At 45.9% G+C, this 230,686-nt stretch carries 180 protein-coding genes, 1 tRNA gene and 13 pseudogenes (2 of these 194 running past the window's edge); 168 read left to right on the top strand and 26 right to left on the bottom strand.

The window, feature by feature from the left end; genetic code table 11:
- The 5 genes in view from ACBP55_RS27490 to ACBP55_RS27470 are tightly spaced (at most 35 nt apart) and all read left to right on the top strand, a layout consistent with a single transcriptional unit that may run on beyond the window.
- Positions 1-735: the 3' portion of a metallophosphoesterase family protein gene (locus ACBP55_RS27490; RefSeq protein ID WP_464646127.1), read on the top strand. It extends 177 nt beyond the left edge of the window; the window shows 735 of its 912 coding nt (coding positions 178-912); the start codon falls outside the window, past its left edge; the stop codon is at positions 733-735.
- On the top strand, positions 728-1,099 hold the full coding sequence (locus tag ACBP55_RS27485; protein ID WP_464646125.1) for a hypothetical protein: 372 nt from the start codon (positions 728-730) through the stop codon (positions 1,097-1,099). The genes ACBP55_RS27490 and ACBP55_RS27485 overlap by 8 nt, the downstream gene beginning before the upstream one ends.
- Positions 1,096-4,320 carry an AAA family ATPase gene (locus ACBP55_RS27480; RefSeq protein ID WP_464646123.1) on the top strand — a complete coding sequence of 1,075 codons (3,225 nt, stop codon included), beginning with the start codon at positions 1,096-1,098 and terminating at the stop codon, positions 4,318-4,320. Before ACBP55_RS27485 ends, ACBP55_RS27480 begins: the two co-directional genes overlap by 4 nt.
- Before the next feature lie 26 nt (positions 4,321-4,346).
- The gene (locus ACBP55_RS27475; protein ID WP_464646121.1) at positions 4,347-4,625 is read left to right on the top strand and encodes a hypothetical protein; all 279 of its coding nucleotides are present in this window, start codon (positions 4,347-4,349) and stop codon (positions 4,623-4,625) included.
- Between the two features lie 35 nt (positions 4,626-4,660).
- The gene (locus ACBP55_RS27470) at positions 4,661-5,098 is read left to right on the top strand and encodes a hypothetical protein (RefSeq protein WP_173188210.1); all 438 of its coding nucleotides are present in this window, start codon (positions 4,661-4,663) and stop codon (positions 5,096-5,098) included.
- On the opposite strand, the gene ACBP55_RS27465 is transcribed toward ACBP55_RS27470, so the two are convergent.
- Positions 5,030-6,070 (bottom strand): YkvI family membrane protein, encoded by a 1,041-nt coding sequence (locus ACBP55_RS27465; protein ID WP_173188212.1) that lies wholly within the window; start codon positions 6,068-6,070, stop codon positions 5,030-5,032. The genes ACBP55_RS27470 and ACBP55_RS27465 overlap by 69 nt on opposite strands.
- A gap of 55 nt (positions 6,071-6,125) precedes the next feature.
- On the opposite strand from ACBP55_RS27465, the gene ACBP55_RS27460 reads away from it, so the two are divergent.
- Entirely contained in the window at positions 6,126-6,818 is a 693-nt protein-coding gene (locus tag ACBP55_RS27460; RefSeq protein WP_464646118.1) for a DedA family protein, read from the top strand.
- 80 nt (positions 6,819-6,898) lie between these two features.
- Here the strand turns inward: ACBP55_RS27460 and ACBP55_RS27455 are convergent, their stop codons facing one another.
- A complete protein-coding gene (locus ACBP55_RS27455) occupies positions 6,899-7,615 on the bottom strand; it encodes a DUF4309 domain-containing protein (protein ID WP_464646116.1) in 717 nt (238 codons plus the stop codon).
- Positions 7,616-7,884: 269 nt separating this feature from the next.
- Between ACBP55_RS27455 and ACBP55_RS27450 the strand changes: the two genes are divergently transcribed.
- The gene (locus ACBP55_RS27450) at positions 7,885-8,454 is read left to right on the top strand and encodes a xanthine phosphoribosyltransferase (protein ID WP_464646114.1); all 570 of its coding nucleotides are present in this window, start codon (positions 7,885-7,887) and stop codon (positions 8,452-8,454) included.
- Positions 8,455-8,534: 80 nt separating this feature from the next.
- The gene (locus ACBP55_RS27445; protein ID WP_464646112.1) at positions 8,535-8,861 is read left to right on the top strand and encodes a hypothetical protein; all 327 of its coding nucleotides are present in this window, start codon (positions 8,535-8,537) and stop codon (positions 8,859-8,861) included.
- A gap of 148 nt (positions 8,862-9,009) precedes the next feature.
- Here the strand turns inward: ACBP55_RS27445 and ACBP55_RS27440 are convergent, their stop codons facing one another.
- On the bottom strand, positions 9,010-9,327 hold the full coding sequence (locus ACBP55_RS27440; RefSeq protein WP_464646110.1) for a hypothetical protein: 318 nt from the start codon (positions 9,325-9,327) through the stop codon (positions 9,010-9,012).
- A gap of 155 nt (positions 9,328-9,482) precedes the next feature.
- Between ACBP55_RS27440 and ACBP55_RS27435 the strand changes: the two genes are divergently transcribed.
- From ACBP55_RS27435 to ACBP55_RS27425, 3 genes are read left to right on the top strand one after another with little or no spacing between them, the layout of a single operon-like run.
- Complete coding sequence (locus ACBP55_RS27435) at positions 9,483-9,743, top strand: hypothetical protein (protein ID WP_173188216.1); 261 nt, start codon at positions 9,483-9,485, stop codon at positions 9,741-9,743.
- Positions 9,733-10,185 (top strand): adenosylcobinamide amidohydrolase, encoded by a 453-nt coding sequence (locus tag ACBP55_RS27430; protein ID WP_464646108.1) that lies wholly within the window; start codon positions 9,733-9,735, stop codon positions 10,183-10,185. Before ACBP55_RS27435 ends, ACBP55_RS27430 begins: the two co-directional genes overlap by 11 nt.
- Complete coding sequence (locus tag ACBP55_RS27425; protein ID WP_464646106.1) at positions 10,130-10,504, top strand: adenosylcobinamide amidohydrolase; 375 nt, start codon at positions 10,130-10,132, stop codon at positions 10,502-10,504. Before ACBP55_RS27430 ends, ACBP55_RS27425 begins: the two co-directional genes overlap by 56 nt.
- Before the next feature lie 42 nt (positions 10,505-10,546).
- Here the strand turns inward: ACBP55_RS27425 and ACBP55_RS27420 are convergent, their stop codons facing one another.
- A complete protein-coding gene (locus tag ACBP55_RS27420; RefSeq protein ID WP_464646104.1) occupies positions 10,547-10,726 on the bottom strand; it encodes a hypothetical protein in 180 nt (59 codons plus the stop codon).
- A 148-nt stretch (positions 10,727-10,874) separates the two neighbouring features.
- Between ACBP55_RS27420 and ACBP55_RS27415 the strand changes: the two genes are divergently transcribed.
- Positions 10,875-10,958 (top strand) — tRNA-Leu (locus ACBP55_RS27415).
- 137 nt (positions 10,959-11,095) lie between these two features.
- Positions 11,096-11,749 (top strand): Bax inhibitor-1/YccA family protein, encoded by a 654-nt coding sequence (locus ACBP55_RS27410; RefSeq protein WP_029198600.1) that lies wholly within the window; start codon positions 11,096-11,098, stop codon positions 11,747-11,749.
- 97 nt (positions 11,750-11,846) lie between these two features.
- On the opposite strand, the gene ACBP55_RS27405 is transcribed toward ACBP55_RS27410, so the two are convergent.
- Complete coding sequence (locus tag ACBP55_RS27405) at positions 11,847-12,071, bottom strand: hypothetical protein (RefSeq protein ID WP_464646102.1); 225 nt, start codon at positions 12,069-12,071, stop codon at positions 11,847-11,849.
- A gap of 168 nt (positions 12,072-12,239) precedes the next feature.
- Between ACBP55_RS27405 and ACBP55_RS27400 the strand changes: the two genes are divergently transcribed.
- From ACBP55_RS27400 to ACBP55_RS27390, 3 genes are all read left to right on the top strand, one after another.
- The gene (locus ACBP55_RS27400; protein WP_029198602.1) at positions 12,240-12,521 is read left to right on the top strand and encodes a hypothetical protein; all 282 of its coding nucleotides are present in this window, start codon (positions 12,240-12,242) and stop codon (positions 12,519-12,521) included.
- A gap of 77 nt (positions 12,522-12,598) precedes the next feature.
- Positions 12,599-12,790: a YqzE family protein gene (locus ACBP55_RS27395; RefSeq protein WP_057306874.1), complete on the top strand. Its 192-nt coding sequence runs from the start codon at positions 12,599-12,601 to the stop codon at positions 12,788-12,790.
- Positions 12,791-12,922: 132 nt separating this feature from the next.
- Positions 12,923-13,573, top strand: coding sequence for an SGNH/GDSL hydrolase family protein (locus ACBP55_RS27390; RefSeq protein ID WP_464646099.1), 651 nt, complete (start codon positions 12,923-12,925; stop codon positions 13,571-13,573).
- Between the two features lie 45 nt (positions 13,574-13,618).
- Here the strand turns inward: ACBP55_RS27390 and ACBP55_RS27385 are convergent, their stop codons facing one another.
- The 4 genes from ACBP55_RS27385 to ACBP55_RS27370 form a co-directional block, all read right to left on the bottom strand.
- Entirely contained in the window at positions 13,619-14,569 is a 951-nt protein-coding gene (locus tag ACBP55_RS27385) for a hypothetical protein (protein ID WP_464646097.1), read from the bottom strand.
- A 124-nt stretch (positions 14,570-14,693) separates the two neighbouring features.
- Complete coding sequence (locus ACBP55_RS27380) at positions 14,694-15,443, bottom strand: YqhG family protein (protein WP_464646095.1); 750 nt, start codon at positions 15,441-15,443, stop codon at positions 14,694-14,696.
- Positions 15,376-15,711, bottom strand: a complete 336-nt coding sequence (locus tag ACBP55_RS27375) for a YqhG family protein (RefSeq protein ID WP_464646094.1) — start codon at positions 15,709-15,711, stop codon at positions 15,376-15,378. Before ACBP55_RS27375 ends, ACBP55_RS27380 begins: the two co-directional genes overlap by 68 nt.
- Positions 15,708-17,498 (bottom strand): DEAD/DEAH box helicase, encoded by a 1,791-nt coding sequence (locus ACBP55_RS27370; protein ID WP_464646092.1) that lies wholly within the window; start codon positions 17,496-17,498, stop codon positions 15,708-15,710. The genes ACBP55_RS27375 and ACBP55_RS27370 overlap by 4 nt, the downstream gene beginning before the upstream one ends.
- A gap of 708 nt (positions 17,499-18,206) precedes the next feature.
- On the opposite strand from ACBP55_RS27370, the gene ACBP55_RS27365 reads away from it, so the two are divergent.
- Complete coding sequence (locus tag ACBP55_RS27365; protein WP_464646090.1) at positions 18,207-19,046, top strand: lipoate--protein ligase family protein; 840 nt, start codon at positions 18,207-18,209, stop codon at positions 19,044-19,046.
- A gap of 100 nt (positions 19,047-19,146) precedes the next feature.
- Here the strand turns inward: ACBP55_RS27365 and dat are convergent, their stop codons facing one another.
- Positions 19,147-19,977, bottom strand: coding sequence for a D-amino-acid transaminase (gene dat, locus ACBP55_RS27360; RefSeq protein ID WP_464646088.1), 831 nt, complete (start codon positions 19,975-19,977; stop codon positions 19,147-19,149).
- A 419-nt stretch (positions 19,978-20,396) separates the two neighbouring features.
- Here dat and ACBP55_RS27355 point away from each other — a divergent pair.
- Positions 20,397-23,028 (top strand): annotated as a pseudogene (locus tag ACBP55_RS27355) (adenosylcobalamin-dependent ribonucleoside-diphosphate reductase).
- A gap of 522 nt (positions 23,029-23,550) precedes the next feature.
- Here ACBP55_RS27355 and ACBP55_RS27350 read toward each other — a convergent pair.
- Genes ACBP55_RS27350 through ACBP55_RS27340 form a run of 3 tightly spaced genes read right to left on the bottom strand, consistent with a single transcriptional unit; the run spans position 23,551 to position 25,678 of the window.
- Positions 23,551-23,853, bottom strand: coding sequence for a MazG-like family protein (locus ACBP55_RS27350; protein ID WP_464646086.1), 303 nt, complete (start codon positions 23,851-23,853; stop codon positions 23,551-23,553).
- A gap of 19 nt (positions 23,854-23,872) precedes the next feature.
- Entirely contained in the window at positions 23,873-24,502 is a 630-nt protein-coding gene (locus ACBP55_RS27345; RefSeq protein ID WP_464646084.1) for a LysE family translocator, read from the bottom strand.
- 21 nt (positions 24,503-24,523) lie between these two features.
- Entirely contained in the window at positions 24,524-25,678 is a 1,155-nt protein-coding gene (locus tag ACBP55_RS27340) for a PucR family transcriptional regulator (protein ID WP_464646083.1), read from the bottom strand.
- Between the two features lie 394 nt (positions 25,679-26,072).
- Between ACBP55_RS27340 and ACBP55_RS27335 the strand changes: the two are divergent.
- The 18 genes and pseudogenes from ACBP55_RS27335 to ACBP55_RS27250 all read left to right on the top strand — a co-directional run bounded on the left by ACBP55_RS27335 (position 26,073) and on the right by ACBP55_RS27250 (position 43,255).
- Positions 26,073-27,144 (top strand): annotated as a pseudogene (locus ACBP55_RS27335) (DUF917 domain-containing protein).
- A gap of 13 nt (positions 27,145-27,157) precedes the next feature.
- Positions 27,158-28,714 carry a hydantoinase/oxoprolinase N-terminal domain-containing protein gene (locus ACBP55_RS27330; protein WP_464646082.1) on the top strand — a complete coding sequence of 519 codons (1,557 nt, stop codon included), beginning with the start codon at positions 27,158-27,160 and terminating at the stop codon, positions 28,712-28,714.
- 33 nt (positions 28,715-28,747) lie between these two features.
- Positions 28,748-30,328, top strand: a complete 1,581-nt coding sequence (locus tag ACBP55_RS27325) for an ABC transporter substrate-binding protein (RefSeq protein ID WP_464646081.1) — start codon at positions 28,748-28,750, stop codon at positions 30,326-30,328.
- A gap of 14 nt (positions 30,329-30,342) precedes the next feature.
- Positions 30,343-31,368 (top strand): ABC transporter permease, encoded by a 1,026-nt coding sequence (locus ACBP55_RS27320; protein ID WP_464646079.1) that lies wholly within the window; start codon positions 30,343-30,345, stop codon positions 31,366-31,368.
- 12 nt (positions 31,369-31,380) lie between these two features.
- Entirely contained in the window at positions 31,381-32,214 is an 834-nt protein-coding gene (nikC, locus tag ACBP55_RS27315) for a nickel transporter permease (RefSeq protein WP_464646077.1), read from the top strand.
- A 34-nt stretch (positions 32,215-32,248) separates the two neighbouring features.
- Entirely contained in the window at positions 32,249-33,208 is a 960-nt protein-coding gene (locus ACBP55_RS27310; RefSeq protein ID WP_464653422.1) for an ABC transporter ATP-binding protein, read from the top strand.
- Positions 33,209-33,218: 10 nt separating this feature from the next.
- Positions 33,219-34,184, top strand: a complete 966-nt coding sequence (locus ACBP55_RS27305) for an ABC transporter ATP-binding protein (RefSeq protein WP_464646075.1) — start codon at positions 33,219-33,221, stop codon at positions 34,182-34,184.
- A 196-nt stretch (positions 34,185-34,380) separates the two neighbouring features.
- A complete protein-coding gene (hutH, locus tag ACBP55_RS27300; RefSeq protein WP_464646073.1) occupies positions 34,381-35,937 on the top strand; it encodes a histidine ammonia-lyase in 1,557 nt (518 codons plus the stop codon).
- Positions 35,938-36,164: 227 nt separating this feature from the next.
- On the top strand, positions 36,165-36,368 hold the full coding sequence (locus ACBP55_RS27295; protein WP_464646071.1) for a hypothetical protein: 204 nt from the start codon (positions 36,165-36,167) through the stop codon (positions 36,366-36,368).
- A gap of 110 nt (positions 36,369-36,478) precedes the next feature.
- On the top strand, positions 36,479-37,954 hold the full coding sequence (locus ACBP55_RS27290; protein WP_464646069.1) for an aminoacyl-histidine dipeptidase: 1,476 nt from the start codon (positions 36,479-36,481) through the stop codon (positions 37,952-37,954).
- Positions 37,955-38,189: 235 nt separating this feature from the next.
- Positions 38,190-38,366: a hypothetical protein gene (locus tag ACBP55_RS27285; protein ID WP_464646067.1), complete on the top strand. Its 177-nt coding sequence runs from the start codon at positions 38,190-38,192 to the stop codon at positions 38,364-38,366.
- A 183-nt stretch (positions 38,367-38,549) separates the two neighbouring features.
- The gene (locus ACBP55_RS27280) at positions 38,550-39,041 is read left to right on the top strand and encodes an ATP-binding protein (protein ID WP_464646065.1); all 492 of its coding nucleotides are present in this window, start codon (positions 38,550-38,552) and stop codon (positions 39,039-39,041) included.
- 225 nt (positions 39,042-39,266) lie between these two features.
- Positions 39,267-39,626 carry a Ger(x)C family spore germination C-terminal domain-containing protein gene (locus tag ACBP55_RS27275; protein WP_464646063.1) on the top strand — a complete coding sequence of 120 codons (360 nt, stop codon included), beginning with the start codon at positions 39,267-39,269 and terminating at the stop codon, positions 39,624-39,626.
- A 6-nt stretch (positions 39,627-39,632) separates the two neighbouring features.
- Positions 39,633-39,869 (top strand): hypothetical protein, encoded by a 237-nt coding sequence (locus ACBP55_RS27270; RefSeq protein ID WP_464646061.1) that lies wholly within the window; start codon positions 39,633-39,635, stop codon positions 39,867-39,869.
- 540 nt (positions 39,870-40,409) lie between these two features.
- Positions 40,410-40,514, top strand: coding sequence for a hypothetical protein (locus tag ACBP55_RS27265; protein ID WP_464653421.1), 105 nt, complete (start codon positions 40,410-40,412; stop codon positions 40,512-40,514).
- A 566-nt stretch (positions 40,515-41,080) separates the two neighbouring features.
- Positions 41,081-41,551, top strand: a complete 471-nt coding sequence (locus ACBP55_RS27260; RefSeq protein WP_464653420.1) for an alpha-galactosidase — start codon at positions 41,081-41,083, stop codon at positions 41,549-41,551.
- A gap of 257 nt (positions 41,552-41,808) precedes the next feature.
- Positions 41,809-42,189: a cupin domain-containing protein gene (locus tag ACBP55_RS27255; protein WP_464646059.1), complete on the top strand. Its 381-nt coding sequence runs from the start codon at positions 41,809-41,811 to the stop codon at positions 42,187-42,189.
- A gap of 13 nt (positions 42,190-42,202) precedes the next feature.
- Positions 42,203-43,255, top strand: coding sequence for a Gfo/Idh/MocA family protein (locus tag ACBP55_RS27250; protein ID WP_464646057.1), 1,053 nt, complete (start codon positions 42,203-42,205; stop codon positions 43,253-43,255).
- Positions 43,256-43,319: 64 nt separating this feature from the next.
- On the opposite strand, the gene ACBP55_RS27245 is transcribed toward ACBP55_RS27250, so the two are convergent.
- A complete protein-coding gene (locus ACBP55_RS27245; RefSeq protein WP_464646055.1) occupies positions 43,320-44,060 on the bottom strand; it encodes an AraC family transcriptional regulator in 741 nt (246 codons plus the stop codon).
- Positions 44,061-44,301: 241 nt separating this feature from the next.
- Between ACBP55_RS27245 and ACBP55_RS27240 the strand changes: the two genes are divergently transcribed.
- The 7 genes from ACBP55_RS27240 (at position 44,302) to ACBP55_RS27210 (ending at position 52,665) form a co-directional block, all read left to right on the top strand.
- On the top strand, positions 44,302-44,571 hold the full coding sequence (locus ACBP55_RS27240; protein WP_464646053.1) for a hypothetical protein: 270 nt from the start codon (positions 44,302-44,304) through the stop codon (positions 44,569-44,571).
- A 16-nt stretch (positions 44,572-44,587) separates the two neighbouring features.
- Entirely contained in the window at positions 44,588-46,684 is a 2,097-nt protein-coding gene (locus ACBP55_RS27235; protein WP_464646051.1) for a helix-turn-helix domain-containing protein, read from the top strand.
- A gap of 205 nt (positions 46,685-46,889) precedes the next feature.
- Positions 46,890-48,521 (top strand): extracellular solute-binding protein, encoded by a 1,632-nt coding sequence (locus ACBP55_RS27230; protein WP_464646049.1) that lies wholly within the window; start codon positions 46,890-46,892, stop codon positions 48,519-48,521.
- A 142-nt stretch (positions 48,522-48,663) separates the two neighbouring features.
- A complete protein-coding gene (locus ACBP55_RS27225; RefSeq protein ID WP_464653419.1) occupies positions 48,664-49,566 on the top strand; it encodes an ABC transporter permease in 903 nt (300 codons plus the stop codon).
- 11 nt (positions 49,567-49,577) lie between these two features.
- On the top strand, positions 49,578-50,459 hold the full coding sequence (locus tag ACBP55_RS27220; RefSeq protein WP_464646047.1) for a carbohydrate ABC transporter permease: 882 nt from the start codon (positions 49,578-49,580) through the stop codon (positions 50,457-50,459).
- Positions 50,460-50,475: 16 nt separating this feature from the next.
- Positions 50,476-51,492 (top strand): zinc-binding alcohol dehydrogenase family protein, encoded by a 1,017-nt coding sequence (locus ACBP55_RS27215; RefSeq protein ID WP_464646045.1) that lies wholly within the window; start codon positions 50,476-50,478, stop codon positions 51,490-51,492.
- A 21-nt stretch (positions 51,493-51,513) separates the two neighbouring features.
- Positions 51,514-52,665, top strand: a complete 1,152-nt coding sequence (locus ACBP55_RS27210; RefSeq protein ID WP_464646043.1) for a glycoside hydrolase family 88 protein — start codon at positions 51,514-51,516, stop codon at positions 52,663-52,665.
- Positions 52,666-52,851: 186 nt separating this feature from the next.
- Here the strand turns inward: ACBP55_RS27210 and ACBP55_RS27205 are convergent, their stop codons facing one another.
- Positions 52,852-53,760 carry an AraC family transcriptional regulator gene (locus ACBP55_RS27205; protein WP_464646041.1) on the bottom strand — a complete coding sequence of 303 codons (909 nt, stop codon included), beginning with the start codon at positions 53,758-53,760 and terminating at the stop codon, positions 52,852-52,854.
- A gap of 158 nt (positions 53,761-53,918) precedes the next feature.
- Between ACBP55_RS27205 and ACBP55_RS27200 the strand changes: the two genes are divergently transcribed.
- The 32 genes and pseudogenes from ACBP55_RS27200 (at position 53,919) to ACBP55_RS27045 (ending at position 95,260) form a co-directional block, all read left to right on the top strand.
- Entirely contained in the window at positions 53,919-54,251 is a 333-nt protein-coding gene (locus ACBP55_RS27200) for a hypothetical protein (RefSeq protein WP_464646039.1), read from the top strand.
- Positions 54,248-55,744, top strand: coding sequence for a tagaturonate reductase (locus tag ACBP55_RS27195; RefSeq protein ID WP_464646037.1), 1,497 nt, complete (start codon positions 54,248-54,250; stop codon positions 55,742-55,744). The genes ACBP55_RS27200 and ACBP55_RS27195 overlap by 4 nt, the downstream gene beginning before the upstream one ends.
- Positions 55,741-57,236: pseudogene (locus ACBP55_RS27190) on the top strand (UxaA family hydrolase). The gene ACBP55_RS27195 and the pseudogene ACBP55_RS27190 overlap by 4 nt, the downstream one beginning before the upstream one ends.
- A complete protein-coding gene (locus ACBP55_RS27185) occupies positions 57,233-58,177 on the top strand; it encodes an aldo/keto reductase (RefSeq protein ID WP_464646035.1) in 945 nt (314 codons plus the stop codon). Before ACBP55_RS27190 ends, ACBP55_RS27185 begins: the two are co-directional and overlap by 4 nt.
- A 17-nt stretch (positions 58,178-58,194) precedes the next feature.
- Complete coding sequence (locus tag ACBP55_RS27180) at positions 58,195-59,214, top strand: zinc-binding alcohol dehydrogenase family protein (protein WP_464646033.1); 1,020 nt, start codon at positions 58,195-58,197, stop codon at positions 59,212-59,214.
- Positions 59,215-59,254: 40 nt separating this feature from the next.
- Positions 59,255-59,686, top strand: coding sequence for an L-fucose mutarotase (fucU, locus tag ACBP55_RS27175; protein ID WP_464646031.1), 432 nt, complete (start codon positions 59,255-59,257; stop codon positions 59,684-59,686).
- Positions 59,687-60,023: 337 nt separating this feature from the next.
- Positions 60,024-61,000: pseudogene (locus ACBP55_RS27170) on the top strand (glycoside hydrolase family 43 protein).
- A 348-nt stretch (positions 61,001-61,348) separates the two neighbouring features.
- Positions 61,349-62,272, top strand: a complete 924-nt coding sequence (locus ACBP55_RS27165) for an ABC transporter permease subunit (RefSeq protein WP_464646029.1) — start codon at positions 61,349-61,351, stop codon at positions 62,270-62,272.
- Entirely contained in the window at positions 62,269-63,237 is a 969-nt protein-coding gene (locus ACBP55_RS27160) for a carbohydrate ABC transporter permease (protein WP_464646027.1), read from the top strand. Before ACBP55_RS27165 ends, ACBP55_RS27160 begins: the two co-directional genes overlap by 4 nt.
- A 42-nt stretch (positions 63,238-63,279) precedes the next feature.
- Positions 63,280-65,079, top strand: a complete 1,800-nt coding sequence (locus ACBP55_RS27155; protein ID WP_464646025.1) for a type 2 periplasmic-binding domain-containing protein — start codon at positions 63,280-63,282, stop codon at positions 65,077-65,079.
- Between the two features lie 211 nt (positions 65,080-65,290).
- Complete coding sequence (locus tag ACBP55_RS27150; protein ID WP_464646023.1) at positions 65,291-66,088, top strand: helix-turn-helix transcriptional regulator; 798 nt, start codon at positions 65,291-65,293, stop codon at positions 66,086-66,088.
- A 244-nt stretch (positions 66,089-66,332) separates the two neighbouring features.
- Complete coding sequence (locus tag ACBP55_RS27145) at positions 66,333-68,186, top strand: glycoside hydrolase family 95 protein (RefSeq protein ID WP_464646021.1); 1,854 nt, start codon at positions 66,333-66,335, stop codon at positions 68,184-68,186.
- A complete protein-coding gene (locus ACBP55_RS27140; RefSeq protein ID WP_464646019.1) occupies positions 68,183-68,665 on the top strand; it encodes a glycoside hydrolase family 95-like protein in 483 nt (160 codons plus the stop codon). The genes ACBP55_RS27145 and ACBP55_RS27140 overlap by 4 nt, the downstream gene beginning before the upstream one ends.
- Before the next feature lie 185 nt (positions 68,666-68,850).
- Complete coding sequence (locus tag ACBP55_RS27135; protein ID WP_464646018.1) at positions 68,851-70,266, top strand: family 43 glycosylhydrolase; 1,416 nt, start codon at positions 68,851-68,853, stop codon at positions 70,264-70,266.
- Positions 70,158-70,475, top strand: a complete 318-nt coding sequence (locus ACBP55_RS27130) for a helix-turn-helix domain-containing protein (protein WP_261301737.1) — start codon at positions 70,158-70,160, stop codon at positions 70,473-70,475. Before ACBP55_RS27135 ends, ACBP55_RS27130 begins: the two co-directional genes overlap by 109 nt.
- A gap of 74 nt (positions 70,476-70,549) precedes the next feature.
- Positions 70,550-72,094: a glycoside hydrolase family 43 protein gene (locus tag ACBP55_RS27125; protein WP_464646016.1), complete on the top strand. Its 1,545-nt coding sequence runs from the start codon at positions 70,550-70,552 to the stop codon at positions 72,092-72,094.
- Positions 72,095-72,287: 193 nt separating this feature from the next.
- Positions 72,288-73,052 (top strand): IclR family transcriptional regulator, encoded by a 765-nt coding sequence (locus ACBP55_RS27120; RefSeq protein ID WP_464646014.1) that lies wholly within the window; start codon positions 72,288-72,290, stop codon positions 73,050-73,052.
- An 86-nt stretch (positions 73,053-73,138) separates the two neighbouring features.
- Positions 73,139-74,020, top strand: coding sequence for a fumarylacetoacetate hydrolase family protein (locus tag ACBP55_RS27115; protein WP_464646012.1), 882 nt, complete (start codon positions 73,139-73,141; stop codon positions 74,018-74,020).
- 53 nt (positions 74,021-74,073) lie between these two features.
- A complete protein-coding gene (gene gucD / locus ACBP55_RS27110; RefSeq protein WP_464646010.1) occupies positions 74,074-75,543 on the top strand; it encodes an alpha-ketoglutaric semialdehyde dehydrogenase GucD in 1,470 nt (489 codons plus the stop codon).
- A 46-nt stretch (positions 75,544-75,589) separates the two neighbouring features.
- Positions 75,590-77,572: a YjhG/YagF family D-xylonate dehydratase gene (locus ACBP55_RS27105; RefSeq protein ID WP_464646009.1), complete on the top strand. Its 1,983-nt coding sequence runs from the start codon at positions 75,590-75,592 to the stop codon at positions 77,570-77,572.
- Positions 77,573-77,809: 237 nt separating this feature from the next.
- Positions 77,810-78,232 carry a hypothetical protein gene (locus ACBP55_RS27100; protein WP_464646007.1) on the top strand — a complete coding sequence of 141 codons (423 nt, stop codon included), beginning with the start codon at positions 77,810-77,812 and terminating at the stop codon, positions 78,230-78,232.
- A 72-nt stretch (positions 78,233-78,304) separates the two neighbouring features.
- Positions 78,305-78,532 (top strand): beta-L-arabinofuranosidase domain-containing protein, encoded by a 228-nt coding sequence (locus ACBP55_RS27095; RefSeq protein ID WP_464646005.1) that lies wholly within the window; start codon positions 78,305-78,307, stop codon positions 78,530-78,532.
- A 643-nt stretch (positions 78,533-79,175) separates the two neighbouring features.
- On the top strand, positions 79,176-80,858 hold the full coding sequence (locus ACBP55_RS27090; protein WP_464646003.1) for a type 2 periplasmic-binding domain-containing protein: 1,683 nt from the start codon (positions 79,176-79,178) through the stop codon (positions 80,856-80,858).
- 72 nt (positions 80,859-80,930) lie between these two features.
- On the top strand, positions 80,931-81,905 hold the full coding sequence (locus ACBP55_RS27085) for an ABC transporter permease (protein ID WP_464646001.1): 975 nt from the start codon (positions 80,931-80,933) through the stop codon (positions 81,903-81,905).
- Positions 81,906-81,918: 13 nt separating this feature from the next.
- On the top strand, positions 81,919-82,830 hold the full coding sequence (locus ACBP55_RS27080) for a carbohydrate ABC transporter permease (protein ID WP_464645999.1): 912 nt from the start codon (positions 81,919-81,921) through the stop codon (positions 82,828-82,830).
- A 126-nt stretch (positions 82,831-82,956) separates the two neighbouring features.
- A complete protein-coding gene (locus ACBP55_RS27075) occupies positions 82,957-84,474 on the top strand; it encodes a response regulator transcription factor (RefSeq protein ID WP_464645997.1) in 1,518 nt (505 codons plus the stop codon).
- Between the two features lie 25 nt (positions 84,475-84,499).
- On the top strand, positions 84,500-86,323 hold the full coding sequence (locus ACBP55_RS27070) for a cache domain-containing sensor histidine kinase (protein ID WP_464645995.1): 1,824 nt from the start codon (positions 84,500-84,502) through the stop codon (positions 86,321-86,323).
- Positions 86,316-87,821, top strand: a complete 1,506-nt coding sequence (locus ACBP55_RS27065; protein WP_464645993.1) for a response regulator transcription factor — start codon at positions 86,316-86,318, stop codon at positions 87,819-87,821. The genes ACBP55_RS27070 and ACBP55_RS27065 overlap by 8 nt, the downstream gene beginning before the upstream one ends.
- Positions 87,822-88,154: 333 nt before the next feature.
- A complete protein-coding gene (locus tag ACBP55_RS27060) occupies positions 88,155-89,147 on the top strand; it encodes an endo-1,4-beta-xylanase (protein ID WP_464645992.1) in 993 nt (330 codons plus the stop codon).
- Between the two features lie 312 nt (positions 89,148-89,459).
- Positions 89,460-93,617: an endo-1,4-beta-xylanase gene (locus tag ACBP55_RS27055; protein WP_464645991.1), complete on the top strand. Its 4,158-nt coding sequence runs from the start codon at positions 89,460-89,462 to the stop codon at positions 93,615-93,617.
- 114 nt (positions 93,618-93,731) lie between these two features.
- Positions 93,732-94,808, top strand: coding sequence for an alpha/beta hydrolase (locus ACBP55_RS27050; RefSeq protein WP_464645989.1), 1,077 nt, complete (start codon positions 93,732-93,734; stop codon positions 94,806-94,808).
- Positions 94,809-94,993: 185 nt separating this feature from the next.
- On the top strand, positions 94,994-95,260 hold the full coding sequence (locus tag ACBP55_RS27045; protein WP_464645987.1) for a hypothetical protein: 267 nt from the start codon (positions 94,994-94,996) through the stop codon (positions 95,258-95,260).
- Here ACBP55_RS27045 and ACBP55_RS27040 read toward each other — a convergent pair.
- Positions 95,221-96,144, bottom strand: a complete 924-nt coding sequence (locus tag ACBP55_RS27040; RefSeq protein ID WP_464645985.1) for a helix-turn-helix transcriptional regulator — start codon at positions 96,142-96,144, stop codon at positions 95,221-95,223. The genes ACBP55_RS27045 and ACBP55_RS27040 overlap by 40 nt on opposite strands.
- A gap of 150 nt (positions 96,145-96,294) precedes the next feature.
- Here ACBP55_RS27040 and ACBP55_RS27035 point away from each other — a divergent pair.
- From ACBP55_RS27035 to ACBP55_RS27010, 6 genes and pseudogenes are all read left to right on the top strand, one after another.
- A pseudogene (locus ACBP55_RS27035) lies at positions 96,295-97,930 on the top strand (glycoside hydrolase family 31 protein); the annotation flags it as partial.
- A gap of 27 nt (positions 97,931-97,957) precedes the next feature.
- A complete protein-coding gene (locus tag ACBP55_RS27030; protein WP_464653418.1) occupies positions 97,958-98,305 on the top strand; it encodes a hypothetical protein in 348 nt (115 codons plus the stop codon).
- A 33-nt stretch (positions 98,306-98,338) separates the two neighbouring features.
- Positions 98,339-99,898 carry a glycoside hydrolase family 43 protein gene (locus tag ACBP55_RS27025; RefSeq protein ID WP_464645983.1) on the top strand — a complete coding sequence of 520 codons (1,560 nt, stop codon included), beginning with the start codon at positions 98,339-98,341 and terminating at the stop codon, positions 99,896-99,898.
- A 46-nt stretch (positions 99,899-99,944) separates the two neighbouring features.
- Positions 99,945-100,868, top strand: a complete 924-nt coding sequence (locus tag ACBP55_RS27020) for a family 43 glycosylhydrolase (RefSeq protein WP_464645981.1) — start codon at positions 99,945-99,947, stop codon at positions 100,866-100,868.
- Positions 100,869-100,946: 78 nt separating this feature from the next.
- Positions 100,947-103,316, top strand: coding sequence for a glycoside hydrolase family 95 protein (locus ACBP55_RS27015; protein ID WP_464645979.1), 2,370 nt, complete (start codon positions 100,947-100,949; stop codon positions 103,314-103,316).
- Positions 103,317-103,753: 437 nt separating this feature from the next.
- Positions 103,754-103,899: pseudogene (locus ACBP55_RS27010) on the top strand (alpha-N-arabinofuranosidase); the annotation flags it as partial.
- 36 nt (positions 103,900-103,935) lie between these two features.
- Here the strand turns inward: ACBP55_RS27010 and ACBP55_RS27005 are convergent.
- The gene (locus ACBP55_RS27005; RefSeq protein ID WP_464645977.1) at positions 103,936-104,412 is read right to left on the bottom strand and encodes a helix-turn-helix domain-containing protein; all 477 of its coding nucleotides are present in this window, start codon (positions 104,410-104,412) and stop codon (positions 103,936-103,938) included.
- An 81-nt stretch (positions 104,413-104,493) separates the two neighbouring features.
- Positions 104,494-104,784: an AraC family ligand binding domain-containing protein gene (locus ACBP55_RS27000; RefSeq protein ID WP_464645975.1), complete on the bottom strand. Its 291-nt coding sequence runs from the start codon at positions 104,782-104,784 to the stop codon at positions 104,494-104,496.
- 236 nt (positions 104,785-105,020) lie between these two features.
- Here ACBP55_RS27000 and ACBP55_RS26995 point away from each other — a divergent pair, with 236 nt between their 5' ends.
- The 19 genes and pseudogenes from ACBP55_RS26995 (at position 105,021) to gtfA (ending at position 125,287) form a co-directional block, all read left to right on the top strand.
- A complete protein-coding gene (locus ACBP55_RS26995) occupies positions 105,021-107,306 on the top strand; it encodes a beta-L-arabinofuranosidase domain-containing protein (RefSeq protein WP_464645973.1) in 2,286 nt (761 codons plus the stop codon).
- Between the two features lie 13 nt (positions 107,307-107,319).
- Positions 107,320-107,523, top strand: a pseudogene (locus ACBP55_RS26990) (cellulase family glycosylhydrolase); the annotation flags it as partial.
- 4 nt (positions 107,524-107,527) lie between these two features.
- Positions 107,528-107,620: pseudogene (locus ACBP55_RS26985) on the top strand (sigma factor-like helix-turn-helix DNA-binding protein); the annotation flags it as partial.
- An 826-nt stretch (positions 107,621-108,446) separates the two neighbouring features.
- Positions 108,447-108,686, top strand: a complete 240-nt coding sequence (locus ACBP55_RS26980) for a hypothetical protein (RefSeq protein ID WP_464645971.1) — start codon at positions 108,447-108,449, stop codon at positions 108,684-108,686.
- A gap of 34 nt (positions 108,687-108,720) precedes the next feature.
- A pseudogene (locus ACBP55_RS26975) lies at positions 108,721-108,891 on the top strand (sigma factor-like helix-turn-helix DNA-binding protein); the annotation flags it as partial.
- Between the two features lie 319 nt (positions 108,892-109,210).
- Positions 109,211-110,383: an ABC transporter substrate-binding protein gene (locus ACBP55_RS26970; RefSeq protein WP_464645969.1), complete on the top strand. Its 1,173-nt coding sequence runs from the start codon at positions 109,211-109,213 to the stop codon at positions 110,381-110,383.
- Positions 110,384-110,396: 13 nt separating this feature from the next.
- Positions 110,397-111,278 carry a carbohydrate ABC transporter permease gene (locus ACBP55_RS26965; RefSeq protein WP_464645967.1) on the top strand — a complete coding sequence of 294 codons (882 nt, stop codon included), beginning with the start codon at positions 110,397-110,399 and terminating at the stop codon, positions 111,276-111,278.
- A complete protein-coding gene (locus ACBP55_RS26960) occupies positions 111,278-112,102 on the top strand; it encodes a carbohydrate ABC transporter permease (RefSeq protein WP_171647829.1) in 825 nt (274 codons plus the stop codon). Before ACBP55_RS26965 ends, ACBP55_RS26960 begins: the two co-directional genes overlap by 1 nt.
- An 85-nt stretch (positions 112,103-112,187) precedes the next feature.
- Positions 112,188-113,178: pseudogene (locus ACBP55_RS26955) on the top strand (LacI family DNA-binding transcriptional regulator).
- A gap of 20 nt (positions 113,179-113,198) precedes the next feature.
- Positions 113,199-114,131, top strand: a complete 933-nt coding sequence (locus tag ACBP55_RS26950; RefSeq protein ID WP_464645965.1) for an alpha/beta hydrolase — start codon at positions 113,199-113,201, stop codon at positions 114,129-114,131.
- A 104-nt stretch (positions 114,132-114,235) separates the two neighbouring features.
- Positions 114,236-115,954: a sensor histidine kinase gene (locus ACBP55_RS26945; protein ID WP_464645963.1), complete on the top strand. Its 1,719-nt coding sequence runs from the start codon at positions 114,236-114,238 to the stop codon at positions 115,952-115,954.
- 11 nt (positions 115,955-115,965) lie between these two features.
- Entirely contained in the window at positions 115,966-117,555 is a 1,590-nt protein-coding gene (locus ACBP55_RS26940; protein WP_464645961.1) for a response regulator transcription factor, read from the top strand.
- 148 nt (positions 117,556-117,703) lie between these two features.
- Positions 117,704-119,254, top strand: a complete 1,551-nt coding sequence (locus ACBP55_RS26935; protein WP_464645959.1) for an ABC transporter substrate-binding protein — start codon at positions 117,704-117,706, stop codon at positions 119,252-119,254.
- Positions 119,255-119,316: 62 nt separating this feature from the next.
- Positions 119,317-120,246, top strand: coding sequence for an ABC transporter permease (locus tag ACBP55_RS26930; RefSeq protein WP_171647799.1), 930 nt, complete (start codon positions 119,317-119,319; stop codon positions 120,244-120,246).
- 12 nt (positions 120,247-120,258) lie between these two features.
- Positions 120,259-121,158, top strand: coding sequence for a carbohydrate ABC transporter permease (locus ACBP55_RS26925; RefSeq protein WP_464645957.1), 900 nt, complete (start codon positions 120,259-120,261; stop codon positions 121,156-121,158).
- A 30-nt stretch (positions 121,159-121,188) separates the two neighbouring features.
- Positions 121,189-121,995: a Nif3-like dinuclear metal center hexameric protein gene (locus tag ACBP55_RS26920; RefSeq protein ID WP_464645955.1), complete on the top strand. Its 807-nt coding sequence runs from the start codon at positions 121,189-121,191 to the stop codon at positions 121,993-121,995.
- A 44-nt stretch (positions 121,996-122,039) separates the two neighbouring features.
- Positions 122,040-122,831 (top strand): alpha/beta hydrolase, encoded by a 792-nt coding sequence (locus ACBP55_RS26915; RefSeq protein ID WP_464645953.1) that lies wholly within the window; start codon positions 122,040-122,042, stop codon positions 122,829-122,831.
- An 18-nt stretch (positions 122,832-122,849) separates the two neighbouring features.
- Complete coding sequence (locus ACBP55_RS26910) at positions 122,850-123,806, top strand: carbohydrate kinase family protein (RefSeq protein ID WP_464645951.1); 957 nt, start codon at positions 122,850-122,852, stop codon at positions 123,804-123,806.
- Positions 123,807-123,817: 11 nt separating this feature from the next.
- Positions 123,818-125,287, top strand: a complete 1,470-nt coding sequence (gene gtfA / locus ACBP55_RS26905; RefSeq protein WP_464645949.1) for a sucrose phosphorylase — start codon at positions 123,818-123,820, stop codon at positions 125,285-125,287.
- 192 nt (positions 125,288-125,479) lie between these two features.
- On the opposite strand, the gene ACBP55_RS26900 is transcribed toward gtfA, so the two are convergent.
- Positions 125,480-125,809: a helix-turn-helix domain-containing protein gene (locus ACBP55_RS26900; RefSeq protein WP_464645947.1), complete on the bottom strand. Its 330-nt coding sequence runs from the start codon at positions 125,807-125,809 to the stop codon at positions 125,480-125,482.
- A gap of 941 nt (positions 125,810-126,750) precedes the next feature.
- On the opposite strand from ACBP55_RS26900, the gene ACBP55_RS26895 reads away from it, so the two are divergent.
- The 43 genes and pseudogenes from ACBP55_RS26895 to ACBP55_RS26685 all read left to right on the top strand — a co-directional run bounded on the left by ACBP55_RS26895 (position 126,751) and on the right by ACBP55_RS26685 (position 186,709).
- Complete coding sequence (locus ACBP55_RS26895) at positions 126,751-128,496, top strand: sensor histidine kinase (protein WP_464645945.1); 1,746 nt, start codon at positions 126,751-126,753, stop codon at positions 128,494-128,496.
- Between the two features lie 10 nt (positions 128,497-128,506).
- Positions 128,507-128,854 carry a response regulator gene (locus ACBP55_RS26890; RefSeq protein ID WP_464645943.1) on the top strand — a complete coding sequence of 116 codons (348 nt, stop codon included), beginning with the start codon at positions 128,507-128,509 and terminating at the stop codon, positions 128,852-128,854.
- The gene (locus tag ACBP55_RS26885; RefSeq protein WP_464645941.1) at positions 128,851-130,080 is read left to right on the top strand and encodes a helix-turn-helix domain-containing protein; all 1,230 of its coding nucleotides are present in this window, start codon (positions 128,851-128,853) and stop codon (positions 130,078-130,080) included. The genes ACBP55_RS26890 and ACBP55_RS26885 overlap by 4 nt, the downstream gene beginning before the upstream one ends.
- A gap of 157 nt (positions 130,081-130,237) precedes the next feature.
- Positions 130,238-131,776 carry an ABC transporter substrate-binding protein gene (locus ACBP55_RS26880; RefSeq protein WP_464645939.1) on the top strand — a complete coding sequence of 513 codons (1,539 nt, stop codon included), beginning with the start codon at positions 130,238-130,240 and terminating at the stop codon, positions 131,774-131,776.
- 254 nt (positions 131,777-132,030) lie between these two features.
- On the top strand, positions 132,031-133,473 hold the full coding sequence (locus ACBP55_RS26875) for a M20 family metallopeptidase (RefSeq protein WP_464645937.1): 1,443 nt from the start codon (positions 132,031-132,033) through the stop codon (positions 133,471-133,473).
- Between the two features lie 437 nt (positions 133,474-133,910).
- The gene (locus ACBP55_RS26870; protein ID WP_464645935.1) at positions 133,911-134,948 is read left to right on the top strand and encodes an alpha/beta hydrolase; all 1,038 of its coding nucleotides are present in this window, start codon (positions 133,911-133,913) and stop codon (positions 134,946-134,948) included.
- Positions 134,949-135,723: 775 nt separating this feature from the next.
- Positions 135,724-136,665: an ABC transporter permease gene (locus ACBP55_RS26865; protein ID WP_464645933.1), complete on the top strand. Its 942-nt coding sequence runs from the start codon at positions 135,724-135,726 to the stop codon at positions 136,663-136,665.
- A 14-nt stretch (positions 136,666-136,679) separates the two neighbouring features.
- Positions 136,680-137,555: a carbohydrate ABC transporter permease gene (locus ACBP55_RS26860; RefSeq protein ID WP_464645931.1), complete on the top strand. Its 876-nt coding sequence runs from the start codon at positions 136,680-136,682 to the stop codon at positions 137,553-137,555.
- A 26-nt stretch (positions 137,556-137,581) separates the two neighbouring features.
- Positions 137,582-138,229 carry an SGNH/GDSL hydrolase family protein gene (locus ACBP55_RS26855; protein WP_464645928.1) on the top strand — a complete coding sequence of 216 codons (648 nt, stop codon included), beginning with the start codon at positions 137,582-137,584 and terminating at the stop codon, positions 138,227-138,229.
- A 2-nt stretch (positions 138,230-138,231) separates the two neighbouring features.
- Complete coding sequence (locus tag ACBP55_RS26850; protein ID WP_464645926.1) at positions 138,232-139,263, top strand: alpha/beta hydrolase; 1,032 nt, start codon at positions 138,232-138,234, stop codon at positions 139,261-139,263.
- Positions 139,244-140,020 carry an MgtC/SapB family protein gene (locus tag ACBP55_RS26845; RefSeq protein ID WP_464645925.1) on the top strand — a complete coding sequence of 259 codons (777 nt, stop codon included), beginning with the start codon at positions 139,244-139,246 and terminating at the stop codon, positions 140,018-140,020. The genes ACBP55_RS26850 and ACBP55_RS26845 overlap by 20 nt, the downstream gene beginning before the upstream one ends.
- Before the next feature lie 36 nt (positions 140,021-140,056).
- A complete protein-coding gene (locus ACBP55_RS26840; protein WP_464645923.1) occupies positions 140,057-141,268 on the top strand; it encodes a sugar-binding domain-containing protein in 1,212 nt (403 codons plus the stop codon).
- Positions 141,265-142,536: a DUF4982 domain-containing protein gene (locus tag ACBP55_RS26835; RefSeq protein WP_464645922.1), complete on the top strand. Its 1,272-nt coding sequence runs from the start codon at positions 141,265-141,267 to the stop codon at positions 142,534-142,536. Before ACBP55_RS26840 ends, ACBP55_RS26835 begins: the two co-directional genes overlap by 4 nt.
- Positions 142,537-142,654: 118 nt before the next feature.
- A complete protein-coding gene (locus ACBP55_RS26830) occupies positions 142,655-143,491 on the top strand; it encodes a tyrosine-protein phosphatase (protein WP_464645921.1) in 837 nt (278 codons plus the stop codon).
- A 194-nt stretch (positions 143,492-143,685) separates the two neighbouring features.
- A complete protein-coding gene (locus ACBP55_RS26825; protein ID WP_464645920.1) occupies positions 143,686-145,968 on the top strand; it encodes a beta-glucosidase in 2,283 nt (760 codons plus the stop codon).
- A gap of 17 nt (positions 145,969-145,985) precedes the next feature.
- Positions 145,986-146,186 (top strand): hypothetical protein, encoded by a 201-nt coding sequence (locus ACBP55_RS26820; protein WP_464645919.1) that lies wholly within the window; start codon positions 145,986-145,988, stop codon positions 146,184-146,186.
- A 418-nt stretch (positions 146,187-146,604) separates the two neighbouring features.
- The gene (locus tag ACBP55_RS26815) at positions 146,605-147,516 is read left to right on the top strand and encodes a dihydrodipicolinate synthase family protein (RefSeq protein ID WP_464645918.1); all 912 of its coding nucleotides are present in this window, start codon (positions 146,605-146,607) and stop codon (positions 147,514-147,516) included.
- Between the two features lie 130 nt (positions 147,517-147,646).
- Positions 147,647-147,850: a hypothetical protein gene (locus ACBP55_RS26810; protein WP_464645917.1), complete on the top strand. Its 204-nt coding sequence runs from the start codon at positions 147,647-147,649 to the stop codon at positions 147,848-147,850.
- On the top strand, positions 147,795-149,063 hold the full coding sequence (locus tag ACBP55_RS26805; protein WP_464645916.1) for an ABC transporter substrate-binding protein: 1,269 nt from the start codon (positions 147,795-147,797) through the stop codon (positions 149,061-149,063). Before ACBP55_RS26810 ends, ACBP55_RS26805 begins: the two co-directional genes overlap by 56 nt.
- A 75-nt stretch (positions 149,064-149,138) precedes the next feature.
- On the top strand, positions 149,139-150,014 hold the full coding sequence (locus ACBP55_RS26800) for a carbohydrate ABC transporter permease (RefSeq protein WP_464645915.1): 876 nt from the start codon (positions 149,139-149,141) through the stop codon (positions 150,012-150,014).
- Positions 150,015-150,027: 13 nt separating this feature from the next.
- Positions 150,028-150,870: a carbohydrate ABC transporter permease gene (locus tag ACBP55_RS26795; protein ID WP_464645914.1), complete on the top strand. Its 843-nt coding sequence runs from the start codon at positions 150,028-150,030 to the stop codon at positions 150,868-150,870.
- A gap of 26 nt (positions 150,871-150,896) precedes the next feature.
- A complete protein-coding gene (locus ACBP55_RS26790; RefSeq protein WP_464645913.1) occupies positions 150,897-151,586 on the top strand; it encodes an N-acetylmannosamine-6-phosphate 2-epimerase in 690 nt (229 codons plus the stop codon).
- Positions 151,587-151,589: 3 nt separating this feature from the next.
- Complete coding sequence (locus ACBP55_RS26785) at positions 151,590-152,474, top strand: ROK family protein (RefSeq protein WP_464645912.1); 885 nt, start codon at positions 151,590-151,592, stop codon at positions 152,472-152,474.
- Between the two features lie 65 nt (positions 152,475-152,539).
- Positions 152,540-153,394: a MurR/RpiR family transcriptional regulator gene (locus tag ACBP55_RS26780; RefSeq protein ID WP_464645911.1), complete on the top strand. Its 855-nt coding sequence runs from the start codon at positions 152,540-152,542 to the stop codon at positions 153,392-153,394.
- A gap of 33 nt (positions 153,395-153,427) precedes the next feature.
- Positions 153,428-153,910 carry a NanQ anomerase/TabA/YiaL family protein gene (locus tag ACBP55_RS26775; RefSeq protein ID WP_464645910.1) on the top strand — a complete coding sequence of 161 codons (483 nt, stop codon included), beginning with the start codon at positions 153,428-153,430 and terminating at the stop codon, positions 153,908-153,910.
- Between the two features lie 5 nt (positions 153,911-153,915).
- On the top strand, positions 153,916-155,001 hold the full coding sequence (locus ACBP55_RS26770) for a Gfo/Idh/MocA family protein (RefSeq protein WP_464645909.1): 1,086 nt from the start codon (positions 153,916-153,918) through the stop codon (positions 154,999-155,001).
- A 22-nt stretch (positions 155,002-155,023) separates the two neighbouring features.
- The gene (locus ACBP55_RS26765) at positions 155,024-156,118 is read left to right on the top strand and encodes a Gfo/Idh/MocA family protein (RefSeq protein ID WP_464645908.1); all 1,095 of its coding nucleotides are present in this window, start codon (positions 155,024-155,026) and stop codon (positions 156,116-156,118) included.
- Positions 156,119-156,251: 133 nt separating this feature from the next.
- Positions 156,252-157,820: a response regulator gene (locus tag ACBP55_RS26760; RefSeq protein ID WP_464645907.1), complete on the top strand. Its 1,569-nt coding sequence runs from the start codon at positions 156,252-156,254 to the stop codon at positions 157,818-157,820.
- Between the two features lie 28 nt (positions 157,821-157,848).
- On the top strand, positions 157,849-160,608 hold the full coding sequence (locus tag ACBP55_RS26755; RefSeq protein WP_464653417.1) for a cache domain-containing sensor histidine kinase: 2,760 nt from the start codon (positions 157,849-157,851) through the stop codon (positions 160,606-160,608).
- Positions 160,609-160,736: 128 nt separating this feature from the next.
- Positions 160,737-161,693 carry an ABC transporter permease gene (locus ACBP55_RS26750; RefSeq protein ID WP_464645906.1) on the top strand — a complete coding sequence of 319 codons (957 nt, stop codon included), beginning with the start codon at positions 160,737-160,739 and terminating at the stop codon, positions 161,691-161,693.
- Between the two features lie 18 nt (positions 161,694-161,711).
- A complete protein-coding gene (locus ACBP55_RS26745; RefSeq protein WP_464645905.1) occupies positions 161,712-162,584 on the top strand; it encodes a carbohydrate ABC transporter permease in 873 nt (290 codons plus the stop codon).
- Between the two features lie 45 nt (positions 162,585-162,629).
- Positions 162,630-164,351 carry a type 2 periplasmic-binding domain-containing protein gene (locus tag ACBP55_RS26740; RefSeq protein ID WP_464645904.1) on the top strand — a complete coding sequence of 574 codons (1,722 nt, stop codon included), beginning with the start codon at positions 162,630-162,632 and terminating at the stop codon, positions 164,349-164,351.
- 22 nt (positions 164,352-164,373) lie between these two features.
- A complete protein-coding gene (locus tag ACBP55_RS26735; RefSeq protein ID WP_464645903.1) occupies positions 164,374-165,717 on the top strand; it encodes a sialidase family protein in 1,344 nt (447 codons plus the stop codon).
- Positions 165,718-165,765: 48 nt separating this feature from the next.
- Positions 165,766-168,563: pseudogene (locus ACBP55_RS26730) on the top strand (glycoside hydrolase domain-containing protein).
- A gap of 967 nt (positions 168,564-169,530) precedes the next feature.
- The gene (locus tag ACBP55_RS26725; RefSeq protein WP_464645902.1) at positions 169,531-172,389 is read left to right on the top strand and encodes an endo-beta-N-acetylglucosaminidase; all 2,859 of its coding nucleotides are present in this window, start codon (positions 169,531-169,533) and stop codon (positions 172,387-172,389) included.
- Positions 172,390-172,650: 261 nt separating this feature from the next.
- Entirely contained in the window at positions 172,651-174,411 is a 1,761-nt protein-coding gene (locus tag ACBP55_RS26720) for a sensor histidine kinase (protein WP_464645901.1), read from the top strand.
- Positions 174,401-176,089: a response regulator transcription factor gene (locus ACBP55_RS26715; protein ID WP_464645900.1), complete on the top strand. Its 1,689-nt coding sequence runs from the start codon at positions 174,401-174,403 to the stop codon at positions 176,087-176,089. Before ACBP55_RS26720 ends, ACBP55_RS26715 begins: the two co-directional genes overlap by 11 nt.
- Before the next feature lie 83 nt (positions 176,090-176,172).
- On the top strand, positions 176,173-177,843 hold the full coding sequence (locus tag ACBP55_RS26710; protein WP_464645899.1) for an extracellular solute-binding protein: 1,671 nt from the start codon (positions 176,173-176,175) through the stop codon (positions 177,841-177,843).
- Between the two features lie 90 nt (positions 177,844-177,933).
- The gene (locus tag ACBP55_RS26705) at positions 177,934-178,830 is read left to right on the top strand and encodes an ABC transporter permease (RefSeq protein ID WP_464645898.1); all 897 of its coding nucleotides are present in this window, start codon (positions 177,934-177,936) and stop codon (positions 178,828-178,830) included.
- A 14-nt stretch (positions 178,831-178,844) separates the two neighbouring features.
- A complete protein-coding gene (locus tag ACBP55_RS26700; protein ID WP_464645897.1) occupies positions 178,845-179,729 on the top strand; it encodes a carbohydrate ABC transporter permease in 885 nt (294 codons plus the stop codon).
- Positions 179,730-179,749: 20 nt separating this feature from the next.
- Positions 179,750-181,825: a DUF5054 domain-containing protein gene (locus ACBP55_RS26695; protein WP_464645896.1), complete on the top strand. Its 2,076-nt coding sequence runs from the start codon at positions 179,750-179,752 to the stop codon at positions 181,823-181,825.
- A gap of 58 nt (positions 181,826-181,883) precedes the next feature.
- On the top strand, positions 181,884-184,187 hold the full coding sequence (locus ACBP55_RS26690; RefSeq protein ID WP_464645895.1) for a glycoside hydrolase family 3 N-terminal domain-containing protein: 2,304 nt from the start codon (positions 181,884-181,886) through the stop codon (positions 184,185-184,187).
- A gap of 74 nt (positions 184,188-184,261) precedes the next feature.
- Positions 184,262-186,709, top strand: coding sequence for a glycoside hydrolase family 38 N-terminal domain-containing protein (locus ACBP55_RS26685; protein ID WP_464645894.1), 2,448 nt, complete (start codon positions 184,262-184,264; stop codon positions 186,707-186,709).
- 124 nt (positions 186,710-186,833) lie between these two features.
- Here the strand turns inward: ACBP55_RS26685 and ACBP55_RS26680 are convergent, their stop codons facing one another.
- Together ACBP55_RS26680 and ACBP55_RS26675 are read right to left on the bottom strand one after the other, a co-directional pair.
- Positions 186,834-186,983: a helix-turn-helix domain-containing protein gene (locus ACBP55_RS26680; RefSeq protein ID WP_464645893.1), complete on the bottom strand. Its 150-nt coding sequence runs from the start codon at positions 186,981-186,983 to the stop codon at positions 186,834-186,836.
- Between the two features lie 96 nt (positions 186,984-187,079).
- Positions 187,080-188,174, bottom strand: a complete 1,095-nt coding sequence (locus tag ACBP55_RS26675) for a hypothetical protein (protein ID WP_464645892.1) — start codon at positions 188,172-188,174, stop codon at positions 187,080-187,082.
- Positions 188,175-188,597: 423 nt separating this feature from the next.
- Between ACBP55_RS26675 and ACBP55_RS26670 the strand changes: the two genes are divergently transcribed.
- The 3 genes from ACBP55_RS26670 (at position 188,598) to ACBP55_RS26660 (ending at position 191,831) form a co-directional block, all read left to right on the top strand.
- The gene (locus tag ACBP55_RS26670; protein WP_464645891.1) at positions 188,598-189,950 is read left to right on the top strand and encodes an ABC transporter substrate-binding protein; all 1,353 of its coding nucleotides are present in this window, start codon (positions 188,598-188,600) and stop codon (positions 189,948-189,950) included.
- A gap of 99 nt (positions 189,951-190,049) precedes the next feature.
- Positions 190,050-190,928, top strand: coding sequence for a carbohydrate ABC transporter permease (locus ACBP55_RS26665; RefSeq protein ID WP_047687703.1), 879 nt, complete (start codon positions 190,050-190,052; stop codon positions 190,926-190,928).
- A gap of 12 nt (positions 190,929-190,940) precedes the next feature.
- The gene (locus tag ACBP55_RS26660; RefSeq protein WP_173188338.1) at positions 190,941-191,831 is read left to right on the top strand and encodes a carbohydrate ABC transporter permease; all 891 of its coding nucleotides are present in this window, start codon (positions 190,941-190,943) and stop codon (positions 191,829-191,831) included.
- Here the strand turns inward: ACBP55_RS26660 and ACBP55_RS26655 are convergent.
- On the bottom strand, positions 191,821-192,732 hold the full coding sequence (locus tag ACBP55_RS26655; RefSeq protein ID WP_464645890.1) for a helix-turn-helix domain-containing protein: 912 nt from the start codon (positions 192,730-192,732) through the stop codon (positions 191,821-191,823). The genes ACBP55_RS26660 and ACBP55_RS26655 overlap by 11 nt on opposite strands.
- Positions 192,733-192,850: 118 nt before the next feature.
- Here ACBP55_RS26655 and ACBP55_RS26650 point away from each other — a divergent pair, with 118 nt between their 5' ends.
- The 4 genes from ACBP55_RS26650 to ACBP55_RS26635 all read left to right on the top strand — a co-directional run bounded on the left by ACBP55_RS26650 (position 192,851) and on the right by ACBP55_RS26635 (position 195,508).
- A complete protein-coding gene (locus ACBP55_RS26650) occupies positions 192,851-192,997 on the top strand; it encodes a hypothetical protein (protein ID WP_464645889.1) in 147 nt (48 codons plus the stop codon).
- A 19-nt stretch (positions 192,998-193,016) separates the two neighbouring features.
- Positions 193,017-194,117, top strand: coding sequence for a hypothetical protein (locus ACBP55_RS26645; protein ID WP_464645888.1), 1,101 nt, complete (start codon positions 193,017-193,019; stop codon positions 194,115-194,117).
- A 126-nt stretch (positions 194,118-194,243) separates the two neighbouring features.
- Positions 194,244-194,450, top strand: a complete 207-nt coding sequence (locus ACBP55_RS26640) for a hypothetical protein (RefSeq protein ID WP_464645887.1) — start codon at positions 194,244-194,246, stop codon at positions 194,448-194,450.
- Positions 194,451-194,764: 314 nt separating this feature from the next.
- Complete coding sequence (locus ACBP55_RS26635) at positions 194,765-195,508, top strand: alpha/beta hydrolase (RefSeq protein WP_464645886.1); 744 nt, start codon at positions 194,765-194,767, stop codon at positions 195,506-195,508.
- Positions 195,509-195,586: 78 nt separating this feature from the next.
- Here ACBP55_RS26635 and ACBP55_RS26630 read toward each other — a convergent pair whose 3' ends face one another.
- Positions 195,587-195,829: a hypothetical protein gene (locus ACBP55_RS26630; RefSeq protein ID WP_464645885.1), complete on the bottom strand. Its 243-nt coding sequence runs from the start codon at positions 195,827-195,829 to the stop codon at positions 195,587-195,589.
- Positions 195,816-196,580 carry a ParA family protein gene (locus ACBP55_RS26625; protein ID WP_464645884.1) on the bottom strand — a complete coding sequence of 255 codons (765 nt, stop codon included), beginning with the start codon at positions 196,578-196,580 and terminating at the stop codon, positions 195,816-195,818. Before ACBP55_RS26625 ends, ACBP55_RS26630 begins: the two co-directional genes overlap by 14 nt.
- Before the next feature lie 328 nt (positions 196,581-196,908).
- On the opposite strand from ACBP55_RS26625, the gene ACBP55_RS26620 reads away from it, so the two are divergent.
- The 18 genes and pseudogenes from ACBP55_RS26620 (at position 196,909) to ACBP55_RS26535 (ending at position 227,872) form a co-directional block, all read left to right on the top strand.
- Entirely contained in the window at positions 196,909-198,072 is a 1,164-nt protein-coding gene (locus tag ACBP55_RS26620; protein ID WP_171640810.1) for a DUF4317 domain-containing protein, read from the top strand.
- 259 nt (positions 198,073-198,331) lie between these two features.
- The gene (locus ACBP55_RS26615) at positions 198,332-199,558 is read left to right on the top strand and encodes a multidrug effflux MFS transporter (RefSeq protein ID WP_464645883.1); all 1,227 of its coding nucleotides are present in this window, start codon (positions 198,332-198,334) and stop codon (positions 199,556-199,558) included.
- Positions 199,559-199,948: 390 nt separating this feature from the next.
- Complete coding sequence (ppsA, locus tag ACBP55_RS26610) at positions 199,949-202,543, top strand: phosphoenolpyruvate synthase (RefSeq protein ID WP_464645882.1); 2,595 nt, start codon at positions 199,949-199,951, stop codon at positions 202,541-202,543.
- 211 nt (positions 202,544-202,754) lie between these two features.
- A complete protein-coding gene (locus ACBP55_RS26605) occupies positions 202,755-205,031 on the top strand; it encodes a helix-turn-helix domain-containing protein (RefSeq protein WP_464645881.1) in 2,277 nt (758 codons plus the stop codon).
- Positions 205,032-205,255: 224 nt separating this feature from the next.
- Positions 205,256-206,231 (top strand): annotated as a pseudogene (locus tag ACBP55_RS26600) (ABC transporter permease).
- Between the two features lie 30 nt (positions 206,232-206,261).
- Positions 206,262-207,134, top strand: a complete 873-nt coding sequence (locus ACBP55_RS26595) for a carbohydrate ABC transporter permease (protein ID WP_464645880.1) — start codon at positions 206,262-206,264, stop codon at positions 207,132-207,134.
- Between the two features lie 56 nt (positions 207,135-207,190).
- Complete coding sequence (locus ACBP55_RS26590) at positions 207,191-208,690, top strand: extracellular solute-binding protein (RefSeq protein ID WP_464645879.1); 1,500 nt, start codon at positions 207,191-207,193, stop codon at positions 208,688-208,690.
- Positions 208,691-208,741: 51 nt separating this feature from the next.
- The gene (locus ACBP55_RS26585; protein ID WP_464645878.1) at positions 208,742-209,740 is read left to right on the top strand and encodes a Gfo/Idh/MocA family protein; all 999 of its coding nucleotides are present in this window, start codon (positions 208,742-208,744) and stop codon (positions 209,738-209,740) included.
- A gap of 7 nt (positions 209,741-209,747) precedes the next feature.
- A complete protein-coding gene (locus ACBP55_RS26580) occupies positions 209,748-212,279 on the top strand; it encodes a glycosyl hydrolase family 95 catalytic domain-containing protein (protein WP_464645877.1) in 2,532 nt (843 codons plus the stop codon).
- 104 nt (positions 212,280-212,383) lie between these two features.
- A complete protein-coding gene (locus ACBP55_RS26575; protein ID WP_464645876.1) occupies positions 212,384-212,746 on the top strand; it encodes a cupin domain-containing protein in 363 nt (120 codons plus the stop codon).
- A gap of 540 nt (positions 212,747-213,286) precedes the next feature.
- Positions 213,287-214,240: a carbohydrate ABC transporter permease gene (locus ACBP55_RS26570; RefSeq protein ID WP_464645875.1), complete on the top strand. Its 954-nt coding sequence runs from the start codon at positions 213,287-213,289 to the stop codon at positions 214,238-214,240.
- A 4-nt stretch (positions 214,241-214,244) separates the two neighbouring features.
- A complete protein-coding gene (locus tag ACBP55_RS26565; RefSeq protein ID WP_464645874.1) occupies positions 214,245-215,075 on the top strand; it encodes a carbohydrate ABC transporter permease in 831 nt (276 codons plus the stop codon).
- 66 nt (positions 215,076-215,141) lie between these two features.
- A complete protein-coding gene (locus ACBP55_RS26560; RefSeq protein WP_464645873.1) occupies positions 215,142-216,512 on the top strand; it encodes an ABC transporter substrate-binding protein in 1,371 nt (456 codons plus the stop codon).
- A 148-nt stretch (positions 216,513-216,660) separates the two neighbouring features.
- A complete protein-coding gene (locus ACBP55_RS26555; RefSeq protein ID WP_464645872.1) occupies positions 216,661-218,436 on the top strand; it encodes a cache domain-containing sensor histidine kinase in 1,776 nt (591 codons plus the stop codon).
- Positions 218,437-218,504: 68 nt separating this feature from the next.
- Positions 218,505-220,085 carry a response regulator gene (locus ACBP55_RS26550; protein WP_464645871.1) on the top strand — a complete coding sequence of 527 codons (1,581 nt, stop codon included), beginning with the start codon at positions 218,505-218,507 and terminating at the stop codon, positions 220,083-220,085.
- Positions 220,086-220,444: 359 nt separating this feature from the next.
- On the top strand, positions 220,445-223,036 hold the full coding sequence (locus ACBP55_RS26545) for a glycoside hydrolase family 3 N-terminal domain-containing protein (RefSeq protein WP_464645870.1): 2,592 nt from the start codon (positions 220,445-220,447) through the stop codon (positions 223,034-223,036).
- Positions 223,037-223,243: 207 nt separating this feature from the next.
- On the top strand, positions 223,244-226,021 hold the full coding sequence (locus tag ACBP55_RS26540) for a glycoside hydrolase family 3 C-terminal domain-containing protein (RefSeq protein ID WP_464645869.1): 2,778 nt from the start codon (positions 223,244-223,246) through the stop codon (positions 226,019-226,021).
- Positions 226,022-226,093: 72 nt separating this feature from the next.
- Positions 226,094-227,872: an S-layer homology domain-containing protein gene (locus tag ACBP55_RS26535; protein ID WP_464645868.1), complete on the top strand. Its 1,779-nt coding sequence runs from the start codon at positions 226,094-226,096 to the stop codon at positions 227,870-227,872.
- Between the two features lie 198 nt (positions 227,873-228,070).
- On the opposite strand, the gene uidA is transcribed toward ACBP55_RS26535, so the two are convergent.
- Complete coding sequence (gene uidA, locus ACBP55_RS26530) at positions 228,071-229,885, bottom strand: beta-glucuronidase (protein WP_464645867.1); 1,815 nt, start codon at positions 229,883-229,885, stop codon at positions 228,071-228,073.
- Positions 229,886-229,907: 22 nt separating this feature from the next.
- A pseudogene (locus tag ACBP55_RS26525) lies at positions 229,908-230,686 on the bottom strand (MFS transporter) (it continues 153 nt past the right edge of the window).

Genomic DNA, 230,686 nt, shown 5'->3' with positions numbered 1-230,686 from the left:
GATGTTTATGATTTATCCGATCGTTCCTTGCGCGCTCAAATTCGCTTCCAGAAAGCATTGGAGCAATTAGCTATGCAGGGAATTCCTACTTACATTATTCATGGTAATCATGACCCGGAGGATGGACGTGCCGCGAAACTGGATTGGCCGGCAGCAGTCCATTTTTTTGCGTGCGATCAAGTGGAGACGATTAGCGTGGAAAAGCCGCATCGCGGCGTCATTGCCCAGATCCATGGCATTTCCTATCGCAGTTCGGCGGTAACGGAAAATTTAGCTGTCAAATTTAGAGCAGGTCAAGAAAACGTCTGTCAGATCGGCCTTTTGCATACGAATGTCGACGGTGATCCTGGTCATGACAATTATGCCCCTTGCAGCAAGCAGGATTTGCTTGAAGCGGGTATGAGCTACTGGGCGTTAGGCCATGTACATACTAGGAATGTGCTTCATCAGCAGCCGGCGATTGTGTACCCAGGGAACCTGCAGGGCCGAAGTATTCGGGAAACAGGACCACGCGGGTGCTACATTGTCGATATGTCTGAATATGGACGAGCTGAGCTCACCTTTCATGCGTTGGACCAGGTTCGTTGGTTCCTAGAGCGGCTGTCTGTGGCAGGCATTCAGACAGAGCAGGAATTGAAAGACCGGCGGGGAGCAGCTCGAGCGGATTCGGGCAGAGGCGGACGGCAGAGCTGCCGTCGTCCGTCTTGTTCTAGAAGGGCGCAGCGCGGTGCATAATCTGCTGCGCAAAGGGCGGGCGCTTCAGGAGCTGACCGCTGAACTGCGTGAGGACGAAGATGAGCGAAGCCGCTTCGTCTGGGTGGAATTGATCGAGGACCGCACGGCAAGTGAGCTCGACCTCGAGGCTTTACAGCAGGAGAAGAGCTTCCTAGGCGACCTCCTGCGGTATTCGGCTGCGCTGCAAGGCGACGACGAAGCGCTTGCCTTGTTTGCAAGCGAGGCATTGGCCGCGCTGCAGAGTTTGCCGCAAGCAGCTGGTAACCCGGCTGCGGCAGAGCCCGAACGGCTGCGCGAGTGGCTGCGCGCCGCACAAGAATTAGCCGCGGACCTGCTGTCCGCGGATGGGGGGGGACATGGATGAGAATCGTATCCATGCAGGTTCAAGGCTTCGGCAACCTGCGCGAGCGGCAGCTTGATACGGACAGCCCGTTGGTGCTGTTCTACGGGGCTAACGAAGCGGGCAAGAGCACGCTCATGGGCTTTGTCCGCGCGGTGCTGTTCGGCTTCCCGACTCGTCAGAGCCGGTTGGAACGATATGAGCCGCTGGGCGGCGGCGCCCATGGAGGCGCGCTAACCCTGCTCGATGAGCAGGGTCAGCTCATTCGCGTCGAGCGCTATGACGCGCCCGCCGCCGGCGGCAGACGAGCCTCTGCGGGGCTCGTCAAGGTCACCCTCGGTGACGGCACCACCGGGGGCGAAGAGCTGCTGAACACGCTGCTGGGCGGCCTATCGGCCGACCTCTTCCGCAGCTTGTTCGCTTTCGGTTTAACCGAGCTGCAGGAGCTGCGCACCCTGCAGACGGACGAGCTCAGCGGCTATCTGTATAGCGCTGGGCTTGGTGTGAGCGGCTCGGCCATCATGGAGGCCGAGCGCAAGCTGACGGCGCAGGCCGACGGCCTGTACAGACCCCGCGGGCGCAATCAGGAGATGAACCGTCTCCTGAAGGAGCTTGAGGGTCTGGAGCAGTCGCTGCGCCGCAGCCGGGACCCGGCAGCCGACTACGATCGGCTGCTGGCGGAGCGCCGCCTAGCTGCGGAGCGCATTGCTGCCCTGGAGGGGCAGCAGGAGTCGCTGCGCGCGGAGCTGCACAGGCTTGGCCTGGCCGGCAAAGCGCGCAGCGGATGGATCCGCTTGCGCCAGATCGGCCAGGAGCTTGCGGCGCTGCCTGCGCTGGCGGGCTTCCCCGAGCATGCCTCGGCGAGGCTGGATGCGCTCGAGGCAGAGCTGGAGCGCATCCATGCGGAGCGCGCTCGGCTCTTGCTGCGGCAGATGAGCTTGACGAGTCAGCTGGGCGCGATAGAGCTTGTGTCTGATCTGCTCGAACATCAGCTGGAGCTAAATCATTGCCTGGAGCAAGCAGCCGCGTATGAAGAGAATAAACGCAGCGTGGATCAATTGCGCGTGGAGCATGAGCACCAACGCGCGCAGGTAGACAGGCTGCTTAAACAAATAGATGTTCACTGGGAGGAGACGGATTTAGCCTCTTTCTCGGTAACGATTTCGCTGCGTGAGCAGGTGCGAGCTTACAAAGAACGGTTTTATAAGAGCAAAGAGAGTGAGCTGCGCGTCAGAACAGAGCTGGAGAGTCTGCAGCAGCAGGTCAAAAACGTCCAAGATAGCGTAAGGAGCTTGGAAGCCGATTTACATAAAAGCGGGGTAAGAACGGATGGTTCAGCTTCTCCCGGTTGGGGAGGAGATGACCCTTCTTCCACTTTGCACCAAATAGCGAGAGATTATGCCAGGTGGCAGCTGCTTGTGAGAGAGCTAGCGCATCAAAAAGAACGTGCTGCTGTTGAAAATCAGTTCCAGCTTAGTCTGGAAGAAGCAGCGAAAGCAGGCAAAACAGCTTCACGGAGACTTCGTCAGCGCTTCATAGTGATAACCGGATTATTAGCCGTCTTGACGCCATTATTCTTGTTATGGCAGAGCAGTTGGGTAGCGGCTCTCTGTGCTTTTCTTTTGTTTGCTGGTACTGCACTCTATATGCTGGTTTCTGATCGCGGGTCGAATGAGAATCGCTCCTCCCGAGCGATGACTTCATCCCCGATCAGGGATGAAAGCGTTAGTGAGGAACTTCGCTTGCTGGAGCGCCGCCTGCATGAACAAATCCAACCATTTGCCCAGCAGCAATCGGGCTATGGCGAAGCTGCGGCAGCATCTGCTGCTCATTCGTTAGGCCGTTCCGCAGACATGCCTCTTGAGGTGCTCCAGCCTCAACTGGATGCTTGGATGCGTGAAGCTGAGCAAAATAAGCAGCAACGCAGCGAGCAGCTTCGTAAACTAGAGAAGCTGCAGGATACGAAGGAGATGCTGCAATCTCTTCGGCAACAAGAAGTTCAGCGCAGCGGATATTTGGAACAGCTTATTGTGGAGTCAGATCAGCTCTACTCGGATTGGACTCATTGGCTGCAATCGCTGGGACTAAGTATGCCGTTATCTGCAGATGCCCTGCTAGAAACGATCCAAACGATTGAGCAGGGGCAAGAGAGTCTTCGTCAGCTTCAGAAGCTGGCGTCCAAGCTTGAGACATTAGTAACAAGCATCGATCACTTCGAAAAAACAGTCGGTTCACTCCTACGGATTGCGGCTGAACGACAAGACCCCGTATTCGCTCTCAAACGCTGGAAAGAACATGAGCAAGAACAACTGAAGTTGCTTGCGGAGAAGAAGCATGACGAGAAGCTTTATTCGGAAACCGAGCAAGAGCTGCAGCTTCTACAGACCAACGAGCAGCGTACACAAGCTCGGTTGGAAGAACTTTTACAGGAAGCCTCTGCAAGTGGCGGTGAAGAACTGCGTATTCATCAGAGAGAGCAGGAAGAACGCAAGAAATTAATGGAAGAACAAACATTGCTGGAGTCCTCGCTCGAAACGTTACTTAGCCGCTCCTTACTTGCCAGCTACACGGAGCTGTTGGAAACCTGTGGTGAAGAGGATATCGCACTTCAAATGGCATCCCTTCAAGATCAACTAACCGATACTGCCCGTGAAACGAATGAACTTCGAGAGGTTGTTGGCAAGCTAGCGGGGCAAATTGAGAAGCTGGAGCAGGGGGCGGAACATGCCGATCATCTTCTTCAAGCTGAAGCTTATCGAGCGACCATTCGTCAGCAAGTAGATCAATACGCTGTAGCTTCCTTCGCTTCACTGCTGATGAAGAAAGCCCGTGATGTTTATGAGCATGAACGGCAGCCGGGCGTGCTCTTGCGAGCTTCGGATTACTTTGCAAAGATGACGAACGGTGCCTTCACTCATGTCAAAGCGCCATTCGGCGAGCAGCGTTTAGTAGCAATAAGAGCGAATGGAGAGTCGCTTGATACAAGTCAGCTTAGTCGAGGAACGGCAGAGCAGCTCTACTTATCCATGCGCTTTGCCCTCGCCCAAGAGTATGCTGGGAAGGCTATTTTACCGCTGGTGATGGACGATATTCTCGTCAATTTTGATGAGGACCGAATGGAGAGCAGTTTGCGTGTACTTGCAGACGTAAGCAGCAGGCATCAAGTGCTGCTCTTTACCTGTCACGGTCACGTGCGAGATGCGGCAGCAAGAGTTATACCAGGAAATCGTTTAATTCGTTTGTAGAAGCGTTAGCAATGGAGGAATCGGAAGTGGAATCAGGAGACGATAAGAAGAAAGAGCATCGGGAAATTACCTATCACGTCGGATGGAAGAAGGGGAAGATCGAGTGGAATGAAGGGGCATCGGAGGCTTTAGCCGTCAAATCATCCATGGAAGAAGAGTGTCATGTTGGAGAAAAGCGTCTGCAGCTGTTATGGCTTCCAGCCATGGGTCTTCCAAGTTGGCTGCTTCTCCCCTTACTTTATTCCCTTCCCGTGTTCTGTTTCATATTAACGCTTATTCTCATATTTGGGTTGCGTCATGGCTAGCAGTAATAATGATTGTTTTAAAGGGGGGCAGCTTTATGAACATGCTATTAGCCATTATAGGTGGCTTGCTGGGTCTTTTTGTAACAGGGGTTGCCATCTATACAGCTTGGATGGTTCATCAGCTTTGGAAGCAGCAGGCGGCAGCACCAAAACCAGCAGGTCAGGTAGAAATTGCCGTCAAATACTTTTCAAAATGGACGGCCATTGATTATGCGGTCATCTTATTATTTATCATCGGTCTTTTACTATTATTAGCCGAGCTATTTGCTGTTTGGAGAGACCAAACGGTCATAGCTAATTTCCATTTCTCCTACCTGCTCACAGGAATCATTATTTCTGCTATGGGCATGCTTCTGCTGTTTGCACGATTGGTTGTCGTACTTGGGTTTATTCAGTCAGGCGCCCTACATCGCACGCTTACGGTTGCGCCAGATCATCAGAACGAGCCAGACAACACTGATAAAGCCAAATAAGGGATACAAGGCGGAAAGCAATATTTTGAACCCAATTTGACTGACCAGATAGCTAAGCATTAGGATACTAACCAGAATAACCTTTGGGTTTAGTTTCATGCGCTGCTGAAGCTGCTGGGACAAGCCGTAGGCGTCAGCAATAAAGGTCGTGAAAATTTCACCGTATATGACGAGCAAATAAGCAATTTGCGGTACGGATCCAAGTCGGTTAATAATATTTCCCATTGGGATCTCGAATTGTGCGATACCTGGCATTTGCGCAGAGAGTGCGTAATGGGCAGATAGCAGAAGCAGTCCAATGCCTGCACCGCCAAGCAGTCCGCCCCAGTAAAGAACGGATCGGTCGCGAATGGATGCTCCCATTGGAACGAGCACGGCTTGGGCCATCGCTAAGTTAAAAGCGGTATAGAGGAAAGGTGCGAACCATATTTTTCCTAAGGAATCATCACTTGTAATGCGCAGCCAGTTTCCTGATGCTGGCGAGTGCCACGTATAAACGACGATGACCACGCTGAAGAGCAGCATGATGGGAACTACAATGGAATTCACCGTCATAATAGCGCCAATTCCACGGGACAATACGAAATAGGCGAGTATTAATGTCACGAAGAGTCCTGTTTGGTATGAGAGGTGTAGTTGTTCCTCAAAAACCGTTCCGCCTCCGGCGAGCATGACGGTTGTAATCCCAAAAAGAACGAGCATCATAAACAAGCTAATCGCGTTGCCGATCTTTTGACCAAAAATAGCCCGATTCAAATCCTCATAAGACGTTGCCTTCAGATCATGAGCCATCAGCATGAGTTTAATGCCAATCCAGATGAAAAGGATGCTGGATAAAGCAATCGTCAATGAGGCTAGCCAGCCGTAACGTGTGAAAAACTGCAGGATCTCCTGTCCAGAAGCGAACCCTGCTCCAACAACCGTTCCAATGTAGGTAAAGGCAACACGGACGATCTGTGAACCTGTTCGCATAGATTGCCCCGCTTTCTTTCGTTTGATATAGTACAAGGTATGTTAGAGATCCCATGTGCATGACTGGAACTTGGGGCAAGCTATCGTTTCTGCTAAAATGGGAATGAATGAGACGAAGTACAAAAGCGGGAGTGAGTCTTTTGTGAAGGAATTTCTATATGATTTCATAAGTCATTATGGATATATTGCTTTATACCTTTTGCTGTCTGCTGGAATTGTTGGAGTACCCGTACCAGATGAAACCCTCATGGCTTTCGTGGGTTCGTTAACGGCGCTTGGAGGTCCCTTTGATTTTGGAACAACGTTACTTGTCATTTACGCTGGCACGATGACTGGGATGGTTGTCAGTTATTTAATAGGTCATCGTGTGGGTAAGCCCTTTCTTTATCGGTATGGCAAATGGTTCAAGCTTACACCGAATCGGATTGAACGGGCGGAGGGTTGGTTTAAAAAGTATGGACTTTGGACGGTATTCTTTGGGTATTTCGTACCCGGGGTTCGTCATTTCACCTGCTATTTGTCGGGTGTAAGCGGGGTCAAGTTCTATAAATATATGTTCTTTGCGGGTACAGGAGCGCTGCTGTGGTGTACAACCTTTTTAACATTAGGGCATTTTATTGGCAGTAATTTGGAAGGTTTATTTCAATTAATACATAAATATATGGGAATAAGCTTATTGAGTATGGCGGTTATAGCCATTGTTGGAACGGCCCTTTACTTCCGATTTCGAAAGCGGGGAGCGGTTTGATCCCCATACACATGAAATAAGACCATGAGTGTCATCCTAAAATAGGAGCATTCATGGTCTTAGTTCGTATTCTTTGCGAATTAATGGTTTGCGAAAAGCTTAATCGATTGGATGGTGCTCTCTTTGGGATCAATATCGAGCTTAAGCAGTGTTCCCTGTGACTTATAGGAGAGAACATAGGTTGTGTTGGTGTCTGGTTTGCCCAGAATTGTTATCGCATCTTGGACTTTCTGTCCAAGGCGCAAGCCACGAAGCCCTGGATCGATCTCAGTAGAATGCACGTCAACGAACTCAAGAACATTCTTCTTATTGAAGCCTACGGAGAAATCCGTGAAATCATAGACTTGAATGGCGTCTTCATCGGCATCCATCACGAATTGTTTCTTCGCCTTCCCAAAACGTTCGAGCACAACGTCCTTACTCGTTCCGAGCTTCAAGCCCATCAATGTTGGTTTCTCCTGTTGATAGGCATCCTCTGCTTTAATCTTCGGCTTAGCCGTTTGTTTCGCAGTCGCAGATTGTTCCGGGATGTCGGTCAAATCCGTTTTGGACGTACCTGCGACTTGCGCCTCGTGCTTCGCCGTGTCTTCCGGCGTTGGTGAAGGTGCTGCCGTCGCTGCTGCCACTGCGATCGCAGGAGGTGTGCTTTCTGCGTTGGAACTATTTTGTGCATGGTTAGTTGGATCTATAGTAGGCTGTCCGGAAGGAGCAGATGACTCTTGGCATCCAGCTAACAGTAATGAAGCTAATGCAACTGGCACAAAGCCAAGCATAATAGGTCTAAGCAGGTTGTTCATCGTCATCTATCCTTTCTGCCGAATAATTGAAGTGAAAAAATACAACATTACTAATCATACTGTTTTCTGGTTCTATTTCAATGCATCAAGGTACCTAAATGTGAGCATTTGTAGACAAATCTCAAAATGCTGAACCCTATATACATATAGACACCTACTACAGAGTAAAAGTTTCACGTCGAAAGGGGATATTCATAAATTGGGACTTGAAACCTACTTCATCAATATGGTAACTTACTCATAATAGACAGGCTTAGGGGGCTAGAATCATGGAATTGTTAAAACAGCGGATCCTAGAGGTCGGTGTAGTCGTATCTGATCAAGTGCTAAAGCTGGATGCCATACTTAATCATCAAGTTGATCCTGTGCTCATCATGGAGATGGGGAAAGAATTTGCAAGATTATTTAGAGAAACGAAGCCAGACAAGGTGCTTACTGTAGAATCGTCCGGTATTCCGATTGCCTATACGACAGCTTTACATCTTGAGGTTCCCATGGTATTTGCACGCCGGAAGAAGACGTTGACTATGGATCAAGATACCTATAGCGAGCGTGTGCCTTCCTTTACCAAAGGGATTGTAACTGACATTATGGTATCCTCTCATTTGCTTCACAAAGGCGAGCGAGTTCTGCTGATCGATGATTTTATCGCTAATGGAGACGCTGCACGCGGATTAATTCGAATTATTGAAAAAGCGGAAGCGGAGCTGGTTGGTGTCGGTATTGCGGTAGAAAAATCATTCCAAGCTGGCGGAAGCTCGATTCGAGAACGTGGAATTCGTGTGGAATCCCTAGCTCGTATTTCCTCGCTGGCGAATGGGCAAATCACTTTTAACTGATTTTACAATTTGTTCATGTCTTCCCTCAGACTGATTTATCCTTTATAATGAATACATGGTATGAGAGGAGGCTGACATCTATGGGTATCGAAAATGGTTCCATTGAATATTTTATGACAAAGCTTGAGGAAGCCAAAACACATTTTGAACGTGCGCTTGATTGTAAGCATACAGAGTTTGATGACCTGTATCCGTATATGATCGAACACCCTCAATTTTTCTGGTACAAACGATATGTAGCATGGTCCGAGTTGTTAACGATCGTAAAGCTCTGCACAGAACTGACAATCGAATGGGAACAACATTTCTCCGCCGCACAAGTGGAATATATTCAGAAGCGCGTAATGTCTAGCAAAGTCCTTGATTTCTGGTTCGAAACGAATGATTCGAAGGAACACGTTAGTTAATTTATGCCCATATAAGGAAGAGGCCAGTGGATCCGATGCGGATTCGTTGGCCTTTTTCTATGATCTAAGTTGTAGTTGGTTTCTTGGCTTTACCTTAGTTTTGTTGAATTGAGGAACTACGATTCGCTATTTTTGGGAAAATGCCGACTCAAACGCCATTCTCCAGAATGTTCATGCTTTCAATATGCCTTTTCGTTTGTTCGGAACCGAGCTTGTGAAGGGTTCGATACACTTCAGTTAAATAATAATCGTATTCTTGATTGATCTCATTAGAGTAATAGACTTTCCAAGGAAGCCAAGAAGTTGCATAGCTGCCTTGTGAGGAGTTATCGGTTTCCTCGAAAAGCTCTTGAAGCTTATCAATTTCTTCTTCGGTTGCTGAAATTTCGAACTCGAAATTAAGTGCTCCTTTGTCTTCCAGAACTTCCCCCGTGCCAACGTTGATGTAGTACGTTTTTTTATCCACTATAGAACCTCCCATGGAGTAAGTTTGCTTTTTCATGTAAGCTTTGTTCCGTCATTAGTTAAGTTAACCTCCGTAAAGCGGTTTTATGTAAAGTTTGATCTAAATGCGAATTGGTGTATGCTAAAGAAGTACATTGAAATGTTGGAGGTAAGAGGATGATATCGGAAGAACAGCTTGATCAATATAGAGTTGAGAGCACATTATTGCGTGTTATACGGGACGTCAATCCAACGAATGATGTGCGTGGAATTGTAGTTGCTTGGGATGATGAGAGTGTATTAATTCGCAAGAAAAACCGCAAAGTCGTTAAGCTTGCACGCAATTATATCTATCAACCATACGAGAACGAAAGACCTCCCGAATTCATGCTTCCGCAGGATCCTATCGAACCAGATGGCGTTTCCGATGACGAATAAGGATGCATGGATAGGATCAATGGAGGTTCCTATCTCTGGTATTCGCATGGACTTGATAAGTTCTCATCAAGGTACGTACTTGCGGATTTGCAGCGAAAATCCGTTGCGAACGCTGAATTCCTCGCCGTGGGGCGGTGGATTCGGCATGCATAAGGTGATGATGAATCGGCAAGTGGACAAGCTGTATAATGAGGCTGATCCGCTTCGTGAGATGGACGAATTCATCCAGCGTGAGGGTTTGAATCCTCAAGAAACAGCGGGTATGCTGACCGCGGCGAAGGTAAAGGACGTTGGCTACAGCAGCCTAACTTGGGAAATGGGCGAAGACGGTGATACCAGCGAATTCGGTCAGAAACTTGCGATGAAGCCAGGGAAGGAGCCCCTTCATGTTTGTTCATGGGTTACGGTGGGGCTGGGGAATAAAGCAAGAGCAGGAGTCTGAACTTCCTGCCGCTTCCCTATATCCTGGAACAATTAACACGATTGTCGTTATCAACGGTTGCTTAACCGATGCGGCCATGGTTAATGCTGTTATTACCGCAACGGAGGCTAAAGCTGCGGCTCTTCAAGCATTAGGCATCCTTGTTGAGGGCCAGTCAGCGACTGGAACGACAACCGATGCCGTACTTATTGCTGCAACGTGCCGCGGTAAGACCTACAATTACGCGGGTACAGCGACCGCGCTAGGTTATTTGATCGGTAGAACGGTATACGAAGCCATCATGCAATCCGGTCACTTGTATGAACAAACGCCCTACTAATCCTGTATGGATAAGCAGGGCATGTTTCATTTGGGTGATTATTTAAGATCTACGGAAAACTCCGTAGGCAGCAGCAGTTGCAATCGTGCCTAGACCAGATTCATCTTCATCTTCGCTTTTGTAGTTAGGATCATGCACGATAGCTTCAGCTTCACCTTCTGTGAGATCCTTTTGATTGCCTGTATATTTCGGCTCCAAGGCGTTGATTTCTTCCTCATTCATAGTCATTCCTCCTTTGCGAATAGGGTTAGGAGTGAAGGGATGAATTATTCACGAATTGTAAAAAGTACCGTTGACTAGCTCTCATTTCCCATGTTATATTAGATTTTGTCGCAGCTCATATGACTTTATTTATAGAGCAGCCCCATACGCGATCATGGCGGAATTGGCAGACGCGCACGGTTCAGGTCCGTGTGGGCTTACCCCCGTGGAGGTTCGAGTCCTCTTGATCGCATACCAAGCAACAACCCCTTCAGATATGTCTGAAGGGGTTGTTTTGTTTTTGAACGCATAGGTGTGTAGCGACTTTCATGAAAAGTAGGTATAATACATAGTATAGATTGTACATCCATACAAAGGGGCTGATGTTTCATGGATAGAACGATTACGGCTACGCATTCTGGCAGTTTTGCTCATGTGCTTCAAACGTTTGCAATTTCCCTGTTGGTTTCTTTCCTAGGGACATTGATCGGTGCTATTGTCGTTCCGCCATCGATGATTATGCTTTTCGTCATTGCTGAGGTGGTCATGCTGGTGGCAGCAATCATCATTCGTATTCGCGGCAAACATATCGGATATGGCTTTCTTTATGCATTTACTGCGATTTCAGGGGTTACTCTATACCCAGTCATCATGGCGTATGGCGGCATGCTGGGCGCAAATGTAGTATCTGGCGCATTCTTCGCAACAGCAGCCATTTTCGGCGGACTTGCCTTCTATGCGCACCGTTCGCAGCGTGATTTCAGCTTTCTAGGCGGATTCTTGTTCGCAGGAACGATTGGGCTTGTGCTCATGAGTGTGGTCGGTATGTTCGTTAACTTTGGTTCTGTGATGAACCTAGTATGGTCGATGATCGGCATCTTGATATTCAGTGGTTGGGTTCTCTACGATGTGGCACAATACCGAAACGGTGTTTCCGCGGAAGAGGTTCCACTTGCAGCATTAAATATCTATCTCGATTTTATTAATCTCTTCCTGTATATCTTAAAGTTCATTGCGTCCATTGTTGGATTAAACAGGGATTAAGTTGACCGTTTGAGATACCAAAAAAGCACTTTCGTCTCTCACCGCTGGGTGGGAATCGAAGGTGCTTTTTTGCTTGAAGCTATCTTAGGAGATCGAGCTATGGCTTGACCATTACTTGAACGGAATGAAAATAGGAGATGTCTCCACGAAAGCTTCGATTAATTTCAAGCAGGGTATGCAGGATTTGGATGAGTTCAGCATGGTTCAATCGAACGGCCGCTGTATCCTCCTGTTCGATTCTTCTCAATCTGACCTCGAATAGATGATTAGATTCGTCCATTTGAATCTCTAGCTGCTCCGTTAGCAGCATCTTTTGCCACATCCAAGCTAACACCTCTCTCTCTCTCTACTTGATCTAGTGTATGCTTGGATACTGTGAATAGACGTGTTAGACGGTGCTACGATCAATGGATTTTAAAGAAACAAGCACGATTTCCTTTCTCTGTTCATACAATTTAATGATCCTATACGGGGAGAGAGGAGATGACCTATGGCGGCTTGCAGCACTTGGACGTATAGAGGGATTTCGTCTTCGGTATTCAAAGCCTTACAACAAGTCGGCAAAAAGCAGGGTATTACGATTCCTAATACAGCACAAGGCAAATTCATGATTACGGTGGTTGGCATGAATGTCGGATTTCAATATGCATGGGATATGAACGCTCAAACCTTGTTATTGCAGTGTGATAATAAACCGATGCTGCTCGGTTGCAGTACGATTAAATCATTTGCTGATAAAATCATTGCAGAGAGTGGCGGTAAACTCGGTTAATCCCTTCATCCACCTGTCTTTGTGAGTTTAAGCCCCTGTCTCTATGGTTAAAATAGGGATAGAAGGCAGGTGGACAAATGGCAAAAAGCGATGATCTGGTTAAGTACATAACGCAGCAAGTCGTCACGTATATAGAAACACCCAAGGAAGTACGTCAGCAAGTTAAAGCCATGAGCAAGGAACAGCGGGAAAGCTGGCAAACACGCTGGTTCGGCATGCTGCCGCTGGCCACACGGATGCTGATTGATCAGGCAAAACCCAAAAAGTAAAATGACAAAGCCTCTTCACCTATATTCGGGAGATTTCGTTCATCCGGAGGATTGGTGCGAGAGGTTTTTTAGTTTGCATATCGAATATAGTCAAAATGAACAAACTACCATAAATTGGGGGGAGAAGTCACAATGAAATTTGAGAAAAACAATAAACTAGTCATGATTGGTGATTCGGTTACAGATTGCGAACGATCAAGACCGATTGGCGAAGGATTATTCGGAGCATTAGGCAAAGGCTATGTATCTATCGTGGACGGGTTGATCAATGCAACGTATCCAGAGCTTCAAATTAGGACCGTTAATGTGGGTACTAGCGGCAATACGGTGCTTGATCTCCAAGACAGATGGCAAACCGATGTCATCGATTTGAAGCCCGATTGGTTATCGATCATGATCGGTATTAATGACGTATGGAGGCATTTTGACGTACCGCATCAAAAGGAAAGGCATGTGGACATTGCGACTTATGAAAAGACGTTAAGAGAGCTAGTCAAACAGACACGTCCGCTTGTCAAAGGGCTTGTACTGATGACACCCTTTTACATAGAGCCGAATCCGCAAGATGCGATGCGTTCCAAAATGGATCAATACGGGGCAGTCGTGAAACAAATAGCCGAAGAAACGGGCTCCCTTTTCGTGGATACGCAAGCTGCATTCGAACCAGTTCTCCAGGCTTACTACCCAGCCTATATCGCTTGGGATCGTGTACATCCGAACAACGTAGGACATACCATTTTAGCTAAAGCTTTTCTAAAAGCTATTGATTTTAATTGGAAATAATACGGAAAGCCTTAGACATCTGAAAATAGCGGTCTAAGGCTTTTTTTACTTAAAAATATGTCCTAGCTTTAAAGCATTCTCCAGCAGCACATAACGTGGTCCAACATGATCTAAAATCAGATAGGAATCCCCAGCTGCCCATTGTTGATAACCAAGAATGGCGAGCGGCAGCGTGACTTGACCATCATAGAGCTTAGTGACATAAGTTAACTTTGCTTGCGGGCTTAAAGCTTTTTGAAGCTCACTCAGTGTGGTCACTGGAAGCGGTTTGCCTTGGACCCAGGGGAGTCGATCATAAGGATCAAAGGCGGGAAATAACGCCGTTTGAGCTTTGCTTGACAAATCGGTTGCGACTGGCCGATCCTCCTTTATCCTCGGGGTAGGGTCCTCTTTGAGCGGAAGCAGCTCCCCGGATTTGGCATCCAAATAGTACGTTTGATCTTGCAAACTTATTTTCCACACAGCGGTTAGCTGGTCCATGTAAAGTCGGTCTAAAATAATCGTTTCATTTTGAACAAAATCAGAGTAAGAAGTAGTAGTTGGAATGAGTTCCTGCTGTACCAAAGAACGATACAGCGTGGTCAAGCTGAATAGCGGATTGTTACCAGTTCCGTACTCGGTTAATCGGAAGGAGCCGTTGTCCGTGGCATGTACGATCATGTAGCCAACATCCTGTCCATGATCGGTGAGGATAACCACCCAACCATGTGTGCCTGGTCCGAGCGGATAACTGTTCCAAACTGCCGTCTGCCAGCGTTCAAACCCCGATTCTCGCGCGAGCGTTGTTCGCCAAGTGTTGATCGTAGCGGTCAAAGTAGATTCGCTCCGCAAATCTGGTAATGGCTTCGTCTCTGTATGACTAGCTATTGTTTCCCTTGCCGTCTGCGTATAGCTTGTCCGTTCTATGGAGTCGCCGGCAGAGGTTTGGAGCGGTATGAATAATAAACTGCCCAAACTAATGAAGCATGCCGCTGTCCATTTTGTCCATAGCTTCATCCTCGTTCACCTACCTATCGTTAACCTCTAGTGGTATGAACCTATTAACCTATTGTAATTCTTATGCCTTAAAAAGATTGTTAGAACCTGTAGTGTTATTTTTGCGATGTTTTAGCGACTGACGTCAGTTCCTGGGTGCTCGGCCGGCGTTCAAATGAAACAAACCGCAATTGATGACAGATACGACAATGCGAGGCTTGTGCTGCCAGTCAATTTCTTGCAGGCGGTTGCGGCATTGGGTTTCGATTTCGTCTCTTTTGTCAGGTTCTGCGCTCAGCAGGAGACCGTTGTAATAAGCTTCCACACGATCGATTTCGCTGCGGTGCTGCTCGTTAGCTTCGTCGGCCCAAGAATGATCATAGCTACTAACTTTACGCTCGAGCATCATTTCAAGGGCATTAATAGCTTTCGGCAGTGAAATCGTGTCAGGTAAAATGTGACTATTCGCAGGAAACTTCGGAGAGAGACTCTTGGTAAGCATATGTTTATGAAAATGTTCGCGAATTTCACCGCTATTCAGTTGTATGGCGAGAGAGTGAATCTCGCTTCGTTTGCGGTCGCAAACAAGCTCTACCTTGTAATTCACGCAGAACCAGGTGTCATAGACAAGCGCAGCGTGATAGGTAGCACTCATCGGGAAGGGTTCCTCAAACAAATGAACGAACCGTCCGCGTTCACGGACAATCGTAAACATTTGTTCCAAACGCCTGCTGCCGAAGGTCACTTCGTCCTGCGGAAGCCGCTGGGAGATGACAGTCGTAGGTACGAAGCCGAAATAGCGGCCGAGAATGCTGTCTGAATTTCCGTCAGGCGGTCTGGGGAGCTTGGTTCTGGCCCTGACCTTGGCCTTGGCCTTGGCTAGGCGTCCCCACATAAGGTGGGCTTTTGACAGCAGTTGCAGCGGTTTTCGCTTTCGTCTCCAGCTTCATCTGTTCAGGATCGAAGATGAATTTATAGGTCATCGTTTCGGCTGCAGCCCCTGTACGTTCTACGAAGCTCCAATAATAAGGGCGACCTGTCATCTCTCTATCTGCTTCAGGAGAAAGCTTTGCAGTAACGTAAGTTGGTGATTTCTCTAGAATCGTACAGTTATAAGCTTCAAGAAAACGCATGACGAACGTGTGAATGTTGCGTTTATTCATGGCCTTACCTCGATGGTTTGCGTCCCGCCAACAGCATCAAGAATGCCTTGGAAGGCTGCCCCGTATACCGGATTTTGTTCAATTTCCGATTTGACCTCGATAAACGAGTGACCTAGCTCATCGATCTTTCTTCGTATATCCTCGCTGGAGCCTGCCTCCATGACCATGCGGAACAACGATGTTTCGAGTGAGCCTTTTTTCTCGATTTTCTCGAGGATGGTGTCAAGTTGACCGATAACCAGCTCAAACATATTGATTTTCTCGTGAAGCAATGAAAGAATATGCTCTTCAATCGTGTTTCGAGTGGAAAGGTTATAGATGTTGACATCATGCGTTTGCCCGAGCCGATGTACACGGCCAATTCGCTGTTCAACCCGCATGGGGTTCCAAGGCAGATCGAAATTAATCATGTTGTGGCAAAACTGTAGATTAATCCCCTCACCGCCAGCTTCTGTTGCGACTAAGACTTGGACGCGATTGCGGAATAAATCCATCATCCAATCTTTTTTACCGCGATTCATACCGCCTCGATAAGGGACAGCTGTTATTTTATGTTCTTTCAAATAGTTGAGAAGATACTCCTGGGAAGCGCGGTATTCGGTGAAAATGATGACTTTATCATTAATTTCTTGGACGAGCTTCATTGTGGTCTCAGCTTTGGTGTTCGATTTGATACTGCGAATTAGCTCAACAAGCTCCCATATTTTGGCGCGTTGCGGCGAGTCCTCAGCTGTTTTCTTGAACAAATTAACGAGTGTAATGAACACAGCGTCCCGGGAACTGCAGACTTCGCGCTGCAGCGTGATAAGCGAGAGCATACTGGTGAGATCACCGGCGCTCTCTTGGTACCTGGTTCGAACGAAATTCGTTACCCCATCGTAGAGTGCCTGTTCATCATTTGAGAGCGTGAGTGGAATGTTCCTAACAATCCGTTTTGTATAATGAACACCGCCGTCGCCGCGACGATTGCGAATCATCACCTTGGAGAGCTCCTGCTGAAGTTGGCCCTCGTTTTTAGGTATCCTTTTACCAACTACATAATTGGTTTTGAAGCTGCTATGAATCCCCAGTTGACCTGGCTTGAGCAGGGTGATGAGATTGAAAAGCTCTTTCAAGTCATTCTGCACCGGCGTGGCGGTGAGCAGCAGGCAATACTTTTTACGCAGCTCGTTCACGAAGGTGTAGTTGGTCGTTTTCTTATTTTTGAGCTTATGAGCCTCGTCAACGATCAGCATGTCATATTCAAGACCCATGACAATTTCGCGATGTGGATCACGTTTGGCGGTGTCCATGGAGGCCACAATGACATCGCTTTGCTTCCACATATAGGCTTTTTTATGAGCAACAGCTGGAATGCCGAATTTGCTATTCAACTCCCGAACCCATTGCAGCACAAGTGAAGCGGGTACGAGGATAAGCGTTTTGCGGACCAAGCCGCGGATCATGTATTCTTTTAAAATCAAACCAGCCTCAATCGTTTTCCCAAGCCCAACTTCATCGGCCAAAATAGCCCGGCCACGCATCTCATTAAGCACACGTTTCGCCGTATCAATCTGATGCGCCATAGGTTCAAGCTGCCCTAGATGAACGAGGCTCTGCATCTCGTCAAACGTCGAAATAAGCCCCGATTCTTCCGATTCGTAGGCTAGCTGGTACAGCGTCCAGTCGTCCCATGGACCACCTCCGCGCACACGATTATCCAGCTCAGTAAACCAGTCCCTCTCAAAGTGCATGTCAAGCTGATTATGAATGGGGCGAATGTTCTCTTGCTGTTCATGTTGACGCATCGATGTGCCCTCCTTAAAGTTTTGCGTTGCAAAACTGACTTCGTAAGCATGAGCTGAGTTCGTAAAAAATGATTTTGCAGGCATGAGCTGAGCTTTCGTGAGAAAATTGAGAATGAAACAATACTGGGTTTCAAAGGCGGGTAATGGCTCCAAGCTCACCAGTTTTCCGTCGATTACGTGTTAGTATGTCCAGAAGAGGCGCTTTCATAACTTTTCCATGGAAGTTGTCGTGAACGGTGTCGAAGATAAAGTCCACCAAGTGGCGCGGAACCTGAATTCATGTAAAAAGTGCATCAAATTCAGCCTGCAGCAGCGTATTTGAAAGAATTGTTGCAAAAAGTGCAGCTAATCTGGCAGTTACGGCTCGTTTCGCGTTGTATCTCGGATATTTGCTGCACTAAATGCATGTAAATGACTTATAAATGAATATGGATGATAATTAGCTGCACATTTTGCAGCTTCATGTTAGTAGAAGTCTCTGACACTATCGGCTATGGCTCATGAAGTAACCACATAACCGACTAAATGTAGCTCCCGTGTGGAGATTTGATTACTTGGAGTAGCTAGCTCTTGCATTTGGGATTATGTTCTGGATTTCATTAGCAGGCAGCGGCTCACCACCGACTCTAACATCGTAAGTATGTACGATTTTATGATATGATATAGGTTGACTTCGGATAGCAAAGTGGGAAAGGGTGACAGAAAGAGATGACGGCATGGCGATTCATACATACAGGAGATCGTTCTCCTGCTGAAAATATGGCATTAGATGAAGCAATACTAACGGCACACAGCGAAGGCATCGTTCCTCCAACGGTGCGATTCTACGGATGGAATCCGGCAACGCTGTCGATTGGCTATTTCCAAAAGGCAACGGAAGTCGATCAGGAAGCGGTAGCAAATGAGGGAATTGGCTTCGTAAGGCGCCCAACCGGGGGGAGAGCTGTTCTACACGATAAGGAGCTGACGTATAGCATTATCGTTGCCGAGGACTATCCGGGCATTCCTCGCAATGTGACGGAAGCCTATCGCGTGCTGAGCGAGGGGCTTTTGCAAGGATTTCGGGCGCTGGGACTGGGCGCAGAAATGGTGCAGCTTGCGAGTGATGAGGAGAAGGAAAAGTACGCATCCGCTGGATCAGCGGCCTGCTTCGATTCCCCCTCCTGGTATGAGCTGGTTGTTGAGGGACGCAAAGTCGCCGGCAGTGCGCAGGTTCGGCAAAAGAATGTCGTTTTGCAGCACGGCTCCATCCTGCTCGACATGGATACCGATCAGCTATTTCGAATGCTGCGTTTCTCGAACGAGAAGGTAGCGGATCGGATGAAGACGAGCTTTTTGAAGAAAGCTGTAGCGATTAATGAGCTGCTTCGGGCGCAAGGAAAAGAGGCGGTAACGCTCAGTCAGGTGGAGGAAGCCTTTCGTCGTGAGATCGCGCTGGGGCTAGGCGTGGAGCTTGTTGATGAATCTTTGACACCTTATGAAATTGAGCTTTCTGAGCGACTTGTGCGTGAGAAATATGGCACGGATGAGTGGAATTTGCGTCGTTAAGCGAAAGTGAGCGCCAAAAGCCAAAAAGCACGGACCTTTTTAAGAAAGGATCGTGCTTTTTATGTTTTGGTATTTTGGGACAACCTATATTTATTAATCATTACTCCGCTAAAGTACGCTCAAACTCATTCTGCAGCTTGCGAGTAATCGGACCTGGCGTACCGGTTCCAATTGCTAAGTCATCAATCTGTAAGATTGGTGTAATTTCCACGGTAGTTCCTGTGATAAAAGCTTCATCCGCCAGCAGAAGCTGCTGCGTCGTAAAGGGTTCTTCTTTGACCGTGATATTTTGTGAGTGAGCTAATCTCAAAACGATAGCACGAGTAATTCCATGAAGGATCAAATGGTTAGCTGGGTGCGTGTAAAGTACGCCATCCTTGATCATCATCAAATTAGAGGCGCTGCATTCGGTGACAGTACCGCTGCGATGCAGCACGACTTCTTGCACTCCATGATCAAGAGCTGCTTGTTTGGCCATGACATTGGGGAGAAGATTGAGCGTTTTGAGATCACATCTCAGCCAGCGGATATCTTCTAATGTGATTGCGTTAATGCCATTATGTATCGTATCGATGGGTCTGCGTACCTCGGTGCAGTAGGCCAGCAGAACGGGCTCAGCTTGAGCGGGGAATGGGTGTGCCCGGGGAGCTTCGCCTCTGGTAATTTGCATATAAAGAGTACCTTCATTGAGACCATTCTTTTCAATAAGCTCCGTGAGAATATGACCCATTTTTTCAATAGTAAAAGGTAGTTCTATCCGCACTTCACTTGCGGTTCTTTGGAGTCTCTGCATGTGAGCAGCTTGCTCGTAAATTTTCCCATTATATACTCGGAATACTTCATATACCCCATCTCCAAAATAGTACCCACGATCATCTGGTGAAAGAAGAATGTCCTTCTTGTTGACGAATTCATTTTTAAAGAAATACATATCCATCATCTCCTTAATCGTTTTCTTATGAAAGTAATAATGAAAGCTTATCCAAAACTTTTTCGAAAAAATCGAACAAATGTTCTAAAAAGAAATGAAATGTGTTATCCTAATTAAAGGTTATCAGAGGAACTAACGATCGTCAAACGAACTGCACGACCTAACACATCTAGCTGAGTTGGATGATCGAATATGGAATTGTTAGCCGCGAAAAAGAGAGAATTAGTAAGTAAAGATTAGCTAATATGATTAAGGGTTGTCTTAATAACGAAATTTGGTTATTTAGCTATTAGAAGATCAATATATAGTGAGGTATAATGAATTTCGCACACCACATATTGTAATTTTACATAAACTTCATAAAGTAACTTTAATTTTAGTTGTAGCTGAGTATGTAGCTTATTGGGAGGGAATTATGGATGGGGATTGTACAGTCTAATAAGAAGTTGGATGGATTAAGCGAGAAAATATTTTTGGATCGTTATGCACTTAAAAATGCGGATACGAGTTTCGCCAAAGTCGGTGATACCGTTCTCGTTTTGACGAAGGATGACCCCAAATTCCCGGCTAAAGAAGTTGGCGAAATTGTGAGTCGTGATGGCGATACCGTTAAAGTAAAAACACGAAGCGGTGAGACTGTTGAATCCGCAGTTGAAAAGCTCACTTTAAATATTGAGAAGACACCGGAAGAAATGTGGGACCGCTTAGCAGGTGCAATGGCATCCGTAGAGGCTACTCCTGAGAAACGTAAAGAATGGACAGATAAATTCAGATATATTCTTGATGATTGGAAGCTTGTACCAGGCGGACGTATTGCTGCGGGTGCCGATGCAAGTGATGAACTGACCCTATTTAACTGCTATGTGATCCCGTCTCCACACGATAGCCGAGGCGGAATTATGAGCACACTCTCGGAAATGACGGAAATTATGTCTCGCGGCGGTGGAGTCGGTATCAATCTGTCTTCGCTTCGTCCACGCCGATCTGTTGTGAAAGGTGTTAATGGATCATCCAGCGGAGCTGTTTCTTGGGGAGGTCTGTTTAGCTATACAACAGGCTTAATTGAACAAGGTGGCAGCCGCCGTGGAGCTCTTATGCTCATGATTAACGACTGGCACCCTGATCTTGAAGATTTCATCACTGTGAAGTCAACGATGGGTCAAATTACGAATGCCAATTTATCTGTTTGTGTAAGCAATGGATTTATGAAAGCCGTTAAGGAAGATCTCGAGTGGGAGCTTGTTTTCCCGGATACAACAGATCCTGAATACAATGATAAATGGGATGGCAACTTAGATGCTTGGAAAAAACTAGGCAAAGCCGTCAAGCCTTATCGTACCGTACGGGCACGTGATGTTTGGCATTCAATCATTGAGTCTGCATGGAAATCAGCTGAGCCGGGTGTTGTCTTCCTGGAATACTACAACCAAATGTCCAACAGCTGGTATTTCAATCCGATTATTTGTACGAATCCATGCGGGGAGCAGGGGCTTCCGGCTTGGGGGGTTTGTAACTTATCTGCTATTAATCTATCTAAGTTCTATGACGCAGAGAATCATGATGTTGATTGGGCAGATTTAGCCAAAGTGGTTCGTTATTCGACTCGCTTTCTCGATAATGTTATCGATAAGACACCATATCATTTCGAAGAAAACCGTACGAATCAGCAAGGCGAGCGCCGCGTAGGTTTAGGTACTATGGGTCTTGCTGAACTGATGATTAAATTGGAAATTCGATATGGAAGTCCGGAATCTCTTGTGTTTTTGGACAAAATCTATGGCTTTATGGCTAGAGAAGCTTATCTGGCATCGGCTGAAATTGCCGGTGAAAAAGGGTCCTTCAAAGAGTTTATTGAAGATAAGTTCCTTGAGAGCGGCTTTATGAAAAATATGACGAAGGTATTCCCTGAAGTTGGCGAAGCGATTAAGCAAAATGGCATGCGCAATGTAACAGTAATTACTCAAGCACCTACTGGAAGTACGGGGACGATGGTCGGTACTTCGACGGGCATTGAGCCATACTTTGCTTTTGAATATTTCCGTCAAAGCCGTCTTGGCTTTGATAAACAATATGTGCCGATCGCACAGGAGTGGAAAGATGCGAATCCGGGTCAAGAGCTGCCGGACTACTTCGTAACCTCCATGACATTGACTGCGGAAGATCACATCCGTGCGCAAGCGGCGATTCAAACATGGGTAGACAGTCTCGATCTCCAAAACAGCGAATTGTCCTTCAGACTTCACCGTGGAAGAAACGAAACGCTTGTATGAATTGGCTTTCGATCTAGGTTGTAAGGGTGTAACCATCTACCGTGATGGCAGCCGTGATGTGCAAGTATTGAGTACAAGCGCGGAGAAAAAGGAAGAGAAGAAAGCAGAAGCAGCTCCAGTGGCTGTTGCCGCGGAAGCTGTGAAAGAAGAAGAGAGCTTTACTAATCTATCGGGCAAACTATCCGTAAATGTCGATGCGAAAACGGAGCAAGTATTCGATAAACAATACAAGCGCCGTCCGCAAATTCTACGGGGTGCAACCTATAAAGTGAATACACCGTTCGGGATGGCGTATATCACGATTAATGATATGAACGGAACGCCGAGTGAAATCTTCCTCAACGTAGGGAAAGCTGGGTCCGACGTGTTCGCGATGTCCGAAGCACTCGGCCGCGTGTGCTCCTTGTTCCTGCGTTATGGCGATCACGGCGATAAAGTGAAGCTGCTCGTGAAGCACTTGAAAGGCATTGGCGGTTCTGGCGCCATTGGCTTCGGCAACAACCGCGTCGAGTCCATCGCGGATGCGGTTGCCAAAGCGCTCGAGCAGCACGACGAAGTGATGAACGAGCAAGACGACGCGCGGAACTATGTGACCGCGACGAGTGAAGTGCTGGATGCTCCAGCGCCAGCACCTGTAGTGGAAGTGGGGCACACGGGTCATAGCGGCAGCGCGGCTAGCGCTGCGCCGAAGGACCTGTGCCCGTCGTGTGGATCCGCTTCGCTGGTGAACAGCGAAGGGTGTAAGAATTGCATCAACTGCGGGTACAGCAGGTGTTCATAAGATTGAGCCAGGGCGGGAGCCCTGGTTTTTTTTTTGTGTGTGTGTGTGTGGCGTCATAATTATTGAGAAAAATTTCAGAATTAATGATTCTAGATTTTCATAAATGATGAGAAATGTATAATTATGCAAAAATATGCATAGTGGAAGCTGTTTACTGATGTAGTCAATGATGTATCCTCCTTTGCTTACGTTGTATAAGCATGTATGTTGTTGCTATCGGTGGCTAATGCAAAATAGGGATCTATCTCACGATAGATCCCTATTTTGCATTAGCATAAAGTTTTCAACGGAACTCTTTGTGAATACTTCAAATTGAGTATATATAATTTTTCGAGAAACTGGAAATATCGAGCTTAAAGTGAGTGCGCGTGATAAGGTATATTTGTCCTGATGTACTCCTTGTACTAGATCTTGCATGATACAGTATCTAGTCTGGAAATTTTTTTTCGAATTCTATCATAGCAATAAATCGCAAAAAGCCTGATCCCGACTTAACATCAAGTCAGGTCAGGCTTTTTGTCTTCATTTCCATGTTCTAGTTTTGTTTATTTCTGTCTTCTCCAAGAAGGATCCTTCGAGGTTAATATTCAATTTATTAGCAAGATCACATATATTCCAAACGATATCATACATTTCTAGTCCAAGATGTTTTTTAATTTCGTCAATGTTTTCATGATCTGGATGGTAAGAAATATGCAGCAGTTCCCTAACCATCTCGCCAACCTCAGTAACAAGAAAAAGTGCTCTTTGCTCGATTGTTGATTTATCAAATCCCTTGGCGATACTGAACTCATTTATTTGCTTTTGCAGCTCTGATATTTGCATCTAATATCGTTCCTTTTTATTATTTATTATGTTGAAAAGCTACCTTAAGGCCAAGCGCAATATAGATCGAACCGATAATCTTGCCACTCCATCGACTGATCCAAGCGATACGCTTAACTACACGTCCGAGTACACGTACACCTAATGCGATCATTGTGGTGTAGATGATGCTGAGAAGTACAAAGATCAATCCAAGAATTAAGAACTGAACAAAGGTCGCGCCTCGATCTGCGTGTACGAACTGCGGTAAAAATGCCAAAAAGAAAAGGGCTGTTTTTGGGTTGAGCATTTCTACAAATATAGCTAGTTTGTATGACTTTAATAGTGAAACTTGAGAAATATTCGGTAACTGAGGATCTGTTGGTTTTTCCATAATCGCACGAATACCCAAATACAATAAGTAAGCTGCTCCCGCAAACTTGACGATATTGAATGCAAGAGCGGAAGTCATAAGAATGGCCGAAAGCCCCGCCGATGCAAACAGCGTATGAATGAAATCTCCTGTTGCTATTCCAAGTCCAGCCATTATACCTGCTTTACGTCCGCCCTGAATGGAACGCGTAGCTGTAAGAAGCACGGCAGGACCAGGTATCAAAAACAAACCGAAAACGACTACCACGAACGTAACTAAGCTAGATATCTCAAACATGTGTATCCCTCCTTCTGTCTTCTATTCCTTATTTTCAGCGTTCCTTAACTTATAAATCTTTATCGCAATCGAGATGTCTTCCAGGAAATCATCGCTTGAGCACTTGGTTGCAATTAATTCTTCTACCTTAGCTACTCGGTATCTAATGGTGTTTTCATGGAGAAAAAAGTCTTTTGCCGTTTTTCGATAGTCTCTGCCATTTTTGATAAAGCACATGATGGTTTCTAAAAGGTTAGATTGATTGATTTTATTATCATATTCTATTATCGGTCCAAGGATATCGTTATAAAATTGCTCCAGTTCTTTATGTCCGTTAAATAACATCAATAATCGGATCAACCCTAAGTTGTCATAGTAGATAATATTTGAGAGTTTTATAGACTTAGAATTGACGGCGATCATAGCTTGGCTTACTGCATCCCCGCATTCGAGAAGGTTATTTTTGCTGCTGACCCCAATCACACATTCGGTATAATAACCGGTGATCATTTCAATAACATAATCAATTTTCTCTTGAATCGATTGATTCGTTGATTCCTTATAGCTGAGTAGAATTAGGAGTCCACTTTTGTATTCTAGTGCGGTCATGTACATATTACGATTGATTTTGCTTAAAATGGCTGAATTTAATTTTGTGGATTTATCCAAAAGTGTGCAAAATATAACCGTGATATGACTTTGAAAATGTGGATTTATTTCAGTAAGAATCTTAGACTTTTGCAAATCGTCAACTTGTCCGCTGACAAGGGCAGCAATTTTATTTTCGATTAATGTATTTTGCTGATCGATAATAATCAATTCCATGGTACCGGAGATCATATCGGCATAGGGAACATTTTTGTTGACCATAATTACGGGGAAATGATTGTTATCGCAATAATTCCGTATCTCTTCAGGTAATTCGCTGATATATTCGTTAATTAAGCATAAACCGCTTACATTAATTTTCAGTGACATTTCAATAAATTCGTACATATCATCTATGCTATTTCTGGCAAAGTAAAAACTGGATATACAGAACATGCCATCTTTATAAACGAAATCATCCGTCTCGTAATAAGGATTGTCTGAAATAGAGACACATTTGATCACATTGTCCAAGGCGTTAGCCCCAGCAACAATCTGAGCTTCATGAAAGGGAGATAGATTTAGAATATCTTTTACAGTAACAGCCATCAATTATCTCCTTTGTACTTATAAATTTTCATTACAGTCAATACCTTACCCTTTATGAAAGCTATTGTACATGACATGTTTCGTTGCGTCCAGAGAATGATTTTTCAAAAATGATAGCATCGTTCTAGTTTAATTAGATGATATTGTTGTGGAAATAACAAATAATTGGACGAAAATATCGTGAATTCTATAAAGCTATATGAAAAAAAAGACGCTAGAATTTATATTGCAATCATGAATTTACGAGACCAGGAGGGAAAACAAGTCTGAACAGAAACCTTGTATGGTGTTGAATTTTTGGCAAAGGTAAACAGGGAAATTTGGAAGCGTATCCATAATGAGGGGATTTGAACTCTAGCAACCTGTGAAACAGACGAAACAGGAGGGATTGGCTGTGCGAATTATTGACACGCACAATTTAGATAATATTGCTATGGGGGCGGCCGTGCTCGGTACGGGCGGCGGCGGGGATCCCTATGTAGGAAAACTGATGGCTATAGCTGCGATAAAAAAATATGGCCCCGTAACACTGCTTTCGCCTGACGAAATCGGCGATGAGGATTGGGTGGTAGCGGCTTCGATGATGGGGGACTCCCTCGGTCCTGATTGAAAAAATCCCGAGCGGTGCGGAGGTAATAGGAGCGCTTGAAGCGATCCGCGCTTACAGTCAAAAGGAAATCAAAGCGATTGTTCCGAATGAAGTTGGGGGAGTTAATTCTATCGTACCGTTGGTGCTTGGTGCCATGAGTGGGCTGCCGGTGGTGGACATCGATGGTATGGGCCGAGCGTTCCCAGAGGTGCAGATGGTATCGTTCCATCTGGCAGGACTGCATTCCGCTCCGATGTCAGTGGCGGATGAAAAAGGAAATACGTTGATTGTAAACGGTGCAGAAAGCATTTGGAACGAACGGATCGGGCGGGCTGCTCTAATCGCAATGGGCGGTTCGGTGATGATCTGTGACTATCTGATGCAGGGGCGCGATCTGAAAGCGACGGGTATTCACCATACACTTACCTTGGCGGAAAAGATCGGGGAGACTGTACATGGCCTGCGTCGCCGGAATGAGAATCCAATTTCTGCTTTGGTAGATGTGCTCGGAGGCAAGCTATTGTTTGAAGGAAAGATCAGAAACTTGCTGCGCAGGAACACAGGTGGTTTTACCCGAGGAGAAGTTTATTTCGACGGTATTAATAATGATCTGGGTAAACAGGCGTTGATCGGCTTCCAGAACGAATTCTTGTTGGCGACCGTGGATGGTCAGGTGGCAGCAATGACGCCGGATCTGATCACTGTTCTAGATTTGGAAACCGGATTTCCAATCACCACGGAGGCGCTCCGTTACGGAAATCGAGTAGCCATCATCGCCATGCCATGCGATCCGAAATGGCGAACGGAAATAGGCATTCAAACCGCGGGGCCGCGATATTTCGGCTACGACATCGACTACACCCCGCTGACGGTGTGAGGAGGGCTACACAATGACATATCGGATTGGTATTGATGTCGGCGGAACGCATACAGACGCCGTCATCTTGAATCATCAGCAGGAACTGGTAGCAAAAGTAAAAACAGCTACCACAGAAGATATCGGAACAGGCATAGGCAAAGCGATTTCCTCATGTCTGGAACGTAGTGGCATCGATCCTTCACAGGTAACTCATGCGATGCTAGGCACTACGCATTGCACAAACGCCATTGTTGAGCGCAACGGCCTTTCCAAGATCGGTGTGATTCGCATCGGAGCGCCGGCTACACTGGCAATTCCTCCCTTTACCGGTTGGCCGAATGAGCTGTTGGAAGCCGTATATGTCGGCAGTTTGATCGTAAGTGGCGGTCACGAGTTCGACGGACAGCGGATTGCTGCCCTCGACGAAATGGCGATCCGGCAGACAGGTCGCGAATGGAAGGGCAAGGTAGCTGCTATTGCGATAACATCGGTTAACTCTCCTGTAGATACAGTGGATGAGAAGCGTGCAATGGACATTCTGCGTGAGGAGTTGGGCGACGATGTTCATTTCTCCCTCTCCTATGAGATCGGCAGCATTGGGCTTTTGGAGCGGGAAAATGCAACCGTTCTCAACGCTTCACTGGTCGAAGCAGCCCAAAAAATGGTGGATGGCTTCGAAAGGTCCTTGGCGGAAAACGGAATTTCAGCTGCGCAAGTTTTCCTGAGCCAGAATGACGGCACGCTGATGCGTTCATCCTACGCGCTTCGTTTCCCGGTGCTGACCATCGCGTCCGGTCCGACCAATAGCATTCGCGGTGCAGCTTTTCTCTCTAATGAGCAAAATGCGCTGGTTATTGACGTCGGCGGCACAACGACTGATATTGGCGTGCTGGTGCAGGGCTTTCCACGTGAATCATCAATGGTTGCCGAAATCGGCGGCGTACGTACCAATTTCCGCATGCCAGACCTGCTCTCATTTGGATTGGGCGGGGGCACACACATCCGCAACCTGGGTAAAGAGGTTCAGGTAGGACCGGACAGCGTCGGCTATATGCTGCCGCAAAAAGGCTTGATTTTTGGCGGAGACGTTCTGACTGCAACTGACATTGCCGTGGCCTACGGCCAGACGGAGCTTGGTGATCCGGCCAAAGTGGCCCATTTGCAGAGCGAGAACGTGGGAACTGCTTATCGTCATATGATTGAACTGGTGGAAGAAGCGATCGATAAGATGAAGACGTCAGCCGATCCTGTCCCGGCCATCTTGGTGGGAGGCGGCAGTATCATTTTACCGGACGAGTTGGTTGGCGTATCGGAAGTGATTCGCCCCGCGAACTTTGATGTGGCCAATGCCATCGGCGTTACGATTGCCCAAGTAAGCGGACAGATTGAAAAAATTTATTCGATGGCTGATTGGAAGCGCGAGGATACGCTAAATGACGCCAAGTTGCTGGCGACGTGCGAAGCGGTAGCAGCTGGAGCCAGGTTGGAGTCGGTGGAAATCGTGGATATGGAGGAAGTGCCGCTTGCCTATCTGCCTGGTAATGCGGTTCGTGTTCGGGTAAAGGCTGTCGGAAGCCTCTCCATATAGAAAAAACCATGAAGAGAAAAGGGGAATACTCAGATGAAAAAGCTACTGAGAACCGTCTTAATAATTGGTTTAGTATCGTCGCTGGCAGCTTGCAGCAGCCAGAAACCCCCAGAAGCAGCGCAATCTGACAGCGTCGGACCCAAAGGCGGCATCGCGACATATGGGTACCATCTCGACACCATGAGCTTCTGGGACCCCAGCGATAGCTACGGTGATGAAATTATCGCCATGAACAACATGTATGAGACACTCCTTCGCTATAATTCAAAAACCATGTCATTCGACAAGGTACTGGCGGAGAACTATTCCGTTTCCAAAGATGGCTTGACCTGGACATTCAATTTGCGCAAAGGGGTTGAATTCCACACAGGAGCCGCTATGACTGCAGAAAGCGTGAAGAAATCGATTGAGCGGACCATCGAGCGTGGCAAGGGTGCGTCTTTCATCTGGGATTCCGTTGACACAATCAATGTTGTGGATCAAAATACCGTGGAATTTAAACTGAAATATTCCGCTCCATTAGACTCGGTGGTTTCCTCCGGGTACGCAGCCTTTATTTTTGATGCGGACGCTTTGGATAAAAATGGCGATCAATGGGTCAACGAAGGGCATGAAGTCGGTACCGGTCCCTATATGGTTCAAAAATGGACCAAGGGGAGCGAGCTGATTTTGACCGACTATCCAGAGTATTGGAAGGGCTGGAAAGCGAACAACTTCCAGAAGGTCGTCTTTAAAACCACACCTGAAGCCAACACCCGTCGACAAATGATTGAAGCGGGGCAAATGGACTTCACCGATCAGATGCCCATCGAAATGGTTGAAGCGATGAAGTCGAACTCGAATATTGCCGTCGACCAAACGAGCAGCTTCCAGCAGTTGATCATGCAGCTTAACACGCAAAAAGCGCCGCTCAACAACCCGAAGGTACGCCAAGCGCTTGCTTATTCGATTCCGTACGATGCCATTATCAAAGACATTCTGATGGGATCAGGCGAACAATCTCGCGGCAACATTCCAAAGGGTTTGTGGGGCTACGATGAGTCTTTGAAACAGTACAAATATGATCCGGAAAAAGCGAAGGAGCTGCTGAAGGAAGCTGGCGTCACAGGCGGTAAATTGACCTTGACCTATCAGACTGGCGATGAGTTTGAACGTCGTATTGCAGAACTGTTGAAAGTGGAACTGAGCAAATACGGGTTTACTCTCGAGTTGAAGAACATGCTGTGGGAAGCGCAGTGGGACCTCGCGAAAGCGCAAGATCCAGCGAAGCGCCAAGACATGCTGCTGATGACTTGGTGGCCTGATTACGCCGACCCGTACAGCTTCATGCAAAACTTGTATGCATCAGAAAAATCGATTGTTTATAACCTGGGTTACTACAACAATCCTGAATACGACAAGCTGGTAGAGGAAGCGAAGAAAGTAGCGGGGCTAGACCGAAGCAAAGCGATTGGGCTTTACAAAAAGGCACAGGAAATCTTGATTGATCAGGTGCCTGGCTTGCCCATTTACGACATGAAGTATGTGCGCGTACGTTCTGCCAAATTCAAAGGCTATGTCGATAACCCTGCTTATCCGAACATTGTTTTCTTCTACGATACCTATCGAGAATAAAGGTGTGATCGCTAATGCTTAGATTCATTACTCGACGCCTCCTGCTGGGACTTTTGGTCCTGGTAGGGGTGTCCCTGATAACGTTTTTTATCGCTCGCGTCATTCCAGCAGATCCAGCTGCCCGCTGGGTGGGGGCGCATGCTACAGCAGAACAGATCGCGGCGGCAAAAATCGAGTTGGGCTTAGATCAACCTATTTATGTGCAGTACGTGACTTACATGAAAGGTCTGGTTACTGGGGATTGGGGCAAATCTATTCGCACACATCAGCCGATCCTGGGTGAGCTGTTAACGTTTCTTCCCTCCAGTTTGGAGCTGATTTTCGCCGGAATGCTGATTGCGATTATTGTAGGCATTCCACTAGGGATTATATCTGCGGTCAAAAAGGAATCGTGGATTGACCATGTAAGCCGCGGATTTAGTATCGGTGGCGTATCCATTCCGACATTTTGGTTTGCCTTGATTTTGCAATTTGTTTTCTTCAAAACTCTAGGCTGGCTTCCGCTTGGAGAGCGTGTGAGCACCGATGTGGCTCTACTCTATCCGATTGATGAGCGGACAGGCTCCTATCTGCTGGATTCTTTGCTCCAAGGGAATTGGGAATTTTTCATTGATGCAATGCTGCACTTGATTTTGCCATCGTTAGCGATGGCTGCTTACCCGATCGGGCTCGTTACCCGAATGATTCGTTCTTCCATGGTTGAGGTACTAGGAGAGGAATATATGCGCGTTTTGCAGGCTTACGGGGTATCGCGCCCTAAACGCTTTTTTCTATATGCTTTAAAAAATGCGTTGTCCCCAACCGTCACGTCATTGGGCTTAACCTTCGCTTATGCGCTGACAAGCACCTTTCTGATCGAAGCGGTGTTCAGTTGGCCAGGGCTTGGCATGTACGCATCTCAGGCCATTCTCTCTTCTGATTATCCGGCGGTTATGGGCATCACACTATTGGTGACCATTTCGTATATTGTGGTTAATCTGATTGTTGACATCGTGCTGGTTCTGCTCGATCCACGGATCAAGCTGGGCGAGACTGCATAAGGAGGGATCTAAATGGTAACGTTTCTCAAAACGAACAAGTTGGCGCTGATAGGCGTCGTGATCATTGCGATCCTGCTGGCTGTCGCGCTCGTGGGTCCGCTGCTCGTCCCTTTTCCACAGGATATCAATAAGGAAGTGCATCTGGACCAAAAGCTGCTTGCACCATCGGGTGAACACTTCTTTGGAACGGACGAGATGGGACGAGATATTTTTTCACGTGTCACGTACGGCACACGAATATCATTTGAAATTGGTCTTTTGGCCATATCGCTGTCTATCCTGATCGGTGTACCTTTAGGATTGCTTGCTGGTTATTTCGGCCGTTGGGTCGATGAAATCATCATGCGAATCTGCGATATTTTCCTAAGCTTCCCGTCACTCTTGTTAGCGATCGCGATTGTGGCGGTGCTGGGGCCATCCATATCTAACATGATGATTGCCATCGCGCTGTCATGGTGGCCGTGGTATACGCGGTTGATTCGCAGCCAAGCCATTTCTGTGAAAGAACGCGGCTTTGTGGAAGCGGCCAAATCGATGGGGGTTTCCCCAGTGCGCATCATCTTGCGCCACGTGCTGCCAAACAGCTTGTCGCCGATCATTGTACAAGCATCGATGGACTTTGGCGCCATCATTTTGACGGCGGCTTCCCTCAGCTTTTTGGGGTTGGGTGCGCAGGCGCCGCTGCCGGAGTGGGGGCTAATGATCAGCACAGGACGCAACTTTTTTCTGACAAGCTGGTGGTATGTTACATTCCCAGGTTTGTTCATCCTTGTGATCGTAATGGCATTTAACTTTTTGGGTGACGGTTTGCGGGATTATCTCGATCCGAAAACCAGAGATCAGTGAAGAAAGGGGTGGCGACATAAATACTTTGCTTAACATGGAAGAAGTCCAGGTGCGCATCAAGACGCACACCCAGGAGATCACGGTTCTGGATTTGGAGCATCTAACGCTTCACGAAGGCGAGATGCTTGCCCTTGTTGGTGAGACCGGCTCAGGCAAATCGATGACGGCCTCATCGATCATGCAGCTTTTCCCGACGCAGAAGGCATACATTGGGAGCGGGCGCATCACCTTTCAGGGAAAAGATCTGCTGAAATGCTCGCAGAAGGAGCTGGATCAGATTCGCGGCGGGGAAATCACGATGATTTTTCAAGACCCGATGAGCTCGCTTAATCCGGTTTTCCGCATCGGTGTGCCCATTATTGAGGTCATTCGAACACATACTGGTGTATCGGTCAAGGAGGCACGCGAACGTGCGATTCAAGCCCTGAAATTCGTCGGTCTGCCTGACCCTGGCCGGTTAATGAATCGGTACCCGCACGAATTGAGCGGCGGGCAGCGGCAGCGTGTGATGATTGCGATGGCGATGGTGTGTGAGCCAAAGCTGTTGATCGCTGATGAACCTACCACTGCGCTCGACGTGACCATTCAATCGCAAATTCTTTATCTGATTGATAAAATGAAACAAGAAAAAGGGACAGCCGTGCTGTTTATCACGCATAATCTAGGAGTCGTTGCCAAGGTGGCAGACCGGATCGCCGTCATGTACGCAGGCCGTATCGTGGAAACAGGGCGAACGCAAGATGTGTTCCGTTCGCCAAGCCATCCGTATACGCGGATGCTCCTGGATGCCATTCCGCGCATCAGTGAAGAACGTGATCGTCTGCCGGTTATCGAAGGACGGAGGTTAAGCTCAGCGGAGCTGCAAGGAGGCTGTTGTTTTGCAAACCGCTGTCCGAGAGTCAGCGCTCTTTGCCGCCAGACGGTGCCTCCTCTTTCAATTCTAGGAGAAGCGCATGAAGCGGCTTGTTACGAACCGCTGGAAGAAATGAGGTGAATGAATCGGTATGACGACACCAATATTGGAAGTGGAGCAACTTAGCAAGTTTTTTACTGTTCGCTCCGGTTGGTTTGGCGATAAGCAAATGGTGCATGCCGTTGATGATGTTAGCTTTTCGCTTCAACCAGGTGAGTGCTTCGGGCTGGTTGGTGAATCTGGCTGTGGTAAAAGTACATTATCCCGTACATTGTTGCAGTTGTATCGTCCTTCTGCCGGGACAGTGCGTTTCGATGGGCGAGATTTGTTCACGCTCAGCAAGCGGGAAGCACGCGAAAACAGCAAGCATATTCAAATGGTGTTCCAAGACCCGTTCTGGTCGATCAATCCGAAAATGAAAATCGGGGCGATCGTGGAGGAACCGCTCTTGACACATACGAGCATGTCCAAGGCGGAGCGGGAGGCCAAAGTCCGTGAGCTGCTCGAACAGGTGGGATTGCCAGGTGATTTCGCCAAGCGGTTTCCGCACCAACTGAGTGGCGGACAACGTCAGCGTGTCGGCATTGCGCGTGCAATTGCATTGGACCCAAAGATGGTGATCTTAGATGAGCCAACCTCGGCGCTGGACATGTCTGTGCAGGCACAAATTCTCAATCTGCTGAAGGATCTGCAGGAACGCAAAAATCTGACTTATATGCTCGTATCACATGATTTAAGTGTTATTAAACATATGTGCAACCGGATGGCCGTGATGTATCTGGGTCAAATTGTAGAGATGGGGCCGACGGCAGAGATTTTCAAAAAACCGCTCCATCCCTATACGCAGCTTCTGTTACGTTCGTTGCCAAGCATTGACGAAAATGAGTTCGCTCTCGCATTCTTCGAGGGCGAGATGCCCAAGGCGGTGAATCCTCCAGCAGGCTGTCGCTTTGCCACGCGTTGTCCGCATCGCATAGACACCTGTCAAATTACGCCGCAGGAGCTTCGCGAAGTGACGCCGGGACATTGGATCTACTGCCAGCTTGTCAGTAGCTAACAAGCTGAGAGGGAATAATGCCTGCTCGATACTAATTAGAAATGTTGTTGACTACGCTCCATCATTAGTGCATCCTTTTTTGTTTTTTTGGAAAAGAAACCAGTTTGTGGCAAGGATTATAATGATGGAAACTTCGGCCTTTAGCGTATAGTCATTAGAAGCCGCTACCTATACTACTAGTAAAGCGGGTGCGGATATGTTAATAACAACAGAACAGATGAAAGATCAAAACGTGGTGTTAGTGGGCGGAGGGGCATTAACCATCGAGCAGGTCGATCAGGTAGCACGCTTCAACGCCAAGGTTGAGTTGCATGAAGAGAGCATTCGCAAAATGGCGAAAAGCAGAGCCTATGTGGAAAAATTGTTGAGTGAGAAAAAAGTGGTCTACGGTTTGACAACCGGCTTCGGAAAATTTAGCGATACCTATATTTCCGGCGAAGATGCCAAAACCCTTCAGTTGAATCTCATTCGAAGTCACGCCTGTGGGATCGGCACGCCGTTCTCGATCGAAATTGTAAGAGCGATTATGCTACTGCGCATCAATGCACTCGCGCTCGGCTACTCCGGTATTCGTCCGGAGGTCGTCCAATTGATGGTTGGTATGCTGAATCAAGGGGTGACGCCAATCATACCTGAAAAAGGTTCGCTCGGCGCAAGTGGCGATCTGGCTCCGCTTTCTCATTTGGCGCTCGTGCTTGTCGGTGAAGGAGAAGCTTACTATCTTGGCAATCGGTTGCCAGGTGGCCAGGCCATGAATCTTGCCGGGCTTGTTCCAGTAACCCTGGAGGCGAAAGAGGGATTAGCCCTTATTAACGGGACACAGGTGATGACGGCTATAGGCACTTTGGCCTGCCGGGATGCCATGAATCTGGCGAACTGGGCCGATTGTACAGTTGCATTGACTTGTGAAGCGCTGTTCGGTGTCAGGGATGCATTTGATCCTTTAACCCATATCATTCGTCCGCATAAAGGGCAAAGTCAATCTGCAGCAAATATAAAACGGTTAACCTCCGGAAGCAAGTTAATGACCAATCAGGGGGAAAGAAGGGTACAGGATGCGTATTCCTTGCGCTGTGCGCCGCAGGTTCACGGGGCAAGCCGCGATGCGCTGACTTATATTGCCGAAAAGCTTGAAATTGAAATCAATTCGGCTACGGATAATCCACTAATTTTTGTGGATGAGGAGCGAGTGATTTCGGGCGGAAATTTTCATGGGCAGCCAATTGCCCTGCCGATGGACCATTTGTCCATTAGTGCATCAGAGTTGGCCAATATTTCTGAACGTCGGATAGAAAGACTAGTCAATCCTCACTTAAATGAGAACCTTCCGCCTTTCTTAACGAAAAATGGAGGTCTTCAATCCGGTTTTATGATCGCTCAATACGCAGCCGCGGCAGTCGTTTCCGAGAACAAGTCGTTGGCCCATCCGGCAAGCGTGGATTCCATTCCGTCTTCTGGCAATCAGGAGGATCATGTGAGCATGGGAACTATTGGAGCAAGGAAAGCGAAACAAATCGTGGAGAACGCTTACGCCGTTCTCGCCATTGAGCTGTTATGCGGGGCTCAAGCGGCTGATTTCCGCGATCCGCAGTTGCTTGGGCACGGGACCAAATGGCTCTATAACCAATGTCGTAAGCTTGTCCCGGCCGTAGATGCGGATCGTGTGCTCTCTCATGATTTTCAAAAGATAGCGGATTGGATGAGACAGACCGATGTAGCTTTGAACATGGCGGATGTAGTAAAGATCCAATAACTTGGTGTCTTCAAACTTGCAAAGGATCGTTTTCTGCTTCTCCAATGGCAGGAAACGGTCCGTTTTAAATATGGAAGGTATTGTGATATTGACAGACGCTGTACTCTTGTCATCGGGTGTATGTAAAGCCCTTCATGCAGGAGAGCTTTAGTGGAGGATGGGTCACAAGGAGCATAGGGAAGGTAACAGACTTTAATCTCATGACAGCAGCGGGATGCCGGGGAGAATTGGAAGCTATTCATATAAAAAGTGGAGCGTTTCATGAAGTAGCGGATCATGCTGATCATATTGAATTTATGCGAGTAGCGGAAGCTTATTATTGTATTCGGGGACGTATAGGCTTGAAAGTAAATGATGGAGAGCCTCTATGTATAGAAAAAAGATTTAATCCTTTTACCCCAAAGAACCTCTTGCCAGAATGTAAATATTAAGATTTACAATCATCATGACAATAGTATGGCAGATGTTATTCGAGTAATTACGATGAATGGAGTGGACGAAGCTGGGTTATTGAAGACATTCCCTTAGGGAGGAACGAATCTTGCGAATAGAAACGACTGAAATCTATCAGGGAAACAGTAAAGTTATTCGATTCTTTGAGCAAATATCAGCAATACCGAGAGAGTCAGGCAAAGAGAAGGCTATTAGTGACTTCATCGTTAATTTTGCACATAAGCGTGAATGCACGGTCAAACAGGATTCATCGTATAACCTTATCATTCGAAAAGCAGCATCTAAAGGTTACGAGAAGGCTCCAACGGTTATGATTCAAGGACATCTTGATATGGTATGTGAGAAAAACAGATCGACAGACCATGATTTTTCAAAGGACCCGATTCGACTTCGACAAGATGGAGATAACATTTATGCTGTGGCCACCACATTAGGTGCGGATAATGGACTAGCCATAGCATATGCCATGGCCTTGCTTGATTCTGAGAATCTCGAGCATCCGGAATTGGAGATTGTCTTCACGACGGAAGAAGAAACATCCATGATGGGAGCACTAAACTTGGATGCAAATGGATTAAAGGGTCGTATGATGATCAATCTTGATTCGGATCGAGAAGGTATTCTATATGCTAGTTGTGCAGGAGGGGCATCAAGTTCACTAACCTTGCCTATCCACTGGGAGGATATACTGACCGAACGGACTCTCTATAAGATTAAGTTGTCAGGCTTTAAGGGTGGGCATTCTGGCGATGATATCATCTACGAACGAGGTAATGCCAATAAAATTCTGGGCAGAATTTTGGATGACTTAAGAAGTAGTATCAAGTATGACATCGTCACTTTAAACGGGGGAACGAAGCCCAATGCCATTCCTAGAGAATCTGAGACGATCTTACTCATCGAAGAGCGTGACATTGCTGACATTCGTACGCTCATCGCGAATTGGAATCAGCTTCTTAGAGAGGAATACATGGAAATTGACCCCAGTATTAGGGTAGAAGGCATAGCGGGTGAATATTGCACCATTCCACACAAATGCTTTTCAACATCTACGAAGAATAAGGTGATTGACGCTTTGTTACTCCTGCCGAATGGCATTCTTAGTATGCATCCATCCCTAGAGAAGCTTGTTAGAAGTTCAATTAATCTGGGGATTGTGACTACGATGGAATCCGAAGTGCAAATTGAATGTCTTGTGAGGAGTTCAGTACGAACACTGCGGGATCATACGTTAAATCAAGTAAAGGTTCTAGCTGAGTACCTAGGCTGCGGCTTCCATTTAGATTCGTATTTTCCAGAGTGGCCTTATCGTCATGAATCCAAGATTAGGGACATATTCCAGCAAGTATACGTTGCAAAGTATGGCAAACAAATGGAGATTAAAGCAGTTCATGCAGGATTAGAATGCGGCTATTTTATGGAGAAAATGCCTTATTTAGATACCGTTTCATACGGTCCAGATATATTCAACATGCATACGCCGAACGAGCATTTCTCCATCTCATCGGTAGAGCGTACGTGGGACTTTCTCATCGACGTGCTTCGCGCAATTAAGGATAGTTGAAAGAAGCTAAACCAAGTCAAATAATACCTGATCATCTTCTAAAGGTAGTAGAAGTAGATGTGGTGAGGAGAGCTCACGAATGAATCTCTAGTATATGCATGGGTTTGCGCCAGTCGTGTCGTCGAACTGTACAGCTAATGAATGAAAGAATGGATGGATCATGTGTGGAAAACACTTCTATTAGCTTAGAAGACGTGCCTAGTTATGATCAGCAAAACGAAGGGATTTGATGAGGATGGAAACCAATCTGCAGCAGACTGTGTGGGAAGCGGTGAAGGATCCTGAATCAAGTATTCGCCCAAGATATAAAGCTGTGATAGAATTTTGGTATGAAATTCCTGCTTGTGTCGTTGGTCCTCCAGATTCTGCGATGGCCATATTAATCACTCCTTTCAAAACTAGTATCTATTAATCAAATTGTAATTTTTTTCAACTTTGTAGTTAATTATATAGAAGATATCGTTTTCATGCATAGGTGACTTTATCATAATTCCAGTTCCTAATTATTAGATAATGTCATAGGTTTCTTACTGTTTAGTTTTTCAATTGTTTGGTAATAATAATAAAATAACTTGTATGTACGGGAGTGAGAAGAATGATTAATAAACTTAAATCGGAATTTGAGAATTTTTATAATGCATCCTCAAATTTTATGTTTGTTGATGGTTATTCTGGAATTGGTAAGTCACTCTTTGCAAAACAGATTTGTGAAGATATTAATAGAATAAATGGTGATATTTCGGCAGTACTAACTAACGTGTCTAGTAGAGGTAGTGGGAAAGAGTTTATTACTTCATTAATACGAAGGATGGATGAGAATCTGCTACGTAATTCTACATTATTTGAATTGAAATCTCATCTTTTAACATTATTATCTCAACATAAGCTTCTAGTGATCGATGGATCACAAAATCTATTAATATCAAATAGATCGCTGGTAAATCATTTTATACTATTGTCTTGGATTGTAGAACAGACCAATATTAAAGTTCTATACTTAGGTGCTATACCGTTACAATTATATTTGGAATCTCTCTATATAGTAGATATTAATAGAAGAAGCGTTCATTATAGTTTGATTGCTTAATCAACAGTAGATTCAGAAAAAAGGAACACGAGCCCAGTATGGGCTATCGTGTTCCTTTTTTGTTTTAGGATAGGGATACAATGAGGCGACCGTAACCCAAACCGGACTCATATCGATTATGCATTATGATGAATAATTATTCAAAACGATATTTGCGGATAGTCTCAAAAATTATGACAATTACGGCATCTTTGAGATGTGGCTAACGAATGATTCTCACTAATTATGAAAAAGTACCTTGATATATCAAGGTTTTTAATATCTGAATTCTCAATAAATATGACGCCACACAACAACATGAGTAACGAGTTCATCCGGAAAGCGAAGGAGGCGTGGAAAGCGCAGCTTACGGAAACTGTTGAGTCCACGCTGGCGAACGCTCAAAAAAAGCTGCAAATCGATGCGTTCGGTTTCGCTGATCTATTCCGGAAGCACTATCCGCGGAAATGGGCAAAGAAAAAGCAGGAGTGGGCTGAAATATTCAGGGGACTGCCGGTAGACGTCAGCATTCGGACCGAAATTACGCGAGTCGGCAAATCGAATTTGCCTCAAGGAATGCCCGCCGATAAAATCCGCAAGAAATGAGGAGGGATGTTTCTGAAAAGCCTTGCAGTAGCCGGTATCGTATGCGTAGCTCTGATTGTCTATTTCGGCTTGTCATCGGGTGCGCCGGGTATCGGCGTGAAGGAGAAGGCGGTGGCCGGAGGTATTACTTTGGCCGCCTGCATATTATCCATTATTCTTTTGTTCAAACCGAACCTGCCGGGACCAACCGCCTGGATTATGCCGGTGTTCAAACCCCTTTCTAATCTGCTGGGGTTAGATTAACCGAAGCAGCACCTGCCCCGGCGGTGCATGAACGGCTAACGATTCAAGTGGAAAGGAACTATGGCGATAACGATATCTTTTTGCGTGTAAAGATAAGCCCGAATGAGCAGGCTCGTTTGGTGATGCTGCATAACATAGGCTTTTTACTATTAACTGAAACATAATGGCTATAGATTGATTTTTAATGTTATTCAGAGAGTTTGATAATTTGAATAACTAGATAGCGATCTTATAGCAGCATACCTCATAATTATCTTCTGTACTATGTTCTTAGATATTGGGCGCCAACCTTTAATAAGAGAAAAGATATTCTCATTGCTGGCCGACTTATAACTTGATACTCGAACCTCGAAATAATCTCGAAGGTCTACAATCGCTCCCTCTGAGAACTGAAGTGATTGTTCCTTATAACCTTACCGCTTAATAAGAACACGTCGTTTTTCCCAATATATAGCATCGGTCGTCCTGTCCGGCTTGCTCGACAATTTGTGCACGGAGAAAGGAATCGCACCGCTTGCCAAAGCTCCGTCCGGAGTCGAAGTGACGCAGCGAGCGATAGATGGCAAAGCGTACACGTTTCTGCTTAACCATAACGATAAGTGGCAAACGTCGAAACGAACCTGGAGGAAGCGATGGATTTGTTGACTGGACGCAACGTATCCGCAACGGTGAGCTTGCCGGCCAAAGGCGTTATGTTCCTCGTATCGTAACATTGCCCGTACGATTTTTGATTCACCAATATGGACCTGAAGTGAGTTCTATAAGGCGAAGAGGTGATGATGTTTTGAAAAGGAGCTGTGTAAACGGCTCCTTTTTCTTATGGGCTTATGGACAGTTTACAATCTGATGGCCTTGTCTCCCTCTCATTAAGAGCATTTACTGATGGCTTTTACTTCATGCAATCGATTTTCCGGCGAGTTTCGATTCTGAAATTCCTATATAGAAGTGATTATGGATACAGAAGATTTAGAACTGGGGCCTGGCCAGTCATGGGAATTGGAGCAATTCATGTTTGCTTCCGGAGCGAACCGTGATCTGCTCATTCAAGAATTGGCTGAATGTGCCTCGTAACCACCCGCGCATGCTTTATCCTGGGATTCCTACGGGATGGTGTTCCTATTATTGCCTTCGTCCAATAACTGCTGAGGGACTTTACGAGAATGCGCGCAGCATGGTCCAGCGAATACCTGAACTGAAGTGAATTCAAATTGATGGGGGGCTATGCAGCAGCCGGCGGCGACTTCTTAATTCCGAGTGTCACGCTTGGAGAAGACGTCAAAACGATTAGTGAAGGTATCCGGGCAACCGGGATTGAAGCTGCAGGCTATCTATCTCCCTTTATTGTAGAGCCGGGATCGAAGCTAATGCTTGAGCATCCGGACTGGCTGGTTCAAGATCAGGAAGGCAAACCGTTCAATGGCATCGGCCAGAAAAAGAAGCGACCGGACAAGCAGTGGTATATGCTGGACGGAACGCATCCAGAAGCTCAAAACTATTTGAGGTCAGCTGTCAGGGTTATGCATGATGAATGGGGATGGCGGTATTTCAAGCTGGATTTTCTGCAATACGGTGCTTTGCCAGGATTGCAAGGGACTGGAAACATGTCGGCGGGAATGCGAAGGAGCTCTTTCCTCGGAACTGGCAAAACGACACTTTGTGGTATAACGACCCTGATGTCATAGTCCTCGAAAGAGTTACGTTTCATAACCAGACGATTAGCGGTGATGTTACGATTGGCGGCTTTTTGCTGTTTGAGGCAATATGTGTTGGGTACTTTTGATGATTTCGGTGCTCTCTGGTTTCATGAGCGCTTAAGAGTTTGTTTGTATCGATTTTTCACAAATGACGGTCGCCTTTTTACATTTACAATCCAGTTTGTCAAGCATATGATTAATCTATCTAAGATGTTTAAAATAAATGTTTGAGAAGGAGTTACTTTATGAAAAAAACGGATTTTATCGACAACAAGTCACAAAGCTATGAGACTCGTCAAAATTGCCATGGCGGCAAAGGTCCTTTTCAGCTAAAGGATATTATTAAAGCAGTGTCATCAAGCGATAAGCAGTACATCAAATTCATTCATGATGATATAATCCCGCCAGGTTCTACCTTTGGTTATCACCAGCATAACAGTGATGTTCCCTTGGAAGAGTGGTATTACTGCATTTCTGGTCACGGAATCATAGAGCTTGACGGCAAACAATATGAGATGTCGGCCGGCGACATAAGCGTCTGCCGTGCAAGCGGTAGCCACGGTCTTATTAATAACGGTCCGGAAGATTTAAGAATTATCGTTATATATGCTTCTGCAATACAATAACGGAGGGATAAGCTTGAGGAACAGAAAACTCAAAGTTGGTGTTGTCGGCTTAACTGTAGGGGCAAGTCATGTTAAAGACTATGCTAATAGCGACAACGTAAAAGAAATTGTGTTGTGCGATGTTGATGAATCAAGACTGCAAGATATAGGTGATAAATATAACATTTCAAAAAAATATACGGATTTCGATAAAATGTTGAAAGAAGAAAATCTGGATGCAATCAGCCTCGCAGTTCCTAATTTTTTACATATGAGGCTTGCCATTCAGGCCATGGAAGCGGGAGTACATGTACTTTGTGAAAAGCCTATGGCAAGAAATGCGGAAGAGGGGAAGAAAATGCTTGAAGCTGCTCAAAAACACAACAAGAAGTTAATGATCAACTTCAATCAGCGTTTTCAGCATGAATGCCAAACGTTAAAATCCGTTATCGACGAAGGCAAGATCGGCGATATCTATTATGTACGGACACAGTGGCAACGAAGACGAGGGGTGCCGTGGTGGTATCCGCTTTCATCAGGAAAAGAACTATGCGGCGGTGGAGCTATGATTGATCTTGGTGTTCATGTGCTCGACCGCGCCATGTGGTTTTGCGGGTATCCAGATCCGGAATGGGTATTAGGAAACACGTTTTGCAAGGTCTCGAAGGACGAGGCTGCACGCAGAGGCATTCAGAATTTCGAGCTTGAAGACATGGGTGTAGCAATGTATCGTATGACGAACGGGGTTATGCTTGAATTGGAAGCATCATGGGCCAGCAACCGTGAGAACGAGGTGGTTGCAACACGGATATACGGCTCCAAGGGCGGTGCGGTCCTGCATACAGTAGTTGGAGATGGTAAGGCCACATGCAATAAAGTGTTCTTGGAAATCGACGGAGAGGTCCACGACATTCCTTTAGATGATTTCAGGATTTCTAAGATGCCGAACGTTCGGCAAGCGTTTCTGGATGCCATTGTCAATGATGAGGAGGTACCGTGCACGCCTCAACAAGGACTTAAGATAACCCAAATGTTAGACTCGGTTTACTTGAGTGCTGAAAATGGCACACCGATAAAATTTGGATGATTGACGGTTTTGCAATAAATTCGGAGTAAAGAAATTGATGAAGCAGTCCCGAAGATATGAGAATTCAAATACGGAATTTTCTTGGGGACAAGCCTGTTTTTGACTGAAAAAAACGAGAAAAATTATATATATCAGAAAAGCCGCAACTGTTCGCAATGTCCGTGATACTGAGAGTAGACATGCGCAGCAGCGTCTTGGCAGTTTCCAGTCTGCAGCGCTGCAGATAGGCGTAAGGCGTAATCCCACGCTCCTGTTTAAAAATGCGTATAAAATGATCTGTCGTAAGAGAAAAGTTCTGGGCAAGTTCACTCAAATCGTATTGCTGCTGTGGATGTTGTTGAAACATACGGCATAGTTCATCAATTTGTGCTGTATATGCTCCGGCGGATGTTGGAGTTTTACTTTGATATTCCGCAATAAGGGCTTGCAGCCATATTTCCATTTGCGGCAAGTTATTTCTTTCTTCGGCTAAACGAAAACGATTAAAAAGCTCTAATACAAAATGATATTGATCAAAATGGCGATGCTCAGGCAAGTCACACAGGATATTCGGATTACGCAATGTAAAATCTATATAACGAACATCGAGACTGGAATGTTCATTTTGATAGGCGTTGATCTCCTTCTTATAATTGATAAAAAAAACATCACCGATGCTTAGTTTGTAGCAGTTCTTGCCTAGCATTATTTGACCTTCTCCACCCCAAATACTCCACAAGGTAAACCCTGGATGACAACCGACGGGAACATGCCATTTCCATTCTGGAACGCAGTGCTTCCCGAAATGCATAGATGAGATGTCCATATGCTTCACTCCGGAAAAATTTATCGATTTTTCATAAAATACTATTGAATCTTTGCATTTTTAATCCAGTTTGTCAAGCATGTAAAAGCTTTATTCTGATAACGCACCACAACCTAAATTATTATCTATGCTAGCGGTTAGTTTAGAAGTATAATTTGTATGCTTATACGAACTATATGATTTAAAAGCTCTCGCTAACGATGAGAATTTGTGTGCCAACTAGGTGTGGGAGGGAATTTGTTTGTTGTTTCGGAGACTAGGGTTTAATCGGCATAGCATTGTTTTGAGCTGGTTTTTATCGTATGCAGCAGTGCTGCTGCTCCCGATTGTAATGAGTATTTTCGTTTATAATCAATCCAAGCAAACGTTAGAGAATGAAATTCATCAAGCGAATAATGCGCTTCTAAAGCAGGTGGAGGAATCGATGGACCATCAGTCTGAAGAACATGCAGCGATTGAATTTCGAATTGTCTTGGAACCTGAAAATTCAGGAACTGCTGTACTCCGGTAAGAGGCAGCATTTTCCGATGGAGAATCCTTATGACGTCTATCAAATTACACAAGATTTAAAATTATATCAGTCCTCGTACCCCTTTGTGGATGAATTCTATATTTATCTCGCCTCCGATCATGAGGTTCTTATGCCTAGCGTGAAAAGAGAGGATAAAGTGGCCTTTCAACTAATGCATGAGGAAGAAGGCGTACTCACTTACGATCAGTGGCTTTCTATGCTCAATGAGTACAAAAGCCAACGTTTCATTGCGTTAAACCGCAAAGTAGAAGGGGGACGGACGGAGAAAACGGTAGCTTTGGTAAGCAGTTATCCCAATGTGGCCAAGAAGTCCATCGCGACTAATGTCATTATGATTGACCAGTCTAGGATTCTCGACTCCGTCAAAAATATTCAGCTTTTTAGTCAAGGAAATGTACTCATCCTGAACAAAGAAAATCAGGTGCTTGTTTCCAATGCATCGATTCCAATGCCTGCTGACTTTCCATTCGATAAAATTACTGGATCTTCAGGTCTGTTTTACTTTATGAACGGCGGGGAAAAGTATGAAGTCTTCTATCAGCAATCGGATCAATCGGAATTGAAATACATTACGGTCGTACCGAGCCGCATCTACTGGGTAAAAGCAGAGCAAGTACGCGTATTGACATACACAAGCATTGCGATCAGTTTCTTTGCCGGGTTGCTGCTGACTCTATTCCTGTTAATCAAAAATTATAGTCCCATCCGCAGGCTAACGCGTTCTTTCGCCGGTAAAAGAGGAATGCCTGTCGGCAAAATGAATAATGAGCTGCAGTTCATCCAACAGGCGATTGATCGGACTTTTGACGAGATGGATAAAATGGCGAACCGTAAGCAGCATGAATATGATATCCTTCGTTCTCACTTTCTATCAAGGCTGTTAAAAGGCAGATTCAATCCTTATATTACGGTAGACGATTCACTAGCTGCCTTTAATTTGCAGTTCGACACGGATCAATTCGCCGTGCTGCTTTTCAGCTTGGAGGAACAGGAAAGCTCGTCGTTCTTCGAATTCATACAAGGCAAGGATATGGCGGAAAAACGAAAGCTGTTGTATTTCATTATTGCTAATGTCGTTAAAGAGATATCGAACCAACAAGATTACGGCTATGTAACAGAAGTGGAAGATATGATGGCCTGTTTGATCAATCTAAGGGAACGAACAACGGAGGAGCAGGGGCAGGAGCTAATGCGTGTCGCCTCCGAAGCTCAAAGCTTTTTACAGAAGAATTACAAAATTCCGTTGACTGTCTCCATTAGCCGTGTACACCATTCGATAGGTGGCATTTCGCAAGCTTATACGGAAGCGCTGGATACTCTGGAATATAAACTCGTAGTAGGGAGCAAGGGCATTATTTCTTACGAGGATATGGCTTTGAATTCGCCTAAAGAACCGGGAGCTGGCTATGAATATCCGCTTCAAGTGGAGCAGCAGCTGATCAATAATGTAAAAGTGGGCGATTTCGATAAGGCTAAGCAAACGTTGGATGAAATTATAAACAATAATGTATATAACCAAGTGATTGCTCTTCCTTTAGCCAAATGTCTCATGTTTGATCTGGTCAGCACGATGATGAAAGCTGTCAAGGAAATTGGTGGCATCCAGAATAGTCTGATGGAGGCAAATCCGAATTGGATGGAGGAGCTTACTCAGTGCAGTACGATTCAAATGATGCATCAACAAATTATCATCATTCTAAAGCAAGTTTGTGATCATGCGTATCAGGTGAGACAAAAGAACATACAGCACACACGGCAGGGAACTCTTCGTTCATTAATCGAGAACATATGCGAGTTTATTCAATCCCATTATGGGGATAACGATTTAAATATTACGATGATCGGTGATCATTTTGATATGAAGGCAGCTTATTTATCCAAATTGTTTAAAGAACAGACCGGGGAAGGTTTGCTGGATTATATCAATAAGATAAGGATCGACAGGGCGAAACTAGCTCTAAAGCAACTGGATAGCCAAATTGTTGATGTTGCTGAAGCCGTTGGGTACAGCCACGTGAATACTTTTATACGAACTTTCAAAAAATATGAGGGGATTACCCCAGGTAAATTCAAGGAAATGTGTGAATCATAAGCTGCCTATCAGGCGGCTTTTTCTTTTATTTATTCGCATTTGGAAGTTTTGTTTATCATTTTGTCGAAATGGTTGATCGGTTTTCGCGATTCTGGTTATTCAAATGCAGAAATGGAAGATATTAAACCGCAGCGGACTATCCTACAATAATTAACGTAGCGTTCTTAGCGCTACACAAATTGCTTACAACTAGGGGGAAACAATTTTGAAGAAAACAAAACGTATAGCTTCCGTTTTATTAGTAAGCGCTGTGTTAAGCAGCATGTTAACGGCTTGCTCTAGCGGAAGTTCCAAGGATTCGTCTTCCGGACAATCCGCCCAGAAGGATGGCGCAACGACGAGTTCAACATATCCGATTCAAACCGACAAAAAGCTAAGTTATTGGGCGGAAATACCGAGCACGTTGGTAGGCGTCAAGCCGAACTTTGCTGAAGTTCCTTTTGTTCAAGAATGGCAAAAGCAAACCGGCGTTAAGCTGAATTTCAGCTCACCGGTCGTGAACCAAGCCAAAGAAGGGCTCAATGTTATGCTAGCTTCAGGAGATTTGCCAGATTTGATCGAGTATAACTGGATGCAGTTTCCCGGCGGACCTGAGAAAGCGATTAATGATGGTTATATTCTCAAATTGAACGATCTGATTGATAAGTATGCACCTAATTTGAAGAAGTATTTAAAGGAACATCCTGAAGTAGATAAAATGGTGAAAACCGATTCGGGCAGCTATTATGGGTTCCCGTTCCTCCGCGGGGATGATTTCCTTCGCGTGTACCAAGGGCCGGTCATCCGCCAGGATTGGTTGGATGAACTTGGGCTTCAAACTCCGACAACGATCGATGAATGGCATGATGTCTTGAAAGCATTTAAGGAGAAAAAGGGTGCAACTGCTCCGCTTTCCTTCCAAAGCGTCCCTCGGGCGTTCGAGCAAATCTATAACGGTGCTTTTATCGGTGCCTTCGGCATTCACCGTCTCTTCTATTTAGATAACAACCAAGTGAAGTTCGGTCCTGCTCAGCCAGAGTACAAGCAGTTCATGGCCACGTTCCGCCAGTGGTACCAGGAAGGTTTGTTAGATAAGAACATTGCATCGACGGACGGTAAAAATATTGATGCTAATTTAGCTTCGGGTGCGACGGGAGCCACGGTCGGCAACGCAGGCGGTGGGATTGGCAAGTGGATGCCTCTTCTGACAGCAAAGAACCCGAAAGCAAACCTTGTCGGCGTTCAGTACCCGGTTTTGAAAAAAGGCGATACGCCTAAATTTGGCCAAAAAGATTACCCTTATTCTTTCCAAGGAATGGTTGCCATCTCAGCAGGCTCCAAAAATGCCGAGCTTGCCGTAAGAATGCTTGACTACGGATACTCTGAGCAGGGGCATATGCTATTCAACTTCGGTACTCCGGGCGTAAGCTACAACATGGACAATGGGTATCCGAAATATAGCGATATCTTGTTTAAAAATCCGGATAAGCTAGCGCCGTCGCAAGCGTTCTCGTTGTATACCAAAGCGAACTACTTCGGGCCATTCGTTCAAGATAAGCGATACATCGAGCAGTATCTTACGATTCCTCAGCAGAAAGACGCGGTTGCTGTATGGCAGAAAACGGATGCAGACAAGTATACGCTTCCGCCGATTACGGCAACCCCGGAAGAAAGCACCGAACTGGCCAAAATTATGACGGATATTAACACCTTAGTCGATGAGATGACGCTCAAAATTATTCTCGGAAGCGATTCTGTGGACAACTTCGACAAGTATGTGGAAAAAATGAAGGGCTTGAAGCTGGACCGGGCACTTCAAATCCAACAAGCGGCATTGGATCGCTATAACAAACGCTAATAGACAGATTATGTTGGAGAGTCCGGAGACGTATAATCCGCCGGCCTCCAACAAGTATTATCAGCGGAATGGGGATGAATAAATGGACAAAGTGCTGCAAGCGAGAACGAAAGCGTACCAACAGGCAAAGCCAACCTTTACGATGAGAGCGGCCAAAGATTTTGCTCAAAACAAATACCTTTATTTCATGATGATTCCGGTCATCGCGTTTTATCTCATTTTTCACTATGGGCCCATGTACGGCGCAATCATTGCTTTTAAAGAATATTCCCCAATGAAAGGGATCGTGGGGAGTCCTTGGGTAGGATTTGATCATTTTGCGTCTTTCTTTGATTCCTATTATTTTTGGAGAATCCTGAAAAATACCGTAGTCATCAGCTGTTATTCTTTACTTTTTGAATTTCCAGCTCCGATTATTTTAGCTATTCTGATTAACGAAGTTCGTCATAAATCATTTCGCAGCATAGCTCAATCCGTGACATACATGCCTTATTTTATTTCCCTCGTTGTCATTTGTGGTATGGTGAAGGATTTTACGAACAGCGGAGGAATTTTGAATTCCTGGTTTACGATGATGTTTGGTGGCGATGGACAAGCGCTGCTCCAAAAGCCGGAATGGTTTCGACCGCTCTATGTATTATCTGAGATATGGCAAAAAATGGGCTGGGAATCAATTATATACATTGCCGCACTCATGGGAATCGATCAGGAGCAGTACGAAGCGGCTCGAATGGACGGCGCCGGACGGTGGAGGCAGATCTGGAACATTACGATTCCTGGCATCATGCCGACGATTATGATCATGTTCATTCTTCGTATGGGGAACTTGCTCAACGTAGGCTTTGAGAAAATCATTTTGTTATATAATCCTGCAACCTACGATACGGCCGACGTTATTTCCTCCTTCGTATACCGAAAAGGATTACTGGAATTCGGTTGGAGCTATAGCTCTGCTGTCGGTCTGTTCAACTCGATCATTAATCTTATTCTGCTGCTGACGGCGAACAAACTTAGTAAAAAATTCAGCCAAAGCAGCCTTTGGTAGGTGACATATTTATGATGCAGCAACGTAGCTTGAGTGAAAAATCCTTTGATATACTCGTATATATCGGCCTGATTCTATTAATGGCCGTTACTCTGTATCCGCTCCTTTATGTGGCATTTGCTTCTGTAAGTGACAGCAATGACTTTTTAACACATAAGGGCTTCCTCTGGAGACCACTTGGATTTAATCTGGAGTCGTACAAAAGCGTGTTTACCAACCCAGGCATTTTGACCGGCTACAAAAATACCCTTTTTATCCTGGTAGTCGGAGTCAGCATTAACGTGCTGATGACGGCATTGGGAGCCTACGTGCTCTCTCGCAAAAATGTCATGTGGAATAAGACGTTTCTTATTTTTATTGTGTTCACGATGTTTTTTCACGGTGGTTTAATACCGCTGTATCTGATTGTCAAAGGTGTAGGTTTGGTTAACTCCCTTTGGGCTACGATCATTCCGTTTGCGATGAATACGTTTAACCTCATTATCATGCGAACTGCGTTTATGGCTATCCCAGAAACATTGGAAGAGTCGGCGAAAATTGATGGAGCCAATCATTTCACTATCTTGTTCCGTCTGATTCTACCTTTGTCCATGCCTGTAATCGCCGTGATGATTCTTTATTACTCGGTTGAAAAGTGGAATGGATGGTTTTACGCTTCGATCTTCTTGAAAGATAGAGATTTATTTCCGCTTCAAGTCGTTCTTCGGGAAATTCTCATCTCCAATTCAACGGATTCGATGTCTGCCGGGGCATCGGCAGGTGATAAAATGCAAATCGGAGAAACGATTAAATACGCGACGATCATGGTAGCAACCTTGCCTGTTCTGTGTATTTATCCTTTCCTGCAGAAATATTTTGTTAAAGGCGTCATGGTTGGAGCATTAAAAGGTTGATAAGGAGTGATTTGGAATGAAAACGATTCTTTGTGAGGAACCGAACCGGTTAGTGATGATGGAAACGGAAAGACCGGTTCTGCGGGAAGGTGAGGCGCTAGTTAAAATCAAGCGAATCGGGATTTGCGGTACGGATCTCCATGCTTATAAAGGAAATCAACCCTATTTTACTTACCCAAGAATTCTGGGTCATGAACTGTCAGGGGAGATCGTTGATATTCAAGACAACGAAACGGATTTAACATGCGGGGATCTGGTCACGATTATGCCTTATCGGTATTGCGGAACCTGTGTAGCTTGCCGGCAAGGAAAAACAAATTGCTGTACCAGCTTGAACGTTCTGGGTGTCCACGAGGACGGAGGGATGCGCGAATATATGGCCGTTCCCACGAACTTGCTGCTTAAAGCCGACGGCCTAACGCCAGAACAGGCAGCCATTGTCGAATGCCTTTGTATCGGAGCTCATGCCGTGCGCAGAGCAAGCATAGTGCCAGGCGAATTCGTGCTCGTCATCGGCGCAGGACCTATCGGGCTCGGTGTTATGAAATTCGCTAAATTAGCGGGAGCGAAAGTGATTGCTCTCGATATCAATGAGGACAGGCTTGACTATTGCAAGCAATGGGTCCCGGCAGATTATGTCGTAGGCGCGAAGAACGACCCAGTGGCGAAGATGAAGGAAATTACGCAGGGCGATTATCCGACGGTAGTTTTGGATGCTACCGGCAATGTATCATCGATGGAGCAAGCAGCGCAATATGTCGCCCACACTGGCCGCTTAATCTATGTGGGGCTTGTCAAATCCAGAATTTCATTCGACGATCCAGACTTTCATAAGCGCGAATTAAGTATTCTCAGCAGCCGTAATGCAACACGTGAAGATTTCGAATATGTTATGGAAAGTATTCGGAGCGGCAGTATAGATACGGATTCCTTTATTACACACCGTGTGGACTTGGATCACATGATCGACACGTACGAGTCTTGGCTGAAGCCGGAGTCTGGGGTTATCAAAGCGATGGTTCAATTAGATTAATAACGTGCAGGGGGAGCATATATGCAGCAAGTTTCAGAAGGAAATTTGAGTTTCGACATTGACAAGCTTTGGAGTGATTTGCAAACGAAAGTAGATCACATGATCGTGCAAATTGGAGATAAAAGCCCGCATGTAGCCAGAGGCGACGGGATTTACGACAATAATCCGACCGATGCATGGACATCGGGCTTCTGGCCTGGTATGTTGTGGATTATGTATGATATGACCGGTAAAGAGCATTACAAGCAAGCAGCATGGCATTGGGACCGAACCATCGAAGAGCATTTCGTGAAGCCGTCGAATTTGTACCATGACGTAGGGTTTCAGTTTTTGCCGACCGCCGTCATTAAATATAAGCTGACTGGCGATGCCGATGCCAGACGGATCGGTCTCGAGGCGGCTAATTTTTTAGCAGGACGGTTTAATCTCGCAGGCAACTTCATACGGGCTTGGAATACGATTCCCGGCGCATGGCATGAAGGAAATACCGGATGGGCGATTATTGACTGCATGATGAACCTTCCGCTGCTTTTCTGGGCATCCGAAGAGCTTAAGGATCCACGATTTAAACATATCGCCATGGCTCATGCCGAAACGGCGTTGAAACATTTTATCCGCGAAGACGGTTCTTCCTGTCATATTTGCTGCTTTGATCCAGAAACGGGCGAATTTATCCGTGAAATTGGCGGTCAAGGCTACGCGGCAGGATCGGCTTGGAGTCGGGGAACAGGCTGGGCGTTGTACGGATTTTCCGCCATGTATCGCATTACGGGCCAAATTCGCTTTTTGGAAGCGGCGAAGAGGGTGGCCCACTTCTTTATGGCCAATCTGGAAGAAGATAATATCCCCTTATGGGATTTTCGAGTAGATGACCGGGAGGAGGCCCCCCGTGACACATCCGCTGCAGCACTTGCGGCTTCCGGGCTAATCGATATCTCTAAACATGTGCCTGCCGCTCAATCCAAGCTTTATATAAATAAGGCTAAAGAGATCCTGCAATCCCTGGCACACAATTATTCCACTTGGGATCAGCCTGACCACCAAGCCATATTGATTCAAGGAACGGGGCACAAACCGCTAGGATCCAATATTAACGTATCGTTGATTTATGGAGATTATTATTACGTAGAAGCGATCGCTAAATTGATAGGCTGGAATAAGAACATGTTTTAATTACTAAAGTGCGGGCACTCATGAAGCTTTATCATGAGTTTTATAAGGCGAAGCGATGATGATGATTCATACTTCGTTTATTTTGAGATCAAGTAATTACAATGAATGATAAACGTATAACGTATTTGTGTCGATTGCTGAGCTGTGTAAACAGCTCCTTTTTTATTGCCCAGAGGCACACATCTTCTAGAGCTCATTTTCATAAGAAGGTTTTAATGCTAAAGGAAACATTTTTTGTTTCATTTGAAGACGGTAAGCCCTTGGGGTTACTCCCGTCAGCTTTTTAAAAGTTTGATAAAAATGGCGCATTCCTTGGAAGCCACAGGCTAGCGCTACAGTTTCGACATTGTCATCCGTCGATAGAAGCAAATCTTTGGCTCGAACAAGTCGTTTAGCATTCACATAGTCTGTCACATTCATTCCTGTCAGTTGCTTAAAGACGCGGGCGAAGTGGCCGGCGCTGACACACGCTTTTTCGGACAATTCTGAGAGTCCGCCGCAACGAACAGGGTCACAGTCAATGTCTCGTAAAGCATCTCGGAGCCACTGAGGGCCGATCCCATTCAGCGGAGATGACGTTTCTTTCGTAAATGGATGCCGGCTTAACACAAGCAACAATTGATGCAAATGAAGTCGCAGTGCATGACGGTAGCCGAAATCTTTTGCAATTATTTCTCGTTTCATCGCATTAATTGCAGTTTCTATCGCCAAACGGACCGATTTGGAAAGATTGATTTTATACTGTTTCTTTTTTCGGGCTATCTCAAAGCACCTAAGTGATTCGTATCCGTCACCAAGCGAGTCTGCTTGCAATAACGTTGGTGCGAAAAATATTGCCGTAGAGACAATAGGTTCTGTGGTGGACGGAAATGCGCGGTGGACAGTGTTGCCGGGGATGAGGAATAAATCTCCCTGTTCTTTTTCGTAGAGGGCGTCATCGATAAAAAACATTCCTTTCCCCTTGTGAACGTACACCACTTCGTACAAATCGTGCAAATGGTCTGGCAGCTCACTTTCCGAATATCGAAGACCTTTATAAACCATTTCGAACGGAAAGATCGGATCCAGAAAAAAAGGCTTGCGAATCGGTTGCACGCAGATGACCTCCAAATAAGATGTGTTTGCTAGAAATATATCAAAATCGGATATAAAAATGCAATTCACTGACATTTTAATTTCTTTTTAATATCGTAAAATAAAGTCATGTCGAGTGGAGAGGACTTCCACATGCGTATTGATGCTCACCAACCTTATTGGTCGATGTCTCGCACAGATTATGGATAGATTCACCTGAACTGCTGGTGTTGTACAGAGACTATCTGCCTGAAGATCTCGAAATTCATTTGAAGAAACATAGCATAGACGGCACCATCACCGTTCAGGCTGCCCCTATTCAAGATATGTCCGAAGCAAGCAGGCTGCTCGACCCCATGTTATTGGAAGCGTTTCAAATTTATGCGAATCAGTTAAACGAGCTTAATGAATTGCTCGACACCGTTCTATATTGCGAAATTTCCGGCATGGTGACGGAAACCGATCATCAACAATTATTTGGAGAAAATGCAAAGGAGTTGTACGAGCTATGATGAAGGAACGATTAAACTCGAACCTATTGACGGGGGAACAGAAACGCCAGTTTGAAGCAGTCTCCGCTAGTCCTGTCACCGTTCTGCAAATTGGAGAAGGTAATTTCTTGAGAGGGTTCGCAGACTGGATGCTTCATGTAAGCAGAGAGCAAGGGTTGTTTCATGGAAGCGTCGCTGTTACCCAGCCCAGACCTACAGGCAAACCTAAAATAGAAGAATTGGCTGAGCAGGATGGGATCTATACGCTTGTCATCCGGGGGCTGGAAGATGATCTTCCGGTAGAACGCCGAAGTGTAATATCCATATTTTCTCAGATTATCGATCCTTACGAGGAATGGAATCGGTTTATCACCTTGGCGGAAAGCGATGATTTAAGATTCGTCATTTCCAATACGACGGAAGCAGGAATCACCTATAAGGAGGAACAACTGACAGACAAGCCTATTGCTTCGTTCCCGGGAAAAATGACTTATTTGCTTTATCGCCGATATCTTGCGTTTGTCGGTGCGGCAGATAAAGGTTTAATCTTCCTCCCTTGCGAGCTGTTAGAACGGAATGGGGATACGCTTCGCGACATTGTTACTCGATACAGCTTAGATTGGGGGTTCCCGGACGATTTTCGGGCATGGCTGGCGTCGAGCAACCGTTTCTTGAACACGCTGGTTGATCGGATTGTCACCGGTTACCCGGGGGAAGAAGAGGCGCAAGCATGGTTTTCAGAATGGTCGTATACGGATCGGCTGCTGACGACAGCGGAACCGTACCATCTGTGGGCCATCCAGGGGGAAGAGACGTTAGATGAGCAGTTACCTCTACAAAAGGCAGGATTGAACGTGCACTGGACAAATGATTTGCGCCCGTATCAGCAACGTAAAGTGCGCATCCTCAATGCTGCTCATACGTGGATGGCGCCACTAGGCATTCTTCATGGTGTCGAGCATGTTCGGGAGCTTATGGAGCATCAAGTTTTAGGGCAGGCAGTCAAGTCGATGGTTCGTTTTGAAATCATACCTACCCTTCCATACTCAGCAGGCGAGATGAATACTTATGCGGATACCGTGTTCGAAAGATTTAATAATCCGTTCATCCGTCACAGGCTTTCGGACATCAGCATGAACAGTTTATCAAAGTTTAAAGTTAGGTTGCTTCCATCGCTTAGCCATTATGCTGATCTTGGACTTCAGATTCCGGAAGGACTCGTCGCCGGGATGGCCCGCTTGCTGAGATATTATTGTATAGACCAGATGGACGGTCGGTTTGTTGGTCGAGATTTTCAGGGAGGAACGTATGTCGTTCGAGACGACACAGAGTCATTAATGCGGATTGCAGAAATCTGGGCGAAAGCGAGAAAAAATCATGAAGATTTGCAAAGCACCATAAAAGAGTTATTGGCACTATCAACAATTTGGGGCAATGACCTTTCAGATTGGATCGGCTTGGCAGATTCGATATGTCATTGGTGGGTAAAAGCGGAAGGAGGGGATAGAGGATGAAACCTTGGGTACGATTATCACCAAACGATCAAGTCATTATAGCACTTGATTCGTTTTCGGAGGGACAGAAACTGACGTTGGAGGACGGATCCCCGTTGATTTTGATGGAGGATGTCTCGCGAGGTCACAAAATCGCAACAGACTTTGTCCCTGCCGGTCATGACGTGCACAAATTTGGCTATTCTATCGGCAAAGCATCTGTCGATATTGAGCCAGGTACTTGGGTACACACGCATAATTTGAGAACCGGTTTGGAAGGTATCATGAACTACAGCTACGAGCCGACAGGCGAGATAAATTCATCTGTAAATCCGGCGGATGCACATCGTACATTTATGGGGTATGAGCGACCAAACGGAGAAGTCGGTATTCGCAATGAAATTTGGATTATTAATACGGTTGGCTGCATTAATAAGACATGCGAGCTGCTGGCCCAAAAAGGTAACGTACTGTTCGAGGACCAGGTAGACGGCATCCATCACTTCGCCCATCCGTTCGGATGCTCGCAGCTCGGTGACGACCTCAAATTCACGCAAAAGCTGCTAGCCTCTCTTGTCAACCATCCGAATGCCGCTGGCGTGCTAGTCGTCGGGCTGGGGTGCGAAAACAACCAAATCGATTTGTTCAAAGAAGCAATCGGAGACTATGATCCGAATCGGGTCAAATTTCTAAAGTCGCAGGACTCGGAGGACGAACTGGAGGAAGGCATAACGTTGATCGGAGAACTGATCGACTTTGCCCGAACGTTCACCAGAAAGCCGCTCCCGTTAGCGAAAATCAAGATTGGCTTGAAATGCGGGGGGTCTGATGGTTTTTCCGGGATCACGGCGAATCCGCTTGTCGGAGGGGTTTCAGACAGGCTCATCGCAGCAGGAGGAACCGCCATACTCACGGAAGTGCCCGAAATGTTTGGAGCGGAGACGATACTGATGAAGCGGGCGTCGGATGAAGATGTATTCGGTAGGATCGTCGATCTAATCAACGATTTTAAGCAATATTACATTCGGCACAACCAAGTCATCTATGAGAATCCATCGCCCGGTAATAAATCCGGCGGCATTAGCACGCTTGAGGAAAAGTCATTAGGCTGCACTCAAAAGGGAGGCCATTCGCTTGTCACGGATGTGATTCCTTATGGTGAAAGGGTCGTCAAGACAGGGTTGAACTTGCTCGAAGCACCAGGGAACGATTTGATTTCTGTAACAGCTCTTACAGCTGCAGGCGCGCATATCGTACTTTTCACGACGGGGAGAGGAACGCCGTTCGGAGGCCCTGTACCCACCGTTAAAATCTCGACAAACTCGGAGCTCGCTCAGAGCAAAAGAAATTGGATCGATTTTAATGCCGGCTCCTGGAAGGCCAAAGCATGGAGGGACTCATAGATGAATTGTGGGAATCGATGATCGCAATCGCTTCTGGAGAGATGCTTACGCATAACGAGAAAAACGGGTTTAAGGAAATTGCTATTTTCAAGGACGGAGTGATTTTATGAGGTATCGCCCATTAGGAAAAACAGGATTGGAAGTCTCCACGCTTAGCTTCGGCGCTTCCTCCCTTGGTTCCGTATTTCGCCAAACGGATGACGCGGAAGCCATTCGCACCGTACATGCGGCTATTGATGCCGGTATTAATTATATGGATGTTTCGCCTTATTATGGCGCCACGAAAGCCGAAACGGTATTAGGTAAAGCGATCAGTCAAGTGTCTCGTGAGAACTTCTATTTATCTACAAAAACCGGCAGATATGGTGTAGATACGTTCGACTTTTCAAGCTCGAGAATCGAATCCAGTTTGGAAGAAAGTCTGCGCAGGCTGAATACGGATTATGTCGATATTTTGTTCTTGCATGATATTGAATTCGTACAACCGGATATCATTTTACATGAAGCGATACCTGCATTGGAGCGATTAAAGCAGCAGGGCAAAATACGATTCACGGGCAATTGCGGCTTGCCTCTGGCTTTGTTCGAACAACTGTTGCCGAAAGTTCAAGTCGATGCCATTATTTCCTACTGTCATTATTCTCTGAATGATACTTCCCTATTGCGGCTACTCCCGCTCTTAGAAACATTCGGTGTTGGATTAGTCAATGCTTCGCCTATATCGATGGGATTGCTAAGCACTCGTGGAGCTCCCGAATGGCATTTGGCTAGCCCGGAATTAAAGGCAACCTGCCTTAAGGCTGCACAGTTAGTCGCAGAGCGCGGAGAGGACATTGCGAAGCTAGCTGTACAGTTTTCGACGAACAATGAACGCATTCCAACGACGCTAGTAAGCACAGCAAATCCTGTAAATATCCAAAAAAACGCAAAGTGGACGGATGAGCCAATGGATCTGGATTTGTTGAATGAAGTTTTAAATATTCTAAAACCGATTCATAACAAAACGTGGGTCAGCGGACTGCCGCAATATAACGAAAATATTCTAGTATAAGAGAAAAGAGGTTTGCAATGAAAGGAATCGTATGCGAACAGATTGAATCATTTCGAATGTCGGTGGATTTACCTGAACCGGAGCTGACTGAGGGTCATGCGATCATAGGCATTCGACGAATTGGCATATGCGGAACGGATTATCATGCGTTTAAGGGGAACCAGCCGTTCTTCCATTACCCGCGAATCTTGGGGCACGAACTGTCAGGCGTAATCGAACATATCGGCAAAAATGATGAAGGGTTTGCCATCGGAGATAGGGTAGCCATTATTCCCTATATGCACTGCGGCAAATGTTTAGCCTGCCGTAGAGGCAAAACAAACTGCTGCACGAATATGCAAGTGCTTGGGGTGCACAAGGATGGCGGAATGCGGGAGCGAATTTCCGTACCCATTTCGCATATTTTAAAGGCTAACGACCTGACATTAGATGAGGCGGCAATTGTAGAACCTTTAGCCATCGGCGCGCACGCGGTACGACGCGCGGAAGTTTCGGAATCGGATACGGTGCTTGTTATCGGTTCAGGACCGATTGGCCTAGGTGTCATGGCTTTTGCCAAATACGCAGGAGCAAGAGTCATTGCGATGGATATTAACGAGGAAAGGCTTGCTTTTTGCAGATCTTGGGCTAAGGTGGATCAGACCATTAATGCGCTTGAATCCGATGTGAAGCAAAGTCTTTCCGAAATGACAAACGGCGATTTTCCTGTTGCCGTGTTTGACGCCACAGGCAACGCCGCTTCGATGGAAAAATCATTCGAATTGGTTGCTCATGGCGGAAAGCTCATTTTTGTAGGTCTGGTAAAAGGCGACATTACGTTTTCGGATCCTGAGTTTCATAAACGTGAGCTGACGCTCATGGGCAGCCGAAACGCAACAGTTTCGGACTTCTATCACGTCATGAACGTTCTGAGGAACTCCGTCCTGGATATCAGCCAATTTATCACGCATCGTGCTGCGTTTGACGGGATGATTGATGCATTCGGAACTTGGCTGATGCCGGAGTCGAAGGTAATAAAAGCGATCGTAGAAGTCTAGAACATAATCAGATCTTGGCTGTTAAAGGAGCGTATTGAAAATGTTAAAGGGCATACCTCACATTCTATCGCCTGAAATTTTAAAGATTTTGATGGAGATGGGCCATGGCGATGAAATCTTATTAGCCGACGCTAACTTTCCAGCAGCAAGCCATGCTCAAAGACTGGTCAGATGCGATGGTCACGGAATACCTGAATTGCTGGAAGCAACGATGCAATTATTCCCGTTGGATCCTTATGTGAAAAAGCCTGTAGCCCTGATGCAGGTCGTGCCTGGAGATCCAGTCGAGACTCCAATCTGGGATACCTACAGGACAATTCTGAAGAATCATACGCAAACCAGCGAACCGTTTGAAGAAGTTGAACGCTTTGCCTTTTACGAGCGTGCGAAGCAAGCCTACGCGATCGTAGCAACAGGCGAAAGAGCGTTGTATGCAAATCTAATTTTGAAAAAAGGTGTTATCAGCGGTTAATTGCATATGAAAAGGAAAGGGCAGGTCGAATGCATTCATTCGTCTGCCCTCCTTGCGGTTGAATTCATCAACATATCGCGCAAAGCACCAAAGCACGCATTCAGATCGATTTGGTTCCCGCATCTTTATTAAAGGGGGGATAGATCTTTAATCTATTTATTTTGTAATCGCATACAAGGTCTCATAATAAAGGAGCAAGACAAAACAAATCCATAAAGGAGAAGCAAAAATGGGGGGGAGGTCACGAAAAAGAAGTTGTGGGTATCCATGCCGCTTACATTAACCGCAATGAAAAGTAAATGAACAACCATAATAAATAAAATAGAGGAGCGCAAGTATGCACAATTTACCGAAACCTCATCACCCGCTTGTCACCCATATCTTTACTGCCGATCCTTCTGCGCACGTATTTGAGGGGAAAATTTACATCTACCCGTCACACGATCTCGATCATGACGGCGCTGATAATGACAATGGGGATCAATATGCAATGGAAGACTATCATGTTCTATCCATGGATGGCTTCGAGTCCCCCGTTATCGATCATGGTCAAGTCCTTCATCTGAAAGATATTCCCTGGGCTTCCAAACAACTCTGGGCTCCTGATGCTGCTTTTAAGGCCGGCACCTATTTCTTGTATTTTCCTGCCCGGGATCATGATGGGATTTTTCGAATCGGTGTGGCGACCAGCTCATCGCCGCCGGTCCTTTTCTTCCTCAACCGTCATATATCGAGGAAAGTTTCAGTATCGACCCAGCCGTGCTTGTTGATGACGACAATCGGGCTTACATTTATTTCGGCGGTCTTTGGGGCGGTCAATTGGAAAAATGGCAGACCAGTACTTTCGAGCCGGAAGCGGTGGGACCGGCGGCGGAGGCGCCTGCGATTGGTCCTCGGGTCGCTCTGCTGAGCGAGGACATGCTGTCATTTCAAACCGCTCCGCTAGAAGTTTCGATTGTTGACGAAAACGGCGACCCGATTCTCGCTGGAGACGAGGATAGACGCTATTTTGAAGGACCATGGGTACACAAATATAACGGCTGGTACTACTTGTCCTACTCCACAGGTACCACCCATAAATTAGTATACGCCGTCAGCCGGAATCCGTTGGGACCGTATACCTTCAAGGGCACGATCTTAACTCCGGTTATCGGCTGGACAACTCATCACTCCATTGTCCAGTTCGAAGACAAATGGTACTTATTTTACCACGACAGTTCTTTGTCCGAAGGCGTTAACCACAAGCGTTGCGTCAAATATACGGAGTTACACTATAACGAAGATGGAACGATTCGGACGATCGATCCTTATTAATGAAAAAAATTTTGGCCTTGGCCCTTAAAAACTGCAGGCGGGACATCCTGTTCTCCGTCTGCAATTGGGGCTTCGATGATTTTTATCCTGCCATCATTGTGATTCACCGAGCTATATGAGAATAGATCAATAATCGATGAGAATAGGTCATTGTTTTGAAAAAATTGATATCTTATAATAGCTTTAACGAAACGGAATGAAAACGCTATCAACATAAGGTGCGTCCTCAAATTCATCGATGACCTTTTGCGCTGGAGTAGAGTGAAACTGCCATTTCGGCACTCCATATTTTTTTTGGATATCGTTATTTGTCAATAAATACGTTGAATATAAAATAGGGGGCCTGACATGGTACGAATAGAAAAATACAGCAAGAAAAGAATCTCAATAATAAAATTCCTCTTTATTATGCCTTTTATGGTTTTACTTGGTGTCTTTGCATATTACCCGCTATATGGTTGGGTTTATGCATTCTTTGACTATACACCGCCGATTCCATTGTCCCAATCGCCGTTTGTTGGTCTGAAGTGGTTTCATACCTTGGTTGAAAACCAAGTAAAGATCGATCAAACCCTTCAAATACTTAAGAACACGTTTGGGATGAGTGGCTTGAATCTGCTATTCTCCTGGCTTCCAATGATTTTTGCTATATTCCTAACTGAGATCAAATCCGTACGTTTCCGGAGGTTTATACAGACGGTAACAACCTTGCCGAACTTCATCAGTTGGGTATTGGTCTATTCACTGGCATTTTCAATGTTCTCTAGTGAAGGTATAGTCAACGGCCTTTTGAAACAACTTGGATTTATCGATTCCCCGATTTTACTTCTTCAAAACTCCGACCATGTTTGGATTATGATGTGGATATGGACGACTTGGAAAACATTGGGCTGGTCAGCCATATTGTATATAGCGGCGATTATGGGTATAGATGATTCTCTATATGAAGCGGCCTATGTAGATGGCGCGACAAGAATGCGGGTGATCTGGCATGTAGTATTGCCGAGTATGGTGCCGACCTATTTTGTTTTGTTGATGCTGCAAATTGCGAGTTTTCTGAATAATGGCTTGGAGCAATATTTCGTATTTCAAAATGCATTTAACAAGGATTCCATACAGGTTTTAGACTTATATGTTTACAACCTTGCAATGGGGGGCGGCAGCTATTCCGTGTCTGTCGCGATCAGTATGCTAAAGAGCTTAATTAGTGTTGTGCTTCTCTTTTCTGTGAACGGACTATCAAAAAGACTAAGGGGAGAGAGTATTGTATGAGTGATACAGCAGCAGGGCTGGCGCCGAATGATAAAGTGCCCGGCAGCCTTCTCACCAGAAAAATTAAAGTCCAAGTTAGCCCAACAGACAAAATGAGTACTGTATTAATATATGTGTTGTTTTCCCTGTATGCGCTTATATGTGTATATCCATTTTACTCCATCATTATTAATACCATAAGCGCAAACGATATCAGTGCCAAAGGTGATGTTATCTTTTACCCGATAAATATCCAATTTCATAACTACGTGGATGCGTTTAAAATACCGGGTTTATGGGATGCAGCCATTGTATCTGTAGGAAGGACCGTGATTGGAACCACTTTGACGGTAGGGGCTTCCGCCTTTCTGGGATTCATGTTTACCCAGGAGGATATGTGGAGGAGAAAATTATGGTATCGCTATACGGTTTTAACCATGTTTTTTAATGCCGGGGTTATTCCGTGGTATTTAACAATGAGGTCTTTGCATTTGACAAACAATTTTTTGGCCTATATTCTGCCGACAATCGTAGCTCCGTTTTTCATCATTCTTGTAAAGACTTTCGTGGAATCAACGCCGAAGGAATTGCAACATGCGGCTAGTATTGACGGGGCCGGGACCATGGCCCTTTTTTTCAAAATCATGTTGCCCATCTGCAAGCCCATATTGGCTACAGTTGCCATATTCGCTGCAGTGGATCAGTGGAATTCTTTCCAGGACACGTTGTTGTTAGTCACGGAGAGCAAGCTTTATAGCTTACAGTTTATTCTATATAACTATATTAATCAGGCAAGTTCCATATCCAGCATGGTAAACCTGCAGAATGCCGGTTCAACAGCGATAACAAGTCTGGCAACAAAGCAAACCACTACTTCAATTCGAATGACGGTGACCATTATTGTTGTAGCGCCCATTTTGTTGGTTTATCCGATTTTCCAAAGGTTTTTTGTAAAGGGGATTATGATCGGTGCAGTGAAAGGATAACTTGCACCGGTTTAATAAATTGAAAGAATATGGGGGTTGAGTATGAGTAAACATAGTAAAGCAGTAAAAAAATCGATGTTGTTATTGTTTGCTAGCCTCTTCATGGTTTCGGTAGCATTGACCGGCTGTGGAGGCGAATCTAACAATAAGGCTGCATCAACGGAACCAAGTAAGTCACCAGACTCCGGTACTGGAACTACATCCAAGGCTAGTACAGCACTAGATCACAGTAAACCGCTGACCATTACCGTTTTTGACAATGCAGCAAATTATCAAGGAGAGCAGAAAGGGTGGTATGGAAAGCTTATTAAGGATAAGTTCAATATCACATTGAACATTCTTGCTCCGCAGGTTGCCGGCGATCAGCTATACAAGACAAGATCGGCAGCAGGAAATTTGGGCGATCTCCTGATCGTCAATAACAGTCAGTTGGAAGAATTAATTCCAGCCGGTCTGATTATGGATCTCACGGGTAAGATCAAGAATACGCAGAACCTGTCCAGATATGTGGACAATCATTTCAAACCTTTCAATGCAGCATTTCAAAAAGTAAATCCGGATGGCAAGATTTATGCTTTGCCGACTTTTGAGGCAGATACTTCACCAACGACATTCTCGGAACAAACCCCTTACTCAAGCCCAATAATGCCTTGGGATTATTTCAAGGGAGTTGGGGCTCCTAAGCTGAACAATCTGGATGATCTTTTGAATGTACTGAAGCAAATGCATGAGAAATATCCCAAGACTCCGGACGGTAAACCGATCGCTCCGATCACCTTGTGGAAGGATTGGGACAGCAGAGGCACTATGGAAAATGCACGCTGGTTGAGCAACTGGTACGGTTATGAGCAGCCAGAAGGAACCACCACCATGCAGTTGAATGCAAAAGGCGACATCGTTCCGCTCATCGATGACAACAGTATGTACAAGAAGATTCTGCAATTCTATTTTAAAGCAAATCAGATGGGTTTGGTTGACCCTGACTCACCAACCCAGGATTGGAACAAAGTATCCGAAAAGCTGACCAACAAGCAGGTACTTCTCTTGTGGTACTCATGGGAAACAGGGTTCTACAATTCAATTGAAAGAGGTAAAAAGGGTGACGGGAATGTTGCTGTTCCGATCGCTGACACGCACATCATTCAGGCAAGCGATGCTTATTACGGCAATGGTAGAGTATTTGCTATCGGTTCCAAAGCCAATGATCCCGATCGGATCATGGAATTCATGGATTGGCTTGTTTCTCCTGAAGGCCTGCGCTACTATGTGAATGGATTTGAAGGCTTCAACTACGAAAAGACGGCAGACGGCAAGTTTAAGCTGACCGAAGTGGGTCAAACCGCATTCCAGAAAAATACACCTGTTCCGGAAGAGTACGGAGGCGGCGGATACCAGGACGGACAAAGCAAGCTCAACACGATGATCATAAGCGATTTTGCCAAAGATCCAAAGACAGGGGAGTTCTATAACAGCAATTACTGGGGCCCAACAATTGAAGCGAACAAGACAGCGCTAACGACTGATTGGCAGAACACCTATAATGCAGAAAACGCAACAGATTACTACCTGAAACATAAGATGATCGATATCGTCCCCAATATCAATACAAGTTTAGGAAGCGATTCATCAGATGTTAAAAACAAACGCAGTCAGATTTCTGACTATGTAAAGAACACATCCTGGAAAATGGTATTTGCAAAGAATCAAGCAGAGTTCGACAAGCTTTGGGAAATGATGAAGAAAGATGTGATAGGCCTCGGCTGGAATGATGTATTTGCTTCGGATACGGAAAAAGCGCAAAAGATTATTAAAATGCGTGCCGATGCATTAGCTAAAAAGTAAAAATTATAATTTTATAATGAATGAGGGATATGTATTATCTTATATATCCCTCATTCATTTTCTGATTCTACATTTCGATGAACATCTAGTTTTCGATCTAGACAAGAGTGCCAAACGAGCCGTCGTTCCTTTGCTTCGTTGACTGTTCTCAAACAGCAATATATGCTAATAAATAATTGATGTATTGTCATTTTTTTGATACTGGAGGATCATGATGACCAACATTTTCTATGTTGAGTATGATGCCGCACACGCAAGCAATTTTGTGTTCGATATCCCTGAGGGCCATAACTGTTGGCTGCTCGTCGTGACCCATACACCTGCCCTGTTTTGGGTCAATGAAGAATTGAAGGAGTACCCAGCACACAGTGGAGTTTTATACCATCCCCATCAAAAAATTTATTACCGGGCCTGCGCGGAACAATATAAGAACGACTGGATTCGTTTCGAATCCAACGAATCGTACGTAACGGAAACATCGCTTCCATTCGGAGTGCCATTTTCATTGAATGACCCTGAATACTGCCACAAAATATTCCAACTCCTCGTCAGCGAACACTCTTTTCAAAAAGATTATAAAGAATCATCCATTGACTGCTTACTGAGAACCCTGTTTAACAAGCTGCTGGAATCTTACTTTCAAGAAGTAATTACGCCCAAATACTACAACTTGTTATCGCTTCGGACCGCCATTTACAGTAATCCTAGCCAGGACTGGGCGGTTCCGAAAATGGCCGACTCTATCTGCATCAGTCCTGGGTATTTGCAGACAATTTACAAGAAGACTTTCGGGATTTCTTGTATGGATGACGTAATTACAAGCCGCATCCGCCAAGCCAAGGAATATTTGTTGCACGGCTCTCTATCCATCGCGGAGGTCGCTTTACGCTGCGGGTATAACAACGTGGAGCACTTCTGCCGTCAATTCAAGCAGATTACGGGCTTTACACCAAGAAAGTTTCACAAGCAGATGGAAGGCGCGTCTGTTGAGAGGGCCGCCAAACAGTAACTTACACAACAAAACAGGAGACTCTTCGTCAAACGTCCTACGTGGTTGCATGAACCATTGAATCCTGAAACGGTGATTCCCTGGACGAAGTCAGCATGGGGATCCATCCATGATGAAACTTCCTCCATCGCGGATTCGAATCGAAGCCTCCGCAACATATCGTACCTGCGGCATTTGATTGGTTCGAATACAAGCCTGCTGATTATAAATAGAATACGATTGTAAAGTGAGGGAGGCAATCATCATGAGTGAAGCACGTTTAGAGTACAAAGAAAGACTATTTTTTCGCTCCCCAGCCAAGCATTGGGACGAAGCATTTCCGATTGGCAACGGACGGCTGGGAGCTATGATTTTCGGAGGACCATGCTCCGAACGATTGCAGCTTAATGAAGATTCCTTATGGTATGGAGGGCCGAGGGATCGGCATAACCCGGATGCTTTGGTACATCTTCCGGAAATTCGCCGCCTCATTTTTGAAGGGAAGCTCAAAGAAGCCGAGTCCCTCGCTTCGCTTGCCTTAACTGCGATCCCTGAAACCCAGCGTCATTATGTGCCGCTCGGCGATCTGTTTCTTCATTTCCAAACATTAGACGATAACCAAGTCATCGATTATGAATGGGAGCTCGATTTATCAGAAGCAGTGGTCAGTATTTCCTTTAAGGCGGGTAAGGTTCATTATCGTCGCAAGATCTTTGCGAGCTATCCGGACGGCGCGATTGTGATTCGATTGACGGCTGATACGCCGGGCCAAATTTCCTTTACGGCAAGAATGGGAAGGGAAAGGTTCCGATACGTAGACCGTATCCGTACAGAAGAAGGTAATTCGATCATAATGAGCGGCAATAGTGGCGGAGGTGTTAACTATTGCGGTGTGTTGATGTGCAAACCAGAGGGAGGCCAAATGCGTACGATTGGGGAGCACTTGGTCGTGACCAATGCCGATGCCGTTACATTGGTCATTTCCGCCGCCACGGATTTTCGAGAGTCCGACCCTGAATCCGCAGCGTTTGCGAATGCCAAGCGTGCTGCTTCACGGGCGTATACTGATTTATTAACGGCTCACATTGAGGATTATTGTAAACTGTTTGAGCGGACATCGTTAAGGCTTGATGCTGCATTCAAAGCTGTGGAACAAGACACCTCGAAACGATTGGAACGGATGAAAGCTGGAGCTGAAGACCCCGGACTTCTAGCTTTATATTTTCAGTATGGCCGTTATCTGCTAATTGCTTCAAGCAGACCAGGATCTTTACCTGCGAATTTGCAAGGGATTTGGAATAAGGATATGTTGCCGGCCTGGGACAGCAAATTTACCATTAACATTAATGCGCAAATGAACTATTGGCCGGCTGAGATCTGCAATTTACCCGAATGCCATGAGCCTCTCTTTGAATTGATCGAACGGATGATTTCAAACGGTCGCCGAACCGCTCAAGTCATGTATGGGTGTGGTGGCAGTGCTGCCCATCATAATACTGATATTTGGGCGGATACCGCACCGCAGGATCTTTATCTACCCTCGACATATTGGCCCCTTGGTCTTGCATGGTTATGTCTGCATCTTTGGGAACATTATCAATTCGAGCGGAATGAGGCATTTCTGAAACGTGCTTACCCGATGATGAAAGAAGCGGCTGCTTTTCTTGTTGGTTATATGGTCGAACTTCCTAGTGGAGTGCTTGTCACTTGCCCCTCTGTCTCACCTGAAAACACATATAGATTGCCGAATGGGGAAACGGGCGTGCTTTGCTATGGGCCATCCATGGATAGTCAGATTGCTCGCGAATTGTTTCTCGCATGTCTAGCGGCAGGTGAACAGTTAGGGACGGATAAGGACTTCTTGACAACGCTTAAACTTACAATGGATAAGCTGCCACAGCCTCAGATTGGGCGTCATGGACAAATACAGGAGTGGATTGAAGATTATGAGGAAGTGGAGCCAGGACATCGTCATATCTCACACTTGTTCGCCTTGCACCCGGGAACACAGATCACTCCAGAGAAGACACCAAGCCTAAGTGCTGCTGCTCGCCGGACACTTGAGAGACGACTTCAAACGGAGGCGGACATACAGGCTGGAGTCGCGCCTGGATTGTGAATTTTTGGGCTCGGCTGGGAGATGCGGAAGAAGCATACGAAAATGTAACTGCCCTTTTGACGCACTCCACATTGCCCAACCTGCTCGATAACCATCCGCCGTTTCAGATAGACGGCAATTTTGGCGGGACTGCGGGTATCGCGGAAATGCTGCTGCAAAGCCATGCTGACGCCATTCATTTGTTACCAGCTCTCCCTAAGGCATGGTCCAATGGTGAAGTAACGGGGCTTCGCGCCCGCGGTGCGGTAACGGTAGATATGGCATGGAAGGACGGTCAATTACAGCATGCTGATCTGAAGCCAGATTATAAAGGGGTGTATCGTATTCGTTGCAATCTGCCCATCCAATTATGGATTGAAGGGGAGATTTATGAGCCAACGCAACTCGACGCATCAACCTATTCGTTTGAGGCGGAGGCAGGGACTGCGGTTCATGTACTTGCTAAGGCCGAATCCAGATCGGGTCAAACTCGCAACTGAAGGAAATTTCCAATCAGAATATCATTGATAAACTCGTTAACCGTGAAAAGGAACGGTTGGAATTTGCTGTGGATGACGATCAGGGCAATCATGTGATATTCATACCGTTGTTCAGAGTTGAGGAAGAAGAATATTCAGTGTATATGAAAGAAACATCCAATTTAGCAAGGAGTGAACAGATTAATATGAAAAAACAAGCACGAAATCCATATCTTCCATCATGGGAATATATTCCCGATGGAGAACCGTATGTTTTTAACGGCAGAGTTTATGTATATGGCTCTCATGACCGTTTTAATGGGCATGCGTATTGCTTGAACGATTATGTCTGTTGGTCGGCACCTGAGGATGACCCGGCAGACTGGCGGTATGAAGGCGTGATTTACAAAAAAACAGATGATCCGCTTAATCCTGATGAAAGTATGTGTCTGTATGCACCAGATGTCACGGTGGGTCCGGATGGACGTTATTATTTGTACTATGGCCTTGACAAGGTTTCTATCGTTTCGGTCGCTGTTTGTGATACCCCTGCCGGCAAATATGAATTTTATGGCTATGTTCGATATGCCGATGGAACACGTTTGGGAGACAGAGAAGGCGACGAGCCACAATTTGATCCAGGAGTGATGACAGAAGGAGAAAGAACGTACCTGTATACCGGTTTCTGTGCAGCTGGGGACAAGTCAAGAAGCGGTGCCATGGCTACGGTCCTGGGTCCCGATATGCTCACGATTTTGGAGGAACCGGTATTTGTCGCGCCAAGTGAACCTTACAGCAAAGGCAGCGGATTCGAAGGGCATGAGTTTTTTGAGGCCCCTTCTATAAGGAAGAAAGGCGATACGTATTATTTTATTTATTCATCCATCGTCATGCATGAACTGTGCTACGCGACCAGTAAATGTCCAACAAAGGATTTCGTATATCAGGGAGTCATTGTCAGCAATAATGATCTTCATATCGACTCATACAAACCGGCGAATAAACCCATGTATTATGGCGGCAATAACCATGGTAGCATTGTTGAGATGAATGAAAAGTGGTACATTTTTTATCATAGACATACCAACGGAACGAATTTCAGCCGGCAAGGTTGTATCGAACAGATCGAATTCCGCGAGGATGGTACGATCCCGCAGGTGGAAATGACATCCTGCGGTTCGAATGGAGGGCCGCTTGACGGTCGAGGGGAATATCCTTCGTACCAGGCTTGCAATCTGTTTTGCAATGATGAGGCGTTGTATACAGGAGCTCCCGGGGAATGGATGGACTGTCGGTTTCCGAAGATTACCCAAGATGGGAAAGATGGAGATGAGGAGATCGGTTATATCGCCAATATGAGGGATTCCGCAACAGCCGGATTTAAATATTTTCAGTGCGATGGGATCAAGAAAGTCAAAATCAGGGTGCGTGGATATTGCCGTGGTGCCTTTGAAGTGAAAACATCATGGGACGGTCCTGCTCTCGGGAAGATATTGGTTGACTTTACAAATATATGGAAGGAATATTCTACGGATCTCGTTATACCGGATGGCATACAAGCCTTGTATTTCACGTATACGGGTACGGGAGGCGCGAGTCTAGCTTCGTTCACATTGGAATAACCAACATAGGATCATGCTCATTCCAGGCAACGTTCTTTAAAGCAAGGATTGGAAAAGCAAGAGAGCTGCTCAAGCAGGATGAGCTGAAAATTTCGGAGGTCGGTGTTCGTGTGGGGTACGAGGCGGCTCACTCGTTTACCCGATTTTTCAAGAAAATGACCGGTTTGACACCCTTGGAGCATCGGGATGCCCTACGAGCTAAGAAGTGAGTTGAGAAAGACGTCACGACTATTGAACATGGCTGTTTATTGTAGGAGCTAAATTAAGGGAAGGGGAAATGCAGATGTACCCGAATCCCATTATATGGGCTGACTATCCGGACCCCGATGTGATCCTGGTGGAGGATACTTATTATATGGTCAGTACGACCATGCATTTTATGCCGGGGTGTGTAATATTGAGGTCGTATGACCTGATCCATTGGGAAGTGGCAACATATGTATATGATGCTTTGGATGATACACCGGATCAGAGGCTGGAGGGTGGCCGACAGATCTATGGAAAGGGAATGTGGGCGGCATCTTTGCGTTACCATCAAGGTAAATATTATGTATGTTTCGTAGCAAACGATACGCATCAAACGTATTTGTTTTCTGCGTTTGAAATCACAGGACCATGGATGAGGCACCCGAATATCGAAGGATTCTATCATGATTGCTCACTTTTGTTTGATGATGATGGCAGAGTTTATATTATATATGGAAATGCCGAGATTCATCTTACAGAATTAAAGGAAGATTTGACTGGTCCCAAGCCTGGTGGATTAAACCGGATCATTGTGAGGGAGACAGGACCTTATCATCTTGGTTATGAAGGTGCCCATATCTATAAGATTAATGGAAAATATTACGCATTTTTTATACACATTACGCAGTCCAGACATAGTCGCAGAACACAAGCCTGTTTTGTAGCAGATTCCCTGGAGGGGGACTTTGTTGGCGGAGAGGTGTTTGATGATGACATGGAGTATTTTAATGCAGGTATAGCACAAGGCGGAATCGTTGATACGCCAGATGGTAAATGGTATGCCCTCTTGTTTCAGGATCATGGTGCCGTTGGCCGTATCCCTGTCTTGGTGCCTTTGCATTGGGAAAATGATGTTCCGGTATTCGATAGGAAGCCACCCCCATATATCGACATTCCGAGTACTAGACCCGGATATGAATACAAACCTTTGGTCGGAAGCGATGATTTCTTCTACAAGCCAGATGAGAACGGCAAGGTTCATCTGAAAGACTACTGGCAGTGGAATCATATCCCGACAGATATTTTGTGGTCCGTAACGGATAAGCCGGGTACATATCGTATTCAATCTGGAAAAATCAATACCAATTTAACATTTTCGGTAAATACATTGACACAGCGTACAATGGGGCCCGCATGCGAAGCTATCGTTACCTTGGATGGAAGCGAGCTAAAGGATGGCGATTATGCAGGCTTGTGCTTCTTGATCAGCACCTATGGCTTCATTGCACTTACCAAGGAAGCTGGACAATACTACTTGGTCATGTTGGCAAGAACCACAGACGATAAAACGATCTTCGGAAACCTAGTAGACAATGAGACTGGGGTGGAATATGCAAGGATTCCAGTGGACAGTGACAAAGTTACTTTGAAGGCTTATGGCAATTTCGTGAACAATACAGACGAGTGCGAGTTTTATTACATGGACGGAGAAGACTGGAAAAAGCTTGGTATTACCCATAATATGGTCTGGAAAATGGATCAATTTGTAGGGGCGCGTTACGGGTTGTTCCTATATTCTACCAAGGAGATTGGAGGAACGGCTCAGTTTTCTAGGTTCGTGTACAATGTGATGAAATCCTGAGGATGAGTGAGCGTACATGAGATAAATCCTTAGTACTGAGGGACGGGAAACTATAGTTGAATATCTATACCAGCTAAAATCTTGTCAAGATTTTTCAATAACACCGCAGTGTATATTTAGTGATAAATAATAACTTTATCTTGATTGCATGGTTGTAAAAGATTATTATGGACTTGTGGATAGGAGTGATACCATGCCTATTATTCAAGCGCTGGACAGAGCATTGAAAATATTGGATTTATTCGACGAGCATACGACAGAGCTGAAAATTACAGAAATCAGCGCGAGAATGGAGCTTCACAAGAGTACAATACACTCCTTATTGAAAACGCTTCAGTTACACGGTTATATCAATCAGGATATGGAAACAGGAAAGTACAAGTTAGGGTTAAAGCTCCTGGAAAAGGGACAGCTTATGCTGCAAGGCCTGGACATCCGTACAGTTGCCCGAAAGCACTTGACTGCTTTGTCGGAGCAGACAGGTCAGACAACCCATCTCGTTATTCTTGATGGGAAGGAAGGCGTGTATTTGGATAAAGTTGAGGGGGAAAAAGCTGCGATTCGCTATTCCCGAATCGGTCGCAGAATATCACTTCATAGCAGCGCGGTAGGAAAGGTGCTGACAGCCTTTAGAACGAAGGATGAGATCGATATGCTCCTTCGGAATTACCATTTCTCCAAGATTACAGAAGCGACGATTACGGACAGAGAGGCATTCCTTCACGAATTGAATCAGGTAAATGAGCAAGGGTACTCCATTGACAATCAGGAGAACGAACCGGGCGTACGATGCGCTGCAGCTCCTATTTTCGAACATAATGGTTCGGTTGTAGCAGCGATCAGCATATCAACTTTAATTTCAACGGTAGATGACCTATTGTTTAAGCAGTATATTGCCCTACTTAAGAAAGAAGCAGAGACGATTTCACAGACCCTGGGGTTTCGGCAAGTTTTGTAAAGCATGTCGAGTCCAGGCATTTTTTACACTATTATTTGAGAACGCTGTTTTATAATATAAAACAAAATTAGAGGAGTGAGCAATTTATGAAAATTATCCGTTTTATAAATGAAGGGCTTTCACAGCTAGCTGCAGTTAATGACGAAGGGCGAATTTTCGTATTGCAGCAAAGCGATTTTTTAGCTTTGATTCAAGAAGCTGACGAAAAAGAGATTTCACCGCTCGAGTTGGTTTTGAAAATGATCGAAGGCCGTGAAGCGCTAACATGTCGAGTAGATCAGCTGGAGCTACTCGTTCCAATTGAAGCGCCAGAAGTATGGGCTGCTGGGGTTACCTATGAGCGAAGCAGAGACGCACGGAATTATGAGGCGACCGAAGGCAGACTGGATGCCTTGACCTTTTATGATAAAGTTTATGACGCTGTGCGCCCGGAGATTTTTTTCAAATCGACGGCTGCCCGAACGGTAGGTCCAGGCGGTGAAGTACAACTCCGAAGCGATTCCGTGTGGCAGGTGCCAGAACCGGAGTTAGGTCTTGTTCTAAACGCTATGGGGAAAATCGTAGGATACACCATTGGCAATGATATGAGCTGCCGGGATATTGAAGGCGAGAATCCGCTCTACCTGCCTCAGGCCAAAGTATGGAAGCGTTCCTGCTCCCTGGGACCAGCGATCCGTTTAGCCGAAACGGTAGACGACCCTTACAACTTGCAGATTACAAGCCGAATATATCGTAACGGGGAAAAAGCCGTCGAGGGAACGGCTAATACCAATCAGCTAAAACGAAAGCTTGAGGAATTGACCGAATATTTGATTCGGGATAATGAATTGTTTGACGGAACCGTGCTGCTGACGGGAACTTGCATTGTACCGCCTAACGAATTTACACTCGCTCACGGAGACCGGATCGAAATTGAGATTACCGGTATTGGAACACTTGTCAATCATGTTGTAGGTGCAGGAAGCTAATCTGTAATTATACATTTGATTTATAAAATACATACATTCAAGGAGGAATATATATGGCATCTGTATTTGTTGGAGGGCAAACCTATTTAAACTATATTAACGGTGAATGGTGTCCAGCCGGCACTGGGCAAACCGTCCCCAGCATAAATCCTGCCAAAAGAAGTGAAGTCGTGGGCTATGTGCAGTCGTCGTCATTGGAGGAAGTGAACCAAGCGGTTGCGTCCGCCAAAGCCGCACAGCAAGGTTGGAGAAAGTTATCGGGCTCGGCAAGAGGCGACTACTTGTTTAAAGCGGCCAATGCGCTGGAAAGACGCATCGATGAAATTGCCGAGACGATGACGCGTGAAATGGGCAAAACATTGCCGGAAGCAAAAGGCGAAACGGCACGAGGGATCGCCATCCTGCGCTACTATGCCGGTGAAGGGATGCGGAAGATCGGAGAAGTGATACCCTCCACGGACAGCGAAGCGCTGATGTTTACGACCCGTGTACCGCTTGGGGTTGTCGGAGTTATTTCACCTTGGAATTTCCCAGTTGCGATTCCGATATGGAAAATGGCGCCAGCCTTAATTTATGGTAATACGGTCGTGCTGAAGCCTGCTCAGGAGACGGCGGTGACGGCTGCCAAAGTCGTAGAATGCATCGCTGAAGCGGGACTTCCTGCCGGAGTTATCAATTTAGTGACCGGAAGCGGATCTGTGATCGGGCAAGGTCTTGCAGAGCATCCGGATGTAAACGGAATTACGTTTACCGGTTCCAATCAAGTTGGCAAACGGGTCGGTCAGGCGGCACTAGCCAGAGGGGCGAAATACCAGCTTGAGATGGGCGGGAAAAATCCGATTATTATCGCTGCGGATGCCGATTTGGATTTGGCTGTCGACGCGACGATCAGTGGCGGAATCCGTTCGACAGGACAGAAATGCACGGCAACAAGCCGTGTCATTGTGATGCGTGATGTGTATGAAACTTTCAAAGAAAAGCTCCTGAGCAAATTAAAAGGTTTAACAGTTGGTCATGGATTAGATGCCGGTACATGGCTCGGCCCTTGCGCAAACGAAAATCAGCTAAGAACGGTGCAGTCCTACATTCAAAAAGGAATAGAGGAAGGAGCTGAGCTGTTGTTCGGCGGTGCTTCACCGGATCATCCAGATCTCGCCGAAGGCTTCTATATTCAGCCCACTGTGTTTGATAAAGTAACTTCGGAAATGGCGATTGCCCGGGAAGAAATATTCGGCCCGATACTCGCGCTAATTCAGGTCGAATCCATGGAAGAAGCCATTCAACTGGCTAACGATTCGGATTATGGTCTGAGCGCTTCTATTTACACGCAAAGCATAAGCAACATTCTTTTGTTTATTCAAGATATGGACGCCGGTTTAGTAAGAATTAATTCCGAGACAGCCGGGGTGGAGCTGCAGGCTCCGTTCGGCGGAATGAAGCAGTCTAGCTCTCATTCGCGCGAGCAAGGCCAGGCGGCCATTGAATTTTACACATCGATAAAAACGGTATTTCTCAAAGCGTAAGCGTATCACTTTTGCTATGAAACCTAATTCGGAAGGGTGAGGGTTGATGACAGAGCAATTAAAATCGATTATGGCAAATGAAAATAACGATTTGTTTACAATCCGTACGCATACGCAGGGCCCAAAAGGCTCACTGCCACTAACAAAAGAAATGTTATTGGATGCTCCAAGCGGAGAATTGTTCGGACTTACCCAAAATGTTGGGATGGGGTGGAAACCGTCTCGCCTGAAGGGTAAACAGTATCTGTTGTTAAGCACGCAAGGAGGCATACGTAAGGAAGACGGCAGTCCAGTTGCGCTCGGCTATCATACCGGTCACTGGGAGGTTGGCCTGCTGACGCAGGCTGCTGCAGAGGTGATCACAGAAAGCGGAGGGGTTCCTTTCGCCGGATATGTGAGCGACCCTTGCGACGGTAGGTCCCAGGGTACGGAAGGCATGTTTGACTCTCTTCCTTACCGCAACGATGCAGCGATCGTTTTCCGGCGTCTCATCCGCTCCTTGCCGACGCGCAAAGGTGTGCTCGGTGTAGCAACCTGCGACAAAGGATTGCCCGCCATGATGATTGCTCTGGCCGGGATGCACGAACTTCCTTGCGTAATTGTGCCCGGCGGAGTGTCATTACCCCCCACGGAGGGCGAGGACGCTGGGAAAATCCAAACCATAGGTGCAAGGTATGCTAATGGTGAAATCAGTCTGGAAGACGCTGCCGACCTCGGCTGCCGGGCTTGTGCCACACCAGGTGGAGGCTGCCAGTTTCTTGGAACGGCAGCTACTTCGCAGGTTATTGCAGAGGCTATGGGCATGACGGTGCCTCACGCTGCGCTTGCACCATCGGGACAGCCCGTATGGGAAGAGATGGCCAGGCAGTCGGCCCGCGCTATGATGACGCTCGAAGAAAAGGGAATCCGGATGAAGGATATTTTGACCGAAGCGTCCATCCATAATGCGATGGTTGTTCATGCGGCCTTTGGCGGATCGACCAATTTGCTGCTGCACATTCCTGCCTTCGCTCATGTGGCAGGGCTGCCCATTCCGACCGTTCAAGACTGGATTCGTGTCAATAAAGACGTACCAAGACTAGTCAGCGTTTTGCCGAATGGTCCGGAATATCATCCGACTGTTCGAGTGTTTCTGGCCGGAGGGGTGCCGGAAGTGATGCTGCATCTCCGCCGTTTGGGGGTACTAAAAGAAAATGCGTTGACAGTAACCGGTGAAACGCTGGGGACTGTACTGGATTGGTGGGAAACGAGCGAGCGCCGAGGGCGGATGAGAAGTCTGCTTATGGAAATGGACGGCATAGATCCGGACAACGTCATCATGAGTCCAGAACGTGCCAAAGAAAGGGGATTGACCTCGACGGTTACGTTTCCTATGGGGAATCTGGCTCCGGAAGGATCAGTGATTAAATCGACGGCGATTGACCCGACAACCGTTGGAGAGGATGGGGTTTACCGCCATCGGGGCAAAGCCAAGGTGTTTACCTCAGAGAAAGCGGCTATCTCGGCAATCAAGATCGGCGGTATTCAAGCCGGTGATATTATGGTGTTGATGGGGCGCGGACCATCGGGTACGGGGATGGAGGAGACCTATCAATTAACCTCAGCACTAAAGCATTTGCCGTTCGGCAAATACGTGTCCCTAATTACCGATGCGCGGTTTTCGGGCGTATCCACAGGTGCCTGTATCGGTCATGTTGGACCTGAAGCGTTAGCTGGCGGTCCGATTGGTAAGCTGCGGGATGGAGATACGATTGACATCGTAGTTGATCGTAACAGTTTGGAAGGCAGCATCCATTTTCTAGGCGATGGTGATGAAGTGCTGACCCCCGAAGAAGGAGCCCGTGTGCTTGCTGCCCGAGTCCCTCACCCGGAGCTCGCCGCAGACGAAAGACTTCCTGACGATACTCGTTTATGGGCTGCATTACAATCTGTCAGCGGAGGAACCTGGACAGGGAGCGTTTATGATGTGGATCGGATTCTTGCTGTCTTGGAGGCGGGAAAAAAAGCTTTGGCTGTGCAAAACAATTAGGCTATCGGTTCCAAAGCCAATGATCCCGATCGGGTCATGGAATTCATGGATTGGCTTGTTTCTCCTGAAGGCCTGCGCTACTATGTGAATGGATTTGAAGGCTTCAACTACGAAAAGACGGCAGACGGCAAGTTTAAGCTGACCGAAGTGGGTTAAACCGCATTCCAGAAAAATACACCTGTTCCGGAAGAGTACGGAGGCGGCGGATACCAGGACGGACAAAGCAAGCTCAACACGATGATCATAAGCGATTTCGCCAAAGATCCAAAGACAGGGGAGTTCTATAACAGCAATTACTGGAGCCCAACAATTGAAGCGAACAAGACAGCGCTAACGACGGATTGGCAGAACACCTATAATGCAGAAAACGCAACAGATTACTACCTGAAACATAAGATGATCGATATCGTCCCCAATATCAATACAAGTTTAGGAAGCGATTCATCAGATGTTAAAAACAAACGCAGCCAGATTTCTGACTATGTAAAGAACACATCCTGGAAAATGGTATTCGCAAAGAATCAAGCAGAGTTCGACAAGCTTTGGGAAATGATGAAGAAAGATGTGATAGGCCTCGGCTGGAATGATGTATTTGCTTCGGATACGGAAAAAGCGCAAAAGATTATTAAAATGCGTGCCGATGCATTAGCTAAAAAGTAAAAATTATAATTTTTTATGAATGAGGGATATGTATGATCTTATATATCCGGCCTGGTAGACTGCCATATCTATATGCACAACTCTAAATCCCTGACGCTTGCCGTAAACCTTGCCCATTACATTCAACGGCGCTTTGAAAAACTTTCCTTCTGGAAAATCGACGGGATTCTCCGCTGTACGAAGGTGAATCCGGTGAATGAGTTTGGAGGGATCGGTGATTCCCTCTGCAGCTTATATGAGATTACAGGCGATACGAAGCATACTCGAACTGGCCAAACTTTTCGACAGAGATTATTTTAATAATCCTCTGGCGGTAGGGAAGGATGTGCTTGACAATCTGCACGGAAACACGCATCTTCCCCTTGTGATTGCAAGAGGATCGGAAAGCCGTATGCGGGAAAACCGCTCGTACGGTTTGATGAGGGGGGGACAGGGGGACCTGCCCTCCACTCTTTAAACAGCGATAGTCTAGGACTTTATTTTCTCGTCCATGGCTGTCGCTGTTTCTTTTATTGGAGTCAGTCTAAATCTTATTTTATAGAAGGCTAAGAAAGGAAAAGACAAGGGTTGGATGAATCGTCTGCTAGAAGTGTTTTATTCACCCGTAGGGTGATTTTGTTCTTGTCTATAACTTCATTGATGCTGTAGGGAAATGCTCAATCATTGTCTTTCTTGACGAATGATTTAAATAGGCTCAAAATGTGTGGAGGCGGATCCTTGTTTAGGTGCAGAAGGACAACCTTACTTGAAGTAAACAGCCAGTAGATGGGTTGACTTATTTAGTCGAACATTAGATTTACATGACTGTAATTCGTAGGGGTAAGACCTATATTCTGTGAATTGTAAGCGTATTCTTGAGGGGTATAATAAATAGTGTAAGTAAATAAGTGTTTGGCCTATAGGATCATGCATCTTCATGGAGACAATAAGGGAGGACTAGAAAATGGTTAAACAAGTAAAACGGCACGCTTTAGCAGCATTGGTACCCGTTCTGGCATTAGGACTGACACTATCAGCCTGCAGCAACTCGAAGGATGGTGATGCTGCGAATAGCTCCGCATCACCTAGCGGTAGTCAGACAAGTCCGGCAGCAACGAAAAACGACGCGATCAAGCCAGTTACATTATCTGTGTTCATTGGTGGCCCTGGTCAACAGCCGACTCCTGACAACAAGATCTACAAGATGATTAAAGATAAAACTGGCGTTAGCCTAAAAATGGAGTTTCTTGTCGGTGACCTGCAGCAGAAGATGGGCGTTATGATTGCCGGCGGTGATTATGCGGATATTATGTCCGGGGATGATAAACTAATTGCGGCCGGTGCTTTTATTCCCCTCGAGGACCTGATTGAGAAGTACGCACCGAATTTGAAGAAGCACTATGCCTCCGTGTGGAATCAGATCAAAGATCCTGCAAGCGGTCACCTTTATGCTCTGCCGGCTTACGGCGTGTACAGTGGTCAAGTTAACGATACTGCGTATGGAGGACCAGGCTTTTATCTGCAAAAGGATGTCCTGAAGGAAATGGGTTATCCAACTCCTAAAACGTTGGACGATTATTTCGATATCATTACGAAATACAAAGCGAAACATCCAGATATGATCGGGTTCGAGACGTTGAGCTTCGACTGGAGAAAATTCCCGCTGCTTAATCCGCCAGAGCATTTAGCTGGTTACCCAAATGACGGTGGTGTTATCGTCGATAACGGGAAAGCGCAAATTTTTGCGGACAAGGATATTGCCAAGACCTATTACAAGAAGCTGAATGAGATCAATGCGCAAGGCTTGATGGATAGGGAAGCACTGGTACAGAACTACGATCAGTACTTAGCTAAAATTGCCAGTGGCCGCGTCATTGGGATGTTTGACCAGCAATGGAACTTTAACGATGGAGAACTTTCTTTGAAATCACAAGGTAAATTCGGCAGCACATACGTCGGGTTCCCGCTCTTATATCCAGGCGCCACAGAGCACTACCGTGACCGTCCAGTTGTGAACATCAACCGCGGATTCGGGATTTCGACGAAAGCCAAGGATCCGGTTCAAATCATCAAATTCCTTGATGCGCTAATGACCGAAGATTGGCAGAAGACACTCCAATGGGGTATTCAAGGCGAGGATTATGAGGTGAAGGACGGTAAGTTCTACCGTACGCCTGAACAGCGTGCGAAAGCAGACGATAATACATGGAAGCTAGCGAATAAAGCGGATGCGTTCTTGGGTGGCCTGCCTAAGATGCAAGGGTCGTATAGTGACGGAAATGCAACTGATGCGGGATCACAGCCACAGGAATTCTTCGACAGCTTGAAGCCGCAGGATCAGGAAGTGCTGAAGGCATACAACCATAAGACATGGGCAGAGTTCTTCAAATCACCTGTGGAAAATCCCATATACTACCCAGCGTGGAGTATTGATCTGGTGGATGGTTCACCAGCCAAAGTGGCCAATCAGAAGATGGAAGACCTTGCCGTCAAATATTTGCCGAAAGCTATTATGGTCAAACCGGATGAATTTGAAGGTGTATGGAAGGAATATGTGGATCAGATTTCCAAAAGCAATTTCAAAGCCATCGAAGATCGTATCAATGAACAAATTAACTGGCGTATTAAGAATTGGAGCAGCAAATAAGAGAATAGAACATGCAGTAGAGTGGGGGAGACTCAGGGTTTTCTCCGCTTTACTTCCTAGGAGGGAATGTCGATGGCCGAGACCATACTGTCCAAAAGACCAAAGAAAAAGCAAAAAATTGATCCGGAAATCGGCGTCGGTTTAAGTTGGAAGACGATCAAAAATCAGAAGCAGTTAATGTTGATGTCGTTTCCCATCGTGATTTATATTCTTATTTTCAATTATGTACCGATTTGGGGCTGGTTGATGGCGTTCCAGAATTATCGTCCGGCTTTGAAATTTTCCAAACAGCAGTGGGTGGGGTTGAAGCAGTTTAAATTTCTCTTTCAAGATGATACGTTCTTGACAGTGCTTCGCAACACGCTTGCCATGAGTATGATCAATTTGGTTCTTAGCTTTGCAACAGCCATTATTTTAGCTCTTTTACTGAATGAAATTAAAGTTCGTTTCTGGAAACGGTCCATCCAAACGATTTCTTATCTGCCTCATTTTCTGTCGTGGATCATTGCTGCGGGTATTGTAGCGACTTCCCTATCCGTTGATGATGGTATCGTTAATCAGTTGTTGATGAAGCTGCACTTCATTAAGGAACCTGTGATGTGGCTTAGTCAAGGCAAGTATTTTTGGGGGATTGTGGGCTTGTCTAATGTATGGAAAGAGGTGGGATGGAATACCATCATTTACCTTGCAGCTATCACCTCGATTGATCCTTCGCTGTATGAGTCTGCTGGGATCGACGGTGCAAACCGTTACCAGAAGATTCTTTACGTCACACTGCCTGGGATCAAGTCGACATTTATCATTCTATTAATCATGAACATCGGACATATTCTGGATGCAGGCTTTGAAATTCAGTACCTGCTCGGCAATGGATTGATCGTCGACTGGTCGCAAACGATTGATATTTTCGTTCTAAAGTACGGGATTGCTCAAGGCAACTATTCTCTGGCCACTGCGGCAGGTATTTTCAAAACAGTTGTAAGTATAATCCTTATTCTGATTGCAAATTCTACCGCCAAGCGCCTTGGTGAAGAGCGGTTGATATAAAGGAGAGATGACGATGGGAACAACGACTGCGCGCAGAATTCGAATGGAGCCGATTCTGTTCCATACGATTAACGGCATCTTCATGCTCGTGCTTGCTATAGTAACATTATATCCGTTCCTTCATACACTAACGATTTCATTCAATGAGGGCAATGATGCGCTTCGGGGAGGCATCTATATATGGCCTCGTTCATGGTCATTGCAAAATTATAAGGCGATTTTCCTTTCAGGTACGATTTACCATGCGGCGTGGATTTCAGTCGCTCGTACGATTATAGCGACGGTGATAGGTGTATTCCTTACCACCATGTTAGCGTATACACTAGCACAGCCCCACTATATTTTTCGTAAAATCATCGGTTTAATTTTTGTGTTGACGATGTATTTTAATGCAGGACTTATTCCTAACTACTTTCTGATCAAAAGCCTGGGGCTTCTAAATAACTTCTGGGTGTATGTGCTCCCAGGAATGGTGAATGCGTTCAATCTCATTGTCATTCGGACGTATATTCGAACGCTTCCATCAGGCTTGGTTGAGTCTGCGAAAATGGACGGAGCCGGTGATTTCACCATATTTATACGCATCATATTCCCGCTGTGTACGCCTGTACTAGCGACCATCGCCTTGTTTATTGCAGTTGGCTCTTGGAATTCCTGGTTCGATACGTTCCTGTATGCTTCGTCTGATTTGAAGCTGAGTACACTTCAGTACGAAATGATGAAGCTGCTTGGATCAACGATGAGCAGCAACAACGATCCCGGTCTGATGTCAGGGGCAAACGCAAATCAAACGAAGGCCATGGTTACGCCTTCTTCCATACGTTCGGCGATCACGATTGTGGCGGCGGTTCCGATTCTATTCGTGTATCCTTTCCTGCAAAGGTATTTTATCGTCGGCATGAACCTTGGAAGTGTCAAAGAGTAAGAAGTAATAAACCATGATGATAATCATTTCCCGTTTCAGCTCGGTGCTGGGACGGTTTTTGCTTTATTCTAATCAATCCTTTCCTGTATAATAGTCATATCTACTCCCTGAAGGGTGGTGTTTCCCATGTTAAGGGTCATATTTGTTGATGACGAGCCCTTCATGCTAGAAGGACTGCGGTCAATGATTGATTGGAATAAGCTAGGCTTTGAAGTGTGCGGGGAAGCGTTGGATGGTGAAGACGCATTAGCCATGATGGCGTCGACCCTGCCTCATTTGGTGCTTACGGATGTTCGAATGCCTGTCATAGATGGATTGGAATTAATTGAACAAGCTTCCTGCCTTCACCCTGAGGTGAAATTTATTATTTTGAGTGGATACGCTGATTTCGAATATGCCAAAAGAGCTATGCGGCATGGTGTTGCCAATTATTTGATGAAGCCTTTGATTGAAGCGGAGCTTGTAGCTGCGGTGGAAGCGGTCGCGAATACGATCCAGGAGCGTGAAGCTCACAGCCAGTACGAAAGCGCTGCCTTGGAACGCTTAAGATTGGAAACGATTTCAAGGTTATTGCAGGGAGAAATCAGGCAGAAATGGATTGAGCAGGCGAACGCCTTGTTAGAGCTTAATGAACGTTCCAGCTTCCGCTGCATTTTACTTGAACCTGACATTCAGGCTCATGTCCAATCGGACCTGATGCAGGTGATTGCAGATAGGATCCAGCTTACTCAAGCGACGCTGCTTCCATTTGGCGTAGGCAAAGAGCGACATGGATTCTTGCTGGTCTCGGGACCCGAGGAGCGCGATCTTTCTCCTGCGATGATGACAGAGTTAATTGCCATTATCCGAAATAGCTGGGGCAGAGCACTCTCGGTTTCGGTTAGCGGCAAACACAAGGGACCGTATGCGTTAAAAGAAGCATTCCGTGAGGGACTTATTGCCGAAATGTGCAAGTTCCCTTCTGGAACAGAAGGGATTTACATCTATCAAGAAGAGCGGTCGGCGGAGACGCTGCCTGCATTTGTTGGAATGGCGGAATCCATCCTAGATGCCGTCGGGAGTGGAAGTCCAGAAACGGTGCGAGCCCATGTGCACCACTTATTCATCGCTCTTTCGAGGCAGTCTGTCTCTGAATCTTGGGTGAGTGCTTACTTAGACAACATTAAGCTTGAAATTCTTAAGATTATTACCCAATCCGGCGGTGAGCCTGTGTGGGCTCCAAATTGGTTTGCTCACACCTCTCCAACGGATATTGGCCTCTTGGAACGCAAGGTAACACAAGAATTTCTGCAAGCTGCAGAGTGGATTGGTCAGAAGAAAGGCGTAGGGCAAGATGAAGTCGTATCCGCAGCGGGAGAATATGTCAAATCGCACTATAGGGAAAAGCTGCAGCTGCAGGTTGTTGCAGAGCATTTTCGGCTGAATCCGGCCTACTTTGGCCAGAGGTTCAAGAAACAAGTTGGCCTCACCTTCAATGAATATTTACATGTCGTACGAATTGACGAGGCCAAAAAATTACTTCGTCGTGAAGAACTGAAAATATCCGATGTTGCCAATCGTGTCGGCTACTCGGATTCCGAACAGTTCGTAACCAAGTTCAAGGCACTTACCGGCCTGTTACCTTCTGCCTACAAAAAGGGCTGACCTACAACTGACAAGGAGTTCGCATATGAGCCGGAGATGGAATCTGTTAAGTATAGTTAATGATATTCCGCTGAAATTCAAGTTTCTGATCATTTACTTGATGTGTGTACTGCTTCCCATTTTGTGTATAAACGGTTTATTTTACATGCAGGATAGCAAAAACACGGAACGTAGAGAGATGGACAACTTGCGAATTTCCCTGGATCGGGTCAAAAATGAAATCATGCAAATGGTGAACGAAGGTGTCGTGATTGGCAACGCCGTATCCGCTGACCGTGTCTTTAATGAGATGCTTGAATATACGTACTCGGATAATGTTGCCTATTACGAAGAATACGACAGCTACCTCCGAGACAAATTGGGACAGTATCCGAATATTTATCCCTACATCTCTTGGATTGGCGTATACACCTCGAACCCAACACTATCCAATGGTGGAAGCTACTTTATGCTTAAGCCCAATGATCTGAAGAGTGAATGGTATCAAAAGATGAACGAAAAGAAAGATAAGGTGACAGTGACCTCTTATTTGGATACGAATCCCATGAATCCCGAGGAGAAAATGGTATATGTCAGCATCATTCGGAAGCTGGATAATTTCCCTGATCTCATGAAATTCTCCAAATATCTGCGTATCGATATTCGGATGGATAAGCTGCTGGAACTGTTTGATAAAGAACATAATTACTTGCTAATCAAGCTCGTGGATGAGGAAAATCGGCTTGTTCTGGAATCAGCAGGTACGTATAAAGGTGTTGACCCTTTGCTGCCGACCCTGCCTGTCTCAAAGGGTTATCAGTTGGCAGGCTTACCTGGGAATAGTTTCGTCAGTCCTCTCAGTACAGCAAGTTACATGCTTAACTGGCGGCTAGTTGGGGTACCGGAGGGGAGTCGAATCGCGGAGGAGAGGAAAGGGGTTATCCACTTTTTTACCTGGCTGACGCTCATCAGTACGATCATTCCGACGATATTGATTTACATCATTATGCATTCCTTCAATTTCCGGGTCAGAAAGCTCTCCAAACATATGCAGCTGGTGAAAAACGAGAGGTTTGAACCCATCACGATGTATGAAGGGAAAGATGAGATCGGCAATCTTCTTCGCAGCTTTAATCTGATGACAGAGAAAATACGCAATTTAATCAATGACGTGTACAAGCTCGAAATTCAAAAAAAAGATTTGGAGCTCGAACGCGTGCAGGCAGAGCTGAATTATTTGCAAAGTCAGGTTGATCCTCATTTCCTGTTCAATACGTTAAACGCGATTCTCATAGTCTGTAAGAAATATCGCTATGAGCATGTGACGGAAATCATACAAAACTTGTCCCAAATTCTGAGAAGGCTGCTAAGCTGGAAAGAGGACTTGGTAACCGTAGAAGAAGAGTTAAGCTTTACCGAAATGTACCTCCAGATCGAGAAATTCCGATTCCAAGATCGGTTTCACTATGAATTATCCGTTGACGAATCTGTTCTAGCGTATCGGATCCCAAAGATGAGTATTCAATCGCTCGTAGAGAACTCTTGCAAGCATGGTCTTCAATGGGTTAAAGGGAATCGCAGGATTCGAATATCTGTAGAGAGAGCAGGAATGAACTTGCTCATGAAGGTCGAAGATAACGGAATCGGTATGAACAGTGCGAAGTTGGATGAGATTGTTCAGAGTCTGTTTAAGGGAGAAGACAACGGCAAGAACATCGGACTTCGCAATGTGTATCGCCGCTTAAATCTGTTTTACGCAGAACGTTCTCTCTTCCATATTGAAAGTATCCCCTTCGAAAAGACAAGCGTTACGATTCAAATCCCTTTAAGTCTCATTAAGAACCAGGAGGAGGCTTGTGGACATGTATAAAGTTATTTTTGCTGATGACGAGCCTTTTGCCTTGGAAGGGATAAGGCTCATGATTGAGTGGGAAGAGCTTGGCTTTGAAATTGTGGGAATGTGCGAGAATGGCGAAGAAGCATTGGCCTGTATTGAAGCCTGCAAGCCCGATCTCGTGGTAACAGATATTCGGATGCCGGTGATTGACGGATTAGAATTGATTGAAAGGGTGCAAAAGGCAGGCAGTGATCCGGTATTCATTATTTTAAGCGGGTACAACGATTTCGAATACGCTCGATCTGCCCTTAGGTACGGGGTTAAGCATTATTTGCTTAAACCAGCTTTAGATAGGGAATGGGATGCTATCATTCAACTTGTTATTCAGGAGCTGCAGAACCGAGAACAGCAAAAGGTACGAAATGACCTTGTTGCTAATCGTCTTGTACCGACTATGCTTGCTCAGATAATTCGGGGAGAAATTTCGGCAACGGACGAGAACGTAGGTGAGATACTGAATCCTTTGGTACTAGGAGATCAGGGCTGGAGGTATATCCATTTCGAATGGTTGAGCGGCACAGAGCAGGAACTGGATGCGAGGTACTTACAGTCGCAGAAAGTCTATCCCATTGATTTATTTGGGAATCAGGAGGGGCTTGTCATGCCGTCTGTCCCTGATATCAAGGAGTGGGCTCAACATGTATATGAAGATCTTCGTCAGCGTGGTATCGAATGCTGTCTTTCGATAGGACCACGGGTGGACTCCCTCCGACTTATTGCAGATTCGTATACAGGTGCTCTAGAGGCATCAGTGCATCATTTCTTTCATGTATCAGGTGGTCCACTCGATTACGAAACGATTCTTCACAGGCAAATTAGCTATGATCTCAATGCGGTTTCTATCGTAGACGACATTCACATTGCGATCGAGGCGCTTCAGGTGAAACGGATTGGCGAGCTGATTAAACAAATGTTTGTGATGCTGTCTGCTAACAAAACGGCTCGGGAAGTCGTCCATTTGTTGGTCATCCGCATTGTTCTGAAGAGCGCTGCCGTCATGCGGGAGATGGGCATCGATTCAGAGGCACTGCCTCGTGTTCGCGATTTTTTGAGAAGGGAGCATCGTTCCTTAAAAGAAGTGGAGGAATCCCTGCAGGTATATATGCAGCAGTATTTGAGCCAGTTGAAGCAGCATAAAGACAAATTCTCGGGCCATCCCCTTCGGGTTATTGAGCGTTATATCCAAGAACATTATCGGGAAACGCTAACGATTAGAGATATCGGAGAACGGTTCTTTATGAACCCGGTTTACTTAGGCCAAGCGTTCATGAAGAGGTGCGGCGTAGGCATAATTGAGTATATTCATGACCTGCGCATTCATGAGGCGAAGCGAAAGTTGTATGAATCGGATGAAACGATTCGCGTGATCGCGGAACAGATCGGATACGCTAACTATCATCATTTCCTCAAAGAGTTTGAAAAACGTGTGTCCGACAAGCCCGCCGTGTATAGACAATTAAGCAAAGCCTAAAAGAATAGGGAGTGAATCCTACAGTCTGTGCCGCTTCTACGAAGGACGTGTATTTCTTTTCTAAGAGATACACGTCTATTTGCGTAGATAAGAAAGTATAAGTTTTATTACACTTCGCGTTATCAGTCTTGACAAACGCGCTCGTCCTAGAAGGACGACGGAGTCGTTTATCCTTGTATGAGTGTGACTGGAAACATCGCATCAAATTTTAATGCTTTTTAAGAATAGGGGGGAGAGACCTTTAATCTGTGAATGGTAAGTGTATTCAGATTCTATATCATATAACATAGATGGCCTGTTTAAACAGGATATGATGAGGAGGCTTGCCAATCCATGAACAACAAGGTACCGAACTTGCACGATGCTTTTAACGGAATATTCAGAATCGGGGCCGCCGTTAGCACGAAGACCATCCGATCCGAGGGGAATTTCATCGCAAGGCATTATAACAGCATTACCGCGGAGAACCAGATGAAGTTCGAGGAGATCCATCCTGAGGAAGATCGGTATACGTTTGAGGCGGCGGATGAAATAATGGATTTTGCTTTGCAGAACAGGATTGCCGTCCGGGGGCATACGATGGTCTGGCATAATCAAACCTCCGATTGGGTGTTTGAAAGCCCTTCCGGCGGTCCAGCCAGCAGAGAACTGGTTCTCTTACGGATGCAGGAGCATATCCGTACGGTAGCCAGCCGTTACAAGGGAAGGGTTTATGCGTGGGACGTGGTCAATGAGGCGATCGAAGATAAGGCGGAACTGGTGATGCGAAGTACCCAATGGCTGGAGATTCTCGGTGAGGATTATATCCGCTATGCCTTCGAGGCAGCACATGAAGCCGATCCGAATGCGCTTCTGTTCTATAACGACTACAACGAGACAGAGCCGGTCAAGCGGGATAAGATTTATAATCTCGTCCGTTCCTTGAAGGAGAAGGGGGTTCCGATCCACGGAATCGGCATGCAGGGACATTGGAACATCCATGGTCCTTCCCTGGATGAAATCCGGCAAGCGATCGAGCTTTACGCATCCCTCGGTCTGGAGCTTCACATCACTGAGTTGGATCTTTCCATGTTCCACTTTGACGATAGACGGACCGATCTGACGGTACCCACCGAGCAAATGGTGGAGCTGCAGCAGCAGCGGTACGAGGAAATCTTCGGGCTTTTTAAGGAATATCGGGATGTCATTACGTCGGTAACGTTCTGGGGAGCGGCTGACAACTATACCTGGTTGGACAACTTCCCAGTTCGCGGTCGAAAGAATTGGCCGTTTCTGTTCGATGGGGAATTTCAGCCAAAACAGGCATTCTGGCGTGTAATCGGATAAGCAATTTTGGATCTGGAGCGTCATCGCCGCTCCGGTGGCCAAGGCCAGGGCTATGAGCTTGTGACGGTCAGCCGGCTGTTGGAATTAAGCAAGTCGGAGCAGTAAGTCATCGACAAAGGGGTCGTCCCGTAGGTCAATTTATGACCTGCGGGACGATTCTTTTTATTAGTAAGAGGACTAATTTTTAATACATTCTACGCCATAATTGAGGGGGGATTATTCTTTATTTTGAGTATGTGAAGCCAATTACCTAAGTTGTAAAATGAAATTGAAATAAGATTGTAAGCGATTGCAAGAAAGAGGAGGATGCTTGTGAGAAAGAAAATTAATGTATGGATGGCAATCGTGCTGCTGTTTGGGATGATCGCCCCCCAGCTGCTAGCGCCTTTGGAGGCAGCAGCCAGCGGATCGGTAGTTTTGTCCCAAAGCTTTGAAGACGGCCAAACAGGCGGCTGGGTAAAGGTGCCTTGGATGGGGGACGGAAGCATTGCCGTAACGTCGGCAACATATTCCGAAGGATCCAAGTCCTTGGCGATGACGAACCGTGCTGCAAGTAACAGCAGCCCGTTCTTGGATTTGACTTCGTTGACGAAACCCGGCCATACGTACGATTTATCACTGAAGCTTAAACTCGGAGCAGGCACCGACACCTTTCATATCGCTTCTAATGTCGCCGCCGCCTCGCTGACTAACCAATATCCTTGGCTGGTAGGGGATAAATCGGTTAGTTCCACAGAATGGACCACCTTTGAATTGAAGGGGTACCAGCTCCCGAGCGATACCACGGGGTTCAAAATATGGGGTGAGTCGAATAATTCCACCACGACAGAGGATCTCTATATTGATGAAGTGTCGCTAATGGACGTCACGTCGATTGATCAACCGGGGATCCAATCTACTTTTGAAGACGGGCAGGGGGAATGGGTACGTAGGAACGGATCCGGCAATATCGGCATATCGTCGGTTGACAATCACACCGTCGGCGGCTCCACGAGCTTGCTGACCATGGTAACAGAGCGATATGACGGACCTTTGCTTAACGTCCTGGGGGCTATGTCTGTGGGCAACAAATACAATTTGTCCGCATGGGTAAAAATGGCTTCGGGGCAGTCCCCCACTGCATTGCGGCTCTCTGTACAAAGCGGTGACAGTTCTTATGCCAATGTTTCATCTAACGTGACGGTGACATCTGATCAATGGGTGCAGTTGACCGGCACGTTCACGTTAACAAGCACTCCGACTGTTTTAAATGCATACGTGGAAGTAGCCGACCAGTATAGCGAGGCAAGATCCTTCTATATGGACGATTTCGATTTGTCCAATGTGGGCCAAGTAGCCGGACCAAAGCCGATTCAAACGGATATTGATCATTTGAAGGACGTCTATGCGGACAACTTCAAAATCGGTGCTGCCGTTACGGGAGATCAGCTTACTTCCGATGTTCACACGCTTCTGGATTATCACTACAGCTCCATCGTCGCCGAGAACGCCACAAAGCCGGGCTCTCTGGAACCGACAGAAGGACAATGGAACTGGGCTGAAGCTGACAAGACTGCACAGTATGCCAAGGATCACAATATGAATTTCCGGTTGCATACTCTTGCTTGGCATTCACAGGCTGCGGAATGGATGTTTAAGGATGCTAAAGGCAATCCGCTTGAAGCAACAGATGACAATAAACAGCTGGTGCTGGACCGTCTTACAACTTATATTCAAACTGTAGCACGTCACTTTAAAGCTATGGGAGTACCGATCAATGCCATCGACGTCGTCAACGAAGTCATCGACCCAGGACAGCGGGACGGCATGCGGAAGAGCGAGTGGTATAATCTGACTGGCCTGGACTTCATCCGTACAGCCTTCATAGTTGCTCGGCAAGAGTTCCCGAACGTAAAGCTGTATATAAACGACTACAGTACACAGGATCCAGTCAAACGCGATTTCTTGTTTAATTTGGTGACGAAGCTGAAAGGCGAAGGAGTTCCGATTGACGGTGTAGGCCATCAAACGCACATCAGCATCGGCGGCCCCTCTATCGAACAAATTTCCGATTCCATCCGGAAATTCGGAGAAGCCGGATTCGACAATCAGATCACAGAGCTTGACGTTTCCGTTTATACGGATAGCTCAACAACCAGCTTTGATGAGAACATGCTTATTAAACAAGGGTACCGCTACAAACAATTGTTCCAAGAGCTGGTTCGACTGGACAACGAGGGCAAACATGCCGACCCGAACACTTCAGCATATAATCCTGACGGATGGATCAGCAATGTTACGCTATGGGGGATTGCAGACGATCATACCTGGCTGGACAACTTCAATAATATCATCCGTAAAGATGCCCCACTTCCGTTTGACGTGAAGCATCAAGTGAAATACGCGTATTGGGGAATGATCGAGGCAGTAAAGACGGTAACGCCTACTCATCTTCCCATTACTCCAGAAACAGCACTCACAGCTCAAGGCACACCTGTAAACGCATCAGATTCGGTTTGGAATACGATTCCGACAATCAAGACCCAACAAGCAGGTACGCTGCAGGCTCAAGTGAAAACGTTGTGGGATGACCATAACCTATATCCCCGTGTAGCGGTCAAAGACAGTACCAAAACCGCAACGGATAAAATCGATCTCTTCGTAGATAACAATGGAATCCAGAAGTATACATTCGCACGAAATGATGCTCATATTACCGAAACCACCGACGGTTATGTACTGCAAGCATCGATCCCATTGGCAGGCACCTTAGGCAAGCAAGTGAAGTTTGACGTAAGAGTGACCGACATGGGGACTAATGACGGTACAGAGCATGGCAGCAATGGCGTCATCGTTTCCTGGAGCGATCCACGGAACGTCCAAGACAGCGATACAGCAGGTTACGGGGTCTTGACTTATATCGATGCTACCAAGGCGGGAAAAGCTGTTTACGGAACCCCCACCATCGACGGTGAACTGGACAGCACGTGGGCGAACGCACCGGTTTATTCCACCGACGTCATGGTAGAACAACATAACAACGCAGTCGCCAAAGCTCAAATCCGTACGATGTGGGATGAACATAACCTTTATGTTTATGCCGTCGTGCAAGATAGCAAATTGAACGTTGCTAACGCGAACCCATGGGAGCAGGATTCGATTGAAATCTTCGTTGACCAAAACAACGGAAAAACGGATAACTACCAAATCGACGACGGCCAATACCGAATCAACTTCAAGAACGTGAAGACCGTTGGCGGTCATGCAACCCAAGACAACTATACATCGGCCACCAAACTCATTGATGGAGGCTACGTTGTAGAAACGGCAATCGCGCTGGATACGATCACTCCTACTGCAGGAACCATGATCGGATTCGACCTCCAAGTCAATAATGCTCAGGACAGTGGAAGCCGGGAAAGCGTATTTTCATGGAACGACCCGACAGGTCAATCCTATCAGAATACCTCGAGATTCGGCGTTCTGACGCTTGAGCCGAAGCCTGCACCGTCCCAGACCGGTTCTACCTCGACCCCCACACCGGACGGATCCACTAAAGTGGACGACCAAAAGGGCGGCAAGGTGGAACAAAATGGGGCAACCATTGATTTGCCGGCTGGAGCCATTGGCAAAGACATTGTCGTAGTCGTCAAAAAGCTGAGTGATCTTTCGAAGCTGAATAACGACCCGCATTTGAAGCTAGCCGGAGATGTGTACGAGATTACTAAGGACGTGGCAGGAGCGTTCCAGAAACCAGTCACTATTACCCTACCGTTCAAGACTGGCTTGTTGGATGATGAACATGAGGTGGCATTGTACTGGTACAATGAAGAGATCGGCAAGTGGGTCAAACTGGACGACATTAAGGTCGACCGGGAGAAAGGCACCGTTTCCGGCAGTGTGACGCACTTCACCAAGTTTGCGGTATTGGCGGCAGAAAAGTCCACACCTGTCGAGGTTCCGGCCTTAACTGATATTAAAGGACACTGGGCCCAAGCAGGGATCCAAGCCCTTGTGAAGTCCGGTGTGATCGACGGTTACCAAGACGGTTCATTCCGGCCTGAAGCAGCTGTAACAAGAGCCGAGTTCGTATCCATGATCGTCAGAGCCTTCCACCTGACGGCAACAGGCGGAGCTGGGTTCTCCGATACCGGCAGCCACTGGGCGAAGGATGCAATTGCAATAGCATCCGCACTAGGGATTGTAGTCGGCTATGAGGACGGAACCTTCGGCCCGTATGACAACATCACCCGGGAACAAATGGCCGCAATCCTGGCTCGTGCCGCACATTTGGCATCTGCCAACAGCGGTTTGGACTATAAGGACAGCGGCGATGTCTCCGCCTGGGCCCAAGGACTGCTTGCGGCTTTGACAGCCAAGGGTGTGCTGAACGGCTACGAAGACGGTACGCTGAAGCCGAAGGCTTTCAGCACACGCGCAGAAGCGGCGGTTATCATCATTAGGATTTTGGATGCTCAACAGGTGCAATAACGCCAGCAAGGAATAGAAGGAAGGCTGTCCGCACGTGGATTTCATGTGCGGCAGCTTTGTATTCCTTAATCTTAATGTGGAAAAAATATATATCCGAAGGGACAATAATGATCCATGAAAAGCATGAATGTGACGGCAGTGCCTTCCAAATATCTTATGTCAGTTAATGAAGAGCTTCAAGGTACGATTCAGGAGGTTTCCTATAAGGTAGGCAACTATATTCATTTGTCTCGACAGCTTGTAACGGATCGGAACATCGAGATCAGTGAAGCAGGAAGGGAAACCGTTGCAGGAGATGCCATATTGAAGAAATGCAACGTCTACTTGCCTGCGGGTTATGACCCAAACGACACTACTGTTAGATATAATGTATTGTATTTGCTTCATGGAGTAGGTGGGGATCAATATGAATGGTTAAGCAGTAACGGTAAGGCTGACGGACGATTTATTATTTGCAATATATTTGACAATCTTATTGTAAACGGCGATATCGATCCGCTGATCGTCGTATTTCCCAACGGAAGAAGCGCATACGACTGGACGGATAGCTCTTTCAATTCCGAAGGAACCAATATGCTGGGATTCTATTACTTCGATTATGAGTTGAGATACGATCTGATCCCATTTATAGAATCAAACTACAAAACCTACGCAGATATAACAGTCACTTCACATGAGGGAATCATATATAACCGCACGCGCAGAGCGATCGCCGGGCTTTCGATGGGGGGAATGCAAGCCTTGAATCTGATCCTCGGTGGTTACCGACATGATTCGACGCGAATCACTGGCACAGAGAGTCCCTGGAACAACGGGTTGGATATGACTGTGCTCGCGCCAGGTATGGAGGATCTTTTCGCTTATGTCGGTGCCTTTTCAAATGCTCCCACGTCAAGTGACGGCAAGGTTCTGGGTGCCAGTATAGCGTCAAGCAGCCACAAGCTTCATTTGCTTTATATGACCTGCGGCGATGCGGATGGAGTTGCAGTAGACAGCTATGCCAAATCGGTTGAGGGGCTCATGGACACTGCGGGAGATTTTGTTGGTGATTATTACCAGGTCCTTCTAAAGAATGGTGTTCATGATTTCAATGTATGGAACAACGGTGCATATAATTTTATCCGGTCTTTTGGGAAATGTGAAGAGCATGAAAAGCCATCTGTTGTCAGGTTGACACTCCATTCATTTTAACTGAACATATACAGGGAGGTCTGGATCTGGGCTGGGACGTTCCCCTAAGCAGAACTTGTAGGTAGGCGTAGAATCCTCCAAGGGCGGATGACGGTATCGCCGCTTCGAGGGACGACTGCAGCTCGGCGCTTCATTTGTAAGGAATAGAAGGAAGGCTGCCGCAAACGTCGAACGACGTGGAGAAGGTGAAGACGCGCATCGGTGAGATATTGAAACTGTCGATCGAGATTTCTAATAAGTTGGCGACGGACCCGCGATTGGAAGTGCTCGTCAATAAGCGTTACGAATCGAACTATTCTGTTGTAGAGGCCTATAGAGAATATAGGGAGTTCGAGCTTTACGTGCGGTTGTATAAAGAAATCGCCAATATCCGGTTGTACGTGGATAATCCGACGCTGCTGAATAACTGGTACTATTTACAGCCAGAGCCGTCGATTTGGAGTGATTGCTGACGCAACTTGATATTCAAATTTCTAAATTCTCTAGGTGTAACCTTTGTTTTATTTTTAAATGCAATAGTAAAATAATTTGCACTTTCGAATCCTGTCTCAAACGCAATATCTATAATGGGCATATCGGTATGAATGAGCAGATCGGCTGCTTTACTAACTCTATAATGAATTAAGTAATCAATAGGAGTTTTATGAAAATGTTTTTTAAAAAACCGGCAAAACTGTTCTTTGCTTAAATCTATACTGGATGCCCAATCCGCTAAAGTGAAAGGCTGCTGGTATTTATCTTCTAAAAAAGCAAGCGTTTTCTTCATTCTTAGAGTCGTTTGAATCCCGTCTTTTCTGTAATCCTCCATTTGGTCCGAATGAAATTCAATGATGCCATAAAGGATTTGCAGGATATAAGACTTGATCAGAAGCTCAAATCCGAAACCCTTGGAGAGATAAGTTTCAATGACAGCAATTACATGATGATGTATTTTATCCCAGCCTTCTGATTTCCCGCCTATATAATAAAATTTCTTGTTCGTCTTGATAAAGAAAGGCTCTATATAGCTTTGCTGGATAGCATCATATAAGGCGCTATATATAAAAGACGGATGAAAAACAATCGCGTAAAAATCACAAGGTGAAATACCGCAGCGTGATGCCCCATGAATCAGATGGGGAGGGATCACGATGATATCTCCTTTGTTCACTGTAAAGGATTGTGCATCTATGTGAAGAATCATGCTCCCATCACGTATATATAATAGTTCCAGTTCTTCATGCCAATGCGTGTAAAGCATGATATCCGATGCAGTTTTGAGTTCGGTTAAATGGACGGCAAGGTTAAACAAAATATCCCCATGCGGGATGCGCTCTTTTAAATTCTCTTTATTCATTTGTTTCGTCCTCACAACCATTCCCCTTCCCTGAAGTGTAGCTTTATGATCGATGACATTATATTAATATTATCATACAAAAATAGTTATAGTTCGGAATTTATTAAGCAATATAATTAGATTTAAACGCTTTTGCGGAAGGGGATAAGTATGAATTTTTTTACTGCCGAAAATGGAAAGTTGATTTTTGAGAATAACGGAGAAACCTTACAAATTGAAGCTTGGGGTGAAAACAGTTTACGTATTCGTTCCCGAATGATGGGTGATATACTTGATACGGACTATGCCTTACTACCTATAAATGGAGATATGGAAGCTGCAATTGAGATCGATCATGAAGCTGAAACGGCTTCCATTCAAAATGGTAAGATAACGGCAGTGGTCAGACAGTCATGGTGGGATACCCCGGGACGAATTTCTTTTTACAATGAAAAAGGAGAATTATTGCTTCAAGAAATAAGCGCTGGCGGTGCTTTAAAGCTTCGGGCAAGAGCGTTCAAACCGATAATCGGGGGGGATCATCAATTAGCGGTTTACTTTGCAGGGAATGAAGGTGAAAGAATCTACGGAATGGGTCAATACCAACAAGAAACCTTTGATTTGAAAGGCTCTGTATTGGAATTAGCTCATCGTAATTCCCAAGCCAGTGTTCCGTTTTTATATTCCAGCAAAGGATATGGCTTCTTATGGCATAATCCGGCGATCGGCAAAGTTAACTTCGCTAATAATAGAACGGAATGGGTTGCAGAAAGTACAAAGCAGTTGGATTATTGGATAACGGCAGGCGATTCACCGGCAGAAATAGAAGCCGCATACGGAAAAGCAGTTGGTACCGTTCCCATGATGCCTGAATATGGACTTGGCTTCTGGCAGTGCAAATTAAGATATTATAATCAGGAACAGCTGTTGGAGGTTGCAAGGGAATATAAGAGAAGAAAGCTACCGATCGATGTCATCGTCATTGACTTTTTCCACTGGCCCAAACAGGGGGATTTTAGATTTGAGGAAGAATTTTTCCCTGATCCGAAGGCAATGGTGGATGAGTCTGAAATCCATGGGAATCGAATTGATGGTTTCTGTTTGGCCACAGATTGACCGCTATAGTGAAAATTTTGATGAAATGCGGCAAAAGGGTTATTTGATTAAAGCTGAAAGGGGAGTCCAAGTTGCCATGATGGATTGGTTCCCTTCCAGTATTTACTTTGATGCTACAAATCCAAAAGCTAGGGAGTATGTGTGGTCCAAGTGCAAGAAGAATTATTATGATTATGGAATCAAGATCTTCTGGCTAGATGAAGCAGAACCTGAATACGATGTATATGACTTTGATAATTACCGCTACGCTATGGGGCCTAATGTTCAAATAGGAAATATATATCCGCAGCGCTATTCCAAAACCTTTTATGACGGCATGCAGGCGGATGGACAGGACAAAATCGTAAACACGGTTCGCTGCGCTTGGGCAGGCAGCCAAAGATATGGCGCCTTAGTGTGGTCGGGAGATATTCATTCTTCATTTGAAGATTTCAGAAAACAAATCGTTGCAGGCCTTCATATGGGCATGGCGGGGATCCCTTGGTGGACGACGGATATCGGAGGCTTCTCAGGAGGTAACCCGGACGATCCCAAATTCCGTGAATTGCTAATCAGATGGTTCCAATGGGGGGCTTTCTGTCCTGTTATGAGATTGCACGGCGATCGCAGGGGAGGCAAGGAAGTATTCAGAAAAGACGGCAGCAAAGCATTAAATACCGGCGGAAACAACGAAGTATGGAGTTTTGGGGATGAGGCTTACGCTATATTGGTTAAATATATGGAATTGCGGGAGACCTTAAGGGATTATACCCGTGAGTTGATGAAAGAAGCTCATGAAAAAGGTGCGCCGGTTATGAGGCCGCTCTTCTATGAATTCCAGAAGGACGATAAGGTTTGGGATATTAAAGACGAATACCTATATGGTCCGGATCTGCTGGTTGCCCCAATCCTTTATGAAGGCACTCTGTCAAGAGAGGTATACTTGCCAGAAGGTGCAAGATGGACGGATGCACGTACAGGAATTATTTTCGAAGGTGGACAAACCATTCTTGTTGAAGCTCCTCTAAGTACGATTCCGGTATTTTTACGGGATGGAAAACAAGAGTATCTCATAGGAAAAATATAATATTCTTTTTAGAATTGAGAGGATGACTCTGTAATGGAAGATATCTACAATCTGTTATCGAAGAAGGGAGCTTGGGGAGATCAGGGGGACGGCACCTATGTCAATCCTGTCTTACCAGGAGATTATAGCGATCCGGATGTCATTCGAGTTGGAGATGATTATTACGGTATCTCCTCTACTTTGCATTGTTCTCCGGGGATGGCGGTTCTGCATTCTAAAGATCTTGTGAATTGGAGAATGATCGGGCATGTTGTTGACGATTTGACTAGCATCGGCCCTGAATATAACTACAATCGGATGAACCGTTATGGCAGAGGAGTCTGGGCAGGCGCCGTCCGATTCAATCAGAATAAATTTTGGGTGTACTTTTTTACGCCCGATGAAGGATTGTTTATGAGCACGGCTGCCGATCCGGCGGGACCTTGGGAGCCGCTTTATCAAGTTTGGGAGGTTAGCGGATGGGATGACTGCTGTCCGTTTTGGGACGATGACGGACAAGGCTACTTTGTTACCACCAATTTTGCCGATAACTATAATATCCATTTATTTAAACTTAGTGAAGACGGCAAAGAACTATTGCATGACAGCGATACGATTATTCATCAGTACAAAGGAAGCGAAGCCAATAAGCTCTACAAAATTGACGGAACCTACTATTTCTTCCATAGCGAGGTTCGCTGGAAGGATGGCATTGAAGTCAGAGTCGTTATGATGTTAAGGTCCGAACATATTTATGGGCCCTATGAGGAAAAGGAGCTTATACATACGCACGGCATGGATGTAGACCGAGAGCCTAATCAGGGCGGACTTGTCCAGACGGTTTCCGGAGATTGGTATTTCATTTCGCACCAAGGAACAGGCGGTTATTACGAAGGGAGAACGCTGCACTTGCTGCCCGTAACGTGGGTTGATGGATGGCCGATCATCGGAAACGATACGGACGGCGACGGAATCGGAGAGATGGTATGGGGAGGCAGGAAGCCCATAAACGGGCATCCCGTGATGATTCTTTCCACAAATGACGGTTTTGACCGATCGGTGCTTGAGCCGTTTTGGGAATGGAACCATCAGCCGAAAGCCGACAAATGGTCGTTGGCGGAACGGCCCGGATATTTGCGCCTATATGCATGCCAACCCATCGAGAAGGACAATTTTTTTACCGTCTGCAACGTCATTTCACAAAGAGCGTTTAGAACCGTTCACAATACGGCAACTGTAAAAATAGAGATCGGCGGCATGTCAGACGGACAAGAAGCGGGGCTTTGCCATTTTGCGCAAACCTATTGCACGATTGGCGTACAACAACAGAATGGGACAAGGGTTCTGAAGTTTAACCATTCGGGAACGATGGAATGGGGACCGGAATTATCGGGCAGCACCCTTTGGTTAAAGTCTGTATGGAATATTGATGGGATCAGCCGGTTCGAATATAGCGTCGATGGGGACCATTTCACGAGCTTTGGAGACGCTTATCAGCTGGGGTGGGGGCATTACAGGGGAGACCGGATCGGGTTATACAGCTATAACTGTGAGAGTGAACAGGGTTATATCGATGTGGACCATTTTATTCATGAGGTTGCAGGAGCAAGGTAAGCGCACATGACGTTTGAACAGACTTAATAGTGGGAGTGGAGAATGAATGAGATCGCCTTTGTTTAGAGATCCAATTTTTGACGGAGCGGCAGATCCTGTAGTTATTTGGAATCGGCAGAACAAGGAATGGTGGATGATTTATACGAACCGCCGAGCGACCGCAGAGGGAACTGGTGTGGCATGGGTTCACGGAACCGACCTCGGCGTGGCGGTTTCCCGCGACGGCGGCAAGGAGTGGGTATACCGAGGCGTACTGCAGGGGCTGGATATTGAATGGGGAAGAAATACGTTCTGGGCGCCGGAGATCATCTGGCACGACGGATTGTATCATATGTACGTTAGTTATATTCAAGGAGTGCCTGATCATTGGGGGCATCCGAGGGACCTGTTGCATTATACGAGCCCGGATATGCTGGAATGGCGCTTTGTTTCCAAGCTCGGCTTGAGCTCGGGTAATGTTATTGATGCTTGCATCTACCCGTTGCCTGATGGCGGCTTTCGAATGTGGTACAAGGATGAGGGCCACCACTCTCATTTGTATGCAGCTGAAAGCAGCGATCTCTGCCATTGGCAGGTTGCGGGTCCGGTCATTACCGAACGTTCCCAGGAAGGACCGAACGTGTTCCGCTTGGGCGGCTATTATTGGATGATCACAGACGAGTGGCACGGGCAGGGCGTGTACCGCTCGAATGATCTTGAGACGTGGGAACGAAACGGCCTCATTCTCGACCAGCCTGGCAAGCGTGAGGATGACGGGACGATCGGCCTGCACGCAGATGTGGTCGTACAAGGAGATGAGGGATATATCTTCTATTTCACTCATCCTGGCCGTGTTCATGGGCATAATGAAGATTCGGTCTATGAAATGCGCCGCTCTTCCATTCAGGTTGCCAAGCTGGAAGTTGTGGACGGTGTGCTGATCTGTGACCGTGACAAGGAGCTTGAGTTAAATCTTGGAGCGGAAGATTGATAGGCTTGCTTTCATCATATAGCGATTTAAATCAACCATCCATATATCTATTAATGAATGAGGGGGCATAAGATCATCATGAATATCCAATTTCAATCTCCTGCCGTATATTGGACAGAAGCGCTTCCTGTTGGGAACGGTCGATTAGGCGCGATGGTATTCGGCGGTGTTGAGAAAGAACGCATCGCTTTAAATGAAGATACGCATTGGTCAGGCTACCCTAAGGATTGGAATAATCCGGGAGCGAAAGAAGTTTTACCTAGAATGCGTGAGTTGATCGCAGAAGAAAAATATGAGGAAGCGGACCTGCTATCCAAGGAAATGATGGGTCCCTACACGCAATCCTATTTGACTTTCGGAGATTTACATGTAACGATGGCACATGGCGATGCTAAAGACCTATATAGCCGGAAGCTTGATTTGTCCACTGGTATCGTGACTGTCACTTATATCGTTGGCGGTGTTCAGTACACCCGGGAAATATTTGCTTCGTATCCCGATCAAGCTATTATTGTGCGTTTAACGTCGAGCAAGGAAAGTATGCTCAGTTTTCGTGCTAGGCTGGAAAGTCCCATTCGTTATGAATCGTCCTTTGACGCCGATCAATTTATGATTTCCGGCACAGCTCCCGAGCAAGTATGGCCCAACTACTTCGACTCGGATAATCCGATTATTTATGGAGACCCTGAGACATCACAAGCTTTGAAGTTCCATGGCCGGTTGGCTGTCGTGCATGAAGGTGGGACGATGAAGGGGGATGCAGACGGCTTGCATGTTATCGGAGCGACTAGCGCGACTTTGTATTTCAGTGCGGCGACAAGCTTCGATCCAGATGCTGGTGCGAGCTGTTCGATAAGAGATCCGAAACAACTAACAGGTGAAGCGATCGATGCCGTTCGTGGACAACGATATGAAGATATACGGCATCGTCATCTTGAGGATCATAACAAGCTATTTGGCAGAGTTGCCTTGTCTCTGGGCGGGAGCAAAGCCCCCTCGGACATGCCGACCGATCGACGGATTGCCGAATATGGCAGCAACGATCCGGGTCTGGTTGAGCTCTTGTTCCATTATGGACGGTACCTGTTGATTGCAAGTTCTCGCACAGGTACTCAGCCTGCCAATCTGCAAGGCATATGGAATGAGGAAATGCGGGCGCCATGGAGCAGCAACTATACGCTCAATATTAATGCAGAGATGAACTACTGGCCTGCAGAGTCTTGCAATATGGCGGAAATGCATGTACCGCTGCTTGAGTTTATTAGCAGGTTGGCGCACAACGGCAAGAAGACCGCTGAATTGAATTATGGCGCAAGAGGATGGGTGGCCCACCATAATTCCGATCTATGGGCTCAAACGGCACCAGTCGGCAATTATGGCCATGGAGACCCCGTTTGGGCGTTCTGGCCGATGGGCGGTGCCTGGTTGACTCAGCATTTATGGGAGCATTATGCCTTCAGCGGCGATGAAATATTTTTACGGGATAAGGCGTTCCCTATCATGAAGGAAGCTGCGTTATTCTGTTTGGATTGGCTCATTGAAGATAAAGATGGGTATTTCATAACTTCACCTTCGACTTCTCCTGAACAAAAATTTCTTGTTGGCGATAAGTGTCATGCGGTAAGTGCTGCTTCGACCATGGATTTATCTTTGATAAGTGAATTATTTGATAACTGTATCAATGCGGCAGAACAGCTTAAGATTGATGAGAATTTGGTGATGACACTTGTAGAGACGAAGCAAAAGCTGCTGCCGCTTCAAATCGGTAAGCATGGTCGTTTGCAAGAATGGTCCAAGGATTTTGAAGACGAAGATGTTCATCATCGTCACGTTTCGCATCTTGTGGGGATTTATCCGGGGCGACTTATTACGGAGCAGTCTGCTCCTGATCTGTTTCAAGCTGCGAAAAAATCGCTTGAAATAAGAGGAGACGGGGGAACGGGTTGGAGCCTTGGCTGGAAAATCGGCTTATGGGCAAGATTCAAGGACGGCAATCGCGCGGAGCGGTTAATCTCGAATTTGTTAACGCTTGTAAAGGGTGACGCACCGATGAATAACGGAGGCGGCGTCTATGCCAATCTATTCGATGCGCATCCTCCATTCCAAATCGACGGCAACTTTGCCGCAACAGCAGGGATCGCAGAGATGCTGCTGCAATCGCATCAAGACTATTTGGAATTCCTGCCGGCGTTACCCGATGCATGGAAAGATGGGTTTGTCAAAGGATTGCGGGGCAGAGGAGGCTATGAAATCAATTTGGAATGGAATAACGGCGCATTGTCAAAGGCGGAAATCGCAGTTTCAATAACGCAGACTTGCAAAGTGCTAGCCAAGCAGATGGTCAGGGTAACGCTAGATGGCGAAGAAGTGACTTACTCTCATATGGGCAACGGTTGTATCGGGTTCCATGTTGAAAGTGGTAAACGTTACGTCGTATCAAACGTTTGAAGGAAATGAGAGGTTGAAGCGGAAATTGTCCGATCACGAACAAGATGCCGATTGCCTGTTCGTTTATTTTACCGATGATGGCAAAGGCGGCGGGGAGGAAATCTACTTCGCTTTAAGCAAGGGGAACGATCCGCTGCATTGGCGGGAGCTGAATGGCGGCAAGCCCGTTCTTACTTCCCGATTAGGGGAACAAGGAGTACGCGATCCGTACATCATCCGGTCGCCTCAAGGGGATAAGTTCTACTTGATGGGGACGGATCTCAAGGTGCACGAAGACGGAAATTGGCAGCGAGCGGCAACCGAAGGAAGCCGCTCCATCCTGATATGGGAATCGAATGATTTTATCCTGATCCGCGAGAATATCGGGCAGGATATGATGGAGCGCGGCGAAGGTCCTAGAGTGTTTAAATCTAACATGGAAGACAAATGGTACTTATTTATTGACGAACGGTTACATCTTCAGCAGTTATTCGGCAAGCGCTACAGACAGCAATTATTGCATGGGATTGCTCTCAACTTTGGACAAAGCAATATGTTGGATCCGAATTCATGGACGAAATCTCTGGACCCTGTCTTCCGAACGGGTTAGTCAATTTGGTTTTTTCAATGGTACTCTCTGTCACTTATAGAACAATAGTCTATTGGCGGATGCATTGCGGAAGCTGGTCGGTGTAAGATTGGTCATCTGTTTGAACGATTTCATGAAATGCTGGCTGTCATGATAGCCGAGCTGCAGCGCGATTTCATTGATGGTCATATTCGTGTCAGTCAACAGGAAGGAAGCGGCTTCGATCTTTTGCTGCAAAATAAACTGTTTGAGCGGCACTCCGGCAATCTTGGAGAAAAGGTGCGATAAATATTTGGCATTGTAGCCGAAGTGCTCCGCGATATGTGAGGCTTTTAGCTGTTCACCCCGGTTCCACTTGATATAGTCAACAATGTCGTTATATAGCTGCATCTGTTTTAACTTTGGCTGAGAGGCTTCTCTGACTCTAAAAGTTTGATTGCATAGCTCGCACAGAATACTTGTTGCCAAATAATTATTCAGCGTCGGATCTTGATAACTTCGAATAGAATCTTGCAGTTGTTTCATCATAACAATGATCTTATCCGCACTGCTTAATGTGCCTCTGCTTGGAATCGCGATGGATCCGGACGGACATTCGTAAGTTTCTTCCTAGTAAGACACGGTCTGTTGATTTTCTGCCGTAAAATGCAGCCAATAAAAACTGCAGTCGGATGCCCGGTAGCCGTATTGTTTGGTCCGAGGAGGCATGAGTAGATAATCGCCTTCGTGCAAGACGTGCTTCTCCTGTCCATCCGCGATATACAAAATACCCTTGGTCTGCACGAAAAGTTCGTACTCCATCAACATTCTTGTCATGTGCATCCAATCGGGGGAAGGAGCGACGAATTTCCCCGTCATTACCAGCTGCAGCGGTTTTTCTACTTGAAAAGTATGGATCAAAGGTGCTCGCCGCCCATCTAACCTTTTGACACCTGTTTGAGGTGCACTTGTTCTAAGCATAACAAGGTATTCACACGATGACAATGCTGGTGAAGTCCTTTTTCGTTGTCGTGCATCTGTCTTTTTTACACGAATTCGATCGTTTTTACCATTTACCCTTCCGGTCGTTTAACGTTAATCTGAAGAGGATTAGAGCGCTGATTATTAGGATAATTTGAGAAGGAGGGATTAGGTTCATGGAAGCTACACGGATGAGAGAAGCATTGCAAGACTTCGGATTGGATCAGGTAACACTTACCGGTGAGTATTACATCAATGCGTTTGAAAAAGAACTTCACTACTTACGCAGTTACGATATCGATCGCCTGCTGGCCGGATTCCGGGAGACCAGGGGGCTGGTGCCCAAGGCCGAGAAATACCCCGGTTGGGAGAATACAGAGATTCGAGGCCATACCTTCGGTCATTATATGACTGCGTTAGCACAGGCATACTCCCAGACGAAAGATCCGGCATTCATGGAGAAGTTATCGTACATCATTTCCGAATTATCGCAATGCCAATTAAATAGCGGTTATCTTTCGGCGTTTCCCGAGACACTCATCGATAATGTGGAGAATAAGCAGCCGGCATGGGTTCCTTGGTATACGATGCATAAAATCATTGCGGGGCTAATCGCGGTCTACCATGCAACGCAATCGCAAACGGCACTCAACATTGTCGTGCGATTAGGCGACTGGGTCGCGTCCCGAACATCGCTATGGTCGGATGAGCTTCAAGCTACCGTACTGGCCGTGGAATATGGCGGTATGAATGATTCTCTCTACGACATGTACAAGATTTCCGGCAGTCAGAAGCATTTGGATGCGGCTCATCGATTTGACGAATTACCTATGTTTGAAGCGATCCGGCAAGGCAGGGATATTCTTGCAGGGAAGCATGCCAATACGACGATTCCTAAATTTATAGGAGCCCTGAATCGTTATTTGGTATTGGGAGAGAGCGAAAGCTTCTACCTTGAAGCCGCCAAGAAGTTTTGGGATATTGTTGTCTATCATCACAGTTACATGACCGGCGGTAATAGCGAGTCGGAGCACTTCGGCGAACCGGATATCCTTGACAGGAGACGCTCGGATATCACATGCGAAACCTGCAACAGCTACAACATGCTGAAGTTGACACGAGAATTATTTAAGCTCACAAAGGATCGAAAATACGCGGACTTCTACGAGACAACGTTTATCAACGCGATTCTCTCTTCGCAGCATCCAGAAACCGGGATGACCATGTACTTCCAACCGATGGCGACCGGGTACTTCAAAATTTACAGCTCGCCTTTTGAACATTTCTGGTGCTGTACAGGCACGGGGATGGAGAGCTTTACGAAGCTGAATGACAGCATCTACTATCATAAAGATGATGAGCTTTATGTGACTCAATTCGTCAGCTCGACACTCGATTGGCGCCAGAAGCAAGTAAAGCTTACACAGAGCTCCGGCATTCCCGATTCCGATCAAGTGACTTTAAAGATTGAGACCGAGAATCAACAAGCCAAAGTCTTCAAGCTCCATATTCGCGTTCCGTATTGGGTTAGAGGGAATATCGAGGCCAGATTGAACGGCGAGCTGATCGCTGTGGACATTCGTGATCACCGCATTGTGATGGACCGCGAATGGCAGCATGGCGATACGCTTGCATTGACGCTGCCCATGAATGTATTCGTCTCACGACTGGTGGATAATCCGAGTGCGGTTGGTTTCCAATATGGGCCTATTGTGCTGAGTGCAGCGCTGGGCACGGACGATATGAGCCAAGCCCAAACAGGCATTATGGTGGAGGTGCCGACCCGCAGAATGCTGGTCAAGGATTTCTTGATTCCGACCGGGATGAACCCGGATCTATGGCTGGAGGGGATTGAACGGCACCTTGTGAAGGAAGGCAGGGAGCTTGTATTCAAGCTGCGGAATACGGACGAGGACGACCGGCTCATCTTCACCCCTCATTACAAACAGCATCAAGAGAGATACGGCATCTATTGGAACATCGTCGAACCGGATTCCGATGAGTTGAAGCGGCATTTGGAGCAAGCCCGGACGGAACAACTCGTGAAAGAAGCTACGATCGACAGCGTTCAAGTAGGCAACGATCAGTATGAACTGCAGCATGCGATTAAGGGAGAAGGAACGGTCGGCGGAGCATGGGAAGGTCAGAATGGACGCATAGCGAATCCCGGCGGGTGGTTTAGCTATGAGCTGAAAATGATTCCGGGAATAGAGAATCTGCTTCAGGTGACCTACTCATCCATTTACCATGACCGTGTACTGCATATTTATGCGAATGGCAAGCTATTGGCCAGCGAGCGGTCGGCTCAGGGGTACAGACGCGAATTCTTCACGAAGTCCTATTCCATTCCGGAAGAATTGATTAACGGGAAAGAACAAGTGGAGTTTAAGTTTGTGCCGGAAGATAAGCGCAATGGGATTTTCGGCGTCCTGCGAACGATGAGATCAAACTTGAAAGAATAGAGCCTGAAAAGCCTTTAACGGCGACCAACTTGCCACGATGGAGGCCATGTATGCTTGAGGCGGCAACGCAGGTCCGCATAACTGGACTTCCTACAAGCAATTTAACTATTGCTTCTCACCCGACTATACCAACAATAAAATTACGCTGACCTCGAATTTCTTCAATGAAACGACTGTCGGAACGGTGATCCTGACGTTCCACTTCTGGAGCGGGTAAATAACTGGGTATTTCGCGGAGCTACGTTTCAAGGATTGAAAAAAGGGCGCTCATGAAGCTGTATCATGTGTTTTATAAGCGAAGCGTTAATGCCTAACGAATCGATTATTCAAATATCAAGAGACCGGTACTCCTGGAAGTATAAGGGTTACCGGTCTCTTATTCATAAATATAAATGTATTCATTTTTAATTGAATGAGAGTGACCACACGTGTCAAGCTTCCTTATTCCGAAGTTATCATCATTCCGCAAGACGGCTCAATCTGAGAGTTCGGTATTGTACAAGAATTGGTATTACCGTTAACCTAGACCGGATGGCCTTGATATTTTTTGTCGTGAAGCCAGGCATTCAACGGATTGAGCAGGAGAATACCTATAGCTTTTGGCTGCTTCAAAGATATAAAAGTGATGCCATAGGGATGCGAGAAAGTTCTCCACGTGCTTGTCAGAAATAAAGGTACCAAATAAACACTAAGAGTGTGTCAACCGATTGACATACAATTAGTCAATCGGTTATCATAATTTTGGAAGCGCATTCAAAATACAGTTTCAAGGGGGAAAAGGGTTTGAAAAAGATGAAGAGTATCACCGCTGTGGGAAATTGTTCGATTTTGTTGCTTTCCTCATTGGTGGCATGTTCCCAGAACAAGGCCCCAAACTCCTCGCCGGGTGCCAGTCAACAAGCGAGGGATTTACGTTCCTGTTGGAACGCTTTTTTATTGTCAACCTGCACCTTCGAGCACCTTTCGCCCAATGGACAATTCATCATTCTAATACCCCGCCTTTCACATATCTCACAACGAAGCTTAGACATAATGAAAAACAGATCGACTGTTCATTAAATAAATTACTTTGTGTTACTTGATTTGATAAGGGCGTAGTCTGTTACAGATTGGATAAAGGCAAAAAGGAGATTGCGTCGAATGATGAATATATCTTTGGCAATCATGATTGATCGTAACAATCGATGCATCATTTATGGTGAGATAACGATCATAACGCAACTGGAGCAATATTTTGGGCAAGAGACGAGAAGGTTTACCCTAGATCAAGATTTTGTTAACGAATTGCAAATAGTAGTAGCAGAGCATCCGGATTATACCATAAGAAGAGCTCAGGAAGTATTCGCTGAAGTGTTGGCGACAAACACCTTCGCTCCTTGAAAAAAACGCGCAAAGATGTGTCCTTGCATGATTCGGGGAAGAGCGGACGCAGCGGGAGATTGCGAAGGAACTGGGTATTTCGCGGAGCTACGTTTCAAGGATTGAAAAAAGGGTGCTCATGAAGGCATTCAACGGATTGAGCATGAGAATACCTATAGCTTTTGGCTGCTTAATAACGTTCAAAGATATAAAAGTGATGCTATAGGGATGCGAGAAAGCTCTCCAAATGCTTGTCAGAAATAAAAGGTTCCAAAAAAACACAAAGTGTATGTCAACCGGTTGACATACATTATTGCAATCGGTTATCATAATTTTGGTAGCGCATTCAAAATACAGTTTCAAGGGGGAAAAGGGTTTGAAAAAGATGAAGAGTATCACCGCTGCGGGAATTTGTTCGATATTGTTGCTTTCCTCATTGGTGGCATGTTCCCAGAACAAGGCCCCAAACTCCTCGCCGGGTGCCAGTCAACAAGCAAAAGGCGTCAAGCTTACTTTCTTTAATACTTCAGTCTGAAGTAAACAACGTGTTCGAGGACCTTTTTAAAACTTATCACGAGCAGAATCCTAACGTAACGATTGAATTGATTCCGACGCCAATCGGAGGAGCGCAGTTAGAGAAATTTCAATCCCTGTTAGCATCCGGCAACCCGGCCACAATAGACAATCTTGACCCGGGAACGATTCTTCAATATAAAGATAAGTTTATGGACTTTGAGACGGAGAAGGTGAAGTATGAAAAACTAACGAAGCTTGGGGCGGTTGACGGCGCTTTGCTGGACGGAAAATTCCTTGGCGTTCCATGGACTGCTCAAGGCTATGGCTTGTTATATAACAAACGGGTAGTTGAGGAATCGATCGGGGGGGCTTTCGATCCGGCTTCCATCAAAACCCGTAACGATTTGGAAGCATTGTTCAAAAAAATCGAAGCTGCCGGCAAGGCGCCTGTGATGATTCACGGGGCGGATTGGTCCTTAGGCGCTCACTATCTGGGATTGGCCTATTCTTTGCAATCGCCAAAAGTGGAAGAGAACCGTAAGTTTGTAGAGGATTTGAAAAATGGCAAGGCGAATTTGGCTGACAATCAGCCATTCAACGGTTTGATGGATACATTCGACTTATTAAAGAAATACAATGCCAGAAAAAATGATCCGCTTGTCGCAGATTACAATAAAGACAGCACTGATTTTGCAAAAGGCAATGCCGCGTTTTATTTTATGGGGGATTGGACTTGGGCTGTAATTGGCACTCTTGAAGGAAGAGATAAAGAATTTGGAATCATTCCTGTACCGATTAGCAACAATCCGGCTGATTACGGCAATGCTCAAGTGGCTTACACGGAACCGAAGTTGTTCGCTATCGATAAATCTGGATCTACTCCCGAGCAGCAGGCAGCGGCTAAAGCATTCGTCGAATGGATGGTTACAAGCGAGCAGGGGCAAAGTGCGATTGTGACCAAGATGGGCCTGTCCTTGCCCTACAAGGATGTAAAGGCAAAAGGGTCGAATGTGATTTCTGATGCCATAACGAAATATGTCGACCAAGGGAAGGTGCTGAATATCAGTGTCATTAATTATTTTCCGCAAGACTATTGGTCCAAGACAGGAGCTTCCATGCAAAAATATATGGTAGGAAAAACCGACCGAAAGGCTTTCACGACAGAGGTTCAGGATTATTGGAAATCGAATGCTGGGAAATAGGGGTTAAGGCGATATGAGGAGTAAGACTTATATAAGGAATACGGGGACCTTTCTGCTTTTTGGGGCTCCTTCCGTATTGGCATTTGCTGCTGTTGTTTTGATCCCGTTCCTAGTTGGATTATACTTGACGTTTACGAATTGGGATGTTCGAACGGCCGACATATCAATTGTCGGCTTGTCGAATTATACGAAAGTTTTTCATGATAAAGTTTTTCTCGCCCAATTGTGGTTTACCATTAAGTATGTAGTGTTTACGGTACTGATCTCCAATGTGGCGGCTTTCTTTATAGCACTGGCGTTGACCAGCGGGGTTAAAGGAGAGAAATGGCTTCGAACGGGCTTTTTCACTCCAAACTTAATCGGCGGAATCGTGTTAGGGTACTTGTGGCAGACGCTATTCTCGCAGATCATGCCCTATATAGGGAATAAATACGGCTGGGCATTGTTTAAATCGTCGTGGTTAACGGATACGGATACCGCATTTTGGGCGCTCGTTATCGCAACAGCTTGGCAATTAGTCGGCTATCTCATGATCATTTATATTGCCGGATTCTCAGGTGTTCCTAATGATGTGTTGGAAGCTGCGAGCATTGACGGGGCGAACGGTTATGCAAGACTTCGCAGAATCATATTGCCGCTTTCGATTCCGGCTATCGTCATATGTATTTTTATTTCCATCTCTCGCTCATTTTTAACTTACGATATCAACCTTGCCCTAACGAAAGGCGGACCTTTTCATTCCACCGAATTAGCTTCCTATCATATCGTTCAAAAAGCTTTCTTGTCCAATCAATATGGAATCGGACAGGCGGAAGCAGTTGTCTTATTTGCTGTCGTAGCCTTGGTTGCGCTTACTCAATCTTACTTACTTAAAAAATTGGAGGTCGAATCGTGATGTCTTTTCGACAGTCCATATCAAGAATCAAAGCCGTAATCCTGTATGTAATTTTATTTGTATTTTTAATTCCATTTTTGCTGGTTGTCATGAACTCTTTCAAAAAAACGCAGCAGTTCGTCGAAAATCCATTATCGATACCTGGTAATATTCATTTCGAGAACTACACCGCTGCATTTACCAACATGAAATTCATGCAAGGACTCTCCAATTCTATCTTCATTACAGTCGCTGCAGTTTTCATTATTGTTATTTTCTCGTCAATGACCGGGTATTTGTTTGTTCGTTATAAATGGAAACTGAATACTGTGCTATTTTTCATGATGCTTGGCTCCATGGCGCTTCCTTTCCAGGTTATCATGATTCCTTTGGTCATGCTGTACGGAAAGCTGGGTCTGCTTAATATGAAGGGAACGCTGCTGTTTTTATATTTGGGGTTTGGCGTTCCCTTCGGCGTTTTTACTTTCCATGGGTTTATCAAAGGGATTCCTTACGAATTGGAAGAATCGGCTTTTATAGAGGGCAGCTCGAGGCTGCGAACTTTTTTCCAGATTGTATTGCCCCTATTGAAACCGGTTTTCGTAACGCTCATCGTACTCAATGTACTCTGGATCTGGAATGATTATTTATTGCCCAGCTTGGTCTTACTATCGCCGGAACAAAGGACATTGCCTCTTTCTACGTTTACTTTCTTCTCGTCGTACACTGTTGATTACGCACCCTTGATGGCAGGATTAATCATGACGGTTATTCCTGTGTTAGTTTTATATCTTTTTGTTCAAAACCAAATCATCAAAGGGATAACGGAAGGGGCCTTGAAATAAAGGTCCTGTAATATGGAACGGAGTTCGGCTGAAAAAATTGTAAATTAAGCGTATAATGGCTTTAAAAAAGTCAGGTGGTCAAGCCATGCCTAAAATTGATGATGTAGCAGAAAAAGCCGGGGTTTCTGTTACTACGGTGTCCCGCGTGCTCAATAACCGGGGATATATCAGCCAAACGACACGGGATAAGGTATATCAGGTTATGAAGGAGCTAAATTATCATCCCAATGAAATGGCTCGTTCTTTGTTCAGAAAAAAATCGAATATGATCGGCCTCATTATTCCTACAGTTTCTCATCCTTTTTTTAGTGAATTAGCTCACTATCTTGAATATTATGCTGACCAAAGCGGGTATAAAATTCTATTGTGCAATTCGAATCGGGATGTAACGAAAGAACGCAAATACATCGACATGCTAAAAAAGAATCAAGTGGACGGCATCATTATGGGCAGCATGGTTTTGGATGTCGAACATTATCGGAATCTGAACCTTCCTATCGTAGCTTTCGATCGAGTCGTAGATGATACGATTCCTGTTATTAACTCCGATAATCTGATGGGCGGCAAACTTGCAGTCTCTGTTACTTGTGGGCAAAGGTTGCCGAAAGCTGGCATATATTCAAGGTGGAGTTGGCGGGCCGCATCATCATGGTCTGCTTGCTGGAGGAAGGTTACAAGGGTTTGCTGAGGAACTGCAGCATGCAGGGGTTGAATATGTTCAATTGAATTTAGAGGTACACGACCTAGATACTGGGGCAAGTGAGGATACAATTGTTCGTTTCCTTCTGGAGCATCCGGAAGTAGACGGTGTTTTTGCCAGCAGCGATGTGATCGCAACTATGGTTATGCAAGCCTGTTATCAATTAAAAAAGAGGATTCCGGAAGACATGAAAATCATCGGTTATGATGATGTGAAGATCGCATCTTTAGTGGTGCCGCGTCTTACAACCATTAGGCAGCCTATTCAAAAGATGAGCGAGTTAACGATCGAATTAATTGCAAAACAAATTGAAGGGGAGGAGGTTCCGATGGTCAATTCTTTACCGGTTACATTAATTGAACGAAGTACTACGTAAGAATAGTGGAGGCTTGTAGAATGGACTTTAAGAACAGAGTGTTACCGGAAATTAGGGAATCTTTGACGTCCCTCCCGCTTTTTCGGCTTCCGGATGATTTGGCAATTATAAGGCAAAGCCCCTTACCGCAAGCGTTAAAGTCTGAAGTTGTTCGAATCATCGACCGTAAAATTACCGGTGTGGGCAATCAAGAGATGCTGATCAAAATATTCGAACCGGTTCAGAGGGATGGGAAGAACCTGCCTGTTTTACTTTGGATTCATGGCGGAGGGTATGTGTTAGGCCACCCTAACGGTGAACAAAGTCTCTGTGAAAGTTTTGTTAAGGCTGCCAACTGTATTGTCATTTCCCCCGATTACCGGCTTGCCCCTGAATACCCGTTTCCGGCGGCAATTGAAGACTGCTACACTGCTTTGAAGTGGATAATTGGTGCTGCGGAGGAATGGAATATCGATTTGTCGAGGATAGCGATCGGCGGAGGAAGCGCGGGCGGCGGGTTGACCGCAGCTTTAGCATTGCTGGCTCGTGATAGAGGTGGTCCATCCATCTGTTTCCAAATGCCGCTATATCCGATGATCGACGATCGGAATATGACGCCTTCCAGCCACGAAATCACGGATCCTGCGGTTTGGAATAGGGAAAACAACCTGGCGGCTTGGAAGATGTATCTTGGCGAACATGCCCATGGCGATATTTCTCCGTATGCAGCGCCAATGAGAACGGAGAGCCTGACCGGCCTTCCACCGACATATACTTGTGTTGGACAGCTTGATCCGTTTCGCGATGAGACGATCGAGTATGTTGCACGGCTGGCCCAAGCCGGCGTCGACGTGGAATTTCAACTTTATCCAGGATGTTACCACGCCTTCGAACACGTTGTACCCAATGCGGAAATCAGCCAACGTGCCCGAAACGGATATTTGGATGCTTTGGTAAGAGCTTTTCGGCGGTGAAAGCTGTATGATGATTTTAATAGGTTGAAATGGTGGAGAGAGGCTTACGCCTCTTTTCGCTTATTTTCGAATCGAAAAATGTTCTTTTAAAGAGGAAGGCTGATATGTTCAAGAGGACAAAGCCGGTTTCGTTCGTTTACAAATTTTCGCTCCAAATTACGTTGGTATTGGCCATACTTGTCGCGGTTCTGATCATTAGCAATGTATATTCTTTCAATGTGGTCGAAACGAATATCGTGAATAGCTCCAAATACACGATGGGGATTCACATTACGAATATCCAAAATCGATTGAACAGCGTCTCCAAAGATCTAAATGAAGTTTTTGAAAATCATATCGACGATGTCGTTCTGTATCCGAAAAAAGACGAAAGCAGCAAATACTTTGATGCCTTGCGATTAAAAAATGCATTGCTCTCGAAAGTGTTAAATAACGAAAGCATAGATGCTTTATTTATTTTTGAGCCCAGTGAAGATCTCTTTTTGATGCAGTTCGGCAAAAACATACGTTCCAATGAAAATCAAACTTTAACCAATTATTTGAAGAGTGAACAATTCGCGGGGAATTCGATGATCGGAAGAGAATGGTCCTCGATTCAAGTGAATGGAATAAGTTATGAAATAAAAAGCTTCAAGGTATCGGACATAATGATTGGCGCAGCTGTAAAAGCGGACACCCTGATGAATGTTGTGAAAAAAACGTCAGATTCCCAAAACCATTATGGATTAACCGATAAAAACGGAAGGTTGCTTTCTGCGACCGATCCATCCCTTATTCGTTTGAGCCCGCTGCCGGACAACGGTAAGACTACGTACAAGCTCGATGGCAAATATTTTGTCATTTCAGAGGACATTCCGGAGATCGGGAAGCTTTCGAATATGATAGAACGGAAGAGCGTTTTATCGGGGTTGGATTTTATCCAATGGGTGATTATTTCTCTTGGAGTCGTTACCTTAATAATCGTGCCTGCTGTATTAACTTCGCTTTCACGCCAGATTATTAAGCCTGTTCTTGAACTTGTCAAAGCGACGAAAGAATTGGAGAAGGGAAACTGGGACTACCAGCTGCCGCTGCATAAAGCGTCCATCGAGTTCGCCAAGCTCTTTCATTCATTTACATCGATGATTAAAGAAATCAAACAATTAAAAATCCATTCCTATGAAGAGAAGCTGGAACGTAACAAAGCTGAGCTCAAGTATCTTCAAATGCAAATAAAACCACACTTTTTCTTGAATGCCATTACGACCATCTCAAGCCTTACGTATCACAATAAAAACGAAGAAATCAGGAAACTGATCAACTATTTGTCGGAGCATCTCAGATATATGTTCAAGGGAGGCTTAGTAAACGTAACGGTAAGGGAAGAAATCGATCACGTGACCAATTACATTCACATGCAAGAGATCAAATTTCCCAATCACATTTTCCACATGATCGATATCGAACCCAATTTGGAGCAACATAGGCTGCCGCAATTTCTTATCCAAACCTTTATTGAGAATACATTTAAGCATGCCTTAGTTTACGGTGATATTCTGTCGATATTTATGAAAGTGGAAACGTATTCGTATCATCAAGAGGACTTTGTCAAAATTACACTAGAAGATAACGGAGAAGGTTTTCCTGCGGAGATCATAGAAGAAGTGAATGCCACCGATACGAATGTCAATGATACGGGGCAAAGAATCGGCATTTCCAATATCAAAAAAACGTTGCGCTTACTTTATAAAAGGGATGGTTTATTAAAGATTTCCAACAACGAACCGTCCGGAGCAAAAGTGGAAATTTGTATTCCTTTTCAGTCATCCGTGGATCAGGCTTAGGAGGGAAAAGAATGAAGTGTCTCATGATTGATGATGATATTCCTACCATAGAGGTCATGTGTGATTTTATTAACTGGAATTCATTGGGGATTGGAGCCGTGTCAACTGCGCATAATATTGCGGATGCCAAAGTTCTTATTAAAGCAGATAAACCGGATATCATCATTTGCGATATCGAAATGCCCAAGGGATCTGGATTGGACATGATCAAATGGGTGCGGGATAACCATCATGACTGTGCATTTATTTTCTTTACTTGTCATGAAAATTTTGAATTCGCGTCGACGGCGATTTCTTACAATACGGACGCTTACTTAATCAAGCCTTTTGACAAAAGTAAGGTCGAAGCGGCTCTCGCCAAAACTGTAAATACGCTGAGGGCGAAAAATCGGCTGCAAGCATACAGCCAATTCGGTGCCAGTTGGTTAAAAAATAAATCGTTTGTCGAGCAAAGCTTTTGGAGGGATATTTTATTTGCCCAGATTTCCCCTCGTTTAGACCTGATTCATGGGGAAATTCGAAAGAGAGACTTACCTCTGGAGCTGGAACATGGTTACTTTCTAGTGCTAACGAGCATCGGCAAATCGGATATTGAGGATAACTGGAATGAAAGCACCTTCATCTATGCATTCTCCAACCTGACTTCAGAAACGATGCTGGACAATCTGCATCTCAGTCATGTTATCAATTATCAGCAAGACGATCGCTACTATATTGCGACGATCATCAGTGGAAGTAGTCCGCTGGAAGAGATTACAACGAGATGCCGTAAGCAAATCCGTTATTGCCGGGAGTATTTTCAGTGTACTGCGACCTGTTATTTAAGCAAGAAAGTACCGATTGACGTATTGCATGCAACGAAAACTATCTTGGAGGTCATGGACAGGAATAACATTATTTATAAAGGTAATGTTCATTACCAGGAAGACCACTTTGATTATGAAACGAATAATTCCTATACGCTTGATGTGAACGGATTCGAGTCATTGTTTATCGAAGGCGAAAAAGTACAAATCGTGAACAAGCTAAAAAAAGATCTCGAATCGCTCACCAAAAGCAATAAACTTGACGCGGGCATCATGCATTCCATCAAACAGGACTTTATGCAGCTTGTTTATTCGATACTGTACAAAAATAAAATACATGCACATAAGTTGTTTTCCGATAACTTCTCCGGAATCTTGTTGCAGAAATCCGAACATAGTGTCATGGACATGATGAAATGGGCTGCTTTCGTCACCAATAAAACAATCGATTATTTAAGAGAAGTGAAGCAGTCCGAAAGTGTTGTGGAGAAGGTGAAAACGTTTATCCACAATCATTACCATCAGGAACTGAGTCGCGAGGATGTTGCGGCCAGCGTCTATTTGTCACCCGATTATATGGCGAAAATGTTTAAAAACAAGACAGGATTATCGATGAAGGATTACCTAAATGAGTATCGTATTTTTATTGCAAAAGAACGGCTCATTCAAGGAAACGAGAGCATCGGAACGATTGCCGTAGAGATTGGTTTTGACAGCATCTCTTATTTCTCAACGGTTTTCAAAAAAATAACGGGTGAGACTCCGAATGCTTTTAGAGCCAAACATAAACAATAATGCCAAGAAGGCCGAAAGGGCCTTTTTCTTTTTCCGACATCACTGATTTTCACAAAAAAAGCGCTGATTTTTTAAAGATAAATATATCGATAAGGATTAAACTGAAATCGTATTCAGAAACAGAAACTACTTCAGGAGGCTTCAAGTTATGAAAAGGACAAGGGGTATCTTAGCATCAGTCATGTCTGTAGCATTGTTCGGCACTGTCCTGACAGTTTGCTCGACCGGGACTGACAAATCGACCGAATCAACCAGTTCGAAGTCGGACGGGGCCAGCAGCAAGATGGAAAAGGTTGTCATCGCCTTGCCATCATTCAATAAAATTCCCGATGATATGAGCAGCATAAATGAAGCGATCAACAAAATTACAACAAAGAAGATTAATGTGCAAGTAGACTTTAAAGTGTATGGACCTGCAGACTACGCGCAAAAAGTAAATTTGGCGCTTCAAAGCGGCGAACAGTTGGATTTGTTCACCAGCCCAGGCCAATTCCCAAGTTATGCTGCTAAAAAACAGCTTTATCCGCTGGAGGATTTAATCAGTAAATACGGTCAGGAAACAAAAGCGATTCTGGATAAAGACTTCGGTGAGGGCCTGCTGAAAGCGACAACGATGAACGGGCATATTTATGGCATCCCCGCCAATAAAGGAATGTCGGTTCCGCTAAACTTTGTATATAACGCCGATTTGTTGAAAGAAAGCGGGTTAACGCCAGACGATATCAAGTCAGTCAGCGATTTACCGAAAATATTCGACGCTGTAAAGAAAAAGTACCCGGATGTGGTGCCTTTTGCTCCGATTAATGTGAATCCAAGCGATACCAATATGGTTAGACTGTTAAGAGGAACAGGCGACATCGATCTGTTAACCGATGAGTCAGGGGTCGGTGTCGTTGTCGGAAATAATAATAAGGTAGTCAATCTTTATGAGACGGATGTTTTCAAAAATGGCGTTAACATGATGAGAGATTGGTACAATAAAGGCTATTTGCAAAAAGATGCGGCTACAACGTCAACCAATTATGCCGATTTAGTTTCGTCGGGGCGCGGATTCTCCACGCTAGGCGGTTATAGCGGTTTGGAAGCCGGCAAAGCAGTAAGCGCACAGACCGGTAAGAATATCGCCATGAAACGAATTGCTCCGTTCTATTTTGATACACAAGCTGTGGATTTCGTTGTGTGGATGATGTCGAGTACAACCAAAGTACCTGATGCTGCCATGAAAGTTTTGAACTTGACTTATACGGATAAAGATCTGTTAAATACGATGCTCTATGGAGTCGACGGCCGGGACTACGTCAAAGTGGACGATCATCACGTTAAATATCCGGATGGTAAGGATGCTGCAAGCGTACCGTATACTGCGCAGCTATCCTCCGGTATTCTCGGCTCCGAGTCGCTTCAATATCTGTTCGAAGGCGCGGATTGGAAGGATACCGAACTGAAACTGAAAGAAAACAAAGAAACGAAAAGATCGCCGTACTTCGGATTCATCTTCGACCAATCATCCGTAAAAACGGAGTTAAGTGCAGTAAACAATGTGGTTAACCAATACATTCCAGGCTTGGTCACCGGCGTGTTGGACCCTGAAACGACGATTCCCAAGTTTGTAAAAGCATTGAATGATGCAGGGGCGCAAACCATCATTCAGAAAAAGCAAGAGCAACTGGACAAATGGATTGCTGAGCAGAAAAAATAAGATTTGGGTGAAGAATGGAGCCGGAAACTGCTCCATTCTGTCTACCTTAAGGGGGGAGTGGCATGGAGAAGCCAATAAAAACATACAGGAAGAAAGTTAGCAATACGTTGCCGCTTTTACTAATTGCAGCTCCCGGTTTACTATATTTGTTGATCAATAATTACATTCCGATGTTCGGGGTATTTATCGCCTTTAAAGATGTTGATTTTGCCAAAGGCATATTCAGAAGCGATTGGGTCGGGTTGAAAAACTTCGAGTTTTTATTCCGGACTTCCGATGCGTGGATTATGACAAGAAATACGATTCTATACAATGTCGCATTTATCATTCTCGGCACGATTGTTTCTATATTCATCGCGATTCTGATGGCAGAGCTGTTGAATAAGTTTTACTCGAAGTATTTCCAGTCAGGGTTAGTTCTTCCGAACCTAGTATCGATGGTCGTCGTATCTTTTCTCGTATTTGCTTACTTGAATGCCGATAGCGGGTTTATCAACCATTCGATTCTGGAGCCGCTTGGCATACCGGCTATTAATTGGTATTCGGAGCCTAAATACTGGCCCTTCATTCTTGTTATCATACAGCTTTGGAAGACGGCGGGATACGGCTCCATCGTATACTTCGGATTTATTGCGGGAATCGATAAGAGCATTTATGAAGCCGCCAAAATTGACGGCGCAGGCAAACTCAGACAAATTTCTATGATCACCTTGCCTTTGCTGACGCCAACCATTATCATACTGGGCTTAATGTCTGTAGGAAGAATATTCAATTCCGATTTCGGACTCTTTTATCAAGTGCCTTTAAATGCGGGTGCTTTGTACAGCACGACACAAACTATCGATACTTATGTCTATCGTGCTCTCGTGCAGGTTAATGACATTGGCATGTCGGCGGCTGCCGGCCTGTATCAGTCACTGGTAGGCTTTATTCTGGTCATTGTAGCCAATGGTATTGTAAGGAAAGTAAATTCCGACAATGCACTGTTTTAGGGGGGATCCATCATGACGAGTTTACAATCAAGAGGAGAACGGGCATTTACGATATTCTCTGCCGCAGCCATGACATTGGTGACCGTATTTGCCTTTTTGCCTTTTATATTGATGCTAATTGCATCGTTTACCGACGAAAAGACGCTAATCAGAGATGGATATAGCTATTTCCCAAATAAAATGAGCATCGATGCCTATGTATCCTTGTTCAGCAATGTGTCGACTTTTGTGCGGGCATACGGAGTCTCAATTTTTGTGACTGTTGTCGGAACGGTCATCAGCCTCGCGATAACGGCAATGCTGGCCTATCCAATGTCGCGAAAAGATTTCAAGTACCATAATGTCCTTGCATTTCTCGTATTTTTCACCATGTTGTTTAACGGAGGCATCGTGCCTTCCTACATGATGTGGACCAAAGTGTTTTCGATTAAGGATACGTTGGCCGCATTGATCGTACCGAACCTGCTCATGAATGGATTCAATGTTCTGCTGGTAAGGAATTTCTATAAGCATAATGTGCCTGCCGCGCTTATCGAATCGGCTCAGATCGATGGAGCTAGCGAAATAAGAACGTTCTACAGCATTATGCTGCCGCTTTCGGTTCCGGTTATGGCAACAGTCGGTTTGTTTACGGGACTTGCCTACTGGAACGATTGGATTAATGCCTTATACTTCGTCACGAAGCCTCAATATTACGGTATACAGAATTTGTTGATCCGTCTGATGAATAATATTCAATTTTTAAAATCGAGCCAGGCAAGCAGCTTGCTAGGAGCCGGTGCAGCCGAGTTTCCGACCACAGCGGTGCGGATGGCTATGGGGATTATCGGAATCGTGCCGATCTTGATCGTACTTCCTTTTCTGCAGAAATATCTCACGAAGGGCGTCGTTGTCGGTGCCGTAAAAGGTTAATCGCTTTACGAAACGAAGGAGGGCAATAGCATGAATGTTCAGCAGGTCATAGATGCGATTATTACGGATTCTTGCGACAATTTCAGACTGGAAAAAACCGGCGATGTACTCGTGTCCGGAAGTCCGGATACAGAGGTAACCGGTATTGTAACGACGTTTATGGCGACGGTCGATGTGATTCGTCAGGCTGTCGCTTGCGGGGCCAATATGATTATTACACACGAGCCTACCTTCTATACCGGGATAGACGAATTAGACTGGCTTCAGGATGACCCTGTATATCAAGCAAAGCGAAAGCTATTAGAGGATCACCAGATTGCTGTATGGCGGTACCATGATTACATGCATATGGCCAAAACTGACCGAATTTACGATGGACTGATTAAGGAGATCGGCTGGGAAAACAATTTGCTTGAGAAGCATCCGCCGCACACGTACCAAATTGATGAGGTCACTCTGACAGAACTGGCCGGTTTCTTTAAAGACAAATTGGAGATGAATGTCCTGCAGATCGTAGGCGATCCCGAGATGAAGTGTTCCAGAGTCGGAATTTTGGTAGGCGGAGGCAGCTTGGGTCTTGGCAGAGAGCAAATGCCCATGGAGCTGATGCGAAATAAAAACCTGGATGTCATCGTCTGCGGTGAAATCGTGGAATGGACGCTTTGCGCTTATGTCAACGACGCCCGCATGCTCGGACTGAATAAGGCCATGATCGTCGTAGGACATGAGCGGAGCGAGGAATGGGGAATGAAGTTTATGGCCGAATGGCTGAAGCCATTGGCTGGTGGACTCCCAGTTACCTTTGTCAATGCGAAGGAGCCGTTTCTTTATCTGTAGGAGAGGACATAGTCCTGAAATGAGAGAAAAGGAGAATGGATACCATGGCGACACTGCAGGTTAATTTTTACTCAAAGGCTCTACGGAGAGAAGTCACGTTCAATGCACTTGTTCCGTTGGATGATTTTGAATTTCCAGGGATGCCGAAGGCGGAGAAGAAGCCGCTTAAAGCGATCTATTTATTGAATGGATACTCAGGCAGCCATTCGGATTGGATCAGCTTCTCGAGAATTCGGGAGTTATCCGACAAACACCGTATTGCGGTTTTTATGCCGGCAGGAGAGAACCACTTTTATGTGGATGATGTTGATAAAGGGTCATTATACGGAGAATACGTTGGAAAAGAATTGGTTGAGTTTACACGGAAAATGTTCCCTCTATCGGAGCGGAGAGAAGACACCTTCATCGGCGGTTTATCCATGGGGGGGTACGGAGCCATTCGGAACGGTTTAAAATATGCAGAGCATTTTAGCCGGATCATCGCGTTGTCATCGGCCATTATTACCTATAAAATCGCTAACGCAAATCCCGATTATAATGACGGCATAGCGGATTATAAGTATTTTACGAGAGTGTTCGGTGATTTGGCCCAGCTTCAAGGAAGCGATAAAGACCCGGAGGCGCTGGTTCTGAGCTTGAAAGAGAAGAAATCGGCAATTCCGGCGATCTACATGGCTTGCGGTACCGAAGATTTCTTGCTCGACGTCAATCGGAAATTTCATGATTTTTTAGTTTCGGAAAAGGTTGAGAATACGTATGAGGAAAGCCAGGGAGGGCATACCTGGGACTTTTGGAATGAATACATTGACAAAGCTTTATTGTGGGCGGTGCAATAAAAGTCGGGAGATGGAAACGTGTTTGAATTCGAGGCTAGTATACCGTTGAGTGATAAGAAGCATGATATTTTGACTGTCGGTGAGCTTCTGATCGATATGATGACAACGGAATATGACGATAGCGATCAATGTGATACGTACCAAAAGTTGTTTGGAGGTTCTCCTTCCAATATTGCTTTGAATGTTAAAAATTTAGGGATCAACCCGCTTGTCGCTTCCGCAGTCGGAGATGACGGGTTGGGTAGATTTCTCGTAAATCAGCTGCAACAAGCGGATATCGCTACGAATCTCATTCAGAGTGTCGATGATTCAACGAGCATGGTCGTCATAACCAAGAGTGTAGCTACGCCGATTCCAATATTTTATCGGGGTGCGGATTATCAATTAGCTTACACATCCGGGTTGGCGGATGCAGCAATCAACTCCAAAATCGTCCATTTCTCCTGTTGGCCTATATCAAGAGTTCCGTCCCGTTATACGATTGAAAGTGTGATGGATACGGTGCGAAAACATGGTATATTGATCGGTTTCGACCCTAACTATCATCCGATGATATGGCAAAAGGGCGAGAGTGGAATCGACTATGTAAAATCGATGATCGGTAAAGTTGATATTGTCAAGCCTTCAGAGGACGATGCAGAGAGATTGTTTGGGAAAGCGTCACCTGAGCGTTATCTCGAACATTTCTTAGAGCTAGGTGCTAAGCTGGTTATTTTGACATTAGGGAAGGAAGGGGCCATCGTTTCTAATGGAAAAGAGACGATTGTATTCGACTCTTTGGCTACGCATGTTGTGGATACTACGGGTGCCGGCGATGCATTTTGGTCGGGATTTTATGCGGCGCTCGTTAAAGGTTATCCATTGAAACAAGCTCTTTTCCTGGGATTTGCCGTCAGTGCCTATAAATTAAAGTATACCGGAGCCATCGTGGATTTACCGCATCTCGAGGTTATCAAAGAAAAATACGGATTATAGGGGATTATTTTATGCCAGTAAAAAATCAAGTACAGCTGATCACGTATCCCGACTCCTTGGGTGGTGATTTAAAAGCGCTGAAACAGGTGCTCTTTCAATATTTTTCCGATGTATTTAAGGGCGGTGTTCATATTTTGCCTCCTTTCCCGTCTTCCGGAGATAGAGGCTTTGCCCCGCTTACCTATCTGGAAATTGAGCCGGGCTTCGGCACATGGGATGATATTAGAGCTATTGGAGAACGGTTTGATATATTGGTCGATGTGATGGTCAACCATATTTCGAGCCAGTCCGAATATTTCCGGGATTTCCTCAAAAAAGGTCGTCAATCGGCATATGCCGACTTCTTTTTGACTTTGGATAAAATATGGGCGGATGGGAAGCCGGTTCAAGAAGATATTGACAATATGTTCCTTCGCAGACCCGTCCCCTATTCTACTTTTACCATTGAAGAAACCGGTGAGGAAGAGAAGGTTTGGACGACGTTCGGCAAGCAGGATCCATCCGAACAGATTGATCTGGATGTCCGGTCGTATGCTGTAAAGCAGTTATTAATCGATATTTTCAACAATTTCAGGCAGCAAAATGTCAAGATCGTTCGCTTGGATGCAGTCGGATACATCGTCAAGAAGCTGGGAACAAGCTGCTTTTTTGTTGAGCCAGACATCTACGAATTCCTGGATTGGATTATGGAAGTTGCGAAAGCGCTGGAAATCGAATTGCTGCCTGAGGTTCACGCACATTACACTATTCAGTATAAGCTAGCGGAGCACGGCTACTGGATTTATGATTTTATACTGCCATATACGGTGCTCGATACTTTGACCAATAAATCTAGCGAGCGTCTCTATGATTATTTGAAGACTCGACCTGAGAAGCAGTTTACTATGCTGGATTGTCATGATGGTATACCTGTTAAGCCTGACATGGACGATTTGATCGATACGAAAGAAGCCAGAAACTTGGTTGATCTGTGCGTGGAAAGAGGCTCGAACCTCAGTCTTATTGTATCGGATAAACATAAGGCTGCAGACGGCTTCGACGTTCATCAAATTCGATGCTCCTATTATTCTGTGCTCGATTGTAACGACGATGCCTATTTAGCGGCAAGAGCAATTCAATTCTTCGTACCGGGAATCCCTCAAGTGTACTATGTCGGCCTTCTGGCAGGTGAGAATGATCTGGAGAATGTGAAGAAGACCGGGGAAGGGCGGGAAATCAATCGGCATAACTTCAGCCTTGAGGAAATCGAACAATCGCTGGAGAAGGAAGTTGTCCAAAGATTGATTAAGCTTATTCGATTCAGAAATGAATATGATGCTTTTAACGGCGAATTTGCCGTGATTCCTTCAGGGAAAGACGAAGTTCGGCTGGAATGGCGCAAAGATAAAAAGGAGTGCCGCCTTTTTATTGATCTGCAAACCTGCAAGACATTAATTGAATATATCGGAGAGAACGGTGAATTAGCTCAACTTACCGTATAGTTCAAATTGAAGAATCGCGGTCATAATGTCCATTTTTTAGGCCATGCGAAATTCTGCATCGCTTCGTGTTCACAATGTCAAAAGGTTGTGTACAACAAGCAACGCGTCTATAAAGTTGAATAGAATTTTACCAAGAAAGTACTCAAAGTTCTAAAAAAATAACCCCACTCTCATTAATTGAGGATGGGGTTATTAATCTTTAAATACTTCTTTAATAATAATCTTAGCTTTCTTCACATCGCGTATGTTATGCCTCAAGAGTATATCTACAATTTCCTGAATTTCCTCTTCTTTTTCACTTAATTTGGTTTTGATATTTTTAGAATAACTGAATAAATCGTGAACCTCAATATCCAATGCTTCAGCAATTTTAGCTAAATTAAGCATGGAAATGTTTTTCTCAGCTCTTTCAATACCACCGATATAAGAAAAATGAAACCCCGCTCTTACACCTAGCTGCTCTTGGGAAAGTCCTTTTTCCTTATGAAGGTGGAAACAAAGTTTATTTAGGTTACTCTTCATACATTTATTCAGTAAAATGGATTGATTTTATTAATGATCTAGATACTTTGCGTCCCCTTCCAATTGGCTTTGCACCAAATTTCATCGAATAATTGCGGTTTTAGTTCGACTTAGGTGTAAAACACTGTTTGCGGGCATAACCCATTAAGATATCAGGAAGCGTAATAAATGGTCTGGAAAGCAGTTCGATTTTAGGGCATACTCTCCAAAAAAATCGACATAAACGAAAATCTTCCTCAACACGAAAAACAATAGCACCTTGAATGACAGTATTTACAGAAACCGTCGCTTTATGCCCTTCTTTGGAATGCCAAAGCCTTTTCTAATTATGGAAATCGACGAACCTACTGAGGACGTTTGGAACAAACCTCATGCTAAGGGAGTGAGGTTGGGATAGATTCTCGACCGTGGGCGGATAGTATTTATTATATAGGATTCTGATGGAAATATATAAAAACTCATAATCAACCGATATGATAATGTTAACGCTCAACAAAAAAGATATATAATCGTGGTACCGCGTGGCGGGAAAAGTGAAAAGGACATCTTGGGGCTGCCTTGTTTGAATGATAAAACGTCATCTCATGTCATTGGTCCGTGCCTGGATGGAACGGGCGTTTTCTTTGTTTCTAAACCCTTCTTGAGGAGTTGGGTTTAGAAATCCTGTTTGAGATGAATGGGAGAGGTCTGATGATCGGAAATTCAAAAAGTATAAGACGGAATCTTGAAAGCAGGCAACCCATCTATACATTTATTATGAAGGGTAAGATTACCACAAATGACTATAGGCGCTATAAACTGACTAGAAACGAATAGATTGCAAGACACAAGGAACATTTTTGGTAATTGGGTATCATTGTCAAGACGATCAGGGGAAACGAGCCGTAAAAGTCATGCCGTTCATGTGGTAAAATAATTATCACTAAAGGGACGAAGGGAACATGGACAACATGAGAAAACCAACTTCTACAATATTCAATTCGCTCCGATTTAAGCTGATCACGGGACTCATGCTTATTATGCTGCCGATTGTTCTCTTCCTGATTTATACAAACTTCTATTCGATCCAGGTTGTTCGCAACCAGGTCGCGCAATCTAACAGCAACATGATCAGCCTCTATATGGGGTTGATCGACAAGTCGTTAGCCGACATTGAGAGCTATTTGCTGAAGTATGCCTCGGAGGAAACAGGGCTGCACGTTCTCGACCGGTCTCCTGAGATCGATATCGATTTGTATAAAATGGAACGCATTTGGCAATTCAAACAACTGGTGAATAATGTGACTTACTACGAGGGACTCGACTATTTTTTCATATATTCGCCCATTAACAACGATTTGGTATTTGCTCCCAAGCAGACAGGCTCGGCTGACACCGACAATCAGCCTATAAAGGATGCCATCGTCTCGCTTATTGATGACGGGCAATCGGCAGAGGGTTTTCAGACCGGGAGATGGTCCGTATTTCGCGTTTATAAAAAGGATTATTTGTTATATATCATAAAGGTTGGTGGTTTATATATCGGGGCTGGCGTAAATACGCAGGATGTGACGGGGCCGCTCAATCTTTTGGATCTCGGCGCCGATGGGAGAGCGCTGCTGGTCGATGGCAACCACAAGCCGCTAAAGGACGAATCATTTTTTAGAGAAAAGGGAATCGATCTTTCCTATACGCCTAAGTCGTACCGTTTAAGCGGTTTCGATGAAGGGTATCTGGTGATCGGAGAGCATTCCGGCAAAGGGGATTTCGGACTGGTCGCTGTGGTCCCCGATCAAAGCATTCTCCAGAAGCTGCCTTATTTGCAGAGGATCATTTTACTAATTGCGGCAGGGACCGTCTTGATCTTACTGCTTGCCTTCTATTTCATGAGGAGAGTCGTACTCCGTCCGATTAACCGAATCGTACTGGCCATGCGCAGGATCAAAGAGGGTCACTTGGAGATGCGAATAGCGAAGAAACCGACATCTAACGAATTCGAACTGATGAACGAGATATTCAACAGCATGATGACCGACATTCAGAAGCTGAAAATCGATGTCTATGAGGAGCAATTGATCAATCAGAAAGCGGAGCTGAAGCATTTGCAGCTGCAAATTAACCCGCACTTCTTTTTGAACAGTCTGAATGTCGTTTATTATTTGGCTCAGGAGAGGAAATATGGGTTGATTCAAGAGCTTTCCCTCTCATTAATCAGATATTTCCGCTTCATGTTTCGCAGCCATACGGATCATGTTCTAGTTCGGGACGAGCTGGGTCATACGAAAAATTATTTGAACATCCAGAAGATCCGGTTTCCGGGAAGCTTGACGTACGCCATTACCGTCCCGGATGACCTGCTCGATTGTTGTATTCCCCCACTGATCATTCAAAGCTTTGCAGAGAACACGATCAAGCATGCGGTCAACACGGACGAGCCTACCCATATCGAGATTTTAATCGAACGGGATAGCCGGAATGATGAGGAACGGCTTCATATCCGCATTCGTGATACGGGCATGGGTTATGAGAACGAGGTGCTCGAGAAGCTGAGACAAGGGATCAAGCTGACGACTGAAGAAGGTGAGCATATCGGGATTTGGAATGCCCAGCAAAGACTGCGGCTGTTGTACGGGGGTCAGGCGATCATCGGGTTTTCAAACGATAACGGCGCCATTGTCGATATTTTTTTGCCGATCATGAAAGGATAGGGGCGAGAGTATGTACCGGTTATTGATCGTGGACGACGAAGAATTTACCGCGAACGGCATTAAGGCAAGCGTGAACTGGTCAAAATTCGGCATCATTCACGTATCTGTAGCGAACAATGCACGTCAAGCGAAGGAAAAGTTTAGCGAAAATTCGTTCGACATAATGATATGCGATATCGAGATGCCGCAAGGAAGCGGACTCGAACTCTATGAGTGGGTACGGGAAGAGCATCCTTGGACGGAGTGCGTCTTTCTGACTTGCCATGCCGACTTTCAATACGCGAAAAAAGCGATCCAGCTAGGGACTTCGAGTATTTGCTCAAGCCTGCGCCACCCGAAGAGTTGGAGCAAGTCATGACGGAGATGATCAAGAAAATAAGCAAAGACCGGAAATCGTCATCGATCGTCATCGAGCGGTTCTGGCAGGATGTGCTGCAGCAGGTCATTCCATCCCAGCCGGACAAAATCATGGAGGCTATCGGGAAGCACAATATACCGTATACGAGCAGGATGAAGTTTTTACCCATTTTGATCGGCATTCAACACTGGAAAAAAGAACTGAGCGCTCGCGATGCCCAAATTATGGAGTACGCGCTAACGAACGCCTTGGAGGAATTGGTCATCCATCAAGTTGCAGCGGCTCACATCGTTCGCGTCAAGGCCAATCAGTTATTGGCGGTATTTTCTACGGAACATGCGATAGAGGCGAGCGGAGAGAAGTTCCGCAAAGAGCTCATAAAACGCTGCGGTTTGTTCATCGAGACGTGTAACCGATATTTTTATTGCCATTTGTCCTGCTATATCGGTCAACCGTCAGAGATACACGGCGTGCGTGATATGGTTGAAAATTTGGTAGCGCTTAGAAAGAATCAAGTGAACGCCGTCGACCGCGTCGTGCTTATCGACGAGAAAATGCCAAATGAAACGCCTTTTCCCATGCCTCCGATGAGAATATGGTCCGAGCTGATCAAGCAGGGGGACAAGAGGAAGCTGATGGCTGAGTCGCAAGATTTTCTGGAGTCGCTTAAGCAGATCGAAGGGCTGAACTCGAAAAGCCTGCAGCAGTTTTATTTAAGCTTCCTGCAGATGGTTCTGCATACGCTTCAGCAGAAAGGGTTGTATATGGACGATATTTTAGCGGATCATTTCGCGCCGGAACGTATTTCGTCTGCCGCCGAGAGCGTCAGGAATCTGCAAGGCTGGGTAACGGACGTCCTTGAATTTGCAATGACTTCCATCGAAGCGCTTGGTTCGAACGAGACAGTGGTGAACAAGATCAAGCGGTATATATCGGCGAATATCGATCAGGAGATGTCCAGACAGTACATTGCCGACTACATTGGGCTCAGCCCCGACCACATTGTCAAGCTTTTCAAAAAGGAAACAGGTCTCTCGATATCGGAGTATATTCTGAAAGAAAGGATTGATCTTGCGAAAGAACTACTGGCCAAATCGGAAACTTCGATAAGCAACGTCGCTTTGGCGGTAGGCTTCGCTAATTTCTCTTATTTCTCCACCCTCTTCAAGAAGGAAGTCTTGATGACGCCTCAAGAATATCGGAAAAGATTCTCTTCCAGCATGTAAACGAAATATATACATCAAGGACGCCAGCTGGCGTTTTTCTCTTTATGTGGACGGAATCTCGAAACCGAGAGAACGGATTCTTGAAAGCGGGTAAACGGGAACTTCAATAAAATAATAATAGCAAGCGGCAAGACCAATCAAAATAGGGGGTTCTTACATGAAGAAAAGAATGAAGAGCGCTGCAATGCTTCTGATTTCCGTGCTGGCAACGTCTACTCTGGTCACGGCCTGCAGCTCGGGCTCGAGCAACCAACCGAATACGAGCGGAGCACCTAAACAGTCGGACAGCGCGAAGCCGGACCTGAAGCCCGTTGAACTGACGATGGTGTTTCCGGTTGCCAGCGAGCAGAAAGACTTGAAAGCCGTACAAGAAAAAATCAACAAGATTACTCAGGAAAAAATCAATGCGACCGTGAAGCTCGTTCAGATCACGAAAGGCGCCTGGGCGCAGCAAACCACACTGATGCTGTCCGGCAACGAGAAAATGGACCTCCTCGTAAGCGGCCGAGGCACGTACGAGCAGGAAGTGGCCAAGGGCAACTATCTTGCGCTTGACGACTACATTGCCAAATACGGTCAAGGCGCCCAAAAAGCACTTGACGATCTGGATCCGGCTTACCTAAAAGCGCCCAGGATCAACGGGAAAGCTTACGGGATAACGAGTATCCGGGACTTTGCGAACGACTACGGCATCTCGATGCGCAAGGATCTTGTGGACAAGTACAAAATCGATACGAAAGCGATCAAATCGCTGGACGATCTTGACGCCGTATTCAAGGTGATCAAGGAGAATGAGCCTGATGTGATTCCGGTGACCAAGTTTGCCAACTCGATTCTCGGCAACCCATTCTCCGGTGGCATGCTGGATCCTTTGGGAGACGGCCTCGGTGTGCTGCCGGCACACGATAACGGGATGAGGGTAGTCAATTGGGTTGAAACTCCGGAATATGCCAAGCTGCTGGATACAACAAGAAGATGGTATTTGGCCGGATATGTTGCTAAAGATGCGGCAACCAGTAATGAAATTTGGCAAAATTTGATGAAGGCAGGAAAAGTCTTCTCGACGTTCCACCATATGAGTCCATTTAGCGAAGCGGCAAATTCCTTAAGTGTAGGAAAAGACTTGATCGAGGTGCGCCTGTTGCCGGCCGTCGCGACCAATACCAACATCACCTCGTATATGTGGAGCATTCCCAGAAACGCGCAGAACCCGGAAAGGTCTATGATGCTGCTTAATTTGATGTATACAGACAAAGAGTTTATCAATTTGCTCGACTGGGGAATCGAAGGGCAGCATTACGTAAAGAAATCGGATAATGTCATCGATTTCCCGCAGGGCGTCAACGCTTCGAATAGCGGCTATTACCCTTACCAAAACTGGCTATTCGGAAATATGCTCCTCTCCTATTTGTTCAACGGGGAAAATCCGGACCGTAACAAGAAGCTGGTGGAATTCATTAAGAACTCGAAAAAATCGAAAGCGCTCGGCTTCAGTTACAATCCGGAGTCTGTTAAGACGGAAATCGCGGCTCTTAAGAATGTGGCGAACCAGTACGCTCTCGCTTTGGAGACCGGCACGGTGGATCCCGCTAAGGTATTACCCGAGTATATCAAGCAAATGAAAGCAGCGGGCGTCGACAAGGTCATTGCCGAGAAGCAAAAGCAGCTTGACGCTTGGGCAGCGGCCAATAAATAATCCGACGGATCCTCCTGTAAAAGACGGAATGTCTCGAACGAGGCCACTGAAATAGCTTCTTTGAACTAAAAAGGTACAGTCCCTCAAAAAAATGAGGAGGCTGTACCTTTATCCTTAATCATTGAGGTATCAAAGGGAGCAGGTGAATCGCATGATTCAGCAACAACAAGCGTTAATCATCAGTTCATATGGAGCTCTATACAGTTAACTAGTTTACCGTGGCAAGACTAGATGAAAAAAGAGAGGCGTTCTTCATGTTTAATCGTGTCAGAATTACGGAAATCATTGAACAAAAAAGGGAAAAATTCATCAATGTGAGCGATAACATCTGGGACTATGCCGAAACCCAATTCAAAGAGTTCCGCTCTGCCGACCTGCTTTGCAAGACACTCGAAGAAGAAGATTTTACGGTAAAACGAGGAGTCGGCGGCTTGGAAACCGCCTTTTTCGGCAGCTATGGAAGCGGCAAACCCATTGTGGCTATCCTTGGGGAATATGACGCGCTTTCCGGACTGAGCCAGGAAAGGGGGCAAGTATCCCATCAGCCTATTCAGCAAGACGGCAATGGGCATGGCTGCGGACATAACTTACTGGGGACGGGCTCGCTTGCGGCAGCGATCGCCGTTCGCCATTATATGGAGGAAAACCAGATTAAAGGAACGATCCGTTACTACGACTGCCCGGCCGAAGAAGGCGGCTCCGGAAAAACGATCATGGTTCGCGAAGGCTTGTTTGACGATGCGGACATCGCCATCTGCTGGCATCCTGAAATCGTGAACGCGGTAATGTCTGTAACCAATCTGGCCAATTATCAGGTTTCCTTCAAGTTTAAGGGAAAGGCGTCCCACGCCTCAGCCGCTCCTCATCTCGGACGTAGTGCGCTGGATGCCGTCGAGTTGATGAACATCGGGTGTAACTATCTGCGTGAACACATCATGCCGGAAGCCCGTATCCATTATGCCGTAACGAATTCAGGTGGATTCTCCCCCAATATTGTGCAGGCGGAAGCGGAAGTGCTCTACCTGATTCGCGCTCCGAAAACGCCGCAGGTGGAAGATCTCTATCAGCGCGTATGCAAGGTTGCCCGTGGTGCTGCCATGATGACGGAGACGGAAGTAGAAATTATTTTTGACAAGGCATGCTCCAACCTGATTCCCAACCAAACGCTGGAAACCATCATGTACAACAATTTCTATGAGTTGGGTGTACATGCTTTTGACGAAGCGGAAAAGGAGTTTGCCCGTCAAATCCGTAAATCCCTAACTGAAGCGGAAAAGCAAAGCGTCTTGGATCTCCTGGCGCTCCTACCGGTCCAGGCAAGCAAGGAATTCGTGCAGCAATTGAAAGAACTAGAGCTTTCCACCGATCTTCTTCCTTATCTAAACAAAACGCTTAACTTGTCCACTTCAACCGATGTGGGTGACGTCAGTTGGGTCGTGCCCACTGTGCAATGCGTGACCACTTGCTTTGCAATGGGGACACAACTACATTCCTGGCAGGCTGTGTCCCAGGTAGGAACATCTATCGGCCACAAAGGGATGCTTCAAGCAAGCAAGGTAATGGCCTCCACCGCAATTGAAGTGCTTCTCCGTCCGGAGGTCATTGACCAGGCAAAAGCCGAGCTGAAAGAAAGATTGAGCGGTGCCAGCTATATATGCCCGATCCCGCCTGAAATCAAACATGTAGCGAGTCGTTGACTTCCTGCCTGGTTGAAAAAGAACGCCCTTTGAAAAGGGCATGAAAGACGGATCGATTCTTCTTACTTTTGATCCCGTCCTGCTTGGGAGCATGATCTCGCATACCCTCACAAGTATGGTGCTTCGAATGGCAACTCGAGGTCATGTTATTCAAAAGCAATTTGGACTCGATCCGGAGCAAATCCTAACCTACTTGATTGAATTTCTTATCCCAATTCGTTGCGCTAAACCTGATCCCTCCATCTTCGAACTAGAGTGAAGGGCTGAGTAAAAATCAGCCTCTCCTTACCAAATCATGCATGAGGTTTTCCCACATGCGCTTTTCGATGCTCATCATTCATGCGCATGCGACTTAAAACAGTATATAGGGTCCATATATTTGGCACTGAAACTCAACTTCGTATCCGACACCATAAAATGACTGCAGGAGGTAACCGATGACACAAGTACAAGTATCCCTTACATTGATTGCTGTCTTGACGATTTTTCTAATCCCGGCTGCCTTCGCCATCTGGACACCTCAGCCAACCATTTGGCTGGCCCGCTTTCTAACCAGAAAGATCGGTCCGGACAATTATGGCTCCAAGCCATCCGATCATCCCGAACTCATGGTGCAAACACAGGTGTTAACGGACATCTCATATCCATCCAAGTACCACAAAAATAAAATCGACCTTTACCTCCCTCAAGGTGATTCGAAGCCGCTGCCCGTCATCATCTTTATCCATGGCGGAGGCTTCATTACGGGAGATAAATTTATGCCCGCCGACTATTCAAGGGCTTTGGCCTCTGACGGCTTTGCCGTAATATCAATGAACTACGAGATGGCGCCCAAAGCAACTCTGTTCGATCAGACGAAACAAGTCGGCGAAGTATGGTCTTATTTGCAGCAGTTGGCTCAGGAATACCCCTTGGACCCATCACGGGTGATCTTTGCCGGTTCCTCAGCGGGGGCTTTCTTGGCCGGGGAGTTTGCCCTGACCCAAACCAATACCGAATATGCAAAGCTCGTGGGGGTCCCACAACTCGTGCCGTCTAATACAATCAAGGGCTTATTGTTATTTTGCGCTCCCTACGATATCACAGCATTTCAACATAGCGATGTAAAGCCCGTGCAAAAATTCATGCTCAAGCGTATGGGCTGGTGCATTTTGGGTGATAAGAACTGGATGAACAACCCGAAGTTTGATGTCTTAAATCTGTCAAAGTACATCACAAAAGACTTTCCCCCTGCATTTGTAACCGACGGCAACACGAAATCGTTTGAAAAACAAGCTAGGGTTTTCGTAGCTGCTCTTCAAGAAAAGGGCGTTCCGGTCACCCCTCTGTTTTTCGACCCCGCCGTGATGAAAGCAGGTCATGGCTATCAGTTTGATATGGCCTCCCCGGCTAGCATACGTAGCCTGGGGCAGACAAAGGAGTTTCTTAAGGAAGTCACTTCCTCTAGCCAAGAGAAAATAACCCGACTCCTCTAAATTGCCCTTGTACTGCTGAAACAATTTACCTTTCCAACCATAAATGTTCTTGAACCAATCGAAGCCCCCTTTCAGGAGGGGCTTTGACTGTTTCGGGAGGAATGAACCATACAAACCATCAATACCTCTCAGGACATTGAAAACCTGAACCGGGACGGAACCGCTCCGGTAGCGCTAGTGAAATATATTGCCTGGTTTTCGTCAACTGGAGTCCGAGTTGTCCAACGACGTAAATTTTCGTCATCACTTATGGTACGGTTCACCGCGATTGATCTTCAACTAATCTGCCCGTTCGTATTATGAGGTCACCAGATCTTTCTGGTCGACCTCTTTTTTGTACAGTCGAAAATTGCGGTAGCCGGGGATTGAACGTATCTGCCCGTGGGACTTGGATCCCGTATCACATGCGATAGTGTGGAAGACAAGAAGGTTAGGGGTTGCCGATGAATTTACTACGGGAGTGATGTCATGAATCCAGTTATTGGTTTGGATGTAATGGTTGAAGTGGGTCTTTCATATTTGGAATCCCTGCTTTCAACGAATTTGTCGTGTTCATCACAATTATTTTAGATCTATCTTCAGAACACCAAAGAACCCTGAGAATAAGATCATTACTGCCATCGAACGGGGGGATTTTTTACGCCATCGCGGATGCAGTCAAGCCGATGTCGGAAACTCAAAAATATGATGTCGAGATCATGGAAGTAGGGTCGGACAAATTACTATAAGATGAAAACATGCACAAAACAATGACAGCAAAAGGTGGTTGTAACGTATGAAGGCAAGCAAAATGTCGGTTTTGCGGCTTGAGATGAGGAAGGCAAAAAAATACCGGATGCTCGTGCTCATGACGCTGCCGGGGCTGATTTACTTTCTCATCAACAATTATTTGCCGATGTTCGGCATAGCCATCGCGTTCAAAAACGTCAATTTCGCGATGGGCATATGGGGGAGCGAGTGGGTCGGCTTCAAGAACTTCGAGTATTTGTTCAAGACGAAGGATGCATACATCATCACCCGCAACACGCTATTGTACAATCTCTCTTTTATTTTCTTGAATACGGCAATCGCGATTTCGCTTGCGATCCTGCTGACTGAAATCCGCAAGCGCATTTTATCGAGAGCGTACCAAACGATGATCCTGCTTCCGTACTTGATCTCCATGGTGATCGTCGGTTACCTCGTGCTCGGTTTCCTGGACGTCGAAAAAGGCTTCATGAACAAGACTCTGCTCCCCTTGTTCGGCCTAGAGCCTATCTCTTGGTATAGCGAAACGAAATACTGGCCGTGGATCCTGACGATCGTACACGCCTGGAAAGGCGTAGGACAACTTTGCATCATCTACTTGGCTGCGATTATCGGCATCGATCAAGAGTACTATGAAGCGGCTAAAATAGACGGCGCGAACCGGTGGCAGCAAATCCGGACGATTACGATTCCGCTCATTGCGCCGGTTATTACAATTTTGACGCTGCTTGCGATCGGGCGCATTTTCTATTCCGACTTCGGCCTGTTCTTCCAAGTGCCGCTTAACACGGGTGCCTTAATGCCGGTCACGAACACGATCGATACGTATGTGTACCGCGCGCTGATCAATATGGGCGATATCGGGATGTCGTCGGCCGCAGGCTTGTATCAAGCGCTCGTCGGATTTGTTCTGGTGCTGGCTTCCAATGCGGTCGTGAGAAAATTCAACAAAGACAATGCACTGTTCTAGAAAGGGGCGCTCCCATGCCATCATCCGGTAAACTTTATCAATGGACGATCAACATCGTCATGCTGGCATTTACATGTTTCTGCATCATGCCATTCTGGTTGCTGCTCTCCGCTTCTCTTACGGACGACATGGAAATCATTCGCAATGGATATGCTTTCTTCCCGAAAGTCGTTAGTTTTTCGGCATACGAATATTTATGGACAAACTCAGCTAATATACTGCGCGCTTATGGAATTACGATTCTCGTGACGGTGGTCGGAACGGCTGCAGGATTGACGCTAACGGCGTTGCTTGCCTATCCGCTGTCACGGACCGAGATGCCATTTCGCAAGATACTGTCCTTCTACGTATTTTTCACGATGCTGTTTAACGGAGGCCTTGTGCCGACCTACCTGTTATACACCAATTTCTTCAATTTGAAAAATACGATACTGGCGCTGATCATTCCGAGCCTGTTGATGAACGGTTTTTTCGTCATCCTGATGCGAACGTTCTTTGCAAGCTCGATTCCGAAGCCGATCATCGAATCGGCCTATATCGACGGGGCGAAGGAATGGAAAATTTTCGCGACAATCGTATTGCCGTTATCGACGCCGGTATTGGCTACGGTCGGGATGTTTTATACGATTATGTATTGGAACGATTGGTTTAACGGACTGATTTACATTACCGACAGCCGGTACTTCAGCCTTCAAAACATGCTCAACCGGATTTTACTCGATGCGCAATTTTTGCAGTCATCGACGGAGATCGTCGCGACAAGTCATCTTCCGCTCACCTCTATGCGCATGGCCATAGCCGCGATCGGGGTCGTTCCGCTGCTGGTCGCATACCCATTCTTTCAGAAGTATTTCGTAAAAGGCCTGACGGTTGGCGCCGTCAAAGGTTGAAACTATTATTTTGGAGGTAGTTACAGATGACCAGAACGAGAACGATCTTATGCTTCGGGGATTCAAATACATGGGGAACCGATCCGCAGAATCGAGGAGTTCGGTTTCCGGCGGATGTTCGGTGGACGGGCGTACTTCGTAAGGAACTGGGAGACGGCTACGACATTATCGAGGAAGGCTTGCCCGGGAGAACGACAGTGTGGGCGGATCCGCTCGAAGGAATCATGAGCGGAAAAGAGTACTTGCCGACCTGCCTGCTGTCTCACAGGCCGCTTGATCTTGTCGTGATCATGCTCGGAACGAATGATTTGAAAGAGCGGTTTTCCGTCTCGGCGCTGGAAATCGCGATGAGCGTCCTATCGCTTGTCGGACTCGTAAAAACGACTTTTTCAAGACCGGGGATTACGAAAGTCCCTCAGGTTCTGATTCTAGTTCCGCCGCCAATCAAGGAAACTGGATTATTCGCAGTCATGTTAAAGGGCGGGGAAGAGAAGTCCAAACAATTGGGCGAGGCATTCGCAATGCTTAGTCCGTATACCGACGCGTCTATCATGGATGCGTCGACCGTGATCGTTTCCAGTGATGCAGACGGCATTCATTTCGAAGCGGAACAACACCGGAAGCTCGGAAGTGCCGTTGCGGAAAAAATAAAAAGTATGTTGGTGGAGGAATAACAATGAATATTCCTTTGTGGCACGACCAACCCGCATTGCAGGGATTCAACGAAGGTTGTCCCAGCTTAACACCGTACTTGCTGGAAGGGGAAGGACCGTTCCCTGCCATCATCGTTTGTCCTGGCGGAGGCTATACATATCGGGCTAGTCATGAAGGCGAGTCTGTCGCCAAGTGGTTGAACGCGATCGGCATTTCGGCTTTTGTCCTTCATTATAGGGTTACTCCGGCACAATATCCGAGCCAGCTTCATGATGCTCAGCGGGCCATACGAACGATCAGGCATAGAGGGACGGAATGGAATATTGATCCGGAGCGAATCGGTATGCTGGGATTTTCAGCCGGAGGCCATCTTGCTTCGATGGCAGGTACGCGTTTTGACAACGGCAATCCGCAAGCCAATGATCCGATCGAACGATACAGCAGCCGTCCCGATGCGCTCGTGCTCTGTTATCCTCTCATTACGATGGGCGAATTTACGAATGCATCGTGCAAGTCGGTATTGATGGGGGATCGGCAGAACGACCGTGCTCTGATCGAACTGTTATCAAGTGAAAAGCAAGTAACGGAGGAAACACCGCCGGTTTTTATGTGGATCACGGCAGACGATCCGGTCGTTCAGGCTGAGAATTGTTTAATGTTCGCGGCAGCACTCAGGAAGTTTAGGGTTTCTTTCGAAATGCATCTTTTTGAAAGCGGTCCTCATGGACTCGGACTGGCCGGCGGCGATCGGGAAGTGCAAGCATGGACAAAGCTGTGCGAGGCATGGTTGAAATCCAGGAATTTCCTCCTTGTAGAACGAGTGATTGACGAGTATACAACCGTAGGCCAGTTGCTGGCCGATGATTGCAGCAGACCCGTATTGGAGCGGTATCTTCCGGATCTTTTGGCATCGCCGAAGATCGACTATCTCAAAGCGTTTTCGTTGAAGACACTGTTCAATTTTCCCGATCCGATGTTTACGGACGAGAAAATGGCAGCCATCTTAAAAGACTTGAAATCGGGGGGGGACGATATTGGCCGGCGCCGCTGCTAATGTTTGGCAACTTGGTCATTGGGATTTGTTCGTACGTATGGTCCTCGCCACAGTTTTGGGCGGATTGGTCGGCATCGAGCGGGAGTGGAACAACCATGCGGCAGGGTTCCGCACCCATATTCTCGTCTGTCTCGGCTCGACCACCATTATGCTGCTTTCGATTTACGGATTCTCCGACTTTGTTGCCGAATCCAACGTCCGGGTCGACCCTGCCCGTCTGGCCGCTCAGGTGATCAGCGGGATCGGCTTTTTGGGTGCGGGCGCGATTCTGCGCAACGGGTCTGTCATCAAAGGGCTCACGACCGCGGCTTCGGTTTGGGTTGTGGCGGCAATCGGCCTTTGTGTCGGAGCAGGGTTTTTGTTTGTCGCATTTCTGTGTACGTTTTTCGTCATTATCAGTCTATACGTGCTGAACAAGTGGGAGAAACATTTGATGCGCCACCGCAAAAAGCACGAGGTCAAGTGTACGATTATCGATATGCCAGGCGTTCTTGGGAAGGTTGCTTCCATATTCGGCGAACAAGGGATCCAAATCGCCAACGTCAAAATGATGCCGGATGAACACACGCCGCCTGAGGCCGGGGGTATGCCTACGATGCAACTCTGCTTCACGGTCAAAAGTCATCAAGAAGAAAATATCGTCCTAGCGCTGGAAGAAATTACGGCACTGGACATGGTGCTGTGGACGGAATCCAGTTATTTTCCAGCTTTGAAACCGGCTATTCCGGTAACCGGAAAAAATTCGATGAATCTATGAATAAATAAGATTTAGACGCAAAAGGAGCCGTTGTTTATGAGAACCAGAGAAAATTTTGACCGAAACTGGATGTTTCATGTCGGTGAGGTAGGGAAAATTGTCAAGACGGTAAAAAAAGCCGGCATGATCGCCGGGCTGACGAATGCGCTGGGGGAAGAGAGACATGAGCCATTCGCGATGGGCGAAGCTGCACGTATCATCCAGAACATCGCTCGAGAATATCTGGGAGATCCGAACTTCGATCTTACCCAAATGTACGGCTCGGATACGCCCAAGGATAAGATCACAGGCTGGGTGAGCGTTAACCTGCCGCATGATTGGCGGTTGGAACAGCCGTACAACCCGGAACGCGGTGGCGCGTTTCAAGGTTATCTGCCCAATGGAGTGGGCTATTACCGCAAAGTATTTCAAATTCCACAGGAGGATGAAGGCAAGAAAATCATCATCGAATTTGACGGTGTGATGCGGAGCAGTTCGGTTTGGGTGAATGGATGCTTCGTCGGCGACCATCTCAGCGGTTATACCAGCTTTCATTATGACATCACGGACCTGCTGAAATATGGGGATGAGGAAGGGGATAATGTTATCCTCGTCCGAACGGATACGACCGGCGGAGATGAAGGCTGGTGGTACGAAGGCGGGGGCATTTACCGTCATGTCTGGTTAACTAAACATGATTACCTGCATGTGGACCGCTGGGGAACCTTCGTCAGAACTGAGCAAGTTGACAATGAAATGGCCGCGGTTACGGTCGAAACGACGGTGAGCAACGAATATCCGCAGAAGATGAAGTACGGAATCCGAACGAGTATTCTGAATCCGGCTGGGGAACTCGTTGCTATCACGGAAACCGACTGCGAAACGCCCGGAATCGACAAGCAAACGGTTCTTCAATCGGTTCAAGTGGCGAAGCCGCTGCTCTGGTCGCAGGACACGCCTCATCTGTATGAGGCCGTAACTGAACTGCTGCACGAAGGGCAAATTGTCGATACGTATCGGACCGTTTTCGGCATCCGTACGGTGGAATACCGTCAGGATGGATTATACCTTAATGGTAAGTACGTACAAGTGAAAGGTACTTGCAATCACCAGGATTTCGCCGGCGTGGGCATCGCGCTGCCGGACCGCGTGCATGAATATAAAATCAAACGCCTGCTGGAAATGGGCTGTAACGCTTACCGTTGTGCCCATCATCCGCCGGCCCGGAGCTGCTCGATGCTTGCGACAGACTCGGGATGCTGGTTATGAACGAGAACCGGATCACGGAGAGTACAGAGATCAAGCTCGATGATCTGAAATCCATGTTGTACCGTGACCGCAACCATCCAAGTATCTTTATGTGGAGCCTCGGTAATGAAGAAAAGATCAGCGGCAGTTATCAAGCCAATCGGATGCTGAAGCGCACTAAGGATTTGGCGAAACGAATCGATCCCACCCGTCCTGTTACGGCAGCCAATCTAAGTCAGAAAGGTATGGACGTCGAGGTTAATGGCGTTAATTACGGTGAGTCCGTAAAAATAGGTCAATCGATCGGTGAATGGTTTCAATCCCATCCCGAAGCCAAAGTGCTGAATACGGAAAATGTCTCTTTCTTCTCGGCAAGAGGCGTCTATGAGGATGATCCGGAAGGCGGGCGCTGCTCCAGCTACGGCTCGAGATATAATATGCAAGGCAAGGAGATGGATGTAGGTAATCTGGGCGGAGCGGGCGGTACGTCAACGCCTGAACGAAGCTGGCGTTATTTCTTAGAAAACCGTTTTTCGGGCGGATTGTTCATATGGACGGGTTTCGATTATCGCGGGGAGACGACGCCATTCCAGTGGCCGTCTGTGCTATCGCATTTCGGCATCCTGGATTATTGCGGATTTGCCAAGGACTCGTACTATTTCTATCAATCGATCTGGAAGGACGAGCCTATCGTTCATCTCATGCCGCACTGGAACTGGCCGGATCGGCTGGGACAGCAGGTGGAGGTCCGCGTGTATACCAACTGCAATGAAGTGGAGCTGATGCTGAACGGCCAAAGCTTGGGCAAGAAGCAAGCGGATGCTGAAGCGGGCGAGCACACATTATCGTGGCAGGTAGCCTATGAACCCGGTCTTCTCGAAGCCATCGCTTATCGGGATGGTAAGGTGGCCGCAACAGAGCGGAAAGAGACCACAACGGAAGCATACATTGTTCACTTGGAGGCGAACCGGTCGGAACTCCTTGCTGACGGCCAGGACGTGTCCATGGTCACAGTTTCGGTGAGTGATCAATCGGGAAGGGTAGTGCCGGTCGCCAATAATCGGATCCGGTTCCATGTTGCGGGTGAAGGTAAGCTGCTTGGTCTAGGGAACGGAGACCCGGGATGCCATGAGTCGGATATAGGAGATTCAAGAAGCGTGTTCAATGGATACGCGATGGCTTTGATTCAGTCGCTGGATGAGGCAGGAGAGATACGAATTGAGGCGTCTTCGGAAGGGTTAGTACCGGCCGTATTGACCCTTCAATCCCGGAAAGACCTAACGAATTGAACGATCAGTGATTATTAAAAAAGCCTTCCCCCTCTGTTCTTAAGCCATTTCGAGAAGAGGGGGGGATTTTTATGGTGATGAGATTGAATAATAAATATTTCGCTAAAGAGGTGCAGCTATGTCAATAAGCCAATTTGCCGCATATCCCGCCAATCGGGTCATTCCCTTCGAAGGCGTGCATAATTTCCGAGATATGGGAGGCTATCAAACGTCCGATGGCCGCAAAGTAAAATACGGCCTTTTCTTTCGTTCAGATCACTTGACCGGTTTAACGGAGCAGGATTTAACATTCTTGCAAACGTTGAATATCAAAACGGTTTTCGATTACCGCGGCGATCATGAATCGCGCATAATGCCGGATCCGGTTCTCCCTAATGCAAAAAATATACGGATACCGGCGAACACTGAGGATCAGCATAAGCAAATGAATTTGCCGGCCGCTCCTGAAGGGGAGGAACAGCAAGGTCATATTCTGAAAGAATTGGTTAAAACCGACTTCTTCAAAAGTTTCCAAGCAGAAACCTACATGACGGAATTGTATACGAAACTTCCGATTAACAATCATTCGTTCAAACGATTAATGGAAACGATCCAGGATCCGGATCAATTGGGGCTACTGCATCATTGTACGTCGGGCAAAGACCGAACCGGGGTCGGAGCCGCTCTCATCTTACTTGCGCTGGGTGTCTCCGAACAAACGGTCATGGAAGACTATCTCTTAAGCAATGAGACGCTGAAATCGTTCAACAGGAATCTTCTGAAACGGTTGGCTGAACAAGCGGACGAAGCAGTTTTGCAAAATTTGAACCATATGCTCACGGTTAACGAAGCGTTCTTGTCAGCCACTTTGGGGTCTATCAAGAATACGTATGGAGGTTATGATGCTTATTTTTCTGAAGAATTCGGCTTAACAAAGTCGAGACGGGAAGCTTTGCAGAGCATGTGTTTGGAATAAAGGGGAAAACAATCGTGGTAAATTTGGCGGCAAATCCGTTTTTTTGCAGGAAGAGGATATTCAGTGGGTCCGAGAAACGCTGGCTGTGATGGATGTGAGGGAAAAAGTCGGAATTCTATTCCAGCGTTATTTTGTGGAAGGAATCGCGGGCTCGGTAAAGGGATAACGACATTGAATATGTGGAGGGATTCGATTTGAAAGACCGAATCAAGCAATTGATCAGCCAACTGACTCTGGAGGAAAAAGCCGGATTATGCTCGGGCCTGGATTTCTGGCATACAAAAGGCGTTGAACGGCTGGGGATCCCGTCCATTATGCTTACCGACGGACCTCATGGTCTTCGCAAACAAAAAGGCGATTCCGATCATTTGGGTATTATGGATAGCGTGCCGTCTACATGCTTCCCTTCCGGTGCGGGATTAGCCTGTTCATGGGATCGGGATTTGATCCGTAAGGTCGGCGAGGCGCTCGGCGTCGAATGCCAAGCGGAGGATGTCGGGATTTTGCTTGGGCCGGCTGCCAATATCAAACGTTCCCCGTTATGCGGCAGAAATTTTGAATACTTTTCAGAGGACCCTTATTTGTCAACCGAGATGGCGGCGAATCATATCGCAGGCGTTCAAAGTCAAGGCGTAGGAACGTCGCTCAAGCATTATGCCGTCAATAACCAAGAGCACCGAAGAATGTCCGTGGATGCGGTTGTAGACGAACGAACCCTTCGAGAAATTTATTTGTCCAGCTTTGAGGGTGCTGTTAAGCAGGCTCAGCCTTGGACCGTCATGTGCGCATACAACAAGGTGAACGGAGAGTATTGCTCCGAGAACAAGTACTTGTTGAACGATATTTTGAAGGAAGAATGGGGATTGGAAGGGTTCGTCGTTTCGGATTGGGGCGCCGTGGATGAAAGGGTTCCTGGTTTGCTCGCCGGTCTGGAATTGGAGATGCCTTCAAGCAACGGAGCGGGCGATCGTAAAATAGTCGAGGCTGTACGGAACGGGAGCATGTCCGAGGATATAGTCGATCAAGCGGTAGAAAGAATACTGACGATAGTCTTTAGGGCAGCGGAAAATAAGAAGACCGTGACCTTCAACCAAGAAGAGCATCATCAATTAGCCAGGGAAGCGGCTAGGGAAAGCATGGTGCTTTTAAAGAATGAGCGACACATTCTGCCTTTATCCAAGGACGCGACTATCAGCGTTATCGGAGATTTTGCGCAGCAGCCTAGATACCAAGGGGGAGGAAGCTCCCACATCAAGCCGACGAAGCTGGATAACATCTATGAAGAAATGACCAAGAAAGTAGCCGGTCAGGCCCAAATGTCTTATGCGAAGGGCTATAACCTGGAGAACGACGAGATCGATGAACAGCTTGTAAAAGAAGCGGTAGAAGCTGCCGGAAAGTCGCAGGTGACCGTTATTTTCGCAGGGTTGCCCGATCGCTATGAATCCGAAGCCTATGACAGGGGACATCTAAGAATTCCGAACAATCAGATGCAGTTGATTGATGCGATCGCCGAGGTTCAACAGTATATTGTCGTCGTATTGAGCAACGGAGCTCCCATTGAAATGCCGTGGATCGATAAGGTGCAGGGCGTGCTGGAAGGTTATTTGGGAGGTCAAGCGCTGGGCGGAGCGATCGCCGATTTGCTGTTCGGAGATGCGAATCCTTGTGGCAAGCTTGCCGAAACATTTCCGCAAAAGTTGTCGCATAACCCGTCCTACCTGAACTTCCCGGGTGAAGGAGATACGGTTGAATATAGCGAGGGCTTGTTTATTGGCTATCGGTATTACGATAAAAAAGAGATCGAACCGTTGTTTCCGTTCGGTCACGGGCTTAGCTATACAACGTTCGAGTACTCTGATTTGAAACTGGATCGCCAAGCTATGCTGGATACGGATCAGCTTCAGGTGAGCCTGAAGGTGAAAAATGCAGGTGACGTAGCCGGGAAAGAAATCGTGCAGCTCTATGTGAGGGACGTTGAAAGCACGGTCAGCAAAGCATTTAAAGAGCTTAAAGGCTTTAGCAAAATCGCTTTGCAGCCCGGTGAAGAGAAGACGGTACGTTTTATCCTCGATAAGCGGGCATTCGCGTATTACAACACGGACATCAGAGATTGGCACGTTGAAAGCGGAGATTACGAAATGATGATCGGGCAATCAGCCGCCGAAATTCGTTTGAAAGAAACCTTACAAATACAATCCACCGTTCTCATTCGAAGAACTTACACGCGAAATACAACGATCGGAGATTTAATGGCGGATCCTTATGCTGCAGATATCGCTCAACAATTTTTGCGGGGATTCAAAGGAAATCCTTTGTTCAGTGCTGCGAACGACGAAGGTACATCGGAAATGTTCGCCGCCATACTGAAATTCATGCCTTTGCGTGCCGCCGCTGCCTTTAGCCAGGGAGCATTTACGGAAGAAATGCTGAATCATATGGTTGAACGGCTGAATGGAACCGGATCAGATATGTAAAAGGAGGGTTAACAGGTATGAGAGCAGTCATGCTTATGTTCGATTCGTTGAATAAAAATATGCTTCCGAATTACGGATGCGATTGGATCAAGGCTCCGAACTTTGAGAGGCTCTCGGAGAGAATGGTCACGTTCGACAGGTGTTATGCAGGCAGCTTGCCTTGCATGCCCGCACGCTTGTTGCAGAATTCGTTAGAAAACTTCGAATTTGTAAAATAATTCATTGCAACGTATAAAAATTCATTTATACCTAGTCTGGTACCTAACCAGACTAGGTATTTTTAGTTAAAGGGGAGGACAATCGTGCTTAATTATAATTTGTATTCCTTTCATTCAATATACTCATACTAATTTGAGGTGTGTACTCAATGGGAACAAAAATTTAAATTATAAGAGTGATATCATGAATAAAACATTTGAAAACAAGGAGTCTGTAATTACGGGGGCAGCTAATAAAATCGGTTTTGTAGGCTTAGGTGAAATGGGATTACCTATGTAATTATCGTCAGTTGTTGGAGGAAGTCATTGGTGGAAATTTTTTTTATAAATTAGAATTTGGTGAAATTAATTTACAGTTTTGAATTTATGTGATACTGTTGATCTTGCCAAACATTATAAACATTAGGAGGGGAATTCATTGAGATTAGAAAAGTTCCGTGGAATCATACCGGCTTTTTATGCATGCTATGACGATCAAGGAGATATCTCAGAAGCCCGAACCAACGCATTATGTGATTATTTGTATGAAAAAAAGGTTAACGGCGTCTATGTCGGAGGAAGTTCTGGTGAGTGTATCTACCAAAACCTAGACGAACGTAAAGCGGTGCTTAGCTATGTAGCCAACCGTTTGAAAGGCAAAATGACGTTAATCGCCCATGTGGGAGCACCTTCTACAAGAGACAGCATTGAATTGGCGAAACATGCAGCAGCTTTGGAATATGATGCCTTATCTGCAATTCCGCCTATTTATTTTAAGCTGCCGGACAGCTCGGTTTATAAATATTGGAATGAAATTATCGAAGCAACTCCACTAGATTTCATTATATATAACATCCCTCAAACGACAGGTTATACGTTGACGACATCGCTATTCGAGAAACTTCTTGCCAATCCTAAAGTTATTGGAGTTAAAAACTCATCGATGCCAACGATGGACATCGAACGATTCAAAAGAGTCGGCGGAGACAATGTCGTCGTATTTAATGGCCCGGATGAACAGTACGTCGCAGGAAGAATTATGGGCGCTGATGGCGGAATCGGAGGCACCTACGCGGCTATGCCGGAACTATTTTTGCAGGCGAATGAATTCTTCCTTCAAGGCAAGTTTGAAGAAGCGAAACGTATCCAAAGCCATATTAATGACATCATTATCGCGCTATGCTCGCTGAATGGGTCCATGTATGCCGTTATTAAAGAAGTTCTGAATCGTAGAGGCGTAAACATTGGCAGCGTTAGAGGGCCACTCGAAGGAATTAGCAACGAAGATATGGGACGAATCGATAACATTATTACTATGATCGATGAAGCGACTCAACAATTCTGCAAATGATGAAAAAAACCTTGTATGCTTTGGGGACTCCAATACGTGGGGCTACAACGCGGAAACGGATGCGAGATTCGAAAGATGGCGAATTTTATGCAGAGACAGATCACAAATATATTAGACAAGGGGTAGATCTATGATGAAAAACAAACGCTTTCCTATAGCTGTTTTGGCTTTGACGATGTTGGCTTCGATTGTTGCAGGCTGTACAAGCGGTAATAAAGAAGCTACCAATACTAGCAATGCAGGACAACAATCTACCGGTAAAAAGGTGGGAGCTGAAAGTGTGGCTGACACCACAGTGGAAAGGTGTTATGGATTCCACAGAACCAGGCGCTGACTATGACAGCTTCTTGAAAGCCGCGGCTGACAAATTCACGGCGCAATACAAAAAGTATGATGCCAAAATTAAAGTAGAAGTTATTGCAGGCGACCAACGCGATCAGCTTCTCAATGTCAACTTAAGCAGCGGCACGGCGCCAGATGTATTTTTTGAAAGCGTTTTTGCAATGGGCGATTATGTTCACCGCGGTGCCTTGGTACCGTTAACTGATATTGTGGATGATGCATCCAAAGCCGATATTTCCAAAAACTTTTGGGATGCGGTGACCTTCGGTAAAGATGTTTACTTCTATCCGTTCCAACATAATCCAGGAACTTTGGTCTATAACGCGGACATGCTCAAAGCAGCTGGACTAGAGAAGTTCATCGGTGGACCGAACGAAATTAAGACATGGACATTAGCGGAGTATGAGCAAATTCTGAAAGGTCTGAAAGACAACCTGCCGAAAGACAAATATTCCAATGCTTATCCGATGTCACTTTATGCTGTCAATAATCAAGGGGATACATGGAACCTTGCGTATATGAGAATGTTCGGCAATAAATTCTTTGATGATAAAGGGAATATCGTGCTAGATGATGCGAACGGTGTTAAGGCTGCGTCTTGGTTGAAGAAAATCAGAGATGCAGGTTACACGAATCCGGGACCTGAATCGGTATCGTCCAATGATGCGAACGGGATGTTCCGCAATCAGCAGCTAGCGATTAGCTTTACGAATCCGGTCTTGTTCAATAATACCAAAGCGGATATGGCTAGCGGCAAAAGCGCCAAGTTCGATGCACGTCTTGCCAACATTCCGTCCGAAAGCGGAGATCCGTTGTCCTTTACGTACGTAGTAGGAGCGAGCGTTTTCCAAAATAAAGACAAAGCGAAAGTCGAAGTAGCCAAAGATTTTGTTAAATTCTTCTCCACAGATCCGGAATTGGTCAAGGCGTCCAAGAATGGTATCCCTGTAAGAAGTTCCGTTTCCAAAGAACTTAAGGACATAAACCCACTCTTTGCTGCTTATGATGCAAACTCCAAGTATCTGTTTAATTTCAGCGGCAACGTTCCAGGCTATAGTCAATTAAGAGAAGTTCTTTATCCAGAACTTCAAGCCCTATATACAAGTTACAAAACACCTGAGCAGGTTGTGAAGGATTATCAAACCAAAGGCAATAAGGTCATTCAATCCAATAAAGAGAACTCGGTTATTTATCAAACGAAGTAATGAATAATCAATAAACGATTAACGGCCTTAGGATCAACGAGATCCTAAGGCTGCTAATTAGAAAGGAAAACCGCTATGAGAATACGTAGTCAATCCATCAAAGATAGTATCACCGGTTACTTGTTTATTTCTCCGCAGATGCTGATTTTCTTAGTTTTCTTGGTATATCCGATTATTGAAGGTATAAGACTTAGCTTGTATCGGATCAATTATCAATCTGAAAAGTTTGTTGGACTGGACAATTACGTCGCGCTGTTTAACGATCCAGTATTTTTTAAAGCGCTTATCAACACGGTTGTGTTCGTTGTTTTTATCGTTATTCTTACGGTCGGATTCGCGTTGTTTGTAGCTTCCGCTGTATTTGACAAGAATGCCAAGTATGTTTCATTCATTCGAGGTAGCTACTATGTACCTGTAATGGTTTCTATGGTTGTCATGAGTATGGTATGGAGTTTCTTACTGAATCCTGCTAATGGGCTAATTTCTTATTTCTCGCAGGAAATGGGTCTAGGCACTGTTAATTTACTGGGGAAAACAACAACGGTTATGCCGGTTATTATATTCGTAACATTCGCTACAAACGTTGGGCAAGCGATCATTCTCTATATCGCCGCGATGCTAGGTGTACCTAAGGATTTATTTGAAGCGGCAGAAGTGGATGGCGCGAGCAGATGGCAGGTTATTTTCAAAATATTAATTCCTTCTGTCCAATCCACAACGGTGTATATTGTGATCATCAACATCATTGCTGTTTTGAAAATATTCGTTGTTATTCAGCTCTTAACAGGCGGAGGACCGAATAATTCTTCCGTGACGCTGATGTACTATCTCTACAATAACGCATTTAAATATAATCAACTTGGCATGGCTTCTGCTGTTGGGGTTATTATGTTCGTGATTACGCTATTGTTGTCCGTGCCTCAGTTAAGAAGCTTAATCAAGGAGAAGTGAGGGGGGATTCAGCATGTCGAAGTCTAACAACAAGAAGAAAATGGAGCGATTTGATCTCATATCGAATGTGATCATCTTCATCCTAGCGATTTTTAACTTGTTTCCATTATATTGGTTGTTTACAAGTTCACTTAAGAACAGCTCGGATGTTGTGAAAATGCCGCCTGACTGGTGGCCGACCACGATCACTTTCTCCAACTATGCGGATGTGTTTCAAAGCCAACCGGCTTTAAGATGGGTATTCAACAGTGTGTTTGTTTCTGGCGCCACCACGGTCCTTGTGATCGCTGTCGGTGCGATGGCAGCTTACGCCTTTTCGAAGATTACGTTCAAAGGCAGCAATCTCATCTTCATCATTTTTGTTTCGAGCTTGATGATTCCTAAAGAAATCATGATTGTCCCTTTATTCAGAATCACTCAGCAATTCGGGATGGTTAACAGTTACAGCGGCATGATCTGGCCGAACGTGGCCACTGCATTTGGTGTGTTTTTGTTAAAAGGCTTCTTCGATGCGACTCCGAATGCGTTAAGAGAAGCCGCTAGGATTGACGGAGCCGGGGAATGGAAGACTTTCATGCAAATTATGCTGCCTATTGTTAAACCAGGTATTGGCGCATTATTTATCTTAAACTTCGTGCAAGTATGGAACGATTACTTATGGCAGTCCGTCGTTGGACAAGAGAAAAACATGAAAACGTTAATGGTCGGTACTGCAACCTTAATGCAGGATCTTAATCCGAATTTCGCATATAAAATGGCGGGAGCAACGGTCGCTGCAATTCCAATGCTGTTAATCTTCGTATTATTCCAGCGTTACTTTACCCAAGGAATGACGGCCGGTGCAGTTAAGGAATAAAAATTTAAGTGTGGAGGTGGAACCGGATGGATACAAATAAAACTATTCTGGATATGATAAAAAGAAAATTGGTCGTTTCTTGCCAAGCTTTGCCGGAAGAACCGCTGCATAGTCCTTTTATTATGGGGAGAATGTCCTATGCGGCATATTTAGGTGGAGCCTCGGGGATTCGTGCAAATAGCGTAGAGGATATTCAAGAAATCAAGAAACATGTGAATTTACCGATTATCGGGATCATCAAACAAGTGTACAAAGGCTCCGATGTCTTTATCACGCCTACCCTGAAGGAAGTAGATGCGCTTTATCAGGAAGGCGTAGAAATGATCGCGATGGATGCGACCGATCGCATAAGGCCGGATGGTTCTACGATATCGGAGCTATTTCCGAGGCTAAGAGCGAAGTACAAGGATCAGCTCTTTATGGCGGATTGCTCCACCTATGAAGAAGCTGTCAGGGCTGCTGAGCTTGGGTTTGACTGTGTGGGGACAACGTTATGCGGTTATACGGAAGCTACGAAAGATAAGTCTTTGCCTAATTTCGAATTGGTTGAAAAACTCGTGAGTACGTTATCCATTCCCATCATCGCAGAGGGTGGCATATCGACACCCGAGGAATTGAGAAAATTATTTGATCTAGGTATCTATTCGGCTGTTGTGGGATCAATCATTACGAGACCGATGGAAATTACCAAAAAATTCGTAAGGGCTATCCTATAACCTATGACAATGAAAATCTTAGCGGCGGATATTGGCGGTACCAACACCAAGATGGGCATTTGCGATGAACGAGGAAATATCGAACAATTTAAGGAATATCCCACGGAAAGCCTGATGGGAGGTCCACATGTCATCGAAAAATTGCTTAGCGAGCTGGCGGCATATGCGGATTACGATGCCATCGCGATTAGCACAGCCGGACAAGTTAATTCCGATGAAGGGTATATTGTGTATGCGAATGACAATATTCCCAATTACACAGGAATGAAAATTAGGGAGATTGTTGAAAAGCGCTTCCATAAGCCTGTTATGGTTGAAAATGATGTCAACGCGGCAGCATTGGGCGAGGCCTATTTTGGCGCAGGGGAATTGTTTCAGGATTTCTTATGTCTTACGTTCGGGACCGGTATCGGCGGATCTATCGTCATCGATCGTCAAATATATCGAGGAGCTAACGGGGTGGCGGCGGAATTCGGCCATATCGTTACTCATCCGTTATCGGGAAAGAGCGATGGGGAAGGTAAGCCTTACTATGAAACATACGCCTCAGCGACAGCATTGGTTCGAATGGCTCAACAAGTGGATTCGGAATGTGTGGACGGGAAGGTTTTTTTTGGTAAGATAAGATTAGGAAACGAACCATTACAACAAATCTTACATGCGTGGACGGCTGAGGTAGCCATAGGTCTAGCTTCTCTCATTCATATTTTTAATCCCTCGGCGATTATTGTAGGGGGCGGTGTGATGGAGCAAGATGAGCTTGTTCGGTTAGTCGAGGCACAAACGCAAGAGTTGATCATGGAAAGTTTTGCAGACGTGAAAATTCTTAAAGCTTCCTTAGGAAATAAGGCTGGTTTATTGGGCGCGGCCTCATTATTCTTACGCTGAAAGAGGCGCATTAGCATCACTACTGCGCATCATGTCTGAATCTTGGGGTAAAAGAGGGTGACAGTTTGCGCGCAATCAATATTTTTACAACCATTCATTCTAAATATAACAACCTGACAAATACGGAAAAAAAAGTGGCGGACTATGTCCTGGAGAACTTGAACAGTGTTGTCTATATGTCGATTACGGACCTCGCAGATGTTTGTGGAGTTGGCGAATCCAGCATATTCAGGTTTTGCAAGTCCTTGAGTTATAAGGGCTACCAAGATTTCAAAATTGCTCTGGCGCATAGCATCACCGTGGAAAATGAAATTCCGCAGCTGACTGAGAAGGTTTTGATGAATGATTCAATCGGACAAGTTGCTTCCAAGGTGTTGTCAACCAACATTAGTGCGTTGAACGAAACGTTTAATTTAATTGATAGCTCCAAAATCGATGAAGCCATTAACTTTTTGCTCCAAGCAGAAAAAGTTATATTTTTCGGTGTAGGCTCATCATTAATGACGGCTATGGAAGCGAAAATTAAGTTCATGCGCATCACGAACAAAACGGAATGCACAATCGATTCACATCTTCAGATGATGTCGGCGGCATTGATGACGAAACGGGATGTCGCTGTGATCATTTCGTATTCCGGTTCAACCAAGGATTCGATTGAGGTGGCGAAAAAGGCAAAGGAATGCGGGGCAACCGTCATTTCGATTACACGCTTTGTAAAGTCTCCTTTAACTTCGTATTCTGATCTTACGCTGTTATGCGGCGCAAATGAAGGTCCTCTGCAAGGTGGTTCCTTGTCGGCGAAAATTTCGCAGCTCTATTTGTTAGATGTCTTATATGTTGAATATTTCAAAAGATCCTACGAGGAATCGATTAGGAACAAGGAAAGTACGGCGGAGTCCGTGGTCGTGAAATTGCTTTGAGGTATTACACATGTACAACTGGGGGAATGGACCATGATTTTAGGTACTATGTCATTGTGGGAAAAGCAACGTAAATTTGAGCATACAGTTATCGCGACGGCCTTAGAGGAACTTAATCTACTGTTTAAAGGAAACTCACCTGAAGGTCGAGTTGAGATCAACGGTGATAAGATGTACGTATCGTTTATGGAATTCGATGCTAAACCGATGGATGAGCAACTTGCCGAAAAGCACGAGTCATATATTGATATCCACTACCTGATCGAAGGCGAAGAGACGATCGGTTGGTCTTCGCAGCGGGAAGATGTCCAAGCGGTTAAAGCCTATGATAGTGAACAGGATTATGCGTTGTATGATCCTTCGGCAGACGAGATTTTACTTCATCTCAAGCCTGGCATGTTCGCCGTCTTTTTCCCTAACGATATTCACAGACCTGGCATGGGGCAATCATCGAAAATCAAGAAAGCAGTAGTCAAAGTTCATGTGGGGCTGTTACATCCATATGCGAGGGAATAGAGGAGATGAAAAACGTTCGTTTCGGAGTTGTCGGCAGCGGCTATTTTGGAGGGGAACTTGCAAGGGTTTTGAACCGGCTTGAGGGTTCACGGGTTGTTGCCGTTCATGGTGGAAGCAGAGCAGTCTCGCTGTCCGAGGAGCTGCAATGCGAAGCGATTGACCGCTTGGAGGATATGATGAATCGGGATGATATTGACGCTATTGTAGTGGCCAGCCCGAACCACGTTCACAAAGATCCGGTTATTCAAGCCGCCAAGCATGGAAAGCATGTGTTCTGCGAAAAACCGATTGCCCTTACATCGAGCGATTGCGAAGAAATGGTCGTGGCGTGCCGTGCATCCGGCGTTTTGTTTATGGCCGGTCATATCATGCATTTCATGAACGGCGTACGCCAAGTTAAGCAATGGATCTTAGACGGAGAGATCGGCCGTCCGATCGTTTGCCATTCGGAAAGAACCGGCGGGGAGGACCAACAGACGACCGTCAGTTGGAAGAAAAACAATGCCACCTCTGGGGGCCATCTGTTTCACCATATTCACGAACTTGATTTTTTGCAAGCGATTATGGGACCGGCGGTTTCGGTTTGCATGGCCGGAGGCAATTTGGCGCATCAAGGGGAAGGCTTCGGCGACGAGGAGGACGTCTTGTTGCTGACACTGAAATTCGCCGACGGGACGCTCGGCACGATGCAGTACGGGTCCGGATTTCGCTGGGGCGAGCATTTCGTCAAAATTAACGGAACGGAAGGCGCCATTCTTCTCGATCTAAAAAATTCGAAGGTCGAACTGAATAAAGGCGGATATATCACCAGCCATAATTTGAATTACTCCGCGGAGGAGGACCTGGAACGCGCGCAATCGTATCAAAAAGTCGACAGCGGCGTAGCCTACGGGACTGCTGTTTCCAAGATGCCGCACTGGTTGGCGACACTGATCGAGAAGGAAATGACGGCATTCCGGGACGCCGTTCAAGGGAAGCCGGTGCAGGAAAGCTTACAATCGCTGTTCGACGGGACCGCAGCCTCAACGTCCATTGCTACAGCTGAGGCGGCGATGGCTTCTCTCCGTACGAAGAGATGGGTCTCCTTGTGATGACACGAAGGAGGGGGAAGCGATGACTTTGTTGAGATTTGGCGTTATCGGCTGTGGAAATTTCGGAGGCGAGCTCGCCAGAATTTTGAATGAATTGGAAGGTACGAGACCGGTTGCTGTAGTTGGGGGAGCGGACGATAGCGCCAAGCTTCTGTCGGAAGAGCTGCATTGCGAAACGGCTGCAAGCGTCGAAGAACTTGTCGCCCGCGATGACGTGGACGCGGTCATTGTGGCCAGTCCGAATCATCTTCATAAGCAGCATGTCATTCTTGCGGCTCAGAACGGCAAACATGTGTTTTGCGAGAAGCCAATTGCGTTATCTCTGGCCGACTGCGAGGAACTGATTGAAGCTTGCCGGAAAGCCTCTGTCCACATGATGGCCGGACACATCCTTCATTTCTTGAGCGGAGTTCAGCAGGTCAAGCGCTTGATCGCTGCTGGGGAAATCGGGAAGCCGATCGTAGCGCACGCGGAACGGACAGGCTGGCAGGATAGGCAATCCGGAAGCGGCTGGAAGCATGATCCTGCGCAGACCGGAGGGTATTTGTTTCATTTTATCCACGAGCTTGATCTTGTGCAAACGTTTCTTGGTCCGACTGCATCCGTTGTACTGGCGGGTTCATGCATAGATCCTACACATGATGCCTCAAGCAATCCGGATCACTTGCTGCTGACGATGGAATTTGCAAGCGGAGCTTTAGGTACGATGCAGTATGGTTCTGGATTTAGGCAGGGTGAGCACTTTGTCAAAATCAACGGGACGGAAGGTGCTGTGCTTTTTGACTTTAAACGATCCGAAGTAGTCGTGAAAAAAATAAACGGGATTGAAGCGTTTGGCATTAACGGACAACCGGAAGAAGACGAGGACCGTGTCAACGGCTACAGGCAAGTAGAGGGGAAAGTTGTATTCACAAGCCCGACAACCCGCCCGCCTCTTTTCTTAAGGCAACCGATGAGGTTGGAGATGACTCTTTTTCGCGATGTGATCGTTGGCAAGCCGGTGGACCCGGAGTATGTCACACTTTTCGACGGGACCGCAGCGCGTTCTTCGATCGCGGCCGCAGAGGCCGCAATGGACTCGCTTAAGGAGCAATCCTGGCTACGAGTCAAGCCATAAAAATTAGATCAGGGAGAACCGCACGCGCCGCAGCAGGATGGGCTTATGCGGTTTCTTTATTGTACGCTTGTATGTCTATCAGGAATAAGGAAAAATGTACGATATTTTCTGTAATGACACGGGGGCGAGGCCTATGTATAAAGTTCTAATAGTAGATGATGAAAAAAACATCAGGGAAAGATTGGTCACATCGTTTCCATGGAATGAAACCGGATTTCAAGTCATCGGCTCCGCCAGTGATGGTCAGGAAGCTCTTGAGCTTATTGAACAGCATGTTCCTCATGTGGTTTTGACGGATATTCGGATGCCGGAAATGAATGGTCTGGAGCTTGCCAAAGCCATCCAGGAAACGTATCCACATATTAAAGTTCTTATCCTTTCGGCCTATGATGATTTCAAATACGCCCAGGATGCCATTCGTTTCGGGGTAAAAGGATACTTATTGAAGCCTGTCATGAAAGACGAGATTGTTGACGTTATGAGTGGCCTGGCCATCGAGTTAAAGAAAGATGAAGAAATAGAGTATGGAAAAAAGATAGGGATTCCGGGTGCACGAGAAGAATCGATGTTGATTAACCTCATCAAAGGTGAAAATGTAAATCAGTATGATGCCCCTTGGCTTCGTAATTATATGAGGATCATCGTTTGTTCGTTCGGAAAGTCGTTTGAACAGGAACTGGGGTTGTCCATTCGGAGCTTTATCACAGACATCACGATGGAATATTGGAAGGAAAGCTATACTTCGGTATTATTTTACGGTAACCAATTAGTTCTGTTTGCACACGATACACGGCCGATCAGCAAATATGATCTTAAGGGGAAACTTGAAGATTATTTCGATTTGCTGAAAGCGTCGATCATGTCGAGCTTTGGAAAAGAGTGCGAGATGTCGATCAGTGTAGGCAATATGATCAAGGAACCGGATCAGATCTCTACTTCCTTCAATCAAGCGATCTATGCCTTGAGTTATAGATACTTCGAGGATCATCATTCGATTCTTTTTTACCAGGATTTATTAGTAGCAGGTTCAGATGAACACGCCAAGGAGAAAGCAAATGAGCATTTAAACATCATCATGGATCGATTGATGCATTCCGTCCTTTCCCGCCAAAATAATGAAATTTCTTCCAGTCTTCGGGACTTTTTTGATGCTGTGGAGCAAGGCAAACGTTTAAAAATAGAAGAAATCAGAATTGCCTTTTCGGAAGTTATCCTGTCTCTTCCATTGAAAGCCAAAGAAAAAGGGCTGCCGATGCCTTCTTTGGATAAGAAGAAGGCATTAGAGTTTATACACGCCGCCCATTCCCTCGGTGATTTGAAAAAATGGCTGAAACAAATAATCGAAAGAATTTTGGACGCTCCTGTCGAGGAGAGTGATAAAAACCGTTACGTACAGCTAGCCAAACAACACGTCCACAACCGCTATTCCGAAAAAATCACCCTAGAAGATATGGCTGGGCAATTATTTATTCATCCGGCCTATTTCAGTTCGATTTTCAAAAAAGAAACCGGACATAATTTTATCGATTATGTAAATGAAGTCAGGGTTCGTAAGGCCGTGGAATTGTTGAAACACAATGATTGTAAGATAAAGGATATTTCCGTTATGGTCGGTTTCCCTACCCATTCTTATTTTAATAAGATTTTTAAGAAAGTGATGGGCGTCAAGCCTCTTGTATTTCGGTCCAACCATACTTGCTAACATCACGGGGGGGCTTATTTTGTATCGGATGATGAATGGATTTCGGAGGATTTCGTTTCGGAATTTTCTTATGTTGTTTTCTTTAGGCGCTATGCTCATTTTATTATTGTTACTCAGCAGTGTTTTTTTTGTTAAAATCAAACATTTTATTGAGGAAAAAAAGCAGTTTGTCATCAGCACTCGAATGAACCAAATTTCCTTTGAGTTAAACACGAGCCTTAGCAACACTTATTTTATGTTAAACCATTTAACGACGAATGAGCGGCTTACTGACTATATTCATGAATTGAGCAATCACGAGACAAATTCCATCGATAAGTACCGTCTTTCCAAGGATTTTGAAAAATATTTATATAACAGCAGACAAGAAAACGAGTTCATCGACTCTATATTAGTGATTACTTCCCAAAGTCAATTCAGTTCCGACCACAAATATTTGGATTTCGACCTTAACGGGATCCAAGTGGGAAGCCAGTTGGAGAAGGAGCGTAATTTGGTGCTTCTGAAGAAAGCCGCCGAAAGCCTCATCCCACCCACTGGGCCCGAACCTAGAAATGGACTGGCGAATGCGATAAAAGAGTTGGATAAGCAAATGTTTTTTGCCGCAAATATCATAGATAGAGATGGGGTCAATAATGGGGTTATATTGATTCTGCTTAACCCTCATTATTTGAAGGACGCCATTCCTTACAACGAGAACATATCGCTGTTTGACGCCAACCGCCAGTTGATTTTCACTGGAGGTGAGATTGGGCCATCTGTTGTTGATGAGTTGAAAGGTGTAAAGGCCCCCAAAGAAGGCTTCGTATTTCTCACTGAAAAAGGTCTTGAAGCTCATTATACGACCATCCCTTTTAATGAGTTTCAGCTGGTTTATGTGGACCGGATGGACTTTTATCATGAACAGCTCATTTTAATGGTAAAATTAACGGCCGCCACTTGTTTGTTGGCCTTATTCGTTGCTCTAGTGTCCTCTAGGGTGATTTCAAACAAAATCCTGAAACCGGTTTATCAGGTCATCAAATTATTCAAGACCTATGATTTTACCAAAGACAACTGGAATGATTACGGGGAATTAACGACGAACAAAAGCTACTTAAATCTTAGAGACCGCTTTTTGCTTTATTTTGTCATCACCATATTGCTGCCGCTTATTGTCTACATGGTTATCTTTTATTGGCAATCCTCCAAAATTGCGGTTGACGATTTGAAAAAGAGCCATTATTCGTTGTTTGAGAAAACGGCCAGTTATTTAGACCATGATATCAATCAAAAAGAAGTGTTGATGGCCAGGATTTCGTTGGATACGGTAGTTCAGGATGATATCGTGACGAAGGATACCAAAACGTTGGAAAAAGAACTGCTTTATGAGAATCATGATTTGGGATTGAATCGGGATGTCATCAGTATTTATGACCGCTCCAACAGCTTGATATTTTCAAATCGATATAAACAAATCGGGGAGCTGGACCCTGCTTTTTACAATAAAATGAAAACATCAGGCAGGGTAATCAGTTATCATCTGACCAAAGATGACTTCGGTAATGCTTCAATCGTCTTGGGAATGCCGATTATATCGCTGGAGAAATATCCGGAAATTGTAGGTTATATTACGGTGGACTTGGATAGCGGATACCTTTCCAATCTTTATGGTGAATTCAAGCAAAACGGTAGTGAGATGTTTATCGTCGATCGGGAATACCGGGTTGTATCCCATCCTGTTACCGGGCAGATCGGAAGGGTGTTGGATATGCCGATTTCGAGTGGAAGCCATATGCAGCAGGAGGGATCCTACGGGGGGAAATATTATGACTTCACGAAGGAAATCAGTGGTGTTCCTTGGACATTCATTTCCAGGTACAACTATTCGGATGTGGAGCAGCAGGTCATCGACTTGTTTTTAAGCAATTCGTATCTATTCTTCCTCATTTTCCTTCTCATGCTGCTGTTTTCATTTTATATGTCGCAGCGCATGCTGAAACCACTCGGTAGACTGAACCAGATGTTGAATGATTACGAGCTGGGAGAAAGCCTTCGCATCGTTTTGGAACGCGTATCCGGAATTGACGAAGTGGACCTGCTGAGCCGCAATTTCAACCAAATGGTCAGAAGAATAGATGATCTGGTTCATGAGACGCTTGTTGCGGGCCAAGAACGAGTCAAACTGGAATACGAGAAGAAAGAAATTCAAATGATCGCCTTACAATCACAAATCAATCCGCATTTTCTGTACAATACATTGGATAATCTCATTTATCTTGTCGAGACAAAAGATGTGGACAAAGCCGTCGAAATGATCAACTCGCTTAGCCGGTTATTTCGTTATATTACGAACCGCGAACAGATGATTCGAATGAACGATGAAATCAAGTATTCCAAAACCTATATAGGCATCATGTCATGTCGGTATGATAATTTTCAATGTATGTGGCACATCGATGATGGCGTGCTGGCGTGCGGCACCATGAAGCTGATCCTGCAGCCGATTATTGAAAACGCCATTCATCATGGGGCGCGGAACACAAGAAAACATGTGACGATTGAAATTTACTGCCTGCTGCAAGAGGAAACCATTCGTGTTGTCGTAAAGGATAACGCATTAGGCATGCAGGAGGAACAATTATTGGAGGTTCGCAAACAGCTTGCGGACCCGGGGGTGAAGAAGGCGGGCATTTATAATGTGAATGCACGTATCAAATTGAATTTCGGAGAAGCTTACGGATTGAACATCGACAGCAGTTACGGAGAAGGTACGACTGTAACCATCCTCTTTCCGGCAAATCTATAACAGCAGCGGAAACATATAAAGATTGTGGTACAACATCTATAGATCGTATCACTAATCGAAGCTGCTTTTCCTTATGATTGGGGTGTAAGCGTTACCAAACTACCAAGGAAAGGAGGGGCAGCTTTACCATGGAAACCGCCCTTCAGCAAGCCGAAATTGAAATTCGATCTGTCCGAAAAAAAAATGCAAACTGGATAAAAGCAAAGAAAATGAAAGCGCTCTACCTCATGATGCTGCTTCCGATGATTTTGTTATTCATTTTTCATTATGTTCCTCTTTACGGTATTCTGGTGGCTTTCAAGAAGTTTTCACCGGGTTTGGGGATTTGGAAAAGCCCATGGAATGATTTTGCGCACTTCAAGAACTTGTTTCATGATTCCCTCTTTATCCGAGCTTTTAAAAATACTTTGATTATCAGTTTGTTAAAGCTGGCCGTGGCTTTTCCGGCTCCCATTGTTTTGGCTGTGCTGCTGAACGAAGTCAAGAGTGTACTGTTTAAAAAAGTGGCGCAATCCGTCTCCTATTTGCCGCATTTTATGTCTTGGGTCATTCTGGGGTCCATGGTAGGCGAGGTGCTTTCCCCTCAAAGGGGAATCATCAATTATTTCATCCATGCGCTTGGGGGGACTCCGGTCAATTTTTTATCTGACACCCATTACTTTGTTCCCATGTTAATTTTGACGGATGTATGGAAGGAAATCGGTTGGGGGGCAATTATTTATCTGGCGGCCATTTCTTCGATCAATCCTGATCTCTACGAAGCGGCAGATGTAGACGGGGCCGGACGGTTCAAGAAGATGTTGCATATTACAGTTCCATCGCTCGTTCCGATGATCGTCATCTTGTTTATACTAAACCTGGGTAATATTTTGAATGCGGGTTTCGATCAGATTCTAAACCTTTACAATCCGGTCGTTTACGAGGTCGCCGACATCATCGATACGTACGTGTACCGGAAAGGCCTTGAACAGTTTCAGTTGGACTATGCGACCGCGGTCGGTTTATTCAAAAATGTAGTGGGCGTGATCCTCATTTTGGGGGCGAATGCGATAATTCGCAAACGAAGCGAACATGGCATTTGGTAGGAAGGAGGAAACAGGGAAATGCTCAAAACACGATTGTCCATTTTTGATACGTTGATTGTATTTTTCATCAGCTTATTTTCGCTTGCAGTCCTATATCCGTTCTGGCAAACACTTGTTCTTTCTTTCTCGGATGCTAATGGCGCGTCAACGCTTGGCTTTCATCTATGGCCGGAACAATGGGTGACGGTTGCTTACCAGTTTGTGTTTAGCTATCAAAATATTATTTCCGCCTATCTCAATACGATCTTTCGAACCGTAATCGGTACCGCGCTCATTGTGTTCTTCACCTTGCTGGTTGCCTATCCGCTTTCCAAGAAGGATCTGCCTTACCGTAATTATTTCACAGCCTTTTTCCTCATCACCATGTTCTTCTCGGGGGGATTGATTCCCAATTACTTATTAATTAAAAGTTTAGGTCTCCTCGATAATCGCCTTGCGTTAATTTTACCTGGAGTTGTTAATGTGTTTTCGATTATCATTATGCGTAATTTCTTGATGACGATCGATAAAGGACTTGAGGAGTCAGCGCTAATAGATGGAGCCGGTTATTTTAAAATTTTGACCAAGATCATCGTCCCTTTATCCAAACCGGTCATTGCGACTGTTGCGCTTTGGGCGGCGGTGGGGCATTGGAACGCATGGTTCGATGCCATGATTTATATCCGTGATCCTCAGAAGACAGTTCTGCAGATGGTGGTCAGGGAAATGATGGTCGCCCTGGATCTGTCGCAGACACAAATGGGCGGCGGCGGAATGTCGAACGCGAATTTGCTTCTCAGCAATGTCCGCGCTGCGACGGTCATGATTTCCATAGGTCCCATCATTCTCATTTACCCGTTCGCGCAGAAATATTTCATCAAGGGAATTATGATCGGCTCGTTAAAAGGTTGATTTCATTTGTTTACAGATATGACAAATATAGGGGAGGCAGTTCATATGAAAATTCGCTTAAAGGTTTTATATTCGGCGCTGCTAGCCGGATCCTTAGTTCTTGGGGCGGCAGGCTGCAGTCAGAAGGATGCATCCGGCGTTAATTCCGCAAGTCCGGCTCAAGGGGACAAAGCTTCGGGGCTGCCCGCGCCGGGGGACTTCTCCAAGAAGCTGGACTTGAAGCTTTCCGGGTCATTTACAAGAGGGAAAATCGAAGACGGGAACTGGGTGCAGAAGAAGCTCGAGGAAAAGTACAACATCAAAATCAATAACGTGAAGGTGGACACGTTTAACAAAGACCAGGTGCAGCTGATGGTCGCATCTGGAGATTTGCCTGATACGTTTGCCTTTACGGCGCAGTCCCTCTCGGCATCGGAATTTTACGAAAACGGCCTGACGAGAACGGTCCCGAAAGAAATGCTGAAGAAATATGCGCCCCTTTATTCCAAAATGCTGGATGAGAATGTTCCAGGCTGGGATATGAATTTGGCGCCGGGCAAGAAAGACGAATATTTGACTCTCGTCGGGTATCAGGGACATACCAAAAATTTAATTTGGGCTCCGACCTTCCGGCTCGATTGGCTTGAGAAACTGGGGATCAAGCCGCCGGGCGACATTAAGCCTATTGGAACAAGCGGCGGCCTGGAACGGATCTACTTCACGGATAAGGCGTATACGCTGGAGCAGACGGAAGAAATCCTAAAGGCCTTCACCCAGAAGGACCCGGACGGCAACGGCAAAAACGATACGTATGGCATGCTGCCGTTCAACAACGCGTTTACTTCCTGGGGAAGCACCCTGCTCGGGGCATACGGGGTAGCTAGTGGCTACAACCTGGAGGAGAACGGCAAGCTGACGGCCGCTGAAATATCCGTTAAGTACAAAGAGTTCTTGAAGATGATGGCGAGATGGAATAAAGAAGGCTTGATCGATCCGGAGTGGACGACGATCGACGTGAACAAGAGCTGGGAGAAATACAAGCTTGGCAAGGCCGGTTATTATCCGGCGCAGCCTGCTTATGTCGGTATGGACGCTTGGACGAAGGGACGCGCTCCGGCGAACATTGTGGAGAAGGACCCCGCCGTTAAATTGCTCGTGACCGCGCCCGAGATCGGCCCGAACGGGCAGCAAGGGGAAGGCGCCTTCACCCCAGTCAACAGGCTGGGCGATGCTTTCTACATTTCCAAGAAGGTGACGGATGAGCAGCTGGCGCGTATTCTGCAAATATTCGATTATATTAACTTTGATGACGATTCCCGCTGGACACTTTACGGAGAAGTCGGTACCCAATCCACATGGCAGGGAACTCCAGAGAAATCGGAGATTAAAGTCAAGCCGGAGTATCCGGAGAACGAAGGGAATATGGGCTTCTGGGCATATAACTTCAGATCGTACGATGACAAACGGGCGTCCTATCAGACCTCCGAAGCAACTACGAAGTTGAAGAGTGATTTCTTCGGCAAACCGGACGTGTTGAAGAAGATGGAAATCAGACCTTTCAAATGGGATTTGATGAACCAAACGAAATATGCCGATCTGAACAAACAATATAAAGGCCAATTGGATACGATCGTGAATGAATTCCGGTTGAAGGCCATTGCCGGGCAAATCGATATCGATAAGGAATGGGACAAATACGTTCAAAATTATTTGAATAGCGGCGGAAAAGAAATTTTGGCCGAGCTGGAGAAAGCGCCGAAAGTCGCAGATCTGTTAAACAAAAAATAATGATGGGATGTTGGTGTTGGCAATGAACAAAAGCGAAACAATCGCACTCTTTTACCCCGGCATGGCCGGGTCGGCGACCTATCGGATTCCTTCCATGATTACGACGGTCAAAGGGACGATCATCGCCGGAATTGATGCGCGAATCAGCGATATGCGGGACAACCCGAACAAAATCAATACCGTCATTCGTCGCAGCGTCGACAATGGGCAAACGTGGGGCGATGTGCAGCACCTTGTTTCTTATGCCGGTGAAGGACTGGACGGGGCGGCGGCGATTGACACTGCCCTGCTCCAGGATGAAGAGACGGGAACGATTTGGATGCTCTTCTGCCACACGCCCGGCGGTATCGGCTTGTGGGCATCCGAAGCGGGAATAGGCTTTGATGAGCGTGGCAACAGGCTGGTGTATGATGGTTCCGGGGGCGAATACAGTTTGCATCCGGATGGGCACGTCACCGATCGCGAAGGACGCGCAACGTCGTATTTCGTTGATGACGAAGGTAATGTTACTTCGGATGGAATCAGCAGTGGCAATATCTATTTGAAAAAGGGCGTGCATACTAAGGAAACCTTGTTAGAGGCAAGGACATCTTTCTTGCAAATCATCAAAAGTGATGATGACGGCTTGACATGGTCCAGGCCGATCGAGTTAAATCCCGAGGTTAAAGAAGCCTGGATGAAATTTATCGGGTCGGGCCCCGGAAGAGGTATTCAGCTGGGGTGTGGCGATTACCGGGGAAGGCTTGTATTCCCGATTTACTTTTCGAATCCCAATGGAAAAATGTCATGTGCCGTCATTTTCAGCGATGATCATGGGAAAAGCTGGCGTAGGGGCACCTCTCCTAATGACGGAAGACGTTTCAACGGACAAATTCTTTCTGCCGAGACGTTAAGCGCGGATGGTGCGGATTTGACCGAATCGCAGCTGATTGAGCTTCCGAATGGCGAGCTGCGAGTTTATTTGAGAAACCACGCCGGTTTACAGCGGACCGGAGTAGCAGTGAGCAAGGATGGCGGAGAGACCTGGAATGAGCCGGAGTATGATCAGGATCTGCCCGACCCGACATGCCAATCCAGCGTTATGACATACCCTGATTTGGGGGATGGGAAAACGAGGGTTTTGTTTGCAAACCCTGCTGATCCCCGCAAGCGGACTAGCGGAACGATCCGACTGAGCGAGGATGGGGGAAGCACCTGGAAGTATGCCAAGCAGATCGATGAGTATACGTTCTCCTATTGTTGTTTGACGGTTTTGGATAATGGGGAAATTGCACTGCTATATGAAAGTGATTTTGATTTTTCAGAAAATAAACCGATAACGGTTAAATTTACAAAGTTTACATTGGATTGGATCTCGTCATCCTGACAAGAGCCCAACTGGTACAGCCGCTTTACAGAACGAGAGGAGAGACCGATGTCCAATCCAACTTATGAACCGAAGTTTGAAACCAGATGTTTGCATTCGCTTGTGAAAGTGTTTGCCGATACCGAGTTAAACGAATCGCCGTTTTCACGCGCTACTGTTTTGCATAATGAAACGTATGCGTTCCAGGTTGCATACCGCACGAATGCTGCATACAAAAATATACAAGTATCTGCCGCATCCGATCTTTCGGATTCCATCATGATTCGCACGGTCGGTCTTGTTCCTTCGGAATTTCCGATGTATGCGGACCATGACGGTAATTTACTGCGTTCGACGCCGGGCCTGTACCCGGACCCGCTTTTTCCGATTGATCGGGATGGCGTAAATGCACTGCCGAATCAATGGCGTTCGGTATGGGTGAGCTTGGACATTTCGCAGCAGATAGCCTCCGGCATCCATTCGATTCAAATCCGTTTTGCGCTAGAAAATGGCGATATACTCGGAAGCGAAACGTTCGAGCTGGACGTCGTGCCGGTATCGCTGCCGAAGCAGCGATTGGTTCATACGGAATGGTTTCATACGGACTGTATCGCCACTTACTATGGCGTTGAGGTGTTTAGCGAGGAACATTGGCATCGTATCGAGCAATTCGTGCAAACGGCGGCCCGTCACGGGATGAACATGCTGCTGACCCCGCTGTTTACTCCTCCGCTTGACACCGCAGTTGGCGGGGAGCGCCCGACGGTGCAACTCGTCGACGTAGAGAAGGACGGAGGAACGTACCGATTCGGCTTCGATAGGCTCAAACGTTGGGTCGATATGGCCACTGTCGCCGGCATTCAATATTTTGAGTTTTCTCATTTGTTTACTCAATGGGGAGCGAAGAACGCGCCAAAAATTATGGCGATCGAGAACGGCGAATGCAAACGCATATTCGGTTGGGAAACGGATGCTCACGGCGAGGCGTACAAATCGTTTCTCGGTCAATTTTTGCCGGCGCTCGTCGACTTTATTCGGGCAAACGGGTTGAATGAACGCAGCTATTTCCACGTATCCGACGAACCCAATTTGGATCATTTGGAGTCGTACCGAAGCACTAGCGAGACAATAAAAGGTCTTCTGGAAGGCTTCCCGATGATCGACGCTTTGTCAGATTACGACTTTTATGATAAAGGTCTTGTGGAATATCCAATACCGGCCAACAATCACATCGAGCCGTTCCTCGAGAACAACGTGCCGAACTTGTGGACGTACTACTGCTGCGTGCAGTATCGTGATGTTGCAAACCGCTTTTTCGTATTCCCGTCGGTCCGGAACGGGTGCTCGGCTTACAATTGTATAAATTCCAAATCGCCGGTTTCCTGCATTGGGGATACAATTTCTGGTATTCACAGTATTCCAAAAAAGCGATCGATCCGTTCCGCGTAACCGATGCCGGTCAAGGGTTCCCTTCCGGAGATGCCTTCCTCGTTTATCCTGGGGAACAGGGACCCGTTGAATCGCTTCGCCTGGAAGTATTTTACGAAGCGATTCAGGATTTACGTGCACTTGAACTGCTGGAAAGCCAAATCGGCCGGGATGCTGTACTCCTACTTCTGGAAGAAGGCTTGGAGAAGCCGATCACGTTCAGCGATTATCCGAACGATGCCGACTGGCTTCTTGGGAAAAGGGAACAAATCAACCGTAAAATTGCCGAGTCCTCGAGCGGAGTTCCATATATTCGTTTAGGATTTACAATACCTTTTATTGATCTGTCAACCGAGAAAGAAAAGCAGGTGCTTACGGACAGAGAACCCGGCCAATATCTGGGACAACCGGATTCTGTGCTTTTAAATGACGGAACCATATACACCGTGTATCCGAAAGGTCATGGTATTGGACCGCTTATCTTGAAAAAGAGCAGCGATGGTGGCCTTACTTGGAGTGAACGTCTTAGCACAGCTGCAAGTTGGGCAACGAGTCAGGAAACACCTACGGTTTATAAAATTGAAAAACCGGACGGAAAAATAAGACTCGAATTGATTAGCGGTTTAGTTAGAGATGGAAATGTGGGCTTTCAAACCGCATACTCTGAAGACAATGGAGCAACTTGGAGTGAGCTTAAGCCTTATTTTCAAGATCAAGGTAAAGCGGGAATTGTTGCACTGGCAAGCCTAACAAGGCTTAAAAACCCAGACGATAGTTGGACCTATCGCTGGATGGGCATATTCCACGACTTTTCGTATAACAACTGGAAAACATATCTTACGTTCGATGCGAATGGGAATGAACAGTGGAGTACTCCTGTGAGGCTGCTGGCCGAGCATGACGCGATTGAGAAGTATGCGGGGCTTTGCGAAATTGAAGTGATCAGGTCGCCTGACGGAAAGCAGCTCGCGTTGCTGGCAAGGGCACAGTTTAAAAAGACCAATGCGATGATCACATTCTCCAATGATGAAGGAAATACTTGGACCGAGCCGAAGGAAATGCAAGGTGCATTAATGGGCGAGAGACATAAGGCAGAGTATGATCCGGTGTCAGGTAGACTCTTGATCACTTTCCGCGAAATCATTAGAAGAAGTGCTACTAATTTGGATGATTGGGTAGCAGGAGATTGGGTAGCATGGGTCGGCACCTATGATGACCTCGTTCATTTCAGAGAAGGCCAGTATCGTGTGAGGTTAATGGAGGATTATACGCCTTCAGTCAGAAGTGGAGATACCGGGTACGCCGGAAATGTCGTGTTGGCTGATGGCACTTATGTGCTGACATCGTATGGTTATTTTGATTCACAAGATACGAGAGCGCCTTATATTATGACGGTTCGCGTAAAACTAAGTGAACTAGATCAACGTATGAACAATTAGCCCAACTTTCCACCGATCGATTACGATCGCTCTCCACAATACATTATCCTTGATGAAAATTCGAGCAAGCGTTCGGCGACACAAACACTGTACCATTCAAAAGCCTGAAATAAAGGCATCTTAGGAACATTATTGTTGAAAATTTAAACACGAGCCTATTTGGTATCGTGTTTTTTTGTGCAGAAACGATGGTTTTGCGACAAATCATCTTACAATATCCATACGAAATGACAAAACATAATCAAGAAGGCGCCAAAAAATAAATACAATAACATCAAAATTAGTGCTAAAAAAACGACAAAACAAGTTACAATTCACATTCCTCCTATAATGAAGAAATACGATTGGGTCTAGGAATGATTAGTCGGAGCGCTCATATTTGTAGTGTTTACGATAAAGATTGTGGGTCGATTATTTGGTTATTATTTGCTTGAGTAACCCATTTTCAGCCAGCAACCTCCAGCATTACGGAGGTTGTTGCTATTTTTATCCATCAATACAATGCTTGTAACAAAAATGAGATCGCAATCGTTTCTATTTCGAATAAAAAATAGAAGAGTCAAAAGAAAGCAAAAAAGTAAATAATAGATATACAAATGTCATGGACGGAGAGTGGTTTGACCAATCGTACGGATTTTATAATAAAGTGGAGGGGGCAAGATATGGTCGGAGTAAACTCCATTAGTTTCTTGCTCGTTAGATGTGACGGCAGCGAGATTTATTACGCAAGAAGTGGTCTACGCGGATGGCCAATCGGAAAAGAACAATGCTTGGGAATCCCTGTACAAGGAGATAGGGATCAACCTGAAATATGATTGGATCGTGAAGGGGACCCATGACCAATATTTTCAGAATCTTAGATTAATTCTATAGTTTCGTTGAAACCCATGAGGCCTTCTGGGGAATCATTTCATCCTTGATAAAAACGTTTATCGTTTTTATAAATATTAAAGAGGAGAGTGTGATTATGAAAGCAAGACCAAAAAAACATCTAGCGGTTATTTTGGCATCATTACTAGCCATGGGTGCGATTCCAGGTATCGTAAATGCCGGTGGCGATACTCTACCCCCTCGTGCCGGTGAACAAGGCTACAAGGGTAAAAACCAGCCGGTTTATCATGGATACCGAAAACAAAATATCTTGAATTGGACTCCTGAAACAGACGAATTTTATGAATTTATGAGAGCAAAAGTACCGCTTCAGAAACGTAATGAAGCTTTTAAGCCAACGCAGGCAAACCCCAAATTGGATCAAGAAGTTCAAAACCTAATCTTGACAAGCGACTATGGTGATGAATTTTTCAATCCGACAGTGTATAATGATCAATTTGCACAAAATCTATTCAACTTTTGGCAGTATGTGGATTATACAGCATCTTGGCATGGTGTAGTTACAAATCCGACGCCGGATTCTTTGTACAATCCCGAGGCAGATTGGTGGCAGCGTGAATATGAGTTTGGCGTGTTAAATATTCCAAACCCAGCATACACAAATGCCGCTCACAAAAACGGCGTTAAATCTTTAGGTTGTATTTTCTTCCCGAGAACGGAGCATACGGAGGATTTTATCTATAAAGATAATAATGGAAGATTCCCTATCGCTGATAAATTAGTTGAAATGGCTAAATATTACGGCTTTGACGGGTACTTTGTGAATGCCGAAGAAACACTGCCTGCCAGCTTTATGCCGGTTTATCAAGAGTTCATTCGTGCAATGACATCTCAAGGTCTATATGTTAATGTTTATGCTTCCAACCGGTATGGACAAAAAAATCAAAGCACGTGGGGGGTAATTGACTACTATAATAAAGATGCAACAGTGTTTAGCAACTGGATAAAAAATCCTACAGATATGAACATTGCCGCCAATTCCTTGTATATGAATCCGGACCCGAGTAAATCAATGGTAGACGGTTCGGTTGCAACCATGAAGTCATTAGGTTTAGACCCAAGAAATACTGTATTTAATACGCTTGAAGCAGGTCAGACCGGATTCAGCGGAACACGCGGGTCATTATACAACACTTATGATGAAAATTTAGTCCCAAGAACAGGTATAGCTTCTCTGGGCAGTGCAACGGTCTTTGAGCATCTGGATGAACAACTCTTTGGTCATTCGGGTCCCAATAGGTACTCTGAAAATAGACGTGCAAACCCTGATTATTACAAATATGTTGTCGCAAGAGAAAGAACATGGTGGTCAGGTGCTGCAGATGCTCCTACATATAACGCGGGAAAAGGGACGCTTGCTTCAGCTGGCATGACACAGGATCAATTGTTGGAAGCTGTTCTAAAAGCTACTCCAGACCCTGTAAAAACAGCCAATGATCCTAATCGTGGAAAACCAAACGTAGGTAAAAACTATAAGACATGGCCGGGTCTGGCAGCATACATTTCTGAAAGATCCGTCATTGATGGTTCAAATTTCTATACGAACTTTAATACCGGACATGGCATGCAATATTTTGTAGACGGTGAAGTTTCGAATGATAACCAATGGGCTAACATCAATATCCAGGATATTCTCCCAACATGGCAATGGCGGATCGACACGGACGGTACCCGTTTAAAAGTGGATTTCGACTATGGCACGAAATACAACGCGGGATATGATTATACTCAACTTGGCGGATATAATGGCAGCAGCTCTCTGGCAATATTTGGGGATTTGGATGCAACTAACTTTATTTCTTTGTACAAAACAAAATTAGACATTAAAGAAGAATCAAAATTAAACATTACATATAACAAACCATCCGTTACCGATGCAAGCAGCGTTAGAGTCGGATTGATTTTTGAAGATGATCCAGCAAAAGTCGAGTATATTGAAATTCCAAGCGGAGCAAATAAAACTACAAAAGGATGGGTTCAAAAAAATCTGGACTTGTCCCAATATGCCGGTAAAACGTTGGCAGCCTTCGGTCTGTCTTTCACCCCAGAACAAGGAACGATTAAGGGTTATCAATTTAACGTTGGTGAAATTAAGGTTACCGATGGTACAGCAGTTAAACCTGCTGCCCCAACCGGATTAAAAATCGATAAATTATTTGATACTTCCGAAATGTATATTTCCTGGAATTTGGAAGATTACAACAAAGTACAACAATACAATGTGTATGCGGAATATGAGCATGGCAAAGAAATATTCTTAGGCGGAACCTATGATGACAGATTTTATATTAAGTCTTTAGATGATCCGAAAGGTACTGTGAAAATCAAAGTTAAAGCTGTTGGGGCTGATGGAAGAGAAAGCCAGGCAGCAGTTGTAGAAAAAGATTTTTCGAATACTGTAAAAAATATCCAGATGACGGAAAATGTCGGATCTATTGATGTAACTTGGGAAACTCCGACGATTAAATACGAACAAGCAAAAGTAGACGTAACATTGAACTACTCCGTAACACAAAATGTATATTCAACGACTGTGGCAAAAGGAACCAATGCAGTGAGAGTTGAAGTTCCAATTGCAGACGGAAGTGCATATACAGTTAGAATTTCATTGCTGGACGCCAAGGGTAAGGTAGTTACTTATGCAGATGATACAGGCGTATTAAAAGATGATCATTCCGACGTTTATGAGGGAACAGCAACATTGAATGGAGTTCGAAAAGTTAAACTATCAGGACCAACATCCGATGACTGGTGGCATTTATATGCATGGCAGAACGGTAAACCGATCACATTCAATGGAAAAGCATATGCTATTAGAGGTGTTGACGATCTAAGATCACTCAGCGTTGTAGGAAACTCTGGCGTTATTGAGGTTGTTTTGGAAGATTTTAATGGCAATAAGTCTAAGCCTGTACAAGTTCCATTTGGAAGTTAGGGCGAATAAGTTTTTAAGTTCGGTTGAAAAAGCGCTTGAGGCCAAATGTCCCAAGCGCTTCTTCTTTTTTTTTGAATCTGAAGACACAAATCATCCCACTTAAATTTGTCGGGTAACTGCGAGCTTTTTTAAATCCTTGAACCAGAACCTCCTGAAACAACTTCTGATCTGAAATATAAGTTCCGTTGTTAAATGGAACATGCTATAAATGTAAAGACAACCACTAAAGAAGGAAAATTTAACAAAAGGTGTGATGCTAACTTGCTTAAACTAAACGCGGTTCGTCAATTTAATATCTTCTCCAAGCTCGTTATTGCGCTGCTGCTGGTGATGATTCCGATTTACGGCATCAGTTTGTATATGAATCAAACCGCCGAGGAGAACGTTCATAATGAGCTGTCGCAGTCGGTTGTTTCCAGCGTCCACTTTTACCTCAGCTCTTTCGAAGCGGAAATGCAGCGGCTCATGAGGTTGAACAAAGAGTTGATTTTTGACGACGAATTTCAGAAAATACGGACGATTTCCGATGCGATGGACGATTATACCCGTTCTCAAACGATTTTAAGCGTGAAAAATAAATTGCACCTTTTAAAGACGTCCAGTCCATTTGTGGAAGATGTCAAAGTGTATATCCCTGCGCTAGCGAGAGGCATTTTCGCCAACAGCTTCGACAATCATATCCCTGATGATGAGCTAGGTGTGCTGCAAAAGTCGTCGAGCCAATACGGCACTCCGTTTACATTTTGGAACAATCGCCTGCTGCTAAGCGAAGTGTATCCGGTGCCGATTCAGCATTTGGAAACGTCGATTGCGCTTGGCGTCGTATTATCGAGGGAGCAGCTTCAGCATTCGCTCGCCCAGATCAGCCTAGTGAAAGAGTCCGGTGCTTCATTCATTAATCTGAAGCAGAATTGGATCGTAACCGACGGGAAGAGCGACGAACCGATATTATCAGCATTGAAGGAGTTCGTCTCCGAGCCCCGGTTCAAAGACAAGGCAAGCGGACAAGGTAGCGTGGCGGTTCGAGGGGTAAAATATTTGTTCACGTTTGAATATTCAAAATTGCTGGATACTTATTTGACGGTATATGTACCGGAAGATCAGGTGCTTGGACCGCTCGGCAAATACCGGACGTTATTTTGGCTGCTATCGCTCATGTCGACCGTTGTCATCATTGCGTTTTCTTATTGGATATTCCGCCTCATTCATCAACCATTGAAACGTCTCATCACCTCTTTTCGCAAAGTGGAGAAGGGCGATCTGCAAGTCGAGATTCACCATCATCACCAAGACGAGTTTTATTACTTGTACGAGCAGTTCAATGCGATGGTCCGGCAATTAAACCTGTTGATCCAGGAAGTGTACGAGGAACGAATCCGCTCCCAACAATCGGAACTGAAGCAGCTACAATCGCAAATCAATCCACACTTTTTGTACAATAGCTTTTTCATTCTGCAAGGGCTGGTCCGAATGAATGACAATCTGTCTGCAGAGCAAATGATGCAGCACCTTGGGGACTACTTCCAATTTATAACGAGAACAGGAACTGAGATGGTCACGCTGGACCAGGAAGTCAGCCACGCGCAATCGTACATGGAAATTCAATCGATGCGTTTTGGCAGGCAAATCGAAGTGGATTGGGGATCGGTGCCGGGATTATACAAAGCGATGCAAGTTCCCCGTCTTTTTTTGCAGCCGATCATAGAAAATGCTTATGTTCACGGATTGGAAGACAAAGCTGAAGGCGGAAAGCTGATTGTTCAGTTTGCCGAACATAACGAATATCTGCAGATCGTCGTGGAAGATAATGGCGACAATCTTAGTGACGATACATTAACGAGTCTACATAATCAGCTTCGTTCCAAGCAACAGGCGAAGGAATCAACCGCTATTTTCAATGTTCATCGCCGTTTGCAATTAAAATATGGGGAGAAGTACGGTTTGTCGGTATCGAGAGGAACTTGGGGGGGCATGCGGGTCGAGTTGAAGCTCGCTTACCCGAAGGAGGATCATGATGTATAGCTTGCTTGTCGTAGATAACGAACCGATTATTGTGGAAAGCATCCTCGATATGTTTGGGCGAACCGAAGCGCTCGATTTGGAAGTGTATGGAGCTTATTCTTCTGCCGAAGCGCTGAAACTGCTCACAACGACCAAAATTGACGTCGTTCTGACGGATATTCGGATGCCGGGGATGAGCGGGATCGAGCTGCATCGCGAAATTATTAAGCATTGGCCGTGGTGCAAAGTCATTTTTTTATCGGGATATAACGATTTCGATTTCATTCAGGAAGTGATGCGCAACGGCGGCGTCGATTATTTGCTGAAAACGGAGGGCAACCAGGCCATTATCCGGGCTGTGCAAAAGGCGGTCCAAGCTTTATCCGACGCGATTGAGGTGGAAAATCTCATTCATAAGTCAAAGAAGCAGATGCAAATGATTCAGCCTTACTTGCAAAAAGAATTGCTGTGGGGGCTTGTGCAAGGAGAGCCTCACGCTCTGCAAACGATGCATGATCAATTCCGCGAAATGAACATTCCGTTAAGTTCCACAAAACCGACAATTGTCGTCATCGGAAGAATTGACCAATGGAGCGAAACCGCCAGTTCTGTCGACAAATCATTGCTGTTGTTTGCTGTTCAAAACATAGCCGAAGAATACTTCTCTCAATCAGCGCATATTGTTTCTTTCGATTTCGCGCAAAAGACGAAGCTGGTGTGGCTGATCCAGACGAAAGAGGCGTCTGGCAGTGCCACCGATTCCTTTTCGGCCGAAATTCGCGGACGTATGGTCGCTTTTGTCAAAGGAGCGGCAGAAATGATTCAGCATACGTGCAAGCATTTAATAAAGCTGAACGTTTCCTTTGCGGTCGGAACGACATATCGGGACTGGAATCACGTATCCGAACAATTTGAACATTTGCAGCTGCTGATGAGCCGTGGCCTCGGGCTTGGACACGAGCTGCTGCTGCTCGAGCAGCAAGCTGCGGATATGGATCCGCCCGCCATTGACCGCGAACTCCGCAAACAAATAAATAAGTTGAATTTGCTGCAGTCACTTCTTGACAATGGTCAGAAGGAGCAGTTTTTCTACGAATACAGCAGCATCATGAAAGCCGTCGCGATGACTGCACCGCAGTCGAATCCGGTTAAAATGGAAGTTTATTTTACGCTCATCTCGATTTTTTTATCTTATATGAACCGTTGGGGTGTGCAGGAGGAAATCGGCAAGCAAATGAATCTTGGAAAAATGACGATACTGGACTGCCAAGCCTCCTGGGAGGAAGTCGTCGATTATTTCTATGCACTCGCGAACCGCTTGTTCGATCAAAAAATGTCGGTCCAAGGTTTTCAGCAGAACGATGTGATTCGCCAAGTCCAACAATATGTGCGGCAGAACCTCGCCGGGGATCTTTCCCTGAATAGGATCGGTGATGTCGTTGGCCACAATCCGTCCTATTTGTCGCGGTTGTATAAGCAAATTGCTAGTGAAGGGCTGTCCGACTACATTATGGCTGCACGTTTGAACAAGGCGAAAGAGCTTCTACGGGAGAACAAATTGAAAATCCACGAAATTTCCAAGGCTGTCGGCTTTTTATCGGAGCAATCCTTTTACCGTTTTTTCCGCAAAGCTGTAGAGCTGACGCCTCAAGAGTATCGGGAGCGTGCCATCATGTCAACAGATGCGACTGAAAAGTAAAAATAGGCGAATAGATAACGTATGTCTCGTGAGACTATAATTGAATTGCAAGGGAAATTTTACTAATCGCTAGGGGGTTCGGCATGGCAATAAGTAAAAAGTTAACTTTGGTGGCGGTATGTGCAGTTGGACTGACGATGATGACATCAGCTTGTTCGGAAGGGGACAAGAAGGCGGAAGAACCGCAAAAGAAAGAGGAAGCAAAGCAAACGGACACGCCGAAGAAAGTGGCCGAAGACGGTCCATTAGTCAAATACGATCCTCCAATCGAAGTTCATTCGGTGCGTATGGGTATGCCGGATGATCGCTTCAAAAATGGCGACACGATGAAGAACAATGCATGGACGAAAGAATACGAAAGCGCTCTCGGTATCAAGCTGGTTTATGATTGGCTCGGCGATCCGAGCGGCAACTCCACCAAATTGGACGTCTCGATTGCTTCAAATGAAATCCCCGATGTGTTTGGCGTAAATGCTAAGCAACTGAATCAGCTGATCAATGCAGATCAAGTGCAGGACCTGACGGAAGTATGGAACAAATACGCCTCCCCGGCGTTGAAAGAAGTGGCGAACCAAGACGGCGGTCTTGCTTTGAAAGCGGCTACATTTAAAGGGAAATTGATGGCGATTCCAAAGTTCGGCGGCAACATTACAAGTGCTGACATCCTATGGATCCGGACCGACTGGTTGCAAAAGTTGAACTTGCAGGCGCCTAAAACGATGGACGATGTGATGAAAATTGCCGATGCGTTTGTGAACTCGGACCCTGACGGTAACAATAAAAAAGATACATTTGGTTTTGCGATCAACAAGGATTTGACAGGATTAACCGGGTACTTCAACGGATATCACGCATATCCGGGCCTTTGGGTGAAGGATGCATCTGGGAAGTTCGTCTACGGAGATGTTCAGCCTGAAATGAAACCGGCTTTGGCCAAGTTGCAGGAGATGTACAAAGCGGGACTTCTGGATCGGGAGTTCGCAGTAAAAGACGGATCGAAAGTCATCGAGTCCGTTTCGCAAAACAAAGTTGGCATTTATTATGGACAGAACTGGTACTCTTATTGGCCGTTTAATGACGCAAGAAAACAAAATCCAGGCATGGAATGGAAGCCTTTCCCAATTACATCGATTGACAGCAGCGCTGCAAAACCCGGTGTCGGATTCCCAGTTATCGAATATGAAGTTGCGAAAAAAGGCTACAAGCATCCTGAAGTCATTGTCAAAATGCTCAACCTTTGGCTAGAACGCGCCTATGGCAAAACTGCGGACTGGGAGAAGTTTGCGGTTGCGAAGGACGGTACGGAAATTTTCCAATACCCGCTGTTCCAGGTATTCGCACCGAATAAGGACGTACCGGACAACTATGAAGCGGTTAAAGCCGCGGTTGCATCAAACGATACAGCCAAGTTGAATCCGGAACAAAAAGCGTTATATGAGAAAATTGTTGCGTTCAAAAAAGGCGATGACTCGCAGTGGGCTACCTACCGTCAAGCCGGACCGACAGAATCCTCGTTCGAGGTACTGGCCGGGTATAAAGACAAGCTCCTGACAACCGAGTATTTGGGAGCCAATACGCCGACGATGGTGGAAAAGAAGAGCGTGCTGGATAAGCTTCAGAATGAATCGTTTACGAAGATTATTATGGGTGCCGCCCCAATCGAGGAGTTCGATAAGTTCGTGGAACAGTGGAAGAAACTGGGCGGAGATCAAATAACGAAAGAAGTAAACGACTGGTATGCTGCACAAAAATAAGCATTGGACCTGATGCAAGGAAAGGAGAGAGGATCCCGATCCTTTCTCCTTATTTAAATAAGAGACCGCCCAAGGAAGGAGGGTGTCGATATGCGTAAAAAGTGGCTCCGGGAACTTCCGCTGCATGCCATGATATTGCCAAGTCTTATTCTTGTCATTATTTTCAGCTATATTCCGATGGTTGGCATCGTGATTGCATTTAACAAATTTTCCCCCGTGAAAGGTTTTTTCGGATCCCCGTGGGTTGGGTTCGATAATTTCCGGTACATCTTTGAACTGCCGGATACGATGCAGGTCATTTGGAATACGATGATCATCGCCGGCATGAAAATTGTAGCGGGACTTGTCGTCCCGATCGTGATCGCTCTTCTGCTTAACGAAATCCGCATTTCTTTTGTCAAGCGAGGGATTCAAACGCTGATCTATTTACCGCATTTTTTGTCCTGGATCATTCTTGGGGGCATTCTCATCGATATTTTGTCCCCGACTTCGGGGATTGTGAATCAACTGCTCGGATACTTCGGAATCGAACCGGTGTTCTTTCTGGGGGATAACCGCTGGTTCCGTTATGTATTAGTTATTTCTGATATTTGGAAGGAATTTGGATTCAGCACGATTGTTTATTTGGCGGCGATTACCAGCGTGAACCCAAGTTTGTATGAAGCAGCCGTTATCGACGGCGCATCCCGACGGCAGCAAACGTGGCACATCACGTTGCCCGGTATTTTACCCATCATCCTATTGGTGACGACTTTGAGTTTGGGGAATGTGCTCAACGCCGGCTTCGATCAAGTATTTACGCTATATAATGCAACTGTATACGATACGGGAGATATATTGGATACGCTCGTTTACCGCACCGGCGTTGTCGATGCGCAGTACAGTGTGTCCACGGCCATCGGTTTGTTTAAATCCGTTGTATCTTTGGCGTTTATTACCGTCTCGTATTGGCTAGCATATCGCTTTTCCAACTACCGCATTTTCTAAGGGGGCACCCAGGCATGTTTCATCGTCCGTCTTTTGGTTACCGACTGTTTACTATTTGCAACTATTTGTTTCTCATTCTGATCGCCCTGCTCTGCCTTGCCCCAATGGTACATGTGCTGGCGATATCCTTTAGTACAAGCAGCGCGGCTTCGGCAGGTCTAGTCAAGCTTTGGCCAGCCCAATTTACGCTCGCCTCCTATTCGTTTATTTTGGAAAAATCCCAGTTTATAACATCATTTGGCATTTCCATCAAACGGGTGGTTTTAGGCGTATCGGTCAGCATGCTGCTGTCGGTGCTGCTCGCCTATCCGCTGTCCAAGGAAGTGAAGGATTTTCGCTTTAGAACGGTTTATGCCTGGATTTTTGTATTTACTATATTGTTTAGCGGCGGGCTGATCCCGTGGTATATGACAATCAAAATGACTGGGTTAATCGACTCGATCTGGGGACTTGTGCTGCCGGGTGCAGTTCAGGTGTTTAACGCGATCCTGCTGCTTAATTTTTTTCGCGGCTTGCCGAAAGAGCTGGAAGAATCTTCTTTCATCGACGGCGCATCCCACTGGACGACGCTTTGGCGCATCTATGTGCCGATTTCGATGCCTGCTCTTGCAACAATCATCCTTTTTACGTTTGTAGGCCAATGGAATTCCTGGTTCGATGGATTGATGATCATGAGTACACCGGAGAAATATCCGCTTTCCACCTATTTGCAATCGATTATCATTAAACCCGATTTTGCCAAAATCAGCATGATTCAAGCCAAGCATATGTCTGAAATATCGGATCGTACGACCAAAGCGGCCCAAATCATCCTTGGATCTTTACCGATTCTGATCGTCTATCCTTTTTTGCAAAAATATTTCGTAACCGGCATCGTAGTTGGCAGCGTAAAAGAATAACGGATAGAAGGAGTGGCATCATGACAAACGTGAAAAGAGTCCATGTTGTTTTTAAAACGCATCTGGACATCGGTTTTACCGATATGGGGAAACATGTCGTCGACCGTTACATGAATGGGTTTATTCCTCAAGCATTGGAGCTGTCAGAGCTGCTCGCGCGGGAAGAGGGGAACGTGAAATTCATATGGACGACCGGTTCGTGGTTGATCCACGAATTTTTAAATACGGCTTCGCCGGAAATGCGTGCGCGCATGGAGGAAGCAATAAGGCAAGGCAGCATCGTTTGGCATGGACTGCCGTTTACGACGCATACGGAAATTATGGATGCAACATTGTTTGAGTTCGGCATTTCAATTTCCAAGAACCTGGATCGCCAGTTCGGCAAAACGACGATCGCCGCCAAAATGACAGACGTTCCGGGGCATACGATCGCAATGGTGCCGATGCTCGCGAAAAGCGGTATTCACTATTTACATTTGGGCGTCAATATGGTGTCCAAAAATCCGGATGTGCCGAAAGTATTCGTTTGGCGCGCAGCCGACGGTTCAGAGATCGTCGTCAATTACGCCGACAGTTACGGCAAACCTTTCCAAATGGATGGGCTTGAGGACGTCTTATATTTTGCCCATACAGGGGATAATCATGGTCCTTCCAGCATAGAAGAAATTCGCGCATTGTACGCTCAATTGCAGCTCGATTACCCGGGAGCGGACATTATGGCCTCGACGCTTGACGCCTTTGCCGAAAAATTGCTCGCTCATAAACATCGTTTGCCGGTCATACGCGAGGAAATCGGGGACTCTTGGATTCACGGGGTCGCTTCCGATCCTTGGAAAGTGGCGAGGTATCGTGAACTGCTTCGTTTGCGCGACAGGTGGCTGGCAAGCGGCGAATTGGACCTACAAAGCCCGCATTACGCTAACTTTTGCAATCGGTTAATGCTTATTCCGGAACATACGTGGGGATTGAATAATTCGGTGTATCTCGTTGATTTCGCCCATTATTCCGCCGCCGATTTTGCCGCAGCGAGAGCCCGAGATACCGTGAACGATACGAAAATGAAGAAATACGATTACCTTCGTCAGCTCGCGAGTGACAACAGATCTTTTAGCTATTATGAAAGTTCGTGGCAGGAGCAGCGCAATTTTATCGATGAGGCGATCTACGCGTTACCAGAATGTTTGGCGAACGAGGCGCGGCAAGCGCTTGAACGGATGAACCCCAAGCAAAACGTCGATGTGGAAAGCTGCGCGAAAGCCATCGAGTTAAACGAGGGTTACGATTTGGGCCAGTTTCAAGTCAGCTTCGCTGCGGACGGATCGATCAATAAACTGACAGATTCGTCAGGTAAACAATGGGCGGATGAAGAACACCGCTTAGGGATGTATCAATACGAGACGTTCAGCAAGGAAAGCTATGACCGCTTCTTCAACGAATATGTGACTAACCTGGATATTCATCACAGCTGGGCGGATAACGATCTTGGCAAACCTGGCATCGAGTATGCTGTGCCAAAGCCGGAGCATAGAAGGTACAAACCAACAGCAAGGGCGCTTCGGCTGGAACAGCAATCGGATTGCGACGTTGTCCGTGCAGAACTGCATGTGCCGTCCGATGCGCATGAGTATTACGGAGCGCCCGGGAAATTGTCTGTCACTTACTCCTTTCATCTCAGGGAGCCGATCATCGACATCGAGCTGCAGTGGACAAATAAAAGGGCGTGCAGACTTCCCGAAGCGAGTTGGTATTCCCTCGTACCGCTCGTTAACAACCCGAATCTATGGGTCATGGATAAGCTAGGCGAGCGGATTTCCCCGTTATTCGTCGTGAAAGACGGCAATCGAAATATGCATGGCGTGAACACCGGACTTTACTACGAAGGCGCGGACGGCAAGGCGGTTATCGAAACGTTGGACGCCCCTCTTGTTTGTCCGGGAGAGCCCCGTCTGCTGCAATTCGACAATACGTATGCTCCTCTGGATGGCGGATTTCATTTCAATCTGCACAATAATGTTTGGGGAACCAATTTCATGATGTGGTTCGAAGACGACATGAAATTCCGTTTCAGACTTATGTTGCAGTCGAATCGAATATAAGGAATTCGGACCCAGGTCCGGTTCTCAACCAGAATACATGCAAAGAGGATGGGATGGAATGGATTTTCCGTATCGTGATGCGGCGCTGCCGGTGGAGAAGAGGGTCGCGGATCTGCTTGGACGAATGACAACCGATGAGAAAATCGGGCAGTTAATCCAGCTTTTCGGTTGGAAAGCTTATGTCCACAAGGATGGAACGATAACCATAGCCGATGATTATAAAGAAAAGCTGGCTCGAGGCGGTATTGGCTCGTTTTACGGATTTTTGCGCGCAGACCCCTGGACTGGCGTGACGCTGGAATCTGGTCTTGCGCCGAAGGAAAGCGCTGAAGCGGTCAATCTGGTGCAGCGCTATGCGATTGAGAATTCACGCCTCGGCATTCCTGTACTGTTTGGTGAAGAATGTGCCCACGGGCACATGTCGATCGGTGCGACTGTTTTTCCTGAGCCAATCGCTGCTGCAAGCACATGGAACCCGGAGTTGTTCGAGCAGGCGTGTTCGGCGGTAGCTGAAGAAACGCGTTCCCGGGGTGGCGCTGCAACGTATTCGCCGATACTCGATATCGTTCGCGATCCGTGCTGGGGTCGGACGGAAGAAACGTTCGGGGAAGATCCCGTCTTATGCGCTGAGATGGGGACGGCGGCAGTCCGTGGATTGCAGACCGGGCTGCCGGATAGAGGAATTGCTGCGACAGTTAAACATTTCGCCGCTTATGGCGCCTCCATAGGCGGGCGCAACGGCGCTCCGGCGAATATCGGCCCGATCGAGCTGCGGGAAAAAGACTTATACCCGTTCGAGAAAGCCATCGAAGCCGGGGCCTTGTCCGTCATGACGGCTTACAATGAAATTGACGGCGTTCCGTGTACATCGAACCGCGAGCTGTTAATAGATATACTTCGCGATACGTGGGGCTTCGATGGTTTTGTTATTACCGATTGCGGAGCGCTAGGCATGCTGGCGGGAGGCCACCGAGTTGCGGAGGACGGACAGACTGCAACGGCGCTCGCTCTAAAGGCGGGTGTCGATATGGAGATGAGCGGCGAGGTATTCGAAGCGCATTTGCGCGATGCGGTTGATAACGGGATCGTGCCGATGGAAACCTTGGACCAAGCAGCAGCTCGTGTGTTGTCCGTTAAGTTCAGACTTGGCCTGTTTGAGAATCCCTATGCGGATCCAAAAAGAGCGGAGTCGGTCTCCGAAAGCGGAGAGCATCGCGAGCTTGCACGTAAGATGGCGCAGGAAGGAATCGTTCTGCTGCAGAACCGAAACGGCCAGCTGCCGCTCTCCAAATCGCTTCGACGCATTGCGGTGATCGGTCCGAACGCGGCCAACCGCTACAACCAGCTAGGCGATTATACGTCGCCGCAGCCGGCGGACGCGATTGTTACCGTACTCGATGGCATTCGCAGCAAGCTTGGGCCGGATGCCGAGGTGCGCTACGCCGAAGGCTGCCGGGTTTGCAGCGTGGACCGTTCGCAAATTGGCGAAGCGGCAGCGCTTGCCCGTTGGGCGGATGCGGCCGTTGTCGTTGTCGGCGGTTCAAGCGCCCGGCAGTTCGGCGACAATACGATCGACCAGACGACTGGTGCGAATCTCGTGCAGGACATGGCGGTCGATATGGATACAGGAGAAGGTGTGGACCGCAGCGATCTGGCGTTGTCCGGCGTACAGCTTGAACTCGTTCAAGCTATATATGATACGGGTGTCCCGGTCGTCGTTGTATTCGTGAACGGGCGGCCGGTAAGCGAGTCGTGGATCGCCGAGCACATCGACGCCGTATTGGAAGCGTGGTATCCCGGCCAGGAAGGAGGGCACGCGGTCGCGGATATTTTGTTCGGCGACTGCAATCCTTCCGGCAAGCTCCCGGTTTCCATTCCGAAGAACGTCGGACAGTTGCCCGTCTACTACAACGTTAAAAAAACGAACGGCAAGCGTTACCTGGAAACGGATACGGAACCGCTGTACCGTTTCGGTTATGGGTTAAGCTACACGACGTTCGCATACACTGGTCTGACAGTCGCTCCCGAGCGGATTACAGAAGAGGATGAGGCGTCCGTAACCGTGCGGGTGACGAATACGGGTTCAGTCGCCGAACAAGAAGTGGTGCAGCTTTACATTCGCGATGAAGTCTGTTCGGTAACCCGACCTGCGATGGAACTGAAACGGTTTGCGAAAATCGCGCTTGCCCCAGGCGAAGAGAAAACGGTCACTTTTACGCTCGGCAGAGATCAGCTTCAGTTCGTCGACCAGTCGCTTCAACGGATTGTTGAGCCGGGACGGTTTATGATCTATGTTGGCGGCGATCCGTCGGGGTTGCTGACTGCGGAACTCATTGTAGAACATTCGATGTTAAACAATTGAATTCAACCCGTACTTTTGCCCATTGAGGCAACCTGGATTTCATATCATTCATAGGTAAGGGAGAGTTGTATAATATGATCAAAACAAACCGGAAATGGCACATTTTCGTCATTCACCATTCCCATACGGACATCGGCTATACGGAAAGACAAGAACGGATCGAGCAGTATCACGTAGACTTTATACGACAAGCGCTGCAAATTTCGAAGGATGCCCGATCAGGGACGCGCAGCGAGTGGAGCGGCTTCAAATGGACTTGCGAGACGTTTTGGGCAGTCGAGCAGTTTTTGAAGGAAGCAAGCGCGGAAGAGAAAAACGATTTTGCGGAAGCCGTGCGGCGAGGCGATATTGAACTATCGGGAACGTATCTCAACATGACCGAACTGCCCGATTACGACCTTCTGCGATCCATTCACTCGAAAGCGGCCGAATACGGGCGTTCGATCGGTTGCCAGGTTGATTCGGCAATGACGGCCGATATTAACGGCTACAGCTGGGGATACGCGCAAAGCTTGGCGGAAGCGGGCATCCAGCATCTTTTTTCATGTATTCATACGCATCACGGGATGTTTGCGCTTGGCCGCAAGCAAATTCCGTTCTGGTGGGAGACACCAAGCGGCGACAAGCTGCTCGTTTGGAACGGAGATCACTACATGTTTGGCAACGAATTAGGGTTGTGCCCGGATGCGGTCAACAGTTACTTGATCCGTGATGAGTTTCATACGCCGGGGATTGTAGACAACCGCTTCGAAATCATGACCACTCGAATCGAACGTTATTTAAACAAGTTGGAGGAGGAGCAATATCCGTATGATTTTGTTCCTGTTATGGTACAGGGGCTGGCTACAGATAATGGTTCGCCTAACGGGGAGATTGCGGAAGTGCTTCGGACATGGAATGCGGAAAACGGGGACGAGGTTCGTATCGAGCTGTCAACGTTAAGCGAATTTTTCCGGCATCTGAGAGAGCAAGAAGCCGACATTCCGGTGTATCGGGGAGATTGGCCGGATTGGTGGTCGGACGGGGTAGGGTCCACACCGATGCAGACGCAAATTTACAAGGATGCACAGCGCACGCTGCGCAAAGTCAAACGGCTTGATCCGCAAAAGCAAATCGTTGACTCGGCGGAGCTGTCCGAAATCGAGCAGCAGCTTATTATGTATGCCGAGCATACATGGGGATTCCATGCGTCGGTTCATTCGCCTTGGCATTGGAACGTCCAGATGCTTGAGGTTCGCAAGCTGGCTTATGCGGCGAACGCGAGCCGGCTGGCTCACAGCGCTTTGGATAAAGTGCGTAACGCCTTGGACGGCTCTCTGCTGCACCCGGGACGCCCGTTCCGTTATCGTGTCGTCAACACGGAACAGCATTCTTCCAAGCAGCTTGTCGACTTGGAGTGGGACGGCTTTGAGAACGAACGGTTCAAAGACGGACTGGAAGTCGTTGAAGAAAGCAGCGGGCATGTAGTTCCTTCTCAGCGAGGCTACCAGACGGTTACGGTCGAAGCGGATTTAAAGCCGGGCGAGCAGAAACAATTTTTCATCCGGCCGGTGGAAGTCTCGAAAGCGAAAACGACGAGCAACTTCAAGCTGGTCGGTGTTGACTCGGTTTATGACATCGAGGATATGCACCCGCACGGCGGAGAGCCTGATATGTTCGTCATTTCGCAGTATGCCATCGAATCACCGTTTGCGGTCATCCGTTGGAGCGAAGACGAAGGGATCTTCTCGTGGGTGAACAAGGAAACCGGGGAAGAGATGATCCGCGCGGACCGAAAGCACGGAGCATTTACACCCGTGTACGAGGTGACGCCTGCGGTTGATCCGATCAACCCGAGCAGCATCTACACCGCCCGCTCTTCGATGGGCCGCAACCGGAAAGGGCTGAACGTGAAGCGCTCGGCCGGACGTATAGTGAAGGCAAAAGCGGTTGGGAGCGGTCCGTTGTACGGCGTCGTCGAGCTCCAGTTTCAATCACCGGGGATGAGCTATTATTCGCTGTTTTTAAAGCTTTGTACGACGATCAACAGGGTCGATGTTGCCGTTCGCTTTCATAAAGACAGCGTATGGGAACCGGAAAACGTCTATATTTCGCTGCCGTTCACGAACGGAAGCTTAGACGATGAAACGTTGTGGCTTGATAAGCCCGGAGCGCTCGTGCGTCCATGGACCGACCAGTTGCCGGGAACACTGCTCGATTTTTCTTGCATTCAAGAGGGGCTTGCTTTTGTAAGTGAAGACCGTTCGCTGATGATCGCTACCCCGGATACGCCGCTCATGCAGTTAGGATCTTTGGAGCATGGCAAAAGACTGCTGCATACGCAGCAGCGGGAAGATACCGAGCGACAGTTGTACGCTTGGGTGATGACCAATTACTGGGAAACGAATTTTAAAGCGACACTCGGCGGATTCTACGAATTCCGTTATCACTTAGAATGGAGCAAAGATATCGGTACAGCGGATCAAGCGATCGGTCGCTGCCAAGCAATGAGCTCCGGTTTTACGGCGTGGCGAATTAAATAATTTGGCGATCAACTTAGAGGTAAGAAGCTTATCTTGGGAGATGAGTCAATCGGAATTCGTTGTCGACAATAGCCTATCCCCCCTTCTGAACAATGGCAGGGGATTAGGCTATTGTTGTTTCACCTTATTCAGCATAATTTTTCCTGAAACTCCCCGGCGTTTCTCCCGTTATTTTCTTAAATGCATACGAAAAATGCGGTACATCGGAAAACCCGCAGAATTGTGTGATTTCTTCCATGGTGTAGTCCCCGTGTTTAAGAGTATGTCCGGGCATATAGAAAGATCGTCCTCTCGAAAACGGAAGATGCTACACTGCGTTTAAAGTACAGGAAAGAACTTAAAGAGAGCGATGTCAGGCATTTGAAATGCGCTACTCAGACACGATGCCTGAGTTGGCGAATAGGATTGCCTCGGTGGTCTCCCAGAGCTTCGGTAGGAACTGCATGACGTCCTCTGAACGGCGTATGAAGGAATCGGTGGAAGTGATGCCGAGGTCGGCGATGATAGCCTCAAAGTCTGGAGCGAATAACCGTTGCAGGTCCGGTGGAGCGTCTGCAGCCAAAATCTTGTGGCAGCGGGCAAAGGTTGCGACGATCCAGAAGACCGCTTCACGGTGGTTGCCTGTCCGGATGAGTTCACGGCTTCCGTCGATTGCAATTGGTCGTGTTGTGGCGGTGATGTCGGTACTAAAGAAGAAAGGTGTTTTGGCCACAGTTGCAGCGGCATCGTATACTAGTGCGAGCTTGGCGAGATGATGTTCGATGCGCTTGGGGGTCAGATAAGCGCAGCCTAGCAGCTTCAGCAGATCTGGGTAGAGGTCAGCGTGGCCGTATTCCGTAAGCACATCGCGTGCGGCGAGGTAGCGGAACCGCACCGTAGGGTTGCGAAGTGCGGCCACAAGGAGGACGTGCGTTGTTACGCCGGTCGGGAATAACCACGCCGTCACTAGATCGTGCAATGGTGCAGAAGTATCTATGGCCTGCAGTGCGTTCTCGATCTTCTGCCGAGCGTTCTCACATCGGCGACGTACCCACACCCGCTCAGCAAAGTGGCGAGATACCTGTGTTTGCAGTCTGCGCAGATGTCCGGTGGGGTCAGAAATGATCGAATCTACGCGGAAACTGCCTGCAAGGTGATAGGACGTCAGAACCCCATCGACCGAGGCGAGTTCGTTCCAAGACAAATACGTGGCTTCCACAAGGATGCCATCGTAGATGAACTTCCCAAGTTTGAGTGGGGGCTCAGCATGTGTGGTAACAATCACGACATCGATATCGGAGGCTGCCGACAACTCAGCGTCATCAGGCAGCCCTACCGTCGAGCCGCTGAAATACGCCCCAAGGAAACAAGCATCTATGCTGGCGTGGTGCATGACCCATTTAGTCGCTGCAGTTCGCGCAGACCCGACTTTCACGGAAGCTTGTTGAAGCTTATGACTTATCTTTATTTCGTTATGTTTCGCCAAGTGAATGCCCCCAACGACTAATCATTTTTTGAACATCTTCATACAAGTCAAACTTTAAAATGAGGATTGGGCTGCTCCTATGAATATGTGATAGAGCTCCATTGTATGATGTTTAGATTCAAAGTTCTATTGTAAATTGAGTATGGATCAATTTCATAGTCTTAAGGTTAACTTTTTTGACATTTTTTTCACTGATTTTGTCGAATAATAGTTAGTGAAAATTCCGCATTAATCAGCAAAATGCGACGATAATAGGATCTGAAAAATATTAGATGCTTGATCAAAAAAATCCATCTACTATTCGGGAAAGTTCATTGAAAACGCTATCATCATATTCTAAAATATGTTTAACTCATAGCAGTCCAATTTATTCCAGTGGTTTTATATCTAAATATGTGAGAGGAGTCGATTGGAAGAATGGTAATGAAAAAAACGTGGGGGTTAACAACCAGCTCCGTCCTGATGCTAACGATGATTACTACTGCTTGCAGTCTCTCTTCACCGGCAGGTGGCAACACAGCAGATGCAACGAAGGGATCAGGGTCTAAGGCTGGAAATGGAGAGGTTATCAAATTAAAGTGGAGTACTTGGGGTAATCCGGGAGAGTTAAAGCGCTTTTACGAACTGACAGATCAGTATAATAAAGATCATCCGAATGTGAAATGGGAGCTGGTACCCGTACCGAACGATGGCTACGAAGAGAAAATCATTACTCAACTGCAGGGTGGCACTGCGCCAGACGCATTTTACGCTGGAGATCAAACCGTCGTTAAACTTATTAGTAACGGTTCAATCGAAGAATTGACACCATTGATGAAAGTAGGCAATGGCCCAATCAAAGCCGAGGATTTTGCTGAAGGATTATGGGGCGGTTCGAAGAAAGGCGATAAAATATATGGAGTCACAGTCGACTGTAATCCGTTAGTCATGTACTACAACAAGACAGTATTGACTGAAGCGGGTATCACCGACGATCCACAGAAATTGTACGATTCAGGGCAGTGGAATTGGAAGAAGCTACAAGAATTAACGGAGCAGCTAAAGTCTAAAAATAAATATGGTCTTGTACTTGAAGATTGGTCATCCCCGGTCTATTCATGGGTAACGTTAAACGGAGGTAAAGCTTACGATAAGCCTCAGGATGGCAAATTCATTGGAGATCAGGATCCGAAAACGGTTGAAGCCTTCCAATATCTTGCGGAAAACACAAAGAACAAAAACTTCGTATTCTCAGGTTCACTTCCTAAAGGACAAGGCCCAGATGCCATGTTCATGTCGAACCAAGTCGGATTTGGGATTGCTGGTCGTTGGTGGGTTCCGCAGTTTAATGCAAACACTTCTTTAAAATACGACATTGTCCCACTACCAACTAACACTGGCAAAAAAATGGAACCAGCTGGCATTCCAACAGCTTACATGGTTATGAATAAAAAGACAGCTCATGCTAAAGAGACTTATGAGTTTCTATCCTACTTTGTTTCCAAGGATGGTCAAAACTTCCGTCTTAAGGGCGGAAATGCAGTTCCTTCGATTAGCGGTGTAGATGATCTCGTTTTGGATAAGAATGCACAGCCGGCACATGCGCAATATTTCCTCGATGCTCGTGAGATTGGTTATGCCCTATGGCCTTCCGAATCAGCTGTTCCTGGAGCTTCTGATGTTGTGAAAGATAACTACGACCTCTTGTTGTTAGGCAAACAGGATGCTCAGACGACATTAAAGAAAATAAGCGAAGGTGTTAATAAGAAGATCGACGAAGTAAAAGCGAAAAAATAGGATGCATGTACGGTAATGTGTGACATGAAGGAGGGAAGGATGTTTGTATTCCGTCCCTCCTTTTTATTTTTTTGAAACCATTTATAGGGGAGGACTTGCATGAACCGTAAACGTTCTAATACATTCTGGGGGTATTTCTTTATTGCCCCACAATTAATCGGACTGCTTTCCTTTTCACTTATCCCTCTGATCACAACCTTTGTTTTGAGTACATTAGATTGGGATGGATTTCAGCCTGCGACTTTTATTGGATTTAATAATTTCAGTTACGCCTTTCATAATCCTGATTTCCAGAAGGCACTAGTGAATACCCTTTATTATTCCTTATTAACGGTCCCAATGGGTATTTTTCTAGCGATATTGGTCGCTGTTGCTTTGAACAAAGTGAGATATCGTGTTATGTATCGGTTGTTTTTCTTCATGCCAGTAGTTACAAGCTCTGTCGCTGTCGCGATTGTATGGATGTGGCTGCTTAATGGTGACTTCGGCATCATCAATTTTCTGCTGCATAGCTTGTTCGGCATTAAAGGGCCACAATGGTTGACTAACTTGAACCTCGTCCTGCCATCATTGGCGATTGTAAGTATTTGGCAAAAATTAGGATTTAACATGATCATTTTTCTGGCTGGTTTACAGGGAATATCCAGAGATTACTATGAGGCTTCCATGATCGACGGTGCATCAAGGTCACAGCAATTCTGGAAAATTACTGTGCCACTTTTGTCACCAACTACCTTATTTGTTACCATTATTGGCATTATTGACTCGTTTAAAATCTTTGATACGGCTTTCGTTATGACGAGCGGTGGTCCAGCAAAAGCTAGTTATACGATTGTGTATCATTTGTACGAGCTAGCCTTCAAAAACTTTCAATTCGGACGCAGTGCGGCAGCGGCTACTATGCTTTTTGTTATTATTCTGACTTTTACCATTGCACAGACCTATATTTCACGCAAATGGGTCCATTACGCGGATTAAGGAGGATTTCGCATGAAAACGGTAAATCAGAAATTAGTTCCAGCAGGGACAGTACCCAGTAAACAAAAGAGCAAGCATATAGGTAGTAAAGTATCAACCATTATTCTGCATGTGCTGTTAATTTTAGCCTCTGTAGTCATGTTTGGCCCGTTTCTTTGGATGGCATTCAGCGGTTTAAAAGACTTAGCCCAAATCTTTCAAGTGCCGCCGACCTTATTTCCAAATCCATGGAGATGGGAGAATATTAGCCGATCTCTAACAGCTATGCCATTTGATAAGGCATACATAAACAGTGCTTATATTTCTGTGATCGTGGTACTGAGTCAATTGTTAACATGCTCTATGGCTGCTTTTTCATTTGCTAAAATTGATTTTCCCTTTCGTAATGTTCTCTTTATCCTGTTTCTTTCCATGTTGATGGTTCCCGAACAGGTTACGATCGTTCCACTTTACATCATTTTAAAAAATCTCGGCTGGCTCGATACGCATTTATCGCTCATTGTTCCGGATGCATTGTTCAGTGCTTTTGGTGTATTTTTATTGAGGCAATTTTTTATGGGTATCCCACGTGACTTATCAGAAGCAGCCTACGTAGATGGTGCGAACATGTGGAAGATTTACTGGCGTATCATGGTTCCTCTCATTCGTCCGGCACTAGCCTCGTTGGCGATAGTTTCGTTCTTGGGAAATTGGAACAGTTTTTTTAAGCCTGTTATTTTCCTGAGCTCAACCGATAACTTTACCGTACCTTTGATGCTTAGTACGTTTAAGGGACTCTATGTGACTGACTGGACGTTAATGATGTCCGGTTCTGCTATTGCCGTCATGCCTGTACTGCTCGTTTATCTTGTTCTCCAACGTAATATTATCGAGGGCATATCTATGACAGGCATTAAGGGTTAAGGTGAAAATAAACATTAATCGGATAATTTTCTTCCAATCGTTCGTCAGGAACGATGTGTTGGACACGTGGGTCCGTATATTCTTTGCGATATTCTGTCGCTGTCATACCGTAATAGGCGGTAAAAGCTCGTGAAAAGTAATGATTCTCAGCATATCCACACTGCGAGGCGATTTCTTTAATGCTAAGTGTACTATGACGAAGCATATGAGAAGCGCGTTCTAGCCGCAGTTGAATGATCATTTGACGCAAAGGAATTCCGATGACACGTACGAAGACTCTAGTCAGATGTTCATGAGATAACTGACAATGAACTGCAATATCGGCTACGGTGATAGGCTCAAGGAGCCTATTACGAATATAGGTTAATGCTTTGCTCACCACGAGCGGATAGGCGGGGTCGGTTACGGCCTCTTTTTTATTTTTTAAATATTCCATAGAGGGGACTGAAGTGTTTTTGCTTTTATTGCCCAAGTATTCAAGTTCGCTAAGCAGAGCTGACAATAAGATATTGCATCGATTGATATCTTTCTCTTCATGAGCGATGTGGAGGATCTGGCTGATTATAGCCGATGGTAGTCCACCTTCCCTAACCGGTATTACATCACAACACTTCGTACTAAATAGCGTAGGCGCGAACCATTCACCACCATTGAAATGCAGAAAAAGATGACGAGTAGCTGCGGTCTCTCCGAAATGATAGCTGTGAGTTTCCCCTGCCTTCGTAAGGACCCAACATGGTTGATTCAATGTATAAACTTGATCTCCATTTCGGTAGATGGTTCCATTTCCCTGAGGGAAAAACACAAACTCGTTATCGTCTAAAATACGTGGTCCCAGCTTCCAGTTACGTCGAACAACAAAGTCACCGCAGTAATGTAAAGTAGGCAATTTTTCATTCAATTAGAGGCACCCTTTCTGATCAAATAAATCCATTGAAATCCTTTCTTTATCTATTGTAAACGAATTCACATTAAGAGAAAATGAAATTATTCAGCACTCGATATAGGAGGGAATTAAGTTGGAAATTACATTTACAGGAATTGCTAATCCACATTCAATTGGTGCTTTTGGTGTTGATGCGAACGCTAAGATACTGCAGAGATATAGGTTCATTCATGAGCGTCTTATGTTTATAGGTGCAGCTCAGACTGCCTGCACGACATAACTGGGACATCAAAACTGCGATGGGACGACACATCTATGAGGATGCAGAAGCAGCGGATCAGCTTCGTACACGTGTGAGCCATCTGCGTACGCCTCTTGCTAACGTTGGGCAGGAACCAGATCCAGCTTTAACGCTGCTTATGGACGAAATTCTTCATGCTCGTACAGATTCCGAATGGTTAGCTGGCGTGTATACAGTGATTAAACCAGCGCTTATTGAAGCCTATAAGAGCCATATACAACGTACACAACAAATTGTAGATCAACCGACTATTCGTATATTACGCTCAATCCTTCTCGATCTGGAGGAACAAGTAAATTGGGGGGAAGCAGCAATTGCTCACCTGAAGAACGAGGGGGAGTGGGAGGAGGCTGGTTCTGAAGAACTGTGTACGTTGTTAAAGCGATGCATCCTTGCAGCAGGTGGAATGAGCAACGAAATGAAAAGGTCTACAGAAATACCAGAACGTATAAGATCATTCCAGGTCTATCAATTGCCCAAAAAATCGCAACGAGAAGCACGTATGGGTGAAACAACCCTTTACCGTACAAGCATGGGAATGAAATTCGAGAAGCCGAATGACGACAGACTTGTCGGTATGATGAGAGTACGTCAGGAAGAGATGACGGCGGCGGAACTGATTGCAGCTGTGTTATGGTCACAAAAAGGAATGCCGTGGGCATTCTATCGGGACTTAGCAAAGCACTTGTGGGATGAGGTTCGCCATGCGTTGTTTGGTCAAGCAACTCTGGAGGCTGAAGGGTTGAATTGGCGTTCACGCCCGCAATATACGTCTGATTATGATATCAATATAGAAAAAATCCCGAGTGCCCAATACGCGTGGCTAAGTATTGGAATCGAAGAGGGGGCGATGAAGCGACCGGGGAAAGTAGGGGAATTTGAATTTTGCAGAGATCAAGTGAAGCATCCATTAATGACTCAGTTCCAGGATTACGATTGGGCAGATGAGGTGGTCCATGCATCCTTCGGCCGTACATGGACTCCTGAGCTATTTGGTGAAGAACTAGGATTTATACGTGAAGTTGCAAAGCATGAGTTAGATCATTTTTTCAGTGAAGTTCGAAAGGCAGAAGAGATAGCTGCTGCCGAGGAGAAATAGCTATTACCTATATAAAAACCAACGATTGTAAATTCTCAATAGTAATTCCTAAAAATCGAAATTTACTTTTCTCTATGCCTACTTTATGATCAAAAACATCACAAATAGGAATGGAGTGAAGTTCCATTGGCACTTTCTTTGCGTAACGAAGTAAAGTCCTCTAAGCAACTGCTGGAGGCATTCAACAAGAAAGCTTATGGTGCAGAAAAGCTTGTGTTCGCAGGAGTTGGTGATAAGGATGTATATAATATTGTCGCTCCTTTTATTGCAGGATCCGTTTATCACGTTTATCTCTGGGGAGTTAGTTTTTGGTGGTGTCGAGGTCGTCTTTGATAGGAGAATCCTAAGCAGGTCGTAACATGGCGCACCTTGTTCTATAAGGGAACGGATATACAAGATTTAACTTACTTTGCCTGTTAAATTGGTAATAAATTGACCGGTGACATCGTACTCATAAGAGAAAATCGCTTTTACATTCGACATTGTAGGATGGAGCAACAGTAGGGGGGGCTGAATGTATCTAATTCAAGAATAAAAAAATGATTATTTTTGGTCTGACAGTAATTGCCCTACTATGTATTTTACTAGGCAACCAACTCAATTCCGCAAAGAAGCAAATTCATAACAAACAAAACTGAGGTGAAAAAGTGGACAATGTAAACAAACTGAACTTTGTAATTATTCATGGCTCGTGGGCAGATATTAGTCAGTTTGATGCAGTATCTGCCGAGCTTCGCAAACTAGACCACACAGTTTACGTACCGGAACTGCCAGGTCATGGAGTCCTGACAGATAAAAACGTAACTCATGAGCAAATTACGACAGCCGTTGTTGACTATATCAAGGAAAAAGATTTAAATCATATCGTTCTGCTCGGACATAGCTTTGGCGGTACGGTAATCGCAACAGTAGCACAGCAAATCCCGGACCGAATCGACCGTCTCGTGTTTGCTAACGCTTTTGCTCCTCTGGACGGCCAAAGCTTGTACGATCAACTTCCGCCGCCTGTTCAAGAAACTTTCAAACAATTGGCAGATGCATCAAGTAACAACACGATCATGCTCCCGTTCCCGCTGTTCCGCGATGCCTTCGCTAACACGGCTAGCTTAGAGGAAGCGAAAGCGATGTATAGCAAGATTACCCCAGAACCTGCGAGCCCATTATTTCAAAAACTAGATCTGAAAAAGTTCTACAGCCTGCAAATTCCGAAAACTTATCTTAACCTGACTGAAGATATTGCTCTTCCACACGGCGACTTTGCATGGCATACGAACCAATCCAACCATCTTGGTTTCTTCCGTTACATTGAAGGTGACGGAGACCATTTTACTACCTTCCAGACAGAACCGAAAATGATCGCCAAAAAATTCGTGGAAGCAGGCAGACCTTAATTACTATCGGCCGGATCTTTCTGTCCAAAAATATTTAAGTCGAATGAGCTGTAGAATGAGCGAATCCCCACTGGCCTATTAGACCGGTGGGGTATTTTTATGTCTTCGCATATACTCTTCTACGGCCTCTACAACAACATCAACCATCTTCTTATTCTGTTTCGCGGCGAATATCTTTAACTCAGTATGGAATTGATCATCGAAATCAAAAGTTGCTTTTTTCTTATTTACAGGTTTCTGTATACCTGTATTTACAGTTTCCTGTATTTTTTGACTCCGCCGTTTTCCTAATAACTGCTCAATCGCATCACGCTTGGACACGCTGCTCCAGCTCCTCGACAAAATTTCTATAATTGCTTAGTGCCGATGTATCTGAATTACTGTATTCCTGTATTCCTGTAATAGAAAACTCCTTGATTCTATTTCTTCGCTTTATTTCCGATCGAAACACAACTCCCTCGTATTCTCTCCTTACCCTATCAATGATTGTTTTATCAATGATTGTTCTAGAATCAATCATTGTTGGCAATATGCCGCATAAAACAAGGTCCAGCTCTTTAACCTCTTTGATGTGAATCATTGTTGCGATATATCTGTCCAGCGCGTCATAACACATTGGTTCGCATTGTAGCATGACGATTGCATAGTCGGAAGCCACTAAACCATTAATAGTGTGCTCTCCGAGATTTGGAGGTAAATCAATAAGTATGTAGTCGTATCTAGCCTTTACTTTATGTAGTGTATCTCTCAAAATGGTCGAACTCATTGAAGGATTTTGATGGACAAGCATAGGCAGAGTTGCAAGCATTTCATCAGCCGGAATGAAGTGAAGGTTGTAGGTTAACTTGCGGATGTAGGGGGTGGGATTCATGTTTTTACATGCCTCAAAAATAGTCATTTTGGAGTAATCGTGTATATCTCGTTGAGTAAGAAACTGTGTCAAATTGCCTTGGCTATCGAAGTCGACACAGAGAACCTTGTACTTCTTAGAGAGAAGATACCCCGTGATGGCCGTGGTTGTCGTTTTGCCAACACCGCCTTTTTGATTACCGATTGAAATAATGGCTCCCATAACCCATTCCTCCTTATTTCTGTAAACCTTTATTCCTGTATATAGTTCTACAATAGATCTATTTAAAAGGGGGCCATGCACGTCAAGTCGAGAGTGTGTTGTCATAATTTTTGAGAAAATTTTCAGAATTACTGAGGATAGATTCTCAAAATTGTTGAGAAATCTATAATAATGCATTAACATACAGGAAGTGACCGTGGAACCCTTCTCATGAAGGGCTTTTGTTTTGATGTGAACACTCAGGAAGGCAAATCATCCGTTACAAATTTCTAATTCAATCATTAGTACTAGTAAGGCCATTTTACTTCATAGGAGCGTCTGAAGGACCATGATAAAGAAAGAAATCGCGCATATTCGCAAGCATTTTAAATTGGATAACGAAATGCTTAAAATCCACGATATTTTTAACGTGTATATCATGAAGGAAAGCAATGAGATCTACCATTATGAGCGCCAACCGTTCGCCCTAGTAGACAGGGAAAAGCAGGAACTATATATGCTCAATTTCAAAAAACTGCTGACCGGCGAATTAGATCAGAAGATGTATGAGTTAAAGTTTCAGGAGGAAGCGGAGCAGCCTACGCAGGTACTTCTCCATCAAGGTTTAGTGACTGGTAATGCGGAAGAATGGCAAGATCTGATGCTTTTGTTGGTGGAAAAAATGTTGGTGGATACCACATACGAACAGGATACAGTGATTACTTTCGTTCGCGGACAATATTCACGGCCGACTAAGAGTAGGAACGAAGATGCCATGGAGAGCGAAAAAAACGAGATGTTCGCGAATCTATTCATTCTGTGCAGCGTGAATTCTACGGAACAACAGAAGAAAACGCTCATGTTTGACTATGTGGAGAGAGAATTTAAGTATAACGTTTTCGTAGATCCGATCATCAAATTGAACACGCCGGAACAAGGTTTTTTCTACCCTAGTGTGACAGACAACTATTCCGACGTGAATCGCATTCTGTATTGCTCGGGGAGAGCGCATGAACCGAATTGGCATTTCATCGATCAAGTCTTAAATGCAGAGAAGACCGTGACAGCGTTAGAAGAGAGAGCCATTTTTGAGGACATCGTGAAGGAAGTGGCGGGCGATCAACTTGATGCCGCTACGATCGCTCATGTGTATGAGGAAATTCATCGGGTCATCGAGTCCAACGAGGATGAAGAACCTCCAAAGCTGGACTATAAAGATGTGGAACGCATGCTGTCGGTCAGTGGTGTAGAGGGCGTGACGATGGAAAAGGTGGAACGAGCGTTCCAAAACGTCGTCGACGACAAAAACTATGAACTCAAAGCAAGCAGCGTCATGCCGAAGTTCACTTCGAAATCGATTAAAATTGATACGAAGATAGCCACGATTTCGGTCAGTCCTCAAGATTTAAAGTACGTGAGACAGGTAAATTATCAAGGAAAACGATGTATCTTGATCGAGGTCGACGAAGACGTCGTGATCGAAGGATTTACGCTCAGTACGGAGACGTTGTAAAGTAGGGGACGTTCAGGCAGACAGCCCATTTGGCGTGCTCAGTTTTGTTAAATTGGGTGGGTGCCTTTTTTGGCATCCGTGATGTCGGCCGTCTATTAGTCGAGAAGCAGTTGGTACAGGAAACTCCTGAATCGGCTGCTTTTTGCTTTTGTTACATCACAATAAAACTGTTGTCTAAAACAATACAGTTATGATATGGTGTAACAAAAAAGAGATATGAGTTCCGGATATGGAATGAAGAATAGGAGAACATCATACGATGACCAACAAAAACAATCAGCATGCCGTTAGACTAGCGCTGCTGCTCGGTTTATTTTCGACACTCGGGCCTTTTACCATCGATATGTATTTACCAGCTTTTCCTCAGATTGTAGAACAATTCGGTACGACAGTTTCTCTCGTCCAGCTCAGCCTGACCGCCTGTTTACTGGGACTTGGCGTCGGCCAACTGGTCATGGGTTCGCTCAGCGACGTCTATGGCAGACGCATGCCGCTGCTAATTTCCATGGCTATATATGTTGTGGCATCCATATTTTGTGCGATTTCGCCGAGTATTTGGCTGTTGATCCTTTCACGGCTCGTGCAGGGGTTTGTTGCATCGGCGGGCATTGTCATTTCCCGTGCAATCGCACGCGATATGTTTAGCGGTCACGAGCTCACCAAATTCTTCTCGCTGCTCTTGCTTGTCGGAAATTTGGGCCCGCTTGTGGCGCCGGTGACGGGAAGCGGTGTTCTAGCGCTCACGAGCTGGATCGGCGTCTTTATTGCTTTGGCACTGCTGGGGGCCTTCCTCTTTGCCATGACAAAATGGAGACTCCAAGAGACGCTGCCTGTCGAGCGCCGCAGTCCCAGCAATTTTGCTCAGCAATTGCGAAACTACGGATCGCTTTTGCGAGACCGCTCATTTGCGGGCTATATGCTCGCGCAGGGGGTCATGATCGCTGGGGTTTTCGCGTACGTTTCCGGAACACCTTTTATCTATCAAAATATTTATGGAGTTTCCCCTACGGTATTTGCACTGTTATTCGGATCGAACGGCATCAGCTTGATCATCGGCTCGCAGTTGGTCGGTCGGATGGCTCACCGTATTTCGGAGCAGACCTTCCTGCTGTTCGGTCTATGGCTTGCCGGCACAGCCAGCATCGCCGTCTTATTGGTGGCCATTTTCCACGGGCCGCTGTACGCACTCGTGATTCCGCTCGTCTTCTTTGTAGCGGCCATCGGTATCACATCCACGGCGGCTTTTCCACTTGCGATGGAGAGCCAGGGGCATATGGCGGGCAGTGCGGCTGCGCTGATGGGCGTCATTCCCTTTTTGCTCGGTGCGGTCGTTTCTCCGCTAGTCGGCATTGCCGGGGAAGGCACGGCTGTACCGCTGGGTGTCATTATTTTGACCACTAGCGCAGCAGCGATGCTGTCTTATTTCATCTTAGTGAAAAAAAGGGTCGAAAGAGACGGCTTGGAGCGTTTTCCAATATCAAGCTAAGACTTTGTATTATCGAAGTGGTAATGGGTTGTTAGATGGGAATCTAGGGGATACTTGCATTTATTGAGTCCAACAGGATTCATCCAGCGAAATAAAGTGAACATTAACTTTAGACAAAAAAAGGATGGCAATTTGCCATCCTTTTTTGATGTTCTCTTAGCCGAATATGCGTCCGAAATCGTTGTCAATTTCAAATTTGAACCTCAAAAAAAACCTGGATAGTTTTATCAGGTTCTTTCATATTGCATATAATCAGACACGATGATATAATCAGCTTACGGCCATTACATTTTATATTGACATAATGATTGCATCTTACACTTAAAGTGTACCATGCCGGTAAACTCTTGTCAAATGTTTTTTCAATTTAATGGTTAGGAGAGATATTGAATGAGTTCTTTGGTTCTCGGTTTTCAGGAAATGGAAAAAACGCAGCTTTTGCTCGTTGGCGGAAAAGGGTTAAATTTAGGGGAATTATCAAAAATAGAAGGCATACAAGTACCAGAAGGATTTTGTGTTACAACAGTTGGATATCAAAAAGCCATCGAACAAAACGAAACGTATCATGCTTTGCTCAATCGACTAACCATGCTAAAAGTAGAAGATCGAGATCAAATTGGTGAAATCAGCAGGAAGATTCGACAAATCATTATGGAAGTAGAAATTCCTTCCGATGTTGTGAAAGCAGTTGCTCACTATCTCTCCCAGTTTGGTGATGAACATGCTTATGCAGTTCGTTCTAGTGCGACTGCTGAAGATTTACCACATGCCTCTTTTGCTGGTCAACAAGACACCTTTTTGAATATCATCGGCGTCGATGCCATCTTGCAGCATATCAGCAAATGTTGGGCTTCCCTATTTACGGATCGCGCGGTAATTTACCGTATGCAAAATGGATTTGACCACAGTCAAGTTTATTTATCCGTTATCGTTCAAAGGATGGTTTTCCCACAGGCTTCGGGGATTTTATTTACGGCTGATCCAATGACCTCCAACCGAAAGGTGCTATCCCTCGATGCCAGTTACGGACTTGGAGAAGCATTGGTCTCTGGCTTGGTTTCTGCCGATAATTACACAGTACAGGAAGGAAAAATCGTCAATAAGCGGATAGCAACCAAAGAATTAGCTATCTATGGACGTAAAGAAGGTGGAACTGAGACCAAGCAGTTTGATCCTGATCAGCAAAAGACTCAAACACTTACTGAAGAACAAATTTTACAACTGGCACGCATCGGAAGACAGATCGAAGCTTATTTTGGTTACCCACAAGATATCGAATGGTGTTTGGCCCACGATACATTTTATATTGTCCAGAGTCGGCCAATCACGACATTATTCCCTATCCCTGAAGCGAATGATCAAGAAAATCACGTCTATATATCTGTTGGTCATCAACAAATGATGACAGATCCCATAAAACCACTGGGATTGTCTTTTTACCTGTTAATTACTCCTGCACCTATGCGTAAAGCCGGAGGGAGATTGTTTGTTGATGTTGCACCTAGGCTGGCTACACCTGTCGGCCGGGAAACTTTATTAAATACCATGGGATCCGATCCGCTCATAAAAGGCGCACTCATGACCATAATAGCGCGAGATTTTATAAAATTGTTACCAAATGATCAAACAGCACCGATTCCGGGCAGAAGTAATACAGATATGCTGGCACAATTCGAGAACGATCCGACAATCGTTTCTGATTTGATTAAGCGTAGTCAAACATCGATAGAAGAGTTAAAACAAAATATCCAAACGAAATCAGGATCAAATTTATTGGATTTTATTTTAGAAGATATCCAGCAATTAAAAAAGATTTTATTTGACCCACAAAGTTCGGCTGTGTTTATGACTGCTATGAATGCTTCATCATGGATCAATGAAAAAATGTACGAGTGGCTAGGTGAAAAAAACGCAGCAGACACACTCTCTCAATCTGTGCCAAACAATATTACTTCGGAAATGGGTCTGGCGCTATTGGATGTCGCGGATGTGATTCGTCCTTACCCGGAAGTGATTGATTATTTACAACAGGTAAAAGATGATCATTTCTTGGATGAACTCGTTAAATTAGATGGCGGACAAGAAGCCCAAGCCGCTATCTATGCTTTTCTGAATAAGTACGGAATGCGATGTGCCGGTGAAATCGATATGACGAAAACTCGGTGGAGTGAAAAACCAATTACACTTGTCCCGATGATTCTTGGTAACATCAAAAACTTTGAGCCTAATGCTGGCAAACGGAGATTTGAGCAAGGGCGACAGGAAGCTTTGGAAAAAGAACAAGAGTTATTAGATCGATTGAAGCAATTACCGGATGGTGAACAAAAAGCCAACGAGACAAAACGAGTGATCAGTCTAATTCGGAATTTCATCGGTTATCGTGAATACCCCAAATACGGTATGATTAGTCGCTACTTTGTATATAAGCAAGCATTACTGAAAGAAGCCGAACAGCTCGTACTAGCAGGCGTTATTAATGATAAAGAAGACATATATTATCTCACTTTTGAAGAACTTCGCGATGTCGTACGGAACAATAAACTGGATGACCAGATCATCAGCAAACGAAAAGACGAGTACAAATTATTTGATAAACTAACGCCCCCACGTGTTATTACGTCTGATGGTGAAATCATTACGGGTAAGTACAACAGAGAAAATCTCCCAGCCGATGCAATTGTAGGTCTGCCTGTTTCTTCTGGAGTGATCGAGGGACGAGCACGCGTCATCTTAAGTATGGAACATGCTGATCTAGAAGATGGAGATATCTTAGTCACTTCCTTTACTGACCCTGGCTGGACACCATTATTTGTTTCCATAAAAGGTCTAGTCACCGAAGTTGGTGGATTGATGACCCATGGAGCAGTTATCGCACGTGAATATGGCTTGCCAGCAGTTGTCGGGGTGGAAAATGCCACCAAACTGATAAAAGATGGGCAACGAATTCGCGTGCATGGAACAGAAGGGTATATTGAAATATTGTAATTAAATGCAATAAGGGGGTATTTTTATATCCTATCGTAATTAAAGACAACCTTTTAATAATTTATTACATCCCTTTCCGTGAAGGCTGGTGGTAAGATCTGATTGTGAGGATAACCAGACGAGGACTTGCTCAAATATTCGGAGTATCCGTTTAAGGAGGCATCTATAAGCCAGGATGCGATACGCATTTATGTCGAATAGGGGGATGATTATGAAAAGGATAAGTTACTTCGTAAAGCTGCTCTCCTTCAATATCGTATTGGTCATCATTGCCGTTTCGTTTCTGGGTTATATTGCCTATTATAGGACATCCGGCTTAATGAACGAGAAGATCGATAAAATAAACGCACAACTACTCCTTCAGACGCAGATTCAGTTGGAAAATTCGCTGCAAACTGTTGAAAGCGCCATCATACAATTTACGCTGCTGCCTAGCTTTACAAGCTTATTGGACGATGACCTAACGATGAACAGTTATGATAATTACGTAAAGGTTAAAAATATGGTGTCGGAGATCAGCTCTTTATACTCGCATTCCTCGATCATCAACAGTCTGGAAATTATTAATTTGCAAAAAGGGTGGGTTTTACGAAATGGCGGGGTACTCTTGATAACCGAGGTATATACCCGTGAAGAAATTGACCAGTTTAGGCAAGCCGCTTCACGCTCGAGATGGAGTAAATCTGCTGATTCTGATTTTTTCCAGTACACATTGAGGGTGCCTTTTTCAGCGTTTGACCGGTTCCAGGGAATCGTGAGAACAAAAATTTCGAGCAACGATATGTTTCGTGAGTTAATGGCAAGCAAAGACTTAGGCCAGATGACAATGATTGACGACAATGGCAAAGTTATTCGAAACATTACGCAGTATGAGCTTCGGGATCAAGACGTGAACCATCTTGTCCAAATGATTCAAAGGCAAGTGAATCAAACCCCGCAAGGTAATTTCTTATCCAGAATCAAAGGATCCCAATATTCGTTCATTTTTCGGCATTCCGAAAAATACAAATGGACCTATTTATCGATGGTATCGACCTTAGAGGCCGAGCAAAACTCCCGATTCATCGGTCTGTTTATTTTTATCACAGGTTTTGTTGTGATTAGTGTGTTTTTCGTACTTTCCTATTACGGTACCCGAAGACTATACTCTCCTATCAAACGGCTGTATCATATGGTCGCATTCAACTCCTCGGAACAATTAAATGTCCGGTCGCAAAGCAACGAAATGGATTATATTAATCATCGGATTCACGCTTTTTTTCAGGACAGCCAGAAGCTCAAGGGCCAGCTGCATATTCAAACGAATCAGCTAAACGATTTTTTTGCTTTTAAGCTGTTTCAGGGGGAAATGAACCCTCAGGAAATCGAAAGTAATTTCAGGCGTGATGCGGGCTGGAGCCATTTTTATGTGCTCACGGTGCAGATCGATACATTAAAAGATACCGGTTATAAGGATACAGACCGCGATCTGTTATTATTTGCCGTGAAAAATATGCTGGGCGAAACCGCCTCGGAATTGTTAGTGCTGAATCCTGTCATTATGAATCATATGCAAGTCGTTCTGCTCGGCGCTGAGCATCAAAATGTGGATGCTTTTAAGGAGGAGCTTTATTTACTGTCTCGTTCAATCCAGCAGGTTGTAAAGCAGTACTTGCGTCTTCAAATAAGCATTGGAATCAGCCGTCCATTCAACCAGCCGGTGGAAGCTTCTACTGCATATGGCGAGGCGACGGATGCGTTAAAATCAAGGTTCACCCAGGGCAGGGAGGCTATCCTGTATGCTTCCGATTTTGATTCGAACGAATCAGGCAACATGGGGAAATACCCCAGTTTTATGGTGAAAGAATTAATCGATGCGATCAAATTCGGTGACATCGAGCAATCGAATCAAACGCTTCATAACATCATTGCGGAAATGTGTTCGGGTCATTATGGCTACCGGTATTGTTCCATGTTTATTTTTCTGTTATTAATGGATTTGATCAAAATTTCTCATCAATCGGATGAAATGTTCATTTCCTTGTTCAAAGAAAAACCGATTTTTCAAAAGCTGGATCAGCTGCTGCAGACTTCCGTCCAAGAAATGGAGACTTGGATATACGGTCATGTCGTGGAACCGATCTTGGAGGAAATGTTGGCACGAAGCGAATCCCAGCAGAGGAATATTATTAAAACACTGATTCAAATCATCCATGATGAATACCATTCCGAGTTGACGTTAGAAGCCTGCGCTTCCCGTCTTCATTATAATCCGAACTATTTGGGGCAAATTTTCCGAAAAGAAACGGGGAACAGCTTTAGCGATTATGTATCCCAATACAGACTGAATATAGCGAGAAGGCTGCTGGCTGAAACAGATGATCAAATTCAAGAGATCGCCGAAAAGCTGCGGTTCAGCAATTCACAAAATTTTATTCGTTATTTTAAGAAGATGGAAGGGATCACGCCTAAGCAGTACCGAGATCATTGGGTGAAGCTTAACGGATGAAGGACCTAGGACAGCGCAGGCCGCCCGTTCTCGAAAGAGCGTGTGGTATGCGCGTTTTTTTTGCTATTGGGGGACTTTTTGGATAATCATTTCGTTACTATGCTGAAGATTATCCGCGAAAACCGGGGAAACGGAATGATCAGTAGAGAACTGCGGAACGGATTATTTACAATTGGCAGCCCCTCTAGTACCTTAACGTTATCAAACACGAGATGGGAGGTATCATGTTGAAAGCGTTGACAAAACAGGTGCAGAATAGTCGCCATCCAAGCGTCGCCCACACGGAAGGAGCATGGGGCAAGTTCTTAAAGGAAGTAAAAAGGGACTACTGGTTGTATCTTATGCTGTTGCCAGGTGTACTTTATTTTCTGATCTTCCGTTATGCCCCGATGTGGGGGCTGGTCATTGCGTTTCAGAATTATATGCCGTTCCTCGGGATTACCAAAAGTGAATGGGTAGGCTTCGCTCATTTTCATGCTTTGTTTACAAGTCCTGATTTTTGGATGCTGCTGCGAAATACCGCGATCTTAGCGGCTTACAACATTTTTCTGTTTTTCCCGTTGCCTATCATTGTAGCCCTAATGTTGAATGAGGTCCGGCATGAAGTGTACAAGAGGATTGTTGTTTCCCTGGTTTACGTCCCGCATTTTCTGTCGTGGGTCATCGTTGTGAGCTTTTTTTATTTTTTCTTTGCGATTCAAAACGGTATCGTTAATGAGATCATACAGTCGCTCGGTTTTCAAAAGGTGCATTTTCTGGACAGCGCCCGCTGGTTTAGGTCAATGGTTACCTTGGAAGTCATCTGGAAAGAAACAGGTCTGGGGAACGATTATCTTTATGGCGGCGCTGGCCGGCGTCAATCCTCAGCTTTATGAGGCGGCCCGTATGGACGGGGCGAACCGTTGGCGGCAGCTTTACCACATTACACTGCCTTCAATACGAAGCACCATCGTCATCCTGCTGATCCTGCGACTGGGATCGTTTCTCGATACCGGCTTCGAACAAATCTATCTCATGCTTAATACGCTGAACCGGGAAGTCGGGGAGGTTTTCGATACCTATGTATACACGGTGGGGATTCTGGGCGGCCAATTCGGCTTCAGCGCGGCGGTCGGGATGTTCAAGTCAGTGATTGGACTTCTTTTGGTTATGGTCACGAATCAGCTGGCAAAAAAATTCGGGGAAGAAGGCATTTACTAAGCTTTCAGGAAAGGAGGTGAAGGCATACATATGTACAGATCATGGGGCAGCAAGCTGTTCGACAGCGTCAATTATTTTCTATTATTTCTGTTGGCCTTGATTACGGTCGTTCCGTTTCTGCTCAACGTGACCGGCTCTTTCGCCGCTCCGGAGGAAGCTCTCCAGAAAAGCTTTGTGATCATCCCGGAGACGTTTTCGCTCGCCGCTTACCAGTACATTTTCAGTACGAAAATTATTCCGCACTCGTTATTGGTCACGATTTTCATTACGGTTGCGGGAACTGCCATTAATATCGTGCTTACCGCGCTGTTGGCGTTTCCTTTAGCCAACAAACGGCTGCGGATACGCAAGCCGGTCATGCTGATGGTCGTTTTCTCCATGCTGTTCAGCGGAGGTATGATTCCGACCTATTTGGTCGTGAAAAATCTAGGGCTGCTCAACACATACGGCGCCCTGCTGCTTCCCGGGGCCATTAGCGCCTTCTATCTGATCATATTGAAAAACTTTTTCGCCCAACTGCCGGATGAACTGGAGGATTCGGCCCGGATTGACGGAGCTAGCGATCCACAGATCTTGTTCCGGATCGTGATTCCGCTGTCGATGCCGGCGATAGCGACATTAACGTTGTTTTATGCGGTCGGGCATTGGAATCAATTTCTTAACGCCCTTCTCTATATCAATGATGCAGACAAGTTTCCAATCCAGGTATGGCTGCGTCAAATCGTCCTTCTGTCACAAACCGGTATAGGCGATTCCGCAAATAACTTCGAGGGGGTGATTCCGCCGGGTAAAACAATCCAAATGGGCGTAACGGTCGTATCCACTGTTCCCATCCTGCTTGTATATCCTTTCTTGCAACGACATTTCGCGAAAGGCGTGCTGCTCGGGTCAGTTAAAGAGTAGGAAAGGCGTCCCGGGAGTGAAAGACCAATAAATAAAAATATGGAGGTCATGGTTTCATGGGAAAAGACTCTAAGCGAATTGTACCCGTGGTGTCAGTATTGCTAATTGCGGCATTGACCGGATGTTCTGAAGGCAGCAGCCAACCGTCCAAGGCGGGCAGTACGGATTCGGCAGCGCCGTTTCGAATCAAAATGATGAGCCAATTTGAAACGACAGAACCCCCTACAGCGGACAACCCTATTGTGAAATACATTGAACAGCAAACGAATACGAAGCTTGATATCACATGGGTGCTTAACTCAAATTATACGGATAAATTAAACGTGTCGATGGCATCTGGAGACCTGCCGCAGGCGATGCTTGTCGTCAATCCGCAGGATACGGTCATCGTGAGCGCAGCGCAGAGCGGGTTCTTCTGGGATGTCGAGCCCTACTTGAAGGACTATCCGAACCTGAGCAAATTAGATAAAGATACGCTGAACAATACCCGGATCAATGGAAAAATATTTGGGCTTTACCGGGGCCGTTATCCGGAAAGGATCGTCATGTATTACCGGAAAGATTGGCTGGAAAAAGCCGGGATCAAAGAGCCGCCTAAAACCGTGGACGATTATTATAATGTGTTAAAGGCGTTTACATCGAACGATCCGGATAAAAACGGGAAGCAGGACACATGGGGCATCACCGAAAATAAAGATTTGGGCACCTACACGTTTCCGCTCCTGTTCGGCGCGCCGAATGGCTGGGGTTATATCAATAACCAGGCCATTCCGGATTTCATGACCAAAGAATTTATGGACTATTTGAAATTCATGAAAAAGCTGTACGACGAAAAGATCCTCAACCAGGACTTTGCCACTGTGCCAGGCGCCAAAGTATCGGAGGATTGGACCAATGGGAAAATCGGCATCAGAGGAAACATCGTCGAAGCTTACCGTGGCGAAACTTTCGTCGGCCTTGGCAAAACGCTGCCGGGCGCAGACGTTCACATCATTCCGGCGCTCGTATCGACGACTGGCCAGAAGCGGGTTGCCAAGGGCAGCGGGTACCTGGGCATGTATATGGTTCCGAAGTCGAGCGTCAAAACAGAAGCGGAATTGAAGAAGATACTAAGCTTCTTTGACAAGATGGTCGACGACAAGATGGTGAAGACGGTCATACTCGGCGTTGACGGGGTTCACTACAAGGAAGAGAACGGCGTACAGAAGATTATGGACGACACCAAATACAACAAGGAAGTCGTGCCGGTCCAACACCTCGCAATGCGTATGGACCTTATCAACAACGGAACGCCGCTCGCCAAAGAGGCGGAGGAGACGCTTAAGGAAATCAAGCAATACGGAGTTGCCGACGTATCGCATGGACTCATTCTAAGCGACGATAGTAAGAAAAAGCTGTCGACGAATAAGAAGATCATTGACGACGCGAAAATCAAGTTCATCATGGGCGTTATCGACGAAAGTGGCTGGGGTAAAGAGCTTGAGAAATGGAAGCAGTCCGGCGGCGCCGATGTCATCAAGGAATATACCGAGCTATACAACAAATACAAGAAATAACGGAGAACCGTGTTTAATCAGAAATAAAATTGAAAAGAGAGGATGAGTAATTTGAAGGTCGTATTAGTCGGTTTAGGAAACTTTGGTTCTGGTTGGTATAAGAGATTGAGGCGTCATCCGGGTGTGAAGGCGGTATGCGTTGTTGAAGCGAACGCTCAGCTCCGGGAAACGATTGATTCGGAAACCCCGTTTTATTCGTCTTTGAAAGAGGCAATTATCAATGAGCACCCTGATATTGTCATTAATGTGACGCCGCCTCATGTTCACACTGCAATTAATGAAATCGCATTCGAGCATGGTCTGCCGGTGCTTTGCGAAAAGCCGATTTCAGGCGATATCAAGGATGCGGAGTATATTGTCGGCCAGGCTGAACTGAAAAATATCCCGTTCATGATTTCCGAGAATTATCGTTTCTTCGCTCCGGTGCTGAAAGTAAAAGAGCTTTTAGACAGCGGCGTCATCGGGCAATTGTCATCGGTTCACATCGAATTCGACCGCTACCATGTGGTACCTGTTCCCTATTTCAGTCGGTTGTCCAACGGACTGCTTGAAGATGTTACGATTCATCATTTCGATATGATCCGTTATTTTACCGGCCAGGAAGCGGTGAAAGTGTTTGCCATGAACAGCAATCCGCCAGGAAGCTGGACGAATGCGACGACGATCCACCTTAGCGCTTGGATGGAGCTAGACGGCGGGACGGTCGTGGATTATCACGGCAGTATGATGGCCAAGGGAAAACTGACCGAATGGTATGGAGATTGGCGTTTCGAAGGAGCGGAAGGCGCGATTGTATTAACGAGCAACCGAGTGCAGCTTATGAAGGAAGGAAAGGCCGATGAAGTGTACACCTTTGATGGGGTAGGAAACGTGCTGTCGATCGATGAATTTCTAACTGCATTAAAGGAGAAGCGTGAGCCTAGGCCAAGCGGAAGGGATTATTTGAAGTCGCAAAGCTTGGTGCATGCTGCTGCTGTCTCGTCGAGACACGGCAAAATGGTTTCCGTAGAAGATGCACTAATAGAAGCTGAAGTAACCACAGGAGTGTGATTTCATTATGAATTATCGAGAGCTTGTTTCTCGCGGAGATTTACATTATGAGCACACGGTCAAAAGAAGTGAAGGTGGACTTCCGATCGGAAACGGAAAAATGGGAAGCCTCCTTTGGACATCGCCGTCCGCCGTAAAAATGCAAGTGAATCGCATCGATGTGTATGCCAGTGACCGCTCCACGAACAGTTTCAATCAACGGCATTTGGATTATGGCTATGCCTGCGCTTTTGTTGACATCGATTTTGTGGATTACGGGGAAGACGTGTTTCAGGACGATACGGTACGCCAGCATTTAAGCCTCTTTGATGCGACAGCGGATATCCGTGGTAACGGCATAGGTCTCGAAGCGTTCGCTTATGACCACAGTGACGTTTTTGCCTTCAAGGTCGAGGATAGAAGGAAGAGTCCGAAAGGCATCAATATCAAGCTGAAAATGCTTCGGCCTTCGGAAGTCGCAACAAAGAATCATTCAGCGGTTTCCAAACTCATCATGCACAAGGACGTTATGGTCTTAAAGCAGGAATTCAGGGAGGCCGGCTATTACTGCTCTTCGGCCGTTGCAGTTGGGATCTCCGGCCGTGACGGGGTCATTCGGATGAACGATGAGCTTGGCGGAAAAGCGCCGGTTACTGATTTTAGGGTTAACAAAGTGCTCGGGCAATCGAATGATACGGAAATGCGTCTATGCATGAAGCCGGAAACGGGTAACTTTGAAATCTTCATTGCAAGCAGTGCAACGTTTGATGAAAACGAGGACATCGTTGCCTTGGCAGTAAACCAATTGGAAACGGCAAGAAAAGCGGGCTATGAGCGTATGCTGCAGGAGCATAAGGTTTGGTGGAACGAGTTTTGGCAAAAATCTTACATCCAATTAAGCAGCGATGATGGCAGCGCTGAATTTGTGGAGAAGCATTATACGTATTATGTGTATCTGATGGCGTCTAACTCCCGGGGCGGAAAGTTTGCTCCCAATTTCGGAGGTATGCTGCTAAGCCCTCGCGGAGACTTGAGACACTGGGGGGCGATGCAATGGTGGAGCAACCTCAGGTTATATTACAATGCGGTTCTGGCGACAGGCCACTATGAATTGATGCAGCCCTATTTTGACATGTATTCGGGAATGTATGATTCTTGTGCCAAAGCGGCGGAGCAGCAGTGGGGCAGCAAGGGGATTTATATCCCCGAAACCGTTTGGTTTAACGGTGTTGATGAGATGCCCGAAGATATTGCCTCCGAGATGAGAGAGCTTTACTTGCTGCTTAAGCCTTGGGAGGAACGTTCCGAAAGATTCAAGCAATACGCGCATAACAAGCATCCGCATGAAAGTCGTTGGAACTGGAAGGGACACGAAGCATGGGTCCACGGAAATTTGGTTTATTCCGATAAGGGTTGGGGCCCCTTTGGATCCACGACCCACATGTTTTGGAACATCGCCGGTATCGCCTATCACTATTGGAATTATTATGAATTCACCAAAGACCTGAACTGGTTGAAGGAGCGGGCATACCCGATGATTAATGGGGCTGCTGAATTCCTGCGCAATTATCCGCACATGCGAAAAGAGGATGACGGCAAATACCATATGTACAACACGATTAGCGGTGAGAAGTACATCGGGGGCAAAGATACGATTCAAGTGATGTCTGCGCTACACGGGATCATGCCGGTGCTGCTGAAGGCCGCTAATATATTGGATGAGGATCAGGATTTGCGTCCGGTCTGGGAAGAGTTTTATCATAACCTGGCTCCACTCCCGCGAAGTGATCATCCGGAGGCCGTCTATCGTACCAAAGAAAATGAGGAGCCGGTTTGGGTCGGCGCGATCGGGCAGGTGCTTGACGATCGGCGTGACACCGCTACCGATCCGATGCGGGATTTTATACTCTGTTCCTTAGAGACCGCGAGCGTAAACCCGGATTGGTTCAAGACGGGCAAAGCCACCCTTGCCTATCAACAGGATTTGTTGGAAGGAGACTGGGGTAGGGCTGCAACCGAGATGTCTTCCGCTGCCACAATGCTCGCGGGTATGGGGATGGCCGAGGGCTTTAAACAAGCCGTTTTGGCACAGCTGGAATGTGTGAACGCCGATCGCGAATACTGCTACTATGCGGATACGGGCAAAATCAAATATTATGATAATCGGCTGACGGTGCGGGAGGGCGTCAACGCCATCAGCGCGCAGAGGCTCGGGAATGTGGCGAACGGCCTGCAGATTGCGCTCTGTCAAAGCCAGCCCGGCGCTCCCGGCAGAGAGTCGGTCATTCATGTGTTCCCGGCAATCCCTGACGGTTGGAATGCTGCCTTCTCACTCTGGTGTCATGGAGGCTTTAAAGTGACGTCTGTAATCAGAGGCGGCGTAATAATCTCGCTGAGCATTGATTCCACGCTAGGTGGTGTATGCAGGCTGCGCAATCCCTGGGGGGAACAGCAAGTATCCGTGCAGCAGGGGGACCGTGTATGGAAGATTTTGAATGGCTCGTTGTTTGAAATTGAGACATCTGCAGGTGAGACGTTCACCTTTTTCGTAACAGAGTGAGATTTTAGCGAGAACTCTAAATAACGATTTTGGGCATATGTTTAATGTTGACAGCCTTACGCCCGTCTAGATGACATAAACATGGAAAAAAGGAGTGGTTTCTAATGAAAACGTATCGTTTACAACAGTTGGCTGATGTTACGGAAGGACATATTTTGAAAGATATTATGCCAGGGGATTACCTCACTTATGGCGGATTAGCCTTTGAGAAGCCGGGGGCGCGCGCTCATACGAACGACGGTCCGGGAGGTATCGACTATCATGTACACGAAGATTGTGAAGCTTTCCTGATCCTGCAGGGCAAAGGCGAGGTGGAAATCAACAAAGAGCACAATTACCCTGTAAAAACGGGAGACGTCGTCATTATTGAGCCGGGAGAGGATCACCATCTCATTTCAAGCGTAGAAGATCCTATTGTCGTCGTCTGGTGCCATGCCGGAGCGACTCGAAACAAAAATCAATTATAAAGATTCAAAGATGAGGACCGGGACTCCGAAGGAGTGCCGGTTTGTTGTTTGTACCTTAGACATAAATGGAATCAGGCAAGGGGATTAAGTGACGGGCAGTATTTCGCGCGCGAATCGGTAAACAGTCTGATATACAAGATGAGGATATGTGGCTTACGGCCAACGGTCTCGATGATAATTTATTTTAGAAAAAATAATTAAGTATTTGCAAAAATTGTTGAATGTTTATGTAAGAAATTTCTCATATGATTAAAAAAATAGAAAAAAATTTATAAGAATGGGATAGTGTGGAATAAAGTTACAAGCATGCTCCCGATCTCCTTGAAGCATAATTAGCAGCATTTGGCTATCAAGTGAAATAGGTTGAAAAGATATTGAACAAACCGAAAAAGATATTGAATTCCGCATTCATCCAATCCCCTCTATATTTATATCATGCCTAACAGAGTGGGGCGGATAGGTCAGTGAAAGCTAAGCTAGCTGCAACTCCTCCGTATTCACCGTACTCTTCTGTAATTCATGATGAAAGAGAGGAAACGAATGAGCACTAATACGACCTACACAGACAAGCTGCCTACCAGTCCGACAATCCGGCCAACGCAAAACCGGAAGAAACGCCAACGAACGTATTGGATGCCCTATATGTTGATTGCTCCAGCCGTTCTACTCATTATTTGTTTCCTATTTTACCCGATGGTGAATGTGTTTTATTACAGCTTACAGAATTTTAATCCAGCCAAGCCGTATTATAACGGATTTATCGGTTTGGATAATTTTAAAGCCATCTTCAGTAAGGATGAATTGTTTTACTCCAGCTTGCTGATTTCCTTCAAGTGGGTATCCATCGAAGTTGTATTTCAACTCATATTCGGACTGCTGATTGCCCTGCTCTTAACGCAGACGTTTGCTTTTCGTAGTTTGTTCCGATCGATTTCGATTATGCCTTGGGCAGTCTCCGGGGTTATTACTTCAACGATGTGGTCGCTGCTCTTCAACGAGCATATGGGGCTTATCAACAGTCTGCTCGTTAAACTCGGGTTCATCGAAAAAAACTTCGCTTGGCTGGCGGACTTGAACACAGTCTTTCCCGCTGTGATCATCACAGAACTCTGGAGAGGCATCCCTTTCTTCACGATTACAATGCTAGCGGCATTGCAAACGGTCCCGCAGGATTTGTACGAATCGGCGAGGGTTGACGGAGCGGGACGATGGAAGTCATTCATCCATATTACGCTTCCATTTTTGAAAAATTCGATTATTCTTTCCACCCTGTTAAGAGCAGTTTGGGAATTCAATAATGTTGATTTGATTTATACGATGACAGGTGGAGGTCCGGCTAACGCAACTACGACATTAACGATGTATGTGGCTAATCAAGCGATTATCTCACAGAACTTTGGTTATGGCTCGGCCTTAACCGTAATCAGCTTTTTAATTCTACTTGTGTTTGCAATGGGCTACTTGAAACTGAGTCGTTATGGCACGGAGGGATAGACAGATGTTGAGAAAATTGGATCGATTGTTCGTATTGAGACTCCCTCTTCTATTGGCGATGGCTTTCACCCTATTTCCACTATATTGGGCCATCGTGACATCCCTCAAGCAGGAGGGAGAAATTACAAGGCTGCCTATCCGTTATTGGCCAGAGAGAGTCACTTTTGAAAATTATGTCGTTGCCTGGAAAAATGTCGGGTTTTCGGTTTTTTTCAAAAATAGCGTATTCGTCTCAGGAATGACTGTCATTATTGTGCTTGTTTGTTCGGTATTGGTAGGGTATGCGATCAACCGATTTAAATTCAAAGGGAAGAACGCCTTCATGATCATGCTGCTATGTACACAATTTGTACCAGGCGCAATGCTGCTGATTCCGTTATTTATGATCTTCAAACAAATGGGGCTAACGAGTAATCTGCTTGCACTTATTATTACCTACAGTACATTTCAACTTCCTTTCAATTCATTACTTATGAGCGGGTTCGTTAGTAATATCCCGGAGGCGTTGGAGGAAGCTGCAATGGTGGATGGCTGTAGCCGACTAAAAGCGATCTTTCTTGTGATCTTTCCGATCCTGCTTCCCGGTATAGTTGCGACCACGGTTTTCACCTTCATTAGTGCCTGGAACGAGTTCTTGTTTGCATTAATGTTCATTAGTAAACCGGCACTGTTCACGCTTCCAGTTGGCTTACGCTATATGCAGGGAGAGTTCGATATCCATTACGGTGCTCTTGCTGCGGGAAGTCTTATATCTTTGGTTCCTGCTGTGATATTATTCGGTTTTGTGCAGAAATATCTCGTTCAGGGCATGGGCTCAGGAGCCGTCAAAGGCTAAGTTTGAACTAATTTCCCTAGGGAATTAGCCTATATAAAATTAGATTTAAAGGGAGATGTTGAAAGCATGATTAAAAAAACAGCTTCGGTTCTTACTTTGGGAGCTCTCAGTATTTCAGTGCTCTTGTCCGCCTGCGGAGCCGGCACGAGCAGCACTAGCAATCCAGCCAGCGGGAAGCCCGAGGAAACGACGAAGTCGGCCGTCACGGCTAAGCCAGCAGAGAATGTAAAGCTCGTTTTCTGGGATGAAAATGCCGGACCTGATCGCACGCCTTTTTTACAGGAAATCATTAACCGTTTTCAAACAAAGAATCCAAACATTACGGTTGAATATGTTGGGATTCCATTCTCCTCGGCCAAGCAAAAGTATGATGTTGCAATAGCCTCCAACGATACACCGGATATTGGCGGTGTCACTGGGATTTGGATCTCCGACTTTGCCGCCAAAGGCACACTCTTAGCATTGGATCCTTTCTTCGATAAATGGAATGACAAGGACAAAATCACCAAAAGTCTTATCGATTATAACCGCACATTAGTGCCTGACAAGAAGCTGTATCAAATTCCTGGAACCATGTATATGGATGTCTTCTGGTACCGATCCGATTTGATCAAACAAGCTGGTCTAAAGCCGCCTACAACATGGGACGACTTTTTCACAGATTCTGAGAAATTGACCGATACAGGAAAGAATCAATTTGGTTACACCATCCGTGGTGGTTCAGGAAGTATCAATCAGTTGACTACTGCGATGTATGCTTATTCCGGTGTGGAGCATTACTTTGATGCCAAGGGAAAAGCCACGGTAAATGATCCTAAGAACCTGGAATTTATGAAAAAATATGTAGGAATGTATAAAAAATATACCCCAACGAGTGATATTACCAATGCCTATAAGGAAATGGTAGCTACGTTTGATACCGGAACAGCTGCAATGGTTCAGCATAACTTTGGTTCTTACAACAACCATTTACAATCACTCGGTGAAGGGAAATTCGCGTCAACGATTTTACCGAAATCAAACACCGGCAAAACGATCGTGGCTCCAACTGCAAATGGTTATGGTATTTTCAAAAACAGCAAGCATCCGCAAGAAGCGTGGGAATTCTTCAAATTTATTCTCTCTAGTGAATCCCAGGCGTATTGGAATGAAAAAATTGGACAGATGCCTATTAACATAGACGCGTTGCAAAGCGACTATGTGAAGAAATCACAACATATTCAAGACGGCGCAAATGTAATGGCTGACAAAAACACGGTTGTATTGGATGTACCGATCTATTTGCCGGATTACAGCAGCATCTTGGTTCAGACTTTGGAGCCTAATTTCCAAAAGGTAATGGGCGGAACGATGACAGCAGAAGTCTTTCTTGATAGTTGGGCCAGCTCGATGGAAAAGGCAAAATCGGAATATGATAAAAGCAGTATTAAGAAATAGCTAAAGCCGTCCGAGCCGTCCTGGCAGCAATTTAACACAACCCATCCGACGAGTTAATGATAATGGCCGGATGGGTTAGCTTTCATTTTAAGTCCAATAGCCCTCTTTTCAATTAAGTCTTGTGATTAACACCATGGAGGGGTTTATCTTGTCTTTCATTCGGAATCGTTCGTTGAAATCAACCATACTATTGATATTTATCCCAATTATAATGCTGTTTGTCTTTATTACAGGATTATTTTCCTACCTGCTCTCTTCCGATCAGCTGCAGCAAAATGCATTTATGAGTATTTCCGATACCGTCTCCCAAACCCAAAGCTTTCTAAATGATAAATTAACCGATGTGGTGACGAGTCTGACGATTCTCGATAGTGATTCTGATTTATCCGATATTACGATACGCACGGACAACCCTTTTTATAATCTGCAATCAGATGATTATCTGCAATTGAATAAAGTTTTGAACAGAGCCTCTCCCGATAGAGCCATGATCGATTCGACGCTGCTTTATTACAATTATGACCGACCCGCATTTTTCAGAAAAGATGACCTGATCGAACAAGTAAAGATTTCGCTTGAGCCTTATAAGCTTAGGCAAGCAACCGACTCGATTTCTGTTATTCATTGGCTAACGCTGCATAGCGATCCGATTACGGCTTCGTTTAAACAGAATAATAGCGGGAAAGTGGTTAGCTTATATAAGCTGCTGGGCAGAGACGTGGAACATAGTAAAGGTGTTATTCTTTTTAATATAAAGGATTCATTTTTTCAAACGATATTAAGTAATCCGACGATCAGTAAAAATGGTTTTCTATGCCTCGTTAGCGAGGACGGAATTATCTCCTACAAGAAAACCGAGGGGAAATATGAGATGAAGGATGCGGAATTGCAGCAGAACATATTGCAAACCACGCAAGGATCCGGACAAATCACAATTTCCAACGAGTATGGGAAGGATATGCTGATTGTTTACGATACGTTAAGAATCAACAAATGGAAAATTGCTGCGGTTGTACCTAAGGATGAATTACTCAAAAAAGTGAGCTATATCAAATACCTTATCCTAGCGGTTATGTTCATTCTGTTTGTGATTGTGATCTTCTTCTCCAACTTTCTGGCGAACATTATTACAAAGCCGATCATTCAACTCACGCGAAAAATTAATACGATCGAAGAAGGCAACCTGGACATCGAATTCAGGGAACTGTCGCGAAATGAAATCGGCGTCCTGAATAGGGGTATACGCGATATGATCCATAGGATCAAACAGTTGCTTAAGCAGATAGAGAAAGAGCAGGAAAAGAAACGGAAGGCGGAATTAGCAGCGCTGCAGTTTCAAATCAGGCCGCATTTTCTTTATAACACGCTGTATTCTATCAAGCATCTAATCGAAATGGATGAAAAAAAAGAAGCCAGCCAGATGGTATCAGCGCTCTCCGAATTTTTTCGTATCTCGATAAGTAAAGGCAGCGAGATTATTCCAGTGTCTCAGGAAATCGAGCATATCAATCATTATTTTACGATTCAAGAGTTACGCTACGGGGACAGCTTCACATATGAAATAGATCTGGAAGCGGCTTTATTGGATTTTAAAATTGTGAAGCTGACCCTTCAACCGCTCGTTGAGAACGCGATTTATCATGGGATGAAGAAAATTCGTAAAAAGGGCCATATCCGGATCAATGGCTTTATCCAAGGTGAAGATTGTGTGATCCGTATTGAGGACAATGGTGCGGGTATGTCCGCCGAACAGCTTGCCCAAATTAACGACTCTTTGTCGGACAAGAGCACTGGGGAGGAAGGAGCGGGCCTCGGTATTTATAATGTGCACAAGCGCCTGCAGTTGAATTATGGCATGAAATATGGGCTCAGTTATGAGAGCAATCATGAAACGGGAACCGTAGCAATCGTCACATTCAGATAACAAGCTTTTCTCTAGTTAATGCTAACGAAGTAAGTTTTACTAAAGTAAAACTCTAGGGAGGACCCGGTATGTATAAGGTTGCAATTATTGATGACGAAGTCATTATTACCCGAGGTTTAAGTAAAAACATCGAATGGCACGCTAATGGTTTTGAATTGGTAGGCTCTGCAGCGAATGGTGAGGAAGGTATGAAGCTCGTCATTGAGAGAAGGCCACATTTAATTATTACCGATATCCGCATGCCATTTGTCGACGGTTTCGAGTTGGCTGAGCAGGTAATTAAAGTTTATCCAGAGACCAAAATCCTGATGCTGACGAGCTACGATGATTTCGAATTTGCCAAGCGAGCGCTACAACTTAAGGTGTTTGACTATTTGTTAAAGCCCGTTGATGGTGAGAAGTTGCTTGAAACGGCAAAACGTGCAATGAAGGAGCTTGAATATGAGTCCGAAATGAAGCAGAAGGTCGTTGAAGGAATGCCTCTTTTGAGACAGCAATTTTTGGAAAAGCTGATCAACGGGAAGCTGGATCCACAGGAAATAAAGTCGGGTATCGGCTTCCTAGATATTCAGCTTAAAGCTGCCAGCTATGTGGTCATTTTGCTGAAGGCGGATGACTATAGCTACCCCGATTACCAGAACCGTTTTGGAAAAGAAGTGCTTAAGTACTGTGTGATCAACGTTTCTGAAGAAACGCTTGCAAGCTTGGGGAAGGGGCTTGTGTTTAATTCCATTGACGACGAGATTGTACTTATTGTATTTGCAGAAGGTAATCAGGCGGAATCGGAACGTCAGGCTTATGAGATTGCGGAAACCATCCGTACCAATGTCGAAAAATTTTTGAAAACCACAGTAACGGCAGGCATTGGTTTTGCTTATGAGCAGGCTGCAGAAATTACATTTTCCTATCAGGATGCCCGTTCTTCGCTGGAATTCCGTCATATTTTGGGGACAAATCGTGTATTGACGGTTGCGGATATCGGTCTGGCACCTCACAGTGAATCAACCGAATTTGACGGTTTAGAGAAGGAACTGGTCTCAAAAGTAAAGTTGGGCTTGGAGGGGGAGGCGCTTTCCATATTAAGTACCATGGAGCAGTCCATCATCAAGAGCCAATCGATTTCCTTATCAAGAGTGCGTCTAATCGGGGTTGAAATTACCGTCGTCATGTACAAAGAATTAGAAGTGCATGCAAAACAACTAGATGATTTTTATTCGATCTACAACAAGCAGCAGCAGATGCAAACAGTCTATGAAATTTTTAATTTTATCCGTCAGCTCGTGATTCAATTAGTGGCCATCGTCAATCATCAACGCGATAGCCAGATGAAGAAGGTGATCCATCGGGCTGTGGCGTATATGGAGGTGCATTATGATCAAGAGGGCCTTTCTTTACAGGATGTTTCGAGCATTGTTCACATCAGTCCTACCTATTTAAGTATCATTTTTAAGAAGGAAAAAAACATTAATTTTAGTGATTTCCTTAATCAATTGCGTATGAAAAAGGCTATGGAGCTGCTTCGAATGTTTGATTTGAAGTCGTATGAGGTTGCTGAGAAGGTAGGCTTTAGGAACCCGCATTATTTCAGTCTCTGCTTCAAAAAATATACAGGCGTATCCCCTACAGAATTTAAGAATGCGTCTAACTGAGAATAAGTACAATACATCAGCATACCGTCGGAACCAAATTTGGAGACTTGTCACTGATTGGAATCAATTACTGAAAAGATATTGTACAAAGTGAGAAAGATAATGGATTCCAGGCTATTCCAATTATCTCTATAATCGGTTTATACCAAGTAAGCGGGGTGAATAAGTTAGATAAAATCTTGAATTTTTAAGACCAAATTATTTAAAGCGCTTTCATGTCGGTTGAAAAAAAGGCTTGTATGTATGGAGCATAACTAAAGGGGGTGAACACATGCGTAGAAGTCCACGACATTCTGGATAGTTTAAAACTTCATATTTATTGAAAGGATTTTATTAAAATGAATGTGAGGGGAAAGAAAATGACTTTTAACTCTAAGCAATTTAAAAAAATTTTGCTATCGTCAAATGTTATGTTTTTGCTATCAGCACCCTTTTTTGTATCGAATGAAAGTGAGGCAGCTGGTCCGATTCAGCCTGTAATCTCCAGTCATGTAAAGAGCATCCTGACAATCGATGGCAAAACATTCAAAGATTTAAATGGGAGCGGTACATTAGACCCCTACGAGGACTGGCGCTTGTCCACTGAGCAGCGCGTGGCAGACCTCCTTCCGCGCATGAGTTTGCAGGATAAGGCTGGTATCATGCAGATTACCTCCCTGCCGCAAGCTAACGCTATCAACGACTTCATCAACAACCGTCACATCCGCTATCTCATCATTCGCGACAACCCTACGGCGTTCGATCTAGCCACACGCGCGAATTCGTACCAACAGATAGCGGAGGCTTCGCCGCTGGGCATCCCGATCGTCTTTACCTCTAATCCCCGCAATCACTCCAGCGAGCAGCTCCAGTTTGGCATCAGTGAGGCCTCCGGACAGTTCTCCACCTGGCCCGGCACTCTGGGCCTCGCGGCAACGGGAGACCTACCACTTATCCGCGACTTCGCGGAGATCGCGAGCAAAGAGTGGCGCTCGTCTGGCATCCAGAAGAACTATGGCTACCAAGTTGAGGTCGCGACTGAACCGCGCTGGCGCCGTATTTCCGGCACCTTCGGCGAGGATACAGAATTGAACTCGAAGATTGCCCGTGAGCTGGTCCTCGGCTTCCAGGGAGAGAGGCTCAGCAGCACGTCTGTGGCCCAGACCATTAAGCATTTCGTCGGTGATGGCGCGGTGCTCCGAGGTCTTGACCCGCACAACGAGCCCGGTAAGTGGGCGGTCTACCCAACGGAGGGCAGCCTCTTCAAATATCAGCTCCCGCCGTTTCAGGCAGCGATTGATGCGGGTGTGAGCTCGGTCATGTCCTACTACAACGTCCCTAACAACGAGCTCAGCGCTGAACAGCTCCCGAGTGAGATGCGGTACTCCGCGAATCAGCAGTTCGAGGAGGTGGCTGGCGCCTACAACAAGACCTTAATCACTGACCTGCTGCGGGGCAAGATGGGTTTTACTGGTTATGTTAACACCGACAGCGGCCCTCTGACGAACCGTGACTATGGTGTGCATGACCTGACGATCGAGCAGAAGTTCGCCAAGTCAATCAAGGCCGGGGCGAACATCTTCTCGGACAACAACGACCCGAGCGGGCTCATCTCCGCGGTCAACCAGGGCCTGATCCAAGAACAGGACCTTAGCCCCTCTGTGGCGCACCTGCTTACGGAGATGTTCAACTTAGGACTTTTCGAGAACCCGTACACCGACCCGGCAGATGCCCAAGCGATCACCGGCTCAGCAGCGTCCCAAGCACGAGCCGATGAGGCGCACCGCAAGTCGGTCACGCTCCTGCGCAACAACAAGGGTCTGCTGCCGCTGACCAACGCAAGCATCGCTGCTACGAAGCTATACGTGGAGGTTTTCAACGGTAAAAACAGTGCCGTGCAGACCACTGCGCTTAAGAATCTTATCGCCACGAAGGACCCATCAGTGACCATTGTGGGCACGCTCGCGGAAGCGAACGCCGCTGTTGTGTGGGTTCGGCCGAGCCCATACGAGTACCCAGACAACTCAACGGTTGAGATCCAGTTGGGCCCACTCACTGGCATCGACGTCGACAGAGTCAAGCAGATTGAAGCAGCCGTCCCTACCGCCCTCGTGATCAATATGACCAATCCATGGGTTATCAACGAGATTGAGCCCGAAGCTGCAGCGGTCGTGGCAACCTACGACGTCAAGGCCGATGCCTTACTTGACGTTTTGCGCGGACGCTTCAACCCTGCCGGGCATCTGCCGATCACGATTCCGGCTAACCAGGAAGCCGTTGTGAACAACGCGTCGGATGTGCCGGGCTACGCAGAGAAGTTCCACTACGCATATACGAATGCGGTTGGTAACGACTACACGTTCGGTTTTGGATTATCTTATTCTAGTGCTTCACTAACAGGAAATAATTCCGTACCGATAGGAAAAACCTTCAGCTTGAATTACGGACTGAATAATGTACAACAAAGTGTTACTAATGGTGTATATGCGCAGGATCTTACACTTAGTTATGATCCATCTCAATTGGAATTTATTGATGCGCATTCATTGAAATCAGGTTTATCCATTGTCAGCACTAACGTGACAGAAGCGGGAAAAGTACGTATTCTACTCGCAAGCTTGGGATCTGACAATGCGATAAAAACGGATGGCGATCTACTAAGCTTTCAATTTAAAGCAAAATCAGCTGCAACGCCTCCTGCCATTGTTAACTTAACTAAAATCGTTCTATCAGATGGAACCGGTAATGAAACTCAGTTGGCCCTCGTTTCTCAAAGTGTAACGGTTAGTTACACGCAAGGCGATTTGAACGGTGACGGTAAAGTGACCATTGGTGACTTAGGTATCGTTGCAGCGGCATATGGAAAGAAATCAAGCAGTGCAGATTGGGCCCAATATCGTTTAGCGGATGTGAACAATGATGGTAAGGTTGACGTGGTCGATCTTGCAACAGTAGCAAATTTAATTAATTAGATGGTAGGCAGGGGGAGGCTATATCATATCTCCCTGCCTTTATTAAGATGAAAAGATATTGATCAGAGTGAAAAAGATATAGGATTCAACACTCATCCAATTTCTTCTATATTAATGAGGGAATTTCATTTGGTGGAATGAGGAAACCCTTGTCCCATCTACCTCGGCAATTGCCGAGAGCAATCATACCATTAGGAGGGATTCGGTTTGGCTTCAAATTTTCTTTCAAAAAAACTTACATTGACTTCACTTATTTTGACATTGACTTTCAACATCGCCAGTGGCACCATCGCCAGCAGCGCCGTTGCCGCAGAGACAACGAATCCTTCAACGCCTTGGCTGAATGCGTCGCTCACTCCAGAGGTGCGTTCCGGACTTCTCATCGACGCGATGACGTTGGACCAGAAGATCCAGCAGCTAGCAGGGAGTCCCGGAACTAACCCGCAGCTTCCTCAATGTGGAAATACGTTTCGGCACGTTAACGGCATTCCCGAGCTCGGGATCCCGAATTTCCGGATCACCAATGGTCCCGTCGGTCTTGGTGGCGGTGACTGTAACCCGCAGGACAAGGCCACCGCTCTGCCCGTCGCGCTCGGGCTCGCGGCCAGTTTCGATACTAACCTCGCGTACTCCTTCGGAAACTTGATGGGTGGCGAGGCTCGGACGCTCGGCCTTCACGAGCTCGAAGGGCCCGGCATGAATCTTGCACGCGTAGGGGAAGGCGGCCGCAACTTCGAGTACATGGGTGAGGACCCTTACCTCGCCGGCCTCTTATCTTCGAGCGAAATCCACGGGATTCAAGACAACAACGTCATCGCGATGGCGAAGCACTACGTGCTCAACGATCAGGAGCAGAACCGCGGCACGGTTAGCGTAAACATCGCCGAGAACGTGCTTCACGAGCTCTATCTGCTGCCGTTCGAGATGTCAGTCAAGGATGGCAAAGTCGCCTCGTTGATGTGCTCTTACAACCGGGTCGGCAACACTTACGCATGTGAGAACGAGTACCTGCTAAAGACCGTACTGCGTGACCAGTGGGGCTTCAAGGGTTACGTCCAGTCCGACTTCGGCGCAACACACTCGACAGCCAATGCGCTTAATGCCGGTTTGGATTTTGAGATGCAGTCCGGCACGTGGTTCTCGAACGTGAGAATTAAAGCGGCACTCGCCGACGGAAGCCTCACGATCAACACGATCAACCAGGCACTCGACCACCGCTACGTACAAATGTTCAAGTTCGGTGTCTTTGATCGGCCGGCCGTGCAGGGCACCATCGACGCTCAGGTCAACGGTGCTAAGTCCCGTGAGATCGCGGAGCAGACTGCAGTCCTGTTGAAGAACAATGGTAACCTTCTGCCGCTCAAGTCCTCCGTGAAGTCAATCGCCCTGATCGGCCAGGCAACCTTCGCCGATGCTGCAGTAGCCGGTGGCGGCGGCAGCTCACGGGTCTCGCCATTATACACGGTTGCCCCGCTTGCGGGCCTGCAAAATACCCTAGCGAAGCTGGGCTCGAACGCGACGATCACGAAGGTGATCGTGGCCGATGACAACAGCAACCTCCAAGCGGCTGTTGCTGCAGCGAAGAATGCCGATGTCGTGATCCTCATGGCCGGCGTTGTGACCAGCGAGGGCAGGGATCGTCCCAACCTTTCCTTGCCGAACAACCAGGACGCGATGATCTCCGCTGTCGCAGCTGCGAACAAGAACACCGCGCTCGTACTCAAGGACGGCGACCCTGTCCTCATGCCATGGATCAACGAAGTCCCAGCGATCCTCGAAGCCTGGAACCCGGGCCAGGAGGACGGCAACGCTGTTGCCAACCTGCTTTTCGGGCTATCCAACCCATCCGGTAAGCTCCCGGTGACCTACCCTGTCTCCAAGGCTGACACGCCCACGAGTACCGTCGAGCGCTACCCCGGTGTCGGTAGCGGTACTGGCGTGATTCCCCAGGTGTACTACTCCGAGGATCAGAAAATGGGTTACCGTTGGTATGATGCTCAAGGTATCACTCCACAATTTGCCTTTGGTTACGGCCTTTCTTACACCAATTTCAAGATTTCTAAGCTTGAAGTCACACAGAAAACAAACGATGGGACTAAACCAATTCAGGTATCAATCTTCGTGAAAAACACTGGATCCGTCGCGGGTGCTGAAGTGCCTCAAGTCTACCTGGGTCTGCCTGAGAACGCGAACCAGCCGCCAAAGCGCCTAGTGGGATTCGATAAGATCTGGCTCGCTCCCGGTGAGGAGAAGAAGGTTACTATCACCATCGACCCGGCCGCTTCGAACCACCCTCTCTCCATCTGGGACGCTGACGCTGACGCGTGGAAGACTCTCGATGGTAATTACAAGGTGTACGTAGGCAACTCCTCGAACAACATCACGTTGACCGATTCCTTCACGGTGGGGAAAATGGCTACACTGACCGGAAAAATTTCCGCAACAGCCGGAGAAACATTTAGCTTGAACTACGGCTTGAAAAATGTAACAAGCAGTGTTTATCAGGCAGTTTACGCGCAGGATCTGACACTTAATTTTGATCCGACTCAGTACGAATTTGTTGGTGCGCAGTCCTTGAAAACAGGCTTATCTGTTGTAAAACAAGATCAAATCGAGCCCGGTTTAATACGAATTCTGCTCGCAAGCTTAGGGTCAGGCAATGCTGTCAAAACGGAGGGTGATTTGCTAAGTATCCAAATGAAAGCAAAAACAAACATACAGTCGGCGAACCCCATTTCCTTAATACGCATCGTTGTATCTAATGCGAATGGGGTAACGACGCAACTGGGCGATGTTTCTCAAACCTACTATAAATCTGATTTTAACGGTAACGGCGTGATGGACATCGGTGACTTGGGTATCAATGCCGCTGCATACGGTAAGAAATTAAGTGATGTGAATTGGACTAATTATCAGTTAATGGATCTGAATAATGATGGCATTATCGATATTATCGATTTAGCCATGGTAGCACGACTAATTTAATCATACAAATGTAAAGGCAGGGGGAAAGTTTAGAGACTTTTCCCTGCTTTTATCGAAAGGATGGTCTTCAAAGTGAGACGAAACTTACAGTCATTCTGCTTAATTGTATTGCTTAGTATCGTGTTTTTGCTGCCGCAGGCTGCTTTTGCTGAGACTACTCAATCATTTTCCTTGGGGCTGAATAACTCTCAGGTGACGCTAGGGAATGAGATTCAGGTTACCGTCACGGGAAACAATGTCACTGATCTGTATGCTTATGAACTGAATCTCGATTTCGATAATACGATGCTTGAGTTTATAGGAATTAGAAGCGGTGTTTCCGGAGGGTTTTCAGTCGATCCTCAGGTGAATGGCAATCATCTGCAATTTGCGTTTACCAAGGTTAGCAAAGTACCGGGTGAGAATGGAACTGTAAATCTTGCCACCGCAACATTTAAAACGGTCCGTCAAGGGAGCGCTGGGCTTCAACTGAAAAGCGTGAAGCATGTCGATAGTAAATTGAATTATAATACGAACAATGTTGATGCGATGGTAACCGCCTCGATCGTCTCGAGTAGTAACGGTAATAACGGTGATTCAACACCATCAACAGGAGGCATGAGCGGAGGTTCGGGTGGAAATTCGGGTGGTATTGGCGATATCACGCAAAATGGCCAAGCTAGCGAGGGAACCATTCACTTGCAAACCGGGGATGCAAAAATGGACGTGGCAACGAAAACGGCAACCTTTGCCTTAAGTGAAGCCAATTGGGAAAAGGCAATTCAACAGGTAGCAGCAAATGAAAATGGAATCAAGAATATCAAAATTGACATGAAGGAAGTACCGGGTGCGGAAGCCTATAAACTGCAAGTTCCATCGAAGTTGCTCTCAAATAGCGTGTACTCGGTTCAAATACAAGTTGTATCGCCTCTTGCATCGGTATACATCCGAAATAATATGTTTCATGCAGATGAACTATCTGGCGACAGTGTCACGCTGAAAATCGGGAAAGCGGATGTCAGCAAGCTGGATAATAATGTGATGAATCGAATTGGAGACCGGCCAGCCATTGAAATAAGCGTACAAGCTGGCGAGAAGATTATAGCCTGGAACAATCCGAATGCTCCAGTGACAGTACGCATGCCTTATTCGCCGAATGATAATGAAAAGCAGCACCTTGAGCATATCGTTGTATGGTTTTTGTCCGACGATGGACAAACGATCCCGGTACCAAATGGCAGATATGATTCGAAAACGGGTACAGTTGTATTTACGACAACACACTTTAGTAAATATGCAACAGCATTTGTTCAAAAGACGTTTGATGATATTACTTCCTTGGATTGGGCAAAAAACCAGATCGAAGTACTTGCTTCTAAAGGAATTATCAACGGAAGTTCGGACAAATCATTTGACCCTGGCAAGCCAGTCACACGCGCGGACTTTTTAGTCTTATTAGTACGCACTTTAGAGCTAGACAGCAGTAGAGGAATGGGAGACAAATTTGCAGATGTACGTGAAGGCGATTACTACGACCAAGCTTTGAGAATCGCAAGAGGAATTGGGATTACGGTAGGAGTAGGCGATAATTTATTTAAACCTAGCGAACCAATCACTAGAGAAGACATGATTGTGTTGGCAGAGCGTACGGTGAGAGTAGCGAGACAAATGACTACCAATTCAAACGAAGAACAACTAAAACAATTTAGTGATTATACAAATGTATCGGATTACGCGGTTCATAGCGTGGCTGCACTAATCGAGATGGGGCTTGTTCATGGTTATGATAATGCTATTCATCCTAAAGATACTACGAATAGGGCCCAAGCAGCTGTTTTGATGTATAACATTTTCACAAATTTGTATAAGTAATATATGGATCAGTTCAATCAATGAAAGGACAGTCGAATGAGATTCGGACTGTCCTTTTCTTATTTGAATCGGTTATTTTTAACCACATAAGAAAGTATAAGTTTTCGGTTCCCGAAAACCGCTTTCTTATTGGCGATAAAACCTAATATAGGGATCTTTGGTCGTAGACCAAAGTCTCTCCTCGTTAAACGCGGTCGCTCATCTTTGAATGGCCTCGATAGAGGTTTTCTCATAATTGTTTTTGATATTCTGATATCTTTCACGAAGTAAATAAGCTGCTTTCTTTGGTTTTCGATCTCTGGTGAATACACCTTTCTTATTGCCTTCAACTCTCATAATGCCTTGTTTGGTTGCGAAATCGGCAAAGTTCCAGACATGCTCCCCGATTACAAAATCAAGCTCGTCGAACACTTGGTGGTATGTCTTCAAGAATTCACATTGGAATTCTTCCGTCCACATGGTCGGTACAGATGAGGTAAGTCCTTGCATCGTGTCTGCGCCAAATTCTGTTAGGAATACTGGTTTTTCAGCTGTTTCCCGCCATTCAAGCAATTCTTTTTTTAGTTCCATTCCGGCTGTTTCTAAATCGCCGCTATTTACATACCAACCGTAATAACGATTTAAACAAATCACGTCGCTTAAGGTATGAATCTTGCAAGCCTTTGGAGTTGCTGCAAGGAAGCTGACTATGGTAAGCGGACGAGTTGGGTCAAGTTCCCTAGTAAGGTCAACCAATGGTTTAAAGTATTCATAGGCGCCTTCTTCCTCGCCCGCAGGTTCGTTGGCAACAACCCACATCACTACGCTTGGGTGATTTTTATCGCGCCCGATCAATTCTTTGATCGCTTCTCTATGGCTTTCTTGCGATAGGACGGTATCCCAAGTATTCCTTTTCTGTGATGACATGAAGCCGCCTAGTGTCAAATGCAATCCTACAGCAGCAACTTCATCTACGACCACAATACCTTCGCGGTCGGCCATTCGCATGATTTCTTCGGAATACGGATAGTGAGACGTCCGGAATGAGTTCGCTCCAATCCATTTCATCAAACTGAAATCTTTTACGTTTATAGCGTCATTTAATCCTTTGCCATGAATGTCAGTATCTTCATGTTTCCCAAAACCTTTAAAATAAAATGGTTTTCCATTAATCATGAATTGAGTGCCTTCTACTTTTACCGTACGAATCCCGAAGGTTTCATCATAGGTGTCCACGATTTGACCATCTGGACTAAGTACTTGTACCCGAAGCGTATACAGATATGCAGCCCCTGGTTCCCAAAGCACCGGATCATTTACATGAATGACGCCATTAATTCCTGTTGCTTCACCGACAAGTATCTCATCTTCATTTAGAATACGAATTTGAACTTTGGAAGAGCCCTCGACTTGTACCTCGTATTTAACAATACCTGTTCGATCGGTTACCTCCGTTTGAATCGTAATATCCTTGACATATTGTTCGGATGTCGTGTATAGCTTTACAGGTCTGTGAATACCGCTGTAATTAAAGAAATCATGGAAGTAATTTTGTTTTTTGATTTCTTCGCCTGCACTATTTTTTCTGATTTCCAATTCTCCAATAGGAATTGTGGTTAAGTCTAATACGTTATTTACCATTACGGTCACTCTGTTTTTACAATCGAACCGAACATACGGCGCAATATTTTCTTCGAAAGGTGTATACCCTCCTGAATGCTCCATGACTTCATGTCCGTTGACCCAAACTTTGCCGTAATGAGTAACACTGCCGAAACGAAGCACGATTCTTTTGCCGCTCCAGGATTCAGGCACGTAAAACTCTCGTTCATACCATACGTTACCTACATGTTCTTTAACTTTTAAATCCTCTGTGAGTTCATTGTAGCTTGCGGGAACAGGCATCGGGATCGTATCTTGAAGCTTACTTTTTGTTGGGTCAAATGGGATTCCATGTTGATCCTCTAGTCTAAAATTCCAAATACCATTTAATTCGGCTAGTTCTCTTTTCGTATTATTTTGTGGATATAGCATTCGTAATCGCTCCTTCAATTTTTTATTTTGAGTCCTTGCTCACTGCTAATTCATCTAAAATCTGCTTATGTTTAACATCCGTAAGATTATAGAAGAAAGCAAATATGATAGCTGCAACAAGGAAAGACGCTGCAGGAAGCAAGAAATATAACCATTTTAAACCTTCTAGTGTTTTTGCAGATTGAACTGTATTAGGTACATAACCGATTAAACCAAGAACAACGCCAGGCAAAAAGCCGGCTAACGCTTGAGCAAGTTTTCTGAAAAAGCTATAGGAAGAATAAATAATCCCCTCCGTACGCTTTCCCGTTTTCCATTCGTTGTACTCAATGATATCGGCAATATGGGTAGATAATGCGCGAGAATACCTACTATTGCCATAACCGACATAGCTACAGGATATCCTACTTTTGGATCTTGAAACTTGGTAATCATAGGCACGACTGCAATTCCGGTGATAAAGAGAGCGATTTGGAATCCTAGTCCTCGGAAAGAGGCGAGCTTCGTACGTTCTACAGGATCGTTCGTCATCACAGAGGACAGTGAACCGTATGGGATATTGACAACAGAGTAGGCAAGTCCGAACAGCATATAGGTTGCGAAAGCATAGACGACTTTTGACGAATAAGAGAAATCAGGCGCAATAAAAGTCACTACAGTCATTGCTGCAAGAGGGATAGATCCAAATAATATGAAAGGTCTAAATTTTCCATATTTTGAATTATACTTCCTTGAATCTACAAATGAGCCCACCGCTGAATCAGCAAATGCATCAAAGATTTTGGAAATCAGAAAGACGAG

The sequence above is a fragment of the Paenibacillus sp. WG02 genome (genome assembly GCF_055396115.1).
This window is presented reverse-complemented; position numbering and strand designations above follow the sequence as displayed.

What these genes read in the sequence shown, in the direction of transcription:
- ACBP55_RS26590 (WP_464645879.1), top strand. Translation starts at nt 207,191, where the DNA reads ATGGGAAAAGACTCTAAGCGAATTGTACCCGTGGTGTCAGTATTGCTA.
- ACBP55_RS27025 (WP_464645983.1), top strand. Translation starts at nt 98,339, where the DNA reads ATGGAAGATATCTACAATCTGTTATCGAAGAAGGGAGCTTGGGGAGAT.
- ACBP55_RS26935 (WP_464645959.1), top strand. Translation starts at nt 117,704, where the DNA reads ATGAAAAGGACAAGGGGTATCTTAGCATCAGTCATGTCTGTAGCATTG.
- ACBP55_RS26715 (WP_464645900.1), top strand. Translation starts at nt 174,401, where the DNA reads ATGATGTATAGCTTGCTTGTCGTAGATAACGAACCGATTATTGTGGAA.
- ACBP55_RS27005 (WP_464645977.1), bottom strand. Translation starts at nt 104,412, where the DNA reads ATGATGAAACAACTGCAAGATTCTATTCGAAGTTATCAAGATCCGACG.
- ACBP55_RS27395 (WP_057306874.1), top strand. Translation starts at nt 12,599, where the DNA reads ATGGCAAAAAGCGATGATCTGGTTAAGTACATAACGCAGCAAGTCGTC.
- dat (WP_464646088.1), bottom strand. Translation starts at nt 19,977, where the DNA reads ATGTATTTCTTTAAAAATGAATTCGTCAACAAGAAGGACATTCTTCTT.
- ACBP55_RS26855 (WP_464645928.1), top strand. Translation starts at nt 137,582, where the DNA reads ATGACCAGAACGAGAACGATCTTATGCTTCGGGGATTCAAATACATGG.
- ACBP55_RS27340 (WP_464646083.1), bottom strand. Translation starts at nt 25,678, where the DNA reads ATGGCTGTTACTGTAAAAGATATTCTAAATCTATCTCCCTTTCATGAA.
- ACBP55_RS26575 (WP_464645876.1), top strand. Translation starts at nt 212,384, where the DNA reads ATGAAAACGTATCGTTTACAACAGTTGGCTGATGTTACGGAAGGACAT.
- ACBP55_RS26680 (WP_464645893.1), bottom strand. Translation starts at nt 186,983, where the DNA reads ATGCCCGGACATACTCTTAAACACGGGGACTACACCATGGAAGAAATC.
- ACBP55_RS26920 (WP_464645955.1), top strand. Translation starts at nt 121,189, where the DNA reads ATGAATGTTCAGCAGGTCATAGATGCGATTATTACGGATTCTTGCGAC.
- uidA (WP_464645867.1), bottom strand. Translation starts at nt 229,885, where the DNA reads ATGCTATATCCACAAAATAATACGAAAAGAGAACTAGCCGAATTAAAT.
- ACBP55_RS27320 (WP_464646079.1), top strand. Translation starts at nt 30,343, where the DNA reads ATGCTTAGATTCATTACTCGACGCCTCCTGCTGGGACTTTTGGTCCTG.
- ACBP55_RS26760 (WP_464645907.1), top strand. Translation starts at nt 156,252, where the DNA reads ATGTATAAAGTTCTAATAGTAGATGATGAAAAAAACATCAGGGAAAGA.
- ACBP55_RS27425 (WP_464646106.1), top strand. Translation starts at nt 10,130, where the DNA reads ATGTTTGTTCATGGGTTACGGTGGGGCTGGGGAATAAAGCAAGAGCAG.
- ACBP55_RS26765 (WP_464645908.1), top strand. Translation starts at nt 155,024, where the DNA reads ATGACTTTGTTGAGATTTGGCGTTATCGGCTGTGGAAATTTCGGAGGC.
- ACBP55_RS27135 (WP_464646018.1), top strand. Translation starts at nt 68,851, where the DNA reads ATGAAAAAACAAGCACGAAATCCATATCTTCCATCATGGGAATATATT.
- ACBP55_RS27455 (WP_464646116.1), bottom strand. Translation starts at nt 7,615, where the DNA reads ATGAACAACCTGCTTAGACCTATTATGCTTGGCTTTGTGCCAGTTGCA.
- ACBP55_RS27105 (WP_464646009.1), top strand. Translation starts at nt 75,590, where the DNA reads ATGACAGAGCAATTAAAATCGATTATGGCAAATGAAAATAACGATTTG.
- ACBP55_RS27330 (WP_464646082.1), top strand. Translation starts at nt 27,158, where the DNA reads ATGACATATCGGATTGGTATTGATGTCGGCGGAACGCATACAGACGCC.
- ACBP55_RS26685 (WP_464645894.1), top strand. Translation starts at nt 184,262, where the DNA reads ATGATCAAAACAAACCGGAAATGGCACATTTTCGTCATTCACCATTCC.
- ACBP55_RS26925 (WP_464645957.1), top strand. Translation starts at nt 120,259, where the DNA reads ATGACGAGTTTACAATCAAGAGGAGAACGGGCATTTACGATATTCTCT.
- ACBP55_RS27165 (WP_464646029.1), top strand. Translation starts at nt 61,349, where the DNA reads ATGGTACGAATAGAAAAATACAGCAAGAAAAGAATCTCAATAATAAAA.
- ACBP55_RS27280 (WP_464646065.1), top strand. Translation starts at nt 38,550, where the DNA reads ATGATTAATAAACTTAAATCGGAATTTGAGAATTTTTATAATGCATCC.
- ACBP55_RS26840 (WP_464645923.1), top strand. Translation starts at nt 140,057, where the DNA reads ATGAGAACCAGAGAAAATTTTGACCGAAACTGGATGTTTCATGTCGGT.
- ACBP55_RS27275 (WP_464646063.1), top strand. Translation starts at nt 39,267, where the DNA reads ATGAAAAAGTACCTTGATATATCAAGGTTTTTAATATCTGAATTCTCA.
- ACBP55_RS27145 (WP_464646021.1), top strand. Translation starts at nt 66,333, where the DNA reads ATGAGTGAAGCACGTTTAGAGTACAAAGAAAGACTATTTTTTCGCTCC.
- ACBP55_RS27040 (WP_464645985.1), bottom strand. Translation starts at nt 96,144, where the DNA reads ATGAATAAAGAGAATTTAAAAGAGCGCATCCCGCATGGGGATATTTTG.
- ACBP55_RS27030 (WP_464653418.1), top strand. Translation starts at nt 97,958, where the DNA reads ATGGAATTGCGGGAGACCTTAAGGGATTATACCCGTGAGTTGATGAAA.
- ACBP55_RS26880 (WP_464645939.1), top strand. Translation starts at nt 130,238, where the DNA reads ATGAAGAAAAGAATGAAGAGCGCTGCAATGCTTCTGATTTCCGTGCTG.
- ACBP55_RS27225 (WP_464653419.1), top strand. Translation starts at nt 48,664, where the DNA reads ATGAGAGCGGCCAAAGATTTTGCTCAAAACAAATACCTTTATTTCATG.
- ACBP55_RS27060 (WP_464645992.1), top strand. Translation starts at nt 88,155, where the DNA reads ATGAACAACAAGGTACCGAACTTGCACGATGCTTTTAACGGAATATTC.
- ACBP55_RS26785 (WP_464645912.1), top strand. Translation starts at nt 151,590, where the DNA reads ATGACAATGAAAATCTTAGCGGCGGATATTGGCGGTACCAACACCAAG.
- ACBP55_RS26770 (WP_464645909.1), top strand. Translation starts at nt 153,916, where the DNA reads ATGAAAAACGTTCGTTTCGGAGTTGTCGGCAGCGGCTATTTTGGAGGG.
- ACBP55_RS26790 (WP_464645913.1), top strand. Translation starts at nt 150,897, where the DNA reads ATGGATACAAATAAAACTATTCTGGATATGATAAAAAGAAAATTGGTC.
- ACBP55_RS26820 (WP_464645919.1), top strand. Translation starts at nt 145,986, where the DNA reads ATGAGAGCAGTCATGCTTATGTTCGATTCGTTGAATAAAAATATGCTT.
- ACBP55_RS26560 (WP_464645873.1), top strand. Translation starts at nt 215,142, where the DNA reads ATGATTAAAAAAACAGCTTCGGTTCTTACTTTGGGAGCTCTCAGTATT.
- ACBP55_RS26850 (WP_464645926.1), top strand. Translation starts at nt 138,232, where the DNA reads ATGAATATTCCTTTGTGGCACGACCAACCCGCATTGCAGGGATTCAAC.
- ACBP55_RS26870 (WP_464645935.1), top strand. Translation starts at nt 133,911, where the DNA reads ATGACACAAGTACAAGTATCCCTTACATTGATTGCTGTCTTGACGATT.
- ACBP55_RS27085 (WP_464646001.1), top strand. Translation starts at nt 80,931, where the DNA reads ATGGCCGAGACCATACTGTCCAAAAGACCAAAGAAAAAGCAAAAAATT.
- ACBP55_RS26565 (WP_464645874.1), top strand. Translation starts at nt 214,245, where the DNA reads ATGTTGAGAAAATTGGATCGATTGTTCGTATTGAGACTCCCTCTTCTA.
- ACBP55_RS26940 (WP_464645961.1), top strand. Translation starts at nt 115,966, where the DNA reads ATGAAGTGTCTCATGATTGATGATGATATTCCTACCATAGAGGTCATG.
- ACBP55_RS27065 (WP_464645993.1), top strand. Translation starts at nt 86,316, where the DNA reads ATGTATAAAGTTATTTTTGCTGATGACGAGCCTTTTGCCTTGGAAGGG.
- ACBP55_RS27100 (WP_464646007.1), top strand. Translation starts at nt 77,810, where the DNA reads ATGATCATAAGCGATTTCGCCAAAGATCCAAAGACAGGGGAGTTCTAT.
- ACBP55_RS26625 (WP_464645884.1), bottom strand. Translation starts at nt 196,580, where the DNA reads ATGGGAGCCATTATTTCAATCGGTAATCAAAAAGGCGGTGTTGGCAAA.
- ACBP55_RS26890 (WP_464645943.1), top strand. Translation starts at nt 128,507, where the DNA reads ATGTACCGGTTATTGATCGTGGACGACGAAGAATTTACCGCGAACGGC.
- ACBP55_RS27465 (WP_173188212.1), bottom strand. Translation starts at nt 6,070, where the DNA reads ATGCGAACAGGTTCACAGATCGTCCGTGTTGCCTTTACCTACATTGGA.
- ACBP55_RS26705 (WP_464645898.1), top strand. Translation starts at nt 177,934, where the DNA reads ATGCGTAAAAAGTGGCTCCGGGAACTTCCGCTGCATGCCATGATATTG.
- ACBP55_RS27410 (WP_029198600.1), top strand. Translation starts at nt 11,096, where the DNA reads ATGGATAGAACGATTACGGCTACGCATTCTGGCAGTTTTGCTCATGTG.
- ACBP55_RS26930 (WP_171647799.1), top strand. Translation starts at nt 119,317, where the DNA reads ATGGAGAAGCCAATAAAAACATACAGGAAGAAAGTTAGCAATACGTTG.
- ACBP55_RS27155 (WP_464646025.1), top strand. Translation starts at nt 63,280, where the DNA reads ATGAGTAAACATAGTAAAGCAGTAAAAAAATCGATGTTGTTATTGTTT.
- gtfA (WP_464645949.1), top strand. Translation starts at nt 123,818, where the DNA reads ATGCCAGTAAAAAATCAAGTACAGCTGATCACGTATCCCGACTCCTTG.
- ACBP55_RS27150 (WP_464646023.1), top strand. Translation starts at nt 65,291, where the DNA reads ATGATGACCAACATTTTCTATGTTGAGTATGATGCCGCACACGCAAGC.
- ACBP55_RS27090 (WP_464646003.1), top strand. Translation starts at nt 79,176, where the DNA reads ATGGTTAAACAAGTAAAACGGCACGCTTTAGCAGCATTGGTACCCGTT.
- ACBP55_RS27255 (WP_464646059.1), top strand. Translation starts at nt 41,809, where the DNA reads ATGAAAAAAACGGATTTTATCGACAACAAGTCACAAAGCTATGAGACT.
- ACBP55_RS26725 (WP_464645902.1), top strand. Translation starts at nt 169,531, where the DNA reads ATGAAAGCAAGACCAAAAAAACATCTAGCGGTTATTTTGGCATCATTA.
- ACBP55_RS26580 (WP_464645877.1), top strand. Translation starts at nt 209,748, where the DNA reads ATGAATTATCGAGAGCTTGTTTCTCGCGGAGATTTACATTATGAGCAC.
- fucU (WP_464646031.1), top strand. Translation starts at nt 59,255, where the DNA reads ATGTTAAAGGGCATACCTCACATTCTATCGCCTGAAATTTTAAAGATT.
- ACBP55_RS26875 (WP_464645937.1), top strand. Translation starts at nt 132,031, where the DNA reads ATGTTTAATCGTGTCAGAATTACGGAAATCATTGAACAAAAAAGGGAA.
- ACBP55_RS27380 (WP_464646095.1), bottom strand. Translation starts at nt 15,443, where the DNA reads ATGTGGGGACGCCTAGCCAAGGCCAAGGCCAAGGTCAGGGCCAGAACC.
- ACBP55_RS26670 (WP_464645891.1), top strand. Translation starts at nt 188,598, where the DNA reads ATGAAAAAAACGTGGGGGTTAACAACCAGCTCCGTCCTGATGCTAACG.
- ACBP55_RS27370 (WP_464646092.1), bottom strand. Translation starts at nt 17,498, where the DNA reads ATGCGTCAACATGAACAGCAAGAGAACATTCGCCCCATTCATAATCAG.
- ACBP55_RS26980 (WP_464645971.1), top strand. Translation starts at nt 108,447, where the DNA reads ATGATGAATATATCTTTGGCAATCATGATTGATCGTAACAATCGATGC.
- ACBP55_RS26615 (WP_464645883.1), top strand. Translation starts at nt 198,332, where the DNA reads ATGACCAACAAAAACAATCAGCATGCCGTTAGACTAGCGCTGCTGCTC.
- ACBP55_RS26950 (WP_464645965.1), top strand. Translation starts at nt 113,199, where the DNA reads ATGGACTTTAAGAACAGAGTGTTACCGGAAATTAGGGAATCTTTGACG.
- ACBP55_RS26745 (WP_464645905.1), top strand. Translation starts at nt 161,712, where the DNA reads ATGCTCAAAACACGATTGTCCATTTTTGATACGTTGATTGTATTTTTC.
- ACBP55_RS27070 (WP_464645995.1), top strand. Translation starts at nt 84,500, where the DNA reads ATGAGCCGGAGATGGAATCTGTTAAGTATAGTTAATGATATTCCGCTG.
- ACBP55_RS26620 (WP_171640810.1), top strand. Translation starts at nt 196,909, where the DNA reads ATGATAAAGAAAGAAATCGCGCATATTCGCAAGCATTTTAAATTGGAT.
- ACBP55_RS26995 (WP_464645973.1), top strand. Translation starts at nt 105,021, where the DNA reads ATGGAAGCTACACGGATGAGAGAAGCATTGCAAGACTTCGGATTGGAT.
- ACBP55_RS27325 (WP_464646081.1), top strand. Translation starts at nt 28,748, where the DNA reads ATGAAAAAGCTACTGAGAACCGTCTTAATAATTGGTTTAGTATCGTCG.
- nikC (WP_464646077.1), top strand. Translation starts at nt 31,381, where the DNA reads ATGGTAACGTTTCTCAAAACGAACAAGTTGGCGCTGATAGGCGTCGTG.
- ACBP55_RS27220 (WP_464646047.1), top strand. Translation starts at nt 49,578, where the DNA reads ATGATGCAGCAACGTAGCTTGAGTGAAAAATCCTTTGATATACTCGTA.
- ACBP55_RS27115 (WP_464646012.1), top strand. Translation starts at nt 73,139, where the DNA reads ATGAAAATTATCCGTTTTATAAATGAAGGGCTTTCACAGCTAGCTGCA.
- ACBP55_RS26750 (WP_464645906.1), top strand. Translation starts at nt 160,737, where the DNA reads ATGGAAACCGCCCTTCAGCAAGCCGAAATTGAAATTCGATCTGTCCGA.
- ACBP55_RS27015 (WP_464645979.1), top strand. Translation starts at nt 100,947, where the DNA reads ATGAATATCCAATTTCAATCTCCTGCCGTATATTGGACAGAAGCGCTT.
- ACBP55_RS26915 (WP_464645953.1), top strand. Translation starts at nt 122,040, where the DNA reads ATGGCGACACTGCAGGTTAATTTTTACTCAAAGGCTCTACGGAGAGAA.
- ACBP55_RS27445 (WP_464646112.1), top strand. Translation starts at nt 8,535, where the DNA reads ATGGGTATCGAAAATGGTTCCATTGAATATTTTATGACAAAGCTTGAG.
- ACBP55_RS26830 (WP_464645921.1), top strand. Translation starts at nt 142,655, where the DNA reads ATGTCAATAAGCCAATTTGCCGCATATCCCGCCAATCGGGTCATTCCC.
- ACBP55_RS26965 (WP_464645967.1), top strand. Translation starts at nt 110,397, where the DNA reads ATGAGGAGTAAGACTTATATAAGGAATACGGGGACCTTTCTGCTTTTT.
- ACBP55_RS26810 (WP_464645917.1), top strand. Translation starts at nt 147,647, where the DNA reads ATGATGAAAAACAAACGCTTTCCTATAGCTGTTTTGGCTTTGACGATG.
- ACBP55_RS26695 (WP_464645896.1), top strand. Translation starts at nt 179,750, where the DNA reads ATGACAAACGTGAAAAGAGTCCATGTTGTTTTTAAAACGCATCTGGAC.
- ACBP55_RS27375 (WP_464646094.1), bottom strand. Translation starts at nt 15,711, where the DNA reads ATGAATAAACGCAACATTCACACGTTCGTCATGCGTTTTCTTGAAGCT.
- ACBP55_RS27270 (WP_464646061.1), top strand. Translation starts at nt 39,633, where the DNA reads ATGTTTCTGAAAAGCCTTGCAGTAGCCGGTATCGTATGCGTAGCTCTG.
- ACBP55_RS27400 (WP_029198602.1), top strand. Translation starts at nt 12,240, where the DNA reads ATGGCGGCTTGCAGCACTTGGACGTATAGAGGGATTTCGTCTTCGGTA.
- ACBP55_RS27210 (WP_464646043.1), top strand. Translation starts at nt 51,514, where the DNA reads ATGCAGCAAGTTTCAGAAGGAAATTTGAGTTTCGACATTGACAAGCTT.
- ACBP55_RS26690 (WP_464645895.1), top strand. Translation starts at nt 181,884, where the DNA reads ATGGATTTTCCGTATCGTGATGCGGCGCTGCCGGTGGAGAAGAGGGTC.
- ACBP55_RS27365 (WP_464646090.1), top strand. Translation starts at nt 18,207, where the DNA reads ATGACGGCATGGCGATTCATACATACAGGAGATCGTTCTCCTGCTGAA.
- ACBP55_RS27235 (WP_464646051.1), top strand. Translation starts at nt 44,588, where the DNA reads ATGGAGAATCCTTATGACGTCTATCAAATTACACAAGATTTAAAATTA.
- ACBP55_RS26945 (WP_464645963.1), top strand. Translation starts at nt 114,236, where the DNA reads ATGTTCAAGAGGACAAAGCCGGTTTCGTTCGTTTACAAATTTTCGCTC.
- ppsA (WP_464645882.1), top strand. Translation starts at nt 199,949, where the DNA reads ATGAGTTCTTTGGTTCTCGGTTTTCAGGAAATGGAAAAAACGCAGCTT.
- ACBP55_RS27435 (WP_173188216.1), top strand. Translation starts at nt 9,483, where the DNA reads ATGATATCGGAAGAACAGCTTGATCAATATAGAGTTGAGAGCACATTA.
- ACBP55_RS27480 (WP_464646123.1), top strand. Translation starts at nt 1,096, where the DNA reads ATGAGAATCGTATCCATGCAGGTTCAAGGCTTCGGCAACCTGCGCGAG.
- ACBP55_RS26710 (WP_464645899.1), top strand. Translation starts at nt 176,173, where the DNA reads ATGGCAATAAGTAAAAAGTTAACTTTGGTGGCGGTATGTGCAGTTGGA.
- ACBP55_RS26885 (WP_464645941.1), top strand. Translation starts at nt 128,851, where the DNA reads ATGACGGAGATGATCAAGAAAATAAGCAAAGACCGGAAATCGTCATCG.
- ACBP55_RS26800 (WP_464645915.1), top strand. Translation starts at nt 149,139, where the DNA reads ATGAGAATACGTAGTCAATCCATCAAAGATAGTATCACCGGTTACTTG.
- ACBP55_RS27470 (WP_173188210.1), top strand. Translation starts at nt 4,661, where the DNA reads ATGAACATGCTATTAGCCATTATAGGTGGCTTGCTGGGTCTTTTTGTA.
- ACBP55_RS27050 (WP_464645989.1), top strand. Translation starts at nt 93,732, where the DNA reads ATGAAAAGCATGAATGTGACGGCAGTGCCTTCCAAATATCTTATGTCA.
- ACBP55_RS26865 (WP_464645933.1), top strand. Translation starts at nt 135,724, where the DNA reads ATGAAGGCAAGCAAAATGTCGGTTTTGCGGCTTGAGATGAGGAAGGCA.
- ACBP55_RS26660 (WP_173188338.1), top strand. Translation starts at nt 190,941, where the DNA reads ATGAAAACGGTAAATCAGAAATTAGTTCCAGCAGGGACAGTACCCAGT.
- ACBP55_RS27285 (WP_464646067.1), top strand. Translation starts at nt 38,190, where the DNA reads ATGGAAACCAATCTGCAGCAGACTGTGTGGGAAGCGGTGAAGGATCCT.
- ACBP55_RS26960 (WP_171647829.1), top strand. Translation starts at nt 111,278, where the DNA reads ATGTCTTTTCGACAGTCCATATCAAGAATCAAAGCCGTAATCCTGTAT.
- ACBP55_RS27430 (WP_464646108.1), top strand. Translation starts at nt 9,733, where the DNA reads ATGACGAATAAGGATGCATGGATAGGATCAATGGAGGTTCCTATCTCT.
- hutH (WP_464646073.1), top strand. Translation starts at nt 34,381, where the DNA reads ATGTTAATAACAACAGAACAGATGAAAGATCAAAACGTGGTGTTAGTG.
- ACBP55_RS26735 (WP_464645903.1), top strand. Translation starts at nt 164,374, where the DNA reads ATGAACAAAAGCGAAACAATCGCACTCTTTTACCCCGGCATGGCCGGG.
- ACBP55_RS26550 (WP_464645871.1), top strand. Translation starts at nt 218,505, where the DNA reads ATGTATAAGGTTGCAATTATTGATGACGAAGTCATTATTACCCGAGGT.
- ACBP55_RS27095 (WP_464646005.1), top strand. Translation starts at nt 78,305, where the DNA reads ATGCACAACTCTAAATCCCTGACGCTTGCCGTAAACCTTGCCCATTAC.
- ACBP55_RS27180 (WP_464646033.1), top strand. Translation starts at nt 58,195, where the DNA reads ATGAAAGGAATCGTATGCGAACAGATTGAATCATTTCGAATGTCGGTG.
- ACBP55_RS26900 (WP_464645947.1), bottom strand. Translation starts at nt 125,809, where the DNA reads ATGAAGAGTAACCTAAATAAACTTTGTTTCCACCTTCATAAGGAAAAA.
- ACBP55_RS27260 (WP_464653420.1), top strand. Translation starts at nt 41,081, where the DNA reads ATGGGGGGCTATGCAGCAGCCGGCGGCGACTTCTTAATTCCGAGTGTC.
- ACBP55_RS27215 (WP_464646045.1), top strand. Translation starts at nt 50,476, where the DNA reads ATGAAAACGATTCTTTGTGAGGAACCGAACCGGTTAGTGATGATGGAA.
- gucD (WP_464646010.1), top strand. Translation starts at nt 74,074, where the DNA reads ATGGCATCTGTATTTGTTGGAGGGCAAACCTATTTAAACTATATTAAC.
- ACBP55_RS27450 (WP_464646114.1), top strand. Translation starts at nt 7,885, where the DNA reads ATGGAATTGTTAAAACAGCGGATCCTAGAGGTCGGTGTAGTCGTATCT.
- ACBP55_RS27125 (WP_464646016.1), top strand. Translation starts at nt 70,550, where the DNA reads ATGTACCCGAATCCCATTATATGGGCTGACTATCCGGACCCCGATGTG.
- ACBP55_RS26595 (WP_464645880.1), top strand. Translation starts at nt 206,262, where the DNA reads ATGTACAGATCATGGGGCAGCAAGCTGTTCGACAGCGTCAATTATTTT.
- ACBP55_RS27350 (WP_464646086.1), bottom strand. Translation starts at nt 23,853, where the DNA reads ATGCAAATATCAGAGCTGCAAAAGCAAATAAATGAGTTCAGTATCGCC.
- ACBP55_RS27080 (WP_464645999.1), top strand. Translation starts at nt 81,919, where the DNA reads ATGGGAACAACGACTGCGCGCAGAATTCGAATGGAGCCGATTCTGTTC.
- ACBP55_RS26700 (WP_464645897.1), top strand. Translation starts at nt 178,845, where the DNA reads ATGTTTCATCGTCCGTCTTTTGGTTACCGACTGTTTACTATTTGCAAC.
- ACBP55_RS27345 (WP_464646084.1), bottom strand. Translation starts at nt 24,502, where the DNA reads ATGTTTGAGATATCTAGCTTAGTTACGTTCGTGGTAGTCGTTTTCGGT.
- ACBP55_RS27195 (WP_464646037.1), top strand. Translation starts at nt 54,248, where the DNA reads ATGATGAAGGAACGATTAAACTCGAACCTATTGACGGGGGAACAGAAA.
- ACBP55_RS26755 (WP_464653417.1), top strand. Translation starts at nt 157,849, where the DNA reads ATGATGAATGGATTTCGGAGGATTTCGTTTCGGAATTTTCTTATGTTG.
- ACBP55_RS26645 (WP_464645888.1), top strand. Translation starts at nt 193,017, where the DNA reads ATGGGACGACACATCTATGAGGATGCAGAAGCAGCGGATCAGCTTCGT.
- ACBP55_RS26860 (WP_464645931.1), top strand. Translation starts at nt 136,680, where the DNA reads ATGCCATCATCCGGTAAACTTTATCAATGGACGATCAACATCGTCATG.
- ACBP55_RS26775 (WP_464645910.1), top strand. Translation starts at nt 153,428, where the DNA reads ATGATTTTAGGTACTATGTCATTGTGGGAAAAGCAACGTAAATTTGAG.
- ACBP55_RS26795 (WP_464645914.1), top strand. Translation starts at nt 150,028, where the DNA reads ATGTCGAAGTCTAACAACAAGAAGAAAATGGAGCGATTTGATCTCATA.
- ACBP55_RS27075 (WP_464645997.1), top strand. Translation starts at nt 82,957, where the DNA reads ATGTTAAGGGTCATATTTGTTGATGACGAGCCCTTCATGCTAGAAGGA.
- ACBP55_RS27405 (WP_464646102.1), bottom strand. Translation starts at nt 12,071, where the DNA reads ATGTGGCAAAAGATGCTGCTAACGGAGCAGCTAGAGATTCAAATGGAC.
- ACBP55_RS27245 (WP_464646055.1), bottom strand. Translation starts at nt 44,060, where the DNA reads ATGGACATCTCATCTATGCATTTCGGGAAGCACTGCGTTCCAGAATGG.
- ACBP55_RS26605 (WP_464645881.1), top strand. Translation starts at nt 202,755, where the DNA reads ATGAAAAGGATAAGTTACTTCGTAAAGCTGCTCTCCTTCAATATCGTA.
- ACBP55_RS26895 (WP_464645945.1), top strand. Translation starts at nt 126,751, where the DNA reads ATGGACAACATGAGAAAACCAACTTCTACAATATTCAATTCGCTCCGA.
- ACBP55_RS27420 (WP_464646104.1), bottom strand. Translation starts at nt 10,726, where the DNA reads ATGAATGAGGAAGAAATCAACGCCTTGGAGCCGAAATATACAGGCAAT.
- ACBP55_RS26665 (WP_047687703.1), top strand. Translation starts at nt 190,050, where the DNA reads ATGAACCGTAAACGTTCTAATACATTCTGGGGGTATTTCTTTATTGCC.
- ACBP55_RS27160 (WP_464646027.1), top strand. Translation starts at nt 62,269, where the DNA reads ATGAGTGATACAGCAGCAGGGCTGGCGCCGAATGATAAAGTGCCCGGC.
- ACBP55_RS26835 (WP_464645922.1), top strand. Translation starts at nt 141,265, where the DNA reads ATGAACGAGAACCGGATCACGGAGAGTACAGAGATCAAGCTCGATGAT.
- ACBP55_RS26570 (WP_464645875.1), top strand. Translation starts at nt 213,287, where the DNA reads ATGAGCACTAATACGACCTACACAGACAAGCTGCCTACCAGTCCGACA.
- ACBP55_RS27310 (WP_464653422.1), top strand. Translation starts at nt 32,249, where the DNA reads ATGGAAGAAGTCCAGGTGCGCATCAAGACGCACACCCAGGAGATCACG.
- ACBP55_RS27130 (WP_261301737.1), top strand. Translation starts at nt 70,158, where the DNA reads ATGGAAGGAATATTCTACGGATCTCGTTATACCGGATGGCATACAAGC.
- ACBP55_RS27120 (WP_464646014.1), top strand. Translation starts at nt 72,288, where the DNA reads ATGCCTATTATTCAAGCGCTGGACAGAGCATTGAAAATATTGGATTTA.
- ACBP55_RS27385 (WP_464646097.1), bottom strand. Translation starts at nt 14,569, where the DNA reads ATGAAGCTATGGACAAAATGGACAGCGGCATGCTTCATTAGTTTGGGC.
- ACBP55_RS27020 (WP_464645981.1), top strand. Translation starts at nt 99,945, where the DNA reads ATGAGATCGCCTTTGTTTAGAGATCCAATTTTTGACGGAGCGGCAGAT.
- ACBP55_RS26545 (WP_464645870.1), top strand. Translation starts at nt 220,445, where the DNA reads ATGACTTTTAACTCTAAGCAATTTAAAAAAATTTTGCTATCGTCAAAT.
- ACBP55_RS27305 (WP_464646075.1), top strand. Translation starts at nt 33,219, where the DNA reads ATGACGACACCAATATTGGAAGTGGAGCAACTTAGCAAGTTTTTTACT.
- ACBP55_RS27390 (WP_464646099.1), top strand. Translation starts at nt 12,923, where the DNA reads ATGAAATTTGAGAAAAACAATAAACTAGTCATGATTGGTGATTCGGTT.
- ACBP55_RS27185 (WP_464646035.1), top strand. Translation starts at nt 57,233, where the DNA reads ATGAGGTATCGCCCATTAGGAAAAACAGGATTGGAAGTCTCCACGCTT.
- ACBP55_RS26740 (WP_464645904.1), top strand. Translation starts at nt 162,630, where the DNA reads ATGAAAATTCGCTTAAAGGTTTTATATTCGGCGCTGCTAGCCGGATCC.